The sequence below is a fragment of the Pustulibacterium marinum genome, assembly GCF_900116665.1.
Classification (GTDB): Bacteria; Bacteroidota; Bacteroidia; order Flavobacteriales; family Flavobacteriaceae; genus Pustulibacterium; species Pustulibacterium marinum.
Genome location: NZ_FPBK01000005.1, coordinates 1 through 230,686, shown reverse-complemented (window position 1 = coordinate 230,686; position 230,686 = coordinate 1). Strand labels below are relative to the sequence as shown.

The window sequence follows — 230,686 nt, the reverse complement described above, 5'->3', positions numbered from 1 at the left end:
AAATAATTGCTAAAATGTCACTTTCACGCATCATTAAGTAATCTGTACCGTCAAATTTCAATTCAGTTCCGGCATATTTACCATACAAAACTGTGTCACCAACTTGTACCGTTATTGGCTCATCTTTGGTTCCAGGACCTACGGCAACAACAGTTCCTTTTTGTGGTTTTTCTTTTGCTGTATCAGGAATAATGATACCTGAAGCAGTGGTAGTTTCAGCCGCAGCAGGTTCAACAAGAACTCTGTCTGCAAGTGGTTTAATGTTCACGTTAGCCATTTTTTATACTTTTTATTTAAATTTTTAATGATTTATTGCTCCAAATTAGGCAGAAATTATGCCATGCTAATGGAAGCTGTCAAACAACAAAAAAAAATGCCAGCTTGTCATAAGCTGGCATTTTCAATATATATAAGTTTTCTTTCTACTTATAAACTGTCAGATGCGTTACCTGCATCAGGTAAATCTGGAGCAGCTTGCTCTGTAGAAGGAGTGGTGTCTCTGTTTTGCAGAATTTTTGCATCATCACCAGAGGTGTGAATGGTAGCGTTAGTTAGTAAAATTAAAACTACTAATATAGATGCTAAAGTCCATGTACTTTTTTCTAGGAAATCTCCAGTCTTCTTTACTCCACCAATAGTGTTTGCACTACCGCCAAAAGTTGAAGATAATCCGCCTCCTTTTGGGTTTTGAACCATAACTACTAGTACTAATAGGAAACACACTACTAAAATTCCTATGATAAATAATGTATAAGTGCTCATTTTGAATTAATTATTTTGTTGTAATTTTTTTATTGCGCTAATTTGGTCTGCAAATAAACTACTTTTTTCCGGATATTTCAAAATTAAAATTTGATATGCTTGAATTGCTTTTTTATACTTCTTTTGTTCTAGATATACCCGAGCTAAAGTTTCTGTCATTAATTGATTTTTTTCGCTTGTAGCTTCTTTTGCCAAATTTTTATTGTTGATAATTTCTTTTGACGGTACAATCTTGGGTGACTTTTCTAGGAATCTATCTATTAAATCAAAGTTTGGGCTTCTGTTGATTTCAGAAGATTCCTCTTCGGTTAAATTGTTTTCAGTTTCTGGCTCCGAAACTTCACGGGAAATAGGTTGATGTTTTGAAAGTTGTAACCACTCCGAAAAGGAATGACGTTCATTATTAAAATCTAGTGGTTTTCCTATTTTTAAGACAGTTTCCGATGCTAGATTTTCATCTTTTTCCTTTCTGTGTTGTTCTTCATTCTTCTTTTTGGGCTGAAATATTTCAGGATCCATTACACTATTGGAGCTCTTGTAGTCATCTTCATTAAAAACATCTTTTATGGCTCTTACTTCTTCTGCAATAACAGAAATATCATTTAATTTAGATTGATGCTTAGCAATTTTTTGAGATGCTTTATTTTGATGAAATACTTTTGAATTGATAAAATCAAAAAGTAGACTTCTATCTGTGGTATACGCGGCCGTAATTTTTAAGCTTTTATTATAATGAAAGCTATCTTGATTAAATAATCCTTTAAGCTGCAGTGCTCTTGCTGCTTGAAAATATGGATATTCTTTTACAAAAGCATTTAAGGCAGCAGTATCTTCAGAAGTAATGGCTTCTGGATGCTGTAGCAAATAAGTAACTTTTGTAATATTCATAATAGTTACCAGTTAGATAGAGATGCGTTTGTAATATCTTGTGTGATACGCTCCAAAATTTCGTCGTATGCAGTTTCTTTTATAGAGTTTAGTTGAGTTGCAGCTGGGTAATCGTAATAAAAAGAAAATGTTCTTTCAAAGTCTTTTTCGCTGTCACGTGTGTCTGTGAAACGCACTTTAACTCCAATAGTAAGGCGGTTTTGGGCTGCCGTTTGACTAGCTGTTGCACTCATTGGAGAAATGCTATACTGTGTGATTTCACCTTCGTAGATAAGTTCTGCATTCTTGGTAAATAGCTCTAGGTTTGTAGTGTTTACAATATAATCTTGAAGAGCATTTCTAAAACGGTTATCAAGTCCGGGATCTACAATAGGTGCATTATTAGGAAAAAAGTTTACTTGAAAACTTTTGGCAGTTGTAGTAATTCCTGTGAATCCATAATATTTACAGCTCACGGTTGTAAGGATAATGCAGGTAATTACAATGGTCTTTTTTAAAATACTACTCATGAGTTATAGGTCGTATTGTTTTATTTTTCTATAAAGGGTACGTTCAGAAATACCTAGTTCTGCAGCAGCGGCTTTTCGTTTTCCGCTATTGCGTTCCAACGCTTTTTTAATTAGTTCCAGTTCTTTGTCTTGTAACGAAAGTGTTTCTTCTTCTTCTATTTCTTCAGCAAAATGATATTTGTCTTCGGCCGAAGTTGGTATCCTTGCCGGAGCATGCGCTTGTTCGGTATGTGAAGGTAATTGCACATACTCATAAGCATCGGAAATGTCTTCGTTATCGTATGCTGCATCTTCTTCTGGATCGCCATAAATTTTATCGATAAGCGACTGATTTTCTTCCTGAACTTTTTCGCTATTGCCGTTTTGCATCAACTCCATGGTTAACTTTTTCAGGTCATTGATATCACCACGCATGTCGAACAAAATTTTATAGAGAATTTCTCTTTCGTTGCTGAAATCGCTTTCAGATTTCTTTCCTCCTACAACAGCCGGTAAATTGCTGGATGCGTCCGGTAAATAAGAACGAAGCGTTTCTGCATTGATATGTCTTTCTTGTTCTAAAACAGAAATTTGCTCCGCAATGTTTCTCAACTGACGGATATTTCCACTCCAACGATATTTTAACAACAACTGTACCGCATTATCATCTAACCGAATGGTAGGCATTTTGTATTTCTGAGCAAAATCTGAAGCAAATTTTCTAAACAATAGATGAATATCATCTGCTCTATCTCGCAATGGAGGTAAATGAATTTCTACAGTGCTTAAACGATAATAAAGGTCTTCGCGGAAGTTTCCTTTATCAATAGCATCAAACATTTTTACATTGGTAGCCGCAACAATACGTACATCTGTTTTTTGAACTTTGGAAGAACCTACTTTGATGAATTCTCCATTTTCTAACACACGAAGCAAACGAACTTGAGTGGTTAATGGTAATTCACCAACTTCATCAAGAAAAATGGTTCCGCCGTTGGCCTCTTCAAAATATCCACTTCGGGTTTGAGTAGCGCCGGTAAATGCTCCTTTTTCGTGACCGAATAATTCTGAATCTATAGTTCCTTCGGGAATTGCACCACAGTTAACCGCAATGAATTTTCCATGCTTTCTATGAGATAGCGAATGTACTATTTTTGGAATAGCTTCTTTACCCACACCACTTTCTCCGGTAACCAAAACCGAAATATCCGTAGGAGCCACTTGAATGGCTTTTTCCAAAGCTCGGTTTAGTTTTACATCGTTCCCAATAATTCCGAATCGTTGCTTAATTGCCTGAACTGATTCCATAATCCCCTTAATCCCCAAAGGGGAAGTTTAGAATCCCAGATCGAAAAAATAGAAACTGGGAGTAATTATACAATTTATCTAATATCCATTCCATGTTTTACTATTTATTCCCTTCCACTGGAGGGGTTAGGGGAGGATTTAGTTGTTTTTAGAATATCCTACAGCTTCACCAATAAGAGTTGCTGCAGTACAATCGTTCACTTTTACGTTTACAAATTCACCTACTTTATAGTTTTCTTTAGGGAATACAATCACTGTATTTTGAGTATTTCTACCCATCCAGTGTTCGTCTGATTTTCTAGATGTACCTTCAATCAAAACTTCTTCTGTCTTACCTAAATGTTCTTGAGTTCTATAAAGAGCGTGTTTTTGTTGTAGGTTGATGATTTCTGTTAACCTTCTTTTCTTTACTGCTTCGGGAACGTCATCTTCCATTTTTCGTTCTGCTAAAGTTCCAGGTCTTTCAGAATAAGCAAACATGAAACCAAAATCATATTTTACATACTCCATTAATGAAAGTGTGTCTTGATGGTCTTCTTCTGTTTCTGTTGGGAAACCGGCAATCATATCTTGTGAAATGGCACATTCTGGAATAATTTTCTTGATGTTATCTATCAATTCAAAATATTCTTCACGTGTGTGCAAACGGTTCATTTCTTTCAAAATACGATTACTTCCACTTTGTACAGGAAGGTGAATGTATTTACAAATATTTTCGTATTTCGCCATGGTTTCAATAACATCCAACGTCATGTCTTGTGGGTTTGAAGTTGAAAAACGAATACGCAATTTTGGATGAGCTTCTGCCACTAGGGCCAACAATGCTGCAAAGTTTACAGCGGTAGCTTTTTGCATATCGGTGGCTTTTACAAAATCCTTTTTCAATCCGCCGCCGTACCATAAATAACTATCTACATTTTGACCAAGTAAAGTAATTTCTTTGAAACCACGGTTTACCAAATCGTTTACTTCTTCTAAAATAGATTGTGGATCACGGCTACGTTCTCTACCTCTTGTAAAAGGAACTACACAGAAAGTACACATATTATCGCAACCTCTGGTGATAGATACAAATGCAGAAACTCCGTTACTGTTTAAACGAACCGGAGCAACATCGCCATACGTTTCTTCTTTTGAAAGAATTACGTTTACGGCGTTTCTTCCTTCATCAATTTCCTGAATTAAATTGGGTAGATCTTTGTAAGCATCTGGACCTACAACCATATCCACAATTTTTTCTTCTTCAAGAAACTTGCTTTTTAAACGCTCGGCCATACAACCTAAAACACCCACTTTCATATTGGGGTTGATGCGTTTTACGGCGTTGAATTTTTCCAAACGTTTACGAACAGTTTGTTCTGCTTTATCTCTAATGGAACAAGTGTTTACCAGAACCAGATCAGCTTCTTCTAATTGTTGCGTGGTATTAAAACCTTCTTTGGCTAAAATAGAGGCAACAATTTCGCTATCAGAAAAATTCATCTGACATCCGTAGCTTTCAATATATAGTTTACGCTTGTTTTCGGCGTTTTGTTCTAGTACAATACTTTCTCCCTGTTTGTTTTCTTCAATAATCTTCTCCATACTGCTTTACGAAAATAAAGTGCAAATATAGGTTTAAATTTAGAGTGTGACAAGGTGTCAGTTTGTAGTGTCTTTATTATTTTTGATTATGGATTAAATTTTTTGGTTTTGAAACAGTTATGCTGTTTATTTTATTTGTTTGGTTTTCTGGTTTCGGCTCAGGAAAATCAACTAATTCATCAAGTTGGTTTGCAGATTGATAATGATTTGTTTGTGCCACAGGAGGAAGATAATTATTATACTTCCGGAATTATAATTAACTATACTTCTGAAATCAATTCTTTTCTTTTTTTGGAAAGACGAGAGAATGAAAGGATGCTGCTAGACGCTTCGCTTATGCAGCAATTGTATACACCTATATATCCTAATAGTACTTACCTTGATAATTATGATAGGCCTTTTGCAGGTTGGTTGGCTGCACGATTACAGTTACGTAAGCTAAAGGATGAAAAAACATTTATTTATGGACTGGAAGTTGGGGTAACAGGAAATGCATCTTTTGGAAGGCAATTGCATCAAGGTTTTCATGATTTAATGCATATTGAAGAAAAACCCGAATGGTTAGCGCAAATTCCTTCAGAAATCATGATGAATGTAAATTTTGGATATGCTTATGAGTTAAAAAAATGGTTTGTTCCCAGTATTAAAACCACAGCCGGAACTAAAGATATTTATATTGAACCTGATTTGTTATTCCTTATAAATATGGATTACGATTCATTTCTGTTACCCGATCAAAAAACAAAACTTTCAGGATATTTTAATACGAATTATAGGCTGGTTGGTTATAATGCTTTGATTGATGGAAGTATGTTTTATAAAAAACCAATAGTAGCAAAGAAGGTAGCGCACCATTTATGGTCTGCTTCAGCGGGTGTTCAATTACAAGTTCGCAACTTTGGTTTTCGCATTGCCTACATGTATACTACAAAAGAAACGAAGGAGATGCATTATCACTTATTTGGAAGTGTAAAAATGTTTTATCTTTTTTAAGAATATTCCTAAAATGTTATTAATTTGTGAAACTCAAAAAAACTAACCTTTATTTATAAATATATGGATTTCTTTACCTTATCATCTCGTATAGAAGAAAAACGACCTGTAGATTTTAGTGACGTATTTTCAAGATCTTTTGATCTTTTCAAAAAAGTTTGGCTTCAAGGCTTTATTATGCTTTTATGTCAATTTTTATTTATGATTCCTGTAATATTGATTTCATATGTGCCATTAATAGGAATGGCCGCTGCTCAAAATTCGGGTGGGTTTAATCCAAATGATAATCCCTTTGCTTCGCTTGGTGCTTTGGCTTGGTTTTATCTTACGTTTTTCGCTGGAATTATGCTTGTTTCATTTTTGTTATATGCAATGCAAGCAGGTTTTTATAAGATGTTACGAACTGCAGATGAAACCGGAGAGGCAAATACCTCTGATTTGTTTGCATTCTTTAAAGGAATGTACTTCACAAAAACATTTTTGTTAGGAATTTCTGTAATGGGAATTTCGTTACTTGGATTCGTGTTATGTTTTCTTCCGGGAATATACGTGGCTATTCCATTAAGTTTGGTATCGGTAGTATTTGCGTTCAATCCAAATTTATCAGTTTCAGAAAATATCAAAGTATGTTTCAAAATAGGTAACAATTACTGGTTTACCATATTTGGACTTGTTTTGTTGTCGGGGCTTTTAGCAGAGTTTGCGGGACTTATAGCTTGTGGTATTGGTGTTTTATTTACCATGTCATTCGCCAAGATTCCTCATTATTTTGTTTACAAAGACGCTGTAGGTTTTGATGATGATGCACCGCAATCAAATCCTGTAATAACAAAGTTTTAATAGTTCCCTTATTTGCAATTGCATAGGGCATTTAAAAAAAACTACTACTTTTGCAGATACTAAAAAATAACTATGGCTAAAAATTTAGTGATTGTCGAGTCACCGGCAAAGGCGAAAACAATTGAAAAGTTTCTTGGGAAAGATTATCAGGTAGAGTCCAGTTTTGGGCACATTGCAGATCTTCCTTCAAAGGAGCTTGGGGTAGATGTGGAAGGAAGTTTTACTCCTAAATATGTTGTTGATAAAGACAAGAAGCCACTAGTTAAAAAATTAAAAGATCTTGCTAAGAAAGCCGAAACGGTATGGTTAGCAAGTGATGAAGACCGCGAAGGAGAGGCTATTGCATGGCACTTGGCGGAAGAGTTGAAATTGGATAAAGAAAAAACAAGACGAATTGTTTTTAACTCAATTACCAAAAATGCCATTTTAAAGGCAATAGAAAATCCTCGTACAATAGATTACAATCTTGTAAATGCACAACAAGCAAGAAGGGTTTTAGATAGATTGGTAGGGTATGAGTTATCTCCTGTTCTTTGGAAAAAAGTAAAAGGAGGTTTGTCTGCAGGTAGAGTGCAATCGGTTTCTGTTCGATTAATTGTGGAGCGCGAAAGAGAAATTCAGGAGTTCACTCCGGAAGCATCTTTTAGAATAAGTGCGGTTTTCAAAACGGAAGAGGGTAAGATGGTCAAGGCAAAATTGCCAAAAACTTTCCAAACCTTAGAAGAAGCAAAAGCGTTTCTTCAAAAAAATATAGGAGCTAAATTTTCAGTAGCTGATTTAGATACCAAACCAGCAAAGAAATCTCCTGCAGCACCGTTTACAACATCTACATTGCAACAGGAAGCTTCCCGTAAGTTATATTTTTCGGTTTCTAAAACCATGAATATGGCGCAAAGATTATACGAAGCAGGATTGATTACCTATATGAGAACGGATAGTGTAAACCTTTCTGGAGAAGCTATCAATGCAGCTCAACAAGAAATAGAAAGTTACTACGGTAAAGAATATAGCCAACCACGTAATTTCAGTGGAAAAGCAAAAGGGGCTCAAGAAGCACACGAAGCTATTCGTCCAACTGATATGTCTCGCCATTCAGTAGAAATAGAGAGAGATCAAGCACGTTTGTATGATTTAATCTGGAAAAGAACATTGGCATCTCAAATGAGTGATGCTCAGTTAGAAAGAACTAATGTTAAGATTGAAGCAGATACGCACGATGAGCGTTTCACCGCTAATGGAGAAGTAGTTAAGTTTGAAGGTTTCTTAAAAGTATATCTTGAAGGAACTGATGACGAGGAAGAAGAGCAAGAAGGAATGTTACCTGCAATGAAAGTAGGTGATGTTTTGAAAAAGCAAGTGATTGAAGCTACTGAAAGATTTACAAGACCACCTTACCGCTATACAGAAGCTTCTTTGGTTAAGAAGTTAGAAGAGTTAGGTATCGGTCGTCCTTCAACATATGCACCAACAATTTCTACCATTCAAAATCGTGGATATGTGGAACGTGGAACTATTGAAGGAGTAGAGAGAAAGTATCATAAGTTGACTTTAAAGGCAGATAAGATTGCTGAAGCTGAACTAACGGAAACCGTAGGTTCAGACAAGGGAAAATTAGTACCAACAGATATAGGTAGTATTGTAAATGATTTCTTAGTGAATCATTTTGAAAATATTTTAGATTATAATTTTACGGCTAAAGTAGAGGAAGGTTTTGATAACATTGCAGGTGGTTCCGAAGATTGGACCACTATGATGAAAGACTTCTACAAAGATTTCCATCCTCATGTAAAAGATGTGGAAGAAAATGCAGGTAGAGAAACCGGTGAACGTATACTTGGAGAAGATCCTGAAACAGGAAAACCGGTAAGTGTACGTTTGGGAAGATTTGGTCCTATGGTTCAGATAGGAACATCAGAAGATGAAGAAAAACCACGTTTTGCCAGCCTTTTACCAGAACAATCTATAGAAACTCTTACCTATGAAGAGGCGATGGATCTTTTCAAACTTCCTAAAACTTTAGGAGAATATGAAGGTGAAGAAGTTCAGGTAAACGTAGGTAGATTTGGTCCGTACGTGCGTTTTGGGAAGCAATATGTTTCTTTAGCGAAAGGAGAAGATGTCATGGGAGTAACCATGGATAGAGCTATTGAAGTGATTGAAGAAAAGAAAAAAGCAGATGCTCCAATAGCTATTTATAAAGATAAAGAAGTAACTAAAGGAAAAGGACGTTTTGGTCCGTTTATCAAATGGGACGGAATTTTTATCAATGTAAATAAGAAGTTTGATTTTGATAATCTTTCTAAAGAAGATATTGAATTCCTTATAGAAGATAAACTGAAAAAAGAGGCGGATAAGTTAATTAATGAATGGCCGGAAGAAGGAATTCGTGTGGAGAAAGCAAGATGGGGACGTTCAGTAATTAAAAAAGGAACCAAAAAAGTGGATCTTACAAAAGATGTTGATGCTGCTGCGCTAAGTTTAGACGAAGTAAAAGCATTGATTGACCAGAAGTATCCGCCAAAAAAGAAGAAAACTACAAAGGCTAAAGCTAAAAAATAAATGAGCTTAGAGTTTTTATCACCTATAGCGGAGACCGTTATTGATCATGTAAATAACTTACATCCACAAACATTAGGTAAAACTATACGACTGCATTCTCAAGCTGCGGGAATGCCAGATTTAGATCAAGTAAAAATAGCCATCATTTCAGTTGAAGAAACCAGAAATGCTGGAGATTCTGTAGATGCAACTTTTCATCCAGATACTGTTCGTAAGGCTTTTTATGAGCTGTTTTCTGGTAATTGGAATCAAAGAATTGCAGATTTAGGTAATTTATCCCAAGGTGCTCAAGTCACGGATACTTATTATGCTTTGAAAGAAGTCGTGGCCACTTTGGTGAAACAGGGAATTGTTCCCATTGTCATTGGAGGAAGTCAGGATCTTACATATGCTATGTATAGAGCTTATGATCATTTAGAACAAATGGTGAATCTGGTTGCGATAGATCATTCATTTGATTTAGCTACTTCAGATATAGGAATTACTGCAGAATCTTATCTTAATAATATTATACTTGATGAGCCTAATAATCTACATAGCTTTACCAATATAGGATATCAATCTTATTATAATTCACAAGAAGGTTTAGACTTAATGCAAAAATTGTTTTTTGATGTTTGCCGACTTGGAGATGTTTTTAGAGATGTAACGATAGTAGAGCCATTGCTTAGAAATGCAGATGTAGTTTCCTTAGATGTACAATCTATACAAGGAAATGATTTAGGAAGTTACGATTTTGTGAAGCCAAACGGATTAAATTCTCGTGAGATTTGTGCTGTAGCACGTTATGCGGGAATAAGTGATAAAGTATCAAGTTTTGGAATTTTCAATGGAGTAGCCTCTGTATTGGGTTCAGAGCTTTTAGCACAAATTGTGTGGTACTTTATAGAAGGGGTTCATAGTCGTTTCTATGAATATCCGTTTACATCTAAAGAACAGTATACAAAGTATAATGTACCAATGCAAGATGAAGATATGGTCTTCTATAAAAGTAACAAATCTGGACGATGGTGGGTTGCGGTATCTTTTTTTCAAAATTTTAACAATAATGTAACAACAGAAGCGTTATTACCTTGTACAAATCAAGATTATTTAGATGCGTGTAATCAAATTATGCCAGAACGCTGGTGGAAGGCGTATCAAAAAAATATGAATTAATTAAAAACAATCAATTTAAGGGGAAAGTTATTTAGTATTCAACAATAAAACGTTTTTAAGATTGTTATTTTTAGAATTTATAACAAAAAATTGTTTTTTAGGAAATATTTAGATAGGTTTACGCCCTTGAAAATGACAACAAATTTAACCTCAAGTTTATGAAAAAACTATTGCTGTTTGCAGTTGCAATTACCTCTTTGGTTAGCTGTGGAAAAAATGACCGTGGGGAGCTCGTAGGGTCGAAGGGTAAACGATGGTACGCTGAGAAACCTTATGGTATGGCTTTGATTCCTGGTGGATCCTTTATTATGGGTAAATCAGACGATGATATTGCACATACAATGAATGCTCCAACCAGAACTGTAACTGTTCCTTCCTTTTATATGGATGAAACAGAAATTACAAATAGCGAATATCGTCAATTTGTAGAGTGGGTTCGTGATTCTGTTGTACGAACAAAACTAGCTGATTTTGCAGAGTTAAATTCTATGACTGAAGAAGAAGGTGGTATTGGTGATTATGCGTATGCAGATCAAGATACTACTGATTTGAATGAATATGAAAAGTACATGATGAACAAAGCCATGATGTCTGATGATTATTCTGGTCGTAGGTTGAATTGGGATGCTGAACTTATTTGGGATCGTGAAGATTACCCAGATGAATACTATACCGAAATTATGGTTGATAGTGTTTACATTCCTATCGAAGAAGCTTATAATGGTCAAACTACTATTAAAAGTGATATCCTTAAATTCAGATACTCTTGGATGGATATCGAGTCTGCAGCAAAAAATAAACTTAAAGATAAATCAAGAGCAGATTTTATTAAAACAGAAGAAGTAGGTATTTATCCTGATACTACTGTTTGGGTAAAAGATTATGAGTACGCTTATAATGAGCCTATGCATAATGAGTATTTCTGGCATTCAGCTTATGATGAATATCCTGTAGTAGGTGTAACTTGGAAACAAGCAAAAGCTTTTTGTGAATGGAGATTCTTATATAAGAATATATTCAATACTAAAAATGGAATTCAGCGTGTAAACAAATTCAGATTACCAACGGAAGCTGAATGGGAATATGCTGCAAGAGGAGGAATTGAGTCAGGTACATATCCTTGGGGTGGTCCTTACACTATGAATAGTACAGGTTGTTTTATGGCAAACTTCAAACCATTAAGAGGAGATTATGCAGCAGACCAATCTTTGTATACAGTAGAAGGAGATTCTTTTGAAGCAAATGATTTTGGTCTTTATAACATGGCAGGGAATGTTGCAGAATGGACAAACTCTACATACGATCCTCAATCATACGAGTACGAATCAACAATGAGTCCAAACGTTATAGATAGCACAAATCGTAAAAAAGTAATCCGTGGTGGTTCTTGGAAAGATGTTGCTTACATGTTACAAGTAAGTACACGTGACTGGGAATATCAGGATTCGGCTAGATCTTACATTGGATTTAGAACAGTACAAGATTACATGGGTACTGATGTCGTTTACAAATAGGAATTTTTTTAACCAACTAAACAATTACTTAAACTAAATTATTTTATTATGGCAAAGTCAAAAGCGGGAAAGAAAGTGATGAACATGGTCTACGGACTTGGAGCTTCGGTTGTAATCGTAGGAGCACTTTTTAAACTTACACACTGGGAATTTGGTCCGTTAAACGGAACTGTGTTATTAGCAATTGGTCTTATCACAGAGGCATTAATCTTTGCTATTGCAGCATTCGAACCAGTAGAAGAAGACTTAGATTGGACAAAAGTATATCCTGAGTTAGCAGGTGGTCCGGCAACTAGCAATAAAAAAGCAGTTAAAGAGGTAGAAGTAAAAGAAGAGTCTTTATCTAAGAAATTAGATAACTTATTGAAAGAAGCTAAGATTGACGCAGAATTAATGTCAAGTCTTGGGTCTAGCATCAAAAACTTTGAAGGTGCAGCAAAAAATATTGCTCCAACAGTTGATGCTGTAGCTACTACTAAAAAATATAGTGAAGAAATGACATTGGCAGCTACTCAATTAGAGTCGTTAAATGGTCTTTATAAAGTTCAGTTAGAAAGCGCTTCTAAGCAGGCTGCTGCTAACGAGGAAATTGCTGCAAATGCAACTGAGCTTAAAACACAAATGGCAAATCTTTCTTCAAACCTTTCTTCTTTAAATGGAGTTTATGGTGGAATGCTTTCAGCTATGAACAGAAACTAATTAGATTTAGTTATTAGAATCAATTTATTAATTAAAAACTAATTAGAGAAAAACATGGCAGGAGGTAAATTATCACCACGTCAGCGAATGATTAACTTGATGTATCTGGTTTTCATTGCAATGTTGGCGTTAAACATGAGTAAAGAGGTTTTATCAGCTTTTGGGTTGATGAACGAAAAATTTGAGAATTCTAATGAATCTCAAGTAGCAAAGAATTCAGCGGCTCTTACTGAAATTAAAACTAAGGCTAGCGAAGATGCAGGTCACTTTGCAGATTCTTACAAGAAATCTCAAGAGGTATCTGCTTTATCGGCTTCATTTTTTGCATATTTAGGCGAATTAAAAGCTGATATCAAAGGTCATTTTGAAGCAGAAGAAGAAACTGGTAAATTACCTTACGAGGAAATGGACAAAAGTACAATCGACGAAGAATGGTTTGGTGGTGCTGGTCTTACTGAGAAAGGTAAAGAGATCATGGCTGAGTTCCAAAAGTATAGAGATGGTATGGAAGCTATAATCGGTGGGGATGACAGATTAAAACCAGTTATGAGTGAAATCGAAGAAAAATTCTCTACAGAACCGGTTAAAGATAAAGATGGTAACAATGTACCTTATTTAGCATATAACTTTCAAGGATTTCCAGCGATTGCTTCTACTGCTAAGTTAAGTGCATTTCAAAATGATGTAAAAACTATTGAAGCAGAAATTTATAGTGCTTACTTAGGTGGAGCATTAAGTGATATGGCTGCTATCAATGAGAATAACTATCAAGCAATTGTACTTCCAAAAAAATCTGCTTTTTTCGCAGGGGAACAATTTGAAGGTAAAGTTGTTTTGGGTAGATATGATGACTCTACCGTTCCAACTGCTGTAGAAGTAAATGGATCAAAATTGAACATGGATGAAGCTGTTGAAAATGGACAGGTTAATCTTAAGTTCAATACTGGGAATATTGGTGAGCATAAGATCAACGGTAAGTTTACCTTTAAACAGGATGGTAAGGATGTTGAAATTCCAATAGAAGGAAATTATGTAGTTGTTCCTAAGCCAAACTCAGCAACTATCTCTGCTGATAAAATGAATGTTGTTTACCGTGGAGTTAAAAACCCAATGACAATTTCATTTGCAGGTGTAGATGCAAATAAAATTAATGCATCAGCACCAGGACTTTCTAAAACAGGAACAAGTTCATACATGATGACGCCAGGCTCTGGTAAAGAAGTTACGATTAAAGTTAATGGAACTTTGTCCGATGGTTCAGCTGTTTCTGATAAGAAAACATTTCGTATTAAAGATTTACCTAAACCAACAGGTAGTTTCTTAAGTATGACAAATGATATGATGAAATTGCCAAAGGCTAACATTCAAGTAGGTGATGTTGGTGCTAAATTTGAAGATTTTGATTTCGATTTACCATTGAAAGTTAGTTCATTTAAAGTTTCTGTTCCTGGTCAAGCTAGTATTACTGTTAACGGAACTAAAATGAATTCACAAGCAAAATCTGCTATTGCAAAGGCAAGAAGAGGCGATATTATTCAAATCTTTGATATTAAAGCGTCTGCTGTTGGTAGTTCAGTGAAAATTAAAAATGTTTCTTCGTTCGCAATCGAAGTGGCAAACTAATTAAAAATAGACCCTAAATGATGAATTGGAAAAAGTATTTATTTATTGCAGCAACTGTTTTTAGTGTAGGACAAGGTTTTGCACAAATAAACATTTTGAATGCCGAGCATCCTGAAGAAATTGGGACACCTTCTGCAGAAGATAGTTTATCTCCTGATAAGCCAATTGAGTATGGTTACGTAAGTGATCGTGATATCCTATGGAAGCGTGACGTTTGGGAATTCATAGATTTAGATGAACGTGTAAACTTTCCTTTATATTATCCAACGGATACATTGAGAATTGGTTCTAATAGAAGATCTTTGTATAATGTATTGCTTAAAGGTTTAAAAAGTGGAGAGTTAGAAGCTTATACAGATTCTTATTTTACGGATAAGATCCAAGATTTTGATTCTATTTCTTATGCGTTAACCAAAACGGATACATTAGATGTTGCTTTCGATTATATGAATGCCAATCCTGGTGAACCATTACCGGAAGGATTTGTGGTAAGAACGGATATTACATCATCAAATATTGAAGGTTTCAAAATTCGTGGAGTTTGGTATTTTGATAAGCGTCAAGGTGAGTTAAAATATCGTTTAGTAGGTATTGCTCCTGTATCTAAAGATGTTAACTTCTTGGATAGTGAAGATGCAGCCTTTATCGATCTTTTTTGGGTATGGTATCCAAGTGCGCGTAATTTATTGCATGAATACAAAGCATTTAATGAACGAAATTCTGCAACGCCAATTTCTTTTGATCACTTGTTGAATTCACGTCGTTTCAATGCTGTGATTTATAAAGTGGAGAATGTATACGGAGATCGTGAGATTGACCAATACATTCAAAACAATGCCTTATTCCAGTTGTTAGAATCTGATCGTATTAAAGATCAAATTCGTGATATGGAACAAGACATGTGGACATATTAAAATTCCAATTCATTTAAACATATAAAAAGCGACTCATTTGAGTCGCTTTTTTATTTTTGTAGCTATGATAGATTATGTTTTAGTAGGAAGTGGGCTTGCTACCATTTCTTTTGCAAAAGAACTCATAGAAAAAGATAAAAGCTTTGTGGTGATTGCTGATGAATCTCAGCAATCTTCCAAAGTTGCTGGTGCCCTGTTTAACCCTGTGATTTTAAAAAGATTTACACCCGTTTGGAAAGCATCCGAACAATTAAGTGCTATGCTCAGTACTTTCAGGTTTTATGAAGAATATTTTCAAGATACGTTTATTGAATCAATTCCTGTGCTTCGGAAATTTGCAAGTATCGAAGAACAAAATCTATGGTTTGAGGCAACCGATAATAAATTGCTTTCAGATTATCTTTCGACTAAGTTAATTTCTAATAGTAATCCATCTTTGAATGTTCCTCATAAGTATGGAGAAGTTTTAAAAACCGGAAAGGTAGATATTAATAAACTTATTACGAGATTTCAGGATTTTCTATCTGGTAAAGATTGTTTCATAAAAGAAACATTTGATCATTCAGAATTAAACAACATGGATGATGGATGGAAATATAAAGACTTAGCATTTAAAAATATTGTTTTTTGTGAAGGTTATGGGATTCATCAAAATCCGTTTTTTAATTATTTGCCATTAAGAGGCACAAAAGGTGAATTATTGGTAATTAAAGCTCCAAATTTGAAATTGACCGAAGTTGTGAAATCAGCTTGTTTTATAATACCTCTTGGGGACGATTTATACAAGATTGGTGCAACCTATCATCATGATACAAAAAACAATGAACCGTCTATTGAGGCAAAAGAAGAACTTTTAGAAAAGTTAAAAGGACTATTACTTTGTGACTTTGAAATAGTAGATCAATTAGCAGGAGTAAGACCTACAGTTGCAGATAGACGCCCACTAATAGGTAAACATCCAAAACATGACAACATGTATATCTTGAACGGTTTGGGTACACGAGGTGTAATGATTGGACCTTACATAGCCAAGCAGCTATATGATTTCATTGAAGACCAAATAGCATTAGATCCGGTTTCAGATATCAAACGTTTTGAAAAAAGATGGCGTAAGCTTAATGCTTAATTTTTTCTTTTTTGGCGTTCGGATTGTACTTAACAAAAAAGTTAATCCAAATATTTCGAGACAAGCGCATGATTACCGGCATGAAAACTATTAAGGTTCCCATGATTGCAAAAAAGGAGGTCTTTAGTGAGCTTGATAAAAATACAAAACTGATGATAAATGCGGCTACTGCAAAGGCAACACCCACACCATAGCTCACATACATTGCACCGTAGAAAAAAGAAGGTTCAATTTTGTACTTTTGTCCACAATGTGAACAATGTTCATGCATTTTTAATGTTTGCGAGAGGTCGTACGGATTTTTTTTAATATACATAGATTCTTCCTGACATCTCGGACAAGATCCGGTTAAAATACTATTCAATTTTGTTCCTTTGCCAAACATCGTTTTCTAATTTTAAACAAATTTAAAAATTCTCCTTGTCTGAGAATGTAACAATAGTAACAAATTTATGCTCAACATACATAATTTATCTATCTCCTTTGGTGGGGAATATCTGTTTGAAGAAATTGCTTTTAGATTAAATGCGGGAGACCGTGTTGGTTTGATAGGTAAAAATGGAGCCGGAAAATCCACCATGCTCAAACTATTATCTAAAGATATAGAGCCAGACACCGGTGTGATTGCTTCAGATAAAGATGTGAAGATTGGTTTTTTACGTCAGGATATAGATTTTGTTCAAGGTAGAACCGTTTTGGAGGAAGCCTATCAGGCATTTGAAGAAATCAAATCGTTGGAGCTAAAAATGGATGAAATCAATCATCAATTGGCGAGTAGAACAGATTATGAGAGTGAAGCCTATCATGATATCATGGTTTCTTTGAATGATGTTACTCATAGATATGATATTCTTGGTGGGTATAGATATCAAGGAGAAACTGAAAAAGTATTGATTGGTCTTGGTTTTAAAAGAGACGATTTTAATAAACTTACTGATAGTTTTTCTGGTGGATGGAGAATGCGTATTGAGCTTGCAAAATTGTTACTTCAAAATAACGATGTTTTATTGCTAGATGAGCCAACAAACCACTTAGATATTGAATCCATCATTTGGTTAGAACAATTTTTAAGTTCGTACTCGGGCGTAGTGGTGATTGTGTCTCACGATAAAATGTTTTTGGACAATGTAACCAACCGTACTATCGAAATTTCTCTAGGAAAAGCATACGATTATAATAAACCGTATTCAGAATATTTAGAGCTGAGATCTGAAATACGAGAACAACAATTGGCAGCTCAAAAAAATCAGGAAAAACAAATTCAGAATACTGAAAAACTGATTGAAAAATTTAGAGCGAAGGCTTCGAAGGCTTCCATGGCGCAATCACTTATCAAAAAACTGGATAAGATAGACCGTATTGAAGTGGATGAAGATGACAATGCGGTAATGAATATTCAGTTTCCTATTTCTTTACAACCGGGAAAAGTTGTGGTTGAAGCAGAACACGTATCCAAAAATTACGGAGATAAACATGTACTGGAAGATATCAATCTGCTCATAGAACGTGGAGTTAAAACAGCTTTTGTTGGGCAAAACGGGCAAGGAAAAACTACCTTGGCAAAAATGATCATTGGCGAAATTCCTTATAAAGGAAACATAAAATTGGGACATAATGTTCAGCTTGGATATTTTGCACAAAACCAAGCAGAATATCTAGATGGCGAAATAACCATTTTAGATACAATGATCAACGCTGCTAATGAAACCAACCGAACCAAAGTACGCGATATATTGGGTTCTTTTTTGTTTAGAGGTGATGATGTTGATAAAAAGGTAAAAGTGCTTTCCGGAGGAGAAAGAAACCGGTTAGCATTGGCTAAAATGCTTTTACAACCTTTTAATGTCTTGGTGATGGATGAACCGACAAACCATTTAGATATCAAGTCAAAAAATGTATTGAAAGAAGCTTTAAAGAATTTTGAGGGAACTTTACTATTGGTTTCTCACGACCGTGATTTTTTACAAGGTTTAACCGATACTGTTTATGAATTTAAAGACCGAAAAATAAAAGAATATCTTGGCGATATCAACTACTATTTGGATGCTCGTAATGCCGAAAACTTTAGAGCTATTGAAAAGAAAGATGAAGTAGCAAAATCTAATCAAAAAGACAATACTTCAAATGCATTGTCTTACGAGGCTCAGAAAAAAATAAAATCACTTCAAAACAGATTGAGTAAAACAGAACGTCAGATTACCGATCTTGAAAATGAAATTGCCACTATAGATGTAGATATGGCAGCAAACTATGATGAAGTCATTGCAAGGCCCAACTTCTTTGATTCGTACCAGAAAAAGAAAGATGATTTAGAGCAATTGATGTTGCAATGGGAAGAAATCCAAGAAGAAATAGAGAAAGCTTCTGTATAAATCTTAAAAAATAGTATTTTCGTTACCGTTCAATCAGCACTAATGAATCCCAAAAAAATCAGTCTTTTTTTAGTTGTTGCGTTAACCGTTCTGTTTGGGTTAACGTTCTTGAGTCAAACTTTAGATTCCGATGGAAAAGAGACCAATGGTTTTGCTTTGGGTGATGCAATTTTGAAGTACCCTACCACGGAAACTTTTTTTATGGAAACCAAGGTTTCTGAAACAAAGATTGAAAATATAGACAGTATTGTAAATAATATTGAACAGCTTGTAGTTACGGTTGATGAGGATGAAGAAGAGGAGGAAATAGATCCAGCTTTGAAAATAGATCATGATCCTGCCGATGCAAGTTCGGATACGTTGACAAAACCTAAAAAGAAGTTTCCCGATTTTTCAAAAATTGATACTTCCAAAATTCAACGGATCAGTTATCCTGAAAATAAAACAGAATTCATAGTGAAACTCAATGAACAACTGGCTACTCCGGGTTGTAGAATTATTCATTATGGAGATTCGCAATTAGAGGGAGATCGTATTTCCGGTTATTTGAGAAATCGCTTGCAAGGAATTTATGGAGGTGGTGGTCCAGGATTTATTCCTATTAAACAAGTGTATGAGCAGTTGAGTGCCGATGTAAAGAGTAGCGAAAACTGGCTACGTTACGCCGCTTTTGATCCTACTCAAAAAAGATTTGAACACAAGAAATACGGTGTATATACAACCCTTTCTAGATTTACAGAACCACTGAATATTCCGTTAGATAGTATAGATATAGATACGTTGCCGGTTATTACAGCGAATTTTACAGTAGCCTATTCAAAAGTTACCTATCGTAATTTTAGAAAGTTTAATCAAGTTACTGTACATTATGGTAATGCGGTGTCGCCCACAGCTGTTCGTGTTTTTTATGAGGAAAAATTGATTCGTTCCGATTCGTTGGTGAATGATGGAATGTATCATTCATTCACGATTAAAACACAAGTACAACCAGAAAACCTAAGGTTTGAATTTGACGCAAAAATAAGTCCAGATTTCTATGGAATTACTTTGGACACACCCGAAGGAATTCAGCTAGATAATGTTGCAATGCGTGGCGCTTCCGGAACAGTTTTTACTAAGTTAGACGGAACAAATTTTTCAGCAATGTTGAAACAATTGAAACCCGAAGTTTTCGTTTTTCAGTATGGTGGAAATACAGTTCCATATTTAAAAGATTCTACCAACGTAGACAATTATTCACGCTACGTTCTGGCAAACCTTAATTGGGTTCGTAAAAAAATACCGGAGGCTACCTTTTTGTTTATTGGTCCTTCAGACATGACAACTTCCCAAGATGGAGTTATGTATACGTATGAATTATTACCATATCTCAATGAGAAATTGAAAGAAACCTGCTTAGCAAATGGTGTAGCTTATTGGGATATGTACAAAGCCATGGGCGGTGAAAATTCCATGCAGCATTGGGTAGATCAAAAATTAGCAGGGAATGATTATACGCATTTTACTTCTAAAGGAACAAAAGTGATTTCAGAATTGTTTTTTACGGCATTATATTTAGATTTAATACCTAAGGAGAGTGATTTGAAATAAGGACTAGAGCAATGAAAATGTTTATGAAGAAGAGTTTAGTATTTTTATTATTGGTGTGTAGTGGATTTCTCCATGCGCAGCATTACGTTTTAGATAGTATTACACAGGCAAATAGTGGGTTGATAAACCAAGAAGCTAATACGTTGATGTATGCTGAAGATTCACCGTATTTTTCTAATTTCTTCAGTAAATTAGATAGCCTTTTTGCAGGAAAGAAGAAGAAGTTGCATATTTTTCATATCGGAGGTTCACACATTCAAGCAGATATATATTCAAATAAGATTAGAACTTATTTGCAAAATATGAATGACATCAGTACAAGTCAGCGAGGTTTTATTTTTCCCTATCATTTAGCGCATACCAATAATCCATTGAACTATCGAGTAGAAGCAGATAAAGAAAAATGGAAAGGATATCGTTGTTCTTTGAATGATAGTGTTACTTGGGGCTTAGCTGGCGTTTCTGCTACGTTCAATGAAAATATTGATACAATTTTTATCAAATCAAATTATAAAAACTACACCAAGGAAGATTACTGTTTCAATAAACTTCGTGTTTTTTATAACAATTGGAGTGATGATTACGAATTGAAAATTTTAGACAGCGGTTTGGTGTTATCAGATTCAGTGAACACTAAAGCAGCTTTTCGTCAATTTAATTTTTCCTCAAGTCTAGATTCCATTGCACTTGAAGTTCGATTAAAAAAAGATGCTCCAAAAACTCATGAGCCATTTTTATTGATGGGATTGGAGTTGATGAACGATGATCCTGGGATAGAATATACAAGTATTGGAGCCAACGGAGCTCGTTTTGATTCGTACACCCGTTGTGCGTATTTTGAAGAACAATTGGCTTTGTATAAACCAGATTTATTTATCATTTCCATAGGAACCAATGATGCTTATACCACACATTTTAAGGCTGAAAAATTTCGTGAGAATTATGAAAATTTCATGAAAATGATTCAGCGTGTAAACCCTGAATGTGCTATACTTTTGACAGTTCCGAATGATTCCTATTATCGTCGTAGATTTCCAAATAAGAATACTAGTATTCAAGAAGAGATTATACAAGAATTGGCTCATAAATACCAAATGGCTGTTTGGGATTTTTACCAAGTTATGGGAGGATTAGGTTCTTCTCAAAAATGGTACAAAAAAGATTTGATGCCTTCTGATAGAGTTCATTTTACCTATTTGGGGTATAGCATCAAAGCCGATTTACTCTTAAGCGCTATGGTGCGTCAATGGGAGCAAAGCACTAACCGACCAGAAGAAAGTTTACTAACCTATTTTAAAACCCTTGATGAATAGGCTAAAAGATATTTTTACGTTTTCCGAAGAGTTTCCATTAATTTTTACACAAGCTAATTTCTGGATTTTCTTTGCCGTTATCTATTTCGTTTTTGCGTTGATCTACAAAAAGATTCCGCTTAGAAATGCATACTTGTTTTTAGTATCCTTGTTTTTTTACTACAAAACGAGCGGCTTGTTTATTGGGATTTTAATTTTCAGTACGCTGGTTGATTTCTTCATAGGAAGAAATATTTACCGAAGCAATAATGCTCTAAAACGTAAAGTGCTGGTAACAACAAGCGTTTGCGTGAATTTGTTAGTATTGTGCTACTTTAAATATGCTTACTTCTTTACAGATTCTTTTAACTATCTGTTTCATACTAATATTGAAGTTTTCAATTGGTTGGCGCATTGGGGAAATGGCTTTGCCAATCAAACCTATTTTACGGTGGATAAGATTATTCTTCCGGTAGGAATTTCATTTTATACCTTTCAAACTATTAGTTATAGTGTAGATATTTATCGTGGAAATTTAAAGCCATTAAAATCTATTATGGACTTTGGTTTTTTTGTGAGTTTCTTTCCACAATTGGTAGCGGGTCCTATTGTAAGAGCCGAGAGTTTTGTGCCGCAAATCAATAAACCAACGTCAATTTCAGTTTCCGATTTTAATAACGGAACTTTCATGATTTTGAAAGGGCTTGTAAAGAAAATGTTGTTTGCAGATTTTATCGCCATGCATTTTTTAGACCGAGTTTTTGATGCGCCCGAAATGTTTTCTGGTTTTGCAAATGTGATGGCAATGATTGGATATTCGTTACAGATTTATGGAGATTTTTCTGGGTATACAGATATTGCTATTGGCTTGGCGTTATTAATGGGATTTGAACTTCCTAAGAATTTCAATTCTCCTTACAAAGCTGTGAGTACAGCAGATTTTTGGCGTCGCTGGCATATTTCCTTGTCTACCTGGTTAAGAGATTATTTATACATCCCATTGGGTGGAAACAGAAAAGGGTCTACAGCTTCCTATATTATCCTAGCCATCATTCTTTTGGGAGTAATGATTGGCTTTGGGAATAACTATATCTATTTGATTATTCCGGGAATTGTCATTCTGGGAGTTATAGGTTCTTATTTTTCTCCAACTATTGAAAAAAATATCAATACCAATATCAATTTAATGCTCACCATGCTTATTGGTGGTTTGTGGCACGGCGCTTCCTGGAAATTTGTGATTTGGGGTGGTTTGAACGGTCTTGGTTTGGTTGTTTACAAATTTTGGCGAAAGGCTAGTCCGTATGAAAATAGTACGCATTGGTTTGTGCATTTTTGGAAAGTTTTAGTCACGTTTATCTTCATCACGTTTACTAGAATTTATTTCCGTAGCGAGAGTATGGGACACATTCGTCGTTGGTATCATCAAGTAGCAAATAATATGGATTGGGCACACGCATGGGATATTTTGGTACATTATCAAATGGTGTTTTGGGTAATGTTGGCCGGTTATATTACCCATTGGTTACCGCAGTCTACCAAAGAAACACTGGAGCAGTGGTATGCCAAAAGTCCAATGCCGCTAAAAATTGGATATGCTACAGTGGTTGGTGTAATGTGTTACCAAGCATTTTCAACCGATTTTCAGCCGTTTATATATTTTCAGTTTTAGTATTTCTAGTAGCTTACCAATTCTATGGAACAGCTTAATGTTTTGTCAATTGAGCTAAAGTTGGGAGTCCTGTTTAATATTGAATTTAAGCTGTGATAAGTAATGTTTCCATTTTTCAATATGGATAAATAGGTTGTGCTTTGAAAATCATGGTTGTCATTGCCAGCAAGACCTGGCCTTACTAAACCTTTCATTTCATTTTTTTCATTAATAAATATTTTTTCTTGAAGATTATAATTGCCTAGCATTTCTAATTCTATAGCAAAACCTGCTTTAGGTAATTTAAAATGCTCATTGGTAAGGTTTAGTTTCAATTCATCTGTTTTAAAACTGTTTAAGTAAAATGGTTCACTTTGATAAAATTTTTCATTGGGTAGGCTATCTTTTAGTTGGTAGAGATTTACTCTAACGATGGTTTTAATATCTTTTAATTCTTTTTTATATTTTCTGCGTTCTCTTACTTTTTTAAAATAAATAGTGATGCTGTGAAGCACTGTTGTTTTTTCCAAAGTTTTTTTGGGTTGTAGAACAGCAGTTAGTTTAGCTCCTGTTTTATCCAAAGGAAAACTGGAAAAGTTCAAACGGTCTAGAACAGGAAATTCTATTAAACTTGTACTAGGTTTTTTAGAGGATATTTCTACGTCTTCTAGAGCTACTATTTCTTGTTTTAAGAAAATAGTATCAGTAAGATTGCTTGTGCTGACTTTTAATGGAGTATATCCCATAGCGGAAATGGATAAGCTGTCTGCGTTTTCACTAGGTAATTCAAAGGCTCCATTTTCGTTGGTATATAATCCATTATCGGAATTAAAAACTATTGAAACGAAAGGAATAGATTTTTTTGTTTGAGCATCAGCAATTATATAATTCTGACTGTAAACTGTCGTAAAGTTGATGAGAATAAGAAATAAAATTCGATTCATAATTTACTATTGATTGATGAAAAATTTGAAGTAAGGGATAAAGTAAAGTTTTTATGTCAAATAGTTTTACTTTTTCTTTAAATTATATCCAAAACAAAAACTATGTTTGAGCACTTTTTTCAATGTCCTTATTGTTGGGAAGAAATTTCCATGCTTTTAGATCCATCGTCTTCACAAACCTATGTAGAAGATTGTGAAGTCTGTTGCAATCCTATTGAAATTAGTACAAATTTTGAAGAAGGCAATCTTGTAGAATTCCGTGCATCTGAATTGGGACAATAATATTTTCACAACTTGTTGAGGCTTAATTAAGATTTTTTTAAATCTGAAATGCTTGATTCTGTGGTATTTTTAAACAAAAACCTAAAAAACAAACCACATGGCATTTTTTGGAAGCGTAATTAAAGGAGTTATAGATCTCAAAGGAAAAATTACATCAGAGCCCGATGCTATCAAAGCACAACACGAAGTTTTAAAACATTTGCTAGAAACCGCAAAAGATACCGCTTTTGGTAAATACTACTGTTTTGAAGCTATTTTGGATAGTGAGAACATTGAAAAAGCATTTGCTGAAAAAGTTCCCTATTTTGACTACAATCGAATTAATGCAGAATGGTGGTGTCGTTACCATGAAGGAGCTACCGATATTACTTGGCCGGGAAAACCATCGTACTATGCATTAAGTTCAGGAACTACCGGGAAAGAAAGTAAGCGTATTCCGGTAACAGATGAAATGGTAGAATCTATCCGAAACGCAGGGATTACTCAGGTAAGTGCCTTGGCGAATTATGATTTACCTTCAGATTTTTTTGAGAAAGAAATCATGATGCTAGGGAGTTCTACCGATCTTCAGGAAAATAATGGTCATTTAGAAGGAGAAATTAGCGGAATCAGTGCTAGTAATATTCCAGATTGGTTCAAAGGATATTACAAGCCAGGAGAAGATATTGCTAAAATTGATGATTGGGATGAGCGCGTTCAAAAAATAGCAGAAAATGCAAAAAACTGGGATATCGGTGCTTTAAGTGGAATTCCGAGTTGGATGGAATTGATGATGAAAAAAGTGATTGAATATCATAATGTGGACAATATCCATGACGTTTGGCCAAATTTACAAGTATACACTAGCGGAGGTGTAGCTTTTGAGCCGTATGAGAAAAGTTTCAATGCCTTATTGGCGCATCCGATTACGGTGATCGATACCTATTTGGCTTCGGAAGGATTTATTGCTTGTCAGCAACGCCCTGAAACCAATGCTATGAAATTGATTACCGATAACGGAATTTATTTTGAGTTTGTTCCTTTCCAACCTGAATATATTCAAGAAGATGGTTCAGTTTCCGATGATGCTCCTGTGATTCCACTTTCCGAAGTCGAAGCCGAAAAAGACTATATTTTATTAATCAGTACCGTTTCTGGAGTTTGGCGTTATTTAATTGGCGATACCATTAAGTTTACCGATGTGGAACGTGCAGAAATCAGAATTACAGGGAGAACAAAGTTTTTCCTGAATGTGGTAGGGTCTCAATTATCTGTCAATAAAATGAATGACGGAATGCAAGAACTAGAACAGAAATACGATATGGAAATTCCGGAGTTTACGGTTTCAGCAACTAAAATAGATGGAGAATTTCACCATCACTGGTATATAGGAACTTCAAAAGAAGGTTTGAATGAAGAAGAATTGGCGAATGCCTTGGATGAGTATTTGCAAAGTGCCAACAAAAACTATGGTGTTGCTAGAAGTAAATCCCTTAAAGGAGTTAAAGTAACATTAGTAAAACCAGAAGTATTTCATAATTGGAGTGAGTCTAACAAGAAAAAAGGCGGACAAGTAAAAATGGAACGCGTTATGAAAGAAGAAAAATTTAAAGATTGGGAAGCATTTGTAGAAAAGGAAACAGCAACCGTTTAGGTTGCTGTTTTTTTATGTTCGTTTACAATGACCATAATTTCTTCGGGTGATAAATACAAGCGTTTGATGCGAGCTTTGTATTTTTCAGATAAAGTAGCATGGTTTAATATAAAATTCTTCGTCGCTAGTATGTAGTCTACCATTCCGTGTTGCAACGCAAATGTATCTGCAGCTTTTTCCGCTTTTTTAATATGACTACCCAGTGTAATGTATTTCAGTCCAAACCAAATTAAATTCCAGGTATTTCGGTTTAAATAGTCCATTACATGTCCTAGTTCATGTCCAAGCCAACCAATTAAAACTTCTTGCGGAACATCGGTAACTGTAATTTCTTCATTTTCAATATGTAGTTTTCTATTCATAAAAATGATGTATTCTCGTTTTTTTCTAGACTTGAATACAGTAGAAAATCTGGGTTGCGCCTGCATGAAAGATTTTTTGATGTTGTCTTTAAATCTAAATTCAACAGAAATATCTTCTAATTCAGGGTAATGAGCCAATGCAATTTTTGCTTCCTTATAAATAATCGCTGGGATTATTTTATTTCCTGTATTTATTGTTGAGTTGACCATAATTATAAAATTATGAATACAACTGAATTTCATGTCTTTACGGAATCTTAAAAAGGGTTAAAAATTATCCAAAAACCAAGAGTGTAGCTATTTCGTATATTTGAAGAATTACAATAAAACTCAATACATGAAAAAGTACGTTACCTATTTATTTTTTTTGACCATCATTTTTGGATGTGATAAAATTGATGAATTAACTCAGTTTAATGTAGATTATACATCTACTGTCACCATTCCATCATCTTCAGTTATAAATCTTCCGATTGATATTTATACTCCGGAGATTGAATCAAATTCAGAATCTACTTTTTCTGTAAATGATACGCGAAAGGATTTAGTGGAAGAGGTGAAGCTAGAAGAGTTCAATTTAACCCTTATAAGTCCAGAAACCGGTGATCTAAGCTTTCTTCAAACAATTGAGATTTATATAAATGCAGATGATTTGTCTGAAATTAAAATAGCGTGGAAGGAAAATATTCCAGACGATGTTGGAACGTTACTTGAATTGGAGACAACAGATTCAGACTTGAAAGAATATATAAAAAAGGATAGCTTTCAACTTCGTGTGAAGACAATTACAGATGAGATGATCAATCAAGATCATGAAATAGAAGTGTATGCGAACTTTTTTGTAGATGCAAAAATCTTAGGAGTTTAGTGTTACCGAAATTTCCTTATTTAGAAATAATCTTTATTTAAATAGATGAATATTAGTTATTTAAAATAATTCTAAGACTTCTTTTTTCTAATTTAGATTGAAATTTAAAAAGGTTAGTTATGGAAGTTAAGTTAGCAGAATGTTGTGGAAATTGTGAAAATCACTTAACCGGAAGTGTTTGTTCGGTTCAGGAAATTGTAACAAGTGAAAACCAAGTGTGTGAAGCCTATGAGTTTCGTGCGGTTTTACACAGAGAATCAGATTGTTTAAAGTGTTCAAAATTTCAAACAGAAAATTGTGCACATCCTAAAAAAGCAAGTGAAGGTATGCTATGTACCGTATGGCAGCCTAGAGCTATAGCGTAAGAATATTTATAAATGATAATATGAAAGGTTTCAGTAGTACTGAAACCTTTTTTTGTGGCAAATTGTAATGTGGTAACCGCATTTATTTTTGAGTAATCTGTACGTTTCGTTGAGTAAAGTGGATAAAAAGCGCATACCAAGATTCAGTTTTACAGAAAGTGAATTTGAGAATGTCTAAAAAAGCGTGTATGTTTAAGTTCTTTTTTAAAATACTCATGAATAAACTTTGTCTTTTTCTGTTTCTTCTTTGTAGTACTCTCAGTATTGCACAAATAAAAACCAATAATTTCAATTCAAAATCATTTGAATTGAGAGGTTCGGTAAAAGAAGAAAATAGTAAAAAACCTATTGAGGGTATAGAGGTTTATATTATAGGATCTTCCGCTATGCATGTTTTTACAAATGAACAAGGAAGGTTTCGTTTGCAGGCAAAAATAGGTGATGAACTGGTAATTACAGGTAGAGAAATCATGCCTGTTTATTATACTGTGAATAGTGAAGAATCGGTTGACGTTCTTGTTACTGATTTTTATAAACCTGATGATCCGAAGGAAATAGCAAAACTGCATGAGCAATTTTTAGATTCGGCCCAATTCTACAAGAAAAAGTCCATTGACAAAAGTTTGGCAGCTATTGAAAAGTCACTTGAAGTTCTTAGTAATTATGATATTCCAGAAAAACGGGCAAAGTCGTTTACCATGTTGGGCGATGTTTATATGTTTTGGAAACAGTTTGATTTAGCGGCTTCCAATTATGAGAATGCATTGGATCAAGAAAAAGATATTGCAGTACAGTTGAAGTTGGTAAAAGCATACATTGCCAATGAAGAATACAAACAGGCTGAGCGTACACTAAAAAATATTTTGAAGAGTGAAAATATACCAAATCAACAATTAGCAAAAATAAAAGAACTTCAGGGAGATGTTGCTTTGGCTCTTCAACAAAACAAAGAGAGTTTAGCCTTTTATAAGCAGGCGTTGTCCTATACAAATTCTACTCAAGATGCAACTATTTCAAATTTAAATGCAAAAATGGCTACTGCTTCGGCTAGGTTGGGCCAATTTTCTATGGCGAATGGTTTTCTCAATAATTCGATACAATTAGCAGAGAAAAATGATGATAAAAAGCTCCTTTTGAAAGCAAAAGAAAACGCTGCGGATTTCTACAATTCAAACCGATTGTATGATAAAGAGATAGAAATGCGTAAATCCAATCTGAAGGATGCAGATGATATGAGTACTTCAGAAATTGCTTTTGACTCTATATCTCCTCAAAAAATTAACTACAAAATAGCTACAGCATATATTTCACAAAACAAATTGAATGAGGCCATTCCATTTCTGGAAAAAAGTATCAAAGAGGCAGATTCCAAAGAAGATATAGTGGTTCAAAAGGATGCAACAAGACGACTTTCTGAGGTGTATAGATCGGTTGGAGATTATAAAAAAGCTTTGGATAGTTATCAAAATTATGTTGCGTTGGTGGATACGCTTTATATTCGAAAGGAGCAGCAGATAGCGCAAGCAGCACGTTTCCGAAGAGATATCGCTTCAAAACAAGAGCGTATTACTAGTTTAGAAAAAGAGCATGAATTGCAACAAAGTAAAATGGATTTGGCGTTCAAAAACCAACAATTAATTACGCAAAGTAACCAACGCCAACAATGGACTATCTATGGATTGATTTTTGGTATTTTGATGTTGGCCGGATTGAGTTATTTATTTTTTAGAAGTAATAAACAGCAGCGATTGGCTAATAATTTATTGGCACTAAAATCGTTGAGAACGCAGATGAACCCTCATTTTATTTTTAATGCGTTGAATTCAGTGAATCATTATATAGCTACGAATGATGAGCGAAATGCGAATCGGTTTTTAAGTCAATTTTCTATACTGATGCGTTCGGTTTTAGAAAATTCAGAAGAAGATGTGATTCCTTTTTCAAAGGAAATTGAATTATTGCAATTGTATATTAAGCTAGAGCATTCTCGTTTTACCGATAAGTTTGATTATGTATTTGAAGTTTCTGAAGATGTGCCGACAGACGAATTTAAAATTCCGCCAATGTTGTTACAGCCATATGTAGAAAATGCTATTTGGCACGGATTAAGATATAAAGAGGAGAAAGGATTGCTTCAAATAAAAGTTGAAAAATTAGATGCAGAGCGTATTCAGATTAGTATCGAAGACAATGGTATTGGTAGAAAACAATCTGCTGCTTTGAAAACAGCGCATCAGAAGAAACAGAAATCCAAAGCAATGGGGAATATAAAGAAGCGTATTTCCATTTTAAATTCTATGTACAAAGACACGGTGACGGTAGAGGTTATGGATCTAGAAAATCCCCAAACCGGGACTAGAGTTGTTGTCATTCTTAAAAAAGACTAGCTATGAAATTAAACGCAATCATTATAGAGGACGAATCTGTTAGTAGAGATATTTTACGCAATTATACCCAAAAATATTGTCCAGATGTGACCATTGTCGCAGAAGCAGCTAACATAAAAGAAGGATTGGAGTTGATAAATAAACATCAACCAGATTTTATTTTCTTAGATGTTGAAATGCCTTATGGAAATGCTTTTGATTTGTTAGATCAAATTCCAGATAGAAATTTTGAAGTCATATTTGTAACAGCATACAATCATTATGCTATAGATGCTTTGAATCAGCATGCAGCGTACTATTTAATGAAACCGATTGATATAGATGAATTAATTAAGGCTGTGCAATACATTTCCGAAATCCACGAAAAGGAACAACAGTTGCATGATGAGGTTTTGCAACCTAGAGTGGCAAAAACGGATGGAAAAATCACAATTCCACAACAAGACGGTTTCGAAGTTATAGCCGTTGATAGCATTTATTTCTGTAAAGCAGATGATAATTATACCGAGTTGTTTTTTGAAAACAAGAAACTTTTAGTGAGTAAAACATTAAAATATTTTGATGATCTCCTAACCGATTTTTCTTTTGTAAGAGTGCATAAATCCTATTTGGTAAATGTCTCTAAGGTAATCAAATATAAGAAAGGAAAAGGCGGTAGTGTAGTGCTTTCAAATGGGAAAGAAATAATGGTTTCAGCGTCTAAAAAATCCGATCTTTTGTCGTATTTTCAATAAAAATTTGAGATATGATAATTCAACCTGTAAACGGAAAACATCCTGAAATAGGAGAAGATTGTTTTATAGCACCCAACGCCACCATTGTTGGCGAAGTTAGTATGGGAAAACAATGTAGTATTTGGTTCAACGCTGTGTTGCGTGGCGATGTTCATTTTATAAAAATGGGCGATAAGGTAAACGTACAAGATGGCGCTGTGATTCATGCTACGTATCAAAAATCACCAACTACCATTGGCAACAATGTTTCTATAGGTCATAATGCTTTGGTGCATGGCTGTACAATTCATGACAATGTATTGATTGGAATGGGAAGTATAGTAATGGATGATTGCGTTGTAGAAAGTAATTCTATCATTGCTGCTGGTGCGGTAGTTACCAAAAACACACATGTAGAAGCCGGAAGTATTTATGCCGGTGTTCCTGCTAAAAAAATAAAAGATATTAGCGAAGAATTGGTGAATGGTGAAATTAACCGAATTGCGAATAACTATGTGAAATATTCAGGATGGTTTAAGGAAGAAGAGTCTTCCGAAGATTAGAAATCCATTCGTTTTACATTTGCTGAAAAAGCATCCGGAACAAAATTTTGAAGCAACTTTTCGTCTTTATTTGTAAAGAATTGATGAGTTGCTTTTTCATTTTTAGTATTGATTAACTCTTGTTGTAATAGAATATTTCTGGTTTGTTTGGCAACCGCTTCACCTGAATCTATAATTTGTACTGAGGGTGGAAGTAGTTTTTTCAACTGTGGAATCAAGTAAGGGTAGTGTGTACAGCCTAAAACTAAGTAGTCAATATTAGCAGCTAGCATTGGTTGAGTATATTTCAAAAGAAGTTGATCCATTTCTTCAGAATAGAGTTTTCCACTTTCAATAAGATCAACTAAGCCTTCACCAACTTGCTCAATAACTCTAATTCCTGAAGTGTATAATGATGAGGTTTTAGAAAACAAACTACTTGAGAGCGTACCTTTAGTAGCTAAAATTCCAACGGTTTTAGTTTGTGTTTTTAAAGCAGCTGGTTTAATAGCGGGTTCAATGCCTATGAAAGGAATACTGTAATGGGATCTTAAGTAATCAATAGCGTTTGTTGTAGCGGTGTTACAAGCTACGACAATGAGTTTGCAGTTTTGTTGGAGTAAGTATTCAGTATTTTTAATAGAAAGCGCTAAAATAGCTTCTTTTGTCTTTTCTCCATAAGGGGCATTTTTGCTGTCAGCCAAAAAAATGCTAGATTCTTGCGGTAGTGTTTTGTGAACTTCTTTCCAAATAGAAGTTCCTCCAATACCTGAATCAAAAAAACCAATGGGTTGTGTACTCATGTTACAAAAATAAAAAACTGCCTCGGTTATGAGGCAGTTTCAATTTGTATATTATTTGTCTTAGGAATTGATTAGATTCCTAATTCTTTTTTTACATCTGATAAAAGATCTTTTCCTTTAGCATAGATTACAATTCCTGCACTTGAATCCAATACATAGTCAAAACCTAAATTCTCTGCAACTTTGTCAATAGCTGTTTGTGCTTTCTCTAAAAGTGGAGCTAGTTTTTGTTGTCTTTTTTGTTGAAGATCTTGGGCTAAGGTTTGTCTAGTTTCGTTGATGCTAGCTTCCATGTCTTGAATTTCTTTTGCCTTTTTTTGAAATTCTTCTTGTCTTGCTTCAATTTCAGCATCTGTCAACCCGTTAATCTCTTGTTGAACTGCTTGAGATTTTGCTTGAATTTCTTTTACTGAAGCTTGTAAATCTGCTTCGTAAGTTTGTTGTAATTTTTGTAACTCACTCTGTACATTCTGCATCTCTGGCATTTCTTGCATTAATTGCTGAATGTTTATATGAGCTACTTTGGATTGTGCATTTGTGTAACTGGTTAAACCAATAAACAGGGTCAATGCAATAGCTAATTTCTTGATGTTCTTCATTTTTCTAGTTTTAAAATTTTAATTCTAATTTTCAATCAATATCAAATATCTATTCGTCACTCTCTTTTTTTGAATCATCAGATTTGTCGTCTTCAGATTGTTTTTCTTCTTGAGCTTTGATGCGAGCTTCTCTTTGTTCTAATAATTTTTGTCTTCTTGCCTCGTAGGCCGCTTTTCTTTCTTCGCGAGCTTCCTCTAACTTCTTACGTTTTTCTTCTCGTGCTTTTTGAACCGGATCATTTTCCTTTTCAAAATTATCAAGCATTTGTTCGCGCTGTTGTACCTTTTCTGCTCTGTTGATGGATGCTAAAACAATATCACTAAGATCTAGTTTGTTGTCAGCATATAAAATCATTAGATCAGATGATTTATCAAACACCAAATCAAATTTTCTAGCTTTTCCAATTTCTTGAATAGAAGTAAAAACTTGATCTTGGATTGGCTGAATAAGATTTTTCTTTTGAGTAATTAAATCACCTTCTGGTCCAAATCGTTGTTGTTGATAATCAAAAAGCTCTGCTTCAGCAAGATCAATCTCTTCTTCACGCTCTTCTATAAGCTCCTCGGTAAGTAGTACTTTTTCGGCTTCAAGATCGGCACGCATTTTATCAATGTCGTTTTTAATCTTGTCCATTTCCTTTTGCCATTTTACAACTTTATCGTTTAGTTGCTTTTTAGCTTGTTGATATTCTTCTACATTTTGAAGAATATAGTCCATATCAATATAACCAACACGTAGTCCACTTTTTTGTGAATACCCAAAGGTTATCATTGCTAGAAAGAGGCAAATAGAAAAAACTTTAGTTCTCATTATCGCTGAGTTTTTGCGGGCGAAAGCTATTAAAATTTATCTTGTTATCCTAATTTAGAAAAAATCATGCCAAATTAATTTTAGAACTGTTGACCAATAACAAAATGTGTTTGCCATCCGCTTGGTTGATTAGTTCCATCAACTGAATCAAATCCATATCCAAAGTCAATTCCTAATAATCCAAATGCAGGCATAAAGATTCTAAGACCAACACCGGCAGATCTTTTTAATTGGAAAGGGTTGAAGTCTCTAAAGTTATTAAAAGCTGCACCGCCTTCTAGGAATGTAAGACCATAGATAGATGCTTGCTGTTTTAATGTAATAGGATATCTAAGTTCTAACGAGAATTTGTTGTAAATAACAGAACCTTCATCTGTAGAAGATGTAGATAAACTTTGGTTTTGATAACCTCTTAACTGAACGTTTTCACGACCATCTAAAGTATAGTTTGCCATACCGTCTCCACCAACGAAGAATCTTTCAAATGGAATAACACCACGGTCACTATTATAACTTCCTAAGAAACCAAATTCACCACCAGATTTTAAAACTAATTTGTCAATAAGGTTTGTGTACCAATAACCAGAGAATTTCACTTTATAGAATTCTAACCAGTCAAAACGCATTTGGTCAATTTCAGAAACTCTATCTACATCATTATCATCTGTGCTATCTGCCAATTCATCTCTTTCTTCTGCTAGGGCAGAGTAATCTCTTCCATCAAATAAAGAATATGGTAAACTAAGTTTAGCGGATACACTAAAGTCAGATCCTGTCATTGGGAAAATAGGGTTTGGTCCAGAAGATTTTCTTGACAATCCTATTGTGTAAGCTAAAGAGTTGGAATACCCATCTCCAAACGTAAATAAATAACTGTTATAGTTTTTCAAGTTGTAATGTTGAAAACTCAAAGCTTGTGAAAAGTAGAAGTAATCATCTGGAACTTTCAAACGTTTAGATAACCCTACGGAAACTCCAGAAATTAAAAATCTCTGACTTTTATCTACATCTTGAGTATAGTAGTTGTAGCGGTATTGTTGAGTGTGATTAAAGGAAACCGAGAATTGTCTTGGTTCTTTACCTCCAAACCAAGGCTCTGAAAAAGAGAAACTGTAGGTTTGATAGTATTTACTAGCCTGCAAGCGTAAAGATAAGCTTTGACCGTCACCCATGGGTAATGGTTTGTAAGCTTCTTTATTTAAAATATTTCTTAATGAGAAGTTAGCAAAGGACAATCCTAAGGTTCCAATGAAACCTCCACCACCATATCCACCTTGAAGCTGAACTTGGCTAGAACCTTTTTCTACTACTTTATATTCTACATCAACTGTACCTGCATTTGGATTTGCATTTTTGATCTCTGGACTAATTTGCTCTGGATCAAAAAATCCTAACTGACTAAGTTCTCTAACGGTTCTTACCACATTTGTTTTTTGATATAAGTCACCAGGTCGCGTTCTTAATTCTCTGTAAATTACATGATCGTTGGTACGGTCGTTTCCTGAAACCATAATTCTATCAAAATATGCAGGTTTACCTTCTATGATGCGTATTTCAAAATCAATAGTATCGTTTTTAGCAGAGATTTCTACCGGATTTACAGTAGAGAAGAGGTAACCACTATTTTGATAAAGATTGGTGATATCATCTGCATCTGGGTCTGTTACATCTGCAATTCTTTCTTTTAAAAGAACACCATTATAGGTGTCTCCTTTGTTAATGCCCAAAACTTTGTGTAAGGTTTCATCTGAATACACAGTATTACCAACAAAGTTGATATCTCCAAAATAATACTTGTCTCCTTCTTCAACGTTAAGGTTTAAAGTAAGGGTGTTATCATCGTTGTAAATTACCGTATCTGAAAGGATTCTGGCATCACGATATCCATTCTCTTTGTATTTATCTACAACAGAAACGAGGTCGGTGTCGTAGTCTTCCGGTATATATTTTGATTTTTTCCAGAATCGGAAAAATGATTTTTGCTTTGTGTTTTTCATGGCACTTCTCAGTTTCTTACTAGAAAGCTGTTCGTTGCCAATAAAATTAATGTCACTTACTTTTACTTTTTCTCCTTTGTCAACGTTAATCAACATTTTTACGGAGTTAACTTGAGCAGTGTCTGGTTTTGTGCTAATGTTGACTTTTACATTAGCAAAACCTTGTTTTTTGTATTTGTTAAGTAGGTAATTTTTAGTGTTTGCAATGTAACTTTGAGTTACTTTTTTACCTGCTTTTAATTCAATATCCTTTAAGATTTCATCTTGTTTACGCTCTTTAATACCTACAATTTTAAATTGAGATACAGCAGGGCGTTCTGTAAGTCTTATTTGAAGATAAATTTGTGAAGGGTTTTCTTCATCTTCAGCAGCATAAATGTCTATTTTATTAAATAGATCATAGCCCCAAAGCTTCTTTTCTACATCTGCAAGTTCTTCGCCTGGAATGGTGATTTCTTGTCCAATTCGTAATCCTGTGGTAGTAACTACAGTCTGTTCATTAAAACTTTTAAGTCCAACTACTTCAATACCAGCAATGGTATATGTATTACCCTTCTTTATTTCTTGAGCGGTAATTGAGTAGGTTGAAAAAATAGCACAAATTAGAAGTAAAATTCTTGTAAATCTAAACGGCATCATGTCTTGGGTTGCAAAGTTGTTCGCTTGTTTTTCCAAATCTTCGTTCTCTTTTTTGGTAATTTAAAATTGCTTCAAACAAATGATTTTTTCTAAAATCAGGCCAAAGAATGTGTGTGAAATATAATTCGGCATACGCTATTTGCCAGAGTAAAAAATTGCTGATACGACATTCTCCACTTGTACGTATGAGCAGGTCAACATCTGGTAAATCGTGCGTGTAAAGATGATTATTAATAACTGAATCATCAATCATTTCTTCAGAAATTATATTATTTTTAACTTTAAAAGCAATCTCTTTTACAGCAGATCTTATTTCTTCTCTTGCGCCATAACTTAAAGCTAACGTTAAAGTTAGTCTCTCATTGTGTTTGGTTTTGTCAATTACCTCTTGTAATTCATTTTTCGCTTTCGTTGGAAGATCATCCATTCTTCCTATAACGTTGAGCTTTATATTATTTCTGATGAAAGTTTCGGTCTCTTTTTTAAGAGAAGAGACCAAAATTTTCATCAAAGCTTTTACTTCTAGCTTAGGTCTATTCCAATTTTCTGTAGAAAATGCAAATAGCGTAAGGTTGGTGATTCCTAGTTCTGCACAGGTAGTTACTGTTTCTTTTACAGAAACGGTTCCTTTCTCATGCCCAAATACACGTATTCTTCCCTGTTCTTTAGCCCAGCGTCCATTGCCATCCATAATTATAGCAATATGTCTAGGCAGGTTATTCTTGTCTATTTGGTCTTCTAGGTTCATTTGTTTTTTAGTTATAGCAATAGCATTTTTTGCTCTTTCCTATTAATATTGTTGCAGTAATTCCTGTGAAAAAATACCAGTCATTACTATTTGTATTTCCAATTCCAGCATTGCTGTAGGAAGGGAAACTTCCATCAAGGTTGTCTGAAAAGGCATAGCGTGCTCCAATTTCAAATCCTAAGATTACATCGTGTAAAAAATTACTTTTCACACCAAGCATTAATGGGATTGAAACGTCACCTTTTCTTGGTCTATACTCTTCAGCTACAGAATTTGTAGATGAAGGGTATCTTAGTTGATCCATGAAAAAATAAGACAAACCGGTGGCAACATATGGTGTTGTTTGTGTTTGATCTAGGTATGGCTCAAATGGAATAAAGTTAAATTCAAATGCAGCATTAACTTCCATTATATTGTTTTCAAAAGAAAGACCTCTTCCTAACCTTGATCCAAGATCCGAATTATCATCATCACCTTTAAGGTTTGCGAACATCAAAGATCCACGCAGTGCAAATCTAGGATGTTTGTTCCATTTATATACAATCCCGTAAGCAAAATTATCTGGTTTAATGTAGGTCATTTCACCTATGTCTCCAACATAGTTGCTCATTCCTAGAAAAACTCCGAGCTCATGCTCTTGAGCTCTAGAGCCTAGTATAGCACCAAAACAAAGTAAGCTAAAAAAAAATCCTCTCATAATTTTCAAAAGTTTGCAAATATAAAATAAAGTATGTTGAAATTAAAACTTGGGTGCCAGGTTCTTACAAAAGATTTAAATAATAGTTAGTTTCTTTTATCTTCCCCCCATAAAAGTTTTTTTCGTATTGTTTTTAAAAAACTCTCGCTATAAAGTTCTACGAGGTTTATTTTAAAACTGCATTTTTTAATAGTTATTATAGTATCGCTGTTAATTGTGGTAATTCTTGAATCCAATGAGGCCAAGAATGATTCTTCTCTACCAGATATTTTAAGTTTTATTTCAGTGTTGTCTGGTATGACTAGGGGGCGTGCGTTCAAATTGTGGGGGGCAATGGGGGTTAAAACCAAATTACTAGCGTTAGGCATGATCACCGGGCCTCCACAACTCAACGAATATCCGGTGGATCCGGTTGGGGTTGATATGATTAAACCATCTGCCCAGTATGACGTTAAATATTCATCATTTAAAAAGGTAGAAACGGTAATCATTGAAGTGGTGTTTTTTCTACTTATTGTTATCTCATTTAAGGCAAAATTTAGTTCATCTATTTTAAAATCACTGTTAGCGTTTGTTGTAAGTTCTATAAGAGTTCGTTCTTCAACCTTGAACTCTTTATTCAAAATTTGATCAATAGTATCGTTTATCTCATATTTTTGAACAGTAGCAAGAAATCCTAATCTTCCTGTATTGATTCCTAAAATGGGAATTCCTAAATCCCTAATATAGGTAATGGCTCTTAGTATCGTTCCATCTCCACCTATGGTAATGAATAATTCAAAGGATGTATCTAGTTCTTCAAAAGAACTGAATGTTTTGTAATTTTTTTCAATAGAAATCTCTTGGGATAGTAGTTTTAAGTAATCATCTTTGATTGTAAAATCTACGTTTCTAGATTCTAATGTTTCTAGCAAGTTTTTAATGTGACTTGCAGAGTTGTCATGGTAATATTGGCCATAGATACCTATCTTCATTTTTTAAATGTTTAGGTATTTATTTAAATAGGCCGATCGTTCTTTGAGTTCTTTTACGTATGAATCTTGATCTATACCATTTATAATTTCATAATTGTATCTTCTAAATGTCTGAAGAATTTCATTAATGCCGGCATTTGCAATTTTAAGAGTGGTTTCAGTTCTGTCTCCTTTGATTTCCGAAATGAAAGCTCCCAGCATTTTTCCATTGTGACTTTCTACAATTTGAACTATTTCACTAAAACTTTGATCTTTGCTGTTTTTTTCAATAACTAAAATACTTCCAGGTTCATTTAAGAATGGCGTGTCATTGAAAATGTTAAGAATATCCGTTAGTTCATAATAGCCAATATAAGAGTTGTCTTTGTTTATAATGGGCATCATATTGCTTTCGTTCTTAGCAAAAGCTTCTAGAACATTAAGCCACCCTGTATTTTCTCTTACAAAAAAAGGATCAAGTAAATATTGATATTCGGCAAGAACATCTACTTTTTCAATAGTCTTACAATCGTCTTCCGAAAGGTTTCCTACCAAAACGTTATTCTCTATAACCGGAATATGCGATAACGTTGACTGTTCAAATATAGAACAGGCATTTGCTATCCTTTCACTTAGAGTAAGCGGTTGGAAATCAATGTTTATAAGGGCTTTTAAATCCATTGGGGTTCAAATTCGGTTGAAAATTAATAATTTTAAACTACAATAGTGCACTCTCTACTTTGTATTTTTGCTATAATTATGAAAGTTTAATTAAATATTATGACGAAGCTTAGTGTGAACATCAATAAAATAGCTACTCTCAGAAACTCTAGAGGGGGGAATGTGCCTAATGTTTTAAAAGTTGCAGAAGATGTGCAAAAGTTTGGTGCACATGGGGTTACTATACATCCAAGACCAGATGAGAGACATATTCGCTATCAAGATGCTCGTGATTTAAAAAATGTGGTGTACACCGAATATAATATTGAAGGAAATCCTATTCAAAGTTTTATGGATTTGGTGTTAGAGGTAAAACCAACTCAAGTTACCCTTGTTCCAGATGCTGAAGATGCGATTACCTCAAATGCAGGCTGGGATACTTTAAAGCATAAGGATTTTTTAAAGGAAGTAATTTCTGAATTTCAATCAAACGGTATCAGAACTTCAATTTTTGTAGATCCGGTGCTAGAAATGATAGATGGTGCAGTAGCTACAGGAACAGATAGAATAGAATTGTATACTGAAGGATTTGCCAAATCTTATGAAGAAGGAAATTTGAAAGGAATAGATCCTTATGTGAAAGCAGCTGAAAGAGCCGTGGAGCTAAACTTAGGAATTAATGCAGGGCACGATCTAAGCTTAGAAAACATCAAGTTTTTTAAAGAAAATATACCTGGTTTGCTAGAGGTTTCTATAGGTCATGCATTAATCGCAGAGTCACTGTATTTGGGTATAGAAAATGTGGTGAATATGTATTTAAACAAATTGAAATAATGTCAGAACTATATTCAAAAGTTATTGGTTTCGGAAAGCCATTATTGATTTTACATGGTTTTTTAGGTATGTCTGATAACTGGAAAACACTAGGAGGGAAGTATGCCGAAGAAGGTTTTGAAGTTCATTTGATAGATCAGCGAAATCATGGTAGGAGTTTTCATGCTGAAGAGTTTAATTATGATGTGCTAACGGAAGATTTGTCTAGATACATTCAGCAAAAAGAATTAGATAAGGTGACACTTCTAGGGCATTCTATGGGGGGTAAAACGGTGATGCAATTTGCCGTTACGTATCCAGAGAATGTTGAAAAATTGATAGTAGCAGATATTGCTCCAAAATACTATCCACCACACCATGGCACTATTGTAAATGGACTTTTAGCATTGGATTTCGACGAGATAAAAAATAGAAAAGAAGCAGATGAAGCACTTTCGAAATATATTTTTGATTGGGGTACGCGTCAATTTCTATTGAAGAATTTATTTTGGAAAACGAAAGAAAGACTCGATTTTCGCTTTAATCTTTCCGTTTTGAAAGATCGTCAGGAAGAAATAGGGGAAGGCTTGCCAAGCTTTACATCGTATGATGGACCTACTCTTTTTCTACGAGGTGATAAATCTGAATACGTAATGCCGGAAGATGAAACCCTTATCAAAACTCATTTTCCAAATAGTGAAATTGTTACAATTGCAAATTCCGGACATTGGTTGCATGCAGAAAATCCAACCGACTTTTTTCAGGAATCAATTCATTTTATGAAAAAATAAATAAGGTTTATTTGTTTTTAATTTAAAAAAACGAAACAAAAATTGAAAAATTCATATTTTATGTTATTTTTGAATAAAATTCAAATAACATTTAATCATGAAATACAAATTTACCTTTGCTTTTTTGCTAAGCCTTGGGTTAGCGGTTAGTTGTTCGGATGATGATGTGGTTACTACAACTGTAGAGCCAGAGGTAGAATATACTAGTGGGAGCGCAGATTTTTCAACATATGTGGCGCTTGGTAATTCACTTACGGCTGGGTATGCAGATGCTGCTCTTTCCATTCAAGGACAGGAGGATTCTTATCCAAACCTTGTAGCGCAGCGGTTTCAACTTGCTGGAGGAGGAGATTTTTCTCAACCATTAATGAGTGATAATCTTGGAGGAGCCACGTTTAGTGGTGTTCAAATTTTAGATAATAGATTGATATTGTCTTTTGCAACAGGGTCTCCATTGCCAGTAAATATTTCTGGTTCACCAAGTACAGAGATAACCAGTACGCTTTCTGGGGCTTTCAATAATATGGGAGTTCCTGGTTCCAAAGTGTTTCATCTGGGAGTAGAAGGTTACGGGAATGTAGCTGGAGTTCCTACGGGAATGGCAAATCCTTATTTTGCAAGATTTGCTTCTTCGGCTTCCGCTTCAGTAATTGGTGATGCAATGGCTCAAAGTCCTACTTTCTTTTCGCTTTGGATTGGTAATAATGATATTTTAAGCTATGCTATTTCTGGTGGGGTTGGTGTAGATCAAACAGGTAATTATGATCCTAGCACATATGGGAGTAATGATATTACAGATCCTGCTGTTTTTGCAAGCGTTTATAATGGTCTTTTGCAAACATTAACTTCTGGTGGAGCAAAAGGAGTGGTAGCAAATGTCCCTGATATTACAACTATTCCATATTTCACTACAGTGCCTTATAATCCAGTTCCGCTAGACGCAACAACTGCAGCGCAATTAAATTATGGGTTTACATCATATAATCAAGGTTTGCAATTGATGTTTAGTTATGGTTTGATTTCTGAGGAAGAAGTTGCTCAAAGAACAATTACTTTTTCAGAAGGAAGTAGTAACGCATTATTAATAGTAGACGAAGATTTAACCGATTTGTCTTCCTATGGAATTCCAAATTACAGACAAACAACATCTGAGGATTTAGTTGTATTTACAGCTCAAACAATCATCGGAACCACAGTGAATAATGATGCTACGATGGTCAATGGAGTTTCAGTTCCTTTAGCCGATCAATGGGTTTTAACACCTCAAGAACAAACAGCAGTAGCCACAGCTCAAGCTTCATTCAATGCAACAATTGAAGGTTTGGCAGCTCAGTATGGATTAGCTTTTGTAGATGCAGAAGAAGTTCTACAACAGTTAGCAAATGGAGGTATTTCTGTAAATGGATCGGTAATGACCAATACATACGCTACAGGAGGAGCTTTCTCTTTAGATGGGATTCATCCTTCAGCAAGAGGTTATGCTTACCTTTCAAATGTTTTTATTGAAGAAATTAATACTACATATGGATCAAATCTTCCAAGTATAAATCCATTAGATTATACAGCTTTATACTTAGAATAGTGTTTTGATATTTGTATTAAATAATTCCTAAAAAGGAGTCTTCGTCTTATAGACAAGACTCCTTTTTGTATTTTTAAAATAAAAAAATGAAATTAATTGTAAAAATACTACTGTCAGCATTGGCAGTGATGATATTATCCTATTTACTTCCGGGGGTTCATGTGAGTAACTACATTGCAGCTATTATAGTTGCTGTAATTTTAGGTTTGCTAAATATCGTTGTAAAACCAATTTTAGTAATCTTGACCTTGCCGGTAACCATTATAACTTTGGGGTTATTTCTCTTGGTGATCAATGCTTTTATCATACTATTTGCAGATGGTTTGATAGATGGTTTTGCAGTAGACGGATTTTGGTGGGCACTTATTTTTAGCTTGCTTTTATCGTTCTTGCAATCGCTCTTTACTTCTGGTTTAGATGATGAGAAATCTTAATAAAATAACTTTTTGAATTACAGATGCTTAAAAACTTGGTTGGGTTGTTAAATTATATTACTTTTGCAACCCAATTTTTATAGTATAGAAAATGAATATTACAAAAGAGCAAGTAGATGATTTAAATGCAATTGTAACAGTTGCAATCTCTAAAGACGATTATAGTGAAAAGGTTGAGAAAACCTTAAGTGATTACCGTAAAAGTGCAAATATTCCTGGTTTTAGAAAAGGGCATGTTCCAATGGGTCTTGTTAAAAAGCAATATGGTAAAGCTGTATTGGCAGACGAGGTAAATAAGTTATTACAAGATGCTCTTAATAATTATTTAACTGAGGAAAAACTAGATGTTTTAGGAAATCCACTTCCAAAACCTCAGGATGATTTAAATTGGGATGCAGATGACTTTACATTTGAGTTTGAATTAGGTTTAGCACCAGCTTTCGAAGTTGAATTTACAAAAGAACCTGTAACACATTATAACATCGTTGCAGATGACAAAATGCTAGACGAGCAAGTTGAAAGAATCCAAAAGCAATTTGGTAAACTTGTAGGTCATACTGAAGTTATAAAAGATAGCGAGATTACTGCTACTTTTGTAAATGAAGAAAAAGAAATCAACAATCAAGCTACTTTCACTTTCGACAAGTTATCTGAAATTGCGGCTGAAAAATTCTTAGGTGCAAAAACCGGAGAGACTATTGCTATAGGTTCAAAAGAATTGTTTGCAGATCTTCATGATTTAATGGAAGTATTAAAAGTTTCTCATGATGATGCTCATGATTTAGATGTAGAAGTTGCAGTTACTGTCGATGAAGTAAATAAGAGAGATTTAGCTGAATTGAACCAAGAATTGTTTGATAAAATCTTTGGTGAAGGTAAAGTTTCTTCAGAAGAAGAAATGAGAGCTAAAATTAAAGAAGATGCTGAAAAGCAATTTGAGCAACAAGCAGATCAGAAATTATTGAATGATGTTACTGAGTCTTTAATAGAAAATACATCTTTTGATCTTCCTGCAGAATTTCTTAAAAAATGGATTCAGCAAACAGGAGAAAACCCATTATCAGCTGAACAAGCAGAAGAAGAGTATAACAAGTCAGAAAAAGGACTTCGTTATCAATTGATTGAAGGAAAAATCATTACTACAAATGATCTTCAAGTTCAGTTCGAAGAGTTGAAAGACTTTGCAAAAGGATTTATTAAAACTCAAATGGCGCAGTTTGGTCAATTAGAGCCAGCTGACGAAGAAGTAGAAAACATAGCTATGAGAATTATGTCTAACCAAGATGAGGTAAAAAGACTTTCAGAGCAATTAATGAGTCAGAAGCTTGTTAAATTCTACAAAGAGAATGCAAATTTAGAAGCTAAAGAAGTTACTTACGAAGACTTCGTTAAAGAAGCTTATGCGTAAGCACTTTTAAGAAATATTACCTATATTTAGGCGTTAATCTCAAATGTGAAGGTTAACGCCTTTTTTAAATAAAAAATTTACGAATGGATTTCAAGAAAGAGTTTAGAAAATATGCCACGCAGCATCATGGCATAAATAATATGTATTACGATAAAATTGTTAGCAAAATGAATCCTGTAGGGATGACGCCATATATTATGGAAGAGCGTCAAATGAATGTTACCCAAATGGATGTTTTTTCTCGTTTAATGATGGATAGAATTATCTTTTTAGGAACAGGAATTGACGATCAAATTGCAAACATTGTACAGGCACAGTTGTTGTTTTTAACAAGTTTAGATGCTTCTAAAGATATTCAGATTTATATCAATTCTCCAGGCGGTGGAGTATATGCTGGTTTAGGGATTTATGATACTATGCAATTCATTCAGCCAGATGTAGCTACTATTTGTACCGGTATGGCTGCTTCTATGGGAGCTGTTTTATTGTGTGCAGGAGCTGCAGGTAAAAGATCTGGATTACCACATTCAAGAGTTATGATTCACCAACCTCTTGGGGGTGCGCAAGGGCAAGCTAGTGATATAGAAATCACTGCAAGAGAAATTCTGAAGCTGAAAGATGAATTGTATAACATTATTGCAAGTCATTCAGGTCAGCCTTTTGATAAAGTTCATCATGACAGTGATCGTGATTATTGGATGAAGGCAGACGAGGCACAAGCTTACGGAATGATTGACGAAGTTTTAACAAGGAAATAATTAAAAAACACTAGATGGCGAAGGAAGAGTTAGAATGTTCATTTTGTGGAAGAAAAAAGCCGGAAACAAATTTATTGATTGCTGGTCTTGATGCGCATATTTGTGATCGTTGCATTGAGCAAGCACATGGCATTGTTCTGGAAGAAACGAAGCAAACTCGTTCAAAAGACTTGTCTTCTGAATTGGAATTAAGAAAACCAATTGAGATTAAAAATTTCTTAGACGAATTTGTAATTGGTCAGGACGCAACCAAAAAAGTTATGTCAGTGGCTGTGTACAATCATTATAAAAGGTTGCTTCAAGAATCATCTGATGATGATATTGAAATTCAAAAGAGTAACATTGTAATGGTGGGGCAAACAGGTACCGGAAAAACCTTGATAGCAAAGACCATTGCGAAAATGTTGAATGTTCCGTTGGCTATAGTTGATGCAACCGTATTGACCGAGGCTGGGTACGTAGGAGAAGATGTTGAAAGTATTTTGACTCGTCTTTTACAAGCTGCGGATTATGATTTAGAAAAAGCAGAGCGAGGAATCGTTTTTATAGATGAGATAGATAAAATTGCTCGTAAGAGTGATAATCCGTCCATTACAAGAGACGTTTCTGGAGAAGGAGTTCAGCAAGCTTTATTGAAGCTTTTAGAAGGAACAACTGTAAACGTTCCACCTAAAGGAGGAAGAAAGCATCCAGATCAAAAGTTTATTGAAGTCAATACTGAAAATATTCTGTTTGTTGCAGGTGGAGCTTTTGACGGCATTGAGCGTATCATAACCAAAAGATTGAATATGCAAGCTGTTGGATACAGTTCATCTAATTCCATGAATACAATTGATCAAAGTAATCTACTTCAATATGTAATTCCAAAGGATCTTAAAGATTTTGGTTTAATTCCAGAGATAATTGGTCGTCTTCCAGTTTTAACTCATATGAATCCCTTGGATGCAGTAACACTTAGATCTATTCTTACAGAGCCTAAGAATGCTATTGTAAAGCAATATGTAAAACTGTTTGCAATGGATGATATAGCTTTAACTATTGATGATGAAGCTTTAGACTTCATTGTAACCAAAGCTATTGAATATAAATTGGGTGCAAGAGGTTTACGTTCACTATGTGAAGCTATTTTGACAGATGCGATGTTTGAGCTTCCTAGTAATGAAGGGATAGAGGTATTTCATTTAACCCAAAAGTATGCCGAGGATAAGCTTAACAAAGCAACTTTAAGTACGTTGAAAGCGGCCTCTTAGATTTAGAATTAGTATATAATCTATGTATAAAACGAAAAAGGGATCTCAATGAGATCCCTTTTTCGTTTTATATCTACACCAAATATTTATTAATAGATATACTTTTTTGCTGAGATATATGATATCAGTCTCTTAAAATACAAAACCCGATTCATAGAATCGGGTTTTGTTATAAAAATATTGAATAAATAATAATTGTCTTAAACTCTTGAATAAGTAACGAGGAATTTTAGTCTTGCTTAACTTCTTTCATCTCTTTTTTCTTGATGATGATTTCAACACGTCTGTTTTCTTTTAATTCTTCTTTGCTACAATCTTCATCACATGTAACTCTTGGTTTTGTTTCTCCGAAAGCTTTAACGCTTATAATGTCTGCTTTAACTCCATTTTCTATCAAGAAAGCTTTAACAAATTCTCCACGTTTTTGAGATAGAGTCATGTTGTATTCAGAAGTAAATCTTTGGTCAGCATGCGCATTAATAATTACTTCATAAGCATTGTCTTTAGCTGCAGCCAATGCTTCTTGAAGAGCTTCGATCTCTGTAGAAACTTTAAATTTGTCATTTGCAAAGAAAACTTCATCTGTTCCTACTACAAACTCAACTTCAACATACTCTGGAGATTTCTCTGTCATCGTTATTGTTTCAGTGTATGTGTAATCTTCTTTATCACCGTCTAAAGCTTCGAAACTAGCAATATTATCATTGTATCCCTTTTTGTTTACGTAGAAAGCATAAGAGTTGTATGGCATAACTTCAATATTCATCATTCCATTTTCATCTGTATAAGAATCAGCAATTACTCTGTTATAGCTATCTTTTACAAGAACTTTGGAGCTTATTAATGGAGCGCCATTCTCATCTAAAACTTGAATATCTACGTATTGTTTAATTTTTTCTCTTTTGAAGGCATAAATGTCGTAACCACCTTGTCCACCTGTTCTGTCAGATGTGAAATATCCTTCGTCATCTTTATTAATCAAAAAACCGAAATCATCAGAAATACTGTTAATTGATGAACCCATATTTGTAGGGAAATAAAATCTGTTGTTTACAAACTTACTTTCGAAGATGTCATATCCGCCTAAACCATAATGTCCTGAAGAGGCAAAATATAATGCGTCATCTCCCATCATGTATGGATACTTTTCATCTTTAGAAGTGTTTATTTCGTTTCCTAAATTTCTTGGAGTACCAACTTTCCCATTTTCGTCTATGTTTACAACATAAATATCATAACCACCTATTGTTCCAGGCATGTTAGATGCGAAGAAAAGTTTGTCTCCGTTTGGTGAAACATATGGAGTGTCATACTCAAAACCTTCCATGTTAAAAGAAAGCATTTCTATATTTTTCCAAGCTCCTCTTTCCAAAGTAGCTCTGAATATTTTTAATAATTCTTGATCACCTTCTTTGACGCTTCGTGTGAAATAAACAGTTTCTTCATCTTCTGTAAATGTTGAAAAAGTTTCGTTTGACTTATCAGTGTTTAAAGTGTTAGAAAAAAAAGTTGAATGTTTTATTTCTTGATCCTTTGCGATATCTCCACAAAACAATAATTTATAAGGTTCATTTGTTTTTGGATCTATATCAGATTTAAAAACTCCAATTTTTTTTGAAGAAGAATAAATGAATTTATTTTTGTAAAGGTGATTTGTTAACTCAGTATAAGGAGTATTAACTTTTAAGTTTTTTACACCATACTTAAATCCGCTTGGATCTAATTTGTTAATTCTTCTTTCTCTGATAGGAAATCTAACTTCTTCTTTATTAGTAGTGTATTCAACAGAAGCAATCTCATTTGTTTGAGCGAAGCTTGTAGCTACTGCTGCAAAACCGATTAGGACTGACAATTTTAAATTATTCATTTTCAATAGTTTTATAAGTAATACTTTAGCGATGAAACAAATGTAATACTGAAAAACCCCCTCAAACAAAAATGTTATTTGATATTTGATAAATGGTTAATTATTGTCGATTAAATGCAAATTTTAAGTTAAGTAATGATTAAAAAAGAACTCTTTTTAAGGTTCATTTAGAGTATTTTACAAAATAAAAGCTTTGTTTATTTCTTTTAAATCTTCGATGTAAGTACGAGAATTGGATAGTCTTGGAATCTTATGTTGGCCACCTAATTTGCCATTTTGTTTTAACCAGTCATAAAATAAGTTTTTCCGAGCCAATGTAAATTTTGGAGGATTAAGTGTAATATTTTTATAACGTTTTGCTTCGTAGTCTGAATTCAACTGCATCAATTTCTTGTCTAGTAAATCCATAAATTCAGGTAAAGAATTTGGCTGCGTTTTAAATTCTATGATCCATTCATGGGCTCCTTTTTCACTTCCTTCCATGAAAACTGGTCCAACGGTGTATTCTATAATTTCACTATTCGTTCTTTTGCAAACTTCCTTTAGAGCTTCTTCTGTATTTTCAATAATCAGTTCTTCTCCAAATACATTAATGTGGTGTTTGGTTCTTCCAGTTACCTTTACTCTATAAGGACTAAGTGATGTAAAACGAATAGTGTCGCCAATAATGTATCGCCACAAACCTGCGTTTGTTGTGATTACAACGGCATAGTTTTTTCCTAATTCAACTTGTTCTAACGGAATTACTTTTTGGTTTGGAGTTCCGTAAGTATCCATTGGAATGAATTCATAGAAAATTCCGTAGTCTAACATTAATAATAACTCTTTAGAGTCATTTGTATCTTGAATAGCGAAAAAACCTTCGGAGGCATTATAGATTTCATAATATCTAAAATTTCCGTTAGGAATTATTTTTTGATACTGATCTGCGTATGGGGTGAAACTCACACCTCCATGAAAATAAACTTCTAGATTTTCCCAAACTTCCAAAATGCTAGATTTTCCTGAACGTTCTATCACTCTATTTAATAAAACCAGCATCCAAGATGGTACGCCAGCTAAACTGGTGACGTTTTCTTGCATGGTTTCTTCTAGAATGGCTTCAATTTTGGTTTCCCATTCGCTCATTAAAGATACTTTGCTGCTTGGTGTAGAACTAAATTCAGCCCATAATGGCATGTTATCTATGAGAATTGCAGAGAGATCTCCAAACACCGTTCCGTTGTCTTCGTAGAGCTGTTTGCTGCCGCCTAGTCTTAGACTTTTACCAAGAAATAATTCAGAATTTTCATTATTATTAAGATACATGCAAAGCAAATCTTTACTGGCTTTGTAATGGCATTCATTTAAAGATTCTTCGCTTACAGGTATAAATTTACTTTTTGCATTGGTGGTTCCACTAGATTTTGCAAACCAATTGATTTCCGAAGACCAGAAAACATTTGCTTCTCCTTTTCTGCTTCGTTCTATATAAGGTTCAAAGTCCTCATACGTTGTAAGAGGAACATTGTTTTTAAACTGATCATAATTTTTGATACCACTGAAACCATATTGACTACCGTAAAGCGTGTCTTGAGCTGTATATAAAAGTTCGTCTAAGATTTCAGTTTGTACTTCCTGAGGATATTTGATAAATAATTCTATTTGATGAATGCGCTTTTTTAAAAACCAAGAAGCGATAGAATTAAAAATAGGAATCGGCATTTTTTTAATTAATTTTACATTTAAAGTATGAAGTGGCCAACAAAAATGTGGCAAACAGAAACTAATTTAGGCTAAAAAAATAGAAAGCAAATAGTCTGCTTTACAAAATATAAAAGATTTAACATGTTTGAAGGTGTTCTTATTAAAATGATAACAGAATTTGAAGATCCTATTCAATATTACTTAAATATTGGAAGTGATTTTCTGCATATGAATCAGTTGTTGAACAAGAAAATTGCGCTGAAATTTGTGAAATTTGAATGCCTCAATTGTCATTTAGATAAACCAATTTATAGACAAGGATTTTGTAAATCTTGTTTTTTTGAGGTTCCACAAGCTGCCGATTGGATCATGAAACCAGAACTTAGTAAAGCGCATTTGAATGAAGAAGATCGTGATCTGGAGTATGAGAAAAAGGTGCAATTGCAGCCACATATTGTCTATTTGGCGAATTCTAGTAATGTAAAAGTAGGGGTTACCAGAAAAACACAAGTACCAACACGATGGATCGATCAAGGAGCGCATGAGGCTATAGAAATTGTAGAAGTTCCTAACAGATATTTGGCAGGAATTACGGAGGTTGCTTTGAAAGATCATGTGGGAGACAAAACCAATTGGCGAACCATGTTGAAGAATGAAATACAAGACGAAGATCTTACACAATGGCGAGAAAACTTGAAGCAGTACATTCCAGAAGAAGCAAAAGAATACTTTATTGAGAATAATTCTGAAACAAATTTGAACTTCCCGGTCTTAGAATACCCAAAGAAATTAAAGAGTTTGAATCTACAAAAAACACCAGAGTATGAAGGTGTATTAAAAGGTATCAAAGGACAGTATCTTATTTTTGAAGATGACACGGTTTTCAATGTTAGAGCCAATGAAGGGTTAGTAGTGAATATTAACGTGTTGAGTTAATTTGCTCTGACTTTAATTATAAATCAAATATGTTTTTGACATAATAACAAAAGCCGCTTGTTGAAAGCGGCTTTTGTTATTTAAATCTAATTTTACGTGTGTTATTCTTCTTTTTTCTTGCCAAATAATCCATTTAAAGCATCTTTTACCGCACTTTTTACTTCTTCTTGCTGACTAGAATTAGTTTTCGTAGTATCAGACTTTGTGGTGTTTCCACTTATAATATTGCTTATAGCTTCCTGGGCTTTGTCTTTTCCTTTATCTATCAATTGCTGTTTTTGTTTTTCTACCAGTTGTTTGGTCAAATTTGTCACAGCTTGTTGAATGTCGGTATTTACTTTTGGATTTGTAAACGTACCGGAAAGATTTGCAGTAACAGGAACTTTAGTATTTTCTATACTGGTATCGTTCAACTGACTGATTAATTTAGAAATATCACTTCCCAAATATTTAGCAGGAACATCAAAGGTGAAATTATAACTCATAGATTTATCAAAACCATGACTACCGGAAATATCAATTTTCACATCCTTGTAACTTACCTGAAATGGTTTTACATTCACTTTTCCGTTTTCAAAAGTTAAAGCTGCTTTTAGATCTTTCAAATTCAAATTATCTAAATCTATAAACTTCAAATTATTGTTTAATAATGATAAAGCCTGAGAGTTTTCAGCATTGATATCCGTATTCAATAATTCTGCTAAGAGATTCCCGGAAAGGGTTGTAAGATCTGGAGCTAAACTTTTATCCAAGTTACCGGAAAGTGATACGGAAGAATTTAATTTACCTTCTATTGCCTGCGCTATTGGCGCTAAAGCCTTCAATAGGTCTAATTCTTCGAATGCTTTTGATATAGTGAAAGAATTAATCCCTAAGTCCATATCAAAATTAGGAGTTTGCCCTTTGGTAGATACATTTCCGTTAAGAGTTACATTTCCTCCTAAAAGATTGGTAGAAACATTTTTCAATGTTGCTGTTTCGTCCTTGATGACCAAAGTTCCTTTAGCATCGGTAAGGTCTAAATTATCATACTTTACTTTCTTTGCATTTACGGCAACTGTTGCATCCAGAAATGCTGGGATTTTTATTTGTTCTTCACCTGTTGTTACAATTTCTGTTTTGGTTTCAGAATCTTTTGATGCAACTACTTCTGTTTCTTCTACCATAAAATCATTTAGATTAAAGTTGTCTGAATTAATGGTGAAATTACCTTTGAGCAATTCATCATTAAACATATAACCAAGAAAATTGGTAATAGTTCCTTTTGCTTCAATATCGGTAGTTCCAGATTTTGCATCAAATTCATTCAAACTTACTGTTGTGGTGTTGAAAGTCAATGAAGTTTTATTAATGGTAAGTGGATTTTTCATGTCTTCAGAGTTGTATGTAAATCCGCTTAAAGTCATGTTTCCGCTATTTTTCGTGTTTTGATATTGTTCTTTTTCAATTGATTCCATATCAAAAGCAGTAGCAATATTTGCATCCAAAATTCCGGAAAGTGGAATGTCTAATTCTACCGGATACGCTTTGCTAAGATTTGCTAAGTTAATTCTTCCACCTACGTTGGCTTTAACTTTTGGGTTTTCAATAATGTTGTTAATCAATGCATTTCCTTTGAAAGAATCTTGATCTATAGTAAAAGCTAAATTTTCTACATTCACCTCGGTGTCATTGGTAATTCCTGTTGTGTTAGAAATGATTGTTTTGATATCAATGTTTTTAACCGCTTTTGGTAAATCGGGATATTTAAACATTGCATTGTTAGATGCTATTTCTATGTCAAAAGTTGGAATGTGGTCATCATCAATAACGCCACCTGCTTTACCTTTTATATAAGCTTCACCTTGGGTTTGTACATTTTCCAAATCTTTAGCATACGCTTCTGGAATAACGGCAAGGAAGTTTTTGAAATCAGAAGAAGGTGTTTCAAAAGTAATGTCTAGTTCTTGATTATTTTCATTCACTTGAACATAGCCATCAAAAACTAAAGGAAGTTGATTGATGAGTAATTTATTATCTAAAAATGTGTATTTGCTTTTTTCAAGATCTACACCCAAAACGGCATCTAGCTGCACAGGATTTTTGCTTAAATAGGCAGTACTATCCATTACAAAACTTACAAGCGCTGTGGTTTTGGTATCTAATTCAGATGTTACTGCAGAAAGATCTCCGCTTCCGCTATGGTTTAGACTATCAATAATAAATTCCATTCCAAGACTTTCATCGTTGTAATCTACATAGCTATTGGTGATTTCGTACCCTTGAACAGAAAGTTCTATAGTTGAACTTTCGCTACTTTCAGTGGTAGCTGTTGCAGTAGTTGTTTCTTTGGCAATGTCATAATTGGCTAAACCATCTTTGTTAACACGCACATTTACTTTTGCACCATCAATAGAAAAATAATCGATTTTAATTCCGTCACTAATACTCATTAATTCTGAAAGTGACATTTTTAGATTTACATCTTTTGCGCTTACCAAAGTGTCTCCCTGAAATGGAGCGTAATTGGTTAGTGTAAGATTTGTAATTTGAATCGAAGCATTCGGGAAATTCCGAATTAGACTGATATCAGTCTCTGCAAATTCTAGCTTCGCGTTTAGGTTTTTATTAATGTTGTCTTTGATCAGTTGCTCAATTTTTCCTTTGAAAACAAAAGGAATGGCAATTATGGCAATTATGAAAACCAGTAAAATAATACCGGCAACTTTTAAAAACTTCTTCATATGGTTATTTTCAAAATTTAACCTGAAAATACATCAAACTGAAAAGATGAAGTGTTTAATCTATGTTAATTTCTTCTCCAATCTCTAAATTGAATCTTTTTCTAAAGAAATAGGTGAATAAATAAAGGAAAGGGGTGTCTAGAATAGCAACAATCACTTTAAAAATAAAACCACTAATTAATAGGCCATAAAAGGAACTCCAAGGTAAAACTCCAAAAAGACACATGAGAAGAATTACGGTGAGTGTATCTACAAATTGCGAAGTGAATGTGGAGAAATTATTTCTAATCCAAAGGTATTTTCCTTTGGTAAGCTGTTTCCAAAAATGATATATTTTGATGTCTATGAATTGCGCCAACAAATAGGCCATCATTGAAGCTAAAACGGCAATTGGCGATAATGCAAATACGCTGGAAAATGTTTTAGAGTCAATTGGCGAGGTTGGTAGCGAATTGGTTTGGTTTGCCACTAAAACAATCAACATGGAAAAAAAAGAGGCAAAAATCCCGGCTTTTACTACTTGATTTGCTTTTTGCTGTCCGTAGATTTCTGATATCAAATCGGTTATTAAGAAAGTAATTGGATAGGGAAGAATCCCCACTGAAATTTCAAAAAGATTGGCTCCAAATATTTGAATATCTCCAAATGGATACCAATAAAAAAACTTTTGAAAGATTAGGTTTGAAACCACTAGGGAGGTTATAAACAACGCTCCCAAATACAAATAAATAGTAAAAGCTAGTTTTTTGTCTTTCTGAGTCATGAATCTTAATGAATACGAAGCTCAAATGGTAATCTGGCTTGAATTCCTTTCATTTCTTGAAACTGTTTTAATTGTTCAATAACTTGATAGGTTTCTTCACCAATCTGTGCTTTGATAGCTTCTTGGGTTAATTCGGTTTTTGGTGAAGTTAAGTTTTTTATAATAATTTCTCCCAAAGTCACTTCGTATTTTGGATAGGTTTCTATGGTAAAATCACCTATGTTTTTGTCTTCAGCCAACATGTTTACAGTGGTTTCTAACCCTCCAAGTTTATCAACAAGTCCATTTTTTATAGCATCGGTTCCGCTCCAAACGCGTCCTTGCGCAATAGCGTCTACTTCTTCAAAAGTCATATTTCTACCTTCAGCAACCTTGTTTACAAAGGTTTCATAAATGGTTTCAATACCCTCTAGAATTACTTCTTTGGTGTTTCCATCTAATTCTTGAAAAACACTATAACCTGCGGCATTTTTATTGGTTTGTACTTGCTCTGCATGAATTCCCCATTTGTCAGCCAGCCCTTTTACGTTTGGTAGCATTCCAAAAACTCCAATGGAACCTGTAATGGTATTGGGTTCTGCAATAATTTTTTCAGCTCCACAAGAAATATAGTATCCGCCCGAAGCAGCATAATTTCCCATAGAAACGTATACTGGTTTTTCTTTTTTAGTAATTTCTATTTCTCTCCAAATAATATCTGAAGCTAAAGCACTTCCTCCTGGTGAATTTACTCTTAAAACGATGCCCTTTACATCATCATCTTCTCTTGCATCGCGTAACGATTCAATCATGATCTCCTGACCAATAACTTGGTTACTTCCTTTACCATACATGATTTCTCCTTGTGCAAAAATTACAGCGATCTTGTTATTAGGTTTGTTCAAAATGGCTTTTCTACCTTTTTTGTCACTATATTCAAAAATATCTACAAACTCTAAGTCATCATTATCTGATAGGCCAGATTTGTTACGTAGCAAACTCTCGTATTCATCTTGGTAGGCAACTACATCTGCTAAGCCAGTTGATAAGGCCTTTTGCGGAGTTCTTGCAGCAAGATCATCTGCAATACTGTTCAATTGTTCTTTTGAAATATTTCTACTGTTGGAAACATCGTCTAAAATCGTGTTCCAAACGGAGGTTAGCAATGCTGTAATTTGTTCTCTATTTGCTTCACTCATGCTATTTTGAAGAAATGGTTCTACAGCACTTTTATATTTTCCGTGGCGAATTACTTCCATTTTTACTCCAGTATTGTCTTGAAGATCTTTGAAGAATAAAACTTCGGAAGCCAATCCTTTGAACTCAAAATCTCCAATTGGATTGATGTAAATTGAATCCGCAACAGAGCTTAGGTAATAATCTTTTTGGGTGTACATATCACCGTAGCTATACACAAATTTACCTGACTCTTTAAAGGATATTAGGGCGTCTCTCAGCGCTTTGATGGTAGCAATTCCTCCTTGCGTCCCTGAGGTATTATGAATACTGATTCCTTTTATTTTATCATCTGTTTTTGCAATATCAATGGCTTTTAGAATATGAAATAACCCAGAGTAGTCAGATTCTGAATACTCAAAATTTTCTGCAGTATAAGTACCGCCATAGTCTTCAATAGGTTGGTCTAAGTCAATTTCCAATATGCTATTGTCTTTGATAGCCAACGCTTCTTCGTCAGAAGATGACATGATGCTTATGAAAATCAAAAAACCAAAAAATAGAATTCCGGTTGCAATAAAAAATCCAAGAATGGTAGCTAATAAATTTCTTAAAAAAGCCATAGTGTGTTTATTAAAATGCGGGCAAAGGTAACTTTTTGTGATGTCTTTTTGTTTACTTTGCGCCTGATTATGGAAAAGCGTTCAAAGGTCTTTGCTGCTATTGGTAGCAATATTGGAAATAAGTTACAGAATTTAAACAAAGCATTGGAAGAAGTTGCTGTTCGCATAGGTGAAATTACTTCAGTTTCTCCTGTGTTCGAAACGCCTGCATGGGGTTTTGATGGTGCTGAATTTTTGAATGCTTGTTTTGCTGTACAAACCCAATTATCACCTGTTGAGGTGTTAGATGTTTTTCTTCAGATTGAATTGGATTTAGGACGTGTCCGAAAAGATGTAAACGGGTATCAATCTCGAATTATCGATTTGGATATTATTTTTTATGAAGATGAAATTCTCAATTCTGATAGGTTGCAAATTCCGCATCCACAATTGCAATTGCGCAAATTTGTGCTAGAACCTTTGGCTGCGATTGCTCCCGGAAAAGTACATCCGATACTTAAGAAAAGTATTTCCGAATTGTTAGATGAATGTCCTGATGATAGCGAAATTGAGCAAACTGCTGAGGTGTTGATCAATCCATCCAAAAAACAACTGTTTTCACGATTCAATTATATTGCAATTGAAGGAAATATTGGCGCGGGAAAAACAACCTTAGCAACAAAAATTTCGGAAGATTACAATGCGAAATTGGTTTTAGAGCGTTTTGCAGATAATCCGTTTTTACCTAAATTTTACGAAGATAACAGTCGGTATGCGTTTCCGTTGGAAATGTCTTTTTTGGCTGATCGATACCAGCAAATTTCAGATGATTTAGCGCAGTTTGATTTGTTTAAAGACTTTGTGGTTTCTGATTATGATGTTTTTAAATCCCTGATTTTTGCCAAAGTTACGTTGCAGCAAGAAGAGTTTAGCTTGTACAGAAAGCTGTTCAATATTATGCACAAAGAAATGGTGAAGCCAGATTTGTACATTTATTTACATCAAAATACGGAGCGTTTGTTGTCGAATATCAAAAAACGCGGTCGCCATTACGAACAAAAAATTCCAGCAGATTACCTTGAGAAAATCAATAATGGTTACGTAGAATTTATCCGAACTCAGAAGGATGTTAATACCTTGGTTATTGATGTTTCAGATAAAGATTTTGTAGCAAACCCGGAAGATTATGAGGAAATCTTAACGCGTATTGCAGCTTTCCAAAAGTAAATGATAATTATTTCAGTTTACTAAATAAATCCCACAAGACAACACCGGCACTTACCGAAATATTCAAAGAATGTTTGGTTCCAAATTGAGGAATTTCGATAACTCCATCGCAAGCGGAAACTACTTTTTGTGCCACTCCTTTTACTTCGTTTCCAAATACAACAGCATATTTTTGATTTTTTTGTGGAGTGAAATTGTCTAGCATAGTAGCGTTTTCTGCTTGTTCTATAGCAAGTGTTTGTATACCTTCAGATTTCAGTCTTTCAACCAATTCCAAAGTGTCCTCTACATATTCCCAGGCAACACTATCGGTAGCGCCCAAAGCAGTTTTGTGAATGTCTTTGTTTGGTGGTGTTGCAGTAATACCGCACAAATAAATTTTTTCAATTAAAAAAGCATCCGAAGTTCTAAATACAGAACCAATATTGTTTAAACTTCTGATATTATCTAAAACTACAATCAATGGAGTTTTGGTAGTTTCTTTAAACGTATCAACATCAATTCTGTTTAGCTCGCTGTTTTTTAATTTTCTCATGTTGCTTTTTTAAGGGTTGCAAATATCAAAAAAAAAACTTCCCCTAAAAAAGAGGAAGTTCTTATAATTTTTTCGAAAAGATTTCGAAGTTTATTTTTTAGCTTCTGCTGTTGGTCTTGGACCTACTTCACCTTTAATACGAATCACTTTTGTTGGAGCGTTTACTGCATTTGAAGTTAACGTAACAGATTTAGCAAATTTTCCAGGTCTTTTTGTATCGTAATGTACTTTAATTACGTCAGACTGTCCTGGAGCAATTGGCTTGTTTAATGGAGCAGTTGGTACTGTACATCCACAAGAGCCTTTAGCTTTTGTGATGATTAATGGCTCAGATCCAGTATTCGTGAATTTGAATTCTCTGTAACCATCAGCACCATTTTCAATAGAACCATAATCGATGATCTCATCTGCAAATTCAATTTTAGGTCCGTCTTGAGTTACGGTTACCTGAGTTGAATTTATCTTGGTTTCTTTAGTTTGAGCGAAAGTAGCAGTAACGCTTAATACTGCAATGCTACAAGCAATTATTAGTTTTTTCATGGTAAAAATATTGAGTTATAAAGCATCAAAGATATAAAAAGCAGATGTAAACATTCAAATATACGACCACCCATTTTTGTATTTTTAACGTTTCTATAGCAGTTTGAAATCACTAACTTCGCGTTTTGTTACAAATTCAACTAAAAAAAGCAATCAATTGGCAGCAAAAGCAAAGAAAGAAACTCCGTTAATGAAACAATACAATGCTATCAAGGTGAAATATCCTGATGCAATGTTACTTTTTAGAGTAGGAGATTTTTACGAAACATTTGGTGAAGATGCGGTTAAAGCTTCTCAGATTCTGGGAATTGTATTAACCAACAGAAATAACGGAAGCGAACGCTCTGAGTTGGCTGGGTTTCCGCATCATTCTTTGAATACCTATCTGCCAAAATTGGTAAAAGCCGGACAGCGTGTTGCTATTTGCGATCAGTTAGAAGATCCTAAACAAACCAAAACCATTGTAAAACGTGGTGTAACCGAATTGGTAACGCCCGGAGTTGCGCTCAACGATGATATTTTACATGCTAAAACCAATAACTTTTTGGCGTCTATCTCATTTGGAAAAACGCAAATCGGAATTGCCTTTTTAGATGTGTCAACGGGTGAGTTTTTAACGGCTCAGGGAAACACGGAATATATTGATAAGTTGTTGCAGAATTTTTCGCCTAGTGAGATTCTGATTTCAAAAAAACATAAAAAACAGTTTGCCGAAAGTTTCGGGACCGATTTCAATACGTTTTATCTTGAAGATTGGATCTTCCAAGAAGATTATGCCCATGAAACTTTAACGGGGCATTTTAAAACAAAATCGTTAAAGGGATTTGGAGTAGATCATTTGCATGAAGGAATCTTGGCTTCGGCGGCGGTTTTGTATTATTTGTCCGAAACCCAACACAAACAATTAGAACATATTTCAGCAATTAACCGAATTGCAGAAGATGAATATGTTTGGATGGATCGTTTTACCATTCGAAATCTGGAATTGTACAATGCCAATTCTGCCAATGCGGTGACGTTGTTAGATGTGATTGACAAAACTATTTCGGCCATGGGCGGACGTATGTTGAAGCGTTGGTTGGCTTTGCCATTGAAGAATGCAGATAAAATTATTAGTCGACATGAAGTGGTGGCGTATTTGCAGGAAAACAAAACGGTACTTCAAAAAATGCGCAATCAAATTAAACTGATTGCCGATTTAGAACGATTGATTTCAAAAGTGGCAACGGGTAGAATTTGTCCACGCGAGGTGATCCAACTTAAAAATTCTTTGGAAGCTGCTGTTCCGGTAAAGCAATTGGCTTTGGCAAGTGATCATGAAGCCTTACGAGTGATTGGCGATAAATTGCATGATTGTGAATTGTTGCGTTCGCGTATTAAGGAAATGATCAACGAAGAAGCGCCGGTAAATATTCTGAAAGGAAATTGCATTGCGGAAGGTTTTTCAGAAGAATTAGATGAATACAGAAATCTAGCATTTTCCGGAAAAGATTACTTAGATAAAATGCTGGAGCGCGAAACTGAGCGTACCGGAATTCCTTCCTTGAAAATCGCCAGCAACAATGTGTTTGGCTATTATATTGAAGTTAGAAATGCTCACAAAGATAAAGTTCCGTCAGAGTGGACGCGTAAGCAAACTTTGGTGAATGCCGAGCGTTACATTACTGAAGAATTAAAAGAATACGAAGCGAAGATTTTAGGTGCCGAAGAAAAGATTTCTGTTTTAGAGCAAGAGCTTTTTAACAAGTTGGTACTTTGGATGAAAGAATACATTTTGCAAGTACAGTCGAATGCGGTGTTAATTGCACAATTAGATTGTTTGTGCGGATTTGCGCAATTGGCTACCGAAAACAATTATGTACAGCCAAAGATTTCCGATTCTTTTGTGTTGGATATTAAAAATGGTCGCCATCCGGTGATTGAAAAGCAATTGCCAATAGGAGAAGCTTACATTGCCAATGATGTGTATCTCGATAGGGAAGAGCAGCAAATGATTATGATTACGGGGCCTAACATGAGTGGTAAATCGGCTATTTTGCGTCAAACTGCATTGATTGTGTTGTTGGGACAAATTGGTTCGTTTGTGCCGGCAGATCATGTAGAAATGGGCTTAACCGATAAAATATTTACCAGAGTAGGAGCGAGCGATAATATTTCGATGGGTGAATCTACGTTTATGGTAGAAATGAACGAAACGGCTTCTATTTTGAATAACATTTCAGAAAGAAGTTTGGTATTGCTCGATGAAATTGGTCGTGGAACCAGCACGTACGACGGTATTTCTATTGCTTGGGCCATTTCAGAATACATTCATGAACATCCTGCAAAAGCAAAAACATTGTTTGCAACGCATTATCACGAATTGAATGAAATGACCAATTCGTTCGATCGAATTAAAAACTACAATGTTGCGGTAAAAGAAACCAAAGACAATGTATTGTTTTTAAGAAAGTTGGTTGAAGGTGGTAGCGAGCATAGTTTTGGTATTCACGTAGCAAAAATGGCCGGAATGCCTCAACAAGTGATTAAAAAAGCGAATAAGATTTTGAAAAAGCTTGAACAGTCACACGCTGGTGAACATAACAAAGAAGCTATTTCTGAGCTTGAAGATGAGATGCAATTGAGTATTTTTAATATGGATGATCCTTTGTTGATGGAAATCAAGGAAGAGATTTTACATACTGATATTGATACGCTGACACCAGTAGAAGCCTTGATGAAGCTCAATGAAATCAAGAGAATGTTGGTAAAGAAAAAGAAATGATTTATTGATTTTTAATTGGTTGTAAAAAAATACGTTTTTTTTTGAACTAAAAACTTTGAGGTTGCTTTAAATGTGTTATATTTGCATCCGCAATCAAGGATTGTGAACGATCTTAAAATTATGCGAAAATAGCTCAGCTGGTAGAGCGCAACCTTGCCAAGGTTGAGGTCGCGGGTTCGAACCCCGTTTTTCGCTCTTGAAAAGTATGACGCTCGAGTGGTGGAATTGGTAGACACGCTGGACTTAAAATCCAGTGGACAGTAATGTCCGTGCGGGTTCAAGTCCCGCCTCGAGTACAAAAGCCTCGTCAATCGATGAGGCTTTTTTCTATTTTAAAGCAAAATTTAGAAGAGATCATACTTTAATTACAATATTCGCTCGAGTGGTGGAATTGGTAGACACGCTGGACTTAAAATCCAGTGGACAGTAATGTCCGTGCGGGTTCAAGTCCCGCCTCGAGTACAAAAAGCCTGAAACGTTTGTTTTCGGGCTTTTTTGTTTTATAGCGTTAGTAAAAGTTTGTTTCTCTGCTTAGAAATCAACTTTTTTCGTAAAGTAATGCTTCACAACTAGTGTTGATATCAAAAAAATGAAGAAAGTAAAAACCGCTGATGTGTAACTGTAATTCCATTGGCTTAAGTCAAAAAAATAGATACATTTAGTAATAATTTTTGTTGTTTTGTCATGCTTCAGTAAGTGATTTTGTAATTAGATATTTTCATCATAATTTTTCCTTCTTTGGTGTCAAGATTACGCATTTTTTTTCGGTCTATATCTGTATCACGTCCCATGAAATTCAGGGGTATTTTTAGTTTTTCCATGGCAAAAGTCACCGTTACATTATCAGGCAAAATGGCTTCTTTATTTTCATAGGTCATCGTAATAGTATACGACCCGAGTTTTTTGGTATTGATCTCTGCTATGTGAATTCTTTTGTGCTCAATATCTAGATATACAGTGGCTAATGCAAAATCAGCCTTGTCGTCTGTGGGTATAATGTTTAGTACTTTGGTAAGTGTTCCATTAATGTTTTTTTTGCTTCTATCTACAGTGATGAATGGATATTTAAAAAGTTCTGATAAGGAAAAATCCAAGCCCCGTTTGGGAAGCATTACAAAATCTTCGCTTGAAAAATCGAGTTCTTCGTCTTTTTTAAATAGTACGCTTGCGTGTTTAGTAGGCATGTTGATAAACGAAACGTCTAAATTTAATTCAAGATCAGCAGAAAATTCCTGAATAGAATCCATTCGATTTTTAATGTACAAAAGGTCGCTATCTATTTCTTGCGCAATACAGTTGATTGATAGTTGTAGTAAGATAAAAAGTAAGTATGTTTTTTTCATCCTATGTCTTGTTTGTTGAAAATAGTAATTCCAATAATAGCAAATAATATACTGTAGATAATTAATCCTATGTTTTGAAGAAGGATAAGTTTCCAGTCTAAATTAAATTCGAAAAAGAGTTGCCATGAATTCGTGAGTTTTGGGAAAAAGAGGTAATCAAAGTTGGAAAGTCCAATATCAAGTTTTAGAAGCAAGGAACAAAAAATAAGAAAGAAGGCCGAAGCAATCCAGGTTTTGGCTGGGTCTTTCAGTAAAATCCCCAGTGTAATGCTTGTGGTGGTATAGAAAATCATACTTAACATTCCAGAGAGAAAAGCGCAAGAAATTCTTCGAAAGGCGTCTGCTTCTTCAAAAAAGTTGAGGGTTCCTAGGTAGACAATTAAATCACCTTTTCCGAAAATGCCATAAGCTAAAGTGAAAGAGGTGAAACCTAAAATGACAATAACAGTTACAGTGAAAATTAGCGAAGCCATGTATTTAGCAATTAGCAATTTTCTTTTTTGAACTGATTGTAGTAATAATGATTGTAGTGTTCCGCTTTTATATTCTTCGGTAATGATTCCGGAAGTAATAATCATTAAAATTAGCGGAATATTAAACCAAAGCGAATTCAAAACCACATACAATAATAAATTTCCATTGAGCAGATTTCCTTCAAAATAAAAAGACTCTGTAAGGTTTTCTAACAACAATTCTAAAATAGCAGTTCCTTGATAGTATGCAGCACCCAAAATAATAAATTCAATTACCAAAACGGCCCCCAAAGCATACCAGGTTTTACTCTGTTTTATGAGTTTGTAAAGTTCAGTTTTGAGAATAAATTTCATGATCTAGGAGTTTCAAGAAATTGTTGTAAAGATGCGTTTGGTACACAAGCTGAAATGGAATATCCTTCATTTAGTAGTTTCTTTAAGATAGTACTAATTTCTTCTGAAGTACATTGAACTGTGATGCTGTTTTTATGATGTACTCTGGTAGTGATATCATGTAGCCAAAGTGCTTTTGATATATCTGAACCACTAATTGTATAGCTGCTGGTAAGTTTATTCATTAGCTCACCTGTAGCACCTTCTTCGATAATTTTTCCTTGATCAATAACGTACAGATAATCACAACATTTTTGTAGTTCTGTCATTAAATGAGATGAGATAAAAATTGCAATTCCTTTGTGGGCTAGTTTTTTGATAAGTTTAATCATAGCCGAAACACCAATTGGATCTAACCCTGAAAAGGGTTCGTCCAAAATAAGAACATCCGGATCATTAAGCAGAGCAATGGCAATACCTAATCGTTGCTTCATCCCCATTGAGAAATTTTTAACCGGGTCTTTTCGGTTTATTGGCAAACCAACTTCAAGTAATGCTTTTTCAAGTTGTTTATCGTTTAGTTGTAAATTTTGAATTTTACCGAATAAACGCAAGTTTTCAAAAGCATTGAGATACGTGTATAACCCAGGTTTTTCAATAATGGCTCCAATAGCCTTTTTTTTATTTGATTCAATATGAATTGTGCCGGAATCAGGTTTTACTAAGCGACAAATAATTTTGAAAAGAGTTGTTTTTCCCGCTCCATTTTTGCCAAGAAGGCCACTTACAGTTCCGCTTTTTAGATAGATAGAAGTGTTGTTCAGTGCCGTATTTCCGTTATAGATTTTACTTAGGTTAGATGCTTTGAGCATGGAGTCTTTGGTTAAGTTTTTTATAATCGAATTTAGATTGATAACTTTTTTCTAAAAAGGTTCTTGACCAAAAGTACTTTTTAAAAATAAACCAAGGGTCTACCACCATAAAACTTGGAATAAAATGATACCACTTAATTCCTAGTTTCTTGTAATACCGTTTTACTTCATTCTCAATTCCCAGTTCCTCTGCAGCCGTTAAAACTGCCATGCGTTGGCATTTACTTCCTCGATAGTGGGCAGCTAATTTGTATGAAAATCCATGTTCAAAAAAAAGATCTTTGATGCGTTTATAATTTTGAAATCTAGACCAACCATCCGCTAGAACCAAAAAAATATGTGTGAATGAAAAGAGAAGTGACCAAACCCAAATACCTATAATCAAGTAAGAATCTTTCTCTAAAGCATCTTTTACTTTTCCATAATAGAAAACAGATTCAATGATGAATAGAATTAAAGCGCTGTAGAGTAATTTACCCACATTCCAATAGGATTTGGCAAGACTAGGTTGTTTAGGCAAATTTTCTAAAAGCATTCAGATTGTGTTTAACACACAATTTCGGTAAAAAATAAGTGTAAATAATCTCAAGAATAGAGGATTAACTTTTTTTTATAAAAAAAGCATTGTAATGCCTAGGCATTACAATGCTTTTCTGTTTTCATAAAATCATCATGATTTTATGTTACTATCTTTAATCAACAGCGTCTTCCATTTCGTCAGCTGCATCTTCAACTTCGTCACCAACGTCGTCCGCTGCATCCTCAATTTTCTCTCCTGTTGTTTTGTTTTCTCTACAACTTACAAAGGTTGTAGCCGTGGATAATGTCATAAACATGACCATTACCGTTAAAAAAGTTTTTTTCATAGCTTGATTTTTTAATTGTTTGGATAAAAAATATTACTTTCTAACGCCTCTTGTTAAAAGTGAAATAACAAATAATACTAGGAATACGAAAAATAAAATTTTAGCAATTCCTGCTGCTGCTCCTGCAATTCCACCAAATCCTAAAACTGCTGCTACAAGAGCGATAACGATAAATGTGATTGACCATCTTAACATAATTTCTGGTTTTTTAGATTAATATGATATAAAGATACTTTTGAAAAATGGGGATGAGATTTATTTAATAGAATTTAACTGCTTACTCAAAACAAATGTTAAATGACTGACAATATGGTAATTGAAAAAGGATTATTTGGAATTGTCTAATATTCTTAGTATAATGTGCTCGAATCAATATTATATATAATGAAACTTATTAGAGTTCGAAGAAGAACTAAACAAGAAAAAAGATTTTCAAACGATATGGGGATGCTTAATGCAAAAGTTACCTATGTAACCAAAACATTTGCAAACATTCCTTATAAAACTTTGCATAAATACCGAGAAACGTATTATGGTAAAGTAAAAGATTGTCAAGACTGCGTTATCAGTAACTAAATATAAAAAGAAAGCCTTCCAAAATCTGGAAGGCTTTCTTTTTATATTGAAATTGAAATTTCTTAGGCTGGTAATTGAGCAGAAGCTACTTCTGAAGCTCTGTTGATTTTTTTAACCAATCCTTGTAAAACTTTACCCGGACCAACTTCTGTAAATAATGTAGCGCCGTCTGCTATCATGTTTTCTACACTTTGTGTCCATTTTACAGGCGCTGTTAACTGTGCAATTAAGTTTTTCTGAATTTTTTCAGCATCTGTCACAGCAGTAGTAGTTACGTTTTGATAGATAGGACATTTTGGAGTAGCAAAGCTAGTTTCTTCAATTGCTTTTGCCAATTCTTCTCTAGCTGGTTCCATTAAAGGCGAGTGAAAAGCACCGCCTACAGGCAATACCAATGCTCTTTTAGCTCCGGCTTCTTTCATTTTTTCACAAGCAGCGTTGATCGCTTCAATTTCACCTGAAATTACCAATTGCCCTGGGCAATTGTAGTTTGCAGCTACAACTATACCTTCTGTTTCTTCACAGATTTTTTCAACTACGTCATCAGCTAATGCTAAAACAGCAGCCATGGTACTTGGTTGTACTTCGCATGCTTTTTGCATAGCCAAGGCACGTTGCGAAACTAATTTTAAAGCATCTTCAAATTCTAAAACTCCAGCAGCTACCAAAGCAGAAAATTCTCCTAAAGAGTGACCTGCAACCATGTCTGGTTGAAAATTATCTCCTAACACTTTGCTTAAAATTACAGAATGTAAAAAGATAGCTGGTTGTGTTACTTTGGTTTCTTTTAAGTCTTCAGCAGTTCCGTCAAACATAATGTCTGTGATACGGAAACCTAAAATTTCATTCGCTTTTTCAAAAAGTTCTTTCGCTTCTGGGTAGTTATCATAGAGATCTTTTCCCATTCCTACGAATTGTGCACCCTGACCTGGAAATATGTATGCGTTCATAATTTTCAAATTTTGATGGGGCAAATTTATAAAAAAGATAGATTATCGGCTAAATATCTGTAATTTGGTTAACTGTATTTTTCTATGACGCGTTGAACTCCGCCTAAATAGCTGCTTCCGAACAAATTTAAATGAACTAATAGATAGTAAAGTTGCCAAAGTTCAATTCTATTTTTCCAACCGTTTGCTAACGGAAATTCCTCATCATAATAGTGAAATACTTCATCCTGAAATCCGCCAAACAGATGCATCAAGGAAATATCCATTTCTCTAGGTGCAAAAGCAACAGCAGGATCAATTAAAGCGGGCTTTCCGTTTGAAGTAACTAAATAATTTCCGCTCCAAAGATCACCGTGTAGTAAAGCTGGTGCTTCATCTGGAATTTCATGTTGAATGTTTTTATAAAATGATGTGGTTTCAAAAGAAAAACCTTGTTTAGCCGCTATTTGAAATTGAGGTTCTAATCGTTTTTCTGTATAGAAATCGGCTGCGTTTTGAATGTTTCCAGAATTGTTTTGCGGCAAACTTCCTATATAATTGTCATGATCTAAGCCAAAAGTAGCTTGAGTTGTTTGATGTTGCTTGGCTAAACCAATTCCAAAATCTTTCCAAAAGGTATGTGCTTGTTTTCCTTCCGGAATGTATTCTAATAATAAATAGGATGTGTTTTCAATTTCACCAAAAGAAACTACTTCAGGAATTTTCAAAGCATTTGCTGAATTTAAAAGTTGTAAACCTTTGGCTTCTTTGGCAAACATTTCTGGAAAGGCATCTTTATTATTGAGTTTGATGACTAAATTTTCATTGGTTGTGATTAACAAAAAAGTGTCATTTATGTCGCCTCCCGAAAGTGGTTTGTAAGCTTTTAAACTAAAACCTTCTTTTGCAGCAATGCTATGTAAAACGGAATCGTAAATAGGATTTATTTTTTGCGGTGATAGGTTTCATAAGTAAAAGCAAAATTGTGTTTTTCGTCTTTCTCATGAAATTCAGAATTCACTAATGTCCATTCTTTTTCATTAATTTCAGGGAAAAAGGTATCGGCATCAAAAGTTCCGTGAACACGAGTCAATTCAATAGCATCAGCAGTAGCCATGCTTAATTTATAAATTTCTCCACCGCCAATAATAAATGGAGTTTCATCATTTTCAATTTTTGAAATGGCTTCTTCTAAGGAATTTACAACAATGCAACCATCTGGATTGTAATCTTTTTTTCGGGTAATGACGATGTGTGTTCTATTAGGAAGTGGTTTTGGGAAACTTTCAAACGTCTTACGTCCCATGATGATATGGTGTCCGGATGTTAATTTTTTGAAACGTTTAAAATCGTCCGGCAAATGCCAAGCTAAGTCGTTATCTTTTCCTAAGGCGTTGTTTTCTGCCGCGGCAGCAATCATTGTTAGCATTAAAATGTCTCTTTATTTTTGTCGATTAGTGGATATTCTTTCTCTACTTCTTGTTGTAATTTAGCAATTCTTTTCTTTTGAATTTTCACCAATTTTTCTCTTTGTTCGCGTTCCCATTCTTTCCCAATAAACTTGTTGATGATAAACACATTTATGGCATGAATACACACTAAAAATGCCCAAGCTGTCATAACCCAAAGTGACCAGTTGTATTCAGGATAATAATTAAGAACTTTATTAAAAAGAAGCAAAAATACACTTCCTACAAGGAATAATATAAAGTGAATATAAAGTGATTTTTTTTGTTTAACACGAGATTGCGCCTTCTCAATTAATTCATGTTGAGAAACCTCAATAGTGTCATCGTAAGTATTCTTTTTCATAGTGATTTCTTTTCTTTTAAAGATACAATTTTATCAAAGATAGTGAATCTCTAGGCTTGTAAAAGTGCGTTAAATCTTAAGCTGAAATTTTACAAAGCTTTAAGTAAATCCGTTACTTTTGTAAAGTATGATAAGCATTCGTGCAGAAATTGAATATTTAAAAACCAGCAGAAAGCAGTAAACCGATCATGAAACAAGTACAAAAAGATTTTCCTGTAACCAATTCCTATACCTATTTGAATACTGCCGCGAGTGGACTTTTATCGGAGTCGATGCTCGATTGGCGTCAGGAACATGATCTTGATTTTTTAATTGGCGGAAGCATTTTCAGAGAAAAACAAGTTTCGTTTTTTAACGGAGTAAAGAAAACAGTAGCCGATTTTTTTAATGGAGATTGGCAACAGGTAGCTTTGGTTCAGAATTTTAGTTGGGGTTTCAATGCATTGATGGAAGCATTACCGAAGACTGAAAAAGTATTGTTGATTGATACAGATTACCCAAGTATCAATTGGCCGGTGGAATCTCGTGGTTTTGAAACTGTGAAAGTTAGTATTACTGCTGATTTAGAAGAACAAATCATACAAACCATAAAATCTGAAAAACCAACCGTTTTTGCTTTTAGTATCGTACAGTTTACAAATGGAATTAAGTTAGCGCCATCGTTTTTAAAACAACTAAAACAAGAGTTTCCTGATTTATTACTGATTGCAGATGGAACTCAGTATTTTGGGACAGAGCCTTTCGATTTTAAAGATTCTGGCATAGATGTAATTGGAGCTAGCGCGTATAAATGGATGCTTGGCGGTTATGGTTGTGGTTTCTTTTTATTTTCTGAAGCTGCCACAAGTAGATTTGAAATGAAAGTTACTGGAATGAATGCTGCTGCAGGAAATCCTAATCCTGGAACATTGCCTTTGGTGAATCTATTAGAACCAGGACATTTAGATTCTCTAGCATTTGGAAGCATGCAATTCGGATTAGAATACCTTTCAGAACTTGGGTTGCCGGCAATTCAAGAACATTTGAATTTATTAACAGATAAAGCTATCAAAGGTTTTGAAGAACTGGGTTTACTAGAGGATGTTGTATTGGTGCGAAAAGACAAGCATTCCACTATTTTTGGATTGAAGCTTGACGAGAAATATGTATCTATATTACGAGAAAAAGATTTTCTAGTTTCCTTTCGAGGAACGGTGCGCGTAAGTTTTCATGTGTACAATACCGAAAAGGATGTGAGCAAATTATTGCTGGCTTTGAGAAATTTAAAAAAATAAAAAAGGCATCCAAGAGGATGCCTTTTTAGTGTATATAAAGAATTAATTTAAATAGCTACAGCGCCTTTAATATGCGGATGTGGATCATAGTTTTCTAACGTGAAATCTTCAAATTTAAAATCGAAAATTTCCTTGATTTCAGGATTTAACTTCATAGTAGGTAATGCTCTAGGTTCTCTACTTAATTGAAGTTTTACCTGCTCAAAATGATTGTTGTAAATATGAACATCTCCAAACGTGTGAATAAAGTCTCCAGCTTCATATCCGCAAACTTGTGCCATCATCATTGTTAATAAGGCGTACGAAGCAATATTAAAGGGAACTCCAAGAAATACATCGGCACTTCTTTGATACAGTTGACAAGATAATTTTCCGCCTGCAACATAAAATTGAAAGAATGCGTGGCAAGGTGGTAAAGCGGCTTTTCCGTTTGCAACATTTTCCGAAAAAGAAACAGAAGTATCCGGCATTACACTTGGATTCCAAGCCGAAACTAACATACGTCTACTATCTGGATTTTTCTTAAGCGTTTCTATAACCTCTTTTATTTGGTCAATTTCTTCGCTATTCCAGTTACGCCATTGGTGTCCATAAACTGGTCCAAGATCGCCATCAGCATTAGCCCATTCATTCCAGATGCGTACACCATTATCTGTAAGGTATTTGATATTGGTGTCTCCATTTATAAACCAAAGCAACTCATGAATAATGGATTTCAAATGCAATTTTTTGGTAGTAACCATTGGAAAACCTTCGCTAAGATCAAAACGCATTTGATATCCAAAAACGCTTTTGGTACCCGTTCCGGTTCTATCTTCTTTTTGATGTCCGTGGTCTAAAATATGCTGTAAAAGATCATGATATTGCTTCATAATTTTATCTGTTTATAATGAATGGATTAAAAATACAGTTTTTAGTTATTATAAAAAATAATGCTATTAAAATTAAGTTTTTAATAAAATAATACACGAAAACGTGATAATTATGAATTATTTAATGAAATCATGTTGGGTAAAACATGACAAAAGTCATCATTTGCGCACAAACTCCATCGTAGTTTTGAACTGTAAAATTAAAACAAAGAACGATGAAAAGAGTGCTATTAATTATTGTTATGACGTTTATAGGAATGAACGTTAACTACGCTCAAGAATACAAAGCTAATGTTTCTAATTCAAAATTGTATGTTTCAGGTACATCAACTTTGCATGATTGGGAATGTAATGTAAAAGACTTTCAAGGGAAAGTAAATGCTGTGATTGAAAATGGAAAATTGGTAGCCATTAAATCATTTGATTTTAGCTTTAAAGTAAAGTCTCTTGACAGTGGAAAAAGTGCTATGGACAAAAAAACTTTCGAAGCGTTAAAAGAAGAAAAATATCCAACGATAAGTTATAAAGGTGATAAAGTGACTCTAAACAATGGGAAAGCTACTTTTTATGGTCAAATGTATATCGCCGGCGTAAGCAAAAGTTTTGAAACATCTGTAGATGTAAACTTATCTAATGGTGTGCTAACCTTAAAAGGAGCAGAAGCTTTCAAATTAGCAACTTTTGATATAGAACCACCAACAGCGATGTTTGGAACTATCAAAACAGGGGAAGAAGTGAGTATTCATTATGACCTACAATTAACTACAAAATAAATTAATTCTCAATACATATAACGATGACACATGGTGTGCAAAAATTAATAGGACTACTGGGAGTAGCACTATTAGCCGGGACAACTTACGCTCAAGAAACCGAAATAGGATATTTTAACGAGCCAGGAAAAGTAAGCCTAAACACATTTGAAACAGTAAAATCTGATACGTCAGCTTTTGATAAAGTAAAAGTAAGAGTAGGTGGCGATTTTAGTTTGCAATACCAAGCTCTAGAGCAAGAAACTGCTTCTGGAATAGCACTTTTAGATTTGAGTAGTGGTTTTAATTTGGCAACTGCAAATTTGAATATAGATGTACAGTTGGCAGATGGTGTTCGTATGAATTTAATAACCTATTTATCTTCTCGTCACCATAGAGAAACATGGGTGAAAGGTGGGTATATTCAATTTGATAAATTACCATTTTTACATAGTGACGCTATTGATAAAATTATGGAAAAAGTGACTGTGAAAATAGGTCACATGGAAATAAACTATGGTGATGCTCACTTTAGAAGAACAGATAACGGTAGAGCAATTTTAAATCCATTTGTAGGAAACTTAGTAATGGATGCTTTTGCAACAGAAGTAGGTGGTGAAATTTATTACCAAAATAACGGATTCCTTGGAATGGTAGGTATTACCAATGGTCAGTTAGACCCTACGGTAACTAGACATAGCACAGATCCTTCAATTTATTTCAAATTAGGATACGACAAACAAGTAAATACAGATCTTAGAACTCGTATTACTGGATCTTATTACTCTACAAACCGTACTGCTCGTAATACCCTTTATGCTGGTGATCGCGGTGGATCTAGATACTATTATGTATTATTACCTGAAGATGCAGATACAGGTGAAAGTAACCATACAACAGGTAGATTTAATCCAGGTTTTACAAGTGAAGTTCAGGCAATCATGATCAATCCGTTTGTGAAGTATAAAGGACTTGAGTTCTTTGGAACTGCTGAATTCTCAAAAGGTAAAAGCGCCACTGAGACAGAAGAAAGAGCAGCTACTCAATTATCTGGAGAATTGTTGTACAGATTTGGTGGAAACGAAAACTTTTACATCGGTGGTAGATATACAACAGTGAATGCAGAATTGGCAGGTTACGATGATGAAGTTAATGTAAATAGATTACAAGCTTCTGTTGGATGGTTCATGACAAAAAATGTTTTAGCAAAACTAGAATATGTGAATCAAGAGTACAAAGATTACCCAACCGGAGTTATTTTTAACGGTGGTAAATTCAACGGTGTAATGCTAGAAGCTACCATTTCTTTCTAAACTAACTAACTATAAATATTGAAAACAGTGCATAGAATTTACTACTTTATGTGCTGTTTTCTTTTTTAAATCCTGAATGTCATGAGAAAAATATCATTCTATATATTGATCATTTGTTGCTTGATGCAGTTTCAAACATGGGCTCAGGCAAACGTAAGTGTAACGGTTAAAACAAATGTAAATTCTTTTGAGTGTGAATGTTCCGGGAATGATTTTGTTTATAAAGATACTTTTCTAGCAGCACAAAAGAAATCAATGATTTTGTTTCCTATGAAAAAGTTTGACTGTCCCAAAAAACTTATGGAAAAGGATTTACAAGAATTGTTTGAAGCGGATGAATTTCCGTATGCAAAACTACAAATACTTGAACTATCAAAAAGTTCGCAGGTAGCTCATCAGTCTATCAAATTCAGTCTTACTTTAAAAAATAAAACACAGATTTACACCATTCCATTGCTGGAAGAAGTTGTAAATAATCAGCTTTATATAAAGGGCGATAAAATCATAAAACTTGATGATTTCGGTATTAAAGCGCCTTCAAAAATGCTTGGAATGGTAAAGGTAGATAACCAAGTTGCTATTTCATTTACAATTCCTGAAAAGCAATTGTTATCCAATTAATATTCCTGCTAAAGTAGCTGAAAGTAAAGAGGCAAGCATACCACCAATTACAGCTTTCATACCATATTTAGAAAGCAATGCCCTTTTCCCAGGAGCCAAAGATCCAATTCCTCCAATCTGAATTCCAATAGAGGCGATATTTGCAAATCCTGAAAGCATGAAAGTAGAAATCACTATAGATTTCATTTCAGAAAAAGCTCCTGCATTTTTTAAATCTGTTAAGCTGCTATAAGCAATAAATTCAGAAGCAATTAGCTTTTCACCAAGTAAACGACCAACCAGCTGCGCATCTTCCCAAGCAGTACCAATAGCATAGGCTAGAGGTGAAAATATAGTTCCTAAAATGTATTCAAGTGAAAGAGCGTCATATCTTCCATCTGTTGAAGAAGCAATCATTCCGTTGAGGTGTGTAAGGTCTCCAATTCCACCAAGAATACCATTTATCATTGCAATAAAAGCAACAAAAACAAGGAGCATAGCACCAACATTGGCTGCAAGTTTTAACCCTTCGGTGGTTCCTATAGCAATGGAATCCAAGAAGTTTGATCCTATTTTTTCTGAAGATACTTTTACACTGGTATCAATTTTTTCAGTTTGTGGAACTAGTATTTTAGCAATGACAATAGCTCCCGGAGCAGCCATAATAGAAGCCATTAAAAGTTGTTTGGCAAAAAGTAAACGCATCACTTCATCTCCACTTCCTAGCATATCAATATAAGCGGCTAAAACACCTCCTGCTAATGTGGCCATTCCGCCTGTCATTACAAGGAAAATTTCAGATTTATTCATCTTCTCCAAGTAGGCTTTGATCATTAACGGAGCTTCGGTTTGTCCAAGAAAAATATTTCCGGCAACAGCTAAACTTTCCGCTCCAGATATTTTCAAAGTTTTGGTCATTACCCAAGCTAAGCCTTTCACTACAATTTGTAAAACACCTAAGTAAAAAAGAACTGATGTTAAGGCTGAAAAGAATATTACGGTTGGAAGAATTTGAAAAATAAATACAAAACCAAAAGATTGCGTGTCCATTAAAGTATTTCCTAAAAGAAAAATACTACCGGCACGTGTGTAGTCTAAAACACTTACAAAACCTGAGCTCACAACTTCAAAAAACCACTGAATTGCAGGTACGTACGTGATGCCAAAAGCGATGCATATTTGTGCTGAAATTCCAAAACCAACCAATCTCCAAGAAATATTTTTCTTGTCAGAACTCAATAAAAAAGCGATGAAGATGATGATCGCAATACCAATAATTCCTCTCCAAAGATTGTAGAAAGTGAATCCTTTACTCTCTAATGTAGGGGTATTTTCTACTTTAGCTACAGTAGGCTGTTTGTAATTGTAGGAAAGTGATTCTAAGTTGTTTTTAAAAACCAGTGTAGAGTCCGTAAGTTCAGAAATTCTATAGGTAATTACAGTATCTTTTGGCTGCTGATAGTACATGATCAAAAGATTATTTTGATAAATGTAATCACCAGAAGATTCAATATCTTTTGATTTTTGTTGAAAAGAACCTTGGTTGAACTCTAAAAGGTTTTCTTCTGCATTGGACCATTTTCGTTCTAATTTTTCTTGAGCTGTTAACGTAATTGTAGTTACAAAAAGGGTAACAATGAAACAGAAAAACTTATTCATATGTATGCAGTATTGTTTAGGTTATTTATTCTCTCTTCGAGAAATCTCATCACGAATTCTTGCTGCTTTTTCATAATCTTCATTCAAAACAGCGCCATCAAGCATGGAGTTGAGTTCTTTTAGAGTGTAATCTTTATAGGAGTCAGATGAACTGTTTGTTTCAGGTTCATTGGTAATGATTTCATTTACTAGAACTTCATCTGGTTCATCTTCATTTTCTTTATCGTCAGCATTGAATTTTAAATAGATGCCGGCTTTATCAAGAATGTTTTTGTAGGTGAAAATAGGAGCATTGAAACGTAATGCTAAGGCAATAGCGTCACTGGTTCTTGCGTCAATAATTTCCTCGATTCTATCTCGTTCACAAATAATAGAAGAATAGAAAACACCATCAACTAGTTTATGAATAATTACTTGTTTTACAACAATTTCAAATCGGTCTGCGAAATTTTTGAAGAGGTCATGTGTAAGTGGTCTGGGTGGTTTTATTTCTTTTTCCAAAGCTATAGCAATGGATTGAGCTTCAAATGCACCAATTACAATGGGCAATTTTCGATCCCCATCAACTTCGTTTAAAATCAGTGCGTAAGCGCCATTTTGGGTTTGGCTGTAAGAAATACCCTTTATGTTTAATTTTACCAGACTCATAGATATAATAACATAAAAAGCCGTCTAAATTAGGTCTTACGAAATTTAGACAGCCTTTTAGGGGCACAATTTATAAAAAATTATGCGTTATTAGCCTTAAATTCTTTTAATTTTTCTGTGAGTTTAGGCACTACTTCAAATGCGTCTCCTACAATTCCGTAGTCTGCAGCTTTGAAGAACGGTGCATCTGCATCATTATTAATTACCACTTTTACTTTTGATGAATTTACACCGGCAAGATGCTGAATTGCTCCAGAGATACCAACGGCAATATATAAATTGGAAGCAACCGGTTTTCCTGTTTGACCAACGTGTTCACTATGTGGTCTCCATCCCATATCAGAAACGGGTTTTGAACACGCTGTAGCAGCTCCTAATACTTCTGCTAAATTTTCAATCAAATTCCAGTTTTCAGGACCTTTAAGTCCGCGACCACCAGAAACTACAATTTCAGCATCGGCAATAGCTACTTTCCCAGAAACTTTGTCGGTACTTGTAACCGAGCTAGCATCTTCTGGAATAGAAGGACTAAAACTTTCTGAAGTTACAGCTGTTGAATTTTCTTTAAGACCGAATGAATTTTTTGAAAGGGCAATAATTGCTTTTTCGGTATCCACTTCCGTCATAGCAAAAGCTTTATTTGTAAATGCTGTACGTTTTACTTTTAAAGGCGAAATGCTTTCAGGTAGTTCCACAACGTTTGGAACTAGTGCAGCATTTAATTTTGCTGAAAGAATTGGCGCTAAAAATTTATCATTAGAACCAGATCCAACAATAACTAAGGAAGCACTTTCTTTTTCAGCTGTCTGTTGAATAATGGAAGCATATTTTTTAGCACTGAAATTATTTAAGGAATCATCAGATACTGTCAAAACTTTATGAACTCCATAGTTGCCAAGTTCTTCTGCATCATTTGCATTGATGGCTACAGCTGTTACAGAACTACCTTGTTGAGTAGCAATAGCACTAGCGTAAGAAGCCAATTCGAAAGCAGTTTTCTTTAATTTACCACCTTCTGATTCTGTATATATTAAAATAGACATGTTCTTTTCGTTTTAAATTAAATAACTTTTGCTTCGTTGTGTAGTAGACTTATCAATTCGTCTAAATTATCTTTATCTACTAATTTTACAGCACCTTTTGCAGCTGGTTTTTCAAAAGAAGCAATTTTGGTATGGCTTTCTGATGTAGAAGGCTCAAGAACGGTAAGCTGTTTTTTTCTAGCCATCATAATTCCACGCATGTTTGGAATTCGAAGATCTTTTTCTTCTACAATACCTTTTTGGCAACCAACTACTAATGGAAGGTTTGTAGAAATAGTTTCTTTACCGCCATCTATTTCTCTAATTGCAGTTGCAGATGTACCTTCTATTTCTAGTCCAATACACATATTCACAAAGTTGGCATCTGTAAAAGTAGCCAGCATTCCAGGAACCATACCACCATTATAATCTATAGATTCTCTTCCGGCGATCACTAAATCATAATTACCTTCTGAAACTACTTTTGCAAGTTCCTTTGCTACGAAAAAACCATCTGTTGGAGTAGCGTTAATTCTTATTGCTTCGTCAGCTCCAATAGCAAGTGCTTTTCTTAGAGTAGGTTCAGTTTCTGGTCCGCCAACATTTACTATGGTTACGGAAGCTCCTTGTTTTTCTTTGAACCACATGGCTCGAGTAAGGCCAAATTCATCATTTGGATTGATAACAAACTGTACACCGTTTGTATCAAATTTGGTGTCACCATCGGTGAAATTTATTTTAGACGTAGTATCGGGTACGTGACTAATACAAACTAATATCTTCATTTTAAAATAGAATTTTTATGAAATCTGTAATTTGAATGCTAATGTAATGATAATTTATAAAATATACTATGCGTGCATAATATTTTTTATGTTAAAAAAATGCTGATGAATTTCATCTTTAAAATTTAATTAAATACATAGTCTATGGTTTTTGTAGATTATGTAGATTCAAAGGTAGTTATTTTAACCGAAATTTTTGTTGGGATTCTATTATTCCTGTTAGCTTTTTGATAGTAAAGATTTAATTCAAAACTTATTGAAATAGTTATATAAGAATTACTATTTTTGCTTAGCCGATTTTTAACCGGACTTAAGATTTTATACGAAGTACAATATATTCAAAAAAGTTTCGATGAGAACAATTCAATTTAGAGAAGCAGTTTGCGAAGCCATGAGCGAGGAAATGCGCAAAGATGAAGCAATTTATCTTATGGGTGAGGAAGTTGCAGAATACAATGGTGCTTACAAGGCATCTAAAGGAATGTTAGACGAGTTTGGTCCTAAGCGTGTAATTGATACTCCTATTGCAGAACTTGGTTTTGCTGGGATCGCTGTAGGTTCTGCTATGAATGGTAACCGTCCTATTGTAGAGTTTATGACATTCAACTTTGCACTAGTTGGTATCGATCAGATTATTAACAACGCAGCCAAAATACGTCAAATGTCCGGAGGACAATTTAACTGTCCTATCGTATTCCGTGGACCTACGGCTTCTGCAGGTCAGTTAGCAGCAACACACTCTCAGGCATTCGAAAGCTGGTATGCAAATTGTCCTGGATTAAAAGTGGTTGTTCCTTCGAACCCTTATGACGCAAAAGGATTGTTGAAAGCAGCTATACAAGATGATGATCCTGTGATTTTCATGGAGTCTGAGCAAATGTATGGTGATAAAGGAGAAGTGCCAGAAGGAGAATACACAATTCCATTAGGAGTTGCAGATATCAAAAGAGAAGGAACTGATGTTACTATCGTATCTTTTGGTAAAATTATCAAAGAAGCTTATACTGCTGCAGAAGAGTTAGCAAAAGAAGGTATTAGCTGTGAGATTATTGATATTCGCACTGTTCGTCCTTTAGATTATGATGCAATTATCAAATCTGTTAAGAAAACAAATCGTTTAGTGATTTTAGAGGAAGCTTGGCCTTTTGGTAATGTTTCTACAGAAATTACTTTTAGAGTACAGTCAGAGGCTTTTGATTATTTAGATGCTCCGGTACAAAAAATTAATACGGCAGATACTCCTGCTCCATATTCACCAGAATTGTTAAAAGAATGGTTACCAAATAGTGGAGATGTAGTTAAAGCTGTAAAAAAAGTACTTTACAAATAAAACTTTTATCATAAATAAACGTTATAAACTTCACCAATAGGTGAAGTTTTTTTATTTTGTACACCTGCTAAAAAGCGTTGATGAATAGAAATTTACTAGTTTACTGCTTTTTCTTCTTTACTTGTTACACACTTTTCCCCCAGACTAAAGTTAGTGGTAAGGTAATAGATGAAACTGGCGAGCCTATAGCGTTTGCCAATGTTATGTTTAAAGACTCTTCTGTGGGAGCTATTACCAATGATGATGGTAGCTTTTATTTAGAGTCTGATGATACATATACTTATTTAATTGTTTCATTACTCGGTTTTGCAACCCAGGAAATAGAACTTACCAAGAAAGTTACCTATGAACTTGCGGTTACCTTATCAGAGGGAGAACAATTAAAAGAAGTTGTTATTTATGCTGGTAAACAATCAAAAAAAAATAATCCGGCCATAGATATTCTTAGGAAAATATGGGCGAAGGAAAAGAATAATGGGTTACATAAATATCAGCAATATGCGTATGATAAATATGAGAAAATAGAATTCGACCTAAATACCATAGATAGTGCTATGATAAATAGCAAACTATTTAAAGGAATGGAGTTTATTTTTGAATATGCCGATACCTCAAATATTACAGGTAAAACCTATCTTCCTGTTTTTATCAATGAAACTGTTTATGAAGTTTATGGCGATAACAATCTAAATGAAGAAAAGGAAATTCTAAAAGGAAGTCAAAACTCTGGTTTCAGTTCCAATCAAAGTATCACAGCTTCAATTCAAGACCTGTACTCAGAGTATGATATTTATGATAATTACCTGACTTTTTTTGATAAAAACTTTACGAGTCCACTATCTAAAACTGGAATTAATACCTATAATTATGTACTTACAGATAGTGCATTTATAGATAATAAATGGTGTTATAATATTGTTTATTATCCAAGACGAAAGAATGAATTAACGTTTAAAGGAGATTTTTGGGTCACGGATTCTACGTTTGCTATCAAGGAAATAAATATGCAGGTGACGCGTAGTGCAAACATCAACTGGGTAAAAGATATTTATATAGAACAAGAGTTTGAAGTAGTTGATGATTCTACCATTTTATTAACCCGAGATTATATGATGAGCGATTTTGCGCTCAACAAGAAAGAAAAATCAAAGGGAATTTACGGTAAGAGGACAACTATTTATGATCATTATGTTTTTGACCAAGAAAAACCAAAAAGTTTTTATGATACGCAGGTAGATCCATATAATGAAGCTGTTTATAACAGAGACGATTCATTTTGGGAAAATAGACGATTAGAGCAGTTGAATAAAGATGAACAGCAAGTCTATAGCATGTTAGATACCCTAAAAACGGTTCCAAAGTTCAAAACCATGTATAATTTGGTGAGTATTTTGGGTTCTGGTTATATTGAGTTTGATAAGTACAATTTTGATTTTGGACCTATCTATTCCAGTTTTGGTTACAATGCTGTAGAAGGAGTTCGTTTAAGAGCTGGTGGTAGAACTTATTTTGGTCAAAATGATCAATGGAGAATAGAAGGCTATACGGCTTATGGTTTTAAAGATGATAAGTTTAAATATGGTATTTCGGGTAAATATCTTTTAGACCGAAAAATGCGATTAATCATTTCAGGCGGAAATAGGAGAGATGTGGAGCAGCTGGGGGTAAGTCTTACAGAAACAAATGATGTTTTGGGTAGAAGCTTTGCATCTTCATCAGTCTTTACCGCGGGAGCGAATAATACACTTTCCAACATCAATCTTAGCACTTTTGGAATTGAGATAGAGCCTTATAAAAATGTAAAATTCAAAATTAATGTTTCTTACAGAACAATAAGTTCTGCATTGCCAGACGACTTTAATTTAAGTTATTTAGATCCAAATAGCCCTACCGGAATTGAAGATGAAACCAAGCAATTTGGTGTTAGTACTTCAGTGGAATTTACTCCAGGTAGAAAAACACTTGGTTATGGTGTAGAGCGTAAGGAGGTAGATGATGATTATGGGCGGTATTTTCTTCAATATACTTCTGGAATAAAAGGAATGTTGGATAGTGATTTTGACTATCAAAAACTTCAATTTTATTATCAGCAACCTGTAAATATAGGTAGCATTGGTAGATTGACAACCACGGTTGAAGCTGGTAAAACATTTGGAGAAGTTCCATTGAGTTTGCTTAGTGTAATTCCTGGAAATCAAACCTATTTTTCAATATTCAATACATTTCCAAATTTAGATTTTTATGAATTTGTGACCGATACTTATTTGTCAGGACATTTGGAGCATAATTTCAATGGGAAGATATTTTCTAGAATTCCGTTGTTGCGAAAATTAAACCTAAGAGAAATTGTAGGTGTTAGAGGTGTTTGGGGTGAAATTTCAGATGCGAACATTGCTTTAAATGCACCGGCTGCAGATTTTTTAAATGCTCCAGATAGTAAACCATACTGGGAATATTCAGTAGGGGTTGGAAATATTTTTAAAGTATTCAGGTTAGATTTCAACTTTCGAGGAAACTATTTAGAAAATCCTGGAGCTCGAAAATTTAGTGTAACAGGAGCTTTTGGATTCTATTTCTAATATTCCAAAGAGTTATATATTATGATTCATTAAAAAACTCTTAATTAAAGGAAGTTACTAGAGTCTATGTTTGTTTTTTAGTAGGCGTTCACCTATTTTTGGTGAATACTATATTACAATAAAAATCAGATGAGTGAATCAACAACTTTCGACGTATTAATCGAAATCCCAAAAGGAAGTAGAAACAAGTACGAATACGACTTTGAAAAGAAAAGAATCCGTTTTGATAGAGTTTTATACTCGGCTATGTTTTATCCTGCAGATTACGGATTTATTCCAGAAACATTAGCAGAAGATGGTGACCCACTTGATGCAATGGTGTTTTTTACAGAAGCAACGGTACCAGGTTGTTTGGTAGAAGTGAAGCCAATTGCTGTATTTAAAATGGCTGATGATAAAGGACCAGACGAAAAAATTATTTGTGTGCCGGTATCAGATCCAATTATGAATAAATTAAATGATCTTAAAGATCTAAATATTCATACGTTAAAAGAATTTGAACATTTCTTTCAGGTTTATAAAGACTTAGAACAAAAGTTTGTTCAAGTTGATGGGTGGGGAGATCTTTCTGAAGCAATGAATTATATTCAAGGTGCAAAAGACAGATTTAACGCACTTTCAGAAGAAGAAAAAATGAAATATTCAATAGCGTTATAAGATAATTTTATTATTCTTAAAATAAAGGCTTCATTCTTACGGTAATAAAGAATGAAGCCTTTTTATTGTTAATTTGTGTGTAAACGCTTGTTTTTCAGTGTTAAAAGAGTTATTTTCGGTTTGCCTAAAACATAACCCCTATTTGGTATGACCCGAAAATTCACCCGAAAAACGTTGAGTCTACTGAATTCTTCCCCATTAGTAGCATTTGCAGTTGCTAAAGATGAATTTGGTTCAGCCCTAGGCTGGCACATTGTGTGGGACAAAGCTCTTGCAGCAAAGTATAGAGCCAAATCACATTTAAAAAACAAAGGCTTTAAAGATGTGTCTATCTTGTCTGGAGAAGATGAGTATGGACATACATTAAAAAGAGGCTTTTGGGTAGTAGTTAAGTCTAAGCGCCCTGAACAAACCGGTAAAGAGTTTGTAGCTTACGGTATGGGGGCTGATGCCGGTAACTATGAAAGAGCAGAAAGCAAAGCTATAAAGCATTTGCAAAAGCTAGATCCAAAATGGGATGCTGCGCATGGATATGATATTTCTAAAAGAGGAGTTTTCTAGAACAATCCATTCAACTCAGCATCAATCCTGTTAATGATTTCCCCAAGATCTTCAGGATTCGATACGAAGTCTATATCGTCAACATCAATAATAAGTAATTTACCTTTATTGTAACCGTGGATCCAGGCTTCGTATCGCTCATTCAAGCGACTTAGATAGTCTATTGAGATTGTATTTTCATAATCTCTTCCACGTTTGTGTATTTGATTCACAAGGTTAGGAATAGAACTGCGAAGATAGATTAGCAAATCTGGTGGTTGTACCGTCATTTCCATCAATTCAAAAAGAGAAATGTAGTTTTCAAAATCTCTATTAGTCATCAAACCCATAGCATGCAGGTTTGGTGCGAAAATATGTGAATCTTCGTAAATAGTTCTGTCTTGAATAATGGCTTTACCACTTTCTCTAATTTGCAATACTTGACGAAATCTACTATTCAAAAAGTAGATTTGAAGATTAAAACTCCAACGCTCCATTTGATTGTAGAAATCATCTAAATATGGATTGTCTACAACGTCTTCCAAATGGGGTTCCCAATTAAAATGTTTGGCTAAAAGTTTGGTTAATGTAGTTTTACCTGCACCAATATTTCCGGCAATAGCAATATGCATTTTATTGTTTTTTAGGGGTTTGAAGTTTGTAATGGGTTAAAAAATCACCGGCGTAAATATACAAGGAATCATTAGTAAGAAAAATATCTCCCCCAAAATTGTTAGATAAATTTAGAATAAATGTGTTTTCTGAATTTTTCTGAAAGTAAAAAATACCACTTTCACTGGAAACTAATACATTTTCATTATTTATAGACAAACCTTTACCGCCTGTAAATGGTATGCGTTGCAGTAGAGCGCCATAAATATTGAATTTATAAATGAATTTTGTAGAAAGTAACCAACAGAAATTATAATCACTTTTCATATCAATCACGTCTTCTTGAATAGGTTGGCCAATAACCTTAGATTTTTTTGTGTTATAATTGAAAAGCTCTAATTGTTGTGTATCAGAATTAAAAATCCATAGATGTTGTTCTATAGAAGTAGTTGCGAAGGCTATGTTTTTAAAGTTTGAAAGTTGCGTGAAATTTATGGAAATTATTTCGTTGAGATTATTGTCAAGTTTTACTACCGTATTAAAATTTTTATAAAATAAAGTGAGTTCTAAAGGATTGAGGAGGTCAACGTTATAAATAGCTCCAAGCCCAACGTTTTTATATTGAAACTTTTGCTGATTTCCGGTTTTATAAAGCGTATTGTTTTTGCTGCTATAAATATATTTAAAGGAATCTTTACCCCAGAAATGATCAACAGATAAAAATTCTTGATCTTGTTTTGTGACCGTTAGTGTATCAGTTTGTGAAAAGCACTGAAAGGAGACTAATATGAAAAAAATGAAAATCCGCACCAAGCCAAATTATGAAAAAAATCAATAATATTTGGCCTAATACGGATTAATCAATAAACTAAAAAATGAAAAACTATACTCTAATTGTATTTACTTTTTACAAACCATATATTCTCTAAGCTTAAATTAAGACTAAGGAAATGATAGTTCTCTTGAATAAGGGTTGAAGAAACAACTCCTCTTTGTCCATAAGAATAGGCTAGGTTGATAAAGGAATTATTTTTATTGCTCATAGGTAAACCAAGACCAATAGTGAATCCCATATTGTTGATAGATTCATCTCGAATGTCTAGGTATCCATTATCATAATTAAAACCAATTCGATAGCGCATTCTTTGCCAATATTTATAACCTTTATTGTTGTTTAAGTATTCTAAACCGGCCCCAATAAAATCTTGATCTTTGAACGTTCCAATATTGTCTGTTTGATCTGTATTTCCCCAAAGCGATTTTCGATAATCTATATTAAAGGTGAATTTTTTGGCAAAGGTTTGTCTAAAACCAACCGTAAATTCAAAAGGTAATTTAAAACTGTCAATATCTATGTCTTCTTCAGAATCTACAGCAACTTCTGTAAGATCCACTACTTTGGTTACTTCTAAATCCTGAGAAGCATTTAGCAGTGTAGGAAATTTAACAACAGCTCCAAAACCTGTTGATTCGGTTGGGTTGTATTGTAATCCGGCAGTTGCTCTAAAATTTTTGTAGTAAGTATCTCTTGTTGTCAACAAGTAGTTTGATTCTACCGCAACCGTTTCTTTCTCTTCGATATTTCCAAAAATATATTCTAGGCCTGCACCAACATTCAGTTTATCACTTAGGTTATAACCATAATTAACTTTAATACTGTTAAGGCCTCCACTTCCTGAAACATAGCTAGTAAAAGTTCCCTGATTTCCTTCAATATCAGATTCTATTCCAACTAATTCATAACCCACGTTTGAAAATGGAGTGAGCACAATACTCATAGCAGCTTTTCTAGACACTGGAAAAGCAATGGCAAAGTTTGAAAAGTTAAAGCGAACTTTACTATCATCAGAATATCTATTTTCATAAGAATCAAATTCTGTATTAAAGCCAATATCAAACATGAAAGATTTGTTGTGAATACTAGCCAGCGAAGCAGGGTTAAGGTTGTTAATCATATAATCACTACCAAGAGCAACACCACTTTTTCCCAGGGCATTTGTTTTTCCTAAATTGGCTTCGTTAAAAACTCCCAAGCCATATAGTGAATACGGAGATCCTGTTAAATTATTTGTTTGAGCCAATGCTGTAAAAGTCATCAGCAAAAACGGTACTATATATATAAGTTTAATCTTCTTCATTATAAATAACATAGGTAAGTTCTAGAACAGCTGTGTAATTATTTGTTTCGTCATCATTCAAGATAGTTCGGTTCACAGAGGATTCGTATTCACTTGGAATCAAGGTGATGTATAAATCTTCATCTGACTCACTTGATAAGATCACATCGGTATAGGTGGTTAAAGGCAGCGAATAGTATATTTCACTAAACTCAGAATTTTCTAGAAGTGTGCCAAATACGCTACTACCGGAGTAGTCGGTAATTTCTTCAGAAATATCCATGTGCCTGTCCAGAGTATTTGCATACAGTGAATCATTAAGGAAGAGTTGATCTGAAAAGTTTTCTGAGTTGACGTAGATTTTCATAACGGCATTTAAAACAGAACCGTCGCCATCTATCTCATATAACGATTTTAAATTAGGTATTCGAATGCGAGGAGCTATACCAACACCAGCCTGAATATAGGCTGCGTTATCCAAATCTTCTGAGGAAATTAGATTTTCTTGATCATTTGTAATAGATGCTAAAATTGTAGAAGATCTGTCTGCTTCTATATGATTAAAATATGTTGCGGGAGTAGAAGTAGCGCTTATAATTAAATCAAAATACTGTTCAATATCCGATACGTCTTCTGGTACTCTATAATACACTCTAATCATTGTTTCTTCGGTATCTACAGAGAATCCAAGTACAGAACCATTCGTGTTGTCTTGTGATTTCACGGTAATTCCTTTAAAGTTTTCTCTAAACTCATCAAGGTCTGTAATGTCATTTCCTTGAATTTGATCAAATAGATTATATCCAAATTCATCATCAAGTTTAATTCTTATCGAATCACCATCCATTGGACGAGGCATAAAACTATGACTACCCAAGGTTTCGTTCTCATTGTAGTTTAGCGTGCTTGTGTTGTAGAAATACGTTTCATCATTATAAGGTTCTATACGTTCTGTAACTTCATGAACATCAAAAGTCATTTGGTTAAGCGTGTCATTATAATAGTAATTGTCATAAGCCATGATAAGTACAATACTGTCATAAACACCTTCGTTGTCTATATCGTATGATTCTGGGATCATTTCTATAAAACTTTGTGAGCTTGTTTTTCCAAAAGTTTCATCGGTATAGTTTCCCACCAAAATTCGATCGCCCAAAGGCATTTGAACACTGTCAAATTTGAAAGTTGTAAATTCTAGATCAAAGGTGTCTAGTTTCAATACACGTACATTTGTGTCTGTAAATGTTTCCCCGGCTTCTAGTGTAATATCGTCTGCAGTATTACATGCAATTACTGCTAGAATAAGCAGCGCCAGCCACATCAATTTCTTCATAAGTTTTTCAATTTGCTTCAAATGTATTTGCTTGCGCGCTTATATAAAACCATAATATACATAACCAAGGATTTGACAGATGTATGACGGTATTTTATATATAAAAAAAAATAGCGAGTTAATCGATTGAAAACCTTTGTTTGTAGTGATAAACCCTTTTTTGGTCTAATTCATTTTACGTAGAAAATTCAGCTGAATAGATTTGCTCAAGAATCGAAAAAGAAATGCTTTAAATACTCGAAATACGTAGCGTTTTCTGATTCCAAATATACAGGGATAGAATTAAAATTAAATAACTCAAAAATTTATAGAATGACAATGAAAAAACTAAATACCCTAAAGGTGTATTCCTTAGCATTAATGGCAGGTTTAGCTTTTGTAAGCTGTAGTGATGATGATGATGATATATTAGGTAACTGGGTAGAACGCTCTGTTTTTGATGGAACACCTCGTAGTGGAGCCGTTTCATTTATGATTGATGGAACTGGATATGTAGGTACTGGTTATGATGGAGATGATTACCTAAGTGATTTCTGGGAATACAATGTGGAAGGAGATTATTGGCAACAACGTGCAGACTTTATAGGTTCAGCTCGTAGCGCGGCAGTTGGATTTTCAGTAGATAGTAAAGGATTTATTGGTTCAGGATATGATGGGATCGATGAATTAGGAGATTTTTTCTCTTACGATCCTTCTGCAAACTCTTGGACTCAAGTAGCAGATTTTCCTGAAAATCCAAGAAGAGGTGCTATCGCATTTTCTGGAGATTCCTATGCGTATTTTGGAACTGGTGATGATGGAGATAATGACAGAAAAGATTTCTGGAGGTATGATCCTTCTGCGGACTCATGGGAAGAGATTTATGGTTTTGGTGGTAACAAGCGAACAGAAGCTACTTCTTTTAGAATTGATGATGTAGTTTATATGGGAACAGGAGAGTCTAACGGATCTTACCTAGAAGATTTCTGGGCTTTTGATCTATCTGATGAAAGCTGGACAAAGCTAAATGATTTAGATGAAGAGGATGATTATGATGTAGTAAGAAGTAATGCAACAGCCTTTACACTAGGTCAATATGGTTATGTAGCTTGTGGTTATTATGGCGGAAACATGGATTCTGTATGGGAATATGACCCATCAACAGATACATGGGAAGAAAAAACAGATTATGAAGGAGTTACTAGATTAGATCCTGTATCACTTTCTAATGGTACCAATGGGTTTGTATTATTAGGACGTAACGGAACCTCTTATCTAGATGATATGATGGAATTCTATCCTTTTGATGAATATGATGATGAGGACTAATTTTTTGAGTTTTATTTAGTTCTTTAAAACCGGAGGTTCAGCGCACTTCCCCCGCCTGAACCTCCTTCTTTAAAAAAAACAATCAAAAATCCCTTAAATCTTAATGTTATGAAGAAGTTTGTGGTAATACCATTAGTAGTGATAGGTTTTCTAACTGGGGTTTATTTGTTACTAAACTTATACTTAAATGATAATTCTTCTCAGGATGATCATGTAAAGGTAGAAGTGTACAAAATAGAAGATGGTTACGCATACAAAATTTTGATAGACGATAAAATGTTTATTCAGCAAGAGTATGTGCCAAGTGTAAAAGGTTCTCATCACTTCTGTACAGAAGACGATGCAAAAAAAACAGCAAATCTTGTTAAAAACAGAATCCTTTTAAATAGAAGACCAAGCATTACAGGAGACGATCTGCAAAAGCTTGGAGTATCAGTTACATGTTTAGTAGATAAAAAATGAAAACGCTTTCGGGTAGAAAAATAATATTGATCCACGTTTTAGTTTGGTGCTGTTTTTTATTTTTCAGTGTTTTTCAGTTTTATAATGATTTTAATGGAGTACCATCTCAGTTTTATATCAAAAGTATATTCAACATTGGTATTTTTTACATTAATTATCTTTTGTTCGTCCCAAAACTTCTTTTAAAAAGAAAGTTATGGTGGTACGTGGTAGGAGTTTTTTCTTTGTTGTTGATCAATGGAATGGTAAGTAGTTTAACTGAGCCAGATTTCAAAGATTTTAGAGAAATGCCACAACAGGTGCAAAACTTCAATGGGAACGAACCAAAAATGCCCGAACCACCCAGTGATTTTCCAAAGTTTGGACCAGGTCATGATAGAGAAAGACCATTTATGTTCACCTATATTGTTCCAGCAATATTACCCTTGCTGTTAATAGTTCTTGGAGCAGTGATCAAAATGTATTCGGAATGGCGAACTACCGAAGAAACAAAAAAAGAAATCGCCGCCAAAAAAATATCTTCGGAGTTACAATTTCTAAAAGCACAATTGAATCCTCATTTTTTATTCAATTCGCTAAATACTATTTATTCGTTATCAGTAAAGCAGTCAAATGAAACTTCTGAAGCCGTAATCAATCTTTCAGAGATGATGCGTTACATGATCTATGAAGCAGATAAAGATGTAGTTTCTTTAGAAAAAGAGTTACACTACGTTCAGCATTACATTTACCTTCAACGTTTACGCCTTGTGAATAGCGAAGCAGTTACGCTGAATGTTCATGGAGATTATAGAAACAACAAAATTCAACCATTACTTTTTGTTTCTTTTATAGAGAATGCTTTTAAATATGGAACCGATTTTACGGGGAAAACTATTGTGAAAATAGTGATAGATATAAAAGATGACGGACTTTCATTTTTCTGTCAAAATATCATTGGGAAGAAAACTGTTGACAAGAAAAATTCCGGAATTGGATTGGAAAATATAAAAAGCAGGTTAAATTTATTATACCCTAACACACACAAATTAACCATTACTACAGAAGAAAACCTGTATACGGTAGATTTGTACTTAAAATTTAAAAGCTCATGAAATGTGTTATAATAGATGACGAACCGCTAGCAATAGATGTCATAAAAAGTTATTGCGAAAGAATGGATTTTTTAGAAGTTATTGGAGTATTTACCAATGCTATTGACGCCCATTCTTTGTTAAATACAGAACAGGTAGATCTTATCTTTTTAGACATAGAAATGCCACAAATAAACGGTATAGATTTTATAAATTCCATAACCAATAAACCACTGTTTATTTTTACTACAGCATATTCAGACTATGCTGTTGAAGGATTTGAACTCAATGCAGTAGACTATTTAATGAAGCCCATACCATACCACAGATTTGTAAAATCGGTATTGAGGGCAAAAGAGATAATGAATTTTAAGAACAATCAAATTACTTCGCTTATGAACACATTTCCAGCATTTGGTTCCACAACAGAAGAACCAAAACTGATTTTTTTGAAATCAGATTATGAAAACGTACGAGTAGATGTGAACGATATTAAATATGTTCAAGGTCTAAAAGATTATTTGAAAGTGAATTTAGAAAGCACTAGAAAATCTATCATTACACTTTCAAACTTTAAAGATATTTCTGAAAAGCTTCCAAAACATAATTTTGTAAGAATTCATAAATCATATCTTGTAAACATTCACCACATCAAATCGGTACAAAAAAGTAGAGTAGTTATCGGTGAAGAAAAAATACCTATTGGAGAAAGTTTTCGTAACGATTTCTTCAAAAGATTGGGTATTTAACCTAAATTAACGCTTATTAGCTGTAACACAGTTAAATATTTTATTATTTCCCCAATGGAGAATAAACCTTTTTAAAAAAGAAAGGTCTAACTGCAAAAACTCAACAGTTTTTTAAATCATCAATTTAACAAACGATACCAACGTATGAAAAAAATTGTCTTTTTAATTGCAGTAATATTTAATTATGTTACAGCCAATGCACAGGATTTTCAAGGAGTAGCTTATTATGAATCTAAGACTACTTTTGATTCTGATTTTGGAGGTCGAGGAAGAGAAATGACCGAAGAAATGAAAAAACGTATTGCCGAAAGAATGAAGAGTATGTTTGAAAAAACATATATTCTTACCTTTAATCGTTCAGAGGCAACCTATCAAGAAGAAGAAAAATTAGAAACACCAGGTCAAGGCGGTGGCGGACCAAGGTTTGGAGGCTTCAATTCTTCTGGAGATTATTACAAAAATGTTAAGGAGACTAGGTTTACAAACCAAAAAGAGGTTTTTGGGAAAGTATTTTTAATAAAAGATTCTTTGCCTAAACTCGAGTGGCAAATGGGAACCGAAACCAAAAAAATTGGAAATTACACTTGTTACAAAGCTACAGCCATCAGATCTGTGGATCCGTTAGATTTTAGAAGCATGCGTCCACGTCCGCCAAAAGAAGATGAAGAAGAAGCGGATAAACCAGAAGAGAAAGCTCAGGATACGGTAAAAAGAAGATCTCCTCTTGATATGGTAGAAACACCTTCAGAAATTACAGTAACAGCTTGGTATACACCAGAAATTCCTGTGAATATGGGGCCGGGAGAATACAATGGATTACCAGGATTAATTTTGGAAGTAAGTGCCGACAAGACGACAATTTTATGCTCAAAAATAACTTTGAATCCTGAAAATAAAGAGGAAATCAAAGAGCCTTCAAAAGGAAAAGAAGTAACTCAAGAAGAGTTCAATGAAATTCTTAAAGAGAAAATGGAAGAAATGCGCGAACGTTTCCAAGGAGGAAACGGTAGACGTGATGGTGGTGGAAGAAGACCATTTTAATCTTTAGAGAACTATGAAAAAAATACTTTTTATCCTTGTAGGTATGGTCTGTACCATGGCTATGAATGCGCAAAATATTACCGTAAAAGGAACTGTTAAAGATACTGAAGGTAGCTTGCTAGAGATGGCAAATGTGATTGCTATAAACAACGAAACCAAAGGAATAGACGCTTTTGGGATCACAAATACAGACGGTAAATACAAATTAACGCTCAAATCTGGAGCAGCGTATACTCTTAAAGTTAGCTTTTTAGGTTTAAAGAATATTGAAGAATTATTCACAGCTCCAGAAGATGATGTTACCAAAGATTTTGTAATGGAGGAAGCTCCAAATCAGTTAGACGAAGTTGAGGTGACCTATGAAATGCCGGTAACGGTGAAAGGTGATACCATTGTGTATGACGCTGATTCTTTTTCTAACGGAACAGAAAAAAAATTAGAAGATCAACTTAAGAAACTTCCTGGTTTTGAAATTAATGATGATGGTCAAATAGAAGTTGAGGGAAAAACCGTTACCAAAGTAATGGTGGAAGGAAAAGACTTTTTTGATGGAGATTCTAAGTTAGCTTCTCAAAATATTCCTGCAAATGCAGTTGATAAAATTGAAGTGTTGCGCAATCATAATGAAGTTTCGCAATTAAAAGGACTCACCAATGATGAAGATAATATTGCGCTTAATATCAAATTGAAGGAAGGGAAAAAGAATTTTTGGTTCGGAGATATTACTGCGGGAGTTGGTTTAGATGAACGCTATTTAATTCATCCAAAGCTCTTTTACTACAGTCCAAAATATAGTATCAATATTATTACCGATTTGAATAATATTGGTGAATTGCCTTTCACCATGAGGGATTATTTCAATTTTACCGGCGGGTTCAGAAATTTAAACAATAGAGGAGGAACAAGTTTTAGTGTTTCTTCAAATGATTTGGGATTAAGTACGCTACAAAACAATAGAGCCAAGGAAATAGATACCAAATTTGGAGCAGCCAATTTCAGTTATTCTCCAACGGATAAATGGGATTTAAGCGGATTTTTAATTTATTCCTATTCAAAAACAGATTTAGAACAGCAACGTTTCAGACGTTTTACAGATCCTGATAACGAAACCAATGCTGTAGGCGATGAAGAAGATGCTTATACCAATACACTTCAGAAAAGTCAATTAGGCTTGGCTAAATTAAGTTCTACCTACAAGCCGAATGAAAACCTACAATTTGATTATGATGCTTTGCTGAAGTCTTCTGATGGTGAGGAAAACTCTAGTGTTTTATCTATTGCGAGTACTACAGACCAGATTTACGAAAATAAATCACAGAAGCCTATTTCATTCAATCAAAATGCAAACTTGTATTATACATTGAATGATAAGAATATTTTTTCGGTAGAAGCTCAGCATTTATATCAAGATGAAGATCCATTTTACAATGCTATTCGAGAAGAACAACCGTTTGTGGGTATAGTGCCCACAGATGATTCACAAAGTAATTACAACATCAATCAGGCAAAGAAAGTGGAAACAAGTAAAGTGGATGCAAAGGTTGATTATTACTATGTAGCTACACCAAAATCTAATTTGAATTTTACTTTGGGAACCATACAAAGTCATCAAAGTTTCAATTCTTATATTTTTCAGATTTTAGATGATGATACTACCTTGGATTTTGATGATGAAGAGTTGAACAACAATAATGTGTCATATAATTTTTCAGATTTGTATGCTGGTTTTCATTACAAAGCCATAGCAGGAAAATTTACTTTTAATCCTGGTTTTACAGTGCATTCGTATAAAGCAACGAATGAACAATTAGGGACTGCAGTCTCAGATGAGCTAGTTAACATTGTGCCCGATGTTTATGTGAATTTTCAAATGAAGAAATCACAAAGTCTACGATTCAATTATGCAATTAGCAGGCAGTTTACAGATATCAACAGTTTTGCTCAAGGATATGTTTTTAGTAATTACAACAGTATGTATAGTGGAAACAGAGATTTAGAAAGTGCCTTGTATCATACTGTTTCTTTGAATTTTTTCAGTTTCAATATGTTTAATTTCACTAATATTTTTGCCAATGTTAGTTATAGTAAACAGTTAGATGCTTTTAAAAATAGCAGTGCAATTACCGGTATTAACCAAGTAAGCTCTACTATAAATTCCAATTTTGCAGATGACAATTTATCCTTCAATGGACGATATCAGCGTACGTTTTGGAAGTTGAAAGTAGCCACTGGAGCCAATGTCTCTTATGCTAGAAGAAATAACATTGTAAACTTAGAGAGAAGCGTTTCAGAATCGTTATCACAAAGCTATAATGGAAGTGTAGCTACCAATTTTAGAAAAGCACCTAATGTAGAAGTAGGTTATAGCTATAGCGTAAATGACTTTAATAATGGTGGTTCTAAAACTATTAATTATACCGATAAACCTTTTGTAAAGTTTGATGCTGCTTTCTTAAACGGATTTATTTTTGTAGCAGATTATGATTATTACCATTTCAGGTCTAAAGACGGTACATCTAATAATGAATATGATTTTCTAGATACTGAGTTGTCTTATCAAAAGCCAGATACAAAATGGGAATATAGCATTGCAGTAACTAATTTGCTTAATACAAAAAGTTTAAATCAAGCTAGTTTTAGTGATTTATACAGCACTACTTCACAATATTTTGTACAGCCACGTTATGTAATGCTAAAAATAAAGTTTAACCTTTAGTCTGTATTGGAAATATTTAAAAATGCATTCTGACACCTAGTTATAGTCAGAATGTATTTTTTTAAAAGAAAAATAAATTCGATAAAATGCAGGTATTTAGCGGTTTAGTGTTAAATCTGTTATATTAAAATTAACGTGTTTTCTTATTTTTCATAAAATTTTCTTAAAATTTTTATATTAAAAAGTTCGTCGCTTGTTTTTACTTTTAAAGTGTTATATTAGCATAACATTTAAACAACAATCCCCTTTAATGTTGTTAGAAATTAAAAGTTTTAACTCTACAAACCCTTATTTAAATGATTAGAAACTATTGGAATGAAGACTGGAAAGATCTTCAGTTTGATGACAAGGTAGCGGAGTCTGAAAAATTCAAAATTTCCAACTATGGAAGAATTAAAGACTGCCGTGGAGATGAAGAGAAATTGGTTACCCCAAAGTACGTTAACGGCTACGAGAAATTGACAGTACGTCTAGATCCTGAGTTCGTTAAAGAAAAACAAGCCAAGACCAAGAAGAAAGTAAATAAGTTTACTACCCGTTACATCCACAAACTAGTTGCGGAGCACTTTTTGGAGAAAGAAGAAGGAAAAGAATATGTGATTCACTTAGATTACCACAAGAAAGACAACAAAGTTGAAAACTTAAAGTGGGCTACTAAAAGAGAAAAAGAATTACATCAATTCTCTAATCCGGAGTTCAAGAATATAGATAGAGGAGACCGAATCAAATATTCTAAACTAACAGAAGGAAAAGTAAAAATTCTTAAGAAAAAATTACTAGATCCAAACAGAAGAACGCGTTTACGTATTCTAGCAAAGCAATTTGGAGTTTCTGAAATGCAGTTGTACAGAATCAAAACCGGTGAAAACTGGGGTCATGTAACAATAGACTAAAAGTAACAAAGAATAAATTTTAAGCCCCGAATGATACATCATCGGGGCTTTTTTTTTTAAGAAAGGGTTTGTAGGCTTTGAGCAGAAAAAGATTCTAATGCTTCAAATTGCGAATTTTTAACCTTTTTAACCCAGTTTGGATCTTGTAATATAGATCTTCCTATGGCTACGAGGTCAAATTCTCCTTTTTGATGTCTTTCAATTAGCTCTTCAATACCATTTGTTTGGCTTCCTTGGCCAGTCCAAACTCCCATGAAATCACTAGAAAGACCTACAGAACCTACCGTAATACTTGGTTGTCCAGATATCTTTTTCAGCCATCCTGCAAAATTTAGATGAGAACCTTCAAACTCAGGTTCCCAATATCTACGTTGAGATCCATGAAATATGTCTACTCCTGCATCTGTTAGTGGAATAATCCAATCTTCAAGTTCTTTGGGCGTATGAGCCAATTTTACAGTGTAATCTTGTTGTTTCCATTGCGATAAACGAAGAATGATTACAAAATCTGGTCCTACAGCTTCACGCATAGCTTTTACAACATCTACAGCAAACTTACTTCTCTCTTTTAATGTTTTTCCTCCGTAGCTGTCTTCTCTGTTATTAGTTCCTTCCCAGAAAAATTGATCTATTAAATAACCATGAGCTCCATGTATTTCTAAAGCATCAAAACCTAAATTCTTTGCATTTTTGGCTGCTTCTGCAAATGCCTGAATTGTGTTTTCTATATCTTTAATAGTCATGGTATCTGGGCTTTCTAATGGAGCTTCCGGTAACCAGTCACCCGCTTTTGTATTTCCTACATGCCATATTTGTGGCGCAATTTTTCCTTGTTCTTTATGTACCGTGTTTACTACGTTTTTCCATCCTTCAAGAGATTCAGTTCCATAGAAATTAGGAATATCTTTCAGGTTTTTAGAAGCTGGCCTATTAACTACAGTACCTTCAGTTAGAATAAGACCAACCTCACCAAGCGCTCTCCTTTTATAGTAATTGGCAATTTCTTGGTTAGGAATCCCATCAGTAGCAAAAGCTCTGGTCATTGGAGCCATAACAAACCTATTTTTAAGGGTTAATCCTTTGTATTGAAACGGGGAAAACAATGTATCTAAATTCATACTAAATATATTTATGATATTATAAGTATCAAAAAGTAACTAACAATAGTTTATATTTGTAACTATTGATGTTTTATTCTAGTAACCTTAAAGTAACTAATAATGAAAAATGAAGGCTTTAGATATAGTGATTGTCCAATGCATAGATCAATGGCTATTTTGGGTACAAAATGGAAACCTATTGTAATTTATGCCTTGAGGGAAAGAACAGCACGTTTTGGTCAGTTACATGCTTCTATTGGTAGTATTTCTAGAAAGGTTTTAACTACTACACTTAAAGAGTTAGAACAGGATGAAGTTATCTTTAGAGAGGAATTTAAAGAAATTCCTCCGAGAGTAGAGTATTCTTTAACAGAAAGAGGGAAAGCTTTATTGCCTATTATGTATGAATTAGTGAAATGGGACAAGGAATATTGTGAGATAAGCGAACACAAATAACAAAAAAGGCTTCAGAAATTCTGAAGCCTTTTTTATGTTATAAAATATTTTAAAAATAGAATTATGTTTTGTCTTTGGTAATCCACTTAGTGACCGTTGGTGCTTGATACGCTTGCATTTTAGCAAACAACGCTTCAAAACTACTGTCAACTAAAACCATTTGTCGGTACTCAGGTTTTAGAAGTTTTTTGTCAACCATGGTATCAAAAAAGGAAACTAATTCATCATAATAACCATTCAGATTCAATATCCCAATTGGTTTTTGATGCAATCCTAATTGCGCCCAAGTAAGCATTTCAAACAGTTCTTCCAAAGTTCCAAAACCGCCTGGTAAAGCAATCACTCCGTCTGAAAGTTCATTCATCATGGCTTTGCGCTCGTGCATACTTTCTACCAAATGTATTTCGGTAAGTTTTGGATGTGCTATTTCTTTTTCAGCTAAAAAAGTAGGCAACACACCAATTGCTTCTCCATTGTTGTCCAAAAAGCCGTTTGCTGTAGCTCCCATCAATCCTAATTTAGATCCGCCATAAACCAAACCAATATTTTGGTCAGCTAAAAAAGCACCCAAAGCATAAGCTTGACTTTCAAACTCAGGGTCGTTCCCAGAACTGGAACCGCAAAAAACAGCTATTCTTTTCATAACAATGGTTTTATAAACTAAACGCTTCTTTTACTTGGTCTACGTAGTCTAATTTTTCCCAAGTGAACAATTCAACTTCTGTAGTAACTGTTTCTCCGCTTGGAGAAGTAAACGTTTTGGTTACAGTTTGTGGTTTTCTTCCCATGTGGCCGTAAGCCGCAGTTTCACTATAAATAGGATTTCTTAGTTTTAAACGTTGCTCAATAAAATAAGGTCTTAAATCAAACAACTCACTTACTTTTCTAGCAATTTCAGCATCTGAAATAGTTAACTTGCTAGTTCCGTAGGTATTTACATAAACACCCATAGGTTCTGCAACACCAATAGCGTAACCAACTTGTACCAAAATTTCATCGGCAACACCAGCAGCAACTAGGTTTTTAGCAATATGTCTTGTGGCATATGCTGCACTACGGTCTACTTTACTTGGGTCTTTTCCAGAGAAAGCTCCACCACCGTGCGCTCCTTTTCCTCCGTAAGTATCTACAATAATTTTTCTACCTGTTAAACCTGTATCGCCATGAGGGCCACCAATAACAAATTTACCGGTTGGATTTACGTGATACGTAATTTCATCATTAAATAAATGTGCGTATTGTGGATGTTTTTTAATGATTCTTGGGATTAAGATTGATTTAATATCTTCCTTAATCTTAGCCAACATAGCTTGCTCTTCATCAAAGTCGTCATGTTGAGTAGACAACACAATGGTTGCAATACGAACAGGTTTGTTGTCATCGTTATATTCTAAGGTAACCTGACTTTTAGCATCTGGGCGTAAATACGTGATTTCACTATTTTCTCTACGGATTTCAGCCAATTCTTGTAATAATTTATGACTCAAATCTAACGCCAAAGGCATGTAATCTTCAGTTTCATTTGTAGCATAACCAAACATAATGCCTTGGTCTCCAGCTCCTTGTTCTTCTTTGGTAGCTTTGTCTACACCTTGGTTAATTTCGGTAGATTGCTCGTGAATGGCAGAAAGCACACCACAAGAATTTGCTTCAAACATATAAGCGCTCTTGGTATACCCAATCTTTTTAATTACGTCTCTTGCAATTTGCTGAACGTCTAAATAAGTGGTCGATTTTACTTCGCCCGCCAATATTACTTGCCCTGTAGTTACTAAGGTTTCACAAGCTACTTTCGATTCTGGATCAAAAGCTAAAAAATTATCAATAAGTGCATCGCTAATTTGATCTGCAATTTTATCAGGATGCCCTTCACTAACAGATTCCGATGTAAAAAAATACGACATAATCTTTTCTCTAATTTATTTTTAAAAAAGAAGAATGATTTGTGCTGAAAGGACGGGTCTAAAGGAGTAGTGTTACTGCTTTAGCATTTTTTTATTGAGGTCGCAATCAGTCAAATGTATCCTCGTTTGGGTGGCAAAGGTATAAAACAAATTCAAATTAAAAATTAAAAACAGCATAATATTTTCAGTTTAAAAAACTTGAGTAATTATTTGGTTTATTGCTTAAATATCTCGTTACTTTGCACCATTAAAGTTCTATTACGTTTTGTTATGTTATAAAGAAAGGCCGAGGGAATAGACCCAACGAAGCCTTAGCAACCCTTTACACGTTGTGAAGAAGGTGCTACATTCTACCGCATTTATTGTGGGCAGATAACATCAAGATTTTTTTCTTCGCTTTTCCCTATAACATACTTTACATTTATTAATGCAAAAAGTATAGTTGGTTTTGGAAAACAAATTAACAACCCTACATATTCAAAAATTTACAACCGAATGTAATCACACTTTCGATGTAATACCATTAAGCTATCAGCAGTTTGGGCAACCTTTGGGTACAGCTCCTGTAGTGCTTATAAACCACGCTTTAACAGGCAACTCTAATGTGTCTGGCAAAGAGGGTTGGTGGAATGCTCTTGTGGGTAAAGAAAAAAGTATAGATACAGATGTGTATACTATTATCTCTTTTAACATACCAGGCAACGGTTTTGATGGTTTTGTACTAGACCATTACAAGAGTTTTGTTGCTAGAGATATGGCAAAAGTATTTTTGTTAGGGTTAGCCCAATTAACCATTACAAAATTATATGCCCTTATTGGTGGGTCTTTAGGCGGTGGTTTAGCTTGGGAAATGTGTGCGCTAAACCCTAAAATTACACAACATTTAATTACCATTGCGACCGATTGGAAAGCTACAGATTGGTTAATTGCCAATTGCCAAATACAAGAGCAAATTTTAAACAATAGCAATAACCCAGTGCACGATGCTCGTATGCATGCCATGTTGTGTTATAGAACTCCAGCTTCTTTTAAAGCCAAATTTCAGCGTAGCACCAATGCCGACTTGCAAATTTTTAATGTAGAGAGTTGGTTGTTGCATCATGGTAAAAAACTGCAAGAACGTTTTCAGGTATCTGCATATAAATTAATGAATCAGCTGTTAAAAACTATAGATGTTACCAGAGGAAGGGAAGAAAATACATCTGTTTTTGAACAAATAGAAGCCGATATTCATATTGTTGGGGTAGATTCCGATTTATTTTTTTCTGCGGAAGAAAATCGTGAAACACACAGAAAATTAGCACAAAGCCGAAGCAATGTAACCTATGGCGAGATAAAGTCTGTACACGGGCATGATGCTTTTTTAATAGAATTTGAACAATTAGAAAAATTAATCACCAAGGTGTTTCCAACACCAAAATATAAAAGAATGAAAGTTGTAAAGTTTGGCGGTAAGTCATTAGCAAACGGAGAAGGATTACAAAACACCATAAATATTATTCAAGCCAAACTAGAAGCCAAAGAGCGTATTGCATTGGTGGTTTCGGCTAGGGGTAAAGCTACAGACCAATTAGAAAGTTTGCTAGAAAAAGCAGCTAGAGGTAAAGCATATCAAAAAGAACTAGAAGAGTTTAAAGCATATCAAACAGCAGTAGCCAATGTTAACCTTTCCGAAGAGTTTTCAACCATTAGCAAATTGTTAGAAGGGGTGGCCTTATTGCACGATTACAGCAAGAAGATTAAAGACAACGTGTTGTCGCAAGGCGAAATTATTTCAGGAAAAACCATTGTGCAACTATTACAAGATAAAGGGGTAAATGCTATTTTTTCTGATAGTAGACAGCTTATTGTTACAGACAATACGTTTGGTAATGCACAACCCAACCATGTACTCTCTAAAGAAAATGTAGTGAAGCACTTTGAAAAGCATAACGGTACTACAGTGCATGTGGTTACAGGTTTTATAGCAGCTACAGAAACGGGAGAAACTACCACTTTAGGTAGAAATGGTAGTAACTACACAGCTTCTTTATTGGCAAATTATTTAGATGCCGAAGAGTTACAAAACTATACACATGTAGACGGAATTTTCACTGCAAACCCAGATTTGGTGAGCGATGCAGAGATTATTAAAGAGCTGTCTTTTGAAGATGCGAACGAGCTTGCCAATTTTGGAGCAAACATTCTGCATGCAAAAACTATTATTCCGTTAATAGAGAAGAATATTCCACTACGAATTTTAAATACATTCAACGCCAAAAATCAAGGTACGTTAATTCATGCAGAGAGTAAAGCAACGGGAATCAAATCGGTTTCTACGTTTGAGAATGTGGCTTTAATCAACTTAGAAGGTCGTGGTTTGCTCGGTAAAGCAGGTGTAGATGCTCGTATTTTCAAAGCGTTAGGAGCAAAACAAATTAGCGTAAGTATTATTGCACAAGGTTCTTCCGAGCGTGGAATTGGTTTAGTGGTAGACGCCAAAGATGCTTTTGAAGCCAAAAAAGCGTTAGAAGCAGAGTTTGAACAAGACTTTTACACCAACGATGTAAGCGAAGTGTATGTAAATACACAAGTTTCGGTAATATCTATTGTTGGTCAAGAGTTGGCAACCTTTAATAAACCGTACGATGCGTTAATCAAAAACCAAATTGTACCGTTACTGTTAAACAATACGGTGACAGGTAAAAACGTGAGTTTGGTGGTAAAACGTTCGCAGGTGAAAAAGGCTATCAATATCATTCACGGAGAGATTTTCGGAATTTCTAAAAAAGTGAATTTGGTGATTTTTGGTCGCGGAACGGTTGGCGGTACATTGATTGAGCAAATCAACAATGCGCGTCAGAATATTTTAGACCGAAAAGATTTAGCGGTGAATGTTGTGGCCATTGTAAACTCGACAAAAGTGTTGTTCAACGCAGCTGGAATTACGGGTAATTGGGAACAAGATTTGGTCGAAAATGGTTTACCATATGAAAACATTGATAGCATTATTCAACTAGTAGACGAAGCGCACTTAGGAAACCTAATTGCTGTAGATGCCACGGCCAGTAAAACTTTTGTAGAAAATTACATTCCGTTAGTTAAAAACGGATTCGATCTGGTTTCAGCCAATAAAATTGCCAATACAATTTCTTTTGATTTCTATCAGGAACTGCGTGAAGTATTGAGTCAATATCAGAAAAAATATTTATACGAAACCAATGTAGGTGCAGGTTTACCGTTGATTGATACCATTAGTTTGTTGCACAATTCAGGTGAAAATATAACCAGAATTAAAGGTGTGTTTAGCGGTACGTTGAGTTATTTATTCAACACTTTTTCAGAATCAGATCAACCGTTTAGCGATGTGTTGAAAGTGGCTATCGAAAGCGGTTATACCGAACCTGATCCGCGTGATGATTTAAGCGGAGTAGATGTTGGTAGAAAGTTGTTGATTCTAGCGCGTGAATTGGAATTGCGTAATGAATTTGCAGATGTAAACATTCAAAATTTAATTCCTGAAAACTTGCAAGACACTACCGTTCCTGAGTTTTTAGAGCGTTTGGAAGAATTGAATCCGGTGTTCGATGCAATCAAAAAACAACAAAAACCTAATCATGTATTGCGTTATGTAGGCGATTTACATGGTGATTTGTTTAAAGATGACGGAGCAGAATTAGATGTAAAATTGGTTTCGGTACCAAAAGAAAGCGCATTAGGGCAGGTAAAAGGTTCCGATTCTATTTTTGAAATCTATACAGAATCTTACGGAGAACATCCAATTGTTATTCAAGGAGCAGGAGCAGGAGCTGCGGTAACCGCACGTGGAGTTTTTGGAGATATTCTTCGCCTTGCGGAAAAAAATATTCATTAATTTTAAGTTGTAAAGTAAAAGCTATGAGCGATTCAAAATATAAATTCGAAACCGAAGCGGTAAGAACCCAATCCGAAAGAACTCAATTTTCAGAACACAGTACACCATTATATGTAACGTCTAGTTTTGTGTTTGATGATGCCGAAGATATGCGTGCATCGTTTGCTGAAGAAAAACCAAAAAACCTGTACAGTCGTTTCTCAAACCCAAATACCACGGAATTTGTAGAGAAGATTTGCAAGATGGAAGGGGCAGAAGCGGGGTATGCTTTTGCAACCGGAATGGCTGCGGTTTACAACACGTTGGCGGCTTTGTTAGAAAGTGGCGATCATATTGTGTCGGCTAGTAGTGTGTTTGGTTCTACTCATTCGTTGTTTAAAAAATATTTGCCAAAGTGGAATATTGAAACGACGTATTTTAAGATAGACGAACCAGAATCTATCGAAGGTTGTATTCAACCAAATACCAAAATTATATATGCGGAAACACCAACCAATCCGGCAGTAGATATTATTGATTTGGATTTGTTGGGCGAAATTGCCAAAAAACACAATTTGTTATTGGTAATTGATAACTGCTTTGCAACACCTTATATTCAGAATCCAATTAAACACGGAGCGGATATCGTAGTGCATTCAGCAACAAAATTGATTGACGGTCAAGGTAGAGTTTTAGGCGGTGTAGCTGTTGGTAGAGCAGATTTGATTCGAGAAATCTACTTATTTGCTCGTAACACGGGTCCGGCAATGTCGCCATTCAATGCTTGGGTATTGTCTAAAAGTTTAGAAACCTTATCGGTTAGAGTAGAAAAGCATTGCGAAAATGCCTTAAAAGTAGCGCAGTTTTTAGAAGCGCATCCAAATGTAGCATCTGTAAAATATCCATTTTTACCTTCGCATCCGCAGTATAATATTGCTAAAAAACAAATGCGATTAGGCGGTAATATTGTAGCTTTTGAAATTAAAGGAGGTATAGATGCCGGTAGAAATTTCTTGAATAAAATACAAATGTGCTCCCTTTCTGCCAATTTAGGAGATACGCGTACCATTGTTACGCATCCTGCTTCTACAACACATAGTAAATTGTCTGTAGAGGAGCGTTTAGCGGTGAGTATTACCGATGGTTTGGTAAGAACTTCTATTGGATTAGAGCATGTAGACGATATTATTTCAGATCTCAATCAAGCCCTATCATAATATAATTTATAAAAGCTGTACAAAACTTAAAAGTGTGCAGCTTTTTTTTGCATTATGACAAATCTCATTATTTAACGCAATTTTTATTTTTATAATTGCGTGCGTATCAAATATTTTATGTACGTTTGCTTAATAATCTACTAATCCTATGGATTATTAGATTTTAAAATTACAAATGATATGAAAGTAGCAGAAGACATTTTAAAGTACAACGCGATTTTAAAAGACAAATCGCCAAGAGAAATTGTAGAGTGGGTGCTAAGTTTTGCAGAGCGACCAGTAATAACATCAAATTTTGGTCCTTACTCTTCATCTTTATTACACTTATGTTCTTCTGTCATGCCAAGTATGCCAGTGCTTTGGTGCGATACTGGTTTTAATACCGAAGACACGTATAAGCACATAGAAAAAACTAGAAAGCAATTGGGTTTAAATGTGAAAAAATATGAACCTAATTTATCTAAAGAATTTATCAGCTTTTTCTATGGTGTACCAGAGCCAGAAAATGAAAAGCATCAGTTGTTTACAGAAATTGTAAAGCTAGAACCTTTCCGTAGAGCAATGAATGAGCATAAACCAGATGTGTGGTTTTCTAACATTAGACAATCACAAACAGCGCATCGTGCTTCATTAGATATTTTAAGTTTTACTAAAGACGGAGTCTTAAAGGTTTCTCCTTTCTTCTATTACAACAATAAAGAAATATACGAGTACATTCAAGAACATAAATTAACAAACGAGTTTAATTATTTCGATCCAACAAAAGTGTACTCAAACCGAGAGTGTGGTATTCACTTATCGTAACCAGTATTCAAAAACAGATGTAAGTCTGTTTATTTTTTCATTTAAAAACCTATTAATCTATAGAATTAGTAGAATATGCAAAGTTTCAGAACAGAATTAGAAAACCCAATAGTTGAAAAAGATATTATCGAATTAGAGAAAAAGATTCGATTATTCAAAGAAGGAAAACTAGACGAAGAGCGTTTTCGCAGTTTGCGATTGGCTAGAGGTGTCTATGGGCAAAGGCAACAAGGCGTACAAATGGTGCGTATTAAATTGCCTTATGGTAGAGTAAATGGAGACCAATTGTTGCGTATTTCAGATGTTTCAGATGAATATTCAAGAGGAAGATTACATATTACCACACGACAAGATATTCAAATTCACTACGTAAGTCTAGATAGAACACCAGAGCTTTGGGCAGAGTTGGAGAAGAATGATGTTACATTACGAGAGGCTTGTGGTAACACCGTTAGGAATGTTACAGCTTCAGAAATAGCAGGTATAGACCCAGAAGAGCCTTTTGATGTCTCGCCATATGCCCATGCTGTTTTTCAGTTTTTCCTAAGAAATCCAGTGTGTCAAGAGATGGGGCGAAAATTCAAAATGTCTTTTTCGTCTTCCGATAAAGATTCAGCCTTGTCTTTTATTCACGATTTAGGGTTCATTCCGAAGTTACAAGACAACCAAAGAGGTTTTAAAGTTATGCTTGGTGGTGGTTTAGGTTCACAACCAAATCATGCAGAATTGGTACACGAATTTTTACCTGTAGATCAATTAATACCTTTTATAGAAAGTGTGTTACGAGTTTTTGATCGTCATGGAGAACGCGCAAAACGTTTAAAAGCACGTATGAAGTTTTTGGTGCAAGAATTAGGTCTCGAAGCGTTTCTAGCTTTAGTTGAAGAGCAAAAAATAGCACTTTCGTACCAAACGTACCCTATACAAACCGAAGGTTTTGAAGCAGATTACGAAGCATTAAAAAAGATTGAAGCTCCGCAAGTAAGTATTGCAGATGAAAAAGAATACAATGCTTGGTTACAAACTAATGTTTTTGCACAAAAGCAAGAAGGTTTTTTCGGTATAGGTATTAAAGTTAAACTAGGAGATTTTTACACTAAAGAGGCAAGAAAATTAGCAACATTAGTCAAAAATTACAGTGGTAACGAGTTGCGTTTATCATTACGTCAAAACATAGTGTTGCGCAACGTACGCGAAGATTTATTACCATTTTTCTATCAAGAATTATCAGCTTTAGGTTTTACTGCTATAGGCTATAATTCTACACTAGATATAACGGCTTGTCCAGGTACAGACACTTGTAACTTAGGTATAGCAAGTAGTACAGGTATTGCCGATGTGTTAGAAGATGTGATTAAAGCAGAATATCCAGAATATTTAAATAATAAAGACATAACCATTAAAATTAGTGGTTGTATGAATGCTTGTGGGCAACACAATATGGCACACATAGGCTTTCAAGGTATGTCTATTCGTCAAGGCAAATTGGTAGCTCCGGCATTGCAAGTGTTGTTGGGTGGTGGTGTGCTTGGTAACGGTTCTGGTCGTTTTGCAGATAAAGTAATCAAAGTTCCTTCTAAAAGAGGTCCGCAGGCATTACGTGCTATTTTAGATGATTTTAAAGCAAATCAACAAACAGCAGAATCGTTTTTAGAGTATTACGACAGAAAAGAGCAAAAGTATTTTTACGATTTCTTAAAGCCATTTGCAGATACCGATAACTTAACCGCTAATGATTTTGTAGACTGGGGGCATACCGAAGAGTATGTAAAAGCAGTTGGTGTTGGTGAGTGTGCTGGTGTGGTAGTAGATTTAGTAGCTACGCTATTATTTGAGTCTGAAGAAAAATTACAAAACGCAACAGATACATTAAACCAACAAAAATGGGCAGACAGTATTTATCATTCCTATACGGCAATAGTAAACTCTGCCAAAGCTTTGTTGTTGGGTGAAAGTGTAAAAACCAATACACAAGCGGGAATTATCAAGCAGTTTGAAGAGATTTTTGGTGCTGAATTTGAATTAGGGACATCTTTTTCAGAGTTCACCTATCAAATCAATAACAACGAGCCTTCAGAAGCATTTGCAAAACAGTACTTGTTAGATGCGCAAACTTTCTATAAGCAAGTAGATGCTTTTAGAACAAAACAATTGCAACATGATACTACAAAATAAACCAAAATTAACTGTAGTTGGGGCAGGACCAGGAGATGCCGATTTAATTACACTAAAAGCGATTAAAGCATTGCAAAATGCCGATGTGGTATTGTACGATGCTTTAGTAAATTCAGAATTGTTGATGTATGCCTCACAAGCAGAACAAATTTTTGTGGGCAAACGTAAAGGTTGCTATTCGTATCAGCAAGAACAAATTAATGAGTTGATTGTGCAAAGAGCGCAAACTAAAGGACATGTAGTGCGTTTAAAAGGTGGCGATCCGTTTATTTTTGGCCGCGGAGCGGAAGAAATGGAATACGCAGCACAATACGGAATAGAAACAGCTATGGTTCCAGGAATTTCTTCGTCATTAGCGGTACCGGCTTATCAAAACGTACCGTTGACCAAACGTGGCAGCTCAGAAAGTTTTTGGGTAATTACAGGAACTACCAAGTCGCATAAAATTTCGAACGATGTGGCTTTGGCAGCAAAATCTACAGCAACAGTGGTAATTTTGATGGGAATGAGCAAACTACCGCAAATTGTAAGTTTGTTTAAAGCTGAAGGAAAACACGAATTGCCGGTGGCTATCATTCAAAACGGAACTACTCCCGAAGAAAAAATAGGCGTAGGAACTGTAGATACCATCGAAACTGTAGTTGCAGAAAATGGTTTGAGCAATCCTGCAATTATAGTGTTGGGCGAAGTAGTACGTCATCGCGAAACCTTACAAAAGGTTTATGCCGAAGCTAAACAAACTACAACATCTATATAAAAATGTATAAAACAAAAATTAGTAGCATATAGAGTGTCAAAAGTAAAATTGCTATGAAAAAGAAATCACTTAAGACACTTTATGCTGCCCTATAAATTATGGAACAAAACGAGTTATATCCTATATTTTTAAAGGTACATGCGCTACATGTTACCATTATTGGTGGTGGCTGGGTTGGTCAAGAAAAATTAGGTTTTCTGCTAAAATCGAGTCCGAATGCGAATGTAAAAATGGTAGCGTTGGAGTTTAATGACGAAGTGAAAAAAATGGCCTTAAAACATAAGGTTCAACTTATTCAAAAAGCTTATGAAAGCACTGATTTAGACGGAAGCCAAATGATCATCGCAGCAACCAATGATGAAGCTGTAAACATTCAAGCGTATCATGATGCAAAAGCGAAAAATATTTTGGTAAACGTAGCCGATAACCCTCCGTATTGCGACTTTTATATGGGCGGAATTGTCACCAAAGGAAACGTGAAAATTGCTATTTCTACCAACGGAAAATCGCCTACAACAGCAAAACGTTTGCGTCAGTTTTTCGAAGAAGTATTGCCAGAAGATATCAATAAACTAGTTGAAAATTTGAATGCATACCGAAAAACCTTGAAAGACGATTTCGAATCAAAAGTAGAACAACTCAATACCTTAACAGAATCTCTAATTAAAAAATAAATAAACACCACGGAGGTGTTACTCAAAACAAAAAACAATGATAAAGACAGACATTTTAATTATCGGGGCAGGACCAACAGGATTATTTACCGTTTTTGAAGCAGGATTATTAAAATTAAAATGCCACATTATAGATGCATTACCGCAACCAGGCGGACAATTAGCAGAGTTATATCCTAAAAAACCAATCTACGATATTCCTGGTTTTCCAGAAGTTTTGGCAGGTGATTTGGTAGATAATTTGCTAGAACAAGGCAAACAGTTTGAACCAGGATTTACCCTTGGCGAACGTGCAGAAACGATTGAAAAGTTAGAAGACGGTTCGTTTATAGTAACTACCAATAAAGGTACACAACATCACGCTTCTGTAGTAGCCATCGCTGGTGGTTTAGGAAGTTTTGAACCTAGAAAACCCATCTTGGAAAATCTAGGTCATTTTGAAGAAAACGGAGTGGATTACTTTGTGAAGAATCCAGAGCAATACCGCGATAAAAAAGTAGTAATTGCCGGTGGTGGAGATTCCGCTTTAGATTGGAGTATTTTCTTGGCCGATGTAGCTTCCGAAGTTACCTTAGTTCACCGTAGAAACGAATTCCGTGGTGCTTTAGATTCTGTAGAAAAAGTGCAGGAATTAAAACAAGCAGGAAAAATCAATTTAATTACTCCCGCTGAGGTAGTTGGTTTGCAAGGCGAAGATAAACTTGAGGCATTGCTTATCGAAAAAGATGGCGAAACCATTTCAAAAGCAACAGATTATTTTATTCCGTTATTCGGCTTATCTCCAAAATTAGGTCCAATAGGCGATTGGGGATTAGAAATTGAGAAAAACGCCATCAAAGTAGATAACTCATTAGATTATCAAACTAATATACCTGGTATTTTCGCCATTGGCGATGTCAATACCTATCCAGGAAAATTGAAACTGATTTTGTGTGGTTTCCACGAAGCAACCATGATGTGTCAAGCAGCCTACAACATTATCAATCCGGGTAAAAAATACGTTTTAAAATATACAACTGTGAGCGGCGTAGATGGTTTCGACGGAACCAAAAAACAAGCTCCAAAACCTGTAGTTCAGGCAATTGTTTAGTACAATAATAGTTAAGTTAAGTAATTAAAGCGTTCATGATTTGTTTTTATGAGCGCTTTGGTGTTTATTTGCACCGTTCTTTAACATCATGTTGTTATCACGAAAGGCAGAGGGATTAGACCCGCAGAAGCCTTAGCAACCCTACGCCTGTAGAAGGTGCTAAATTCTACCGTTATACGGACAGATAACGCAAATCCGATTCACTCGTTTTTCCATAGATAACAACATATTTTTAAGAAGCATAAACAACAGCGTAGGTTTGCCAACGGTGTTCCCGCTTTTCGCTATATCTTTTTTTGCCATTTGTTCAAGCAAAAAAAGGATGTCGCTGCAATCGGGGCTAGGTGCGTAAGCAGTTGTTTATTAATTTTGTAGCATTAAAAATAAGAAGCCTTAGGCTATAACAAAGGTAATGACGAAGATAGAAGAAGAATTACAAAAGCGAATTTTAGTACTCGATGGTGCCATGGGTACTATGTTACAACGCTTTAAATTTGAAGAAGAAGATTTTAGAGGTGAGCGCTTCAAAGATTTTCCACACCCGCTAAAAGGGAATAACGATTTGTTATCCATCACCCAACCCGAAGCGGTAAAATCGGTACATGCCGAGTATTACGCTGCCGGAGCAGATATTGTAGAAACCAATACCTTTTCTGGGACAACGATTGGTATGGCCGATTATCATATGGAAGATTTGGTGTACGAGCTCAATTACCAATCTGCTAAATTAGCCAAAGAAGTAGCCGAGGAATTTACTGCCAAAGAACCAAACAAACCACGTTTTGTAGCCGGTTCTATTGGCCCTACAAACCGTACAGCAAGTATGAGTCCAGATGTAAACGACCCTGGGTATCGTGCTGTAACGTTTGACGATCTTCGTATTGCCTATAAACAACAAGTAGAAGCTTTGATGGATGGTGGAGCTGATTTGTTATTGGTAGAAACTATTTTCGACACCCTAAATGCCAAAGCAGCACTTTTTGCTATTGAAGAAGTAAAAGAAGATCGAAATATAGAAATACCTGTCATGGTTTCTGGTACTATTACAGATGCTTCAGGTAGAACACTTTCTGGGCAAACGGTAGAAGCATTTTTAATTTCAATGTCACATATTCCGTTGTTAAGTATTGGTTTCAACTGTGCTTTAGGAGCAGATCAGTTGCAGCCGTATTTAAAACGATTGGCACAAAACACGAATAGCATGATTTCTGCGCATCCAAATGCAGGATTACCAAATGCTTTTGGAGAATACGATCAAACGCCAGAAGAAATGCAACAGTTAATCCGTTCATATCTTCAGGAAAATTTAATTAACATCATTGGTGGTTGTTGTGGTACAACTCCAGATCATATCAAATTAATAGCCGAAGTGGCTAGTGAGTTTAAACCGAGATTGGTTGCTAACAGTTAATAAGAGTGTTATGAGTGTAGAGATAAATCAATCCAGCAACCAACAACCAACAACAATCAACCAAGATAGAATACCTTTAAAACTATCTGGGTTAGAACCATTGGTGGTAACTCCGGAAAGTAATTTTATCAATGTTGGAGAGCGTACCAATGTTACTGGGTCGCGAAAATTTCTAAGATTGATCAAAGAAGAAAAATACGATGAAGCGTTAGATATTGCCCGAAACCAAGTGGAAGGTGGTGCGCAAATCATCGATATTAATATGGATGAAGGAATGCTCGATGGGGTATATGCCATGACAAAATTCCTGAATCTAATAGCTGCCGAACCCGATATTGCCCGAGTTCCTGTAATGGTCGATAGCTCTAAATGGGAGATTATCGAAGCAGGTTTGAAGGTGATTCAAGGTAAGGGAGTGGTAAACTCAATCTCTTTAAAAGAAGGAGAAGAATTGTTCATTCACCATGCCAAAACCATCAAACGTTATGGTGCGGCGGTGATTGTGATGGCTTTTGATGAGGTTGGGCAAGCAGATACGTACGAAAGACGTATAGAAATTTGTAAACGTTCGTATGATATTTTAGTGAACAAAGTAAAATTTGCTCCACAAGATATCATTTTCGATCCAAATATTTTCCCGGTGGCAACGGGTATGGAAGAACACCGCCGCAATGCCATCGATTTCTTTTTAGCCACCAAATGGATTCGTGAAAATTTACCACACGCTCATATTTCGGGTGGAGTGAGTAACGTTTCATTTTCGTTCCGTGGCAATAACACGGTTCGTGAGGCTATGCACGCTGCATTTTTGTATCACGCCATTCAACATGGGATGACCATGGGAATCGTGAATCCTGAAATGATTGAAGTCTATGATCAGGTAGACAAAGAGTTGATGGAATATGTAGAAGATGTGTTGCTAGACCGTAGAGATGATGCTACCGAGCGTTTGCTAGATTATGCTGAAAGTGTAAAAGGCAACGTAAAAGTAAATGAAAAACAAGCTCAGGAATGGCGAAACGGAACTGTTCAGGAACGTTTAACGCATTCGTTAGTGAAAGGCTTAGATGAGTTTATAGAAGTAGATGTTGAAGAAGCACGACTAGCTTCCGTAAAGCCAATTCACGTTATTGAACAGCATTTGATGAACGGTATGAATGTGGTTGGTGATTTGTTCGGAAGTGGTAAAATGTTCTTACCACAGGTAGTAAAATCGGCTCGTGTGATGAAAAAAGCCGTTGCTTATTTGCTTCCGTATATCGAGGAAGAAAAAGATGAAACTTCATCTTCGGCAGGAAAAGTTTTAATGGCAACTGTAAAAGGCGATGTACACGATATTGGGAAAAACATTGTTTCGGTAGTATTGGCGTGTAACAACTTTGAGATTATTGATCTTGGAGTAATGGTTCCGCCAGAAAAAATTATAGAAACAGCTCAAAAAGAAAACGTAGATATCATTGGTTTAAGCGGATTGATTACGCCGTCTCTAGACGAAATGGTGTATTTGGCCAAAGAATTAGACCGTTTGAATATCAATATTCCGGTGATGATTGGTGGTGCTACCACTTCGCGTGCGCATACCGCTGTGAAAATTGCTCCGGAATATAAAGATACCGTGGTACACGTAAACGATGCGTCGCGTGCGGTAACGGTGGCGAGTAACTTGTTGCAGCCAGAAACGAAGACTTCGTATACTTCGAATATTCGTGAAGAATATGATAAACTTCGTGAAGGTTATTTGAATCGAAGCAGAAGCAAATCGTTTTTAAAGATTGAAGACGCCAGAGCAAATAAATTCCCGATGAATTGGGAAACGTATGAAGCTCCAAAGCCAAACTTTATCGGAACTAAAAAGATAGAAGTAGCGTTATCAGAATTGGTGAATTATATCGATTGGACTCCGTTTTTTCAATCGTGGGAATTGCACGGAAAATATCCTGCAATTTTAGAAGATGAAGTGGTGGGTGAGCAAGCGACTTCGTTGTTTGCAGATGCTCAAAAAATGTTGCAACAAATCATTGATGAAAAATGGTTTACTGCTTCGGGAATTGTTGGGATTTTCAAAGCAAATCAGGTAAACGATGATGATATTTTGATTTCTGATGAAGAAGGAAACGAGCTGGAAACGTTCTTAACTCTACGTCAGCAATCACAGAAAACCAAAGGAGCTCCAAACATTGCGTTAGCCGATTTTATTCTTCCGAGGGAGACTCAAAAACAAGATTATATGGGTTGTTTTTGTGTGACTACAGGGTTTGGAGTAGACGAAAAAGCAAAGTCGTTCGAGGAGCAATTAGACGATTATAACAGTATTTTGGTAAAGGCATTGGCCGATAGATTTGCAGAAGCTTTTGCAGAATATTTGCATGAGCGTGTACGTAAAGAAATTTGGGGTTATGCCGCTCAAGAAGAATTATCGAATACTGAATTGATCAAAGAAGCATATTCAGGAATTCGTCCTGCTCCAGGATATCCAGCGTGTCCAGATCACCTAGAGAAACCAACCATTTGGAAACTATTGAATGTGGAAGAAGAAATAGGAGTTACCTTAACAGAAAGTATGGCTATGTGGCCTGCTGCTTCGGTTTCGGGCTATTATTTTGCAAATCCGGAAAGTAGGTATTTCGGTTTAGGGAAAATCAAGAAAGATCAGGTGGAAGATTATGCCAAGCGTCGTGGTATTTCCGTAGAAAAAGCTGAAAAATGGTTAGCACCAAACATTTCAGAATAAAATTTAAAAAAGTCAACCAGTCCTTATAAAAAGTAGGTAATGAAAGTTACAGAACACATAAAAAATGCCAACGGAAAAACATTGTTCTCCTTTGAAATTATTCCACCTCAAAAAGGGAGTAGCATTGAAGATTTATACAGTAACATAGATCCGTTAATGGAGTTCAATCCGCCGTTTATAGATGTAACCACATCTCGTGAAGAGTACATTTACATTGAACGTGACAATGGTTTGATCGATAGAAAAATTACCAGAATGCGTCCGGGAACGGTAGGTATTTGCGCTTCGTTACAACACAAATACAATGTAGATACGGTGCCACACGTGTTGTGTGGAGGGTTTACCAAAGAGGAAACCGAATATATGTTGATTGATTGCCAGTATTTGGGAATTGAAAACGTGGTGGCTTTGCGTGGTGATGCGATGAAAGAAGAAAAGTATTTTCGCCCAACCAAAGGTGGTCATACCTACGCTTCAGAATTGGTAGCGCAAATTTTTTCATTGAATAAAGGAGAATATTTGCATGATGCTGTTGAGAATTTAACTGGAAAAGAGTTTTGTATTGGAGTAGCAGGCTACCCAGAAAAACACATGGAAGCACCATCTTTGAATTATGATTTGAAGTGGTTGAAAGCAAAAGTTGATGCAGGAGCAGATTATGTGGTAACCCAAATGTTTTTTGACAATCAGAAGTTTTTTGAATTTGTTGAAAAAGCACGAGAAATGGGAATTACAGTTCCGATTATTCCGGGCATCAAACCGATAGCAACCAAACGTCATTTGCAATTATTACCGCATGTATTCAAAATAGATCTTCCGGAAGATTTAATTGATGCCGTGACAGCTTGTAAAGACAACAAAGCGGTTCGCCAAGTAGGTGTGGAATGGGCTATTCAACAGTCGAAAGAATTGTTAGACTACGGAGTGCCGGTTTTGCATTATTATTCCATGGGAAAATCAGACAATATCAAAGCAGTAGCTTCGGCTATTTTTTAAATTGTAAGTAGTTTGAGAAAATTTAATGCCGCCTTTTCAGCGGCATTTTTTATGATTTTATAGTAGTTTACAGGAAATATTGGTTTAAATTTTACTTTAGAAATAGCTAATTTTTCAATTCTATAAAAATGCATTTACCATATTAAAAACCAACTATCTATTTCTATTTTTGTGTTGAATTTTTCCAATGAAACAATTTTTTCTTCTCTTATGTTTATTTAGTTTTAAATTGACTCTAGGTCAAGAAAAAACGCATGTCTATTCGGTAGATCTTTCTTATAGCTATGGTAATATTGCGCGTCATAATAATTCCATGGCTCATTTGATTACAGGACATCCGGAAGGAGTTTTTGCTTCAATCAGCAAAGAAACATTTGGCTATGAAGAATGGGCGCAACGCTATAACTTCCCGGATTACGGTTTAACGATAAATTATCAAGAGCTCAAAAACGAAGCGCTAGGAGATAATTTTGGTTTGTATGCGCATTACAGTTTTTACTTTTTCAAAAGAAATCTTATGATGCGTATCGGGAGTGGAATTGCATACGCTACCAATCCATATGACAAGGTGACTAACAATCGCAACAATGCTTTTGGCTCCACTTTATTGCCTTCAACTTTCCTAATGTTGAATTATAAAAAGAATCATATTTTTAAAAATTTTGGGTTGCAAGGTGGTTTAACTATGATTCATTATTCCAACGGAAACACCAAGGCTCCTAATACAAGTATCAATATCATTGCTTTGAATCTTGGAGTGAATTATGATCTTTCTGAAGAAAAACCAGCCTATCAACATACACTTACAAACGATAAATTCACAGAACCTATAAAGTTAAATTTGGCATTTAGGTCTGGCGTAAATTCAAGTGATAATATAGGTAGTGGCCAGTTTCCGTTTTATATATTTTCTGCCTATGCAGACAAGCGTATCAATCACGTAAGTGCGTTGCAGTTGGGAGGTGATGCTTTTTTGTCTACATTTCTGCAGGAATATGTAAAGTATAGAAGTATTGCGTATCCTGAAGAGTCTATAAAGGGAGATGAAGATTACAAGCGATTTGGAGTTTTTGTGGGGCATGAACTTTTTATTAATAAACTTTCCTTTGTCACACAAGCAGGTTATTACTATTACAATCCTGTTCATTTTGAAAGCGATTTTTATCAGCGATTAGGATTAAAATATTACATTTCACCTAAAGTTTTTGGAGCTGTGACATTGAAAACACATATGGCAAAAGCCGAGGCTATAGAATTTGGAATTGGAGTACGATTATGAAAAGATGGCTCACATACATAGGTTTGTTTTTGTTGTTTTCAGGATGTAATTCTGAAAATGCCGGCGATTGTTTTCAAATAGCAGGAACCATCATTCAAGAAGAAATTTCAGTAGCGGATTTTTCAACCATCGAGGTGGGAGAGGGCGTTACGCTTTATCTTTCAGAAGGTACCGAGAATCAAGTGATTCTAGAAACTGGGAGTAATTTGATAAATGATGTTAACGTCTCTGTTGAAAATGGTAAACTCCTCTTAAAGGATGATAATAGTTGCAATTTTGTTCGTAAATATGGTGTAACAAAAGTCTATGTGACCGCCGTGAATATTACAAAAATCATAAATAATTCTCAGTTTGATGTGTACTCGGAGGAAGTTTTGCATTTCAATGCGCTAGAGCTTATTTCCGAAGATTATAATACTGCCGGTTTGGCTGTGGGAAGTTTTCATTTAGAGATAGAAAACCAAAATTTAACGGTGAATTTTAATAAAATCTCTAATGCATATATTTCGGGCAGTACCAATCGATTAACAGTCAATTTTTACAGTGGCGACAGTAGATTTGAAGGTGAGGATTTAATAGCTCAACAGGTTTATATATATCACAGAAGCAGCAATGATATGATTGTAAATCCTGTGCAAAGCATTTCTGCTGAAATTGTGAGTACGGGCGATGTGATAGCAGTGAACACTCCAGAGGAAATTGAGGTAGAATCACCTTATGTAGGACAATTAATTTTCACTGATTGATGAAATATACAGGCGTATTGCTATTTCTTTTTATGAACTTTCTGTTGCAAGTGCGTTGTGCGCAACAAGCATCAGTAGGTAAAAGTGAATTGATACCAGAAATTGAAGCTGTTCAGAAATCAGAAAGAATTATTGAAAAATTAGTTCGAAATAAAACCGTTCCGGGATTGGCTATTGTTGTAACTAGAAAAGATAGCGTAGTTTGGAAAGCTGGTTATGGCTATGCCGATGTAAAAAATAGAACATCAATTAATCCTGATGAAACGCTCTTCAGAGTAGCGAGTGTTTCAAAAACATTTTCCGCGGCTGGGCTAATGAAAATGTACGAAAACAAAAAAATAGATATTGATGCTTCACTCTATAAATATGTTCCGGATTTCCCTAAGAAAAAATATGATTTTACCATTAGGCAACTAGCTTCGCACACAGCTGGTATTCGAACATATAAAGGGAGAGAATTTTTGAGTAGGCAATCTCAAAGTATTGTAGATGGCCTTCACACTTTTGCAGAAGACTCATTGTTATATCAACCTGGGAAAGGCTATTTGTACAATAGCAACGACTGGAATCTACTTTCTGTAGCTATGCAAAATGCATCCAAAAGAGATTTTGAGAAGCTTATGAAAACAACAGTTTTTCAGCCTTTAGGATTGAAAAATATTGTTGCAGATAAAAATCAGAATTTAAAGAATAAAGTAACCTTTTACACACAAACACATAGCAAGAATCGGTTTAAAAAGGCAACAAAAGTTAGAAATTATTACAAATTAGCTTCAGGGGGGTATTTGGCAAGCGCATCGGATATTGCCAAATTTGGTAATGCTATTTTGTACAATAAATTTTTAAAACCTGAAACAAAGCAGGAAATGTTGCAAATGACCATGGTTGAAGGAGAACCTATGTATTACGGATTAGGTTGGGAGGTAAGCCGTGATAGAAAAGGGCGTACCTTTTACGGGCATTTTGGAAATGGGGTAGGTGGCTACACGTATTTTTACGTATATCCAAAACAAGAAATGGTTTTTGTAATTACTACCAATGTTACCAATCCTGATATTCACACAGAAGTGAGTGAAATAATGGATAATTTACTTCAAAGCGAAAACGAGTCTTAAGCAGTAAGTTCTCTAAATAAACTTTCCAACGTTTTGTTTTGTTGGTTTAAGGCCAAAATCTTTAATCCATTATCATGGGCAAAGTCAAAAACTGCAGGACGCATATCTTTTTCCGTTTCGAAAGTGATTTCGTAAACAAAACCAATTTTGTTTTCCACTTTTTCCACTTTAGGTAAAGCTTTTAAAAAGGCTTCTTCAACTCTATAATCAAACTCTACTTCCACAATTTGCTGTTGACCTTTGCGTAACTCAGCAAGTTTTTGATCAGCCACTACTTCTCCTTTGTTTATGATAATTACGCGGTCGCAAATAGCTTCCACTTCTTGCATAATGTGAGTAGAAAGCAATACGGTTTTTTCTTTTCCTACCTCTCTAATCAGTTTTCTGATTTCAACCAATTGATTCGGATCTAATCCTGTAGTGGGTTCATCTAATATTAAAACTTCTGGGTTGTGTTGTAAAGCTGCGGCCAAACCTACACGCTGGCGATATCCTTTAGAAAGTTGACCTATTTTTTTGTGAGCTTCTGGCGTTAATCCTGTGAGTTCAATAACTTTTTCAACCGAATTTTTAGGAGCTTTATATACCGAAGCATTGAATTTAAGATACTCGCGCACATACATGTCTAAATATTGCGGGTTATGCTCAGGCAAATAGCCAATGCACTGTTGAATTTCTCTTTTCTGGGAAGTTACATCAAACCCATTTACAACTGCAGATCCTTCTGTAGCTTCCAAAAAAGTAGTTAGGATTTTCATAGTGGTTGATTTTCCAGCACCGTTAGGACCTAGAAAACCAACAATTTCACCTTTTTGAATTGAGAAATTAATATGGTTCAAGGCTTTTTGATTGCCGTAAATTTTGGTAAGGTTTGTAACTTCAATAGACATGTGAACAAGAATAAGTTGAACTTCTATAGGTTCAGAATTATAATTCAAAAATATAACTTTCCTAAACTTTAATTAGAAAATGAAAGCAAATTCTTGTCGATTCGGTGATTTTTTCAAAAAATTGATTAGAGTGTTTTTTTATTTAGAAATTAAAGCTACATTAGCGATATCAATTACAAAAGAGAATGATAGCAACAACTTATTTCTGGAACCGTTTTTATTTTTACTTCTATTATGGAAGTGAAACGGGACTGTTATGAGTTTAAGCTTGTAAGATATTTTTAAAATAATAAAAGTCCCGAAAATTTTTTTCGGGACTTTTTTTTTGATAGTATATGAACGAAAAAGTAGCCATACAGGGAATCAAAGGATGTTTTCACCACAAAGTAGCTCTTGAGTATTTTGGAGAAAATGTAGACATAGTAGAGTGTTTGTCTTTTGATGCATTGGTAGATGAGGTAGTCAAAGGAAATGCAACCATTGCAGTTATGGCTATTGAAAATTCTATAGCAGGTTCTATTATACCAAATTACGCTTTGATAGATAGCAATAATCTTCATGTAATTGGAGAATATTTTTTAAATATCAGCCATAATTTAATGGTGCTTCCAGGACAAACTATTGAAGATATTACCGAAGTACATTCACATCCCATGGCACTTTTACAGTGTAAAGAGTTTTTTAAAAAATATCCTCACATTCGTTTGATAGAAGCTGCAGATACGGCGGAAGCAGCAAAAATTATTTCAGAAAAGCAACTAAAAGGAGCAGGAGCTATAGCTTCTTCTACCGCTGCAGAATTGTATGAGTTGGAGGTTTTAAATTCTGATATACAAACGATTAAAGATAATTCTACGCGTTTTGTTATCGTAAAAACTCAAAATTCAGTTTTGCCAAAAGATCAAATAAATAAAGCTTCGCTAAAATTTGAATTAGACCATAAAAGAGGAAGTTTGGCTACGGTGTTAAATGTGATGAGTGATTGCAGGTTGAATTTAACCAAAATTCAATCATTACCAGTCATTGAAACTCCTTGGAAATATGCCTTTTTTGTAAACGTAACTTTTGATGCGTATGCAGATTTTGATAAAGCAGTGAAGCTGTTGACGATCATGGCAGATAAATTCAAGATTTTAGGAGAATATAAAAATGCAAGAAAGTAATGGAAGTTGCACAACGTTTACAAACGGTACAAGAATACTACTTTTCTAAAAAATTAAGAGAAGTAAGAGGGATGATTGCCGAAGGAAAACCGGTAATTAATATGGGAATCGGAAGTCCAGATTTAGCTCCGGCTCCAGAAGTGATTCAGGCAATGCAGGAATCTGTGGCAGATGCTGGCGCACACCAATATCAAAGTTATCAGGGAATTCCTGAACTTCGAAAGGCAATCACCGATTTTTATCAGGAGTACTTCAACGTTGTGGTGAATGCAGATTCTGAAGTATTGCCGTTAATGGGCTCCAAAGAAGGGATTATGCACGTTAGCATGGCTTTTTTAAATCAAGGAGATGAGGTGTTAATTCCAAATCCTGGATATCCTACCTATACTTCAGTAACAAAATTGGTAGAGGCAACTCCAAAATATTATAATTTATCAGCGGATTCTGATTGGTTTCCAGATATCGATGCTTTAGAACAAACCGATTTGTCTAAAGTAAAAATTATGTGGTTGTCATATCCGCACATGCCAACGGGTGCAAAGCCTACGAAAGAGATGTTTCAAAAATTGGTCGCTTTTGCCAGGAAACATGATATTTTGTTGGTGAACGATAATCCGTACAGTTTTGTGTTGAACGAGGATCAGCTGAGTATTTTAGAGATTGAAGGAGCAAAAGAAGTTGCACTAGAATTGAACTCCTTGAGTAAAAGTTTCAACATGGCTGGTTGGCGTGTTGGAATGGTTTTAGGAAGTACTGAAAATATAAATGCGATTCTAAAAGTGAAAAGCAATTTTGATAGCGGCATGTTCTATTCCGTTCAAAAAGGAGCGGTAGCAGCTTTGCAATTGAAGAAAGAATGGTTTCAGCAACTCAATGAAGTTTATGCTAAAAGAAAAGCATTGACGCTACAGTTGGCAGCAAAACTCAATTGTACCGTTGATGAAAATGCGGTAGGCATGTTTGTGTGGTGCAAACTTCCGGAGGGCATTACTTCTTCCGAAGCGTTTATAGATACCATTTTACAAGAAAAAAATATATTTATTACCCCGGGAACCATTTTTGGTAGTCAGGGCGAAGGCTACATTCGTTTTTCGCTTTGCGTTCCCGAAGAAAAAATAGCAGAAGCTATCAACAGATTTTAGTATGAAAGTTTTTATCATAGGAGTTGGATTAATAGGAGGATCGTTTGCGTTAGATGTAAAAACTGCATACGACTCCGTAACGGTTTTCGGAATTGATCAAAGTGAAAAACATTTAGAGGAAGCCTTGTCTTTGGGTGTGATCGATGCAAAAGCAACGTATGAAGATCTTGCTCAGGCCGATGTAGTTTTTGTAGCCATTCCTGTAAATGCGTTGACAAAACAACTTTCTAAAATTTTAGATTTGGTTAATGATGATGCTATTGTGATTGATGCCGGTTCTACTAAAGAAGCCATTTGCGAGTTAATCTCAGAGCATCCCAAAAGAAGAAATTTTTTAGCAGCTCATCCTATTGCAGGTACCGAATTTTCAGGACCTTCAGCAGCATTGCACGGATTGTATCAATACAAAACGAATATTATTTGTGAGGTAGAAAAAACAGCCTTCAAACTGCAAGAAAAAGCATTGAAGATTTTTTCAGATATTGGAATGCGAATTCGTTATATGGATCCAAAATCACATGATATTCATATTGCCTACACATCGCATTTGTCGCACATAAGTTCATTTATGCTGGGCAAAACAGTCATAGAAAAAGAAGCCAACGAACGTGATATTTTTGATATGGCAGGTTCTGGTTTTGAAAGTACTGTACGTTTGGCAAAAAGTTCACCAGCTATGTGGGCGCCTATTTTTCAGCAAAACAAAACCAATGTATTAGAAACATTGGAAGCATATATTAAGAATTTGCAAGAATTCAAACAATTCATGGAACAAGAAGATTTTGAATCTATTTATGAAGCCATGGAAAACACAAACAAAATAAAAGAAATATTAAAAGGAATTACGGTAAAACACTAAAAGGAAAGAAATGGAAAATTCAGCAGCAATGAGAACATGGTTAGATGATTTAGGCTTAGATCATCCTTTAGTAATTGCAGGACCGTGTAGCGCGGAAACGGAAGAGCAAGTTTTAAAAATCGCCAACGAGCTTAAGGATACCGATGTAAATTATTTTAGAGCAGGAATTTGGAAACCAAGAACCAGACCAGGAAATTTTGAAGGAGTAGGAGCTCTTGGACTAAAATGGTTGCAAAAAGTAAAAGCTGAAACTGGGATGAAAACAGCTACTGAAGTAGCCAACAAAGACCATGTGAAATTAGCTTTGGAGCACGATATTGATTTATTATGGATTGGAGCACGTTCTACTGTGAGTCCATTCATCATTCAAGAAATTGCTGATGAATTAAAAGGAACCGATAAAATTGTATTGGTGAAAAACCCTGTAAACCCAGATCTTTCTTTGTGGTTAGGAGCTATTGAACGTTTGTATACAGCAGATATTAAAAATTTAGGAGTGATTCACCGTGGATTTTCAACTTACGAAAAAACAAAATACCGTAACATTCCAGAATGGCAATTGGCTATTGAATTACAACAAAGATTTCCAGATTTACCGTTGATTTGTGATCCATCGCATATCACAGGAAAAAGAGATATGATTTTTGATGTATCGCAAACAGCGTTGGATTTGAATTACGACGGATTAATGATTGAAACACATTTTGATCCGGATAATGCTTGGAGTGATGCTGCACAACAAGTAACGCCAACAACGTTGGTTCAAATTATGCAAGATCTTCGTATTCGTAAAGAAACTGATGAAGCGAAAGAGTTTAACAGCAAAATTGCAAACCTAAGAGCACAGATTGATGTGATTGATAATACATTGATAGATACTTTAGGAAAACGAATGAAAGTAGCTAAAGAAATCGGGTCTTTGAAAAAAGATAAAAATGTGGCGGTTTTACAAAACAACCGTTGGAACGAGATTTTAGGAAAAATGATTCTAGAAGGAGAGCAAAGAGGATTGAGTGAAGAGTTTGTATTAAAAATGTTCAAAGCCATTCACCAGGAATCTATAAATCACCAGGAGAAGATTTTAAAAGGATAAATTTCCTGTATGATAAAAAGTAAAAAAAGCCGGTCGTTTTTGATCGGCTTTTTTATTTGTAACAGTTTTTAAATAAAAAAGTATTATTATTGCTTGAACAAATTTATAAACAACCTAATAAAATGAAAAAACTACTGTTTATGGTGGCAATGGTATTATTGTCATCTACAGGGTTCATGAATGCCCAACATCAAATTGAAGACCTTCAACTTACTTATGGAGAAGAACTAGACAACGATGGCTACAAGATTCTTAAAATCTTTGGCGAAAAGAACGATAAGATTTTTGCTTTAGCATTAAAAGGTAAGAAGGATTTTGCTTTAAAAACTTTTGACTCAGAAACAATGCAGATTATAGGAACTTATTCTATTGAGTTTCCAGAATTAAAAGATAAAGATCTTGATTTTGAAGAAATTTACATGCTGAATAATAAGATCTATGCCTTAGGAAGTGTGTATTCTAAAAAAGAGAAAACGTATAGATTAGTAGGAACTGAGCTTTCTGAAGAAGGTGTTCTTGGAAATGGAGTTATTCTTTTCGAATCTACAGTGGATAAAAATTCACAGCGAGGAAGTTTTTATTACAAGAAAGGCGTAAATGAAAATGAACTTTTAATCATGCACACTTCTTACTTCAAGAAAGAAGATGCATTCAAGTATGAGCTAAAACTTTTTAATGACAATATGGAAGAAGTCTTTTCTGATATTGACAAAGTTCAATTTGATGATAATAAAAAAGATTTCGACTTCAATATAGCTGATTTTGAAGTAAACTTCAATGGAGATGTTTTTCTTGTAACTAACGAAAGCTATAGAGATAAGAAGAAAAAGGAAAAAGTAGAAAAATTCCAGGTTTTTGCTTACAAAAGAGAAAAAAGTTATGCGAAAGAAGTTATTGATATTCAAGTAAAAGATAAAGAGATTATCAATTGCGAATTAATGTCTACCAATCAAAATACATTGAAATTGGTAGGTTTCTTTTCATCAGTTAGAGAAAGTGGAAGAGCCAATCGTAACCTGAGAGGTGTTTATGAAGGAACTATTGATCTCACTGGTGCAACTGAACCTGACATGCATTTCAATGATTTTGATTATGAAACTAAAGAAAAACTTTTAGGAGAAAGAAAGGCTAAGAAAGACAAAGATTTAAAACCTTTATATAGAATTCACTCTTTGATAGAGAAAGAAGATGGTGGGTTATTAATTCTTTCTGAATATGCTATGGTTATAATAGGTGACAAGTCAGGTATTGGACCTCTTGGTGTAAGACCTATTACCTATGTGACTAATGAAATTATTGTTACATCTTTAAATCCTGATGGTTCAATTGCTTGGACCAATGTTGTAGCAAAAGACCAAGATGCTACCGTAACAGAACTATCTTTCAATATTTTCTTTATTGGAAGTTCGGGTAATGTTGCTGTAGGAGCAGGTTTTGCAATTCCTCTTACTACTATGGGTAAAGGTCCTGAGTATTTAAGTGCTATTCCTATGTATGAAGATGGTAAACTGTATGTTTTGTTTAATGATAACAAAAAGAACATGGGTGTTACCGATATGGATGAAATTAAAAACATGGGGAACTACAACAAAGCAATCCCAACACTGTTTATTTTTGACGAAAACGGAAATTTAGAAAGAAAAGATCCGGAAGAGATTCTTAAAAATGAATTGGTAATTAGACCTGGAGTATTCTATAGAAAATCTCCTAAAGATTATATCATTTATGCTTCTAGAAAAAGAGAAGATAAATTAGGAAGATTAAAACTAGAAGCGGAAGCTTCAAAGTAATATTAGTTTAGTTAGTAATCAATGTAAAAGGCTCGCTTGTGTAAGCGAGCCTTTTTTATTTTAGAAAATGAACTTCAGTTTGAATAAAAATTACATTTCTTCTAAAAGTTGACCAATAATGGAAATTTTAAGAAACAAGATTGTAACAATACCACCGATTTTTTGTCAGTTTAAATAACAAAATTATCAGCAACCATGAAAAAAGTACTAACTACGCTCTTTGCCATTGGAGTTTCCATGAGCATTTGGGCGCAAAAAGAAGCTAAGTGGCTTCAGTACCCTACTATTTCTCCCGATGGCAAAACTATTGCGTTTAGCTATATGGGTAACATCTATAAAGTCCCGGCATCGGGTGGAAAAGCCATTCCATTAACGGTAAGTTCGCATTATGACATGCGTCCGGTATGGAGTCATGATGGGCAAACCATTGCTTTTGCCAGTGACCGCTATGGGAATTTTGACGTATATACCATTGCTGCCGAGGGTGGTATTCCTCGCAGAATCTCTTTTCACAGTGCCAACGATTATCCCTATGATTTTACGGTAGATAATGCACAAGTATTGTTTGGTAGTGGAAGAAATGCACCTGCGGCAAGTGTTCGTTTTCCGGGAACGCGCTATTTCAATAACTTATATACCGTTCCTGTGGAAGGAGGTAGAACCTTGTTGTTAACAGCTGCAGGCGCTGAAGAAGCACATTACAATGCAGACGGTTCGCAATTGGTTTTTCAAGATAGAAAAGGATATGAAGACCCATATAGAAAGCATCATACGTCGGCAGTAACCAGAGATATTTGGATATATAATGTAGCCGATGATACCTACGAACAAATCAGCAAGTTTGAAGGTGAAAACAGAATGCCTGTGTTTAGTAAAGACGGCAATTCAGTTTATTATTTGAATGAAAAAGACGGAACGCAGAATGTATACAAACAATCTTTAAGTGCTCATACCGAAACGCAGCTTACTACTTTCAAAGACTTTCCGGTACGTCATTTAAGCATTGCCGATGATGGTATGTTGTCCTTCACTTGGAAAGGAGCGTTGTACACTATGAAAGATGGTGGCGCGCCAACCAAAGTAAACGTGCAAGTAACTACAGATGCCGGCTACCAAGTACTAGAACGCAAAGGAATTTCTAGCGTTACGGAGTTTGCAGTGAATCCAAACGGTAAAGAAATTGCGTTTGTGAACAGAGGAGAAGTTTTTGTTACCGGAGTAGATGATTCCAGAACCAAAAGAATCACCAATACGCCGCAGCAAGAACGTATGATTACTTGGTCTCCAGATGGAAAATCGTTGTTATATTCTGGGGAGATTGAAGGAAGTTGGGATGTATACGAAGTAAAACTCAACAGACCCGAAGAAACGTATTTCTATGCGGCTACTACATTAGACATCAAACCGATTATAGCTACAGATGCCGAAGAATTTCAAGCTGAGTATTCGCCAGATGGTAAAAAGATCGCATTTATAGAAGAACGCAACATCTTAAAAGTATTAGATGTCAAATCAGGTAAAAAGACGACCATCCTTCCGGAAGGAAGAAACTATTCCTATAGCGATGGCGACTGGGGATATCACTGGAGTCCCGATAGTCAATGGTTGTTGGTAGACGATGAAAAAGGATATGTGTTCAGTCAAAATACAGCCTTGATCAAAGCAGATGGTTCCGGCAAAATTCAACATCCTATCAACAGTGGATTTGGAGAAGGCGGCGCTAAGTGGGCTTTAGACGGAAAAATGATGACCTATGTGAGCAGCCGAGAAGGTAGAAAATCGTTGGCCAATCAAGGTAGTACCGAGGTAGATATTTTTGCAGCGTTCTTTGACCAAGAAGCCTATGATCGTTTTATGTTGTCCAAAGAAGAATTCAGTTTGTTGACCGAGAAAGAGAAAAAAGAAGAAGAGGAAAAGCAAAAGAAAGAAGAGGAAGAAAGTTCTAAAAAGAAAAAGAACAAAAAGGATAAAAAGAAAGACGAAGAAACCACGCCTTTACAACTCAATTTAGAGAATTTAGAATATAGAAAAGTAAAGCTAACCATCAATAGTTCTAGTATTTCAGATTATGTGATCAGTGAAGATGCTAGCAAAGTGTACTATTTAGCTTCTTTTGAAAAAGGATTTGATTTATGGGTGACCGAACCTCGTACACACGAAACTAAAATATTAGCGAAGATGGGCGGATCTCCATCCGGCATTGAAGTGAGTGACGATGGCAAAAGCTTGTTTATTAGCAACCGCGGTAGTTTGGTAAAAGTAGATGCTGAAAGTGGTAAAACCGAAAGCATTAAAATAGATGGCGATATGGAAGTAGATGCTGCTGCCGAGCGCCAATATATGTTTGACCACGTATACCGTCAAGTGAAGAAGAAATTCTATGACCCTACCATTCATGGTATTGATTGGGATATGTACTATACCGAGTATGGCAAGATGCTTTCACACATCAACAACAATTATGATTTTCAGGTGTTGTTAAGTGAATTCTTGGGCGAGCTAAATGCATCGCACACCGGGGGAAGATTTTACCCAAGCAGTAATGGCGATAAAACGGCCTCTTTAGGTTTGTTGTATGATGAAACCTATACCGGCGAAGGTATCAAAATTACCGAAGTACTTTCAGGAGGAGTTTTAGACAAGGCTTCCAACAGTATTGCCAAGGGAGATGTGATTACCAAAATCAACGGAAAAACCATTCCGGCAGGGGAAAATTGGAATCAGTATTTAAACAATATAGAAGACAAGAATACCCTATTAACCATCAAGAGCGGTGCTAAAACTTTTGAAGTTACCGTAAAACCAGAGCCGCTATATGTAGAAAATAACTTGATGTACCGTAGATGGACCAACGAAATGGCTGCTATGGTAGATTCTTTGAGCAACGGTACATTGGGCTACGTGCATGTAAAAGGGATGAACGATAGTAGTTTCCGTGATGTGTATGAAAATGCCCTAGGGAAAAACCTTGAGAAAAAAGCATTGGTTGTAGATACCCGCTTCAACGGTGGTGGTTGGCTGCACGATGATTTAAATACGTTCTTAAGCGGTGATTTGTATTTGCAATTTGCTCCACAAGGCCACAAGGTAAAAGGAGGAGAACCTATGAGCAGATGGACAAAACCTAGCATTGTGGTAATGAGCGAAGGTAACTATTCCGATGCCTTTATCTTCCCATATGTGTACAAGCAAAACGGTATAGGTAAACTGGTAGGAATGCCTGTTGCCGGTACCGGAACGGCTGTTTGGTGGGAGCGTTTAATAGATCCGTCTATTGTGTTTGGTATTCCTATGATTGCTACTATTGGTGCCGAAGGTGTACCTACCGAAAACATGGAACTAGAACCAGATGTGAAGGTGGCTTTGCCATTTAACGACTTCTTAAATGGTGATGATCCACAGTTACAAACAGCTGTGAACGAATTGCTAAAAGAAGTAGAATAAATAGTGATAACATGCCTTGGTAACTCATTATAAAATTGGTTGCATTCGTCCGTTTGAGTGATTTTGTATAGCAAAGCAGAACAAAATTGTATCGAGAACCGAATCAACCTAAAAAGCAAATAGTAGTACCATAAGCATATAGTTCACAAATACACTCAAAACCCTGACAAGCATACCAAGCGCGTCAGGGTTTTTTGTTGGTTAGGGTGGGTAATTGGTTAGCAAGTGATTTCCTCAATAAGTATCCTGAAAAAAGAGGGTTTTGGTTGCTACTTTCTCTATGTCAATTAGTTGTAAATAAGGAGGTGTAAAAGTAATTGTATTTTTTCCTATCTTTAAGTCAACACCTTAAAAAAAATATATTATGAAAGAAAAAGTACTTACCGATGCTTCTGTGTGGTATGAGGTTACCAATAACCTAACCTCTATGATGGCTTTTGATTATGAGATTCAAGTATCTGAACATACCTTAGTAATGCTAGGTTATAGCTATACGCAGGTAAAAAATGACCAAGAATTAGCTAATTTGCATTATGCTATTGAAATGGTATTTCATATGCAAGAAGAAGCTATTTATTTACAAGGCAGACCTTTTGAGTATTTTTTAAAACCTATTATGGATATTAAAATAAGTGATAAAGATTTAGACTATTATGTAGAACTGCTAGCAGATTATATAGAACATACGTACGAAGAATTACAAGAAGTACCTAGTACCCCTTCTAATATAGAAGAAATATTACAAGCACATACCCTTCAGGCAGGTATCTACAAAAAACTATTGTTTCCTGAAGGAGCCTCTACCACTACAACGTCCCACTTTAGTACACTGGCCATGACCAAAAACTTTGCGATAAGAGAAATGAACAAAGTACTAAGTTATGGGTTTAATTTTTTTCCGCAAATGCATGATCTACCATCTTATTCTGATTTGTATGTAAGCTGCCTCGATGCTTTGTTTAGGTATACTGCAATAGAAAACACGCCTATTACAGAAAACGACATTCATTTGCTATACAATATGCTCTATTTTAAAGGAATGGATTACTATTGGACAAAAGACCCCAAAATGAAAAAGCTTATGAAAATGGCACAGCTAGACCATTTATTGTATTCTGAAAAAGAAAATTACCACCAAAAGTTTATGAAGGGTAAATAAAAAACATGCTAGAACCTATAGTTAGTTTTCAGCGGTACATTGTATTTTAGTAGTTTAGAACTTCAACCTTTATGAAAACATGGTGTAGTTTCTTATGCCTTGGTGTTTTTTGTTTAAGTACCGTTTACGCACAATCAACTGTTATCATGAGTACTTTAGATCCTTTATTACCTTCAACAGCATCAAAAACTAGGATCAAAATCAATGAATCTCCTTATATGCATTTGGACGATACTGTGATACTCAACAAACAGGCAACAGCAGTAGATACGTTGTACTATTATCCTAAAGGAAAAGTAGGTCAATGCTATAAAGCACTTTGTCATGTGCCTACTAAAGCCATTATAACATTGAATCTTAATGATTGTTGCGCTGGATTTTTAGTGTTTAATAGAACCGAAAGAGTGCGAGATGAGTGTAGTGTAGCGTTTGTAAACACAACTACCCATAACAAAATAGTTACAGTAGGTTTTACCAGTAATGTGGTGCCTGCAGGAGCTACAGTGGTATTGCAAGATCACAATAATAGTTCATTACATTCTGATGTAGTAACCATACAAGTGGATGATTTTGAATTGACAGATGCCAATGATGCCATGACTCCTGCCAAACTTTATCATGCATTTGAGAACAAAGAGTGGGAACATCAAAAAGTATCCATAACCCATACGTTACCTATAAACCATGTGTTTTTACAAAAGGAATCGCTTAAAATTATCATTTCAGATACAAAATTGAGTATAGGCAACCCACGTTAGTTAAGGGTGTTGAGGTACCATATACAGCTTACAAATGTGCATGAATAAAAGCACTAAAAATCCCTTTTTTAGCAGTAAACTACTGTTGGTGAGTTGGTTTGAACTGCTTGTTGATACGGTAAAAGACGCTCCAAACCCTTGTAACTACAAGGTTTGAAGGAATTTTCACTTTTTTTTCGTCTTTTGTAAAACATATTTAAAAATTTTATATATTGAAAACAGTAAATCATTGATGCATAATGGTTTACTCCCACTTCCAAATCAAACCACCAAAGTAACGCACTGCCCCGTGTTACAATAGGATGCTTAGAAGAACCTACCATAGCATCCGCTTGGTACCCTTTATTCAATTTCTAGCGCAAGAAATTGATCTATATATATGTAAAAGTCGTGTGCACAAACATGCGCATCAATTCCCCTATTTTTTTGTGGTGTAAAGCCCCATAGATGGTGATGCAGACCCTTTTTTTGAAGCAAAAGGAAGTCTACTTGACCGTCAAACCAGTTTACGAAGCCGATAAATACGTTTACTTGGTCAATAAGTAGATAGGTTTGACGGCTAAGGAAACATACTTGACGGATAAGTAGATAGGTTTAACGCTCTCGTTAACTGGTTTGACGGTCTCGTTAACTGGTTTGACGGTCTCGTTAACTGGTTTGACGGTCTCGTTAATTGGTTTGACGGTCTCGTAAACAGGTTTAACGGCCAAATATGTTTGCAATTCCATCTGATAAGCCACAAAAAACCATACGTATAGAAGCTTTTTTTAGAAGCTTGCAGTGCTTCTTATGCCTTTTTTAAAGGTGTAGGACATAGTGTATTTTGCACTAATTGAAGAAGATATTTTTATCTTATATTTTTAAAAATCAATATGTTATAATTTAATGCTAAAGAAATTATGATTTACAAAGTTATTATTAATTATTCAAAATTGGGCGACAAAGCGCTAGGACAACTAGCACCAGATGTTTTAGGAAAATTAACCGGAAATTCTCATTTTACTTTTGCAGAGGGTGAACTTACTGCTTTTGAAGAAGAGATTAATACCTACCTTTCGCTGCTAAACACTACAGGGCCAAAAGGAGTCCGCATCAATACCGATGAAAAGAACGGCGCAAAGAAAAAAGTAGAAATACGTATGAACGAGCTGGCAAGAGAAGTAAATGCTCAAGGATACAACGATCTTGATGTTTTACTTACAAGTGGTTTTACCATGGCAAAAATACCGGGAGATGTAGATCTAGGTTTTCCAAAATCTATTTATGCCACGCAAGGCAACAATGCAGGCACCATAGATGTATCAGTCCCTGCCAATAACAGAAAGTCGTTTACCAATTTTTATTATACTGCAAATCTGGAAGAAAGCGATGTCAACAAAATGGAAAGTAGAACCAGTACTACTACCAAAATAGCGCTCACAGGATTGGTGAGTGGTTCCAAATACAAGATCATGGCTGCCTACAAAGGAACCGATAGGTATAACAAACTATACCCAACGCAGTATAGCCAAAGTATTGTTGTAGTAGCACCCTAGTAGAAACAAGCAATAACCCAACGTATTGATAGCAATACTGTTGGGTTTGCTTTAGGTGTAGGGTGTTTTTTTTAAACGATAAAGGCAACCTACGGTAAAAGTGTTAGGATCTTGTTGCTATAACTAGGTTTTATGATGTTTTTCACAAGTCGTGTAGCGGTTTGTGGAGGTGTACGGTTATAAAACAGATACCTTAGAAGTGTAAGGCCCACTTTTTTGGTATTCTTTTTCATAGGTTTAAACAATAGGCCTTGCAACCCAGTGAGATTATGATACTCATTGGGTTTGCTTTTTTGGGTTGTTTGTGGAGGATAGCGTTTAGTCAATAGCTTTCTATGGAAAAACGAGTACATTGCTTAGTATGTATAAAATTGAATAAAGTTTGTACAATAAATCAGAAAAATACTCAAGAGATATCCTTGATTTTGTAAGTAAAATAGTCTATTTTGTGAGTCTACAATAAAGAAAATTGATCATGGAAATTGGAGCAACTACATTAAAACATAACTGGAAAGTAAGACTGATATCAATTTTCCTATATGGAGTTCCGTATGCAACCTTGTTATCGTTATTTGAACTCATAGGCGGAGAACCATTTGGTGCGTTTTGGAAGTTTGCTGTACAAGGCCTTCTCTTTGGAGTGTTAATGACGTTTACGATGTCATTAGCAGCGAAAAAATCTGTTAATTCAGCTTCTAAAAAACTAACAGAAGAGGTAGCCGCTACTTTATCAACCACCGATGTTATTGCACTAGAAGGTCCGGCAAGTTTATTCAAGGGTGCTGTAGCCATTGGTGGTCGTTTGTTTGTAACGCAAACCCATATTATATTCAAAGGTCATAAAGGGAACTTTCAAAAAGGGTTTACCTATATTCCTTTAGACACTGTGGCAAGTGTATCGCCCAGAAAAACATTTAAGTTAATTGCAAACGGAATCGATATCACCACTCATATGGGAGAAGTGTTTGAGTTTGTAGTTAATGACCGTGATGTTTGGTTGAAAGAATTACAAGACCGCTTATAGTACGCTTGTTTTTGTAAGTAACATACGCAACCCTTGCTGGTTTTTAGCATCTTGTGAAAAACTCAAGCATATGAAAAAACTAGTATTTCTTTTATTGGCAGTGTTTGCTATGCAAAGCTGCCTGGATGATGATGGGTGCGAAATGGCATGTTTTACAGATCCGCAACCTTTCTTTTTTGAGATCGTAGATGCCACTACCGGCGAAAATTTGTTTACCAATGGTACTTATACCGAAGCTGATATTGATGTGTACAATACACTCAACAACAACAATTCGGTAACGTATTCATTTATATCAGAAGATGATTTAAATTTGCTTACCATACATTCTATAGGTTGGGTGACCGAAACCGTAGATTTGGATATTCAACTAGCAGATGTGTCTATGTTTAGCTTATATGTCGATGCCGAACGTATAAGTGAAGACTGTTGTAGCTTTACACGGTATAATGAAGTGGAAATTACCAATACTACCTTTGAATATGATGCAGAAACGGGTATTTACACCATTTTTGTAGAACAGTAACAACAATAAAAAAATAGAAAGTTCTGATAGGTAGCCAATACCTATCAGGACTTTTTTTATGAGCTATTTTAAAAATCGGAATCACTGTGATGCAAAGTCAAAAAACGAATAGTATACGTGCTATAAAACATGTAAAACGTCATAAAACCACCGGAAACTGATAACTTTTTGCTTTTAACTGATTATATATACTAAAGTTAGCCAATAATCTTTTTACTTTGTAGTTCTAAATGTAAATATGCTTAATGACAGGACTTGTTTATAAATCTACCGGAAGCTGGTACACGGTAAAAGCAGATGATGGTGCTTTGTATGAATGCCGTATCAAAGGGAAATTCAGAATAAAAGGAATTAAAAGTACCAATCCGGTGGCTGTAGGTGATAAAGTAGCTTTTGAACTGGAAACCATAGGAGATGAAACCATTGGGGTCATCCATGAAATTCTAGATAGGAAGAACTATATTATTCGAAAATCGGTCAACTTGTCTAAGCGTACGCATATCATTGCAGCCAATGTAGATATAGCTTTCTTGTTGGTGACCTATAACAATCCGCCTACCTTCACAACCTTTATAGACAGGTTTCTGGTGACTGCAGAAGCTTATGATATCAAAGCAGTGTTGCTATTTAATAAAATAGATGATTACAATGAAGATGATTTGATGGAGGTGAAGTACTTGGCACACGTATACAAGCAAATTGGGTACGATTGCGTAGAACTTTCTGCCAAAACAGGTCATCATATTGACAAGGTAAAAAGTATGATGGAGGGTAAAGTGAGTATGTTCAGTGGACACTCGGGAGTAGGGAAGTCTACTTTGGTAAACGCCATTGAGCCTAATTTAGATTTGCGCACCGCTTCTATATCCGATCAGCATAAACAAGGGCAGCATACCACCACTTTTGCAGAAATGTTTGATATGAGTTTTGATGCCCGTATTATAGATACTCCGGGTATCAAAGGTTTTGGTATTGTAGACATAGAAAAAGAAGAATTGGGCGATTACTTTCCGGAGTTTTTCGCATTGAAAAGCGAATGTAAGTTCCATAATTGTTTGCACGTGGACGAACCCAAATGTGCGGTGAAAGATGCTTTGGAAGAAGGGAATATAGCTTGGAGTAGGTACAAGAGCTATTTACAAATTCTAGAAGGAGAAGACGAAAACTACCGAACAGATATTTACGGAGAAGAATAACATGAGAGCAGTTATACAACGTACAAAGAATGCCAGTGTAACCGTTGAAGGAAAATTGATTTCTGAAATAGAAAGCGGTTTACTTATATTGATAGGCATAGAAAACGAAGACACTCAGGAAGATATTGAGTGGTTGTCTCGCAAAATTACAGGATTGCGAATTTTTAATGATGAAAATGAGGTGATGAACAAAAGCATTACCGATGTAGAAGGAGATATTATTGTGGTGAGTCAGTTTACCTTGCATGCATCTACCAAAAAAGGAAACCGACCTTCTTATCTTAAAGCTGCAAAACCAGATGTTTCCATACCATTGTACGAAGCTTTTGTAGCACAAGTAGAAAAAGACCTGGGAAAGAAAGTGGGAACTGGTATTTTTGGCGCAGATATGAAAGTACAGTTGCTAAATGATGGTCCGGTAACCATTATTATAGATACCAAAAACAAAGAATAGCCTTTGCGGTATATAGATTTCCATACACATACAGTTGCCAAAACTGAAAAAGTATTGCGTATCTGTAATTGTTACCCATCTGATGCGGTGAAAGATCTGGAAGCTTTTTCTGTGGGTATACATCCTTGGTATATTCATGAGGATTGGGAAACACAATTAGCCCTGTTGAAAGAAAAGGCACAAGGGGAAAATTGTTATGCCATTGGTGAATGCGGATTAGATAAACTTACCGATACAGATTTTGAATTGCAAGAAGTACTGTTTAGAAAGCAAGTAGCCATTTCAGAAGCTATTCAAAAACCATTGATTATTCATTGCGTAAAGGCTTTTCAGGAAATATATAACCTGAAAAAAGAATTACAGCCTACGCAAACCTGGGTGCTACATGGTTTTGTAAAAAGTGAACAGTTAGCCAATCAAATGCTATCTATAGGATGTAAGCTGTCATTTGGGAATACCCTGCTTGAAAATTTAAAATTGCAGCGTACTTTTGCAAAACTCAACGTTACCGATTTTGTATTGGAAACCGATACAACAGAAGTGGCCATTGAGGAAATTTATAAAAAAGCTGCAATATTGCAAAAGTTAGGCGTAAGCAGTATGCAGCAGCAAATAGAACATAATTGTAAAGAAATATTTAAAAGATGAGTTGGTTAGAACGTACCGAATTATTGATCAAAGAAGAAGGAATTGAAAAGCTACAAAAAGCCAATGTGCTTATCGTAGGTTTAGGCGGTGTAGGATCTTTTGCGGCAGAGTTTATTGCCAGAGCCGGAGTGGGAAAAATGACCATTGTAGACGGGGATGTATATGACCAAACCAATATCAACAGACAATTACAAGCGCTTACCAGTACCGTAGGGAAATTAAAAACCGAAGTCATGGCCGAACGCATAAAAGATATCAACCCAAACATAGAGCTGACGGTACTTAACGAGTTTTTATCCCCCGAGCGTGCCTTTGAAATTGTGACCCCGGAATATGATTACGTGATGGATTGTATAGACAGTATTACACCAAAGCTAAACCTTATCATAGCTGCACGTAGAAAGAAAGTAAAACTCATTAGTTCTATGGGAGCAGGAGGGAAGTTAGACGCATCTAAAGTGAAAGTGGTAGACATAAGCAAAACCAAAGAGTGTCAGATGGCAAAACACTTGCGTAAACGCTTGAAAAAGGAAAAGATAAACAAAGGCGTGCGTGCGGTATACTCTTCAGAAATACAAATTCCTGAAAGTGTAAAGACTACAGATGGTAAGAATTATAAGAAATCTTTTTACGGAACTATAAGCTATATGCCAGCAGTTTTTGGATTACAGGCAGCGGCAGAAGTAATCAACTATTTAACACGAAAGTAATGTTATAGTTTTGTTAATTTGCTTATATTGCAAAGAATCAAAACGAAACCAATGAATAAGACAATAACAGCCCTAGCTATAGGGCTTTTATGCTATGTTGTGAATGCACAGGAATATCCTGTTGCTGCTATTGCTGAAGACTTAAAAGAAAATGCCGATGCCGTTGTCCGTTTAGAAAATACCAAAATAACTATTCAGGATCAACGAAACATGACTGTAGATTACAAGCGAGTAATTACGGTGCTTAATGAGCAAGGCGATTATGATATAGATGCTTATCTCTATTACAATCCAAGTATAGATATACAAGATGTAGAGGTGTTAATCTTAGATGCCTCGGGAGAGGAAATAGAGAAATTCAAAAAGAAAGATCTAGGCGATAGAAGTGTAGTAAGTGGCTTTTACGGTGACAATAGAGTGAAGTATTTAGGCTATACAGCTACTAGTTATCCATATACCGTAGTGTTTACGTATAACTATGAAACCTCCAGAACGGCTTTTTTAGATTCGTGGAATCCAATAAGTAGTTATTATTTAAGTACAGAAAAAAGTGAATTTGAAATTCATGCTCCTGCCAATTTGGGACTTCACTCAAAGGAAAGCAATCTGGAAAACTTTGCGTATGATAAACAGGAATTGGCAGATGGTTATACGTATACCGCTAACCATATCACAGCCATAAAACCAGAAGATTATTGTCCACCATCTGATAAACTGTTTCCAAGCGTAGCATTTGCATTGACAAAGTTTCATTTGGAAGGTGTGGACGGAGAAGCTTCAGACTGGGCAACCTTTGGAAAATGGATGTATGATAATCTTTTAAAAGACACCTATGACCTTTCTGATGCTACCAAAGCAAAAATGAAAGCATTGGTAGCAGATAAATCCACTACCTATGAAAAAGCAAAAGCTGTTTTTGAATATGTTCAAAAGAATACACGTTACATAAGCATACAAGTAGGTATTGGAGGTTGGAAACCCATGCTGGCTAGCGAAGTAGATAACTTAGGATATGGTGACTGCAAGGCTTTGACCAACTATACTAAAAACCTTATGGATGCTGCCGGAATCACTTCATACTACACAGTAGTAGCTGCCGGTTCAGAAAAAAAGGATATCGATGCTAATTTTACAGCAATTCAGGGGAATCATATTATTTTAGAAATACCTACTGAAGAAGAAGATGTTTGGGTAGACTGTACCAGTCAGGTACATCCATTTAATTTTATTGGTGATTTTACAGATGATAGAGATGTGCTAGTAATCAAACCAGAGGGAGGAGAAATTGTAAGAACGGTTGCTTTTCTTAACGAAGATAACTGGCAAGAAACCATAGCGCATTGTAAAATTGACACAGATGGGAATTTGATTGGTGATGTAGAGATTAAAACTTCCGGTACGCAATACGATAATCGTTTTGGTATAGAAAGAATAGATACAGATGATAAAGAGAAGTATTATAAAAAGTATTGGGATAATCTGAATCATCTTTCGTTAAACACTATCAATTTTGAAAACAACAAAGACAAAGTTGAATTTTCAGAAAAAATTTCACTGTCAGCAGCAAATTACCTAAGCTTTAGTGGTGATATGGGCTTATTTGTGCCAAATGCTTTTAATGTGATTTCCAGTACTCCAGATAGGTATAGGAATAGAACTACACCTTTATACATAAGAAGAGGTTTCTTGGATAAAGATACCTATGAAATTGAGATTCCTACAGGCATGAAGATAGATGTTCTACCAGAACCTATCACCATGGATAAAGAGTTTGGGGTATACAAAATGAGTGTTTCGCAAGAAGGTCAAAAACTCATATATCACAGAGAATATGGGCTCAAAGCAGGAACGTATCCAAAAGAAAAATATAGTGAATTCAGAAAGTTCATGAGAGCTGTGTCTAAAGCAGACGGAGCAAAAATCGTTATTAATAAAACAACCTAATTAAATACTAAAATGAAAAAACTAAGTTTATTCATATTCTTATTAACTGCCACCACACTGTTTGCGCAAGAATATGACTTTGGAAAAGTAACCAAAGAAGAATTAGAGGAAAAGGAATATGAGTCAGACCCAGATGCGCATGCTGCTATACTTCAAAATCATAGAGAAACCTATCTTGTAAGTGGTGTAGATGATTGGAAAATAGTTACCGAGATTTATAAGAAAATCAAAATTTACGACAAAGATGGTTTTGATTTTGCTACCGAAGCTGTTGATCTATACAAAAATGCAGGTACCAGAGAAACCATTAGAAAAATAAAAGCAGTAACCTATAACCTAGAAAATGGTAAAGTAGTAGAAAGTAAATTAGATAAAGATCAAATATTTGAAACCAACCTAGCTTACAGTTATTTTGAAACTAAATTTACCTTACCAAATGTAAAGGCAGGGTCTGTTATAGAGATTTCATATGAAATCAATTCACCATTCTATACAAATTTCGAAGATGTGATTTATCAGTATGATGTTCCTGTTAAGAAATTTTATACAGAGGTTCGTGTACTTAAGGGAATGCACTATAAACAAAGTGGTAAAGGAGAAGGTTTTAGCTTGCTACAAACCAGTCATGAAACAAAAGTAGATCATAGACTTGGACAAGATGTAGATGTATACCGTTTTACAGGAGAAAACATTCCTGCTTTAAAACAAGAGAGCTACGTAGATAATATAGATAATTATAGAGGAGGAATTGTTTTTGAATTAGATTATATTCAAATAGGAACATATTTTAGAAGTTATTCTCAAACTTGGACAGACGTTGCACAAAGAATAGGGAGCCAAACTGATTACAAGGATGATTTAGATAAAGCACGTTTTGTAGATGATCTGGTAGACCCAATAATAGCAGGAACAACTGATCCTGTAGAAAAAATGAATAAAATTTTCAATTATGTAAAGAAAGAGTTCACATGGAATGAGTTAGACGGAAAATATTTTTACAATGGATTGAAAAAGACAGTAAAAGAAAAGAAAGGAAATTCAGGAGATATCAATTTATTATTAATTGTAATGTTACGTTACGCTGGTATAGATGCTAACCCGGTTGTAATTAGTACCAAAGATAATATGGTTCCTTTATTTCCAACTTTAGATCGTTTAAACTACGTGATAGCACATGCACAAATAGGAGAAGAAGAATTCTTAATGGATGCAACCAGAGAGTTTAGCGAAGTGAATGTGCTTCCTGTAAATGATTATAACTGGCAGGGAATTTATATAAATAATACAAAATTGAGATGGAAAAAGATTCCATTAAGACAACCAGAACAATCTTTTGTAAGTGCAGATTTAATGTTTACCCTTTCTGAAGATGGATCAGCAGAAGGAAAAATGAGAAAGATATATGACAAACACCATGCGATGAATTTTAGAAAAGCATTTAAAGATGTGAAACTAGATGATTATTTAATGGAAATGGAAAGTGATTATGGAGGTATCGAAATATCTGACTACAAACCAGTAAATACTGATGCTTCTAATAAAAAAGCAATGGAAAGCTTTTCTTTCTTTTATGACGAAGCAGCAGAAGAAATTGGAGGTAAATTATACATGGAGCCACTTGTGTTTTTGTCAAGAACAGAAAGCCCTTTTTTAGCAGAAACAAGAGAATATCCAATAGATTTTGGATTTCCTTATGAGAGTAAAAAGAATGTAATTGTTACAATTCCTGAAGGATATGTTGTGGAGCACTTACCACAATCAAGTAAAATGGAATTACCAGATGGAATAGGTGAAGTTGTTTATCTTGCTAGTAAAACGCCAACCGGATTTAGAATTTCATACGACTTGAAGATTAATTATGCTATGGTCTCTCAGCCATATTACATACACTTGAAAGACTTTTTCAGTAAAATGGTAGAAATTGAATCAGAAAAAATAATTTTGTCTAAAGCTTAATTTAGACTTATGGATATTAAAAACGCACAACTAGACGTTGATAAATGGATTAAAGAACACGGAGTACGCTATTTTAATGAGTTAACCAATATGGCACAACTTACCGAAGAAGTTGGGGAAGTTGCCAGGATCATAGCACGCCGATATGGAGAGCAATCAGAAAAAGAAAGTGACAAGAACAAAGACCTAGGAGAAGAACTAGCCGATGTTGTCTTTGTAGTACTTTGTTTGGCCAACCAAACGGGGATAGATCTTCAGGCTGCTTTTGATAAAAAAATGGGCATTAAAACAGAAAGAGATCACGATCGTCACCATAACAACGAAAAGTTGAAATAATACCAAAGGCTTCTGCAAACCGCAGAAGCCTTTTCTTTTTCTCATAGAATTTCTTTTTTTGTTACAAATCATAACCAAAACCTAAAACTTTACTTTTCAATTGGTTTTTGAAAGTGCGATAGCTATTTTTGAAACATCTCATTTTTTAAAGTAAAACCAAAGTGAAAGTAAGCGTACAGGCAACCAAGCAGTTTTTTCAGAACGAAGTAAATATTACAGGTAGCAAATCAGAAACCAACCGTTTATTGTTGTTACAAGCGTTGTATCCGCATATTCAAATTGAAAATATTTCCAATTCAGATGATGCAGCAGTAATGCAAAAAGGATTGGCTTCTACCGAAGAATTGGTGGATATTCACCATGCCGGTACTGCCATGCGCTTTCTTACCGCTTATTTTGCTGTTCAGGAGGGTAAAGAAACTTTGCTCACAGGTTCTGCTCGTATGCAGGAGCGTCCTGTAAAAGTTTTGGTAGAAGCTTTAAAAAATTTGGGAGCGGATATTTCTTATGATAAAAATGAAGGCTATCCTCCTTTACGAATTTCAGGTAAAAAACTTACGAATGATAAGGTTACACTTCCTGCAGATGTGAGTAGTCAGTATATTTCAGCTTTGTTGTTGATTGCTTCAAAATTAGAAAACGGACTAGAGCTTACTTTAGAAGGGAAGATTACTTCTATTCCATACATTCAAATGACGTTAGCTTTACTCAATGAAATTGGGATTGGAACAAAGTTTGAAAACAATACAATTAAAGTTTTTTCAACTAAAATATCAGAAGAACCAAAAACACTGGTTGTAGAGTCAGATTGGTCTTCAGCATCGTATTATTATTCTATTATAGCATTGTCAGAAGTTGGATCACAAATAAAAATATCCAGTTACAAAGAAAATAGTTTGCAAGGTGATAGCCATTTGGCAATCCTATATCAAAAAATGGGAGTGGATACTATTTTTGAAAATAATACTGCAATTCTTACTAAAAATAGTCACGAACCAACTAACATTAGTTTTGATCTTACCAAAACACCAGATATTGCGCAGACCATAGCAGTTACGTGTTTTGGACTGGGAATTGGATGTTCACTTTCAGGATTACATACGCTTAAAATTAAAGAAACTGATAGACTAGAGGCTTTGAAAGTAGAGTTAACAAAGTTTGGGGCTGATATTCGGGTTACCGATAAAGAATTATTTTTAGAACCTTCCTCAATCATTCGTGAGAATATTGCTATTGATACTTATAATGACCATAGGATGGCAATGGCTTTTGCGCCCTTAGCATTGAAAGTTCCTATTTTGGTAAATGACGCTATGGTAGTTTCGAAATCGTACCCGGATTTTTGGGAAGATTTAAAGAAATTAGCCTTTGAAGTAAAGGAGCTTTAAAATAATTAATTACGATTTTCCTTGACAACCCCTATTTTCAGATAGTATATTTGCATCCTCAATAGTGAAATCCCTAGTGCTTTCGCATTCAAAACTTTAAAAAAACAAACATGAAGTTATCACATTTCAATTTTGAATTACCAAAGGAATTGTTGGCAGAATATCCTTCTGAAAACAGAGACGAAGCAAGATTAATGGTAATTAACAGGAAAGAAGGAACCATAGAGCACAAGCTTTTCAAAGACCTTATCAATTATTTTGATGAAGATGATGTAATGGTTTTGAATAACACCAAAGTTTTTCCTGCTAGATTATTTGGTAATAAAGAGAAAACCGGTGCTCGTATCGAAGTTTTCTTATTACGTGAATTGAATGAGGAGCAACGTTTGTGGGATGTATTGGTAGATCCGGCAAGAAAAATAAGAATAGGTAACAAACTTTATTTTGGAGAAGATGAAAGTTTAGTTGCAGAAGTTATAGATAATACAACTTCTAGAGGTAGAACTTTACGTTTTCTTTATGACGGTTCTTATGAAGAGTTTCGTTACAAATTGAATGAATTGGGAGAAACACCACTTCCTAAATACATCAAAAGAGAAGTAGAACCAGAAGACGAGGAGCGTTACCAAACCATATATGCTAAGCATGAAGGAGCTGTGGCAGCACCAACTGCTGGACTTCACTTTTCTAAACACTTATTGAAAAGATTAGAAATTAAAGGAGTAAATTTTGCTGAAGTAACGTTGCACGTTGGTTTAGGAACTTTTAATCCGGTTGAAGTAGAAGATCTTTCTAAGCATAAAATGGATAGTGAGGAAATCATTATAACGGATCAAGCTTGCGAAACAGTGAACAATGCAAAACAGAAAAAACGTAGAGTTTGTGCTGTTGGTACTACGGTAATGAGAGCCATGGAAAGTTCAGTTTCTTCAGATAGAACATTAAACCCATTTCAAGGTTGGACCAATAAATTTATATTTCCACCGTATGAGTTTAGTATTGCAGACTGTATGATTACCAATTTCCATACTCCAAAATCTACCTTATTAATGATGATTTCTGCGTTTGTAGGGCATGATTTAATGATGGAAGCTTATAAGCAAGCCATTGAAGAGAAGTATAAGTTTTATTCTTACGGAGATGCAATGCTTATAATTTGATAGTTAAATAAAAGCATAATCAATAAAATGAAAAGCTCTGCATCGTTGTAGAGCTTTTTTTTATTGATAACTATAAGTAATTTTAAATTATGTGTAGTATTTTATGTTAAAACTTGGTATATTCGGTAAGTATGTTTGAGAAATCATACATTATTTCTTGGAGTGAATGTTTACTATTTAATTTAAGTGACGTTCTCGTTTTTTTAGCTATGCAATAGAAAAGGAAAAGTCTAAAAGACTTTTCCTTTTTTTATGTGTGAAAACTGTTATTTTTCTAGCCTTCACAGAGGCTTCAATTACCAGTACCTTTTTGGTGACAGCAGGTACTTTTGGCGCAATGAGCTTATATGGTTATACGACTAAAAGCGATTTGTTATCTATGAAAAATATAGGTTTTATGGGAATCATTGGGATTATCATTGCTTCTATTGTTAATTTTTTCATGGAAAGTGAAATGTTGTATTGGATTATAACGTATGTTGGAGTTTTTATTTTTATAGGATTAACAGCATATGATACTCAGAAACTTAAACGTTTACAAGTGGAGAATTTGGAAGCAGACATGAAGCAAAAAGTAGCCGTGTTAGGAGCCTTAACGTTGTATCTTGATTTTATCAATTTGTTCCTTTTCTTATTGAGAATTTTTGGAAGAAGAAAATAACCTGCTTTTTAGTATAAATTAAAAGGGGAAACTTTAAAGGTTTCCCCTTTTTTATGAATTCCATTTTATTAGCTAATTTTGCGGTCTATGCAAAAAGCAAAAAAGGATATTAGGGCATTAACAAAAGATCAATTAAGAGATTTCTTTGTTAATAATGGAGATAAAGCATTTCGTGGAAATCAGGTGTACGAATGGTTGTGGCAAAAAGGAGCGCATTCATTTGACAGTATGACCAATATTTCAAAGGAAACCAGAGAGATGCTTGAGACAAATTTTGTGATCAATCATATCAAAGTAGACCAAATGCAACGTAGTTCTGATGGAACTATTAAAAATGCGGTTCGTTTACATGATGATTTGATTGTTGAGTCTGTATTGATTCCAACAGATACCAGAACTACTGCTTGTGTTTCTAGTCAAGTTGGGTGTAGTTTAGATTGCAGATTTTGTGCAACTGCGCGTTTAAAGCGCATGCGTAACTTAAATCCTGATGAGATTTATGATCAGGTTGTTGCAATAGATAATGAGAGCCGTTTGTATTTTAATCGTCCGCTAAGCAATATTGTTTTCATGGGAATGGGAGAACCATTAATGAACTATAACAATGTTTTAAAAGCAATAGATAAAATTACTTCGGACGAAGGTTTAGGAATGTCGCCAAGAAGAATTACGGTTTCTACTTCGGGAGTTCCAAAAATGATTCGAAAAATGGCAGATGATGAGGTGAAATTTAAACTGGCAGTTTCTTTGCATTCGGCTATTGATGAAACTCGTACATCTATTATGCCATTCAACAGTACTTTCCCGTTAGCAGATTTGCGTGAAGCGCTTGAATATTGGTACCAAAAAACAAAAAGCAGAATTACCTATGAGTATGTAGTTTGGAGAGGAATCAATGATCAACGCAGGGATGTAGAAGCTTTGGTGAAGTTCTGTAAATTCGCTCCGTCTAAAGTTAATATTATTGAATACAATCCAATTGATGATGGTGAATTTCAACAAGCGAATTCAGAAGCTATTGATATGTATCAGAATATTTTACAGAAAAATGGGATTACAGTTACTGTAAGAAGATCAAGAGGAAAAGATATTGATGCAGCCTGCGGACAGTTGGCAAATAAATCAAATTAAAAAAAGCTGCTTGAAAGCAGCTTTTTTTAGTTGGGGAACTAGAATAACTAAAATCAGTTATTAACTTTTTACTATTTTATAAGAACTCACATTTCCTTCAGAAGAAACAGTTACATAGTAGATACCTCTTTCAAGATCTGCAATGTTAATACTGTTTTCAAATTCATTCAGATGGTCTGTTGTGAGCGTCATTACTTGTTTTCCTACTTGATTTACAATTTGAACTTGATCAAGGGATTCTTTAGATTTTATATGAAGAAAATCAGAAGCAGGATTAGGATATATTTCAAACATACTATCTTTAAAAACGTCATTCGCCAACGAGGTGTCATTTCCTGTAGAAAAAGACCAAGTAATAACATCTATAGCGTCTCCGGCAACATTTGTAGGAACTACTTTCCAGTAATAGTTGGTGTCGTCTTCACAATTATTCATTGTGTAAGATGTTTCACTAATGGTTCCTATATAATTTAATTCTGTAGCACTTTCTCCAAAATATATTTTATAATAAGAAGCAGGATCGCCCGTTGTAGCGGCACTCCAGCTCATGTCAATGGAACCTACCGTCATTGGATTATTTACAACAACATTTGTTTCAGTATCATAAGGTGTTGGGTTTTCAGCTGCTTTAGGAATGCTCATGTTACCAGTTACATTAATATCATCTAAATACCAATAATCTCCATTTTGCTGTTCCATTACAAAAGCTATGTAAATATTTTGGCCAGCATATTCAGAAAGATCTATATAATATGGATTGAACACCGCCGCTTGCATATCACTTTCATAGTATGTAGCAATAGTAGTAAAGTCATTGGTGTTAGTTTGGCTTCCGTTAGAAATTCTTATAGTATAAACACTTCCGTTATCAGCAGTGTCAAAATCCATTTGGCGAAAAGATAAGTTGTAACTGTCTCCATCAACCATAAACTGTGGAGAAACTAACCAATCTTCAGAAGTTTCAGGGCTTACATCCTCAGGCTCTAGAAAAGCGTATTCGCCGGTATCGCTAAAAGACCAGTTTTTTGCTGTTCCAGCACCGTTATCACCTATAAAACTTACCCAACCTTCTGGAGTGTCTGAAGTTCCACTATTAAATTTTTCAGGAAATTGAGCAAACAAGTAACTTGTAGCACACATCAACAGTATTAATAAAGTACTCTTTTTCATAGCTTTTTTATTTAAAAGTAGCTGATTCATATATGTAGTAATGACACTTTAAAATTCTTTAACGCACTATTCATAAAGAATTCCTAAAAAGAAGTATCAAAAAAATTTGTACGTTTGTAGTTCATTCACAACAGTTCTAAGAATAGCGTTGAAGGTAGTAGAACAAATTAAATTTCCGATAAGGAAGGAGATGGAACTTTTTGAAAAAAAGTTCCACGAATCAATGTCTTCGCAAGTTGCCTTGCTCAATAGAATCACTTATTACATTGTCAATAGAAAAGGAAAGCAGATGCGACCTATGTTTGTTTTTCTGGTAGCTAAAATGGTTTCAGACGGAACAGCTAATGATAGAACTTTTCGAGGCGCTTCTGTAATTGAATTAATTCATACCGCAACACTTGTTCATGATGATGTTGTGGATGATAGTAATCGCCGAAGAGGATTTTTCTCTTTAAATGCGCTTTGGAAAAATAAAATAGCCGTATTAGTTGGTGACTATTTATTATCTAAAGGACTTTTATTATCAATAGATAATGATGATTTTGATCTCCTAAAAATTATTTCTGTTGCGGTAAGAGAAATGAGTGAAGGTGAGTTACTTCAAATTGAAAAGGCGCGTAGACTTGATATTACCGAGGACGTTTATTACGAGATCATTCGTCAAAAAACAGCAACGCTTATAGCGGCATGTTGTAGTTTGGGAGCTTGTTCGGTAGCACCAAATTCCGAAGATGTAGAACGCATGCGAAAGTTTGGTGAATTGATAGGAATGGCTTTTCAGATCAAAGATGACCTCTTTGACTATACCGATGGTCCAATAGGTAAACCAACCGGGATTGATATTAAGGAGCAAAAAATGACACTTCCTCTAATCTACACATTGAATACGTGTGATCAGAAAGAAAGATCTTGGTTAATTAATTCCGTTAAGCGTCATAATAAGGATAAAAAGCGTGTGAATGAAGTCATTGCTTTTGTCAAAGAAAAAGGCGGACTAGAATATGCTTCACAAAAAATGATCTCTTTTCAGCAAGAAGCACTTGAACTTCTACAACATTATCCAAAATCTGCGTATAGAGACTCTTTAGAGTTGATGGTTAACTACGTAATCGAAAGAAAAAAATAATATTTTTAATTGTTTAATCGCTTATTTTTCAGTTGATTATTTCTTTTTGTAAAAATTAATCTAAAATTTTTTATACCTTCAGGCAACCATTTTCATTTTTCTGACGTCTTTATAAACAGAAACCAACATGAAGCGTGTCTTGAAAGTAATTCAGCTACATAATAATGAGGAGAAACTCATTAAAAAAGCTCAAAAGAGTGATAGTGCTGCTCAGCAAGCATTGTTCTCCAAGTATGCGCCAAAAATGTTGAGCGTTTGCAGGTATTACATTTCCGATCTTCATTTTGCAGAAGACGTGATGATTACTGCCTTCGCAAAAGTGTTTCAAAATTTGAATAATTTTCGATTTGAAGGAAGTTTTGAAGGTTGGATAAGAAGAATTATGGTAAGAGAAGCCATTTCATTTCTTAGAAGTAAAAAGGAACTTTTTTTTACTGAAGATGAGCAAGTAGTTAAAGAAACTGTAAGTTACGAAGGAGAGCTGTCTACAGAACAATTACAATTACTGATTGATAGATTGCCCGATGGTTACAAAACAGTTTTTGTCATGTATGCTATTGAAGGGTATAGCCATAAAGAAATAGCACAAATGCTTTCAATTTCTGAAGGAACTTCAAAATCACAATTATCCAAAGCACGAAAATTATTGCAACAACAATTAGAACTTTTAAGATTACGAGAAAATGGGACTATCTGAATTTGAAAGAGAAGTGAAGCAGCGGTTGGAAGAGCGTACCATCAATCCATCTGAAAATGCTTGGGAGAAGTTGTCTTCACAATTGAAAGATGAACAGGAAAAAAAGAAAAGTGCTTTTCCATGGTATTGGGTGGCGGCTATTCTGGTTATTGCCTGCATGGCTTTGGGAGGAATGTTTCTACAGTATGAGGCTACTTCTGTAAATACTACTACAGTAGTTGATGTTGAAAAAGAGCAATCTATTCAAAATTCCGAGGTAAGTCCTTCAATAGTGAATGAAGAATCCTTGAAATGGGAGAAGCAAGAACCCGTTATTGTAGATAATTCATCAACTCAAAAACAGCCAGAGATTCAGAAGAATCCTATTGTTATAGAAAGTGAGAATAAGGGTTTGAAACTTAAAAATAAGTTTGGAAAAGAAACGGAAAATTCATCTGAAATGTATTTAGCGGTAAATGATACCGAAGATGAAATTCTAGAAAATAAGAAAGTGGACGAAGTAGTTCAAAAGTTAACAGAAATGCAAACTTCTGGAACAGAAATTACCGATGCAACTATAGATTCACTATTACTAAAAGCACAAAAAGAATTGCGTAAAGAGCGTGTGGAAGTTTTACTTAAAAGCGAATCTACTACGGAAACATTGGCAAATATGTTACTAGAAGAAGTTGAATATGATCTTGACCGGTCTTTTAAAGATAAAATATTCGATGCTCTTCAAAACAGTATTGTAAAAGTAAAAACCGCAGTGGCTACAAACGATTAAAAAGAGTTCATTCATCAATCACATCAATTAAAAATCAAGAACATTATGGTTAAAATTACTACCTGCATGAGTATGTTGGTACTCATGCTTAGTGCTCAATTTTTAACAGCACAAACAGAAAAAGATTCCCTAAAATTAGAGGTGGAAACAAGAAAGGAAACTGCAAATAATTACAAGCAAGTAACCATTGACAACTTAACAAAGAAAAAAGAAGCTATTATTCTCGAAGAGAAAGAAAAGCTGAAAACAGCTGTAAAGGAAATTCAGGAAAAAGAAGATAAAGGAGAAATTACTCCAGTAGAAGCTCAAAACCAAAAAGCGGAGGCGGCCAAACTTGCTGCGCAGAACATTGAAAACAAAACTGCAATTATTGATAACTCCATAGCATTAGCAGAGCGAGGTGAATATTATGAAGTTAATACGGGGCCAGAATATCTTGGTGTTACTATAGGAGCTGACAGTGGTGAGGAAAACAAGTTTTTAGGAGTTTCCATCTTCACAGATAAAACTGAAAATAAAGAGCTTAAGTACGATAAAAAAACACGTACAGATCTTGTAATTGCTTTCGGTCTAAATAATGCGATAATAGAAGGGGAAGGTATTGATGGAAGCCCATACGAAATTGGAGGGAGTCGCTTTTTTGAAATTGGTTATATGTGGAGCACTAGGGTGTTAGAGAACAGCAACTATATAAGATTTAGATATGGTTTAAGTTTTCAGTATAACGGATTAAATCCTACGGATAATAAGTATTTTGTAGATGAGGGTGATGAGACTGTTTTAAAGGAGCATTCATCAAATTTGAAGAAAGCCAAATTGAGAATGGATAATTTAATTGCTCCTATATTTTTTGAATTTGGACCATCTAAAAAAAAGGTTAGGGATACGTATTTTAGATATTCTACTGTAAATCAATTCAAGTTTGGAATTGGAGGTTATGCAGGTTTGAATTATAGTACAAGGCAAAAGCTGAAATATAAAGAAGATGGCAATCGTCAAAAAGATAAATTTAAAAACAACTATAACACAAATAACTTTGTTTATGGGTTGGCAGGTTATATAGGTATAGACGATATGTCTATTTATGTAAAGTATGATTTAAATCCTATTTTTCACAATGCAGACGTAAAGCAAAATAATATATCGCTTGGTGTTCGTTGGGATTTGTAGTCAATAAAAATTTTCAGAACAAAAGAAGAGTAACTTGTTTTTCAGGTTACTCTTTTTCTTTTTACAGAAGGTTTGTAAATTACTTACTTTTGCAATAAACAGCAGGCAAATTTTGATAGCGAAAGAAACCGTAGATAAAGTTTTTGATGCTTCCCGAGTGGAAGAAGTGATTGGCGATTTTGTTCAGTTGAAAAAATCGGGTTCCAATTACAAAGGGTTGAGTCCGTTCACCGAGGAAAGAACTCCTAGTTTTATGGTGTCGCCTGTGAAACAAATCTGGAAAGATTTTAGTAGTGGAAAAGGAGGTAATGTGGTTGCTTTTTTGATGGAGCACGAACATTTTACATATCCGGAAGCTATAAAATATTTAGCTAAAAAATATGGAATTGAAGTAGAGGAAACCCAACAATCAGATGAGGCTAAGGAACAAGCCAATGAGCGGGAAAGTATGTATTTGGTTTCAGAATTTGCACAGAAAAATTTTCAGCATAACCTTCTAGAAACCGGAAAAGGAAAAGCAATTGGACTTTCTTATTTTAAAGAGCGCGGTTTTACAACAGATACAATTGAAAAATTTAAATTAGGATATTCGTTAGATGAATGGTCGGCCTTTACAGATGATGCTTTGAAAGAAGGATATCAATTAGAGTTTCTTCAAAAAACAGGATTAACCATTGTAAAAGAAGAGCGCAGGTTTGATAGATTCAAAGGGCGCGTAATGTTTCCTATCCATTCCATGAGTGGCCGAGTTTTAGGTTTTGGAGGAAGAATACTTACCAATGATAAAAAGGCTGCAAAATACCTGAATTCACCTGAGAGCGATATTTATCATAAGAGTAAAGTTTTGTACGGTATTTACCATGCAAAACAGGCTATTGCAAAAGAAGATAATTGCTATTTGGTGGAAGGATATACCGATGTAATTCAGTTTCACCAAAGTGGCATTGAAAACGTGGTGGCTTCTAGTGGAACAGCGCTTACGCCAGATCAGATTCGCCTGGTAAATAGGTTGACTAAAAATATTACAGTGCTTTTTGATGGCGATGCGGCAGGATTGCGAGCTTCTGTTCGAGGAATCGATTTGATTTTGGAGCAAGGAATGAATGTAAAGGTTTGTACGTTTCCGGAAGGTGACGACCCTGATAGTTTTGCAAGGAAAAATTCTTTGGAAGATATTAAAGCTTACCTACAGGAAAATGCCAAAGATTTTATTCAGTTCAAGGCTTCCATGTTAATGCAAGAAGCGAAGAACGATCCTATCAAAAAAGCGGAAACCATTAGAGATATTGTTACAAGTATTTCAAAAATTCCAGATCGTATTCAAAAAGAAGTGTATTTGCAAGAATGTTCCAGAATTATGGATATTTCAGAAGATGTACTTTTTAATAGTTTGGCTCAGTTAGACAAGAAGGAAATTAAGGAAGCTGATAAACACTATAAGCAAGAGCGTAAACAGCAATCACAGTCTTTTGATGTAGTTAAAAATGCAGAGCAGCCAAGAGAACAGATCAATATTATTCAAAATTTTGAAAGAGAAATTATTCGTTTTCTAGTTATTTATGGAGCGCAGGAAATTTCTTTTAAAGATTTAGTTTTGGATGAAGAAAATGCCGGAGAAGAAGCCGATGCTGAAAAAACAATGAAGGTTTATGAAAAACTTTTTTTGGATATTCAGCAGGATGAAATAGAGTTTTCAAATCCGATATTTCAAGAAATATTCACTCTTTCTATTGAAGAATTTTTAGAGAAATCAGAGCTAAAGCTTAGTACGTTAGTCAATAATGAAAATTTGCAGCTTTCCAATGTAATTGCAGAAATTGTTTCCTATCATGACAAATATTCTTTGAGTGATTGGGCAAGAAAAGATGTTTTTCCAGAAGGTAACGATAAGATTAAATCAGAAGATGTTTTGAAAGTGATAGGTAACTACAGGATATTTTTAATTACAAAACTTATAGGAGAGTTAATGAGTTCTGAGCAAATGTCTCCAGAACTTTTAGTAGATATTCAGTTGTATTCTCAATTGAAAAATAAAATATCCAACCGGTATGGGTTACTAACCTTGAATTTAGGGTTCTCAAATTATATCCATAAAAAAAGGTAATGCCCTGAGCATTACCTTTTCTAATGAGTTTTTTATAAGATTTTACTAGAATAACTCTAAAGCTCTAGCTTGTTGCAGCATATCTACCATGTTGTCCACGTTTAATTTGCGCATAAGTCTAGCTTTATAGGTACTTACTGTTTTTTCGTTTAGACCTAACTCTTCAGCAACTTGCTTGTTTCTTTTACCTGCAGAAAGTAGTTTTAAAACCTCTACTTCTCGTGTAGATAATCTTCTAAAATATTTTCTAGGTTTGTTGGTGCTTTCGTCAAAAGCAAGGCGTTGTGCCAATTCATTAGTGATAAACATGTTTCCACCAGCAACTTTTACAATAGCTTCTTGTAAAAGGCTTAGCTCTGCTGTTTTTGAAATGTAACCATGAGCACCGGCTCTTAGTGTACTTACAGCGTAAACATCCTCTGCCTGAGCACTGAACATTAATACACGAACATCAGGAAAATCCTTCTTCAATTTTCTCAATGCAGTAATACCATTTACTTCAGGGATATCCATTTCTAGCAAAATTAAATCAGGGGTATTGCTAGAAAGAAAATCGAAAAGTTCTGTTGTAGTGCTTGCACTTCCTACAATATCAATTTCAGTAGAGGCTTTGAAAAAGGACTCGAGCCCTTTTTGCACGATTGGGTGGCTATCTGCCACAAGTACTTTAATCATTTTTTAAGGGTTTAAGGGTTTTTGTTTAAAGTATTTTTATGTTAGAATTAGAAAAAATCCTCTCAAAATTTTTTATAATTCTGTCGTCATTTTGTGGGGTTATGGCTCTAAAAATATGAAAAAAAATAATATAACAAAAATATTTTTGTTATTTGTCAAAAAACATACGGTTATTTTAAGGTTTCGGGAATTATGCAAACAGGAATAGGATCCATTTTATGCTTGTTTGCGTTATTAAATCGTTTGTAAATTGCAAAAACTTGTTGTTCTCTACCAGAAAAGTCATCAATAGTTTTTCCTTCATCATCCATTTGCATAGCCCATTCAAGTTCAGGATAAGATGCACCAATTTGATCTTCGTCTGTTCGGTCATCACCCCAAAGTCCATCGGTTGGAGCAGCATCAATAATTTCTTGGTTTACACCTAGCTCTTTGGCAAGTTCATAAACTTCGGTTTTTAAAAGATCCGCAATAGGGCTAAGGTCTACACCGCCATCTCCATATTTGGTATAGAAGCCAACTCCAAAATCTTCAACTTTATTACCTGTTCCGGCAACTAAACGTTTTTCTAGAGCAGCAAAATAATAAAGCGTTGACATTCTCAATCTGGCTCTTGTGTTTGCAAGAGACATGAAGCGTTCTTCTTCATTGTCTACTGGAGGCAAGCTTTCAATTAGACTATCAAAAACCGGAGTAAGGTTTACTTTAGTCATATGAACATTGTTAAAGTTACTTTGTAACCAATTGATGTGGTTTACCGCTCTGCTAATTTGACTTTCAGCTTGGTGAATTGGCATTTCCAGTACAAGAACATCCAAGCCTGTTTTAGCGCAAAGTGTTGAGGTAACGGCTGAGTCTATACCACCCGAAACTCCAATGACAAATCCATTCATTCCAGTGTTGGTAGCATAGTCTTTTAACCAAGAAACAATATGGTCTATAACTTCTTTTGTTTTCATAATTTGAAAAGTTTACTTTGGTTAATGATATATAACATTAATTTTACGACAAATTTAGTTTTTTTGAGATGAAAATCGAGTATGTTTTTCAATTCATCCTCACAACTTTAAGTAAACTTTATGAAAAAAATAGCTGCAATACTATGTCTTCTTCTCTTATTTTCTTGTAATAAAACTTCAAAAATCGAAAAAGAAATAAGTACAATTCCTGTGGATTTTTCTGTTTTAAGATTTGATTTAGACTATAAGAAAGCTAAACCAAGTGATTTGCCGGTGCTAAAAGAAAAGTATCCCTATATGTTTTCTAAACAGTTTCCTGATAGTGTTTGGGTGGCTAGAATGACCGATACGTTGCAACAAGAGCTATTTACAGAAGTGGAAAACAAATTCCCAAACTTTGATAATCAAAAGGAAACTTTGAAAAAGTTTTTTCAGCACGTGAAGTATTATTTCCCTGAAGAAACTATTCCAACGGTTGTAACAGTTACTTCAGATGTTGATTATAGAAATCAGGTATTTTATACAAACGATTTTTTAATTATTGCCTTGGATACATATCTTGGTGGAAATCATAGGTTTTATGATGGAATTCAGCAATATATATCAAAAACACTTGATCCAAAATACATGATTGTAGATGTGGCTAGAGCATTTTCTGAAAGACATGTTTCCGCACCAAATAGTAGAACTTTTTTGGCTTCTATGATTTATCAAGGTAAGAAAATGTTTTTGGAAGATAAATTACTTCCGTTTAAAACTTCTGCAGAGAAAATGGAATATTCTAATAAAGAGTATGAGTTTGCAATAGAGAACGAAGCTATGATATGGCAATATTTTGTAGAAAATGAGTTGTTATATGATACTTCGCCTAAGACGTTAGAACGTTTTATTTATAATGCTCCTTTTTCAAAATTTTATTTGCCTGTAGATAATGAATCTCCTGGCAGACTAGGAGTTTTTATAGGAGCCCAAATTGTTAGTTCTTATATGCAAAACAATGATGTATCTTTGCAGCAAATGTTAAACACTTCTTCGGAAGAAATTTTTAAAAATGCACAATACAAACCCAAAAAATAATGGCAAAAACACATACAAGTAACATCAACTTAAAGGTTGAATTAGATGAGAATAGAATACCAGAGATACTTCGTTGGACAGCAGAAGATGGTGGTGTAGATAATGAAGAAGCAAAAGCAATGCTATTGTCTTTGTGGGATCATAAACAGCAAGAAACTCTTCGCATAGATCTTTGGACGAAGGATATGCCGGTAGATGAAATGAAAGTATTTTTTCATCAAACCTTGGTTGCTATGTCCGATACGTTTTACAGAGCAACTCAAGATGAGAAAATGACAGCAACCATGAAAGACTTTTGTGATTACTTTGCTGAAAAGTTAGAGATCAAAAAGTAATTTAAATCTGAGTTAAAAGTTTTTGAAGATTCTTCGAGGTAACAGGCTTAACAATATAGTTGGAAATTTGACTATATGTTTTAGCTTTCTTAGTGTCTTCAGGATCAATAGATGAGGTTACTATAAAAATTGTAACGCGTTGAGTGATTTCGGTTTTTGTAATCTCATCTAAAAACTGCCAACCATCCATTATAGGCATATTAAGATCTAGTAAAATGACTTCGGGTAGATCCTGCTGAGTTTTGATAAGTTCTTGTAATTCATTAAGGGCTTGCCTGCCATTATTGAAAACAAGATAATCATTGCAAAAGTTTGAAAGCTTCATGATTCTTTTTGTCCCAAATATAAAAATGGGATCATCGTCGATGATACAAGCTAGATTTATTTTCTTCATTTTTTGAAAAATACTTTAAAGGTACTTCCTTCACCAACCTCGCTTTCAACAGTAATTTTACCATCCATTGCCTCAACTTGATTTTTGGTTAAAAATAAACCAACTCCACGTGCGTCTTCATGTGAATGGAATGTTTTGTACATTCCAAAAATTTTGTGACTGTGCGCCTTAAGGTCTATACCCAGACCATTATCTTTTATGCTGAGGATATGGAAATTTTCAGAATCTTTTGAAGAAATTTCTATGATTGGGGGAACGTTAGGCTTTTTATATTTAATGGCATTACTTAGTAAATTGAGCAATACGCTATCAAGGTACGCGGGTATGTATGATATTTCTATATGAGTATCAGTGCTATTTATAATCGTTGTCTTTGTGTCCAAGATATTTCCATTAATAGAACTGATAGCTTTCTCTATATAAGATCTTAAGTTTAAGTATTGAATGTCTTTTCTGTTTTGAGTATGTACCAGTACAACTTCATTTAAGTGTTGAATAGTTTCTGATAGGTTGTCTACAGCTTGATGTAATAAAGGGATGAATTCGTTTTCCTGAAACTCTGGATGTTCTACTTTCATGAGATCCATAAGCATCGCTAAATTACCAGAATGAGATCTTAGATTATGAGAAACAATATGAGCAAAATTAAGTAATCTTTTATTTTGATCTGTTGTTACATTTAACAACGATTCTACTTTTTCTGCTGCTAGTTTTTTCTGAGTGATATCTGTAATCTGCGAGATAAAATGAAGTGGAGTTCCCTCAGTATTTCTAATCAAAGAAACAGAAATGGACGCCCAAACGCTATTTCCGTTTTTGTGGTAGTAGCGTTTTTCTGTTTCATAAGAGTCATTAATTCCGTCAAGTAGTTCATATGCTAATTTTAGATCTTTTTTGACATCTTCATGATGGGTTAGTTTTTGAAAATTAGTGGCGTATAATTCTTCTTCTGTGTATCCTAGCATACCACAAAGACTACTGTTCACTTTTAACCATTCGCCATTCAAGCCCACAAGTGCCATGCCTATAGAAGCATTTTCGAAGGTTGTTCTGAAAAGTTCTTCTTGATGCTGTAATTTTATATGACTTCTTGTTGTTTGATCTATATCTTGTAATAAACCATGAATTTTATAACATCTTCCGGCTTCAAAAAATGGAGTGCCTATTACACGTACCCATTTTTCTTTTCCTTGTTCAGTTTTTAGTATAACGTCTTCATCTATAGAAGATCCTTCTTCACGTGCTTTGTTAAATGCAATAGTAAGTTTCTTTTTATCTTCTTCCTTTGAAAAAAATGAAAATGCTTTTTCAAAAGTGGGAGAAAAAGAGCTGGGAGTTTCGTGTATCTCTTTGGTAACTGTATTCCAATAAACAGTTTCTTCGATTAAATTTAATTCCCATGATCCAATTTTTGCAGCTTTGTTGGTTTCTTCCAAAAGGGTTTTATAGTCTTCAAGATCCTGAAGTCTTGTTTTGTTTTGAACTATACCTATCATTCGAGATGGATTTCCCTTTTCATTATAAACAATCTTCCCAATACATTTAATCCAACAGTTATTGCCGTTTTTTTGGGCATACCTTATTATTTGATCAAAATCTCCTTTTGGGTTGCTTAAATAATTGGTTAATCTAAAATAGCAGTATTCTAAATCATCTTTGTGAATAATAGTTTTCCAAAAATCGGTGGGTAGATTGGCTGCGTCTTTGTAACCTAAATAGTGGAAGAAACTATCGGAATAATATTTGTCTGAAAATGTATCTAAATCCCAAAGCCAATAGGCATGAGTATCTGGAGAATTAATGAACTCCAGGAAACTGGAGTTCATTTGTAATATTTCTTCCAACTCTTTTTGGAGATAGTTCATTTTCTTAAAATTCGGGGTTAAATGCTGTTATTTTCCTAATCAATATGTTACGAAAATATAAAATTTTAATTTTCATGCTTCCCGGAAAAGTTTAATTTAATTCAACTATCGATTAAGTGAGTTGTTTTAGCGATTAGTGGTTTATTGTTTCACAAATTGAACGTTAATCAACATAGTTACAGTATCTGAAACTACAACATTTCCTGCTTCGGTAACAGCACTCCATGTTAAACCAAAGTCTTTACGGTTGATTTTTCCAACGGCTTCAAAGCCAGATTTTGTTTGTCCGTAAGGGTCCACTGCAGTTCCGTTATAGTCTAAGTCTAAAGTAACAGTTTTAGTAACTCCTTTGATAGTTAAATCACCTTCTAATTTCCCGTCTGTATAATTTTTAGAAACAAAAGAAATTTTTGGATGGTTTTCTGCATCAAAGAATTCAGCAGATTTTAAGTGGTTGTCTCTGTCGCCATTATTGGTATCAATAGAAGCACTTTCTATGTCTAATTCAAAAACGGCATCGTCAAAAGTTTCAGAGGTAGTTTCTACTTTACCACTAAATTCTTTAAAGTTCCCTGTTACTGTAGAAATCATCATATGTTTTACTTTAAAAACGATTTCTGAATGTGTAGGGTCTAAATTCCAAATTGATTTTTCCATGATTTTAATTTTTATTTTCTGATTTATTATTTTGTTATACTTAAGAATTACATGTTCATGGGTACTTCCATAAGTAGAACTCTAGTGTTATTTTCTATTGCTTTTAGGTTGAAAGAATCGGTGTCATAAATTCCATAACCATCTCTTTTGTTCAAGGTTTTGCCATCTATTTCGGCAGCGCCTTCAATAACAAATACGTATACACCATTTGTTTTGTCTTTCAATTCATAGGTAGCAGATTTTTCATTTTCGAAATCTCCCATATGAAACCACGCGTTTTGATGAATCCAAACACCTTCATCATCTGGATTTGGCGATAAAATTTGAGAAAAATGATTTTTTAGATCTTGATTTTTCAAAGTGATTTGATCATATCTTGGCGTAACGTTCTTTTTGTTTGGGAAAACCCATATTTGTAAGAAAGAACCAGACTTATCTTTGTTTGCGTTATACTCACTATGAAAAACTCCGGTTCCGGCACTCATTACTTGAATATCACCTTCTTTTATGATAGCCGTATTTCCCATGCTGTCTTTGTGTTCAAGATTTCCTTCTAGCGGAATGGAGATGATTTCCATGTTGTCATGAGGATGGGTTCCAAAACCTGTTCCACCACTAATGGTGTCGTCATTTAAAACGCGTAGAACTCCAAAGTTCATGCGGTCTGGATTAAAGTAATTAGCAAAACTAAATGTATGATGACTATTTAACCAGTCATGGTTGGCGTGGCCTCTGCTTTCTGCTTCGTGATAAATTGTTTTCATTTCCTCGTTTTTTAAGTTTTTCCAAATTGTATTTTTCATCATGGCGTCATAATCCGAATGTTTAATACGCATATTTTTTATTTGCGGTACATTGGGTGTTAGAGTTTTTTCAGGTGCCATGTGTGTTACTTTATTTGTATATACAAATGTCTGTCTAAAATGCGATTTAGTACTTATGGTAATACGGTAAAGAATTATAAAAATCCGATATTAATGAGCTTTTTTGTATTTGGAAGGAGAAGTGCCAGTGCATTTTTTAAAGAATGCACTAAAGTGTGAGGGTTCTGTAAAGCCTAACTCATAGCCAATTTCTTTGGTAGAAAGATCTGAAAAGAAAAGCATGCGTTGTGCGGCAATATTAATTCGTGATTGAATGTACTCCTTGGCTGTTTTTCCAATAAGAGATTTGATGGTTCTGTTTAGATGATCGGGTGTAATATTTAAAGCTTCGGCATATTGCGTGGTAGAATGCCAGTTGGTAAAATGCTGTTCTACTAAAGCTCTAAATTCTTTTAAAATGTGATTTCCTGCTTCAATTTTCTGCAAATTATCTTCAGTCACAGAACATAAATTTTTACAGTGAATGAGAAATAATTTTAGGTAAGCGCCAATAGATTGTTCTTTTAAAGGTGTTTCTGAATAGTTTAGCTGAAACATTTCTTCTGCAAAAAAGCTTAATTTTTCTAAATCGATGTTTTTCAGTAAAATTGGAGGGCTTTCTCCATAGTCATAGAACAAATTTAAATCATCAATAAAAGAAAGCGGAATGTTGTTTTCTAGTAAAAATTCAACCGAAAACACCATACTAAATCCTTCAGACTTTTCTTGTTCAATAACTTGGTGAACTTGTCCCGGACCAACAAAATAGACCTGTTGATTGGTGAGTTCAAATTCTTGAAAATCTATAATGTGTTTACCTTTTGCTTTTTTTACGAGTAAAACCGTGTAAAATTCATGTCTATGTGGATCATCAACATTGCCTTTATTTTTCTCATAAATGGTTTCCATACGAGAAATCCCAAAGTGTTTTTGATGATTGCTACGGTTTACGTTACTATAGGTTTTAATAGGATTCATTACCTATAAAAGTACAAGATTATTTATAAATAGAAGTGTCTTCAGTTTCATCTAATTCTACTTCTACACTTTTTACGTACACCGCATATTCAGAAGGTCGAATTCTTTTTCCAGAAAGGTTGGCAAAGAATTTAGTAAACTCGGCTCCAAAATATAAAATAGCGGAAGTGTAATAAAGCCAAACCAATAAAACAATGATAGATCCTGCAGCTCCGTAAGCCGATCCAGTTCCGGTGGTTTGTATGTACAGTAAAATAAGATATCTACCCAACATGAAAAGTCCGGCGGTGAAGAAAGAACCTGCTCTCACATCTTTCCATTCTATAGAGGCATCTGGTAAAACCTTAAAAACCACTCCAAAGAGTAATGATAAAATACCGAATGTCATAATCAAATTAATTCCATTGAAAAGAATGACTGTAATTTCTGGGAATATTGATTTTAAATATTCATTCAAAGCAACCAAAAGACCATTGATCAGTAATGATATCATCATCAAAAAACCAATACCTATTATAAGAGAGGATGATAGCAGACGATCTTTTACAATTTTAAGCCATCCTTTTTTGGGTTTAGCTTTTACTTTCCAAATGGAATTGATAGAATCTTGAATTTCACTAAAAACAGTGGTAGAAGTTACCAAAAGAGTAAGGATACTTACCAAAATTGCCGTGGTTGTTTGGCCAGATAATTCCAAGTTTTTTAAAATATCTTGAATTTGTAAGGCTGCATCAGAGCCTATTAGATTATTTATTTCGTAGAAAATATGTCCGCGAACTGCGTCTTTTCCGAAGAAGAATCCAACTATGGAAATTACTAAAATAAGCAAAGGAGCTAAGGCTAAGGTAGTGTAGTATGAAAGAGAAGCACTTAATTTTAGCCCTTTATCATCTAAAAAAGCAACTCCACTTTTTTTTAGCAGTTTAAAAATAGTTTTTGCAGATATTGTAATTCTTCTCTTCATAGAAAATATATAATAGGTCAAGTTAAAAAAAACCGATTCTAATGAAGTTTTCTTAAGAAATTTTTAAGGGAAGAAACAGCGAGTTTAATAATCTCTTGGAGTTTTTTAATGTTAAAATTGAATTTTAGCCGTCACAAAAATTATTCACGTTCGTCTCGTTTATATAGCAATCAAAAAAATCGAATAGTTATGAAAAAACTGTTTTTATTCTTCGGAATCGCCATTATTCTTTCAAGTTGTGCAAGTCATACGCCTTATGATACCTTTAGAGAAGAAAATGAGGAAGAAATTACATTCTCCATCAATGCTAGTAATTTTTTAGTGAACATGTTTGTAGATAAATCAGATTTACAAGAATTTAAAAGTGTTGTAAGTGGTATAAAGAAATATCGAGTGCTTGTTGGGTCTGATTATGCGGAAGAACTAAACCACAGATTTGACGATCTTGTAAATACGAAAGGTTACGAAAGACTTTTCTACGTGAAAAAAAATGGTGAAAATGTGCAGTTGTATCTTTATAAAAGACATAACAAAATCAAAGAAGTGATCTGCAAAATAAAGGGAGATGAAAACTTTGTAGTGCTAAGCGCTCAAGGAAATATCAAAGTAAAAGACGTAGATAAATTGATGAACGAATTTTTGGCTGAAAATTAATTTTTCAGCCTTTTTTTATTTGTTCGTTTACGTCTTCGATGTAATTGAGTAATTCATCTTTCCCTAATCCACTTGATGAAGAAGTAATGAAGTAATTGGGAGCTTCTTCCCAAACTTCAGAAGTAAGCGTGTCCAAGTAATTCTGAACATTACGTTCCAGAGCTCCCGGCTTTAACTTGTCTCCTTTGGTAAATATGATGGAAAACGGAATTTGATTTTCACCTAACCACTGCATAAACTCTGTGTCTATAGGTTGTGGTTCGTGTCTGCAATCTACTAGGACAAATGCCGAAACCAATTGTAGTCTCTTTTCAAAGTAAGCGGTGATAAATTTTTGAAAGACCTTCTTTGTAGATTTAGAGACTTTAGCATAACCATAGCCAGGTAAATCTACTAGAAACCATTCATCATTAATTTTAAAATGATTGATCAACTGCGTTTTTCCGGGTTTTCCCGAAGTTTTAGCCAAGCTTTTGCGATTGGTAAGCATGTTGATCAAAGAAGATTTTCCAACATTTGATCTTCCTATAAAAGCATATTCCGGCAATTGCTCCTTTGGGCATCGAGAAACATCAGTATTACTGATGATAAATTCGGCTTTCTTAATATCCATAAATTTAGAATCCTCGTTTAGTCAAAAAGTCATCCAGCATTTTGTTGAATGTAAGCGGGTGTTCCATCATAGGTGCGTGCCCACATTTATCTATCCAATACAATTCAGAATCTGGTAACAATTCATGAAATTCTTCTGCAACATTTGGAGGGGTTACAGAGTCGTTTTTCCCCCAAATAATACAAGTTGGAGTGTGCATGTTAGGTAAATCCTTTGCCATGTTGTGGCGTATAGCACTTTTTGCAATAGCAAGTGTTTTTACAAGTTTTGTTCTGTCATTTACAGTAGCAAAAACTTCGTCTACTATTTCTTTTGTAGCTACTTTTGGATCGTAAAAAACGTCCTCACTTTTCTTCTTTATAAACTCGTAATCTCCTCTTTTTGGATAACCGTCACCCATAGCGCTTTCATAAAGCCCTGAGCTACCTGTAATTACTAGTGATTTTACTTTATGTGGAAAAAGTTTTGTGTGTAACAATCCTATATGTCCTCCTAAGGAATTTCCTAAAAGAATTACTTTATCTAAACCTTTAAATTCTATGAAGTTTTCTAAATACTTCGCAAGATTTTTAACGGTAGTCTTTATGAGGGGCATGGTATAAATAGGTAATTCTGGAATCAGAATTTTATAACCTTTTTTTGAAAAATGATCAGTTACGCCTTCAAAATTACTCAAACCGCCCATTAAACCGTGTAAAATGATAATAGGTTGTCCCTCTCCAATTTCAAGGTAACTGTATTTACCTTCTTTCTTTACGTTCTTTAACATTAACGTTCCTGTTTTTCGAAGAAACAAATATAAGTAATTCAATAAAACTGCTGTGTAAATTTGAAAAAAAGCTTTTGTGAAATCAATGTTTGTAAATCTTCTCTGTATTTGTGAGGTTACATCAGGTAACCATTTGAGATACTGATTCTTGATTGGAGAAAGTTAAGAAAAGGCAAAACTTATCAACAAAGTGGTAGTAAGTGGTAAAATGTGGTAAATTATTCCATATATTTGAAAAAACTATCAATTTAGGTGAGTTGTCGTGACTAATTTCATCGGAACATATGAGTGTAAGGCAGATACGAAAGGAAGGGTAATGCTTCCTGTCGCATTAAAAGGTCAACTTGCGCCTATGCTTCAGCATGGATTTGTCGTTAAACGTGCCGTTTTTCAAAATTGTTTGGAATTGTATCCTATGGAAGAATGGAATGCAATGATGCTAAAAATTGGAAAACTTAATCGCTTTAATAAAAAGAATAACGACTTCATTAGAAGGTTTACTGCCGGTGTTAAAATAGTGGAAGTAGACGCTACAGGTAGATTTTTAATTCCGAAAGATTTGGTGACGTTCGCAGGAATTTCAAAAGAGATTGTTCTTTCTTCTGCGGTGAATATCATTGAAATCTGGGATAAAGAGAAATATGAACAGGCTATTGATGATGCAACAGGTGACTTTGCAGAATTGGCCGAAGAAGTAATGGGAGATATAGGTGGAGACGAATTATCATAATCCGGTATTGTTAAAAGAAACTGTTGACGGGCTCGCTATCAAAGAAGATGGTGTGTACGTTGATGTGACTTTTGGTGGCGGTGGTCATTCCAGAGAAATATTGAAAAGATTGGGGTCAAATGGTAGATTGATTGGTTTTGATCAAGATGAAGATGCGTTAGCAAATGTTCCGGAAGATGATAGGTTTATGTTGGTGAGTCAAAACTTTAGATATATCAAGCGTTTTTTGAAATTTCATGGAATCAAAAAAGTAGATGGAATACTTGGAGATTTCGGTGTGTCATCGCATCAGTTTGATGTAGCGGAGCGTGGATTTTCCACACGTTTTGATGCAGATTTAGATATGCGAATGAATCAGCAAAGTGAGATCTCGGCTTTTACAGTGATAAACGAATATGACGAGGCAGATTTGCGAAAAATGTTTTCGGTATATGGTGAATTGAAAAATGCCTACGCAATTTCAAAAACCATTGTAGCGGCAAGATTGCAAAATTCAATAAAAACAGGAGCAGAACTGAAACAGGTGATCGCAAGGTTTTTACCAAAACATAAAGAGAATAAAATTTTAGCACAGGTTTACCAGGCAATTCGTATTGAGGTAAATCAAGAAATGGAAGTCTTAGAAGAATTCTTATTGCAAACTCCAGATCTTTTAAATGAAGGCGGGAGATTGAGTTTGATAAGTTATCATTCTTTAGAAGATCGTTTGGTAAAACGCTTCATTAGAGATGGTAAGTTTGAAGGGCATGCTGAAAAAGATTTCTACGGTAATGTGGATGTTCCTTTTAAAAAGGTAGGAGGTTTAATTGTTCCTTCAGCAGAAGAAATAAGTCAAAATAACAGAGCTAGAAGTGCAAAACTTAGAATAGCAGAACGTGTATGAAAAACGGGTTGTTAGACATATTAAAAGGTAAGTTTCTTATTAGTAGAGAAGCTGGTAAAACCTGGCGTTTTATGTTGTTTATATCGCTGCTCGCCGTAGTTATGATTAGCAGTTCGCACAGTGCAGATCAAAAAGTGCATCTCATAGCAAAAATGAATGAGCAAGTGCAAGAGTTGCGAAGTGAGTTTGTAGATACCAGATCTCGCTTGCAACAACTAAAATTAGAATCAAAAGTAGGAGAAAAAGTAGCGGATATGGGATTAGCTCCTTCAGAAAATCCGCCAAAGAAAATAAGAGTGAAGTAACAAGTACATGGCAGTAACCGATAAAAGCATAGTGAACAGATTGTACGTGGTAGCAGGATGTATGTTTTTGCTAGCTATGGCTGTGTTTGTAAAGTTGATAGTTATCCAAACTGTTGACGGCGCTAAATACCGCGAGCTTGCAGAACAACGTACCGTTAAAAACTTCACAATTCAACCAAATAAAGGTAATCTGTATTCCGATGATGGAAGTTTACTGGCAACTTCGGTTACTAGGTATGATGTCCATTTTGATGCGGTTACTTCTTCCAACGCAAATTTCGAAAAACATGTCAAAGCATTGTCCGATTCTTTAGGAAAGATGCTTGGAAAAAATAGTGCTGGTTTACAACAAAGATTACGTAAGGCGAGGAGGAATAAAAACCGCTATTATTTGATTGCTAGAAATTTAAGTTATTCAGAATACATGAGATTGAAAAATTTTCCACTTTTCAATCTTGGTGCATATAAAGGAGGTGTAATTACGGAGCAACGTACCGTGAGAGAATATCCGTTAGGTTCTATTGCAAAACGTAGTATTGGGTATTACAGAATGACCAGTGACGGAGTTGTGAAACCTGTTGGTTTAGAGCAATCTTGCGCAGCATACTTAGATGGAGAAGTTGGTCACCGCTGGAAACAAAAAATAGCAAAAGGTCTTTGGAAACCTATCAATGATAATAATGAAGTAGAACCAAGAGATGGTTACGATGTTATTTCAACGATTGATATAGGTATTCAAGATATCGCCCACCATGCATTGCTGGAACAACTTGAAAAATACAAAGCAGATCATGGAAGTGTAGTGGTGATGGAAGTGGCTACCGGAGAAATCAAAGCCATTTCAAATCTTGGTCGTTCTAGTGACGGATCATATTATGAAAAGAAAAACTATGCTGTTGGAGAAGCACATGAACCTGGTTCAACGTTTAAATTAATGGCAGTAACTGCTGCTCTTGAAGAGAAAGTTGTGGATACCAGTTATATGGTAGATACCGAAAAAGGTGTAATTAAATATTATGGTAAATCGGTTCGCGATTCACATCATGGTGGTTACGGAAAAATTTCTTTGGCCGAAGCTTTTCAAGTTTCTTCTAATACCGGAATTGTAAAAACAATTCACGAAAAGTTTTCGGATGATCCAAAACGTTTTGTGAATCGGTTAGATGCTATGAATGTGGCGCAGCCTTTGGGTTTATCTATTAAAGGAGAAGGAACTCCTAGAATTCCACATCCGGGAGATAAATACTGGAGTGGTATTGCTTTGGAATGGATGGCTTTTGGGTATGGAGTTAAAATTACGCCGTTGCAAACCTTAACGTTTTACAACGCTATTGCCAATAATGGCGAAATGGTAAAACCGCGTTTGATTAAAGAGGTGAAGGAGTGGAATAAGTCAGTTTCAAAATTTGATAAGGAAGTAATTAATCCCAAAATCTGTTCGCAAGAAACTGTAGATAAAGTAAAACAGTTGCTGAAAGATGTTGTTGAAAAAGATCACGGAACGGGTCACAGGTTGTATTCTCCAAACTTTTCAATGGCTGGTAAAACAGGAACTTGTCAAAAAGATTATAGAGATAAAAGCAAGCTAAATTATATATCGTCTTTTGCTGGGTTTTTTCCGGCAGACAATCCAAAGTATTCTTGTATTGTGGTGATTCATGAACCGGATAAGAGTATAGGATATTACGGAGCAGATGTATCGGGGCCTGTGTTTAAAAAAGTAGCTCAAAAAATTTATACCAGTTCTCCTTTGATTGATACTATTGATGATCTCAACAAGGTGAACGAAGAGACTCTCGCGAATTACGAAGATTACTATAAAAAAGCTCAAACCGAATATAAAACTATTCCAAATGTAAAAGGAATGGTAGGTATGGATGCAATTTCTATTCTTGAGAATTTAGGTTTACAAGTTGAAGTTAAAGGAAACGGAAAAGTTGCCAATCAGTCGGTTCAAGCAGGAGAAATGATTCAGTCTAACAAAAAAATAGTACTCACATTATCATGATGATGTTGAAAGACATATTGTATAAAGTAAGTATCGAAGCGGTTTCGGGTGCTACTGCTGTGCCAGTAAATCAATTGCATTTTGATTCCCGTCAAGTTTCGTTAGACGATGTTTTTGTAGCTATCAAAGGAACTGTTTCAGATGGTCATGCTTTTATAGAAAGAGCAGTGAACCAAGGGGCTGTTGCTGTAGTTTGCGAAAAATTACCAGAAGTCATGGTGAATGGCGTAACCTATGTTCAGGTGGCAGATTCTCACAAAGCACTAGCTATAATGGCTTCTAATGCTTTTGGAAATCCATCTGAAAATTTACAATTAGTTGGCGTTACGGGGACAAATGGTAAAACTACTGTTGCTACTTTGCTACATCAATTATTTACCAAAGCTGGTTTTAAAGTTGGTTTACTTTCAACGGTAAAAGTTTTGGTAGGAGATGAAGAATTTCCTGCAACGCATACAACGCCAGATCCTATTAGCATCAATAAATATTTACAAATGATGAATGATGCCGGGGTTGAATATTGCTTTATGGAAGTAAGTTCACACGGAATTCATCAACGTAGAACCGCCGGATTAGTTTTCGCTGGTGGAATTTTCACCAATTTGTCTCATGATCATTTAGATTATCATAAAACTTTTGCGGAATACAGAGATGTGAAAAAATCGTTTTTTGATCAACTTCCAAAAAATGCTTTTGCATTGGTAAATGTTGATGATAAAAACGGATTGGTAATGTTGCAAAACACCAAAGCCAATAAAAAAACATACGCTTTAAAATCATATGCCGATTACAATGCTAAAATTTTAGAGAATCAATTTTCAGGATTATTAATGAAAATTGAAGACAATGAAGTTTGGTCTAAGTTAATCGGTTCTTTCAATGCATACAATCTGTTGGCAATTTTTGCAACAGCAGATTTATTAGGGTTGGAAGAAATGGAAGCTTTACGCTTGGTAAGTGAGTTAGAAAGTGTGAGCGGGCGTTTTCAGTATATAGTTTCAGAAACCAACATTACGGCTATTGTAGATTATGCGCATACGCCAGATGCTTTAGACAATGTGTTAGGAACTATTAACGATATCAGAACTAAGAATGAGAATCTGATCACCGTTGTGGGTTGTGGAGGGAATAGAGATAAAACAAAGCGACCAAAAATGGCAAATATTGCAGCAAGCAAAAGTTCAAAAGCCATTTTTACTTCGGATAATCCTAGGAATGAAGACCCGCAAACCATTATAGACGAAATGGAAACGGGAGTGCAACCAACCGATTTCAAGAAAACGATATCCATTTTAGATAGAAAACAAGCAATAAAAACGGCTTGTCAAATGGCGGAACCAAACGATATTATTTTGATTGCCGGAAAGGGGCACGAAACCTATCAGGAAATCAAAGGAGTGAAAACAGATTTTGACGATTTAAAAGTCGTGAAAGAATTATTAAAACAGCTGGATAAATAAAGACCAATGCTTTACTATTTATTTGATTATTTAGACAAACAATACAATCTCTCAGGCGCGGGAGTGTTTCAGTATATCTCTTTTAGAGCGGCAATGGCTATTATTTTTTCCTTGTTGTTATCTACCATTTACGGTAAACGAGTGATCGATTATCTTAGAAAACTTCAAATTGGTGAAACAGTACGCGATCTTGGTTTAAAAGGTCAAAGTGAAAAAGCTGGTACGCCAACCATGGGAGGTTTAATTATTATTGGAGCTACGTTGATTCCGGTATTGTTATTCGCAAAGTTGGATAATGTGTACACCATTTTATTGATTGCAACCACCGTTTGGATGGGGGTTATTGGTTTTGTAGATGATTACATAAAAGTTTTCAAAAAAGATAAAGAAGGTTTACAAGGGAAATTTAAGATTGCAGGACAAATAGGAATCGGAGTTATTGTTGGTGTTACGCTTTATTTTCATCCGGGTGTTTTGATGCGTCAAAAATTACCTGCGGATGAAATTGTTCAGATTGAAGAAAATACTACAACTTCAGATGATAATGCAGCTCGCTTTTATCAAGCTGAAAAATCTACCAAAACTACAGTTCCATTTTTAAAGAATAATGAGTTTGATTACGCAAGTATCTTAACTTGGATGAGCGATGATTTAGCAGATTATGCTTGGTTGATATTCATTCCAATAGTCATTTTTATTGTGACAGCCGTTTCAAACGGAGCAAATTTAACGGATGGAATTGATGGACTTGCTGCAGGTTCTTCGGCTATTATGGTTGTTACACTAGGTGTGTTTGCTTGGGTTTCTGGTAACATCATTTTCTCAGATTATTTAAACATCATGTACATTCCTCGAGCGGGTGAAATCACCGTATTTATAGCGGCATTTGCTGGGGCGCTCGTTGGATTTTTGTGGTACAATACATTTCCTGCTCAAGTATTTATGGGCGATACAGGAAGTTTAACTATAGGCGGAATCATTGCAGTAATTGCAATTGCTATTCGTAAAGAATTATTGATTCCATTACTATGCGCCATCTTTTTTGCAGAGAATTTATCGGTAATGATTCAGGTGAGTTATTTTAAATACACCAAGAAGAAATATGGCGAAGGCCGACGAATTTTTCTCATGGCTCCATTGCATCATCATTATCAAAAGAAGGGCTATCATGAAAGTAAAATAGTAACTCGTTTTTGGATCATCGGAATTTTAATGGCAGTGTTAACCATTGTAACCTTAAAACTTCGATAAATGCAAAAACTGGTAGTGCTTGGTGGTGGCGAAAGTGGTGTAGGAACTGCCATTTTAGGAAAGAAAAAAGGTTTTGATGTTTTTGTTTCAGACAAAGGCATTATTAAAGAAAAATATAAAAACGCTCTTACAAATTTTAATATTGAATGGGAGGAATCTCAGCATTCTGAAGAGGGAATCCTAGCGGCAGATTTGGTAATGAAAAGTCCGGGGATTCCAGACAAAGTACCTATGGTGAAAGCCATTCGTACCGCGGGAATTCCAATTGTTTCAGAAATAGAGTTTGCTTCGAAGTATACCAATGCGACCCTAGTGGGAATTACCGGAAGTAACGGAAAAACCACTACAACCATGCTTACCAATCACGTCCTGAAAAATGGCGGATTGAATGTAGGAATGGCAGGGAATATTGGTGACAGTTTTGCGCAAATGATTGCTGAAGCAGATTTTGATACCTATGTGCTAGAGATTAGTAGTTTTCAGTTAGATGATATTCATGATTTCAAACCGCACATTGCAGTAATCACAAATATTACGCCAGATCATTTGGATAGATATAACTATCAATTTGAAAATTATATCGAAGCGAAATTCAAGATCACAATGAATCAAACTTCAGAGGATTTCTTGATTTACGATGCAGATGATGAAGTGATTTCTGATTGGTTGAGTAAGCATAAAGTGAAAGCAACGCTGCTTCCATTTTCAATAGAAAAAGAATTAGAACAAGGAACGTTTTTACAACAAGAAAATATTATAACAAAAATAGATAATTCAGTTTTTACCATGTCAAAAGACACATTAGCGTTAGAAGGAAAGCACAACACCAAGAATGCCATGGCGGCTTCTACTGTTGCGCAGTTGTTGAAGATTAGAAAGCAGACGATTAGAGAGAGTATGGAGACGTTTCAGGGTGTAGAACATAGGTTGGAGAAAGTATTGAAAATTCAAAATGTACAATACATTAACGATTCAAAAGCTACCAATGTTAACTCTACTTTTTTTGCTTTAGACAGTGTTACATCGCCAACAGTTTGGATTGTTGGTGGGCAAGATAAAGGAAATGATTATGCTTCCTTAATGCCATTGGTAAGAGAAAAAGTAAAAGCAATTATCTGTTTAGGACTTGACAATGCTAAAATTATTGATGCTTTTGGAGCAGTGGTAGATGTGGTTGTAGAAACTACTTCTATGAGTGATGCTGTGAAAATAGCATACAAAATTGCTGAGAAAGGAGATAACGTTTTGTTATCGCCAGCGTGTGCAAGTTTTGATCTTTTTGAAAACTACGAAGATCGCGGAAGACAATTTAAAGAAGCAGTTAGAAATTTATAAGAGAATATTATAAATGCAGCAATTATTTAAAAACGTAAAAGGAGATAAAGCTATTTGGGCAGTGGTTGCCTTGCTGGGCTTGTTTTCATTTTTACCGGTCTATAGTGCTAGTACCAACTTGGTGTATGTTGTTGGTACAGGAACCACTATAGGATATTTGCTGAAACATGCCTTTTTATTGCTTTTAGGTGTGATTATCATGTACGCAATACACAAAATTCCTTATAGATATTTTAAAGGTATTTCAATCTTATTGGTGCCTTTGGTGATTGTATTGCTTGTGGTTACCCTTGCGCAAGGAACTACTATTGGAGGAGCTAATGCGGCTCGTTGGATTCGTATTCCAATTGTTGGGATGTCGTTCCAAACGTCTACGCTCGCCTTTGTAGTGATTATGATGTATGTAGCAAGATATTTGGCAAAAAATAAAGATAAAGAAGTGACTTTTAAAGAAAGTCTGCTTCCATTGTGGTTGCCGGTAGGAATGATTTTAGCTTGTATTTTACCAGCTAACTTTTCTACAACAGCCATTATATTTTTCATGGTTTGTGTGTTGTGTTTTTTAGGTGGATATCCTATCAAATATTTAGCGGGAATTGTGGGTGCTGGAGTTTTGTGTTTAACAATATTCATTTTGGCAGCGAAAGCATTTCCAGGAGTTTTTCCAAACCGTGTAGATACTTGGATTAGTAGAATTGAAAATTTTTCTGATGGTAGCGATACCATGGAAGATTATCAGATAGAAAAAGCAAAAATAGCCATTGCAACAGGTGGAATTGCAGGTGTTGGGGCTGGTAAAAGTGTTATGAAAAACTTTTTGCCACAATCTAGTTCCGATTTTATTTATGCAATTATCGTGGAGGAATATGGCATGATTGGCGCTTCAATATTATTGTTGAGTTATTTATTTCTATTGTTTAGAATAGTCATTGTAGCGCAAAAATCAGATACTGTTTTCGGTAAATTGATAGTGATAGGAGTTGGAATGCCAATAGTTTTTCAGGCATTTATCAATATGGCGGTAGCGGTAGAATTATTTCCGGTTACAGGACAAACATTACCATTGATTAGTAGTGGAGGTACCTCTATTTGGATGACGTGTTTGGCACTTGGAATCGTGTTAAGTGTAAGTGCAAAAAGAGAAGAAGTAAAAGAGCAAGAAGAGTTATCGTCTTTGTTAAATGAAGGCGAAGATGAATTAAATCCGTTAGAAGTTTTAAGTGAGCAATTATAAGTTTATTATATCAGGAGGAGGAACCGGCGGACATATTTATCCGGCGATTGCCATTGCAGACGAGTTGAAGCGTCAGTTTCCTGATGCTGAATTTTTGTTTGTAGGAGCTCAGGATAAAATGGAGATGGAAAAAGTGCCGCAAGCTGGTTACAAAATCGAAGGTTTGTGGATTGCCGGTTTACAACGAAAGCTAACGTTAAAGAATTTATTATTTCCAGTTAAACTCATGTGTAGTTTATGGAAAGCACGAAAAATAGTAAAGCGTTTTCAGCCTAGTTTGGCGGTGGGAACCGGAGGTTTTGCAAGCGGACCGTTATTGCAAATGGCGGCATCGGCAGGAGTGCCTTGTGTAGTGCAAGAGCAAAATTCGTTTCCGGGGATTACCAACAAGATGTTGGCAGCAAAAGCAAAGAAAATTTGTGTTGCTTATGATAAATTAGATCGATTTTTTCCAGCTGAAAAGATCGTGAAAACAGGAAATCCTGTACGTCAAGATTTGTTAGAAGTGGATAGCAAAAGAACTGAAGCATTACAATTCTTCAATTTGGATGCAACAAAGAAAACAGTCTTGATTCTTGGTGGTAGCTTAGGTGCAAGAAGAGTCAATCAATTGATAGAAAAAGAATTGAATTTCTTTCAGCAACAAGGTGTTCAAATTCTTTGGCAATGTGGAAAATTGTATGCTGCAGAATATGAAAAGTATAATGCTAATGAAAATGTACAAGTTTTACCATTTGTAAAAGAAATGAATTTAGCTTATGCAGCGGCAGATGTAATTATTTCCAGAGCAGGAGCAAGTTCGGTAAGTGAACTTTGTATTGTGGGAAAACCTACGATTTTCATTCCGTCACCAAATGTGGCAGAAGATCATCAAACCAAAAATGCCTTAGCTATTGCAGAAAAAAATGCGGCTATTTTAATTAAAGAAACTGAACTTGATACTGAATTTGAAACCAAATTCGATACGTTGATCACTGATGAAACCTATCAAAAATCACTTTCAGAAAACATAAAAACATTAGCGTTACCAAACGCAACAAAAGATATTGTAGAAGAAATTAAGCAATTGTTGAATTGAATTTAGATACAGTACATAACGTTTATTTTATCGGCATCGGAGGAATCGGAATGTCAAATCTTGCTCGTTATTTTCATATGAATGGAAAGAATGTAGCTGGGTACGATAAAACGCCATCTGATGTAACAGAAATGTTATCGGAATTAAACATTCCTGTGCATTTTGAAGATTCAATTGCTAAAATTTCTGAAGAATTTAAAAATCCTGAAAATACTTTAGTGGTGTTTACGCCGGCAGTTCCTAAAACGCATGCTGAACTCAATTTCTTCAAAAATGAAGGTTTTCAAGTGTGTAAGCGAGCAGAAGTATTAGGCTTTATAACCAAGAATTCTTTTTGTTTGGCTGTTGCCGGAACTCATGGAAAAACTACAACTACGGCTATTTTAGGCCATTTGTTATATGAAAGTGGAGCTAGTGTAACAGCATTTTTAGGAGGTATTTCAGAAAACTATAATACCAATTTCATTTCTTCAGGAACCGAGTATTCTGTAGTAGAAGCAGATGAATACGATAGATCGTTTTTACAGCTGTCGCCAGATGTGGCGTGTATCACTTCTGTAGAAGCAGATCATTTAGATATCTATGGAGATGAACAGGGAATAGTAGATTCGTTTAAAGAGTTTACAACAAAAATAAAACCGGGGGGTAAGTTGTTTGTAAAAAGTGGTTTGGCTTTAAGTGGCTATACATACGGGTTGGAAGATGATTCCGATTACTGTATCAAAAATATCACAATACAAAACGGAGCCTACTGCTTTGATTTGGTTACACCAATAGAAACATTCTCTGGTGTAGAGTTTAACAAACCTGGGAAACACAATTTGTTAAACGCATTAGTGGCATTTGCGATGGCGACTCAGATAAAGTCCCCTAAAACCGGTCGCCTCGTAAATGCTCTTAAAACGTTTAAAGGTGTAAAGCGCAGGTTTACATATCAAATTCAGAAGGAGAATTTGGTGTATGTAGATGATTATGCACACCATCCAACAGAGATAGCGGCACTACATCAGGCAGTAAGAGAAATGTATCCAGGAAAAAAAGTGACGTTAGTTTTTCAACCACATTTGTTTAGTAGAACCAAAGATTTTGCTGATGAGTTTGCAAGAGAATTATCAAAGTTTGACGAAGTATTGCTGTTAGATATTTATCCTGCACGAGAGGAACCAATTGCTGGGATCACTTCTCAATGGTTACTTTCTAAGATTGAAAACGACTGTAAAAAAGTAGTGTTTAAAGAAGAATTGATTTCAATTTTAAAAGAAAAAGAATTAGAAGTTTTGGTTACGGCCGGAGCTGGAGATATAGGAAATGAGGTTTCAAGAATCAAAAAAGCATTTGCATGAAAAAGTTAAAACCATACATACAAATTGTAGTTGCGTTGGTGCTTTTCTTTTCGCTCTTTGCTTTTTCTGATGGAAGAAATCAACGTAGAAATCTTAAGGATGTTGAAGTGACATTTGCAGGAGATCAAAACCTTTTTATAACGGAAGAGGCTGTTAATAAATTGTTGGTACAAAGTCACGAAAATGTTACGAATGTAACAAAAGAAGGTTTAGATTTGAATAAATTAGAGCGTATTCTGTCTAATAACCAAATGGTGAAAAAGGCAGATGTGTATGTTTCTGTAAGTGGGGAACTTAAAGCAATTGTTCAGCAAAGAAAGCCTTTGGCAAGAGTAGTTGGTAAGTCATCATTTTACATAGATGATGAAGGTGAATTGATGCCTTTGTCGCAGTATCACTCGGCAAGAGTTCCGTTGGTAGAAGGTAAAATCACTGCAGACAATCAAAAATCAGTTTTTAAAATCGTTCGCGAAATAGCGCAGGATGATTTTTTAAAGGAAAATATTGTAGGAGTAAAAATTGCTCCAAAAGGATATTTTTTAAGAATGCGTTCAGATGATTTTGAAGTTATGTTGGGTGACGAGACCAACTTGAAATATAAAATAAAGAAACTAAAAGCCTTTTATCAAAAGGCGCTTAAAGATAAAAGTTTAGATCAGTATAGCTGGGTGAACTTAAAATACGGCAATCAAGTAGTGTGCACCAAAAAATAAAGTATGGAACACAAAAATTACGCAGTAGGATTAGATATAGGAACCACGAAGATCGTGGCAATGGTTGGTAGCGAAAATGAATATGGAAAGATTGAGATTTTAGGTATCGGCAAGTCTAAAAGTTTAGGCGTTCACAGAGGTGTTGTCAATAACATTACTCAAACTATTCAATCTATTCAGCAAGCAGTACAAGAAGCAGAAAGTGCGGCAGGGATAGAAGTTGAAGATGTGGTAGTAGGTATTGCAGGGCAACACATTCGTAGTTTACAGCATAGTGATTATATAACCAGGCCTGGTTTTGATGACGTGATCGATGATTCAGATATCGAAGCACTTTGTAATCAGGTTCACAAACTAGTGATGCTACCTGGAGAAGAAATAATACACGTTTTACCGCAAGAATATAAAGTAGACGGACAAACAGAGATTAAAGAACCAATTGGAATGTATGGTGGAAGATTGGAAGCCAATTTTCATGTGGTAGTAGGTCAGGTTTCGTCTATTAGAAATATAGGTAGATGTGTGAAGAGTGCTGGGTTAGAGCTTGGCGGTATCAACTTAGAACCATTAGCTTCTGCAAACGCAGTTTTGAGTCAGGAAGAAAAAGAAGCAGGAGTTGCTTTGATAGATATAGGAGGTGGAACCACAGATTTAGCCATTTTTAAAGATGGAATCATTCGCCATACCGCAGTAATACCTTTTGGAGGAAATGTAATTACTGAAGATATTAAAGAAGGCTGTTCTATTATAGAGAAGCAAGCAGAGTTGTTAAAAACAAAGTTTGGTTCGGCTTGGCCGGGAGAAAATAAGGATAATGAGATTGTATCTATTCCTGGTTTAAGAGGTAGAGAGCCAAAAGAGATTACGCTTAAAAATTTATCAAAAATTATTCATGCGCGAGTTGTTGAGATCATAGAACAAGTTTTTGTAGAGATTAAAAACTATGGGCATGAAGAACAAAAGAAAAAACTTATTGCGGGAATTGTTTTAACCGGTGGCGGAAGCCAGCTAAGGCACTTAAAACAATTGGTAGAATATATTACAGGAATGGATACCAGAATAGGATATCCAAACGAACATTTGGCGGGTAATTCAGATTCAGATGTGGCAAGTCCTGTATATGCTACGGCAGTAGGTTTGGTAATGAAAGCATTGGAAAATAACAAACTGAAACCAGTGGTAGAAGAGCTGGAAGAAGTGGAAGAGGAAATTCCAACGCAAGAAGTACCAGAAATAGAAGAAACACCACAACAACCAACAAATATTCAACCGGAACCAGAAGAGAGAACCTCAAACACGTCGGATGACAAAACAAGAAAAAAATCGTTCTTGGATAAGTTTACCGATCGGTTAAAAGATTTTTTAGATAACGCAGAATAAACCAGAAAAAGAAAAGTATGACGAACAACACAGATTTCGGAAACATTTCGTTCGATTTACCAAAAAACCAAAGTAACGTAATCAAGGTTATAGGTGTAGGTGGTGGCGGTAGCAACGCTATCAACCACATGTTTCAACAAGGGATTAAAGGAGTGGATTTTGTAATTTGTAATACCGACGCTCAGGCATTGCAAAACAGTTCTATTCCAAACAAAATTCAATTAGGAGTTTCACTTACCGAAGGTCTCGGAGCAGGTGCAAATCCTGATGTTGGAGAACAAGCGGCTATTGAAAGTCTGGAAGAGATTAAAACAATGTTAGATACCAATACCAAGATGGTTTTTATCACTGCCGGAATGGGTGGAGGTACTGGTACTGGTGCAGCTCCGGTGATAGCAAAACTTGCAAAAGATCTTGATATTCTTACCGTTGGGATTGTAACCATGCCTTTCATGTTCGAAGGGAAAATGCGTAATGAGCAGTCTCAAAAAGGTATCGAGAATTTACGTAAACATGTAGACTCTCTTATTGTTATCAATAATAATAAATTAAGAGAAGTGTATGGTAACCTTGGTTTTAAAGCTGGTTTCTCCAAGGCAGATGAAGTGTTGGCTACGGCTTCGCGTGGTATTGCCGAAGTTATTACACATCACTATACACAAAACATTGACCTTCGCGACGCAAAAACCGTGTTATCTAATAGTGGTACGGCCATTATGGGATCTGCACAAGCGACAGGGACTAATAGAGCACAGGAAGCAATTGTTCAAGCATTGGATTCTCCATTGTTAAACGACAACAAAATTGCAGGTGCTAAAAATGTTTTATTGCTTATTGTTTCCGGAGCAGAAGAAATTACTATTGATGAGATTGGTGAAATCAATGATCATATCCAAGATCAAGCAGGGCATAGTGCCAACATCATTATGGGGGTTGGTGAAGATGACAGTTTGGGAGATGCCATTGCTGTAACCGTCATTGCTACGGGTTTTAACCTAGAGCAGCAGCATGATATTGTAAATGTTGAAGCAAAAAAGATAATTCATACGTTGGAAGATGAGCAGAGAGCTACTCAAAGCTTGTCTCCAAAAGCAACGGCTTCTACGTATCAAATTGAAAAAGTAGATGCTCCAATAGCTGAAGAAACTCCAAATGCTCAGGATGCAGTTGTTCAAGAAGCTCCTGTAGAGGAGGAAGTAAAAGTAATCAAGCATACTTTGGAAGAAGAAGTAGAGGAAGAGGTTGTGAAGCCTGTGCCTACTTTTGACGGTTATGTATCAACTACAGATGAAGTAAAAGAAATTGATGTAGTAGCGCACGAATCTTTTGAGCAAAAATCTGAATATTCTTTTCTAGAAGAAGATGATTTTGTGATTGTAGATACGGCGCAAATCAATTCAATCGAAGAAAATGTAGAGCCAGAAGTTGAGGGAGAAAAAGATCAATTTGTATTGAGTTTCGATATGCCTTTCGAGGAAGATGAAATAGATGATGCGGTGGCTCAAATGGAAGACGAAAAGGAGAATGTAATCATGTTTGATCTTTCGGAAGAAACAGAAGAAATTGAAGTAAAAGAAGCTTTAGAAGTAGTTCCTCCAACAGCTAACGAAGACGGAGAAATTCGTTATAGCTTGGAAGATTATATGGATTTTGAAGCTGAGTTGGAAAATGCAAAGCCACAATCTCAGGTTCAGCCAGAAGTTAAGAAAGAGCCTGCAAAACCAATTCAGAAAAAAGAGGAGTCTATAGTTTTTGAAAAGAAAACAGTAGCGCAAGAAGTTGTTCAGGAACAAGAACAGGATGATGTAGATCCTTTCAATATTCCAATTTCAGATACACTTAGAAGCAGAGCAGATGAGCGTAGAAGAAAACTGAAAGATTTCAACTATAAGTTTAATAATAATATTAACAAAATAGAAGAAATAGAGAAGGAGCCAGCGTATAAAAGAATGGGGATTGACTTAAATCCGCAACCAACTATTAGCAATGCCTCTAGATTATCTTTGAGTAAAGATAGTAATGATGAGTTGCAGTTACGTAGCAACAATTCCTTTCTTCATGACAATGTAGATTAATTTTATCTAGTTATATAAAGAAAGCCCGGGGTGTAATGCTTTGGGCTTTTTTTGTTCCCTTTGAAGGATAAAAATAGCTTTTTAAAAAGACGAGTTATCAGTAAAAAATTAGTAATTTCGCAATTCAAAAAATTAAAAAGATGAGTTTACAAGCAGATGTGATGACTGCCATGAAAGCAGCCATGAAAGCAAAAGATTCAGTAGCGTTAGAAGCATTAAGAGCTATAAAATCGGCTATTTTGTTAGCGCAAACCGAAGCAGGTTCTAAAGAACTTTCAGAGGATGAAGAAATCAAAATGTTACAAAAACTTGTAAAGCAACGTAAAGATAGCGCTGCTATTTATACGGAGCAGGGAAGAGCAGATTTAGCAGAGCCAGAAGTTGCACAAGCTGCTGTAATAGAACAGTTTTTACCAGAACAACTTTCTGAAGAAGAAGTGGAAAAAGTTATAAATGAAATTATAGCAAAAACCGGAGCAGAGAGCATGAAAGATATGGGGAAAGTAATGGGGATGGCTTCTAGCGAATTGGCAGGGAAAGCAGATGGTAAAACCATTTCTACCATAGTTAAAAAACAATTATCCTAAATAAAGGTAATTAAGGCTCCGTAGTTCAACTGGATAGAATATCAGATTTCGGCTCTGAGGGTTGGGGGTTCGAATCCCTCCGGGGTCACTAGTCAAAGTTTCATTAAGCACTACCAAATACATAAAACACTAATAAGCAACTTGTTAAGTTTAACTTATAAGCGTTTTTCTAATGAAATTTTTGACACAAGATCAAATTTTTGACACACTGATTGACACAAAGAAATTTTATGTGTCAATGAATACTAGATTTTATGTACGACAGACCGTTAATAAAGATGGACTGTCTCACGTATACCTTTCAATTACTCATGGTGATCAGAGAGAAAGGATCCCTTTGAAAATTTTCGTGAATAAGAAAAAATGGGATAAGAAAAAACAGCGACTCAAGGGAACAACTCCCGCTACAATGGACATAAATTTAATTCTGGATAATATTTCTGGAAAACTCACTAGTATAAAGACTACTTACCGACTTAGTGAACGACAATTAACTCCGGCGACTCTTAGAAAAGAACTTCAAGAAGGTATGCCCAGAGTCAATTTTTGTGCTTTTATGAAACATGCTATAGAAGAGGAAAGACCTATTCTTGCTCCAGGAACTTACAAAAGACACTTGGCTGTCTATAACAAAGTAAAACAGATAAAAGAGGAGCTGCTTTTCTCAGATATAGATTTTGATTTTTTCTCAGATTATAGAAAGTTTTACAAGAAGAAGAAGCAAAACGACACCACTATAAATAGTAACATTAAAGTGATTAAAAAATACCTCTTTTTAGCTTCTAAAAATGGAATAAAACTAAAAATAGATCCACGTGATGTCAAAGGAGGTAATACTAATGGAAACAAAACATATCTTTCTCCAAAAGAAGTTATAAAACTACACGAATACTTCTTATCTAAATTTATAAATCCTTCGCAAAAGCTAGTGCTTGGATACTTTCTTTTTAGTTGCTATACAGGGTTGAGATTTTCGGATGTAATGAATATAGAGCGTAGAGATATTCAAGAAGGCTTTATTTCATTTACGGCTAAAAAAACTAAAAAGTTGCAAAGAATTCAATTAATAGAACAAGCAATTGAAATTTGTAAATACCCTCTAATTTTTGAAAATAAACTGACTAATCAATTTTCAAACAAGGAAATCAAAAAAATCATGATTAATAGCAACATAAAAAAGAAAGTTTCTTTTCATGTTGCTAGACACACCTTTGCAACAAACTTTTTAATTGCCGGAGGCAAAGTAGAACACCTCCAGCAATTACTAGGACATAGCGATATTAAAGAGACCATGATTTATACTCATATAACCCGAGTGGAAGCAAACACAGATCTGAAGTTTCTAGAAAAACTCATAAAAATCAAATAGACTCAAGCTCCAATTCTATTTCATAGGTCATTAAGGTTTCGTTTGTTTTTTCAATTGTATTTACCAAATGGAATCTATTATATGCGAAAATTACAGATTTGTTAGAAAGATTAATTACATCCATCATTGAAGCCTTAAAGCTCCATTGATAGGAAACAGAATTAATTCTATTTTTTAACCAATTTTTCCAATAATTATTAAACACTGCAGGAACCAACAATGATGAAGAATCCAAACTTTGATTTTTATCTGAAACCAAGCCATCATACAAAACCAAGCATAGACGATCTGTTCCATCAATAACAGTATATGCACTAGTTGTATTGGTTTTAAAAGATAATGGAAGAGGAAGTGCGTCTATAGTAACCTCAGTTGTTTTATCGGTTAAACTGTAACCAGAAGTTTCTATACCATTTTCACTATAAAATATACTTGTAAAGGAATACTCATAGCTATCTACATCCTTAAATTTTAATTCCCATGATAAGCCCTTATTAAATTTTCTTACTGGAGCTTTGACCTCAAAATTAGACAGATCTATTGCTGACGACTTATTTACCTGTTTAGTTATAAAGTTCATCAAGATATCTGATCCTTCAATCTCTAATGATAAATTGAACCAATTTCTAACAGCAGTAACAGCAGCTCCAAAAGTCATATCTGGAACACACTTCGTCAAATCTATTTTATTGGCTCCTAACAAGGCCGGAACTATTTCACCACTATTGTCATAAACTTCAAGAGGTGTCACAGTTAGATCCACTATATAACCATCTTCATAATAATCAACTGCAGAAGTTAGAAATCTAGATTCTACAGAAATAAGTACAACTTGATTTTCAAAATCTGTAATATCTACATTAAAATCTATCGCATCTAAATCGTACTCTACAATAGCACTATGGTCATATTCAATTTCCTGAAGAAGATCTTCTCCAAATTTAAAACTCGTATAGCAATAGCTGTGAAATCTCCGTGAATGAACATTCCCTGCAATTTTATATTTGCCATTCATAGGAAATTCTATGGTTCGAAAATATTTACACATCGTGGTATAAAAGGATGCGCCATTATAATTGCCTTCACCAGTAGCGTAGATAAAAGTAGTTTCATAATCTTCCACCATTACAGCCACTTCATCACTATCCTCTCGCGTGTTTGAATAATAATCGGACTTACTATATATCCAAGCTTTCTGAAGCTCCTGGATATTCAGGATATCTCCTGATAGGTTGTAACCTGCATTTTGGAATCCCACCTGCAAAACGTACAGCAAATGAGGTAATGGTTGCAGAATGTTTTTATTCTTTATTGATCCATCATCTAAATCCACTACATTTTGGACAAACTGATTATTCACATAATTATTTATTTTACCCAAAAAATCTCCCCATTCTTCTGAAGATGTATCAAAATCATCTGTATGCAATAGCGGGAAATTATAATTTACCGATGGCCAAGATTGATTTACTATAGTCCCTGCATGATCTGCTAAATTGGTTTCCAGATCTATTATATCTAAAGGTAATTCAGAAAGCTTCTTATCCCAATTGGGAAGCTCATCAAAACCAAATATTATTTGCACCGTGGCATTTCTGCCCTCTAAATCTTCTAGGTCCATGACAGCTTTTTCATATTTTCCATCATGAAAGAACAAACCATTGAAGTATGTTTTTTTCTCCGTTGAATTATGGTCCAAAATAAACCCCATAGCCTCATCTAATTCATCATCAATAGTAATCGTAATCGGATAAGTGGATTTTGTAAAAAAATTAGAGTAAAACCAGTAATTTTTTTCAATTTGAGTAATTGAAAAATGTTTTAGATCTAGATTATAATTAGAATTTGAAAACCTGAAAAACATAGTCTGCATTTATTTTAAATTCAACATCATAATAGAAAAGCTCTTGATCTGAACTTTTATTTTCAAGTTCAGTAGTAGTGCTATTCAATAGTAGAACCTTGGAACTTCCCTGGTACAATTTCCAAACTTTCTTTGCATACATTAAAGAACTGATAATCTCATAACCGGTGCTTAAAACATATCCTGTATTGATAGTTAAAATATTGTTCTTTAAAATCTCCAAGTTTTCACTAAACTGAACATTATTTTTAAATGAAGTATTTGAGATAAAGTCTAATTCATCTTTCAGTGTATAGTCACCAGTAAATTCAAAAATCTTCAAGCAACCATATTCATTACTCCAGGCTATAAGGTTACTGTTTTTTGAATCTGGAAAGACTATAAATTTCTTTGTATAGTTACCTAATTCGGTCATGATTATAATTTCTATGACATCTCCTTGAGCATAGGAATTAAAATTCTTTAATAAAGTAAACACATACTCATCCGACGCATTGTAATACTCTATTGATTCCTCCTCATCATTTACCAATGTTTTTATCTGGTAGACACCAGGAAGTTTCGCAAAACTCACTGTAGCTATGGAATTGATAGTAACACGCTCAGAAACATCTGTCACTTCTAGAATTCCTTCAGAACTAAAGCCTTCCGGAGTAACCCCTTTAAGCCACAAAACATTATTAACAGTACCGGAATTGATCACTTCTTCAGTGTCAATATTCATTTCTTCAAGTGATATAGACACTTTGGCGGGTTTATACACAGGAAATACTCCTTCAAGATCTGATATAGATCCTTCGAGATAATCTGCCGGAGCATTTAATTTCTTGATTGCAGTTTCTATTATGGTACCAGGATAAAACTTCGCCTCTCCTCCAAAAACAGGAACAGATCCTTTATATATTTTATCTACATATGAAGATGACGCATAATTGTAAATTTTCATAGACATAACCACATTGACTATTGAATTTGGTTCAACAGAATTGACGGTTACATAATGATCATCTAAAGTGAAATTTAAACTTTCCGAAAAAGTTGTATTAAAAAACGGCAACACATTCACCACTATAGGAACCTGTAGACTATCACCACCGGAAGAAACAGTTATATACCCCTCATAACTTCCCACAGAGAAATTAGATGCACTTACTATACCTACTTGAATTTCTTGTGGTCCATTTCCTTGAATAACTGAACTATATGCCCAGCCTATAAAAACATCTACTGTAAAATCTTCTTGCGTTAAAATAAATAGATCCTTTGGATCTATAACTGAAGAACCTTCAAAAACATCGAATTCTAGAGCTTCCGGAAAAACAACCATTGGTTGATCTGATTCTTCTTGATTTCTAATAAAATAGAAATTCGAAATATTACCATTGCTACTTATAGAGCAGCTATTAAAGGTGATGCTATTTTGAAATAACAGTAAATTAAGTACGCTCACACTTATTTCCATAGAACCAGAACCAACATAAGTTTTTGTAGTCAGGTAAACATTATCTAATGTCAACCCTTCAGCAGTCAAAGTAAATTGAGAAGGTACTTTTATTTCAAAATCTCCTTCAGCTGAAACTACAATAGTTTCAATACCATAACCACCTTCAGAATATTGAAAATAAGTATTTACAGGTGTTACATAAGCAGTGTCTTCAGACACTACCGTTAAATTAACCGATACGGTTTTCTCTTCTAGATAAACCTCTGTTTCTCCAGATAAACCATAAGCTTTATAAATAACCGTAAGTGAATAGTCACCAACATCCAACAATCCTAATCCGTTGAAATTTATATTTAAAATTGTATTTAGATTAGCTTCAGATAAAAGCAATCCATTTTCACCAGTATCAGCAACAGTTCCAGATACGATTGCAAAAATATCGTTGGAGAAATTAGTTTCGCATTTTATGCGATATGAATCATAATTGAAAGACTCATCTGCGATGAAGTTTTTAATTCCTATTACGGCATTGATATCTGCAGGACTATCATTGCCTTGAGAATACGTTAAATTATAAACTGAAGGGAGCACTACCCAATCAGCAAAATACAGATCATTGTTATCTGAAGGATTAAAACCAGGAGTTGGAGAAATAGGTATAGGCATTAGTTTATGTTTTCAGGGATTTCAGAAATTGTTTGATATTGAATATTGTTTAATACTTGAAATGAAACAGCAGAAGACGAAAACCACACCTCTAGATAGGTCTCTTTTAACTTGTATTGAATTCGATCTTTATAGACCAATTTTGACGATCCGGATAGTACATCATCTATCGACTTTACAAGATCTTTGTACATCATCTCACTTGCGGTAATAAAGGATATACATTTAACTTCTACATTTAACCCGGTTAAAGCTCTTGCTGAATTACCCGTTAAACCAATGCTGTTCCTCTTGATTTCATCTGCAAATTTTAATTCTAAATAATCTATTAATTTATTACAAGCCACATTCACAGAAGCCAATGAAAATGTCTTGTTATTAGTAAAATGATCATACCCCATTACACTATATTTTTATTAATTATCCTTTTGTAATTTTTCACACCTTCATCAATATTTTTCATTGATTTATAGTCTTTATTTGAAACTCTAGCTTCAATTCCTCTTTCTTTTATTTCACTCATTACAGCGGTATTTTCTTCCATTACCTGCATCACCTTTAATAGTATTGCATCTGTGGTAGGTGAGCTGCTACTAGATGTTTTTGGAGAAGAACCTACAGGAACTTCATAACGTTTTAGATGATCATTATAAAGACCATTTTCAAAACCTTTAACCCCGCGTAGCTCCCTAATCAGAGCATCCTTAACTTCAGGATTCATTTTTCTAAAGGCATTATTATCAATTACAATTTCAGGTTTACTACCCTCTCCAGCCAAGAAGTAAGTAGGCTTACTTACTATACCCGATTTGGTTTTACCACCATAAGAAGCCTTGAACATTTTACCATCCTGCTCACGCTTCACGTAATCAGGATATAATCCCTCTTCGTAACCTTTAGCTATCGTTTGTTTTTGAATTGTGGCCACTTGAGCAAGTCCCATAGCACTTACTAACGATGCTACCACCATAGACAATGGCCATGCAAGCGTTAATGCTTTACTGACACCTTGAGCCGTATTTGTAATTGCCGACACAATAGCTAAATCACGCTCGCGCTTAGCTTGTTTGTATTGTAATTCAGCTTTCTTTTTATCAAGATCATTTTCTAACTGTTCCAGTTGATCATTGTATTGTCGCTGGTTTATAAAACCATTGGCCAATCGTTTATCTAAAGCTTCCTTTTGAGCTGTTTGACTTGCTTCATATTGCGCCATTTTAGCATTCTCTGAAGCGGTGATATAATCATTATATGTTTTCCATGCCTTTTGAAGAACGCCTATAACAGCATAAAGCTCTTCGAATTGAATTTTTCCTTTATTCAAATTATTGAATAAATTACTCCAATCCTGCGCTGTCATTCCCAGTAAATCAACTCTATTATCTAACCCTTTTGAAGCAAAAGGATCTGCACCTCCTTTATTTCTTAATTCAGCTAAAGCCTTTTTTATTTCAGCAATTTTATCAAGGATTTCTTGTTTCTGTTTTTCAGTTAACAATTCAAGATTCAAGCCCCCGGTTCCATTATCATCAAGTAAGACCTGATAATCTTTTAGAAGCTTCTTTAAGAACTCTTCTTGAGCCCTGAGTTCCTCTTGATTGTATTTTTCTGTTAGTGCTTTTTGAGCTTTTTTATTATTCTCTAGCGCGGCATAGGCTTCCTCATAATTTGTATCTCTGATTACCTTTTCTCGATCATATTTTTCCTTCGCTAATTTTACTGCGTCCGACACTCCATTAGCGTAAATAGTTCCCAAACGATTTTGGTGCAGTGCCTCTTCAGATTCAATTTGATCGTTTATTTGAGCTAATTCCTCTTTAATAGCTGCTTTGGTAGCGGCTATTGTAGAGCGCTCTTCTGAAGTTAGTTTCTTGCTAGGATCTGCTAAGTCTGAATTTAATTGATTTTCTAGGTCCTGTAGTTCTTTAGCCCTAGCTTCCAGATCATGTAATTTGTTCTTATGATTTTCCTGCTCAAGTAATACTTCTTTTTGAAAACCATCAGAAATTAATTGTAAGCGATCATTTTGAGCCTTTTTCTCAGCCTCATACGCATCGTCCAATTGCTTTTGCAAGCCCTTCAGATATCGATTGTCTTTTGGCGCATCTGGAGACGTAACTACAATTGGCACCCACTTTCCATTTCTATAAACATACGTAACCCCGTCGATCACCTGAGTCTCTCCTTCTTTCGGTCCATCTGAAGAAACATTAGAACCGGTTTTGATATCAGCTTCTAATGCTTTCATTTGCGCATCAATGTCACGTAGCTGCTTCTCTTTTTCATCCAGTCCGCTCTCAGCCATAGTCTGCGCTACTAATTTTTCTACTTTTTTATTGGCATAACCTACAACCTGCCCGGTTTCTTTATCAATTACACGTTCAATTGTTTTTGCATCTATACCTAACATTTTTGCAACCAATTCTTCTACATCACTACGATCTTTCATATGAGTAGATTCTACACCAAACTTCCTCCAGATAGATTCGAAAAAGTTATCTACACTACTATTGTAATCTTTAGAGGTAGTATTTTCAATATCTATTCTTTGCGATGCTAAATCATCAAATTTTGCCTGAGCTGCACGCGCACGCGCATTCTTATATAAACTTTCCGTATATGCATCGAGAATCTTTTTACCTTCAGCAGTGGCAATATTTTCTTTAGTTATAAATCCTATGTGATCTGGTATAATTGCATTCAGCCTTTTCAGGTAAGTTTCTTTATCCTCCATAGAGGTATTTTCATCTTTGATAACACCTACAAGTTTCTCAAGCTCTCTTTTCTCATTATCAATCCTCTTTAATGCATCTACATGAACATCATTAATATTTTTTTGAATCTTAGAGGCAGTTGTCACTTCTTCCGAAAACATTTGATACGCTACTACTACAGCACTTAATGCAGCTAAAGCTAAACCCCAAGGCGTGGTTTTAAGAGTAGTAGCCATAATTCTAAGAGCTTGGACAGCCCCTTTTAAATTACCACTTAGTAACATAGTCACAGCAGCATAAGATTGAGTTGCAACAGTAGCTATTCCCTCAGCAACTGCGCGAGCTCTTACAGCTGCATTGTATAATACCGTTCCGGCAGTGTTACGGTTGGTCCATAACAAAACTAATTTTTGCCATGCTACATTAGTTACCAGGGCAGCAGTTATCACCGCAATAATCTTAGCTGTAAAAACAAGTGTTTTTCTCCATTTACCTACAGAACCATCTGCATCCTCTGCAGCACCAATGAATTTAGCAAACCACGTAACGGAGTCTTCTAGCCACTTAACAAACCCCTCTGGAGTAACCATACCAATAACTTTTCTTTTAACTTTTTCTAACATTGCGGCTAAATTGTTATTCTTAAGGTTGTACTCATTAGTAAGTGAAGTAGCTTCTTCCAAAGCTTTATTACTTTGTTGTTGTCGTTCACGAAGTAAATTCGTAGAACTAGATAGAGCAGCTAAAGCAGCTACCCCACGAGAACCACCAACTTCCAAATCTTTCATTTTTTCTAAAAGTATCTGGAGTCCGGAAGAGTCTTTATTTAACCCTTCAAGAAATAGGAGCATAGCTTCGTTAGCGTCAGTCTGTAAAAGAGTAGAGAAGTCTTTAACAGACATTTGTGCTATTTTAGCATACGTAGAAGGATCTTGAAACATATCGGCCCAAACCTTGTTCATTGCAGTAGCAGAAACTTCTACACTTTGACCTATTTCATCGAAAGTGGCAGCATAAGCAACGTTATCTGCAGCTGAAATTCTAGCTTGAGAAGCAATACCTGCTTGTCTTTTTAGGTAGTCTACTAAAAAACCTGCCTGGTTAGATCCAGAAGCAGACACTTCATTAATAGCAGAACCTAAAGCATTCATAGAACCCGCGAAATCTCTTCCCGTTTGTTCACCCACTCTGTAGATATCTACCATTTTACCCACATCTCGAATAGCAGTTTCCCCAAGATCATCTCCCAAGGCAACTTTCATTTTATTGGCTTCGGTTACAAACGCCTGTATATTTTCGGTGCCTTTAATACCGAGACGCCCAGCCTCTTCTGCCAGTTTCAGCAATTCTATACGAGCTGTACGCGTTTTTAATAGCCCAAAAGACTTTGTTAGCTCATTAACTTCATCCTTTGTTAAGCCAGTCGTCTTTTGTACATCTGCCTGCGCATCTGAAAGCTTTCCGGATATATCTATTAGATTTTGAATGGAGAGTACCACTCCAGTAAGAAAAGCAATAAAAGAAGCGCCTAACGCGGCATAACGGTTAAAACCATCCGCCAAAGATTTTATAGAGAACTTTGCTAAAGCTGCTTTTCCTTTTAATTCATCTAAACGTGTAGAAACTACTTTTAATTCTGCTTCATATTTTTTGTAAGCTGCTGTTCCTGGTACTGCATTATCTAATTGAACACGAAGTTTACGAGCTTCACTTCTAAGTTGCTTCATAGTCATACCGGATATACCGATTTGATCTTGTAGCCCTTTCATTTTTGCTCTGTTGTTATCTATTTCAGTTTGATTAGCGTTTATTTCTGAAGTTAAATGCTTCCATTCGGCAGTATGCTTTTTTCCTTCACGTTCTAAAGCTCTACGCTCATCTCTTAGTTTTTTGTTGTCACTTATTAAGGTTCGAGTAGACTTGTCTAAATCGTGTAATTGTTTTTGAGCAGGATCTCCATTGATTATAATGGAGAGTTTAATTTCTTCATCTGTGATTGTCTTTGCCATGGTAGCGATTCTTTAGCTTTGGCTAAAGTGGCAAAAGATGAAGTCTTTAGGTGTAACATGAAAAAAGCCACCTTATTAGGTGGCTTAAAGTTATTTTAACTTGATAAATAATTATTTTTTTGTTTTTTCTCCATTGTTACTTTTAACCTTACTCATAAATAATGAAGCTATAGCTATTAAAGTAACACCAGTAAAAATCGTCCCTACTACCTGATGATCATGCTCAATTAAAAAATATGAAAGGTACATTCCTCCAGCTAGTAACAGAAAAGAAAAAAATAAACCTAAGTAATTGATCCATCTAAGACCTTTTTCAGTTTTAGCTACTAAATTTACCCTTTTGATGTAAACATCATGCCTGAAATTTTGTTCTTTTTCTGCTCTAGATTTGAGCCATTCAATAATATTGGGATCTAATTCGTGTAATTGACGTATTTCAGCTGCATCAGGCAATAAATTATCATCAAAAACTTCTTCAACATAATGTCCTTGCTGATTTTTATCGCGGGTTATTTGCGCTCTACGCCTTTGTTTAGCCATTTTATTTTTCCTCTAAAATTTCTTCCCTTAATTTTCTCTGGGCTTTTTTAGTGTCTAACAAAACTCTATTAAAATCTCCCTTTAAGCGCTTTTTATCATCGCCTGGATTAGGAATAATAGAAATGTCAAAAACCTCTTTTCTCATTTTTGTTACCTCTTCTGTAGAATTATTTAACTCTCCAGTAAATGAATCTACAATATTCAGAATAGCATTATTAAATTTTAAAATGTAGTCCATGATTAAGTAATATTAGTTTTATAGGTCTGTTAAAATTAAATATTTTATCTACATACACAAGTTAAAGTTCTTATATAGTCGATTAAATACATGTTTTATTACACTTTTTAAGTGTTTTTTAACCTATCGGTGTATCAAAATACAAAAACGGGTGCAAAAGTATAAATTTAATTTACAACTTCAAAAAGGTTAGAATATTCGGTGATAATGTAATCATCATCATCAACCAAGACTAGATGATCTTCTTTTTTGCACCAGAGATTACCAGGATAATAAGAAGTACGGTTTTCTGCAATTACGGTTTCAGTATTTCTATATACATTATCGCATTGATATCTTTCTTCTAGTTCTTCGTATAGAAGCTCTCCATTTAAAAAAGCATTTACAGCACTTTTGCTATAGGCCCAAACATTTCCGGTATCTAAAAAAACAATTTTAATACATTCCCGATCGGATTCACTGTTAAGTATAACTTCCAGAGCCTTTTTGAAGTTATAATTTCTAAGAGTTCTATTCGCACCTGTTTGAAATACGAATTTAAAATTTGTAGGTTTTTGATTTTCTGACTTTGACATAAGATTGAAAATTTATTATTAATAAATGGGGAGGTGTTGTCAAAGTCAGTCACCTGGGTGAAGAAATTCCCGGACCTTACGATTTGAACACAGACACCGAAATGCCCATAACCGGACACCTCCCTTAAATATATTTTTCTTCCTGATGTTTTAATAGCTCAGGTTACTAACTTTGACAAGACAAAGCTAGTGAAAAATATTTGTACATTACAATTCACCACTTAAATAACCATAAAGAATAATAATACCTGCCACGACAATAATAACTATCAGGAACCAAGGATCATTATATTTTTTAAAATGGTGGTAGCTCACATTAATTAAAGGAATTGAGAACTTTATAGGTTATACTTGTATTGGAAGCATCGATTACCTCAATTCTCAAACCTTTAAATCCTATAGTATTACCTTCCGTTAAGTCATATTGTAATTCTTGTGTAAATGCAGGTCTAGCCATATCGTTCACATATTCTCTGTACATGAATTTCAGAACATTATTAGCCTTACCATTAAAAACGAATTCTTGTTTAAAGCAGTCATTACATTTAGGATCTACATACGTACTTTCTTTTACTTCTATACCAGGAACACCTTTGGGATAAAAGCCAGCAGCGGAAGAAATAAAAGGCTTTATTTCACCAGTCTTCTTATTCTCTGCAAAACCTATTTCATCGTAATTTGTCGCCGTATTGTATGGATCATAGTACAACAAATAATTATTGTTCTCTCCCATTAATGGTAATATATCACCTTCTTTATATGGAAATTCTACAAGGTTGATTTTAAATTCTGGAATTTTACTTATTTCATATGCTTTTTGATAATCTTCCTGTCCTTTTGTAATTAAAGTTTCTCCAATTTCATTGATCAGAATCTTATCCAGTGGTACATTATCATAATTTCTTCTTTCAAAGTTGATAGGAGTAATGATAGTACCACAAGACTGAAGTGCTACTAGCAGCACCATTAGAAGTGTAGTTTTTTTCATGTTTATACTTTTGGTAGTTATATATAGTAAAAGTAAACAAAAAACAGCAAAGCATAAAAAAGCCACCATTACGGTGGCTATATCAAGAAGCTTTCACTTCATCTTTCAGGGAATTAAGGGTTTCTAATGCTTGAAGATATTCTTTTCTGAACTCCGGATCGTTCATATCATCTAATTCTAAAAGAACCGTAAACCAAAAATAGAATACATCATAAGCACGTTTGAGGGATTTTTGTTTCTGAGTTTTCATATAATAATTAATGAGGTTAGAAATTACCCTTCTAGCCCTCGTAACTCTTCTTTTACGGCTTCTGTAAAGCCAAACGAGAGCTCCCTGATCAAATTATTATAGTGTCCAAATATGATTTTATTATGAATAGGGTGATTTTTCTTTCTGCGCTTACCTTCTTGGGTATTTCGTGTACGCATATCTACAAACCTATGACGACCTAAGTGAGTGTAGACTATTCCTTTGTCTGATGAAGCAAACGAACGTTCTTGCCAGTTTTCATCTGAAAAACCACGAGAAGTCATTAAACTATCTTGCGCCTTTTCTATTTCCGTAGCGATCTCTCCAGATACTTTACGTATAAATTTACCTTCGAGAATATCGTTCTTATGCTTTTCTCTCTGCTGCAGTAGATTCATTTACTTCTATTATTTGAAGGTTAAACAACACTTCGAGCTTTTCCCCAAAGGAAATTGACGAACGACCTTTTCGCCAATCATAGGCTTTTGCTTTTGATACTCCTGCTTTGGTTAAAGCTCCTCTTTTATTAAGTACTTCATTAAACTTTTCTTCTATGTTTTCTTTTGTCATGGCTATTATTTTAAGTCGTAAAAATACGACATTAAAAACTGTTTACAAAACAAATTCCATCACAAAACCATTACAGCCAGACTTTTTCCATACCGGATTAACACTTAGAGATCTCTCTTCTAAAAACGAAAGAACTTCACAGTATTTCCCATCAGACTTTTGCTCTATCATTAAATCAATGAAAGCATTCACTTTCACCTGAACATCTTTGAAAATCTGAATATAGGAGGCATGATCATGTTCTGAAAAATCTGTTTTATCTACAAAAAATATCATTAACCTGGTCTGGAACAGAAAAGCATCTTCAGAACCGGATCCATCGTAACGAGGAATAACTAAAAAAAGCCCTGTGTTTTTTTCTCCGCTAAATTCATCTTTCATGAATTTAGTCAGCTCAGAATCGTCTAAAACGGTCTGAAAGTAATTAAACATTTTAGCTCCTTCATCATCCAGTAGCCTATCAATTGAATTCTGAATGTAATTCTCGATATCACTTATTAGAATCATTTATTCTTATTTTTTTGTTCTTCTCTTAACTCTTTTACTCTTAAATCATACAATCGGGCCATGATAACCCAAAAGTTGGTTTTACGCACACCTTCAAAATCTCCGAAGGTGTTACTTTCGGCCAATGCAAAGGCTACGCTATCCATACCAATGCCAGGATACATACTTTCTTCTTTCACTTCATCAAAGAGAATACTGAAATCGATATCAACGCTTCCCCATGGAATTACAGCTGTAGTTAGGAAGCTATTAAATGAAGCGAAATAGAGGTAAACTCCATAACTAAAGCCTATGGTTGTTTTTTTAAAGATCTTAGCTCTTTTTGCAACAGAAGTAGAATTGTAAGGTAATTGCTCCCCATTTTTGCTAGGGCGATATAAAATAGCTGCCAACTCATGCAATACATCAATTTCACCAGATACATGGAACTCATGGAACAATCTTAAAGCGTCTAAGAACTCACCATAAGTCATGTTGCTAAATCCTCCAGGACCTACATACGTTTTATTTATTGGTGTAAATTGTTGAATAGGATCTTCTTCTAAATTTAACCTAAGTACTTTTTTAGTTTCTGCAGCTACACCTTCACCTGTGGTTTCGTCATCAAAGAAAGAATCTAGGTAAGTAGAAATTAAATAAATATTGGCATCCTTATCTTCTTGATCATCCTGATTCTTCTCTTCCTTAGGTTTAAACCCAAGAAGACGGCATACCATTTGCACCCGTAATTCTTCGTAATACAGATTTCCCTGAAGATAATCAAAGAGTAAAGCACAAACCTCTATGTATTGCATTCCTGAGCATTCAGATAACTCAGAAGGCATGTAATAGGTTTTATTCAATTCTGGTATGTGAAGCTCGTGATTCATTACACAAATTGTAGTTTATCATTAATCTTAACACCATACTTTTTCATTCGATCTGCATATTCAGCTTCAACCATACCTTTAACCTCCAATTGGTTTTTTACTGTAAATGGAATATACTTAGATCTCCTGGTTAGATTTAGTTTACTTCGAATAAAGCCAATAATTTCAATTTTCAGGAGCTCTTGATTTATCTCTTGTTTTACGGCAGCACCCTGCAATTTCTTGTTGATACTGTCTAGCTCACGCTCTCTTTTAGTGGTGGAACTGCGGTATTTAATTCGCGCTATTAAATACTTTAATCTTAATTTCAATTGTGAAAAGAAACTTAATCTTAGTTTCTTTTTTTGCTTCTGATCTTTTGCTCTTAGTACTTTCATCTTTTTGTATTGGGTTTTTATGCTGAAAAATGTTTATCGTCGTAATCTATATCTGGAAACAGATCTTCATCTGCAATGTCATCTGGAGCTTCTGTAACCTCAGGAAGAAGAAATGAATCTAAACGACCTAATGCCAGTTCATAATCATGCTCAAATGCTTGAGCAGCTTCTTGTGTTTCCATATTAAGAGTAGGTTTTCGTCCTTTGGTGGTAGCTCTATCCGATGTATAATGCTGTAATACTCCTTCAGGGTAAAGGTTTACGGATAATCGAGGCATAGCCCATGCCATAGCATAAGGCACACACGCAGCTTGAATTAGCTGAACTAATTCAACATCTGATTCTTCAAGCTCCGAGGAACTATATAGTTTTTCTTTGAGTTCTTTATATCTGACTGCTAATCTAGGCTTGATTTCAAACTTTTCACACTTCTCAAGCCCTGGTGAAAGCTTGATAAGCAAAAGTCGAGACGAAATAGGGAAGTAGGTATCAAAATCATCTATTGTGCGTACAAATAACCGCTGAGTTTTTTTAAAGGCTTCAGAAGCTCTCCAGAGATCACCAAGGGTATTTCCTTCAGCTCCTTCTTCAGATACTTCATAATCATCTAAGAAATCAATTAACTCATCTAAGCACCGGTAATACTTACGCTCTAAAGCCGCGTCGTTACGGTCTAACATCCATTCAAATGGAGTTTTCTCAGAATCGTCCGCCATCATCTTACGTCCATTGTTGGTGTGGCTGATATCGTTGTTAGGAGCATACATTATATAAGCGCCAACAGCGATAGGGTAGCGCACAACACGGATAAACTCTTCATCTTTAGCCTGATCTGCTTCTGCTAATTTATATTGCCTTACAGCTTCTGTATAAACGTCTTTACCTATAATTTTAATAAGCTCTTTAGTGGCTGATATCACATCGGCCTTGATGTTGCTAAACTTAAGATCTACATCAATGAAACCTAGCAGTTCCTTAAGCTCTGAGGATGCTTCACTGGTATTTTTAAATAGTATTTCCATTATGCTGCGTTTTCTGAATCTATTCTTTCGTTAGGTGATAAATCTGAAGTTCTCTCAGGTATGCTGTGGTAAAATCCAATTCTATAGTCAGTCTCCGGGAAATTGAATTGAATGGCGTAATTGATCGCTTTTGTCACAATGATCTCTGGAATATTTACATCTGTATTCAAATAATTGATCATAGCATAGTATTGCTCATTACCACTATTAGCTTTGGCTTGGTCTGACGTATTGGCCAAACTTGCACCTAATGATACTCCGGTAGCAATAGCAGAAGCTGAGTGCTTGGAAATTTCTATCTGAGCAGCTACGAAATCTTTAATGTTTTGGTCAATCACTTTAACCTCCCAACCATGCTCAAGAATATTTGTTCCATCAACTTCTAGAGTTTTAGTAGTGTGCAGATACTTGCCTACATTATCACTACCAGAAAGGACGTCACCTATTTTTGCTACGAACTCTTTTTTATATTGAGCCAGCATAGCAGGCTTATATTCTTTACCTACTTTGGTACATTTTTCCTGTATTTTTTCTTCTGCTTTATCCCAAAAAGCCTGAGGCGAAATGATATGATATTTAAGATTGATACTATTCTTAGTCAGCGCTTTGAAAATTAAAGGCACAGCTGTAGATCTTCTTAACCACTCCAGAGAACCATATAGATCTGGTACCGTATAATACTCTGAGCAAAAACTATACATGTTTGAGTAGAACATGCTAGTAGGCGCTAAGACTGGATTTCTTAGATCGAATACCGGATAAGCTTTGTAATCAAAAGAGTTGACATATTCAAAGCTCCAGTCTGTTGTAACTATGTGTGTAGGCTTCCCGCCATTTGGTGTATTCTTATGAATAGCTAGGTTTGCTCTATTAGCAGGAATATGCTCTAAGAATGCAATAGAAGGCTTATTTACACGTCTACCTTTTGTAGCATGAAACTTAGTAAAACCAGCTTCTAAGTGCTGATAATCTACACACTCCTTCATTAGATACTCTATGTAATCCCATGAGTTTAGCCACGCCTGTACATTCGTAGGAGCATCATCCCATACACGCTTTAATTTATCTCCTTCTACAACCTCTTTGTAAAGTCTAGGACCTTTGCCCCAAAGTAAATTTGTTTTACGTTTAAGGATACCAGGAGCGACGAAATTGTTTTGCACCGCTTCTTTGATAGAGTGCGGCAATGAGTCATTAGTTCCATATGGTATAATAGCGTAATCTCCTAAGAAGTTACGTTGTGATTCAAAGTCAACTGAATTGGCCTGACCTCTATGTTCTTCAAAATCCTTTGGTGTTTGCCCTACTTGATAAGTAAAGGCTACACTTTCATTGTAATAGATATCACCTTCTGGCAGCTGTTCTATATTCATGGTTCTATTTTGTAATTATTGAACTTCTTGAGTAATGCTATGTGAAAGAATCTAGGTTCTCCAGTTTGGAAATGAGAGTAACCTATGAGATACTTAGCTCTATCTGACTGGTTGTTACGTAAGCCTTGTCTAAGGAAAGCTTTCGCTACTACCTTATGTCCTTCAGATGTATCCTTAGTCTTATTGTAACTCTCGAATTCAAATGAGAAAGGAACATTGATACTGGTAAGCTTACGCATCATCTCTATAGCTTCATGTGGTTTAATTGTTTCCATAACACAAGTGTAGTAAGCTCTTACAGCATATGGTGTTACATGGAATAAAACAATGTAACTACAAGGTATCCTACGGATGCATTATTGGTGGGCGGGCTCATCGCCCTTGGTGAGATCCTGTCATATTTCTGCAAAAATTCAGGCACTTGTAACGACATGTTACCGACTTAGCGGGACGGGCAGAACTGCTACGCAAAGCAACACAAACCCTTTTTTATTAGGGTTTGTTTGCTGGTAATCAAATTTTTATGTTTTATGATTTTAAAAAACGACTGTTTTTTCCTCTCTTTTTTATTTGTAATTCTTCCTATTTAGAATCATTTTAAAATAGTAAAAAAGTTACATAAATTACTCATTTAAAGCTCTTTAAAGTCGTATTATTACGACTTTTTTTTGTATATTTACATAAGTTAATCATTAAAAAAGTACACATTATGACAACGACAAGAACAGGAAGCGCAACAGTTAAAAACAACTCTGCAACGGCTAAAACTGCCACCAATGAAAAAAAAGCTACCAATTCAGCTAAAAAGGCTACTAACGCACAAAAAAAGCAGGAGGAAGCTAAAGAAGAGCAAGCGAAAAAAAGTGTTTTAAAGCAAATTGAAAAATTTGAAATCAAACCACTATCAGCGGAGGAAAGAATTGAGCGAATGCAACATTTTGAAGCACTTTCTAAGCGTTACACAGCTTTAAAAACTAAAGCCAACGACCTTAAAACCTTTGGAGCAGGAAATGACAGTATAAGCTCTAAAATTACCTTTATCAATCAACAAGGTTTTGAGTTTACTGTACAAAATTCAAATGTTATTGCAACCCTTGTAAAAGCGGCTACGATAGAACTTGAAACGCTTTTAGCAGACACAAAAAACGAGGTAGAAACCTTTGAAATTTAGAACTTATTTAAAAACAAAAACTCCCGAAAGGTCGAAGCTTCGGGAGTTTTAAATCATTAAAGATTAAACGCCATGACAACAGCATTTAACACAGCCAAAAGTAACCCTTTCCAACTCTCTACACAAGTAAAAAATATACTGCAGGAAAAAGGATTTTCTTCTCTTTTTAATTGGAACGACTACAACTACTTCAAAACCAAAGTAAAAGCATTTCACAAGGCGCAAGCGATAGCCGAAAAATTTATAGAAGAAAACCAAGCACAAAACGAAAGCGATTTAGCAGAATATATTTTTTAAACATGAATAGTTATATATCAGAAGTAGAGATATTTTACAATAACCCTGTAAAAATAGAAGACCGTAAAAAAGTTATTTCTTCAAGAAGTGCACAAGAGGCTTTTTTTGATTTTTCCGACCCTCGCAAAATAGGACACAAGGAATTTTTTTGGCTCATGCTATTAAACAATTCTAATCACATTCTAGGAATTAGTACACTTTCATCCGGAGGAATAACCGGAACAATTGTAGATGTAAGATTGCTTTTTCAAATTGCTTTAAAAGCTAATGCAACCGCAATAATTGTAGGACATAACCACCCAAGCGGAAAGACAGAACCAAGCAATGCAGATAAGCAAATAACAAATAAAATAAAATCCGCAGGTGATTTTTTAGACATCAAATTGCTAGACCACATCATTATTACACCTGAAAACACCTTTTACAGCTTTGCAGACGAAGGACAAATTTAAACGCCATGACAACAGAGAACACTATACAAAAATTGACAATTCAAGAGAAAAGGCAAAAACTTCAAGCTTTAAGTAAAACAGCCGAGAAAATACAAGAAATAACGCCTGAACGCACTATAAACGAAATTGTAATAGAACAATTTTACAAGGACGAACAAAACACAGAGTTTCACACCTTTCAGGAATGGCGCAAAATGGGCTATTCTGTTAAAAAAGGCTCTAGCGCTTTTGTAGTTTGGGGAAAACCAAGAGAAATAAAAAGCAAGGAAGAGCAGGAGCAAGCCAACAATGACGAAAAGAGAAAAGATAAATTTTTCCCTATTTCGCACATTTTCTCAAACGCACAAGTAGAACCAATTGAAAAAAAAGAAAATGAGTAATAAAGCGTTACCAGTTCCACAGGAGTTAAAAGAATTTAACTCCTGTTTTTTCGAGTTCGAATACAAGCACGATTTAAATAGAGTTTTTGAAGATTTTTTAACCATTGTTATTTGCTGTTATGGTTTTGGAACAAACGAAGATTTATATTTTGAAACTATAAAACCATACAGTAAAGAAGAGCTAAACAAGTTTGCCAAACTTTTAGCGCTTCTTATGGGTGCTTACGGAGAAGCACACGCAAAAAACGAATGGATTGACCCGCTAGGAAATTATTATGAATTTCTAACAGGAAACTACAAAAAAAGTCGTTTAGGGCAGTATTTCACACCTCCTGAGCTTTGCGATATGATGGCACAAATGATAATAGAACCAAATGATTTTGGAAAAAAAGTAGGCGAACCCTGTAGCGGTTCTGGGCGTATGGTTCTAGCTGCAGACCATATTGCAAAAGGTAATTATTATGTATGCCAGGATAAGGATTTGATTTGTGCAAAAATGACTGCTATAAATTTAGCCATGCACGGAATCAAAGCAGAAGTGCATTGCATGGACACTATACGAATGAATGATTTAAGAGCATCATATTATATCAATTACGAGTATTGGAAGCTTAAAACGCCTCATATTGTGCAAAAAAAATCGCCCTCTTATTGAGGGCGATTTTTTAAGGGAAAAAAGTGTTTTCCCTAGCGGATTTATTATTGGTTTATCCACATGGTTTCGTCTCTTCTCCTCGCTTGGATAAAAATTTTTAAGAACTGCCTACCTTTTTCTTTGAAAAAATCATTCTTTTGATATATATTTCTATATAATTCTGTAAGATTGTCGGGTATACAAATAATGTATATACAAATAAACTCCATATCGCTAATTCCTGTAAACAGTATTTCTTTATATCTAAATTGTTCAACTTCATTTTCAATACTATTGACTATGTCAGTAGTTAGAAAAATGCTCCGAATGAAATCAGTATTCATACCTTTTACATACCTTAAGTCATTTATCAATGACTTTTTAAAGCGTTCAAAATTATCTTGATCAAAATCAGGATCATCTAAATCATATTTTAGTAGATTTATGAGTGTTGCAATGTCGAATCTCCATAGGAAATCTTCTAATATATTTTTATTATCTCTAATATATTTTTCAGAAATTATTTTCCTATGATTTTCCATCATTCTAAAAAAATGATTTTCAAATTCTTGTTTTTTAAGTGTTGAATTTTGAAGTTTCATTTCCGCAACTTGGTTTTTAACTTCAAGTCTAGTAGCAGCTAAACTTTCTTCATTTTGAATGAGTTCTATACGCTGATACATAATTTGTTGCTTTTGCCCTAGAAAAGCAACATATATAAAAAACAACCCACTTAAAGAGAATAGTGAAGCAGCAACACCTCCAGTAAAATGCCCTAAATCATTTGCAAAATAGGAGTATTCCCCGCTATGCGTTTTATACAACCATAATGTAGCAAATATGGATATAAACCCTATTCCAATAAAAATGAAGCCAAAAAGTCTAAACCAAAAAATCCATTTTCCGGTTTTTCCTATATCTAATCTCAACTGTTCTTTTTCTCGGTCTCTGGATTTCATTTTTTATTCTTATGATCACTGTGAATTTTTTTAATTTCGTTTTGTACTTGACTCATACGCTCTTTCTGTTCAATATTAGACAGTTCTTCGTTTAAAATGAATAAAATAGCAGATTCTAAAGGTTTATAATACTTTTTGCATTCCTCTTCACTTAATTCATGGATACCCAAACTAAGCACACTATACATCTCTGGAGTTTCAACCAATAACTTAGGTAATTGATCTTTTATAGCCTGTAGTTTTTCTTTAAAGAATTGTAGCTTCTTTTGTTCTTCATTTAATTTTGGATAAATAATATATTTTTCCAAAATTCTTCTCAAATACACATATGCTCCAGCGCCTACTCCATGAGAATGTAATCCCGTTGCTAGATTAAATTCAGACGGAAGAGACTTATCTATCTTCTTATACTTTTTAAAATCTAAAGAAGTATCTGCAATCGATGGATATCTTCCTATAATAACTATTGAATCTTCAATGATTTTAAGACAATATATCAAAGTATGACGGTCCTCTTTACCATTGGTTCTTGCACAACTAAATGTTCTAATGAAAACTTCTTCTTCATTACTTAGTTTCTTCATAAATTCAAATGGATTAGGTTTCTTTTCATTAAATCCACTATTTGTAGTTTTTACATCATGTAAATATTCATAATATTCTTCTATTACAGATTTAACGGTGTTTTTGATGGGAATATCATTTGGAATAAATGTACTATCAGTCTTGCAGTATGGGCAATAAAATTCTAAAGAATTGTAATTCTTTACATAACCATTTTTATTATAAAAAAGGGTATGAAGAATTTCATCAATCTCGTGCATAATGATGTAATTCTTTCTATAGAGACTACTATTAAAAACTTTCTGAAATAATTTTTCTTCCATAATCAACCTTATTTTTATTCAAATATAGTTAATTATAAAACTTCAGGAGCAGACATATTTAAGCTGCCTTTAGATGTTGTTTTAGAAACCCATCTTTTTCTAAATATCAAATACTTAAAAGCATCCGAGAAGTTTGTACTATACATAGCTCTCATTTTTAAGGAGATCTTCTCAGAGGCTTTATCCTTGTGTATGGAACGGCTCCCTTTCTTGTCTGATTTCACTAAAATTTTAGTAAGCCCCAAAGAGCTTCGCAAGCACTTACATCCAAATTTGTCAATTTTTACTTTTGGAACTCCCTTAACGGTTTCGCCAAAAAGATGCTTACAAAAATTGTATTCTTCTTCCTGGTATATGGTAGCCTGGTTACGGCTCATTAAATTTACTTTCCATCCGGTTTTCACTCCATTTTGCTCTTCAATAAATTTCTTCAGCTCATTGGCCCAATCTCGTTTCACCTTCTGATACTGGTTACCGGACCTATCATAATACAAATTGAGCACCTTGTTTTTATGATGCTTGTAAAAGGAAACAAATTTAGCTGCCAACTCTTTACTGCTTTCAGGAGCCAAGGTGAAGAACTCTTTTAGGCAATACAAGTAGCTGCCACGCTCTTGAGCTGTGACCATACTACATATATCACCAAAGTCTACACCCGCATCCAGTTCCGCATTATGATCTATGTACTTTAATGCCAAACTGCTTTCCTCGATCTCATCTGTAAGCTTAAATTTGTCGTAATAGCTGCTATTAATTCCATCATCATAATAATGGTGCTCACCCAAATAAGGATAGAACTTTTCACCTTTTTTTACATCGACCTTCAGAGATAGAATGGCACTTTTGAATTCTTCTATGCCTAAGGCTTTTAACGAATCTTCAAAAAAGCCCTCTGAAAGTATGTCCACATTTACCAAAGAGGACACGACGTAAAAAAAGGTAAGTCCTTTACGGCACCGTATCCAGTAAGCAGTCCACTTATGTAAATTTTTCTTTAGCTGCTGCACCTTTATTTTATCGCGATCTTTCATCGCATTGATCAGCTCCTTTTTAATATCATTCAGAACCAACGCTACTTGCAAGGCAAGTTTAGCCTGGTCCACATTCATATCTTTTTCATGGCTAAAGATCCACTCATCATCCCCGTCTAGGAGGTTGGGCATATCTGTAGTAAATGTTCTTCCTCTATAGTATACAGAATGCCCAAAATGTGCATACTCCCCTCTAATGGCAGGAGTAAGCTTTTTTAATTTTTGCTGTTTTAAGATCCTCGCTTCATCACCATACATGTGCTGATAGGAGTTACCTGCTAATCCTCCTGGTTGATCTAAAGATCCTATATTGATAAGTGTACCATTAAAAACGCTAATGGTATGTTTGTACGAACCTTTAAATGGCCTATATGGTAATTCAAATGATGCCGGAGGGCGTGTATCGGTAACGTAATGTACACCTTCTTTCCATCCTTCACGGTTCCAACCTTCCAACAAGGCAGGAACCACGTTTTTCATGGCATTCACATACGTATCAGAAACTGAGACTTGCATGCTACGAGGCATATCATAAATAACATTCATAGAACGCTTTGCAATAATTTCAGATGTTTTAGCCGTTGCTCTACCGGCTATCAAATACAAATCTTTAGGAGAGATAAGATCTACAGTGATTGTTAACCAGTTGGCATAGATAGGCTGTACAAAATCATCATTCAGATTTACGGATGTCTTCCTGCTCATCTGGGAATATTTTAAGAGTGTCTATTAGTGATTCTTCTTTCAAGCGAGCTATCTCTTTAGCAGATAGTTCAGGTAACTCTTCAATGAATTTTTTCAACTTGTTACGATCTGCTTTTGCGGTAAATTCAGAAATATCAGCATCCAAAGAATAGACCTTGAAAGGTTTATTGAACAGCTCTTGTGGTAGTTCCGGCAGATCTTCAATATCTAACTGGCGAATAGAAGCAATCCGCTCGATCATCTTAGATATCTTATCAGCATCGCTAACATCCTTCATAATAAGCATGGAAAAGTTGACCAATTTTTCCATTTTTTCAGCGTAGATATTTCTCCAGGCATTTTTAGAAACAATACGATCTCTGTAGAAATATTCAATGGTTTCTTCATAAATCTGGCCAGCTTTGTAGCGTGATAGATCTTTTACAACCATGAGGTGTTTTACCACAGCTTCTTTTGTAGCAAACCTATCTATGCGGTTAAGTAGACCGCGTGTCATATCTAAGGTATCAAGATACTCCACGATTTTTGGAGATGCATTCTTAGCAGAACCATGCTCCATGAAGTCATATACATCCTGAAGACTGATATCATCTATTTTTATTCTTGAAACAGACATTGTTTTCTGATATTATCAATTCGTATTCTTTCTTTCTCCTTCAGGAATATCTGAGCAGCTGTAATGTTTCCACTTTCGGCCAACTCTCTCTGTTGATTGAGTGTGTTAAATTCTGTCTGGAGAGCTCCTTTGTCATAGGCATATCTGATAGGAGAATCTTTTATGTGCCAGCGCTTCATAAACAACTCTTTATCTACATCTAAGTATTGAGCTATTTTTTCAGGAGTATAACCTACTCCGGCTAATTGCTCAATACTATCAAACTCTTCCTGTGCTAGTCTTAATTGATTCTCCATTCTACCTAGTATTTTTTCAATTTGGAATTCGTAAACAACTCTTTTCTGAAGTTGTACAAGCCTTTATCATTCGCAAAAAGATATTGCTCGTAATGGGCGTTTTCTGCCCAATTACCACTCCCTTCAATTACAAAATGTGATTCTTCAGTTCTCATGATACAAACCTTTGCATGGCTCCAGGCGTAGTATGCATTGACATTAGCCCGAGTTTCACACATGGCCATAAGATTATCTATGGTTTTCGGGTTTCGCTTTATCATTGAATCGGAAATCAAAAGTGTAACCTTATCAATGAATCCTTTGTCGTGTAACTCAATCAGCGCATCTATAACCTTTCTACTAATAGAATAAGTAGAAGCATATAACTCTTTAATTTTATACGCTTTAGCAATCATAGGAATGAAAGTGAAGGCATTGAACGCTGTATCACTCTGAAGAAAGAAACACTCTCCAGGCATAGGAAATCTATTTACATCAAAGCTAGGATCTGCAATTTTTGCAAAATGCTTGTTTATATACTTTGATGTAAATAGCTCAGATAGTTTATCTTCTTCCTTCTTTGGCCCGCTATCGTTTATGTCGAAAAAGCGTTTCTTCATACTAAAGTTTCGCAAGTCTTTCGTTAACCAATCCTAAAGCATACTGGCGTAATGCAAGATCTTCTTTCAGTTGCGATATCGTTTCGGTATCTTTTGCTTTTTCAGCTTTGGCGATCGCCTTATTTTTTCTCGAAATATATGTTTTAGAGCTTCCTACATATTTTCTCAGCTCGTCACCGGTCATGGCATCGACCTCTTTTTTAAGGCTCTCTTTCTCTCTGTCTAACTGGTATTGTTTAAAAATAGGATGAACTCCTAAAATTTCTTTTTTCTCAGCGTAATAGTTCAGCTCATCATATAGGGCTTGGTTTTCCTCAAAGCTTTCTGTGGCTTCCTTAGCCACTTCTTTACGTTCTTCAGGAGTCAGCTCCTTTTTACCTTCATCTACTAACTGAAGGGTTTCATGAGCTGCTACATAAGTTTTCCAAGCCGCTATTTTTTTACCTACTACGATGTACATAACATCAGGACAATCGTTCTCATTTAGAAAAGGAAATTCTTCTCTTAATTTTTTATCTTCTGTATTTTCCTCAGAAGATTCAGTTGTATCAGTTGTAGTTCCTGTAGATCCTGTATATCCTTCAGTAGCCTCAATTGCTAATTTACTTCCTACTTCCTCAAAATAAGTAATTAGTTTGTTAGCGCCTTCAACAGTAGGCTTCTCAGTAAAGGCATTTATTTTTTCTTCGAATCCTTCTTCCCACAGCTCCCTTTCTTTTAAGGCATCGATAATGGGTAAAATCTTATCTTCATAAATGCATTTTGCTATATCTTCAGAGGAAACTTCTTCATCTGCCTTTTTTTTCTGAGCATGTGCATGGACATCTACTTCAGAAACTTGTACTAACTTTTTAAGCTCATACATAAGATCAGACAAACGGTTCTTTGTAAACCCTAAATTATACCCGCGTTCTAATTGCGGATTCTTATCCGGGCATCTACGATACAATGCAAATGCTTTGTTGTATTGATCCTCTTGAGCTTCCGGAAGCTCTACTAAAAAATCTAAAACCTCATTTTTCATAATTCGAATGTTTTCTATTTAAATATCTTGAGTAACAAATGTTGTAATTACATGTAACAACCGTTGTTACATGAAAAAAGCGCACTGTATATACAGTGCGCTTTCAACTAAACAAACCCCATTAAAAAAATGAAAAACTATGATCTACTAACTTCAATAAGATATTTTGTAGCTCCAGCATCAAAATACTGAAACTCGATAGCGGCTTCCTCCAATCCGGTCCATTGGGTACCAGATTTTAAAACAACCGTAGCTGCTCCGGCATCTCCTGAGGAGATTGTTGCAGGATCTGCACCCCCGGCACCATAAATAGTAATAAACTGTCCTTGATCTAAGTTACTCAGAGAATCAAAAGAAACTGCTGCAGTAACATCTAAACTAGGAAGCTTATATTGTAAGCTTGTTTCTCCATCTACAGCTACAGCTGCAGCATCTGCAATAGCAGTAGGATCTGCCTCTATTATTGCACCTGAATAATTTGCAGGAAGTAACTCAGATTTTGCAAACTGTTGGAAGTTTACTGTAAAGAATCTTCCGTCGTTATTATCCTGTTTTGTAGGCATTATTTGAACCGGAGCACAAGGAGTTCCTATTACTTCCCAGAAATCATCTTTACATGATTTATGAAACACATAACAGTTAACACCTAACCATCCCTGAAGGAATTCTTTTTGCTCTAATTTATTACCAGGTATACGCACCTCTATAGATTGCGTAATAGTAATTCCATCCTCTTCACCGTCTGACTCAAAAGGAGCACTTAGGAAACTTTTAGTGTGGTATATTTTGTGCATGCTCGCACCAGACTTTATACCAAAGTTTCCCATTAAATTTATTCCGTTTCCATCTCTAGGTGGATATAATAATGTATCCTCTGCGGCTAATATTACTATATCTGATTCTTTTGGAGCAGCAGCCGCTGGAGAACTTCCAGCGGGCTTTCTTACTCTTTGTCGCATATATGTCATTGTATTGCGCTTTTAAAAATTAAACTTAGGCTGCAGGAGCTATTGTTCTACCTGTTTCCATCCAAATACCATCTACCAAAGTCAGTTTAATTAAGTCTTCTGAGCTTGCTAAAGTTGCTGCCTCAGTTAAACTAATATTTCCTGTAGTAGAAAGTGTCACATCTACATCTGCAGTATCGGTACCGTAAATAGTGATTGTCTTAGACTCCACACCATTAGTAATACTTGTAATAGCTGTGGTAGCATCACCAGTGAACTTGTAAACAGTTCCTAAATCTGCATCAAGTACAGCTGTAGTGTATTCAATAGATCCTGTAGTCTTTGTAGCAGGTTCTGTGGTTCTTGTAAGCTCTGTTAACGTTTTGTCTTCATTTACATAAAGAGTCAACGTTCCTCCAGACTTTAAGTCAAAGCTTCCATCACTCAAGGTAATATTACCTGTAGCAACTACGTTTTTGCTAACAGACAATGATGTGTTTCCTGAGATTCTCACAACCTGACCAGGAACAGCATCAGTTACATCTGTAATATCAGTTTTCCAAGCATCATCTACTTTCATGCTATTATAAGTGAATTCTAACTCACCAGTTTCGTCATCAAACAATGGTAATGTTATGTCTTTAGCGAAAATTGGAACACTATTAGACCATACCATTTGCTTCTCGAACTCTTTAGGATCTCCAGCTTTCGTTTTAACCCCTACATAGATTAATCTAATACCAAGTCTGTAGTCTGCAAAAATGTTAACATTTCTCTTACCATCATGGGTAATAGTAAATTTCCCTTTTTCGTTTGTATTATAATCCATAATCTGGATATTCTTAGACTGCGTGATGTACATAAAGTCTGTACGAGTCATATCCTTTAATGGTTGGAATTTGATGTTAGGATAGTTTACAACATGGTTCTTCTTATATTCTGTTCTTCCTTCCTCTGTATCCATTTGAAGGTTGTACAATTGCCCCGCTTTTTTACGGTATTTTTTTAACCAGTATTCAGAAATACCTAACTCTAGTTCTTTGTTTCTGTCATCCTCTGGAACGGACAACACTAATTCTTCTACATAGTCTACAATATTAGAATCTGAAGGAACCCCAATATCAGAAGCTCTGTATTGTTTTTTCACATCTCTGTAATACCAGAATAGGTAACGTAAACCATTTTGTGAGTTTACAGCTTTACCCGGCATATCATCTCCGTCTGGAGTCTTCGCGTACAAACCGTTGATTTGAGCTTTACGATCATCCAACATTTGTTGTTTCACAAGTTCGGCCAATAAGTGTCCTATGAAAGTCATTTTTAAAGGAGAAGATCCTTCTTTGTTATAAGAACGGATCCAAGTAGTTTCCATTTCTTGAAGCTCATATCCATCAAATGTAATGTCTATTTTCTTTCTGAAAACTCTTCCTTCTTCAGCTCCAATTTTAAAGTTGTTCTTTGGAGACCATCCTTTTTTTCTACCCTGTACAATTTCACCAGGAATAATATATCCATTGGCAACTCTATCTAAAACACCAGTTTTACGAGACCATTCACTTGGAAGCTCTTCGTAATCGCTAAATAAAGATTCTAAATACTCAGGATTCTCACGTACAAAGTGGGCAACATCATCCTGCAGTAATGGAATATTTGAGTCTGCATTGAAATCGGTAGCTTTTACAGCTCCGTTTACCAATCGTTGGTTCCAAGATCTACCTTCAATTTTGTTCCATTCTTCATTACCTCCAAAAACGTGGGTTGCTGAATGCTGAATTTTTTGTCCCATACCTTTGATAATAGCTTCAGGAGTATCTCCTTCAGGATCATTAATTAATTTTTGTAGAAGATCATTCTGCGCTTTATACTTTTCATTTAAAGCTTTGATTTGAGCCGAATAATCTGTCTGATCGCCCTTTTTACCTTCACCACCTGAACCTTTAATTTCTTCCGCATTCAAGTTGTTTTCTTTGATCATTGCATCAATCTCGTCTTGGATAGCTTTGAATTCAAGATTCTCTGTCATAGCAGCTTTAATTTCCTGATTGATGGCATTAATCATTTTCGTAGAATCTTCTTCTCCGTATTCGCCATGTAATACCGCCATTTGATCTTCATCTAAGGCAAGCTCTTTTTTCTGAGCATCGATAGGTACATCGTCTTTTTTTGCATCCAAATTAAGGAGCGAAGCCAATGCGACCATAGTCGTCTGCAATCGTTTTAATGCACTAAACTTCATTTTCTATTGATTATTAAATTAAACTTACTTAATTGATTTCTGAGAGAATTTCTACTCTCTCTATAGCCTCTTCAACCGTTCCTACACCGTCAGCAAAACCATACTCTAAAGCCTGATCTGTGAAGAACACTTTACCCGTAATTACTCCAGGCACCTCCTTTTTTAAAGATGGTCTAAGAGTTAGCATTTCTGATTGAAACTTACGAGCTAATGGATTTAATGATTCGGCTTTAATCAAATCATATTCTCCATTTAAAGCTTGAATGAAAGGCTGATTTTTATCAGAGCTTTCATCGGCATATATATCGTGAATGCTAATACCATTTTCTGTTAGGTACTTTCTATTATCAAGCAGACTGATCATAATCCCCATGGATCCAACCTGCGCGCTGATATCGTTAGCTGCCCAAACAAAGTCAGGTTTCATGGCATACATTCCCCATAAGTGAGCACTACACATGGTATCGTACACAATACCTAATGGTTTGTTTTTGTAACGAGCAAGATCTTTGTAATACGGTATCCCGCCAACAGCTCCTCCAGGACCGTCACAAACAATTACAATTCCTTTTATATTAGGATCGGCATATAATCCTTTTATTTTTTTTGAAATTTCATCGGCTCCCCAAACACACCAATCTCCATACTTAATCATAGGACCAATGATATTGACAACTGCTACAGCTCCTCTGCTAACATCTACAGCTCCTTCTTCATCTGGCATTAATTCATTTCCTTGATCTCCGTAAAAAGTGATAAGCTTTGCAGCTTCTAATTCTGGTAACTCACTTTTACCTGTCAAAATTTTGTATGCAACCGGAGCCCAAGCCATATAACCTTCAAGAGACATAGCCCATTGACCTTTTGCAATATCATGTAGTAATCCGTTAACTTTCATAGGTTCAAATTTTAAAAATTGCTTTGTATACGGATGTTACACCGTTTTTTAACTTTAAAATCCAAGAGAATTGCTTGTTTAGGTAAATAGCAGCAGCTACCAAGGCTATAAGAACTAACAACAGAAGCCACCACGGGAAACCTCCCGAACGTTCTACATTAGCTGTTATGGTTTTACCTTTTTCTGTAGAAGATGCGGTAGCTGTACTGTCTACAACTTTTTCAGTTTGTTTAGCTTCGTGGGTATGATTTTCTTCAGTATTGATTTCTTCTTTTTCAGAAGAACCAAACTTAATCTTACCAGATCCGGAGAAGGTTGTATTTGTCTCTTTTCCATTTTCGTCCCTTTGAGTAATACTCAAAGATTCTCCTGGAGAAACTTCAACCTCTAAAAACTGAGCATTCTCAACAGCATGAGAATGCATAGAATTCTTAGCTAAAATTTCAGAAGTTTCTTTTGACACCTCTGAAAGATCTACAGCTGATTCCTTCTGATTTTCAAACTCTGATTTCTCTTTACTTTTAGAAACAGATCCACAGCTGCAGCTGATGAATATTAGGAGTAATACCAATAATTTTTTCATACTAGAATTCTTTTAAAAGTGCATAGTCAATTGGTAGATCTCTTTTCCAAGTCAAATCGATCATGTTGTGATAGTCCGGCATGTTGTTCCAAACCTGACAAGCAAAGCTCCAGCCTCCGATATTGGTTTTTATGATGTTGCTTTCAGCATCATAAGAAACGCCGTGCATATTGGCCCAAATAATTCCCTTGTGTAATTTTCCTGTTTGATCGGCGCGATTGTCTTTATTTGAATCACGGTAGTATTCAATAGGGGAGTGCTGTCTAAGAGCTTTCATTTTACTTTTGTGCAGCCCTGGCGCAAAACAGTCTTCTACGAACTGATCGGTTCTCCAGACAGCAGCTCCTTCTAAATTATATTTGTCAAATGTTTTTAATGCAGTGGAACCGGCATTGGTAGTTCCGGAACTAACCATTACAAAATCACACCCATCATAGAGGTAAAATTTATCATCAAATACATTGTATTGATCTTCTTTGCTCTGAACACCTATACACAAGTATTTACCTCTATTTGGAATTTTACCCCCAATAGCTTCTACTCGGTCCAGCAGTTCTTTGTCTGTAAAACTTCTAACGTTTGTTTTCATCATCTCTCATATTTGAATTTTCAGGAGTAGAATCCTCCTGGTAGTTTGTACCTGAAGAACCACCATAAAACTTTTTGATCCTAGGTTCAAAAATGCTTTCTACAATGGTGAAAATTGGCGCTTTTTTCTTGTAGATATATGCTGTATTATCGCCAATTGATTTAAAGTCTTTATACCAAAAAATAGCAATAGGCGCCTTGGTTAACACTTGTAGCGTAAAATCTAAAATTCCATTTCCTTCACTCAATAAAACTTTAGCGAAAGCTAAATACGCTAGGAGTGTAAAACATTTGAAAAAAGTAAACTGAAGCTTTTTAGGATCGTATTTTTTCAATTTATAAACGCGCATCTCTTTACGATGCTCCGGAGAATCTTTAGGAAACTTCATAGCATTGCTATACGCTTCCAAAGCTTGCTTTTTAGATTTTTTAATCCCGTACCAGGCATCGAAACCAACAGTGATTAAAACCCATGCGATTAAAGGCATAGAAACCCCAAATAGATCTATACCTAAAACATATTGGCCCGCCTCTAGTAACGTAGAAGCTACTAATGAAGTTTTAGTAGTTTTAAAATTATTGTCAGCTGCAAAAAGCAGCGTATTACGTACATAAATGTAAACCGGATTGAAGTAAATCTCAAAGCAAGTTGCGCTCATGGTTAAGTTCTTTTAAGCAAACCTAACCTGCTAATACATAATTTGCTGTTACATGAAAACTATTGATAGTTTAAAATTCTATTGCCTATTTTATATTGCAGTCTACCGCAGTTAGCATTCTTTTTTTTTTCGCGATAGTAAAGCATTCTTAGCGTTTCATAGCTAAAACCATGTTCCAACAACTCATACTTATCAATCCAACAATTAATAGCTTCAGCAATCATGTTTTTACCAGATTTGAAACCGTCTACATAGTAGACAAATGAGATACGAAACCAGTCTTCTAAAAAATTATTTACTTCTCTGGAGCTTTCTTCAGAAAGTCTTAAATATGATTTTACCCCATTCTTTTCTACATAAACAACCCCTTTAAATTGATTGATAGCTAGTTTCTCATCATGCGTAATGTAAATTAGAAAAGGAAAGTATTCTTTCTCTTCATATTCTGTTCTGTAATATAAATTAAGAATTCTACCAATAGAAGATGCTGGTAAAATCTTTATAGACTTTGCCGTTTTTCCATGGTAATGCGCTTCTTTACCTAGCATTTCTTTAAAAAAGAAAGCTACTAAATGAGATCTAATTTTGGTTGGTTGTTTTTCTGTTGTCATAGCAAAAAGCTTATTACACAATTTCCCAGTTGTTTGCTAAACCGAAGTATTGATCTCTTTGAGCTAAATACATCAATACTTGATTTTGGAAAGCATCAAAGCTATCCATGTCTCCAATTGCTGGCTGCATGGCTTGCATTAATTTATGCATTTCTGACCTATTGAATTTTATAGGTTTAGTTTCTCCAGGCAATTCTTTTAGATTGATAATCTCTGTTGTCTCTAAACCTTCCTCATCCAATTTATAATTGAAAGTAAAGCATTTTACAATTGATGTAATAGTTTGCTTTTCATTAGAAATATTAAGGTCTCTTATACTAACCATCACATACTTTTCTTCAGTGACCAATTGACCTGTAAATGTTATTTTCTGAGTGTTTTTTATTGATACCATGATATATAATTAAAGTGCTGTAGCGGTTAATGTTCCTGAGCTGTTTACATGAATTTTATAATAGTTTCCATCGTCTCCTAAAACCTTTATTCCATTAGTTAAACTGTTAGATAAAAAATCAACTTTTACTGTTGAGTCGCTAACAAAGGATTCGTAATCTGTATTAAGACCTCCGATATAAATATCTGGTGTTGTACTTGCAACCACGGTGATTAGAGATGTTCCGTTACCATTACCTATAATAGTCGAATTATCTATTTTTATAGTGGCATAATCATTCGATTGCTGTATTAAATCAGTGCCTGAACCAATATTCACATATGAGTTAATTACTTCAAATGTGTTATATGAATTATCACCTGAACTTGTCATAGATAAGTTCAATGTATCTACACTTTTTATAGTTAAACTGACCCATCTGAAATAAGAAATCCTATCACTTCTACCTTGAAAATTTCCAGATAGTTGTATTAAAGATTCAATGACACCAGAAAAAGTAATATCACCAATTTGATTAGATGAAAATTGTATACCGCCAGTATTTGTTATCTTGGAGTTTAAGAAATGAATCTTTGTATTTTGGTTATGTGTATATGAAAATTTAAGAGCTGTACTCCCCGAAATATCACCAATTTTCCATAATTGATTACTTTGAAATATATATGTAGTTGCTGTTTTATTGTGAATTAAATTAGCAACCTCTACTAAATCAGCTCTATCAAATAAATTATTAGATGTTGAATTATATCCAGATAATAAAGTTAATTCACCGACATACACCGAACCGACTATTTTTTCAAATTTACACGTAGTCTGTATAATATCTATTTTATTTATGTAAGTAGCAGCACCACTTAAAAATGTTGTTGATGTACTATCAACATATAATGAATTTAGATTTAATACGTAATAATTATCCTCACATATAAAATTACCACCACCTGTACCATTTCTATCGTTTCTTAATTGACCTTGTGGTAAATTAAAAATCAACCAGTGCTTATTAGAAGTATTAGAAGAATATACAACATTTGAATTTGAGTTATTTGATAAATCAACCACAGCAGGTAAGTCCGATTTTATCTCGAAACCAATATTAGGTATTTGTGTATTGATTACATACGTGTCACCAGTTTGTAACTTGATAGGTACAATTACATCAGTGTCATAATCAGTTTCTAAATCATATAAAGCAAAAATAGCATCAATACTTTGGAATGGTTTATTAGGGTTTCCAAATTCTCCTGTTGAATCATCTCCTGAACTTGAGTTTACATAGTAGTAATCCGTATAAGGTGAGTTTATAATCATTCCTGTTGCTACATCAACTCCGAAATTTTTTAATCTAACTGTGTCGGTTTGAAATAAATCAATTCCATTTTCATCTTGATATTTAGTTCCTTTTACTGAGATTGTGGCGGTTCCGTCTTCGTTATCTGTAACAGAAAACCCAGCGGATTCAAATATTAACCCTGTAGCAGTGTCTACAGTTACACTACCATCTGACACACTTAATCCTCCTCCTATATTTTGAGATACTTCATTCCACCATTTCCATAAACCATAACGGCTTACGACTTCATAAAATTCGTCCAGCGGAACACCTCCAAAAGCTAAAGTTTCTGGAGCCACAATATCATATTGATACAAGTAAGGTGGTTCCGGTTCCTGGGGTACTTCAGTCTGATCATCGTTGCTTATCAATTCAATCACATCCAGTGAGCAATGGTAATTGATAGGGAATTGAAAATGTATGGTATGAAAAGAATCTATTGTTGATTGCGTAAAAGCAAACAAAGAAAAAGGAATAGCTATTAGTTGGTAATCATTGGTATTTGTAAAATCAATACCAAAATCTCCATTTTGTACCCAAAGGTTAAAAGAACTAATATCGGTGCCGGTGGCTAGTAGTTTTATAAAAAAACCAGATGTTAAACTAGACGGCTGCTGCAAAAATTTTATTTGAAATTGCAACGTATTAAAGTTTAATGGTTGTGCCTCGGCTGCTGACAAAGAAAATGATTTTACAGCTCCATCAAATGAATTCACTAATATACATTTAGGACCATTAAAAGGTTCTTCTGTATAATCACTTACAACTCCATTGGTTGAGCTAAAGTTAAATTCTAAAGGAGATCCGGCATCATCATCATAAGCCAATGTATTAGAAATGTTTTCTCCTGCAGCAGAAACAATAACAAAAGTTACCTCCAAAGCTCCTTGAGGTATTGCGGGTTTAATAGGATCTGCGGAAGCTTCTCCTTCAATTATTTTTAGTTCTGTGGAATCCTCAAGATAAAAAACATCTATACGGCTTTCACCTTCAGCCATAGCAGAACCATCAGAGATCTGATTGCTTCCTGCAGGTATTTGAAAATTCTCCGAATCTATGAACCACGAATAAGCTGTATTGGCATACGTGTAAGGAGCAGTTCTATAAACATTACCAGACTCAATATAACTTATTGTTTGCCCAGACATGGAAATAGGAACCAAATCAGTATTTTCAGTTCCTCCATAATACCAATATTGTACAGGCAAGTTCTGCGCATTGTAGATGATGCATTTTAGCCCTTTTTTTCGTACCCCATAAGGTATATTTTCATTGGCTTGCGCTACCGATGTATAAGGACCGGCATACGGATTGCTAGAAACGTGTGCATCTTGTCTTCTGTGTCCGCCAATTCCTTCTGTAAAAACATTATCAAGCATTTCCTAAAGTAATTTTGTGGGTTGCATATTCATCATAAGGTACTGCTTGTGTGCGCTCATAGAGCTTTGCAGTGTATTCATTTCCTCCATTATCTTCCATGGTAAAAGCAGCATCTACCAACACATACGTACTCGTTATATCAGCACCTAAATTGCTCAAATCTTCTACAAGTGTAATCACTCTACCAGCAGGAATTACCACATAAAATTGTGTAGCTTCCTGATCTGTTACAAAACTTATAGAATCATTATCTGCCCAAGAAGAATATGGTAAAGCTCTAGCTGCTGCAGGTGTGCTAGGTATAGCATCTGCCATACCCATAAAGGCTTTGTATTTTGGCGTTATAGTTCTAAAGACGGAGTAAACCGTTCCCGCTTGAATAAGACCTGTAGAATCTGGCAATCCTAGAATATTATTCTGAACTTCACCAACATTATGCGCAACGGCACCTTGAAACTGAATTACTTCAGTAATATTATCTTCTGAAATCGTATTATTTTGAACCGTTGAAATTTCAACACCATTTCTAAGTAACTTATATCCAGTTGCTGGCCCTCCATCGTATTGATAATACGTGATATTAAATGTTAGGTTTGCCAAACTTGTTCCCATTTCTACAGTTTGCGTTACCGAAGTAAGATTGGCCATTGGCGCATCGTAATCTGGAGCAGGCGTCAGCAATAACAAGGCTTCTGTTATGGCTGCATTTTGTAAAGGATTTGTAGACTCTGTAGAGAGTTCGGCGTCTACGGTTCCAAATCCTCCAGCTCCTTCAAAAATGAACCATTGCTCGTCATTTTCATCCCACAATGCTAAATCATCATTTGCTTCTAAGTTTACGATGTTAGCTCTTGATCCTGGTTCCGGATCTGGGTAAGCTGCTATTAAAGCATCGGTAGTTGTAAAATCTCCTAAATATTTGCTATTTCCCGTAGAAATCATGGTATGCAACGCATTGATTGCATTGCGCAAAAGATTCCATTCGGCAGCTGAATAATAATACTTAGGATCTACCCCTTGAAATTGTTCTACTAATTCTGGGTGATCTTCTTTGTCTACGATGGATAATGGAAATACAACAGTTGGCATTATGTTACGGGTATTAAAACAGTGGGTATTGAATACGGAAATCCTAATCCTGTAGCGTTAGGTCCCAAACCTACAGGCGTAATAGAATTTGATGTAAATGTCACTTCAGCTAAATTTTGATTCGTTTGGACTCTACATTTAGGCTTAGAATTTTGATAATAATCATTACGGCCCACATAAATATTATGTCCACTGGTAAGCACTACCTTAATGTATTTTACTTTTTGCATTAAAGCTATGCGCTCAGCTCTATATTTATCAATCGAAGGAAAACGAAAAGTTACTGTTTGTGTATAATAAACACCTGCTTTAGTTTCTGATGATTCCTCTGAAAAGCTTAAAGAGCTCTTGGAACCATAAGTCTTATAGAAAATAGAGTTATTATCTGAAGAGTTGAAAAAAGGCTGCCATTCTGCAATGGAAGATGGGAGAAGATCTCCAGAAAAGCAAAGTTCTACTTTGCAGAATTGTGGTGTATTCTTTACTCTTTGTAAAATTTCCATTGGCATTATTATAAAAGCAAAATAGCAATTAATTGCTAAATAAAACAATTAATTGCTATTGAAATGTTACATGAAGATATTTTACTATTTACGTATAATTCCGTCTAAATAAACGACATAGCCATATTCTGAATATGTTACTTCCTGTACAAAAAACTTTATGCCTTCAGGATCTGTTTCTACAAATGTATAACACTGAGGAATATTGATCATTTTTAATTTTTTAATCACCTTACCATTTACACGTAAATACACATGATTTGTAAGATCATCTACAATTTCTTCCATTACATGTTTACGTATCCAGGCTACGATCTTCTTTGAAATTCTTTTTCTCATATTAGCTTAGGACTCTTATGTTATACTCCTGTTTTTTAGGTATTGTATCAAAATTAATGCATCGTTGCTCATCATGAATACGGAAAAACTTACTACGTAATGCCTCGTAACGCTCTCTGTCTACTTGAGTATAGTTTCTAAATGATTCATCTAATTTTGCCTTCAGAAAATCTTTTCTGTTTTTCGCATGATGCCCCATGCAATCATCTTTACCAAAGCTGATTTTTAAACTAGCACATTCAAAGGATTTAAGATCTGTGGCCGCATGAAAATTGATCTCTTCTAACCTTTTATAACTTTTACCTGATCCGGTACTGTTATAAACAACCTCCACTTCAATCCAACTTTCCATTTTTATGTTATGGAACCGATCGTCGGATTCGTCTTGTATAAAATAGAATATGTTCATTTTAATTAAGTTGTTTCGTTAATACATTCTTCTTCTACCTTATTTGAAATCAACCCAAAGCAAGCATCTTCCTCTGGGAGTTCTAGCGTTTCAGGTCCACATCTATAAAATATTTTCCCATTTTGATTCCAAATCTCTAAACCAAGTTCATAGGCAGTTATTTTTTCTCCTTGACTATGGAAGCAATCATATTGAAAGTCCATCCCATAATCTATAAGTACAGCTGCTATTTTTTTCATGATATCATATTATTTAAGGAGTTACTTAATTTTCTACGAAGTACCATGCATAGGAAATGATCTTCGTTTTTGATACATTCTATTATAGGATGTTTGTCTAATTCTTTTTTTAGAATTGTAACAATAGCATCGTATGTTGAGGCTTTAGTTAGCCCTTTACCGGTAATGAGTAATGAGAAGACAAACCCACTAGATTTGCATATTTCTACCTTACCGTATTTACTAAGTTCTTTTTTAATTTCTTCCATCATCAAATAGTTTCGGTTCTCTGTAGAACCTTGGACAGTGAATTAATTCATAAATTTCTCTAAGCTCTTCATCCGTGCATTGCTCCAGGAACTGCTTAGGTTTAATTTCTACACTGAGTACTTTAGTAACTTTCGGCATAATCGTTCTTTACTTCATAAATGTTAAGAATGATTACATCTTCTACATGACAGTGTAGATCCTTGTATTGCTTAGTGATTTTCAATTCTGGTCGTTTAGCTCTACCCTGGTAGGAGTTTAAAGCTTTCTGGAACGCTAGTTTTAAAGCTGTTTTTGCAACTGATACCGATGTATGTAAATCACAATCTAGCTTGTTAAGTTCTTTGGATATAGCCTCCTGTAACTTATTGTTACAGGAGTATACTTGAGCTACTTTTATAAATCCTTTTGCCATTAGTCAAGGTTTTTAACTTTAAATGAATAATCATCATAGTAATCGAGTTCCATTTCGGAAATTCTAGTGATTTCAATTCCTGCGGAACCATCCATAGGAGCATAGCCTTCTTGTGATTTAAATAAATCAACAATCCCTTTTACATTGTAATTGAATTGCTTCTGTAGCACCAGCGATAAATGAGTGAGGTTTTTTAGAAAAGCCTTAACTACATCACCTTCAAAATCATCAATATTGTCTTCAGCTCCGGTCCAAAAATTAACCATTTCAGAAATAAGATCTAATACCTTGTCTCCTGAAGACAATTTAAAATCAAAGTCAATTATAACGGTTAATTGTCCTCCAGTTGGATCATGATCAATAATGTATTCTTTTCTGCCCGAGAACTCTTCCTCTTGTGAAACTTTATAGAATTCAGGGTTTTTACATAGTGGGCAAACAAATTCTTTAGTAATACTATCTTTTTGAACGGATGCTTTTTCGTCATTGGTACCAATCCATTTGCAATTGTCGTTGGTACATTGCCATTTTTGTGTTTCTGTTGTTGTGCACATATTACTTTACTTTTTTAGGTTTTCTTTGAGCGATTTTCTTTTGTACAAAGTCATTCCAATCGTCTGGAGCTTCGCATTCTTCAAATTCATATGCAAATACATATTGATTCTTAAACCAGGCTAGAGACTTATATATTGAGATCCAAAGACTTTTAAAACTGTCTTTTGCATCTAGATCTGTATAACTATCATTAGGATAGTTATAGTCTAAATATCCATTTTCTCCGTAGTCAGCAATTTTCTTAACTCCTTCAGCTTTGGCTTGATCTGAGGTGATATCTTTCACACGCTGAACCGTCACACTTTTTACGTGTAAAAACTTTCTAGCAGCTTCAACTGGCATGTGCATGCTAGGCTTCCAAGTCATAAATTTTTCTGAAGGTTTATTGTCTGCTCTATAGATATATTCATCTAAAAACTCAGCAAACGTTTCTCTTACATAGATGGTTTGCCCTGGTTGGTATTGTGGCTTTATAAGAAAGGTTTTATCGATGCCTTTCAACACTATTTCAAAATGGAGTACTCCATTAATCACTGTAGGACCCACACTTAACAATTCATTGTCTAAGTAATTGTTCAGTTCTTTAATAGGTCTTCTGGTTTGAGTTTTGTTTCTCGCAATAATAGCCTCCATCATTGGAGTACTAAATGAAATTGACTTGTAATTTGTCATGTTATCTAATTTTAATGATTATTGTTATTTCCGCCACAGATAGCCAATACAATGCACAGTATGGCACATGCGTAAGCGATGATGTTTAAAAAAGTGATCATTTCTAATCGTTGTAAATGTTTATAATTCTATGTGGTGTAGGTACATAGATTAAGCCTTCTTTTAATTGTTGTCTCATTTCAGCCTTGCAACTCATGTAAGGTTCCAGTTGTGTTGGCCCTCGTACTACTTCAGGTTCTTTTAAATAAATAAGACGCCCTTTAAGTACATTTTCTAAATTTTCGTTATTGTAAACATCAGACCAATCTGCAGGTTTCAAAGGAAGATCAACATTGAACTCTGGTTTTTCTCCTTGTCCACAAATGGCGTAACCAAGTCCGAAATAATAAATATCAAGTAATTCTCTAATGTTCCGGAGATCTGTGTCTTCTGATATTTTGTAACTGAACAGTCCAAACTGTCCTTGAATCACAATAACTTTGTTTTTTATAGGAGTTTCATTTTCGTTAAATAAATCTCCTAAGGTCACTTTTCTTACTCCAGCGACTATTCTAATTCTGTTGTTTTTTTTCATAATCAATCCGGTGAAAATGAATTTTTGCAATAACTCCAAGAGATAAAACCAAAAATGGATTATCTAAAAACACACCCTTATCGTGCAGGAAACGCAAACATTTCATCACTTTATCTAATTCTTGAAAAGTATGACAGTTTGCCATGATCGTATTAACTTCTAAATATGTATACATTTAACAACTTCTTTCATGTGGTAACAACACCACGTTTAAAACACTTATTTTTTTCTCAACTTCTCGACCTTTGATTTTCAGTCTTTTACAACTCTTTTATGTTGAGAATGTCACAGAAACAAAAACCTATTTCTCAACTCTCTGTTACTTTCTCAACACTTTCTCAACCTTATTTATCTTATATTCAATATTTTAAAATGTTGAGAATGTTGAGAACTAAAAAACACCGCCTAACTATCTTCTATGATTTTATTTTCTCTAGGGGTTGCAGGGGAAGAAGTAAAAGGAATACTTCCTTGTCCCGAATCTTCACCTGAATTTAAGAGAGTATCTTCGTTAAGCTGAAACATGAAAGAGCCTGTAATATCTTCTTTCATAACCTCGCTCATTCTACTCATGTCTAAGACTATTGCAGAAGATCTGGTAGCTTTTCTACCGGAATCAAAACTGTACGATGACAGTTTATCTACAAAATATCCTGAAGTTTCCAACTGTTCAAGAACGTGCGCTTTGTTTGGCGCAGATTCATGATACAAAGCATACCATTGGCGCTGAATTTTAGCGTATGTGTGTGTCCATTGTATAAAGAGTTTATTTCCTTCAATATTGATAATCTTACGCGCTTGTAGCCTGTCTTCAGGATTCCCACGCATGGAAGTAATGAAACATTCCCAAAACCTTACCAGGACAGAAGATGAATTAATTTTACGAAGCTGCTGATCTATGCCTTTTGCAAAATGATCTAGCATCTCGTTCTGGCTGAAAGGGAATGTTACAACATCCTTGAAAATATCATAAGCAGTCGCTAAAATAGAAAGGTTGAACCCCATTCTTACAGTAGCCTCCGGAAAACGTTCTTTTAAGATACCTTTCCAATTACGCTGAGTTTTTTCAAACTTTTCTTCATAGGTTTTACGATGCTTTAAAAGCTCATTAGCAAAGCCTGAAACGCCTAAACCTACAAAATCCTTCAGCTCATCAAAGTTTTTTATTTCTTCTGAGTTAAATACATTCTTCGTCATTTCATTCCAAATGAGACGTTGAATAAGTGCCTCCGGTTCTGGAAAGTCGTTACCGGTTAAGATTACTGCAGATTCCACTGGAATTGAATCTACTCCAATATGAGAATCGATATTACCACGTTTATAACCACGGCAATCCCAGATCTGTTTTAGCATTCCATCAATATCAGAGTTTCCGCGTTTATATTCTGACATCTGTGAAATACCGTTACAAAATTGCGCTAGTTCTCGAATAGAAGCTTTCCCTGTAGAAAGTCCCGCCTCCAAGTTAATAGCGGTTTGCGGTTGGCCAACGAAGCTCTGAACTATTTCGGCCAGCTCGTCCTTTCCAGTTCCTCCAGGACCGTATAAGAAAAGAATTGGAAATTTATTCAGTTTCTGTACGCATACATCTCTAAAAAGGGAAGCAATAGCAAATAAAATTCCAGATATCGCGTGATCTCTATGAACTTTAAGAGCTTTGGCCATGAGTGTATTAAACTGCATGGTACTGCTTATAATTCTAAAGCGCTTTTGAGATTCAAATTTGTAGCTGTTATTGGCGTAAATACTGTTAGCAGATGGTATGTAGTAATGTACATTATCCACGACAAGCATACCGTTTCCGTCTATGTCTTGTTCTTTTCCATCCTCAAGAACAGCTCTATTATTCCAGCACCAAAATTTTCCGTCTGGCTGCCATCCTAAAACTTCTACCTTACGGCCTATCCCCATATTGTCCATAAGGTATGCTCGAAGTTTTAGTAATTGTGATCTATTTCCGTCGAAACGAAAATTTCCATGGCCAGTCATCAAATCATCAAATTTCTGTGGCGTATTCAAGTTGTCTGAAGGTGTATCAAAAACCTTCTCTTCTCCGTGCATATTCTTTACACGCACCAACTTCATTGGAATTTTTTCGTCATTCATATGTTGAAGGATCTCTACCATAAAGTTGGAAACACATTCAAAGTAAATTTTACCTATAGTCATATCTTTCTGCATATAAATACGATCATTGGAAATGAACATTTGGTACCGCTTAATAGCAGGTTCTAGTTCCTCCACGGGAGTAGTTACCTCCGGAGGAAGAATGTACTCGTATTCATCGTCTTTTTCTGGGGTTGCAGGGGCTCTAACAGCATCAAATTCCTTTATCCAAACCTTCACAATAGAGCTATCTACTTTTGCTTCAGTCTCAATCCAACCTTTGTAAATGCTATACAACATTTTGTCTTCGAGATCATGAATCATGTCTAAAAGAATGCGAGCGCCTTCCATTCTCGAAATATTCGCATATTCAAACGCCTCATTGTATTTGCGCTCTAAACGAACTACGCTGAACTCTTGATCTACTAATTCATCTGTTTTTTTGAATTCCTTAACCGCTAAGGCTTTTAAAGATTGCTGAGACTCTATATCAGCAATCAATATTTTTTGATCCTTGTATTCCTCAGATGTTTTTCCTTCTCTTGTTTCAAGTTCCTTGAGAATTTTCTTAGCGTTAATCAGCGATTCATCAACCTCCTTTTTTTCTTCCTTCAGCTTGGTTCCATACGCAGCACTTTCAGACTGCAGTTTGCGTAGTTCCGCTTTAGCTTCGTGCAGCTGTACTTCCGCATCAAGGAATGAACTTTTTATAAATTCATCAATCAGAATTTTGAAACCATCAGTTTTCATGCCTGGTTCCGAGAGCATTTCTTTTAACCCCCCGTAACTTTCGATCTCCTCTTTGTAATCTCTACAATAGTCGTCTGGATCTGCAGGCAACTCAAGAATACTAACTCTGAAGTTTTGCTTTATAAATTCGGGTAATATACGCAGCGCTGCTTTTCGCCCTGCTGCATCAGGATCCATAGCCAACGTAACTTTACTACAATACTTGCGTAACTCTTTTATTTGATTAATAGTGATTGAAGTACCGCAAGCAGCAATAGTGTTTATAACATTGTTTTTATGAAAAGCTATCACATCATTGTAGCCTTCTACAATGTATGCTTCATCAGATTTTCTAATTGCATAGATAGCTTTATCTATAGCGTACCATACCCTGTCCTTTTTATAAAGCTCAGATTCTATTGAATTTAACCATTTAGGAGCTTCTTTTTTACCTGTTAGATCTCTACCACCAAAGCCTACAATCATTCCCGATTTTTCATATATAGGATAGACAACTCTATCCCAAAAGCGGTCCTTATTAGTCTTCTCATTAATAAGACCTATAGTTTTAGCTTCAGATACGTTTGCGGTATTTTTAAACAGGTCGTACAAAACTCCTCCAGGAGCGAAACCAATTTGCCAGTCTAGAATATCTTCAGTTGTATAACCTCTCTTTTCGAATACTTCTTTTTTTGCCGGATGATCTTCAGGAAGAGCTTTGAATGCTTTTTTGTATTCTTCATGTGCCTTCTGCAATACTGGACGGAGAAGATCTTTCTTCTTTGCTTTTGCTGCAGCTTCTTTAGCAAATTCAGAATCTTCATATTCAACCGTTTTATTCATTTCCCTGGCGATATATTCAATAGCCTCCGGATAAGTCATAGACTTATGCTCCATGAGAAATGAAACCACGCCACCACCTTTACCGCTGCTAAAATCTTTCCAGATTTGTTTTACAGGCGACACCATAAAACTTGGCGTGTGTTCTTTTGAAAAAGGAGAAAGACCTTTGAAATTAGCACCGGATCTTTTTAAATCAACAAATTTTCCGATTATATCATCAATCCTTACATCGTATAATAGACTCTCTATAAAGTCATTTTTAATAAAACCCATATTAGTCAATTTTGGTTATTTCTACTTCAGTATCAATATTTAATTCCTGAAGTCTAGCAATAAGAGCTTCTTCTTGGTTAGCTAGAGAGGCATCCTTCTTATGCCTCTCTGCTTCAACTAACCAACAACTCTCAGCTATTTGCAATCGCTGAGCCCTAACTAAATTAAGTTTACTCTTTATGCTTTTTAGTTCACAATTCATTTTAAAAGAAGAAAACAGTAATTCCCACTCCAGATCTCTTGAAGCCATATCTTACATCTAATTGATTCGCTATAAGATGAAGCTCTAAATCTTTTATTTGATCAGATGTTATTAAAGCTTGAGTAGTTACCTGAACAAACTTTATTTTTCTTGGTTGAAAACAGTTTACGACCTTAATGTTTTCTAATTTGAATACGCTTTTAAGAATATCACTTAACAAAGTCACTTCTTCTTTTTTAATTTTTCCAGCAGCTGCTCTCATCTGATCTGGATTAAAATCCATAATTACTTTTGCGTTGTTCATATATTTAATTTTTAATGATTTCAATTTAAAGCCCGCCCTAAGACGGGCCTCCATTAAGCACTACCAAATGCTACATAAAAAAAACAACTATAAGATGTTTATTTCTTTGGCAAACAGAGCAAGCTCCTGCTTTGTTTGAATTTTTAATTTTTTGTACAATTTTTTCTTTAGAAGATGGAAGCTACCCAACTTTACATCCATTTCATTTGCAATAACTTCATTCGTCTTATCAGTTGATAAGAGTTTCATAAGCTGTATTTCTTCAGCTTTCAATCTTTCTCCATTTCTAGAAGTGGGTAGCTTACATAACACACCTTCATGGTTACATTGACCATGTAGGGGACATGGCCAATATTCACCATCTTGCAACCTTCCTTCAATAACATCTGGTTTATAATCTAAACCTCCATATCTGCATACGATAAGTTGCTTTAATCGCTTTTCTTCTGATGCAGGGTTCGGATGCATCTGAAGAAGAGCTTTTGCGGTTGGGGGATCGTTATCAATTTCATTTCTAACCAAATCGATAACATAATAGGGGGAGCCTGAAAAGTCAGTTATAGATCCATTATGTATACACATAACTTCTGTGTCATAAATATTCGTTTCATCTAGAACAAAAAATTCTAAACCTGAATCCGACAACATACCTGGTAACAAATTCTTAGTCATAACGTTTTTAATGATTTAAGTGAGTTCTTTTATAAACTCTATTGATTCTTTGTTTTCCTTCGCTACTTCGACTAGCGCTTTAATAATAAGGGTATGGTTTGAGGGATATTTTGTATTTCTATTTCGAACATTTCTAATAACGTTGGATGTGGCTGACACCTTCTCGGAAACCAGATTAACGTACTTCTCAGGCAAATACAAGTCGATAAAAGCAAATGCCTTATCAATATCACAATTGGATAAGTGGTTATGCGAATGCATAATTTTTTGCTTTGTTTTTCTTTGTATCTTCGTCATTGTTATTTGTTTTTCTTTGTCAAATTTAGCAATTAATTGCTAATAACAACAAAAGTTGCGACAAGAATTTGTTTTAAATAACAATTTAAAATAGTTCTAAATAATGAGTAAGGAAAATTTTAAACGTATAGCAAAAGAATTCTTTGATGATAAAGGATTGAAAAATAAAGATGTAGCCAATAAGTTCGGAGTTACACAGGGAGTTTTCTCTAGATACATGTCTTCTGATAAATTGCCACAAGCTTTTATTGATAAAATCAAATTACACTACCCGGACCTTTACTCAATGTATCTGAACTACGAAGCTTCAAAAACTATAGCTGAAGAATATTCTAATAATGATTCACCCATAAACCCTGCCGCTTTAGCAATGAAAGTAGATTCTATTATTATGGAATTGTACGAGTTAAAAAGGCAATTGTCACAAATGTGACACAATTATAAGTTAAACAACTGTCATTCAGGTGTGTTTCCAATTCCTCCGGGGTCACAATAAAAAAACAATAGCCTGAAATTTTTCAGGCTTTTTTATGGGAGAAGAACAAATAAGCAATACAACATTTATATCAGTAGGTCTTTTTGCGCTACTCATTTTTAGCATCTTCTTTTATAAGTTTTTAGATTTTATAGCCTATTATTTTTTCAGGCGCCCGCTGTTCGTGAATATTCCATTCGGATTGAAAAAATTGAACCGACAGCAACGAGGATATATTACTTCACATTTCCCACTCTATAATCACCTGTCAAAAACCAAACAAGCCGTTTTTGATCATCGCGTTAGAAAATTTATAGAATATCATGAATTTGCCGGAAGAGAAGGTTTTCATATTACCGATGAAGTTAAAGTACTCACTTCTTCTTGTGCAGTTTTGCTAACCTTTGGAATGCGTTATTTCGACTTACCTTCTATAAATACGATTCTTATTTTTCCTGACGTTTATTATTCTACACTCAATCAAAATTATCATAAAGGAGAGTTTAATCCTATGCATAAAACCCTAGTGCTTTCATGGAAGCATTTCTTAGAAGGTTTTGATGATGATAAAGATGGAGTAAATCTAGGAATTCATGAGTTTGCTCACGCTTTGTTTGCTTCTAACTTTGGAGGAAGTGATACTAGCGCTGACATTTTTAATGAGGGACTGGAAGATCTAAGATTGATTTTGGAAGATGGTCAACACATGCAATTAATATATGACTCCGGGTTTCTTAGATCTTACGCTTTTACAAATGCCATGGAGTTCTTCGCCGTGTGTATGGAAACATTAATAGAGCAGCCAACAGAATTTAAGTATACATTACCGCAATTGTATGAGGTAATTACAGAGATGCTTAATTTCTCGGTTTTTAGAGAGTTTAAGTTAAAATAGGTTTTAAAATGTATAATTAGTGATAATTATAACAAACAGTGGTATTTATTAATGAAGAATGCCTTAAAAATACTTTAATTTTTTACCTTTGTTGCGTTTTATTCCTATTAAGGATTCAAGCAAATAATAAAAATTGACACCAACCAATATCGCCTATGAAAAACGAATACACCATTCTTGAACCATATACTGTATGCTTTTTTCATCAGTATTTCAATATGTTATATAAAGTTTAATACAAAGTAATCATGAGTATTCTTGGTTGCTTTTGTTTTATTTATAACCATTCTATTCCAACATTCAATAATTAATTTTACATGAAAAAGTTATTACTTTTATTCAGTCTTCTTGCGGTGAGTTTACTGCATTCGCAGGAGTACGAAGTATTGTCGGTTTCTTCTGGGTATAACGAAGATGTTATAGCCAACGGTTCGGCAAGTGCTTCAACAGTTACAACAACCGGGGTAGACGATGCCAACTGGGCATATATGTCTACAGACTATGTTTCCCCATCAGATGGTGCTGCGGCTGCTACCGCAATTCCTGCAGATGGACTGGTTTCCAATGGAGATGTAGATTTTGAGTTCGGTGATTTTAGTGAGAATAACTCATTGAGAATTCAAACCAGTAATTCATCTGGGACATTGTCGTTTTCAAATCAGGTGAATGCAACCAATCTTTACTTTTTGGTTACTTCAGGTAGTGGAGCTTCTACAGTTTCAGCAGAAGTTCTATTTACAGATGGAACTTCTCAAACCTTTACAGGCTTATCTGTTGCCGATTGGTATAATGGAGGTTCTCCTGTTTTACAAGGGTTAGGAAGAGTTAGAAGAAATGATGATAATATAGAGCTTAATTCTACAAATCCAAGAATTTATCAATTAAGCGTAGCGCTAGCTACAGAAAATCAAACGAAGCTTGTAAGTGGTGTAGAGTTTACAAAAACTTCTGCAGGTACAAGCGTTTTTAATGTATTTGCAGCTTCAGCTCAAATTTTACCAGAATGTCCTGCTCCTACAAATATAGCTTCGTCAAATGTGGGTACAGAAAGCGCAACTTTATCTTGGGACGCTCCTTCAGTTACTCCATCATCGTATGAATATTACTATTCAACATCAAATGTAGATCCAGACGATACAACAACAGTTAGTGGAACAACTACTGATACTTCGGTAGTTATCGATGGTCTTTCAGCAACGACGTCGTATTACTTTTGGGTAAGAAGTGCTTGTGGTACAGATACTACAAGTTCATGGACTGGTCCTTATTCTTTTGATACAGAAATGTGTCCTGTTGATGAGCAGTGTACATATACATTTTATTTGTCAGATTCCTATGGAGATGGCTGGAACGGCAATACTTTAAATGTGATTCAAAATGGTGTTACTGTAGCTGATGTTACACTTCCAGTAGGTGAAGAGGCAGGGATCCAAGAAGTTACTTTGTGTGATGGGGTTCCGTTTTCAATTTATTGGACTGGAGGTTCTTGGAGTTATGAAGTTAGTTTTAATATAGTAAGTAATTATACTGGAGAGCAGATTTTATCTGTTCCTACCTATAGTACTAGTTTGGTTGGAACTACAATATATACAGGATATTCAGTTTGTTCTGTGCTTTCTTGTCCACAACCAACAGATCTTTCAGCTGATGAAATTACTGCTTATACTGCAGAACTTAGCTGGACAGAAGCTGGCTCAGCTACGCAATGGGAAGTAATTGTTCTTCCTGCAGGTTCCGATTTTCCTGCTGAAGATGCGGAAGGTGTTGTTACAGAAGATAATGATCCGTATTTGATAGAAGAATTAGATTCTTATACAGAATATGAATATTATGTGAAAGCTCTTTGTGGAGCAGGAGATGAAAGTTTTTGGTCTGGGCCTTATGAGTTTATGACGGAAGTTTCTTGTCCGCAGCCGGTAAACATTGTAGTTTCAGATGTGGTTTATGATGCTGCAACTGCAACTTGGGAAGCTGGTGCCGAAGAAACTACTTGGGAAGTAGCAATTATGGAATCGGGAGCTGGAGAACCAACTTCATGGATTACGGTTTCAGACAATCCAACATATACTTTTGATGATCTTGATGGTTTGACAGATTATGTGGTTTATGTGAGAGCATATTGTGAAGAAGACGATCAAAGTTTTTGGTCTTTATCTGCAACTTTTGAAACTCCAATTTCAAATGATGAGTGTAATAACCCAATTGAAGTTCCTGTAAATGCTACAGAAGATTGTACTCAGGTGACTACAGTTTCATTTGAGGGAGCTACAGTTTCAGGAGAAACTAGTGAGTGTGCAGATAACAATAGTGGAGATATTTGGTATTCGTTTGTTGCGCTTGGAACAACTCATGAAATTGAAATGATTAATCCAACGCCATTAGCTACTACAACTGTTTATGATGATGTAGTACTTACCTTATATGATGGTACTTGTGGAGATCTTACAATGATTTATTGTACTTCAGTAAACAATATTTTGGCAACTGATTTAGAGCCTGGAAGTACCTATCTTTTAAGAATTATAGATAATACAACAGCAGTAAATAATACAGGGTTTGATCTATGTATTAATACTCCAGAATTACCTGCCAACCAAGATAGTTTTGCTTGTTCTATTAGAACAATTAATAGTGATTTTGAAGTTCCGGATATTTCTGGGGTTTATCCACCTGTATTAGATGAAAACATGATTCAAGGTTGGAGAACAACAGCAGCAGATGGTCAAATTGAAGTATGGCCAACTCCAAACTTTGAAGACGTACCTGGTTATTCAGGTGATCAGTTTATAGAGTTGAATGCTAACCTTGAAGGTGGAGTTTACCAAGATTATGAAACGCCGGCAGCAACTACATTTACCTATAGCTTTGCACACAGAGCAAGAAGATCTGGAGGTTTAGATGTATGTAGAATATTATCTGGATCACCAGATGATGATTTAGCTGATTATACCGTTGTGGGTACTTTTTCAGCAGACAATACTTCCTGGGTAGTGAATACTGGTACGTTTACAACACCAGATGATCAACCTGTAACACGATTTATTTTTGAGGCAGTTTCAACTGTAACAAACGATAATAGTGTTGGTAACTTCTTGGATGCTGTTAGCTTTATAGCAGACAACAGTATTACTGTAGATAATCCAATGACTATTGATTGTGATGATATAGATGTAGCTATTACTGCAGCTGGTGGAGGTTCTTGGTCAGTTGTTGATGGAAACCCAAGTGAAACTGTAATTGCAGACCCTGATTCAAATTCAACTACAATTTCAGGATTCACGTTGCCAGGTACGTACTACTATGAGTGGAATGGTACTTATTGTTCTTCTACTCTAGAAATTGTTTATGATATTTATGTAGTTGAATTTAATTACGATGCTACTGAAGTTTGTTACGATGGTGAAGATTTTGTTCCAACATTAGCAGATGGATTTACAATGGGAGGTACATTTACCTCTACGGAAGGTTTAGTGTTAGATGCAACTACTGGTGAAATCAACACAGGTGAAAGTACTCCGGGAACTTATACAGTAACATATACTGTAGATACTGGAGGAGTAGCTACTACTTGTGATACTGAGTATAGCGTTGATGTTACTATTTTCCCTCCGGTTGAAATGGCAATTGTTGGTGGATGTAGCGGTGTAGCTTATATGTTAACTGCAACTCCTTTAAATGAAAATGAAGACTTAACTGGAGTAACATACGATTGGAGTGGTCCAAATGGATTTACTGGAGATACCCAAGAAGTTCAGGCTATTTATGAAGGAGATTATACAGTTGTTGTAACTTCTGCGAATGGATGTTCTTATGAGTCATCTTTAAGTGTTGAGAGTACATATTGTGCAATTCCTCAAGGTATTTCTCCACAAGGAGATCAATACAACCAAGACTTTGATTTAACTGGTTTAAATGTTAGTAAGCTTGAAATTTTCAACAGACTTGGTAAAAAAGTGTATACTCAAACTAATTATACAGATCAGTGGCACGGGCAAACAGATGAAGGAGAGATTTTGCCTGTAGGTACTTATTTCTATGTATTGTATTTCAGTGATGGAAAAGATACTAAGACTGGTTGGGTATATATCAATTATTAATAACGCATAAGATTATCTATACATGAAAAAGACATCATATTTATTGTTATTGTTGGTACTATTGGTAGGAGCCGATGCTTTCGCCCAACAAGACCCACAATACACGCAGTACATGTACAACATGAGCGTAGTAAACCCTGCGTATGCGGGAACACGCGAGAACATCTCCGGAGGATTGTTGTTTCGTCAACAATGGAGAGGTTTAGACGGAGCGCCAGAGACCTTTACCTTTTTTGCGAACACCGCAGTTGGCGAAAAAGTAGGTTTAGGATTATCTGCAATTTCAGATAAGATAGGGCCTGTAAAAGAACAAAACTTGTATGCAGATTTTGCATACAAGTTAAACCTTGGCAAAGGCCATACCCTATCTTTAGGTTTAAAAGCCGGGGCTACTTTCCATGATATCGGCTTGGTGAATTTAGATTTGATAGATCCAAACGATCCATTCTTTGCACAAAACATCAATTCGGTTACTCCCAATGTAGGAG

The 230,686-nt window shown here is 34.9% G+C and carries 219 protein-coding genes, 4 tRNA genes and 2 riboswitches (1 of these 225 cut by a window edge); of the genes, 118 read left to right on the top strand and 105 right to left on the bottom strand.

The features are described 5' to 3' along the window. The 6 genes from BM383_RS09465 to miaB all read right to left on the bottom strand — a co-directional run. Nucleotides 1–277, bottom strand: partial view of a co-chaperone GroES gene (locus BM383_RS09465; protein ID WP_093024886.1) — the 5' portion only. It extends 2 nt beyond the left edge of the window; 277 of the gene's 279 nt are visible here — the first part of the coding sequence; it begins with the start codon at nucleotides 275–277; its stop codon straddles the left edge of the window (only 1 of its three bases is visible, at nucleotide 1). Nucleotides 278–426: 149 nt separating this feature from the next. Beyond that, a complete protein-coding gene (gene secG / locus BM383_RS09460) occupies nucleotides 427–762 on the bottom strand; it encodes a preprotein translocase subunit SecG (protein WP_093024885.1) in 336 nt (111 codons plus the stop codon). Nucleotides 763–768: 6 nt separating this feature from the next. Beyond that, nucleotides 769–1,650 (bottom strand): tetratricopeptide repeat protein, encoded by an 882-nt coding sequence (locus BM383_RS09455; RefSeq protein ID WP_093024884.1) that lies wholly within the window; start codon nucleotides 1,648–1,650, stop codon nucleotides 769–771. A 5-nt stretch (nucleotides 1,651–1,655) separates the two neighbouring features. Then, nucleotides 1,656–2,159: an LptE family protein gene (locus tag BM383_RS09450; protein WP_093024883.1), complete on the bottom strand. Its 504-nt coding sequence runs from the start codon at nucleotides 2,157–2,159 to the stop codon at nucleotides 1,656–1,658. A 3-nt stretch (nucleotides 2,160–2,162) separates the two neighbouring features. Then, entirely contained in the window at nucleotides 2,163–3,446 is a 1,284-nt protein-coding gene (locus tag BM383_RS09445; RefSeq protein WP_093024882.1) for a sigma-54 interaction domain-containing protein, read from the bottom strand. Between the two features lie 138 nt (nucleotides 3,447–3,584). Next, nucleotides 3,585–5,030 (bottom strand): tRNA (N6-isopentenyl adenosine(37)-C2)-methylthiotransferase MiaB, encoded by a 1,446-nt coding sequence (gene miaB / locus BM383_RS09440; RefSeq protein ID WP_093024881.1) that lies wholly within the window; start codon nucleotides 5,028–5,030, stop codon nucleotides 3,585–3,587. A 108-nt stretch (nucleotides 5,031–5,138) separates the two neighbouring features. Between miaB and BM383_RS09435 the strand changes: the two genes are divergently transcribed. The 9 genes from BM383_RS09435 (at nucleotide 5,139) to BM383_RS09395 (ending at nucleotide 16,456) form a co-directional block, all read left to right on the top strand. Beyond that, nucleotides 5,139–6,023: a lipid A-modifier LpxR family protein gene (locus BM383_RS09435; protein WP_177229098.1), complete on the top strand. Its 885-nt coding sequence runs from the start codon at nucleotides 5,139–5,141 to the stop codon at nucleotides 6,021–6,023. Between the two features lie 63 nt (nucleotides 6,024–6,086). Beyond that, nucleotides 6,087–6,863: a hypothetical protein gene (locus BM383_RS09430; protein WP_093024879.1), complete on the top strand. Its 777-nt coding sequence runs from the start codon at nucleotides 6,087–6,089 to the stop codon at nucleotides 6,861–6,863. A gap of 72 nt (nucleotides 6,864–6,935) precedes the next feature. After that, on the top strand, nucleotides 6,936–9,422 hold the full coding sequence (gene topA, locus BM383_RS09425; RefSeq protein WP_093024878.1) for a type I DNA topoisomerase: 2,487 nt from the start codon (nucleotides 6,936–6,938) through the stop codon (nucleotides 9,420–9,422). After that, the gene (locus BM383_RS09420; protein WP_093024877.1) at nucleotides 9,423–10,580 is read left to right on the top strand and encodes a formimidoylglutamase; all 1,158 of its coding nucleotides are present in this window, start codon (nucleotides 9,423–9,425) and stop codon (nucleotides 10,578–10,580) included. A gap of 158 nt (nucleotides 10,581–10,738) precedes the next feature. Then, nucleotides 10,739–12,094: a T9SS ring complex lipoprotein PorK/GldK gene (gene porK / locus BM383_RS09415; RefSeq protein ID WP_093024876.1), complete on the top strand. Its 1,356-nt coding sequence runs from the start codon at nucleotides 10,739–10,741 to the stop codon at nucleotides 12,092–12,094. A 48-nt stretch (nucleotides 12,095–12,142) separates the two neighbouring features. Continuing rightward, nucleotides 12,143–12,793 (top strand): type IX secretion system motor protein PorL/GldL, encoded by a 651-nt coding sequence (gene porL, locus BM383_RS09410; RefSeq protein ID WP_093024875.1) that lies wholly within the window; start codon nucleotides 12,143–12,145, stop codon nucleotides 12,791–12,793. A 54-nt stretch (nucleotides 12,794–12,847) separates the two neighbouring features. Next, the gene (porM, locus tag BM383_RS09405) at nucleotides 12,848–14,416 is read left to right on the top strand and encodes a type IX secretion system motor protein PorM/GldM (RefSeq protein WP_093024874.1); all 1,569 of its coding nucleotides are present in this window, start codon (nucleotides 12,848–12,850) and stop codon (nucleotides 14,414–14,416) included. A gap of 17 nt (nucleotides 14,417–14,433) precedes the next feature. After that, nucleotides 14,434–15,330 (top strand): type IX secretion system ring subunit PorN/GldN, encoded by an 897-nt coding sequence (gene porN, locus BM383_RS09400; RefSeq protein WP_317040073.1) that lies wholly within the window; start codon nucleotides 14,434–14,436, stop codon nucleotides 15,328–15,330. Between the two features lie 37 nt (nucleotides 15,331–15,367). Continuing rightward, nucleotides 15,368–16,456, top strand: a complete 1,089-nt coding sequence (locus BM383_RS09395; RefSeq protein ID WP_317040072.1) for an NAD(P)/FAD-dependent oxidoreductase — start codon at nucleotides 15,368–15,370, stop codon at nucleotides 16,454–16,456. On the opposite strand, the gene BM383_RS09390 is transcribed toward BM383_RS09395, so the two are convergent. Beyond that, the gene (locus tag BM383_RS09390) at nucleotides 16,446–16,841 is read right to left on the bottom strand and encodes a DUF983 domain-containing protein (protein WP_093024872.1); all 396 of its coding nucleotides are present in this window, start codon (nucleotides 16,839–16,841) and stop codon (nucleotides 16,446–16,448) included. The two genes, BM383_RS09395 and BM383_RS09390, sit on opposite strands and share 11 nt — an antisense overlap. A gap of 67 nt (nucleotides 16,842–16,908) precedes the next feature. Here BM383_RS09390 and BM383_RS09385 point away from each other — a divergent pair, with 67 nt between their 5' ends. From BM383_RS09385 to BM383_RS09370, 4 genes are read left to right on the top strand one after another with little or no spacing between them, the layout of a single operon-like run. Further along, nucleotides 16,909–18,828, top strand: a complete 1,920-nt coding sequence (locus BM383_RS09385; RefSeq protein WP_093024871.1) for an ABC-F family ATP-binding cassette domain-containing protein — start codon at nucleotides 16,909–16,911, stop codon at nucleotides 18,826–18,828. Nucleotides 18,829–18,870: 42 nt separating this feature from the next. Next, the gene (locus BM383_RS09380) at nucleotides 18,871–20,418 is read left to right on the top strand and encodes an SGNH/GDSL hydrolase family protein (protein ID WP_093024870.1); all 1,548 of its coding nucleotides are present in this window, start codon (nucleotides 18,871–18,873) and stop codon (nucleotides 20,416–20,418) included. Between the two features lie 23 nt (nucleotides 20,419–20,441). Then, a complete protein-coding gene (locus tag BM383_RS09375) occupies nucleotides 20,442–21,731 on the top strand; it encodes a GDSL-type esterase/lipase family protein (RefSeq protein WP_177229097.1) in 1,290 nt (429 codons plus the stop codon). Continuing rightward, nucleotides 21,724–23,382 (top strand): MBOAT family O-acyltransferase, encoded by a 1,659-nt coding sequence (locus BM383_RS09370; protein WP_093024868.1) that lies wholly within the window; start codon nucleotides 21,724–21,726, stop codon nucleotides 23,380–23,382. Before BM383_RS09375 ends, BM383_RS09370 begins: the two co-directional genes overlap by 8 nt. A 5-nt stretch (nucleotides 23,383–23,387) precedes the next feature. On the opposite strand, the gene BM383_RS09365 is transcribed toward BM383_RS09370, so the two are convergent. Then, nucleotides 23,388–24,305, bottom strand: coding sequence for a carboxypeptidase-like regulatory domain-containing protein (locus tag BM383_RS09365; RefSeq protein WP_093024867.1), 918 nt, complete (start codon nucleotides 24,303–24,305; stop codon nucleotides 23,388–23,390). A gap of 102 nt (nucleotides 24,306–24,407) precedes the next feature. Here BM383_RS09365 and BM383_RS09360 point away from each other — a divergent pair, with 102 nt between their 5' ends. Together BM383_RS09360 and BM383_RS09355 are read left to right on the top strand one after the other, a co-directional pair. Next, the gene (locus BM383_RS09360; RefSeq protein ID WP_093024866.1) at nucleotides 24,408–24,587 is read left to right on the top strand and encodes a CPXCG motif-containing cysteine-rich protein; all 180 of its coding nucleotides are present in this window, start codon (nucleotides 24,408–24,410) and stop codon (nucleotides 24,585–24,587) included. 97 nt (nucleotides 24,588–24,684) lie between these two features. Further along, nucleotides 24,685–26,220: a GH3 family acyl-acid amido synthetase gene (locus BM383_RS09355; RefSeq protein ID WP_093024865.1), complete on the top strand. Its 1,536-nt coding sequence runs from the start codon at nucleotides 24,685–24,687 to the stop codon at nucleotides 26,218–26,220. On the opposite strand, the gene BM383_RS09350 is transcribed toward BM383_RS09355, so the two are convergent. Further along, a complete protein-coding gene (locus BM383_RS09350) occupies nucleotides 26,217–26,792 on the bottom strand; it encodes a hypothetical protein (protein ID WP_093024864.1) in 576 nt (191 codons plus the stop codon). The genes BM383_RS09355 and BM383_RS09350 overlap by 4 nt on opposite strands. Before the next feature lie 127 nt (nucleotides 26,793–26,919). Between BM383_RS09350 and BM383_RS09345 the strand changes: the two genes are divergently transcribed. The 5 genes from BM383_RS09345 (at nucleotide 26,920) to BM383_RS09325 (ending at nucleotide 31,478) form a co-directional block, all read left to right on the top strand. Beyond that, nucleotides 26,920–27,450 carry a hypothetical protein gene (locus BM383_RS09345; protein ID WP_093024863.1) on the top strand — a complete coding sequence of 177 codons (531 nt, stop codon included), beginning with the start codon at nucleotides 26,920–26,922 and terminating at the stop codon, nucleotides 27,448–27,450. Nucleotides 27,451–27,569: 119 nt separating this feature from the next. Continuing rightward, entirely contained in the window at nucleotides 27,570–27,815 is a 246-nt protein-coding gene (locus BM383_RS09340) for a hypothetical protein (protein WP_093024862.1), read from the top strand. A gap of 215 nt (nucleotides 27,816–28,030) precedes the next feature. Next, nucleotides 28,031–30,202 carry a histidine kinase gene (locus tag BM383_RS09335; protein ID WP_245766560.1) on the top strand — a complete coding sequence of 724 codons (2,172 nt, stop codon included), beginning with the start codon at nucleotides 28,031–28,033 and terminating at the stop codon, nucleotides 30,200–30,202. A gap of 2 nt (nucleotides 30,203–30,204) precedes the next feature. Continuing rightward, complete coding sequence (locus BM383_RS09330; protein WP_093024860.1) at nucleotides 30,205–30,936, top strand: LytR/AlgR family response regulator transcription factor; 732 nt, start codon at nucleotides 30,205–30,207, stop codon at nucleotides 30,934–30,936. An 11-nt stretch (nucleotides 30,937–30,947) separates the two neighbouring features. Then, nucleotides 30,948–31,478 (top strand): gamma carbonic anhydrase family protein, encoded by a 531-nt coding sequence (locus BM383_RS09325; protein ID WP_093024859.1) that lies wholly within the window; start codon nucleotides 30,948–30,950, stop codon nucleotides 31,476–31,478. On the opposite strand, the gene murI is transcribed toward BM383_RS09325, so the two are convergent. The 8 genes from murI to BM383_RS09285 all read right to left on the bottom strand — a co-directional run bounded on the left by murI (nucleotide 31,475) and on the right by BM383_RS09285 (nucleotide 39,385). After that, nucleotides 31,475–32,260, bottom strand: coding sequence for a glutamate racemase (gene murI, locus BM383_RS09320; RefSeq protein WP_093024858.1), 786 nt, complete (start codon nucleotides 32,258–32,260; stop codon nucleotides 31,475–31,477). The two genes, BM383_RS09325 and murI, sit on opposite strands and share 4 nt — an antisense overlap. 71 nt (nucleotides 32,261–32,331) lie before the next feature. Continuing rightward, nucleotides 32,332–32,859 (bottom strand): OmpH/Skp family outer membrane protein, encoded by a 528-nt coding sequence (locus tag BM383_RS09315; protein WP_093024857.1) that lies wholly within the window; start codon nucleotides 32,857–32,859, stop codon nucleotides 32,332–32,334. Between the two features lie 49 nt (nucleotides 32,860–32,908). Next, nucleotides 32,909–33,670 carry an OmpH/Skp family outer membrane protein gene (locus tag BM383_RS09310; RefSeq protein WP_093024856.1) on the bottom strand — a complete coding sequence of 254 codons (762 nt, stop codon included), beginning with the start codon at nucleotides 33,668–33,670 and terminating at the stop codon, nucleotides 32,909–32,911. Between the two features lie 80 nt (nucleotides 33,671–33,750). Next, complete coding sequence (gene bamA, locus BM383_RS09305) at nucleotides 33,751–36,306, bottom strand: outer membrane protein assembly factor BamA (RefSeq protein ID WP_093024855.1); 2,556 nt, start codon at nucleotides 36,304–36,306, stop codon at nucleotides 33,751–33,753. Next, nucleotides 36,293–37,054, bottom strand: a complete 762-nt coding sequence (locus BM383_RS09300; protein ID WP_093024854.1) for an isoprenyl transferase — start codon at nucleotides 37,052–37,054, stop codon at nucleotides 36,293–36,295. The genes bamA and BM383_RS09300 overlap by 14 nt, the downstream gene beginning before the upstream one ends. A 7-nt stretch (nucleotides 37,055–37,061) precedes the next feature. Beyond that, nucleotides 37,062–37,751 (bottom strand): type IX secretion system protein PorG, encoded by a 690-nt coding sequence (porG, locus tag BM383_RS09295; protein ID WP_093024853.1) that lies wholly within the window; start codon nucleotides 37,749–37,751, stop codon nucleotides 37,062–37,064. A gap of 86 nt (nucleotides 37,752–37,837) precedes the next feature. Beyond that, on the bottom strand, nucleotides 37,838–38,725 hold the full coding sequence (locus tag BM383_RS09290) for an NAD kinase (protein WP_093024852.1): 888 nt from the start codon (nucleotides 38,723–38,725) through the stop codon (nucleotides 37,838–37,840). A gap of 3 nt (nucleotides 38,726–38,728) precedes the next feature. Next, nucleotides 38,729–39,385 carry a CBS domain-containing protein gene (locus tag BM383_RS09285; RefSeq protein ID WP_093024851.1) on the bottom strand — a complete coding sequence of 219 codons (657 nt, stop codon included), beginning with the start codon at nucleotides 39,383–39,385 and terminating at the stop codon, nucleotides 38,729–38,731. Between the two features lie 99 nt (nucleotides 39,386–39,484). Here BM383_RS09285 and BM383_RS09280 point away from each other — a divergent pair, with 99 nt between their 5' ends. The 7 genes from BM383_RS09280 to clpX all read left to right on the top strand — a co-directional run bounded on the left by BM383_RS09280 (nucleotide 39,485) and on the right by clpX (nucleotide 46,400). Continuing rightward, nucleotides 39,485–40,198 (top strand): pyridoxine 5'-phosphate synthase, encoded by a 714-nt coding sequence (locus BM383_RS09280; RefSeq protein WP_093024850.1) that lies wholly within the window; start codon nucleotides 39,485–39,487, stop codon nucleotides 40,196–40,198. Further along, nucleotides 40,198–40,968 (top strand): alpha/beta fold hydrolase, encoded by a 771-nt coding sequence (locus tag BM383_RS09275; protein WP_093024849.1) that lies wholly within the window; start codon nucleotides 40,198–40,200, stop codon nucleotides 40,966–40,968. Before BM383_RS09280 ends, BM383_RS09275 begins: the two co-directional genes overlap by 1 nt. Before the next feature lie 97 nt (nucleotides 40,969–41,065). Beyond that, on the top strand, nucleotides 41,066–42,550 hold the full coding sequence (locus tag BM383_RS09270; protein ID WP_093024848.1) for an SGNH/GDSL hydrolase family protein: 1,485 nt from the start codon (nucleotides 41,066–41,068) through the stop codon (nucleotides 42,548–42,550). A gap of 86 nt (nucleotides 42,551–42,636) precedes the next feature. Continuing rightward, entirely contained in the window at nucleotides 42,637–42,984 is a 348-nt protein-coding gene (locus BM383_RS09265) for a phage holin family protein (protein ID WP_093024847.1), read from the top strand. Between the two features lie 91 nt (nucleotides 42,985–43,075). Continuing rightward, on the top strand, nucleotides 43,076–44,392 hold the full coding sequence (gene tig / locus BM383_RS09260; protein WP_093024846.1) for a trigger factor: 1,317 nt from the start codon (nucleotides 43,076–43,078) through the stop codon (nucleotides 44,390–44,392). Nucleotides 44,393–44,475: 83 nt separating this feature from the next. Beyond that, the gene (clpP, locus tag BM383_RS09255) at nucleotides 44,476–45,150 is read left to right on the top strand and encodes an ATP-dependent Clp endopeptidase proteolytic subunit ClpP (protein ID WP_093024845.1); all 675 of its coding nucleotides are present in this window, start codon (nucleotides 44,476–44,478) and stop codon (nucleotides 45,148–45,150) included. A gap of 14 nt (nucleotides 45,151–45,164) precedes the next feature. Then, complete coding sequence (gene clpX / locus BM383_RS09250) at nucleotides 45,165–46,400, top strand: ATP-dependent Clp protease ATP-binding subunit ClpX (RefSeq protein ID WP_093024844.1); 1,236 nt, start codon at nucleotides 45,165–45,167, stop codon at nucleotides 46,398–46,400. 229 nt (nucleotides 46,401–46,629) lie between these two features. On the opposite strand, the gene BM383_RS09245 is transcribed toward clpX, so the two are convergent. Together BM383_RS09245 and BM383_RS09240 are read right to left on the bottom strand one after the other, a co-directional pair. Further along, nucleotides 46,630–48,267 carry an OmpA family protein gene (locus tag BM383_RS09245; protein ID WP_093024843.1) on the bottom strand — a complete coding sequence of 546 codons (1,638 nt, stop codon included), beginning with the start codon at nucleotides 48,265–48,267 and terminating at the stop codon, nucleotides 46,630–46,632. Between the two features lie 177 nt (nucleotides 48,268–48,444). Continuing rightward, nucleotides 48,445–49,971 (bottom strand): GH3 auxin-responsive promoter family protein, encoded by a 1,527-nt coding sequence (locus tag BM383_RS09240; RefSeq protein WP_093024897.1) that lies wholly within the window; start codon nucleotides 49,969–49,971, stop codon nucleotides 48,445–48,447. Between the two features lie 123 nt (nucleotides 49,972–50,094). On the opposite strand from BM383_RS09240, the gene BM383_RS09235 reads away from it, so the two are divergent. Beyond that, nucleotides 50,095–50,889 (top strand): DUF2797 domain-containing protein, encoded by a 795-nt coding sequence (locus BM383_RS09235; protein ID WP_093024842.1) that lies wholly within the window; start codon nucleotides 50,095–50,097, stop codon nucleotides 50,887–50,889. A 101-nt stretch (nucleotides 50,890–50,990) separates the two neighbouring features. Here the strand turns inward: BM383_RS09235 and BM383_RS09230 are convergent, their stop codons facing one another. The 3 genes from BM383_RS09230 to sppA are packed head-to-tail and all read right to left on the bottom strand — an operon-like array spanning nucleotide 50,991 to nucleotide 56,153. Then, nucleotides 50,991–53,612, bottom strand: coding sequence for an AsmA family protein (locus tag BM383_RS09230; RefSeq protein ID WP_093024841.1), 2,622 nt, complete (start codon nucleotides 53,610–53,612; stop codon nucleotides 50,991–50,993). Between the two features lie 55 nt (nucleotides 53,613–53,667). Then, nucleotides 53,668–54,375, bottom strand: coding sequence for a queuosine precursor transporter (locus BM383_RS09225; RefSeq protein ID WP_093024840.1), 708 nt, complete (start codon nucleotides 54,373–54,375; stop codon nucleotides 53,668–53,670). 5 nt (nucleotides 54,376–54,380) lie between these two features. Further along, the gene (sppA, locus tag BM383_RS09220; protein ID WP_093024839.1) at nucleotides 54,381–56,153 is read right to left on the bottom strand and encodes a signal peptide peptidase SppA; all 1,773 of its coding nucleotides are present in this window, start codon (nucleotides 56,151–56,153) and stop codon (nucleotides 54,381–54,383) included. Nucleotides 56,154–56,222: 69 nt separating this feature from the next. On the opposite strand from sppA, the gene folK reads away from it, so the two are divergent. Further along, entirely contained in the window at nucleotides 56,223–57,359 is a 1,137-nt protein-coding gene (gene folK / locus BM383_RS09215) for a 2-amino-4-hydroxy-6-hydroxymethyldihydropteridine diphosphokinase (RefSeq protein WP_093024838.1), read from the top strand. 7 nt (nucleotides 57,360–57,366) lie between these two features. Here folK and BM383_RS09210 read toward each other — a convergent pair whose 3' ends face one another. Both BM383_RS09210 and BM383_RS09205 read right to left on the bottom strand, forming a co-directional pair. Next, nucleotides 57,367–57,894, bottom strand: a complete 528-nt coding sequence (locus tag BM383_RS09210) for an RNA methyltransferase (RefSeq protein WP_093024837.1) — start codon at nucleotides 57,892–57,894, stop codon at nucleotides 57,367–57,369. Nucleotides 57,895–57,984: 90 nt separating this feature from the next. Beyond that, a complete protein-coding gene (locus BM383_RS09205; protein ID WP_093024836.1) occupies nucleotides 57,985–58,434 on the bottom strand; it encodes a DUF1573 domain-containing protein in 450 nt (149 codons plus the stop codon). Nucleotides 58,435–58,591: 157 nt separating this feature from the next. Here BM383_RS09205 and mutS point away from each other — a divergent pair, with 157 nt between their 5' ends. The 4 genes from mutS (at nucleotide 58,592) to BM383_RS09185 (ending at nucleotide 61,660) form a co-directional block, all read left to right on the top strand. Beyond that, a complete protein-coding gene (gene mutS, locus BM383_RS09200; RefSeq protein ID WP_093024896.1) occupies nucleotides 58,592–61,198 on the top strand; it encodes a DNA mismatch repair protein MutS in 2,607 nt (868 codons plus the stop codon). A gap of 122 nt (nucleotides 61,199–61,320) precedes the next feature. Next, a tRNA-Gly gene (locus BM383_RS09195) sits at nucleotides 61,321–61,393 on the top strand. Between the two features lie 15 nt (nucleotides 61,394–61,408). Next, a tRNA-Leu gene (locus BM383_RS09190) sits at nucleotides 61,409–61,494 on the top strand. An 80-nt stretch (nucleotides 61,495–61,574) separates the two neighbouring features. Then, a tRNA-Leu gene (locus tag BM383_RS09185) sits at nucleotides 61,575–61,660 on the top strand. A 227-nt stretch (nucleotides 61,661–61,887) separates the two neighbouring features. Here BM383_RS09185 and BM383_RS09180 read toward each other — a convergent pair. The 6 genes from BM383_RS09180 to BM383_RS09160 form a co-directional block, all read right to left on the bottom strand. Further along, on the bottom strand, nucleotides 61,888–62,541 hold the full coding sequence (locus BM383_RS09180) for a hypothetical protein (protein WP_093024835.1): 654 nt from the start codon (nucleotides 62,539–62,541) through the stop codon (nucleotides 61,888–61,890). Then, nucleotides 62,538–63,368, bottom strand: coding sequence for an ABC transporter permease (locus BM383_RS09175; protein WP_093024834.1), 831 nt, complete (start codon nucleotides 63,366–63,368; stop codon nucleotides 62,538–62,540). The genes BM383_RS09180 and BM383_RS09175 overlap by 4 nt, the downstream gene beginning before the upstream one ends. Further along, the gene (locus BM383_RS09170) at nucleotides 63,365–64,219 is read right to left on the bottom strand and encodes an ABC transporter ATP-binding protein (protein ID WP_093024833.1); all 855 of its coding nucleotides are present in this window, start codon (nucleotides 64,217–64,219) and stop codon (nucleotides 63,365–63,367) included. Before BM383_RS09170 ends, BM383_RS09175 begins: the two co-directional genes overlap by 4 nt. Beyond that, the gene (locus tag BM383_RS09165) at nucleotides 64,203–64,754 is read right to left on the bottom strand and encodes a hypothetical protein (RefSeq protein ID WP_093024832.1); all 552 of its coding nucleotides are present in this window, start codon (nucleotides 64,752–64,754) and stop codon (nucleotides 64,203–64,205) included. The genes BM383_RS09170 and BM383_RS09165 overlap by 17 nt, the downstream gene beginning before the upstream one ends. Before the next feature lie 157 nt (nucleotides 64,755–64,911). Next, nucleotides 64,912–65,085, bottom strand: coding sequence for a hypothetical protein (locus BM383_RS18825; RefSeq protein WP_177229096.1), 174 nt, complete (start codon nucleotides 65,083–65,085; stop codon nucleotides 64,912–64,914). A gap of 33 nt (nucleotides 65,086–65,118) precedes the next feature. Then, nucleotides 65,119–65,280 carry a DUF1328 family protein gene (locus BM383_RS09160; protein ID WP_093024831.1) on the bottom strand — a complete coding sequence of 54 codons (162 nt, stop codon included), beginning with the start codon at nucleotides 65,278–65,280 and terminating at the stop codon, nucleotides 65,119–65,121. A 189-nt stretch (nucleotides 65,281–65,469) separates the two neighbouring features. On the opposite strand from BM383_RS09160, the gene BM383_RS09155 reads away from it, so the two are divergent. Beyond that, nucleotides 65,470–65,661, top strand: a complete 192-nt coding sequence (locus BM383_RS09155) for a hypothetical protein (protein ID WP_093024830.1) — start codon at nucleotides 65,470–65,472, stop codon at nucleotides 65,659–65,661. A 62-nt stretch (nucleotides 65,662–65,723) separates the two neighbouring features. On the opposite strand, the gene fabD is transcribed toward BM383_RS09155, so the two are convergent. The 4 genes from fabD to BM383_RS09135 form a co-directional block, all read right to left on the bottom strand. After that, nucleotides 65,724–66,611, bottom strand: a complete 888-nt coding sequence (gene fabD / locus BM383_RS09150) for an ACP S-malonyltransferase (protein ID WP_093024829.1) — start codon at nucleotides 66,609–66,611, stop codon at nucleotides 65,724–65,726. A gap of 68 nt (nucleotides 66,612–66,679) precedes the next feature. After that, nucleotides 66,680–67,504: a fructosamine kinase family protein gene (locus BM383_RS09145; RefSeq protein WP_093024828.1), complete on the bottom strand. Its 825-nt coding sequence runs from the start codon at nucleotides 67,502–67,504 to the stop codon at nucleotides 66,680–66,682. Nucleotides 67,505–67,533: 29 nt separating this feature from the next. Beyond that, nucleotides 67,534–68,019 (bottom strand): dihydrofolate reductase, encoded by a 486-nt coding sequence (locus tag BM383_RS09140; RefSeq protein WP_093024827.1) that lies wholly within the window; start codon nucleotides 68,017–68,019, stop codon nucleotides 67,534–67,536. After that, nucleotides 68,019–68,402, bottom strand: coding sequence for a 2TM domain-containing protein (locus tag BM383_RS09135; RefSeq protein ID WP_093024826.1), 384 nt, complete (start codon nucleotides 68,400–68,402; stop codon nucleotides 68,019–68,021). Before BM383_RS09135 ends, BM383_RS09140 begins: the two co-directional genes overlap by 1 nt. 188 nt (nucleotides 68,403–68,590) lie before the next feature. On the opposite strand from BM383_RS09135, the gene BM383_RS09130 reads away from it, so the two are divergent. Continuing rightward, nucleotides 68,591–69,676, top strand: coding sequence for an aminotransferase class V-fold PLP-dependent enzyme (locus tag BM383_RS09130; RefSeq protein WP_093024825.1), 1,086 nt, complete (start codon nucleotides 68,591–68,593; stop codon nucleotides 69,674–69,676). Between the two features lie 47 nt (nucleotides 69,677–69,723). Here BM383_RS09130 and BM383_RS09125 read toward each other — a convergent pair whose 3' ends face one another. Further along, nucleotides 69,724–70,548 (bottom strand): thymidylate synthase, encoded by an 825-nt coding sequence (locus BM383_RS09125; RefSeq protein ID WP_093024824.1) that lies wholly within the window; start codon nucleotides 70,546–70,548, stop codon nucleotides 69,724–69,726. Nucleotides 70,549–70,763: 215 nt separating this feature from the next. Between BM383_RS09125 and BM383_RS09120 the strand changes: the two genes are divergently transcribed. The 3 genes from BM383_RS09120 (at nucleotide 70,764) to BM383_RS09110 (ending at nucleotide 73,234) form a co-directional block, all read left to right on the top strand. Further along, nucleotides 70,764–71,321, top strand: coding sequence for a YceI family protein (locus tag BM383_RS09120; protein ID WP_093024823.1), 558 nt, complete (start codon nucleotides 70,764–70,766; stop codon nucleotides 71,319–71,321). A gap of 23 nt (nucleotides 71,322–71,344) precedes the next feature. Then, nucleotides 71,345–72,613: a hypothetical protein gene (locus tag BM383_RS09115; RefSeq protein ID WP_093024822.1), complete on the top strand. Its 1,269-nt coding sequence runs from the start codon at nucleotides 71,345–71,347 to the stop codon at nucleotides 72,611–72,613. Nucleotides 72,614–72,694: 81 nt separating this feature from the next. After that, the gene (locus BM383_RS09110) at nucleotides 72,695–73,234 is read left to right on the top strand and encodes a YceI family protein (protein WP_093024821.1); all 540 of its coding nucleotides are present in this window, start codon (nucleotides 72,695–72,697) and stop codon (nucleotides 73,232–73,234) included. Here BM383_RS09110 and BM383_RS09105 read toward each other — a convergent pair. From BM383_RS09105 to BM383_RS09090, 4 genes are all read right to left on the bottom strand, one after another. Further along, nucleotides 73,223–74,872, bottom strand: a complete 1,650-nt coding sequence (locus tag BM383_RS09105) for a NupC/NupG family nucleoside CNT transporter (protein WP_093024820.1) — start codon at nucleotides 74,870–74,872, stop codon at nucleotides 73,223–73,225. The genes BM383_RS09110 and BM383_RS09105 overlap by 12 nt on opposite strands. A 21-nt stretch (nucleotides 74,873–74,893) precedes the next feature. After that, a complete protein-coding gene (locus BM383_RS09100; RefSeq protein WP_093024819.1) occupies nucleotides 74,894–75,520 on the bottom strand; it encodes a bifunctional nuclease family protein in 627 nt (208 codons plus the stop codon). An 80-nt stretch (nucleotides 75,521–75,600) separates the two neighbouring features. Continuing rightward, a complete protein-coding gene (locus BM383_RS09095) occupies nucleotides 75,601–76,563 on the bottom strand; it encodes an electron transfer flavoprotein subunit alpha/FixB family protein (protein WP_093024818.1) in 963 nt (320 codons plus the stop codon). 17 nt (nucleotides 76,564–76,580) lie between these two features. After that, entirely contained in the window at nucleotides 76,581–77,327 is a 747-nt protein-coding gene (locus tag BM383_RS09090) for an electron transfer flavoprotein subunit beta/FixA family protein (protein ID WP_093024817.1), read from the bottom strand. 334 nt (nucleotides 77,328–77,661) lie between these two features. Here BM383_RS09090 and BM383_RS09085 point away from each other — a divergent pair, with 334 nt between their 5' ends. The 4 genes from BM383_RS09085 to BM383_RS09070 all read left to right on the top strand — a co-directional run bounded on the left by BM383_RS09085 (nucleotide 77,662) and on the right by BM383_RS09070 (nucleotide 82,454). Next, complete coding sequence (locus tag BM383_RS09085; RefSeq protein ID WP_262501713.1) at nucleotides 77,662–78,657, top strand: pyruvate dehydrogenase complex E1 component subunit beta; 996 nt, start codon at nucleotides 77,662–77,664, stop codon at nucleotides 78,655–78,657. A gap of 80 nt (nucleotides 78,658–78,737) precedes the next feature. Beyond that, nucleotides 78,738–81,236: a DUF5686 and carboxypeptidase-like regulatory domain-containing protein gene (locus BM383_RS09080; RefSeq protein WP_093024815.1), complete on the top strand. Its 2,499-nt coding sequence runs from the start codon at nucleotides 78,738–78,740 to the stop codon at nucleotides 81,234–81,236. A 129-nt stretch (nucleotides 81,237–81,365) separates the two neighbouring features. Next, the gene (locus tag BM383_RS09075; RefSeq protein ID WP_093024814.1) at nucleotides 81,366–81,893 is read left to right on the top strand and encodes an inorganic diphosphatase; all 528 of its coding nucleotides are present in this window, start codon (nucleotides 81,366–81,368) and stop codon (nucleotides 81,891–81,893) included. Nucleotides 81,894–82,040: 147 nt separating this feature from the next. Continuing rightward, nucleotides 82,041–82,454 carry a hypothetical protein gene (locus BM383_RS09070; protein ID WP_093024813.1) on the top strand — a complete coding sequence of 138 codons (414 nt, stop codon included), beginning with the start codon at nucleotides 82,041–82,043 and terminating at the stop codon, nucleotides 82,452–82,454. On the opposite strand, the gene BM383_RS09065 is transcribed toward BM383_RS09070, so the two are convergent. The 4 genes from BM383_RS09065 to BM383_RS09050 form a co-directional block, all read right to left on the bottom strand. Continuing rightward, nucleotides 82,451–83,065, bottom strand: a complete 615-nt coding sequence (locus BM383_RS09065; protein ID WP_093024812.1) for a deoxynucleoside kinase — start codon at nucleotides 83,063–83,065, stop codon at nucleotides 82,451–82,453. The genes BM383_RS09070 and BM383_RS09065 overlap by 4 nt on opposite strands. Before the next feature lies 1 nt (nucleotide 83,066). Next, a complete protein-coding gene (locus BM383_RS09060; protein WP_093024811.1) occupies nucleotides 83,067–83,855 on the bottom strand; it encodes a hypothetical protein in 789 nt (262 codons plus the stop codon). An 80-nt stretch (nucleotides 83,856–83,935) separates the two neighbouring features. Further along, nucleotides 83,936–85,183, bottom strand: coding sequence for a BamG family beta-barrel-assembly machinery protein (locus BM383_RS09055; protein WP_143106385.1), 1,248 nt, complete (start codon nucleotides 85,181–85,183; stop codon nucleotides 83,936–83,938). Then, nucleotides 85,170–86,495 carry a DUF4270 family protein gene (locus BM383_RS09050; RefSeq protein ID WP_093024809.1) on the bottom strand — a complete coding sequence of 442 codons (1,326 nt, stop codon included), beginning with the start codon at nucleotides 86,493–86,495 and terminating at the stop codon, nucleotides 85,170–85,172. Before BM383_RS09050 ends, BM383_RS09055 begins: the two co-directional genes overlap by 14 nt. Before the next feature lie 318 nt (nucleotides 86,496–86,813). On the opposite strand from BM383_RS09050, the gene BM383_RS09045 reads away from it, so the two are divergent. The 7 genes from BM383_RS09045 (at nucleotide 86,814) to BM383_RS09015 (ending at nucleotide 94,737) form a co-directional block, all read left to right on the top strand. Next, nucleotides 86,814–87,803 (top strand): Kelch repeat-containing protein, encoded by a 990-nt coding sequence (locus BM383_RS09045; RefSeq protein ID WP_093024895.1) that lies wholly within the window; start codon nucleotides 86,814–86,816, stop codon nucleotides 87,801–87,803. 108 nt (nucleotides 87,804–87,911) lie between these two features. After that, the gene (locus tag BM383_RS09040) at nucleotides 87,912–88,265 is read left to right on the top strand and encodes a DUF4907 domain-containing protein (protein ID WP_093024808.1); all 354 of its coding nucleotides are present in this window, start codon (nucleotides 87,912–87,914) and stop codon (nucleotides 88,263–88,265) included. 206 nt (nucleotides 88,266–88,471) lie between these two features. Continuing rightward, on the top strand, nucleotides 88,472–89,359 hold the full coding sequence (locus tag BM383_RS09035) for a sensor histidine kinase (protein WP_218157927.1): 888 nt from the start codon (nucleotides 88,472–88,474) through the stop codon (nucleotides 89,357–89,359). Next, nucleotides 89,356–90,087: a LytR/AlgR family response regulator transcription factor gene (locus tag BM383_RS09030; RefSeq protein ID WP_093024806.1), complete on the top strand. Its 732-nt coding sequence runs from the start codon at nucleotides 89,356–89,358 to the stop codon at nucleotides 90,085–90,087. The genes BM383_RS09035 and BM383_RS09030 overlap by 4 nt, the downstream gene beginning before the upstream one ends. A gap of 144 nt (nucleotides 90,088–90,231) precedes the next feature. Then, entirely contained in the window at nucleotides 90,232–91,128 is an 897-nt protein-coding gene (locus BM383_RS09025) for a GLPGLI family protein (protein WP_093024805.1), read from the top strand. Between the two features lie 13 nt (nucleotides 91,129–91,141). Continuing rightward, nucleotides 91,142–93,844: a carboxypeptidase-like regulatory domain-containing protein gene (locus BM383_RS09020; RefSeq protein ID WP_093024804.1), complete on the top strand. Its 2,703-nt coding sequence runs from the start codon at nucleotides 91,142–91,144 to the stop codon at nucleotides 93,842–93,844. Nucleotides 93,845–94,140: 296 nt separating this feature from the next. Beyond that, on the top strand, nucleotides 94,141–94,737 hold the full coding sequence (locus BM383_RS09015; protein WP_093024803.1) for an HNH endonuclease family protein: 597 nt from the start codon (nucleotides 94,141–94,143) through the stop codon (nucleotides 94,735–94,737). A gap of 56 nt (nucleotides 94,738–94,793) precedes the next feature. Here BM383_RS09015 and BM383_RS09010 read toward each other — a convergent pair whose 3' ends face one another. After that, a complete protein-coding gene (locus BM383_RS09010) occupies nucleotides 94,794–95,855 on the bottom strand; it encodes an NADH:flavin oxidoreductase (RefSeq protein WP_093024802.1) in 1,062 nt (353 codons plus the stop codon). Between the two features lie 102 nt (nucleotides 95,856–95,957). Here BM383_RS09010 and BM383_RS09005 point away from each other — a divergent pair, with 102 nt between their 5' ends. Continuing rightward, nucleotides 95,958–96,293: a winged helix-turn-helix transcriptional regulator gene (locus BM383_RS09005; protein ID WP_245766559.1), complete on the top strand. Its 336-nt coding sequence runs from the start codon at nucleotides 95,958–95,960 to the stop codon at nucleotides 96,291–96,293. A gap of 61 nt (nucleotides 96,294–96,354) precedes the next feature. On the opposite strand, the gene BM383_RS09000 is transcribed toward BM383_RS09005, so the two are convergent. After that, nucleotides 96,355–96,936 (bottom strand): LOG family protein, encoded by a 582-nt coding sequence (locus BM383_RS09000; RefSeq protein WP_093024801.1) that lies wholly within the window; start codon nucleotides 96,934–96,936, stop codon nucleotides 96,355–96,357. A gap of 10 nt (nucleotides 96,937–96,946) precedes the next feature. Further along, complete coding sequence (metK, locus tag BM383_RS08995) at nucleotides 96,947–98,197, bottom strand: methionine adenosyltransferase (RefSeq protein ID WP_093024800.1); 1,251 nt, start codon at nucleotides 98,195–98,197, stop codon at nucleotides 96,947–96,949. Nucleotides 98,198–98,467: 270 nt separating this feature from the next. Continuing rightward, nucleotides 98,468–98,576, top strand: a riboswitch (SAM riboswitch). Between the two features lie 69 nt (nucleotides 98,577–98,645). On the opposite strand from metK, the gene thrA reads away from it, so the two are divergent. The 13 genes from thrA (at nucleotide 98,646) to BM383_RS08930 (ending at nucleotide 117,024) form a co-directional block, all read left to right on the top strand. Further along, nucleotides 98,646–102,050 (top strand): bifunctional aspartate kinase/homoserine dehydrogenase I, encoded by a 3,405-nt coding sequence (gene thrA, locus BM383_RS08990; RefSeq protein WP_093024893.1) that lies wholly within the window; start codon nucleotides 98,646–98,648, stop codon nucleotides 102,048–102,050. 23 nt (nucleotides 102,051–102,073) lie between these two features. Continuing rightward, complete coding sequence (locus BM383_RS08985; protein ID WP_093024799.1) at nucleotides 102,074–103,246, top strand: trans-sulfuration enzyme family protein; 1,173 nt, start codon at nucleotides 102,074–102,076, stop codon at nucleotides 103,244–103,246. Nucleotides 103,247–103,426: 180 nt separating this feature from the next. Then, nucleotides 103,427–104,050, top strand: a complete 624-nt coding sequence (locus BM383_RS08980; protein ID WP_093024798.1) for a phosphoadenosine phosphosulfate reductase domain-containing protein — start codon at nucleotides 103,427–103,429, stop codon at nucleotides 104,048–104,050. A gap of 75 nt (nucleotides 104,051–104,125) precedes the next feature. Then, entirely contained in the window at nucleotides 104,126–106,225 is a 2,100-nt protein-coding gene (locus BM383_RS08975) for a HEPN domain-containing protein (protein ID WP_093024797.1), read from the top strand. Next, a complete protein-coding gene (gene cobA / locus BM383_RS08970; RefSeq protein WP_093024796.1) occupies nucleotides 106,209–106,982 on the top strand; it encodes a uroporphyrinogen-III C-methyltransferase in 774 nt (257 codons plus the stop codon). Before BM383_RS08975 ends, cobA begins: the two co-directional genes overlap by 17 nt. Before the next feature lie 98 nt (nucleotides 106,983–107,080). After that, nucleotides 107,081–107,656 carry a precorrin-2 dehydrogenase/sirohydrochlorin ferrochelatase family protein gene (locus tag BM383_RS08965; protein WP_093024795.1) on the top strand — a complete coding sequence of 192 codons (576 nt, stop codon included), beginning with the start codon at nucleotides 107,081–107,083 and terminating at the stop codon, nucleotides 107,654–107,656. A 37-nt stretch (nucleotides 107,657–107,693) separates the two neighbouring features. Then, on the top strand, nucleotides 107,694–108,746 hold the full coding sequence (locus tag BM383_RS08960) for an NAD(P)/FAD-dependent oxidoreductase (protein WP_093024794.1): 1,053 nt from the start codon (nucleotides 107,694–107,696) through the stop codon (nucleotides 108,744–108,746). 91 nt (nucleotides 108,747–108,837) lie between these two features. Continuing rightward, nucleotides 108,838–108,937, top strand: a riboswitch (SAM riboswitch). Nucleotides 108,938–109,158: 221 nt separating this feature from the next. Next, on the top strand, nucleotides 109,159–110,157 hold the full coding sequence (locus BM383_RS08955; protein ID WP_093024793.1) for a homocysteine S-methyltransferase family protein: 999 nt from the start codon (nucleotides 109,159–109,161) through the stop codon (nucleotides 110,155–110,157). A gap of 10 nt (nucleotides 110,158–110,167) precedes the next feature. Further along, nucleotides 110,168–112,888: a methionine synthase gene (gene metH / locus BM383_RS08950; RefSeq protein WP_093024792.1), complete on the top strand. Its 2,721-nt coding sequence runs from the start codon at nucleotides 110,168–110,170 to the stop codon at nucleotides 112,886–112,888. Nucleotides 112,889–112,927: 39 nt separating this feature from the next. Then, nucleotides 112,928–113,884 carry a methylenetetrahydrofolate reductase [NAD(P)H] gene (gene metF / locus BM383_RS08945; RefSeq protein ID WP_093024791.1) on the top strand — a complete coding sequence of 319 codons (957 nt, stop codon included), beginning with the start codon at nucleotides 112,928–112,930 and terminating at the stop codon, nucleotides 113,882–113,884. Nucleotides 113,885–114,071: 187 nt separating this feature from the next. Beyond that, nucleotides 114,072–115,163 (top strand): acyloxyacyl hydrolase, encoded by a 1,092-nt coding sequence (locus tag BM383_RS08940; protein ID WP_093024790.1) that lies wholly within the window; start codon nucleotides 114,072–114,074, stop codon nucleotides 115,161–115,163. Further along, the gene (locus tag BM383_RS08935; RefSeq protein WP_093024789.1) at nucleotides 115,160–115,909 is read left to right on the top strand and encodes a head GIN domain-containing protein; all 750 of its coding nucleotides are present in this window, start codon (nucleotides 115,160–115,162) and stop codon (nucleotides 115,907–115,909) included. The genes BM383_RS08940 and BM383_RS08935 overlap by 4 nt, the downstream gene beginning before the upstream one ends. Further along, nucleotides 115,909–117,024: a serine hydrolase domain-containing protein gene (locus BM383_RS08930; RefSeq protein ID WP_093024788.1), complete on the top strand. Its 1,116-nt coding sequence runs from the start codon at nucleotides 115,909–115,911 to the stop codon at nucleotides 117,022–117,024. The genes BM383_RS08935 and BM383_RS08930 overlap by 1 nt, the downstream gene beginning before the upstream one ends. Here the strand turns inward: BM383_RS08930 and gldA are convergent. Next, nucleotides 117,021–117,914: a gliding motility-associated ABC transporter ATP-binding subunit GldA gene (gene gldA / locus BM383_RS08925; protein WP_093024892.1), complete on the bottom strand. Its 894-nt coding sequence runs from the start codon at nucleotides 117,912–117,914 to the stop codon at nucleotides 117,021–117,023. The genes BM383_RS08930 and gldA overlap by 4 nt on opposite strands. A gap of 335 nt (nucleotides 117,915–118,249) precedes the next feature. Between gldA and BM383_RS08920 the strand changes: the two genes are divergently transcribed. The 22 genes from BM383_RS08920 (at nucleotide 118,250) to rlmN (ending at nucleotide 143,991) form a co-directional block, all read left to right on the top strand. Beyond that, the gene (locus BM383_RS08920) at nucleotides 118,250–119,077 is read left to right on the top strand and encodes a prephenate dehydratase (RefSeq protein ID WP_093024787.1); all 828 of its coding nucleotides are present in this window, start codon (nucleotides 118,250–118,252) and stop codon (nucleotides 119,075–119,077) included. After that, entirely contained in the window at nucleotides 119,077–120,219 is a 1,143-nt protein-coding gene (locus tag BM383_RS08915) for a pyridoxal phosphate-dependent aminotransferase (protein ID WP_093024786.1), read from the top strand. The genes BM383_RS08920 and BM383_RS08915 overlap by 1 nt, the downstream gene beginning before the upstream one ends. A gap of 1 nt (nucleotide 120,220) precedes the next feature. Then, a complete protein-coding gene (locus BM383_RS08910) occupies nucleotides 120,221–121,078 on the top strand; it encodes a prephenate dehydrogenase (RefSeq protein WP_093024785.1) in 858 nt (285 codons plus the stop codon). Nucleotides 121,079–121,088: 10 nt separating this feature from the next. Next, the gene (locus tag BM383_RS08905; RefSeq protein ID WP_093024784.1) at nucleotides 121,089–122,171 is read left to right on the top strand and encodes a bifunctional 3-deoxy-7-phosphoheptulonate synthase/chorismate mutase type II; all 1,083 of its coding nucleotides are present in this window, start codon (nucleotides 121,089–121,091) and stop codon (nucleotides 122,169–122,171) included. A gap of 122 nt (nucleotides 122,172–122,293) precedes the next feature. Further along, nucleotides 122,294–123,961, top strand: a complete 1,668-nt coding sequence (locus BM383_RS08900) for a hypothetical protein (protein ID WP_143106384.1) — start codon at nucleotides 122,294–122,296, stop codon at nucleotides 123,959–123,961. Between the two features lie 195 nt (nucleotides 123,962–124,156). Then, entirely contained in the window at nucleotides 124,157–127,405 is a 3,249-nt protein-coding gene (locus tag BM383_RS08895; RefSeq protein ID WP_093024782.1) for a S41 family peptidase, read from the top strand. 364 nt (nucleotides 127,406–127,769) lie between these two features. Further along, nucleotides 127,770–128,564, top strand: coding sequence for a hypothetical protein (locus BM383_RS08890; RefSeq protein WP_093024781.1), 795 nt, complete (start codon nucleotides 127,770–127,772; stop codon nucleotides 128,562–128,564). 146 nt (nucleotides 128,565–128,710) lie between these two features. After that, nucleotides 128,711–129,322 carry a hypothetical protein gene (locus BM383_RS08885; RefSeq protein WP_093024780.1) on the top strand — a complete coding sequence of 204 codons (612 nt, stop codon included), beginning with the start codon at nucleotides 128,711–128,713 and terminating at the stop codon, nucleotides 129,320–129,322. A gap of 899 nt (nucleotides 129,323–130,221) precedes the next feature. Further along, on the top strand, nucleotides 130,222–130,857 hold the full coding sequence (locus BM383_RS08875) for a hypothetical protein (RefSeq protein WP_093024778.1): 636 nt from the start codon (nucleotides 130,222–130,224) through the stop codon (nucleotides 130,855–130,857). Nucleotides 130,858–131,332: 475 nt separating this feature from the next. Then, complete coding sequence (locus tag BM383_RS08870; protein WP_093024777.1) at nucleotides 131,333–131,881, top strand: GRAM domain-containing protein; 549 nt, start codon at nucleotides 131,333–131,335, stop codon at nucleotides 131,879–131,881. Between the two features lie 70 nt (nucleotides 131,882–131,951). Next, a complete protein-coding gene (locus tag BM383_RS08865; protein WP_093024776.1) occupies nucleotides 131,952–132,407 on the top strand; it encodes a hypothetical protein in 456 nt (151 codons plus the stop codon). Nucleotides 132,408–132,652: 245 nt separating this feature from the next. Beyond that, nucleotides 132,653–133,603 carry a ribosome small subunit-dependent GTPase A gene (gene rsgA / locus BM383_RS08860; protein ID WP_093024775.1) on the top strand — a complete coding sequence of 317 codons (951 nt, stop codon included), beginning with the start codon at nucleotides 132,653–132,655 and terminating at the stop codon, nucleotides 133,601–133,603. A 1-nt stretch (nucleotide 133,604) separates the two neighbouring features. Continuing rightward, complete coding sequence (dtd, locus tag BM383_RS08855; protein ID WP_093024774.1) at nucleotides 133,605–134,057, top strand: D-aminoacyl-tRNA deacylase; 453 nt, start codon at nucleotides 133,605–133,607, stop codon at nucleotides 134,055–134,057. A 3-nt stretch (nucleotides 134,058–134,060) separates the two neighbouring features. Further along, nucleotides 134,061–134,705: a TatD family hydrolase gene (locus tag BM383_RS08850; RefSeq protein WP_093024773.1), complete on the top strand. Its 645-nt coding sequence runs from the start codon at nucleotides 134,061–134,063 to the stop codon at nucleotides 134,703–134,705. Next, nucleotides 134,702–135,415: a tRNA threonylcarbamoyladenosine dehydratase gene (locus BM383_RS08845; RefSeq protein ID WP_093024772.1), complete on the top strand. Its 714-nt coding sequence runs from the start codon at nucleotides 134,702–134,704 to the stop codon at nucleotides 135,413–135,415. The genes BM383_RS08850 and BM383_RS08845 overlap by 4 nt, the downstream gene beginning before the upstream one ends. A 51-nt stretch (nucleotides 135,416–135,466) precedes the next feature. After that, a complete protein-coding gene (locus BM383_RS08840) occupies nucleotides 135,467–137,359 on the top strand; it encodes a DUF3857 domain-containing protein (protein WP_093024771.1) in 1,893 nt (630 codons plus the stop codon). A 12-nt stretch (nucleotides 137,360–137,371) separates the two neighbouring features. Then, nucleotides 137,372–139,315, top strand: coding sequence for a transglutaminase family protein (locus BM383_RS08835; RefSeq protein WP_093024770.1), 1,944 nt, complete (start codon nucleotides 137,372–137,374; stop codon nucleotides 139,313–139,315). Nucleotides 139,316–139,324: 9 nt separating this feature from the next. After that, nucleotides 139,325–139,651: a nucleotide pyrophosphohydrolase gene (locus BM383_RS08830; protein ID WP_093024769.1), complete on the top strand. Its 327-nt coding sequence runs from the start codon at nucleotides 139,325–139,327 to the stop codon at nucleotides 139,649–139,651. 161 nt (nucleotides 139,652–139,812) lie between these two features. Beyond that, the gene (locus tag BM383_RS08825) at nucleotides 139,813–141,039 is read left to right on the top strand and encodes a 3-phosphoshikimate 1-carboxyvinyltransferase (RefSeq protein WP_093024768.1); all 1,227 of its coding nucleotides are present in this window, start codon (nucleotides 139,813–139,815) and stop codon (nucleotides 141,037–141,039) included. A 110-nt stretch (nucleotides 141,040–141,149) separates the two neighbouring features. Beyond that, nucleotides 141,150–142,199 (top strand): tRNA preQ1(34) S-adenosylmethionine ribosyltransferase-isomerase QueA, encoded by a 1,050-nt coding sequence (gene queA, locus BM383_RS08820; protein WP_093024767.1) that lies wholly within the window; start codon nucleotides 141,150–141,152, stop codon nucleotides 142,197–142,199. 256 nt (nucleotides 142,200–142,455) lie between these two features. After that, nucleotides 142,456–142,860: a Bax inhibitor-1/YccA family protein gene (locus tag BM383_RS08815; RefSeq protein WP_394331589.1), complete on the top strand. Its 405-nt coding sequence runs from the start codon at nucleotides 142,456–142,458 to the stop codon at nucleotides 142,858–142,860. 87 nt (nucleotides 142,861–142,947) lie between these two features. Beyond that, nucleotides 142,948–143,991: a dual-specificity RNA methyltransferase RlmN gene (gene rlmN / locus BM383_RS08810; protein ID WP_093024765.1), complete on the top strand. Its 1,044-nt coding sequence runs from the start codon at nucleotides 142,948–142,950 to the stop codon at nucleotides 143,989–143,991. Between the two features lie 60 nt (nucleotides 143,992–144,051). On the opposite strand, the gene BM383_RS08805 is transcribed toward rlmN, so the two are convergent. Next, a complete protein-coding gene (locus BM383_RS08805; RefSeq protein WP_177229095.1) occupies nucleotides 144,052–145,161 on the bottom strand; it encodes a T9SS-dependent choice-of-anchor J family protein in 1,110 nt (369 codons plus the stop codon). A 148-nt stretch (nucleotides 145,162–145,309) separates the two neighbouring features. Between BM383_RS08805 and BM383_RS08800 the strand changes: the two genes are divergently transcribed. From BM383_RS08800 to dnaG (BM383_RS08780), 5 genes are all read left to right on the top strand, one after another. After that, the gene (locus BM383_RS08800; RefSeq protein WP_093024763.1) at nucleotides 145,310–146,287 is read left to right on the top strand and encodes a polyprenyl synthetase family protein; all 978 of its coding nucleotides are present in this window, start codon (nucleotides 145,310–145,312) and stop codon (nucleotides 146,285–146,287) included. Between the two features lie 139 nt (nucleotides 146,288–146,426). After that, nucleotides 146,427–146,984: an RNA polymerase sigma factor gene (locus BM383_RS08795; RefSeq protein WP_093024891.1), complete on the top strand. Its 558-nt coding sequence runs from the start codon at nucleotides 146,427–146,429 to the stop codon at nucleotides 146,982–146,984. Further along, nucleotides 146,971–147,750, top strand: a complete 780-nt coding sequence (locus BM383_RS08790) for a hypothetical protein (RefSeq protein ID WP_093024762.1) — start codon at nucleotides 146,971–146,973, stop codon at nucleotides 147,748–147,750. The genes BM383_RS08795 and BM383_RS08790 overlap by 14 nt, the downstream gene beginning before the upstream one ends. Before the next feature lie 45 nt (nucleotides 147,751–147,795). Next, nucleotides 147,796–148,920, top strand: coding sequence for a porin family protein (locus BM383_RS08785; RefSeq protein ID WP_093024761.1), 1,125 nt, complete (start codon nucleotides 147,796–147,798; stop codon nucleotides 148,918–148,920). Between the two features lie 112 nt (nucleotides 148,921–149,032). Continuing rightward, nucleotides 149,033–151,024, top strand: a complete 1,992-nt coding sequence (gene dnaG, locus BM383_RS08780; RefSeq protein ID WP_093024760.1) for a DNA primase — start codon at nucleotides 149,033–149,035, stop codon at nucleotides 151,022–151,024. Nucleotides 151,025–151,069: 45 nt separating this feature from the next. Here the strand turns inward: dnaG (BM383_RS08780) and BM383_RS08775 are convergent, their stop codons facing one another. Together BM383_RS08775 and nadE are read right to left on the bottom strand one after the other, a co-directional pair. After that, a complete protein-coding gene (locus BM383_RS08775) occupies nucleotides 151,070–151,699 on the bottom strand; it encodes a response regulator (protein WP_093024759.1) in 630 nt (209 codons plus the stop codon). A gap of 170 nt (nucleotides 151,700–151,869) precedes the next feature. Continuing rightward, nucleotides 151,870–152,658 (bottom strand): NAD(+) synthase, encoded by a 789-nt coding sequence (gene nadE / locus BM383_RS08770; protein ID WP_093024758.1) that lies wholly within the window; start codon nucleotides 152,656–152,658, stop codon nucleotides 151,870–151,872. Between the two features lie 120 nt (nucleotides 152,659–152,778). Between nadE and gldB the strand changes: the two genes are divergently transcribed. Next, nucleotides 152,779–153,735, top strand: a complete 957-nt coding sequence (gldB, locus tag BM383_RS08765; protein ID WP_093024757.1) for a gliding motility lipoprotein GldB — start codon at nucleotides 152,779–152,781, stop codon at nucleotides 153,733–153,735. Beyond that, on the top strand, nucleotides 153,735–154,070 hold the full coding sequence (gldC, locus tag BM383_RS08760; protein ID WP_093024756.1) for a gliding motility protein GldC: 336 nt from the start codon (nucleotides 153,735–153,737) through the stop codon (nucleotides 154,068–154,070). Before gldB ends, gldC begins: the two co-directional genes overlap by 1 nt. Before the next feature lies 1 nt (nucleotide 154,071). Here gldC and BM383_RS08755 read toward each other — a convergent pair whose 3' ends face one another. The 6 genes from BM383_RS08755 to BM383_RS08730 all read right to left on the bottom strand — a co-directional run bounded on the left by BM383_RS08755 (nucleotide 154,072) and on the right by BM383_RS08730 (nucleotide 159,791). Next, nucleotides 154,072–154,464, bottom strand: a complete 393-nt coding sequence (locus BM383_RS08755; RefSeq protein ID WP_093024755.1) for a response regulator — start codon at nucleotides 154,462–154,464, stop codon at nucleotides 154,072–154,074. Continuing rightward, nucleotides 154,461–156,329: a PAS domain S-box protein gene (locus tag BM383_RS08750; protein ID WP_093024754.1), complete on the bottom strand. Its 1,869-nt coding sequence runs from the start codon at nucleotides 156,327–156,329 to the stop codon at nucleotides 154,461–154,463. The genes BM383_RS08755 and BM383_RS08750 overlap by 4 nt, the downstream gene beginning before the upstream one ends. 141 nt (nucleotides 156,330–156,470) lie before the next feature. Continuing rightward, nucleotides 156,471–156,986, bottom strand: a complete 516-nt coding sequence (locus tag BM383_RS08745; RefSeq protein WP_093024753.1) for a YceI family protein — start codon at nucleotides 156,984–156,986, stop codon at nucleotides 156,471–156,473. 47 nt (nucleotides 156,987–157,033) lie between these two features. After that, entirely contained in the window at nucleotides 157,034–157,750 is a 717-nt protein-coding gene (locus tag BM383_RS08740) for a pirin family protein (protein WP_093024890.1), read from the bottom strand. 210 nt (nucleotides 157,751–157,960) lie between these two features. After that, nucleotides 157,961–158,827: an AraC family transcriptional regulator gene (locus BM383_RS08735; protein WP_093024752.1), complete on the bottom strand. Its 867-nt coding sequence runs from the start codon at nucleotides 158,825–158,827 to the stop codon at nucleotides 157,961–157,963. Between the two features lie 19 nt (nucleotides 158,828–158,846). Then, on the bottom strand, nucleotides 158,847–159,791 hold the full coding sequence (locus tag BM383_RS08730; protein ID WP_093024751.1) for a YihY/virulence factor BrkB family protein: 945 nt from the start codon (nucleotides 159,789–159,791) through the stop codon (nucleotides 158,847–158,849). A 189-nt stretch (nucleotides 159,792–159,980) separates the two neighbouring features. Here BM383_RS08730 and BM383_RS08725 point away from each other — a divergent pair, with 189 nt between their 5' ends. Continuing rightward, a complete protein-coding gene (locus BM383_RS08725) occupies nucleotides 159,981–160,445 on the top strand; it encodes a DUF4252 domain-containing protein (protein ID WP_177229094.1) in 465 nt (154 codons plus the stop codon). A 4-nt stretch (nucleotides 160,446–160,449) separates the two neighbouring features. Here the strand turns inward: BM383_RS08725 and yihA are convergent, their stop codons facing one another. Continuing rightward, a complete protein-coding gene (gene yihA, locus BM383_RS08720) occupies nucleotides 160,450–161,058 on the bottom strand; it encodes a ribosome biogenesis GTP-binding protein YihA/YsxC (protein WP_093024749.1) in 609 nt (202 codons plus the stop codon). 4 nt (nucleotides 161,059–161,062) lie between these two features. Beyond that, a complete protein-coding gene (locus BM383_RS08715; protein WP_093024748.1) occupies nucleotides 161,063–161,827 on the bottom strand; it encodes an alpha/beta fold hydrolase in 765 nt (254 codons plus the stop codon). Nucleotides 161,828–162,089: 262 nt separating this feature from the next. Here BM383_RS08715 and mraZ point away from each other — a divergent pair, with 262 nt between their 5' ends. The 16 genes from mraZ to BM383_RS08635 all read left to right on the top strand — a co-directional run bounded on the left by mraZ (nucleotide 162,090) and on the right by BM383_RS08635 (nucleotide 179,578). Next, nucleotides 162,090–162,557 (top strand): division/cell wall cluster transcriptional repressor MraZ, encoded by a 468-nt coding sequence (gene mraZ / locus BM383_RS08710; RefSeq protein WP_093024747.1) that lies wholly within the window; start codon nucleotides 162,090–162,092, stop codon nucleotides 162,555–162,557. Further along, a complete protein-coding gene (rsmH, locus tag BM383_RS08705; RefSeq protein WP_093024746.1) occupies nucleotides 162,538–163,440 on the top strand; it encodes a 16S rRNA (cytosine(1402)-N(4))-methyltransferase RsmH in 903 nt (300 codons plus the stop codon). Before mraZ ends, rsmH begins: the two co-directional genes overlap by 20 nt. Further along, entirely contained in the window at nucleotides 163,437–163,745 is a 309-nt protein-coding gene (locus BM383_RS08700; RefSeq protein ID WP_093024745.1) for an FtsL-like putative cell division protein, read from the top strand. Before rsmH ends, BM383_RS08700 begins: the two co-directional genes overlap by 4 nt. Before the next feature lie 7 nt (nucleotides 163,746–163,752). Further along, nucleotides 163,753–165,753, top strand: coding sequence for a penicillin-binding protein (locus tag BM383_RS08695; protein WP_093024744.1), 2,001 nt, complete (start codon nucleotides 163,753–163,755; stop codon nucleotides 165,751–165,753). After that, nucleotides 165,750–167,213 (top strand): UDP-N-acetylmuramoyl-L-alanyl-D-glutamate--2,6-diaminopimelate ligase, encoded by a 1,464-nt coding sequence (locus BM383_RS08690; protein ID WP_093024743.1) that lies wholly within the window; start codon nucleotides 165,750–165,752, stop codon nucleotides 167,211–167,213. Before BM383_RS08695 ends, BM383_RS08690 begins: the two co-directional genes overlap by 4 nt. Before the next feature lie 6 nt (nucleotides 167,214–167,219). Next, entirely contained in the window at nucleotides 167,220–168,464 is a 1,245-nt protein-coding gene (mraY, locus tag BM383_RS08685; RefSeq protein ID WP_093024742.1) for a phospho-N-acetylmuramoyl-pentapeptide-transferase, read from the top strand. Then, nucleotides 168,465–169,799, top strand: a complete 1,335-nt coding sequence (gene murD, locus BM383_RS08680) for a UDP-N-acetylmuramoyl-L-alanine--D-glutamate ligase (protein WP_093024741.1) — start codon at nucleotides 168,465–168,467, stop codon at nucleotides 169,797–169,799. It begins immediately after the preceding gene. A gap of 13 nt (nucleotides 169,800–169,812) precedes the next feature. After that, complete coding sequence (locus tag BM383_RS08675) at nucleotides 169,813–171,033, top strand: FtsW/RodA/SpoVE family cell cycle protein (protein ID WP_093024740.1); 1,221 nt, start codon at nucleotides 169,813–169,815, stop codon at nucleotides 171,031–171,033. Further along, nucleotides 171,020–172,111, top strand: a complete 1,092-nt coding sequence (murG, locus tag BM383_RS08670; protein WP_093024739.1) for an undecaprenyldiphospho-muramoylpentapeptide beta-N-acetylglucosaminyltransferase — start codon at nucleotides 171,020–171,022, stop codon at nucleotides 172,109–172,111. Before BM383_RS08675 ends, murG begins: the two co-directional genes overlap by 14 nt. Then, entirely contained in the window at nucleotides 172,108–173,454 is a 1,347-nt protein-coding gene (gene murC, locus BM383_RS08665) for a UDP-N-acetylmuramate--L-alanine ligase (protein ID WP_093024738.1), read from the top strand. Before murG ends, murC begins: the two co-directional genes overlap by 4 nt. Further along, complete coding sequence (locus BM383_RS08660) at nucleotides 173,451–174,167, top strand: cell division protein FtsQ/DivIB (RefSeq protein WP_093024737.1); 717 nt, start codon at nucleotides 173,451–173,453, stop codon at nucleotides 174,165–174,167. The genes murC and BM383_RS08660 overlap by 4 nt, the downstream gene beginning before the upstream one ends. Nucleotides 174,168–174,170: 3 nt before the next feature. Beyond that, nucleotides 174,171–175,547, top strand: a complete 1,377-nt coding sequence (gene ftsA, locus BM383_RS08655) for a cell division protein FtsA (protein ID WP_093024736.1) — start codon at nucleotides 174,171–174,173, stop codon at nucleotides 175,545–175,547. A 17-nt stretch (nucleotides 175,548–175,564) separates the two neighbouring features. Further along, nucleotides 175,565–177,622 (top strand): cell division protein FtsZ, encoded by a 2,058-nt coding sequence (gene ftsZ, locus BM383_RS08650; RefSeq protein WP_093024735.1) that lies wholly within the window; start codon nucleotides 175,565–175,567, stop codon nucleotides 177,620–177,622. A 140-nt stretch (nucleotides 177,623–177,762) separates the two neighbouring features. Further along, the gene (locus tag BM383_RS08645; RefSeq protein ID WP_093024734.1) at nucleotides 177,763–178,209 is read left to right on the top strand and encodes a GatB/YqeY domain-containing protein; all 447 of its coding nucleotides are present in this window, start codon (nucleotides 177,763–177,765) and stop codon (nucleotides 178,207–178,209) included. Between the two features lie 14 nt (nucleotides 178,210–178,223). Next, nucleotides 178,224–178,297: transfer RNA gene (locus BM383_RS08640), tRNA-Arg, on the top strand. An 84-nt stretch (nucleotides 178,298–178,381) separates the two neighbouring features. After that, a complete protein-coding gene (locus BM383_RS08635; RefSeq protein ID WP_093024733.1) occupies nucleotides 178,382–179,578 on the top strand; it encodes a site-specific integrase in 1,197 nt (398 codons plus the stop codon). Here BM383_RS08635 and BM383_RS08630 read toward each other — a convergent pair. From BM383_RS08630 to BM383_RS08560, 16 genes are all read right to left on the bottom strand, one after another. Continuing rightward, entirely contained in the window at nucleotides 179,571–181,442 is a 1,872-nt protein-coding gene (locus tag BM383_RS08630; protein WP_093024732.1) for a hypothetical protein, read from the bottom strand. The two genes, BM383_RS08635 and BM383_RS08630, sit on opposite strands and share 8 nt — an antisense overlap. Next, nucleotides 181,417–183,552 carry a hypothetical protein gene (locus tag BM383_RS08625; protein ID WP_093024731.1) on the bottom strand — a complete coding sequence of 712 codons (2,136 nt, stop codon included), beginning with the start codon at nucleotides 183,550–183,552 and terminating at the stop codon, nucleotides 181,417–181,419. The genes BM383_RS08630 and BM383_RS08625 overlap by 26 nt, the downstream gene beginning before the upstream one ends. After that, a complete protein-coding gene (locus BM383_RS08620; RefSeq protein ID WP_093024730.1) occupies nucleotides 183,552–183,953 on the bottom strand; it encodes a hypothetical protein in 402 nt (133 codons plus the stop codon). The genes BM383_RS08625 and BM383_RS08620 overlap by 1 nt, the downstream gene beginning before the upstream one ends. Next, nucleotides 183,953–188,275 carry a phage tail tape measure protein gene (locus BM383_RS08615; protein WP_093024729.1) on the bottom strand — a complete coding sequence of 1,441 codons (4,323 nt, stop codon included), beginning with the start codon at nucleotides 188,273–188,275 and terminating at the stop codon, nucleotides 183,953–183,955. Before BM383_RS08615 ends, BM383_RS08620 begins: the two co-directional genes overlap by 1 nt. A gap of 111 nt (nucleotides 188,276–188,386) precedes the next feature. Continuing rightward, a complete protein-coding gene (locus BM383_RS08610; RefSeq protein ID WP_093024728.1) occupies nucleotides 188,387–188,815 on the bottom strand; it encodes a hypothetical protein in 429 nt (142 codons plus the stop codon). A gap of 1 nt (nucleotide 188,816) precedes the next feature. Further along, nucleotides 188,817–189,053 (bottom strand): hypothetical protein, encoded by a 237-nt coding sequence (locus BM383_RS08605; protein ID WP_093024727.1) that lies wholly within the window; start codon nucleotides 189,051–189,053, stop codon nucleotides 188,817–188,819. A 167-nt stretch (nucleotides 189,054–189,220) separates the two neighbouring features. Next, nucleotides 189,221–189,628 (bottom strand): hypothetical protein, encoded by a 408-nt coding sequence (locus BM383_RS08600; RefSeq protein ID WP_093024726.1) that lies wholly within the window; start codon nucleotides 189,626–189,628, stop codon nucleotides 189,221–189,223. A 316-nt stretch (nucleotides 189,629–189,944) separates the two neighbouring features. Beyond that, nucleotides 189,945–190,616 carry a hypothetical protein gene (locus tag BM383_RS08595; protein ID WP_093024725.1) on the bottom strand — a complete coding sequence of 224 codons (672 nt, stop codon included), beginning with the start codon at nucleotides 190,614–190,616 and terminating at the stop codon, nucleotides 189,945–189,947. Nucleotides 190,617–190,698: 82 nt separating this feature from the next. After that, entirely contained in the window at nucleotides 190,699–190,866 is a 168-nt protein-coding gene (locus BM383_RS18820) for a hypothetical protein (protein ID WP_177229093.1), read from the bottom strand. Nucleotides 190,867–190,889: 23 nt separating this feature from the next. Continuing rightward, a complete protein-coding gene (locus BM383_RS08590) occupies nucleotides 190,890–191,264 on the bottom strand; it encodes a hypothetical protein (protein WP_093024724.1) in 375 nt (124 codons plus the stop codon). Continuing rightward, the gene (locus BM383_RS08585; RefSeq protein WP_093024723.1) at nucleotides 191,233–191,436 is read right to left on the bottom strand and encodes a hypothetical protein; all 204 of its coding nucleotides are present in this window, start codon (nucleotides 191,434–191,436) and stop codon (nucleotides 191,233–191,235) included. The genes BM383_RS08590 and BM383_RS08585 overlap by 32 nt, the downstream gene beginning before the upstream one ends. A gap of 42 nt (nucleotides 191,437–191,478) precedes the next feature. Next, entirely contained in the window at nucleotides 191,479–191,943 is a 465-nt protein-coding gene (locus tag BM383_RS08580) for a hypothetical protein (RefSeq protein ID WP_093024722.1), read from the bottom strand. Continuing rightward, nucleotides 191,940–192,812, bottom strand: coding sequence for a hypothetical protein (locus BM383_RS08575; RefSeq protein WP_093024721.1), 873 nt, complete (start codon nucleotides 192,810–192,812; stop codon nucleotides 191,940–191,942). The genes BM383_RS08580 and BM383_RS08575 overlap by 4 nt, the downstream gene beginning before the upstream one ends. Beyond that, nucleotides 192,812–193,189, bottom strand: a complete 378-nt coding sequence (locus BM383_RS08570) for a hypothetical protein (protein WP_093024720.1) — start codon at nucleotides 193,187–193,189, stop codon at nucleotides 192,812–192,814. Before BM383_RS08570 ends, BM383_RS08575 begins: the two co-directional genes overlap by 1 nt. Before the next feature lie 17 nt (nucleotides 193,190–193,206). Continuing rightward, the gene (locus tag BM383_RS08565; protein ID WP_093024719.1) at nucleotides 193,207–194,211 is read right to left on the bottom strand and encodes a DUF6712 family protein; all 1,005 of its coding nucleotides are present in this window, start codon (nucleotides 194,209–194,211) and stop codon (nucleotides 193,207–193,209) included. Next, nucleotides 194,211–195,584, bottom strand: coding sequence for a hypothetical protein (locus tag BM383_RS08560; protein WP_093024718.1), 1,374 nt, complete (start codon nucleotides 195,582–195,584; stop codon nucleotides 194,211–194,213). Before BM383_RS08560 ends, BM383_RS08565 begins: the two co-directional genes overlap by 1 nt. A gap of 709 nt (nucleotides 195,585–196,293) precedes the next feature. Between BM383_RS08560 and BM383_RS08550 the strand changes: the two genes are divergently transcribed. The 5 genes from BM383_RS08550 to BM383_RS08530 all read left to right on the top strand — a co-directional run bounded on the left by BM383_RS08550 (nucleotide 196,294) and on the right by BM383_RS08530 (nucleotide 198,539). After that, the gene (locus BM383_RS08550) at nucleotides 196,294–196,755 is read left to right on the top strand and encodes a hypothetical protein (RefSeq protein WP_093024717.1); all 462 of its coding nucleotides are present in this window, start codon (nucleotides 196,294–196,296) and stop codon (nucleotides 196,753–196,755) included. 72 nt (nucleotides 196,756–196,827) lie between these two features. After that, nucleotides 196,828–197,052 carry a hypothetical protein gene (locus BM383_RS08545; RefSeq protein WP_093024716.1) on the top strand — a complete coding sequence of 75 codons (225 nt, stop codon included), beginning with the start codon at nucleotides 196,828–196,830 and terminating at the stop codon, nucleotides 197,050–197,052. A gap of 2 nt (nucleotides 197,053–197,054) precedes the next feature. Then, entirely contained in the window at nucleotides 197,055–197,504 is a 450-nt protein-coding gene (locus BM383_RS08540) for a JAB domain-containing protein (protein WP_093024715.1), read from the top strand. A gap of 5 nt (nucleotides 197,505–197,509) precedes the next feature. Next, nucleotides 197,510–197,884 (top strand): ArdC-like ssDNA-binding domain-containing protein, encoded by a 375-nt coding sequence (locus tag BM383_RS08535; RefSeq protein WP_093024714.1) that lies wholly within the window; start codon nucleotides 197,510–197,512, stop codon nucleotides 197,882–197,884. Beyond that, entirely contained in the window at nucleotides 197,877–198,539 is a 663-nt protein-coding gene (locus tag BM383_RS08530; protein WP_143106383.1) for an N-6 DNA methylase, read from the top strand. The genes BM383_RS08535 and BM383_RS08530 overlap by 8 nt, the downstream gene beginning before the upstream one ends. A gap of 44 nt (nucleotides 198,540–198,583) precedes the next feature. On the opposite strand, the gene BM383_RS08525 is transcribed toward BM383_RS08530, so the two are convergent. The 31 genes from BM383_RS08525 to BM383_RS08370 all read right to left on the bottom strand — a co-directional run bounded on the left by BM383_RS08525 (nucleotide 198,584) and on the right by BM383_RS08370 (nucleotide 224,731). Further along, on the bottom strand, nucleotides 198,584–199,477 hold the full coding sequence (locus BM383_RS08525; RefSeq protein ID WP_093024712.1) for a hypothetical protein: 894 nt from the start codon (nucleotides 199,475–199,477) through the stop codon (nucleotides 198,584–198,586). Continuing rightward, nucleotides 199,474–200,364 carry a hypothetical protein gene (locus BM383_RS08520; RefSeq protein WP_093024711.1) on the bottom strand — a complete coding sequence of 297 codons (891 nt, stop codon included), beginning with the start codon at nucleotides 200,362–200,364 and terminating at the stop codon, nucleotides 199,474–199,476. The genes BM383_RS08525 and BM383_RS08520 overlap by 4 nt, the downstream gene beginning before the upstream one ends. Nucleotides 200,365–200,396: 32 nt before the next feature. Beyond that, nucleotides 200,397–202,100 (bottom strand): hypothetical protein, encoded by a 1,704-nt coding sequence (locus tag BM383_RS08515; RefSeq protein WP_093024710.1) that lies wholly within the window; start codon nucleotides 202,098–202,100, stop codon nucleotides 200,397–200,399. After that, the gene (locus tag BM383_RS08510) at nucleotides 202,069–202,716 is read right to left on the bottom strand and encodes a hypothetical protein (RefSeq protein ID WP_093024709.1); all 648 of its coding nucleotides are present in this window, start codon (nucleotides 202,714–202,716) and stop codon (nucleotides 202,069–202,071) included. Before BM383_RS08510 ends, BM383_RS08515 begins: the two co-directional genes overlap by 32 nt. Next, a complete protein-coding gene (locus BM383_RS08505; protein ID WP_093024708.1) occupies nucleotides 202,698–203,012 on the bottom strand; it encodes a hypothetical protein in 315 nt (104 codons plus the stop codon). Before BM383_RS08505 ends, BM383_RS08510 begins: the two co-directional genes overlap by 19 nt. A 5-nt stretch (nucleotides 203,013–203,017) precedes the next feature. After that, nucleotides 203,018–203,611, bottom strand: coding sequence for a phospholipase D-like domain-containing protein (locus BM383_RS08500; protein WP_093024707.1), 594 nt, complete (start codon nucleotides 203,609–203,611; stop codon nucleotides 203,018–203,020). Nucleotide 203,612: 1 nt separating this feature from the next. Further along, the gene (locus BM383_RS08495; RefSeq protein WP_093024706.1) at nucleotides 203,613–204,635 is read right to left on the bottom strand and encodes a hypothetical protein; all 1,023 of its coding nucleotides are present in this window, start codon (nucleotides 204,633–204,635) and stop codon (nucleotides 203,613–203,615) included. Between the two features lie 137 nt (nucleotides 204,636–204,772). Next, a complete protein-coding gene (locus BM383_RS08490) occupies nucleotides 204,773–205,594 on the bottom strand; it encodes a hypothetical protein (protein WP_093024705.1) in 822 nt (273 codons plus the stop codon). 34 nt (nucleotides 205,595–205,628) lie between these two features. Then, the gene (locus BM383_RS08485; protein ID WP_143106382.1) at nucleotides 205,629–207,818 is read right to left on the bottom strand and encodes a hypothetical protein; all 2,190 of its coding nucleotides are present in this window, start codon (nucleotides 207,816–207,818) and stop codon (nucleotides 205,629–205,631) included. A 28-nt stretch (nucleotides 207,819–207,846) separates the two neighbouring features. After that, complete coding sequence (locus BM383_RS08480; protein WP_093024703.1) at nucleotides 207,847–208,716, bottom strand: S49 family peptidase; 870 nt, start codon at nucleotides 208,714–208,716, stop codon at nucleotides 207,847–207,849. Between the two features lie 4 nt (nucleotides 208,717–208,720). Next, nucleotides 208,721–209,299 carry a hypothetical protein gene (locus BM383_RS08475; protein ID WP_093024702.1) on the bottom strand — a complete coding sequence of 193 codons (579 nt, stop codon included), beginning with the start codon at nucleotides 209,297–209,299 and terminating at the stop codon, nucleotides 208,721–208,723. A 1-nt stretch (nucleotide 209,300) separates the two neighbouring features. Then, nucleotides 209,301–209,888, bottom strand: coding sequence for a hypothetical protein (locus BM383_RS08470; protein ID WP_093024701.1), 588 nt, complete (start codon nucleotides 209,886–209,888; stop codon nucleotides 209,301–209,303). Then, nucleotides 209,872–210,546 (bottom strand): hypothetical protein, encoded by a 675-nt coding sequence (locus tag BM383_RS08465; RefSeq protein ID WP_093024700.1) that lies wholly within the window; start codon nucleotides 210,544–210,546, stop codon nucleotides 209,872–209,874. Before BM383_RS08465 ends, BM383_RS08470 begins: the two co-directional genes overlap by 17 nt. Nucleotides 210,547–210,605: 59 nt before the next feature. After that, complete coding sequence (locus BM383_RS08460; protein WP_093024699.1) at nucleotides 210,606–211,157, bottom strand: hypothetical protein; 552 nt, start codon at nucleotides 211,155–211,157, stop codon at nucleotides 210,606–210,608. Nucleotides 211,158–211,170: 13 nt separating this feature from the next. Beyond that, a complete protein-coding gene (locus BM383_RS08455; protein WP_093024698.1) occupies nucleotides 211,171–211,551 on the bottom strand; it encodes a hypothetical protein in 381 nt (126 codons plus the stop codon). 9 nt (nucleotides 211,552–211,560) lie between these two features. Next, on the bottom strand, nucleotides 211,561–214,263 hold the full coding sequence (locus BM383_RS08450; RefSeq protein WP_093024697.1) for a hypothetical protein: 2,703 nt from the start codon (nucleotides 214,261–214,263) through the stop codon (nucleotides 211,561–211,563). Next, complete coding sequence (locus BM383_RS08445; RefSeq protein ID WP_093024696.1) at nucleotides 214,256–215,353, bottom strand: hypothetical protein; 1,098 nt, start codon at nucleotides 215,351–215,353, stop codon at nucleotides 214,256–214,258. The genes BM383_RS08450 and BM383_RS08445 overlap by 8 nt, the downstream gene beginning before the upstream one ends. Then, nucleotides 215,353–215,856 carry a hypothetical protein gene (locus tag BM383_RS08440; RefSeq protein ID WP_143106381.1) on the bottom strand — a complete coding sequence of 168 codons (504 nt, stop codon included), beginning with the start codon at nucleotides 215,854–215,856 and terminating at the stop codon, nucleotides 215,353–215,355. The genes BM383_RS08445 and BM383_RS08440 overlap by 1 nt, the downstream gene beginning before the upstream one ends. 84 nt (nucleotides 215,857–215,940) lie before the next feature. After that, nucleotides 215,941–216,195, bottom strand: a complete 255-nt coding sequence (locus tag BM383_RS08435) for a hypothetical protein (protein WP_143106380.1) — start codon at nucleotides 216,193–216,195, stop codon at nucleotides 215,941–215,943. A gap of 1 nt (nucleotide 216,196) precedes the next feature. Then, nucleotides 216,197–216,604: a hypothetical protein gene (locus BM383_RS08430; protein ID WP_093024693.1), complete on the bottom strand. Its 408-nt coding sequence runs from the start codon at nucleotides 216,602–216,604 to the stop codon at nucleotides 216,197–216,199. 5 nt (nucleotides 216,605–216,609) lie between these two features. Then, nucleotides 216,610–216,843: a hypothetical protein gene (locus tag BM383_RS08425; RefSeq protein WP_093024692.1), complete on the bottom strand. Its 234-nt coding sequence runs from the start codon at nucleotides 216,841–216,843 to the stop codon at nucleotides 216,610–216,612. After that, nucleotides 216,840–217,091: a hypothetical protein gene (locus tag BM383_RS08420; protein WP_093024691.1), complete on the bottom strand. Its 252-nt coding sequence runs from the start codon at nucleotides 217,089–217,091 to the stop codon at nucleotides 216,840–216,842. The genes BM383_RS08425 and BM383_RS08420 overlap by 4 nt, the downstream gene beginning before the upstream one ends. A gap of 122 nt (nucleotides 217,092–217,213) precedes the next feature. Beyond that, a complete protein-coding gene (locus BM383_RS08415; protein ID WP_093024690.1) occupies nucleotides 217,214–217,504 on the bottom strand; it encodes a hypothetical protein in 291 nt (96 codons plus the stop codon). After that, nucleotides 217,504–218,058 (bottom strand): DUF2528 family protein, encoded by a 555-nt coding sequence (locus tag BM383_RS08410; RefSeq protein WP_093024689.1) that lies wholly within the window; start codon nucleotides 218,056–218,058, stop codon nucleotides 217,504–217,506. Before BM383_RS08410 ends, BM383_RS08415 begins: the two co-directional genes overlap by 1 nt. A gap of 1 nt (nucleotide 218,059) precedes the next feature. Further along, nucleotides 218,060–218,731: a hypothetical protein gene (locus BM383_RS08405; RefSeq protein ID WP_143106379.1), complete on the bottom strand. Its 672-nt coding sequence runs from the start codon at nucleotides 218,729–218,731 to the stop codon at nucleotides 218,060–218,062. Nucleotides 218,732–218,834: 103 nt separating this feature from the next. Continuing rightward, nucleotides 218,835–219,305 (bottom strand): hypothetical protein, encoded by a 471-nt coding sequence (locus BM383_RS08400; RefSeq protein ID WP_093024687.1) that lies wholly within the window; start codon nucleotides 219,303–219,305, stop codon nucleotides 218,835–218,837. Nucleotides 219,306–219,710: 405 nt separating this feature from the next. Continuing rightward, complete coding sequence (dnaG, locus tag BM383_RS08390; RefSeq protein ID WP_093024685.1) at nucleotides 219,711–223,256, bottom strand: DNA primase; 3,546 nt, start codon at nucleotides 223,254–223,256, stop codon at nucleotides 219,711–219,713. Nucleotide 223,257: 1 nt separating this feature from the next. Next, nucleotides 223,258–223,458, bottom strand: coding sequence for a hypothetical protein (locus tag BM383_RS18940; protein ID WP_093024684.1), 201 nt, complete (start codon nucleotides 223,456–223,458; stop codon nucleotides 223,258–223,260). A 1-nt stretch (nucleotide 223,459) separates the two neighbouring features. Then, the gene (locus BM383_RS08380) at nucleotides 223,460–223,762 is read right to left on the bottom strand and encodes a hypothetical protein (protein ID WP_143106378.1); all 303 of its coding nucleotides are present in this window, start codon (nucleotides 223,760–223,762) and stop codon (nucleotides 223,460–223,462) included. 87 nt (nucleotides 223,763–223,849) lie between these two features. After that, entirely contained in the window at nucleotides 223,850–224,434 is a 585-nt protein-coding gene (locus tag BM383_RS08375) for a LuxR C-terminal-related transcriptional regulator (RefSeq protein ID WP_093024682.1), read from the bottom strand. Nucleotides 224,435–224,449: 15 nt separating this feature from the next. Continuing rightward, nucleotides 224,450–224,731: a hypothetical protein gene (locus BM383_RS08370; protein WP_093024681.1), complete on the bottom strand. Its 282-nt coding sequence runs from the start codon at nucleotides 224,729–224,731 to the stop codon at nucleotides 224,450–224,452. A 103-nt stretch (nucleotides 224,732–224,834) separates the two neighbouring features. On the opposite strand from BM383_RS08370, the gene BM383_RS08365 reads away from it, so the two are divergent. The 4 genes from BM383_RS08365 to BM383_RS08350 all read left to right on the top strand — a co-directional run. Next, a complete protein-coding gene (locus tag BM383_RS08365; RefSeq protein ID WP_093024680.1) occupies nucleotides 224,835–225,164 on the top strand; it encodes a hypothetical protein in 330 nt (109 codons plus the stop codon). A gap of 97 nt (nucleotides 225,165–225,261) precedes the next feature. After that, complete coding sequence (locus tag BM383_RS08360) at nucleotides 225,262–226,101, top strand: zinc-dependent peptidase (RefSeq protein WP_093024679.1); 840 nt, start codon at nucleotides 225,262–225,264, stop codon at nucleotides 226,099–226,101. 317 nt (nucleotides 226,102–226,418) lie between these two features. Then, complete coding sequence (locus tag BM383_RS08355; RefSeq protein ID WP_093024678.1) at nucleotides 226,419–230,198, top strand: fibronectin type III domain-containing protein; 3,780 nt, start codon at nucleotides 226,419–226,421, stop codon at nucleotides 230,196–230,198. Nucleotides 230,199–230,220: 22 nt separating this feature from the next. Further along, nucleotides 230,221–230,686, top strand: a 466-nt coding sequence (locus BM383_RS08350; protein ID WP_143106377.1) for a PorP/SprF family type IX secretion system membrane protein, incomplete at its 3' end; no start/stop codon positions are given.

What these genes read in the sequence shown, in the direction of transcription:
- secG (WP_093024885.1), bottom strand. Translation starts at nt 762, where the DNA reads ATGAGCACTTATACATTATTTATCATAGGAATTTTAGTAGTGTGTTTC.
- BM383_RS09455 (WP_093024884.1), bottom strand. Translation starts at nt 1,650, where the DNA reads ATGAATATTACAAAAGTTACTTATTTGCTACAGCATCCAGAAGCCATT.
- BM383_RS09450 (WP_093024883.1), bottom strand. Translation starts at nt 2,159, where the DNA reads ATGAGTAGTATTTTAAAAAAGACCATTGTAATTACCTGCATTATCCTT.
- BM383_RS09445 (WP_093024882.1), bottom strand. Translation starts at nt 3,446, where the DNA reads ATGGAATCAGTTCAGGCAATTAAGCAACGATTCGGAATTATTGGGAAC.
- miaB (WP_093024881.1), bottom strand. Translation starts at nt 5,030, where the DNA reads ATGGAGAAGATTATTGAAGAAAACAAACAGGGAGAAAGTATTGTACTA.
- BM383_RS09430 (WP_093024879.1), top strand. Translation starts at nt 6,087, where the DNA reads ATGGATTTCTTTACCTTATCATCTCGTATAGAAGAAAAACGACCTGTA.
- topA (WP_093024878.1), top strand. Translation starts at nt 6,936, where the DNA reads ATGGCTAAAAATTTAGTGATTGTCGAGTCACCGGCAAAGGCGAAAACA.
- BM383_RS09420 (WP_093024877.1), top strand. Translation starts at nt 9,423, where the DNA reads ATGAGCTTAGAGTTTTTATCACCTATAGCGGAGACCGTTATTGATCAT.
- porK (WP_093024876.1), top strand. Translation starts at nt 10,739, where the DNA reads ATGAAAAAACTATTGCTGTTTGCAGTTGCAATTACCTCTTTGGTTAGC.
- porL (WP_093024875.1), top strand. Translation starts at nt 12,143, where the DNA reads ATGGCAAAGTCAAAAGCGGGAAAGAAAGTGATGAACATGGTCTACGGA.
- porM (WP_093024874.1), top strand. Translation starts at nt 12,848, where the DNA reads ATGGCAGGAGGTAAATTATCACCACGTCAGCGAATGATTAACTTGATG.
- porN (WP_317040073.1), top strand. Translation starts at nt 14,434, where the DNA reads ATGATGAATTGGAAAAAGTATTTATTTATTGCAGCAACTGTTTTTAGT.
- BM383_RS09390 (WP_093024872.1), bottom strand. Translation starts at nt 16,841, where the DNA reads ATGTTTGGCAAAGGAACAAAATTGAATAGTATTTTAACCGGATCTTGT.
- BM383_RS09385 (WP_093024871.1), top strand. Translation starts at nt 16,909, where the DNA reads ATGCTCAACATACATAATTTATCTATCTCCTTTGGTGGGGAATATCTG.
- BM383_RS09380 (WP_093024870.1), top strand. Translation starts at nt 18,871, where the DNA reads ATGAATCCCAAAAAAATCAGTCTTTTTTTAGTTGTTGCGTTAACCGTT.
- BM383_RS09375 (WP_177229097.1), top strand. Translation starts at nt 20,442, where the DNA reads ATGAAGAAGAGTTTAGTATTTTTATTATTGGTGTGTAGTGGATTTCTC.
- BM383_RS09370 (WP_093024868.1), top strand. Translation starts at nt 21,724, where the DNA reads ATGAATAGGCTAAAAGATATTTTTACGTTTTCCGAAGAGTTTCCATTA.
- BM383_RS09365 (WP_093024867.1), bottom strand. Translation starts at nt 24,305, where the DNA reads ATGAATCGAATTTTATTTCTTATTCTCATCAACTTTACGACAGTTTAC.
- BM383_RS09360 (WP_093024866.1), top strand. Translation starts at nt 24,408, where the DNA reads ATGTTTGAGCACTTTTTTCAATGTCCTTATTGTTGGGAAGAAATTTCC.
- BM383_RS09355 (WP_093024865.1), top strand. Translation starts at nt 24,685, where the DNA reads ATGGCATTTTTTGGAAGCGTAATTAAAGGAGTTATAGATCTCAAAGGA.
- BM383_RS09350 (WP_093024864.1), bottom strand. Translation starts at nt 26,792, where the DNA reads ATGGTCAACTCAACAATAAATACAGGAAATAAAATAATCCCAGCGATT.
- BM383_RS09345 (WP_093024863.1), top strand. Translation starts at nt 26,920, where the DNA reads ATGAAAAAGTACGTTACCTATTTATTTTTTTTGACCATCATTTTTGGA.
- BM383_RS09340 (WP_093024862.1), top strand. Translation starts at nt 27,570, where the DNA reads ATGGAAGTTAAGTTAGCAGAATGTTGTGGAAATTGTGAAAATCACTTA.
- BM383_RS09335 (WP_245766560.1), top strand. Translation starts at nt 28,031, where the DNA reads ATGAATAAACTTTGTCTTTTTCTGTTTCTTCTTTGTAGTACTCTCAGT.
- BM383_RS09330 (WP_093024860.1), top strand. Translation starts at nt 30,205, where the DNA reads ATGAAATTAAACGCAATCATTATAGAGGACGAATCTGTTAGTAGAGAT.
- BM383_RS09325 (WP_093024859.1), top strand. Translation starts at nt 30,948, where the DNA reads ATGATAATTCAACCTGTAAACGGAAAACATCCTGAAATAGGAGAAGAT.
- murI (WP_093024858.1), bottom strand. Translation starts at nt 32,260, where the DNA reads ATGAGTACACAACCCATTGGTTTTTTTGATTCAGGTATTGGAGGAACT.
- BM383_RS09315 (WP_093024857.1), bottom strand. Translation starts at nt 32,859, where the DNA reads ATGAAGAACATCAAGAAATTAGCTATTGCATTGACCCTGTTTATTGGT.
- BM383_RS09310 (WP_093024856.1), bottom strand. Translation starts at nt 33,670, where the DNA reads ATGAGAACTAAAGTTTTTTCTATTTGCCTCTTTCTAGCAATGATAACC.
- bamA (WP_093024855.1), bottom strand. Translation starts at nt 36,306, where the DNA reads ATGATGCCGTTTAGATTTACAAGAATTTTACTTCTAATTTGTGCTATT.
- BM383_RS09300 (WP_093024854.1), bottom strand. Translation starts at nt 37,054, where the DNA reads ATGAACCTAGAAGACCAAATAGACAAGAATAACCTGCCTAGACATATT.
- porG (WP_093024853.1), bottom strand. Translation starts at nt 37,751, where the DNA reads ATGAGAGGATTTTTTTTTAGCTTACTTTGTTTTGGTGCTATACTAGGC.
- BM383_RS09290 (WP_093024852.1), bottom strand. Translation starts at nt 38,725, where the DNA reads ATGAAGATAGGTATCTATGGCCAATATTACCATGACAACTCTGCAAGT.
- BM383_RS09285 (WP_093024851.1), bottom strand. Translation starts at nt 39,385, where the DNA reads ATGGATTTAAAAGCCCTTATAAACATTGATTTCCAACCGCTTACTCTA.
- BM383_RS09280 (WP_093024850.1), top strand. Translation starts at nt 39,485, where the DNA reads ATGACGAAGCTTAGTGTGAACATCAATAAAATAGCTACTCTCAGAAAC.
- BM383_RS09275 (WP_093024849.1), top strand. Translation starts at nt 40,198, where the DNA reads ATGTCAGAACTATATTCAAAAGTTATTGGTTTCGGAAAGCCATTATTG.
- BM383_RS09270 (WP_093024848.1), top strand. Translation starts at nt 41,066, where the DNA reads ATGAAATACAAATTTACCTTTGCTTTTTTGCTAAGCCTTGGGTTAGCG.
- BM383_RS09265 (WP_093024847.1), top strand. Translation starts at nt 42,637, where the DNA reads ATGAAATTAATTGTAAAAATACTACTGTCAGCATTGGCAGTGATGATA.
- tig (WP_093024846.1), top strand. Translation starts at nt 43,076, where the DNA reads ATGAATATTACAAAAGAGCAAGTAGATGATTTAAATGCAATTGTAACA.
- clpP (WP_093024845.1), top strand. Translation starts at nt 44,476, where the DNA reads ATGGATTTCAAGAAAGAGTTTAGAAAATATGCCACGCAGCATCATGGC.
- clpX (WP_093024844.1), top strand. Translation starts at nt 45,165, where the DNA reads ATGGCGAAGGAAGAGTTAGAATGTTCATTTTGTGGAAGAAAAAAGCCG.
- BM383_RS09245 (WP_093024843.1), bottom strand. Translation starts at nt 48,267, where the DNA reads ATGAATAATTTAAAATTGTCAGTCCTAATCGGTTTTGCAGCAGTAGCT.
- BM383_RS09240 (WP_093024897.1), bottom strand. Translation starts at nt 49,971, where the DNA reads ATGCCGATTCCTATTTTTAATTCTATCGCTTCTTGGTTTTTAAAAAAG.
- BM383_RS09235 (WP_093024842.1), top strand. Translation starts at nt 50,095, where the DNA reads ATGTTTGAAGGTGTTCTTATTAAAATGATAACAGAATTTGAAGATCCT.
- BM383_RS09230 (WP_093024841.1), bottom strand. Translation starts at nt 53,612, where the DNA reads ATGAAGAAGTTTTTAAAAGTTGCCGGTATTATTTTACTGGTTTTCATA.
- BM383_RS09225 (WP_093024840.1), bottom strand. Translation starts at nt 54,375, where the DNA reads ATGACTCAGAAAGACAAAAAACTAGCTTTTACTATTTATTTGTATTTG.
- sppA (WP_093024839.1), bottom strand. Translation starts at nt 56,153, where the DNA reads ATGGCTTTTTTAAGAAATTTATTAGCTACCATTCTTGGATTTTTTATT.
- folK (WP_093024838.1), top strand. Translation starts at nt 56,223, where the DNA reads ATGGAAAAGCGTTCAAAGGTCTTTGCTGCTATTGGTAGCAATATTGGA.
- BM383_RS09210 (WP_093024837.1), bottom strand. Translation starts at nt 57,894, where the DNA reads ATGAGAAAATTAAAAAACAGCGAGCTAAACAGAATTGATGTTGATACG.
- BM383_RS09205 (WP_093024836.1), bottom strand. Translation starts at nt 58,434, where the DNA reads ATGAAAAAACTAATAATTGCTTGTAGCATTGCAGTATTAAGCGTTACT.
- BM383_RS09180 (WP_093024835.1), bottom strand. Translation starts at nt 62,541, where the DNA reads ATGAAAAAAACATACTTACTTTTTATCTTACTACAACTATCAATCAAC.
- BM383_RS09175 (WP_093024834.1), bottom strand. Translation starts at nt 63,368, where the DNA reads ATGAAATTTATTCTCAAAACTGAACTTTACAAACTCATAAAACAGAGT.
- BM383_RS09170 (WP_093024833.1), bottom strand. Translation starts at nt 64,219, where the DNA reads ATGCTCAAAGCATCTAACCTAAGTAAAATCTATAACGGAAATACGGCA.
- BM383_RS09165 (WP_093024832.1), bottom strand. Translation starts at nt 64,754, where the DNA reads ATGCTTTTAGAAAATTTGCCTAAACAACCTAGTCTTGCCAAATCCTAT.
- BM383_RS18825 (WP_177229096.1), bottom strand. Translation starts at nt 65,085, where the DNA reads ATGAAAAAAACTTTTTTAACGGTAATGGTCATGTTTATGACATTATCC.
- BM383_RS09160 (WP_093024831.1), bottom strand. Translation starts at nt 65,280, where the DNA reads ATGTTAAGATGGTCAATCACATTTATCGTTATCGCTCTTGTAGCAGCA.
- BM383_RS09155 (WP_093024830.1), top strand. Translation starts at nt 65,470, where the DNA reads ATGAAACTTATTAGAGTTCGAAGAAGAACTAAACAAGAAAAAAGATTT.
- fabD (WP_093024829.1), bottom strand. Translation starts at nt 66,611, where the DNA reads ATGAACGCATACATATTTCCAGGTCAGGGTGCACAATTCGTAGGAATG.
- BM383_RS09140 (WP_093024827.1), bottom strand. Translation starts at nt 68,019, where the DNA reads ATGCTAACAATGATTGCTGCCGCGGCAGAAAACAACGCCTTAGGAAAA.
- BM383_RS09135 (WP_093024826.1), bottom strand. Translation starts at nt 68,402, where the DNA reads ATGAAAAAGAATACTTACGATGACACTATTGAGGTTTCTCAACATGAA.
- BM383_RS09130 (WP_093024825.1), top strand. Translation starts at nt 68,591, where the DNA reads ATGAAACAAGTACAAAAAGATTTTCCTGTAACCAATTCCTATACCTAT.
- BM383_RS09125 (WP_093024824.1), bottom strand. Translation starts at nt 70,548, where the DNA reads ATGAAGCAATATCATGATCTTTTACAGCATATTTTAGACCACGGACAT.
- BM383_RS09120 (WP_093024823.1), top strand. Translation starts at nt 70,764, where the DNA reads ATGAAAAGAGTGCTATTAATTATTGTTATGACGTTTATAGGAATGAAC.
- BM383_RS09115 (WP_093024822.1), top strand. Translation starts at nt 71,345, where the DNA reads ATGACACATGGTGTGCAAAAATTAATAGGACTACTGGGAGTAGCACTA.
- BM383_RS09110 (WP_093024821.1), top strand. Translation starts at nt 72,695, where the DNA reads ATGAGAAAAATATCATTCTATATATTGATCATTTGTTGCTTGATGCAG.
- BM383_RS09105 (WP_093024820.1), bottom strand. Translation starts at nt 74,872, where the DNA reads ATGAATAAGTTTTTCTGTTTCATTGTTACCCTTTTTGTAACTACAATT.
- BM383_RS09100 (WP_093024819.1), bottom strand. Translation starts at nt 75,520, where the DNA reads ATGAGTCTGGTAAAATTAAACATAAAGGGTATTTCTTACAGCCAAACC.
- BM383_RS09095 (WP_093024818.1), bottom strand. Translation starts at nt 76,563, where the DNA reads ATGTCTATTTTAATATATACAGAATCAGAAGGTGGTAAATTAAAGAAA.
- BM383_RS09090 (WP_093024817.1), bottom strand. Translation starts at nt 77,327, where the DNA reads ATGAAGATATTAGTTTGTATTAGTCACGTACCCGATACTACGTCTAAA.
- BM383_RS09080 (WP_093024815.1), top strand. Translation starts at nt 78,738, where the DNA reads ATGAATAGAAATTTACTAGTTTACTGCTTTTTCTTCTTTACTTGTTAC.
- BM383_RS09075 (WP_093024814.1), top strand. Translation starts at nt 81,366, where the DNA reads ATGAGTGAATCAACAACTTTCGACGTATTAATCGAAATCCCAAAAGGA.
- BM383_RS09070 (WP_093024813.1), top strand. Translation starts at nt 82,041, where the DNA reads ATGACCCGAAAATTCACCCGAAAAACGTTGAGTCTACTGAATTCTTCC.
- BM383_RS09065 (WP_093024812.1), bottom strand. Translation starts at nt 83,065, where the DNA reads ATGCATATTGCTATTGCCGGAAATATTGGTGCAGGTAAAACTACATTA.
- BM383_RS09055 (WP_143106385.1), bottom strand. Translation starts at nt 85,183, where the DNA reads ATGAAGAAGATTAAACTTATATATATAGTACCGTTTTTGCTGATGACT.
- BM383_RS09050 (WP_093024809.1), bottom strand. Translation starts at nt 86,495, where the DNA reads ATGAAGAAATTGATGTGGCTGGCGCTGCTTATTCTAGCAGTAATTGCA.
- BM383_RS09045 (WP_093024895.1), top strand. Translation starts at nt 86,814, where the DNA reads ATGAAAAAACTAAATACCCTAAAGGTGTATTCCTTAGCATTAATGGCA.
- BM383_RS09040 (WP_093024808.1), top strand. Translation starts at nt 87,912, where the DNA reads ATGAAGAAGTTTGTGGTAATACCATTAGTAGTGATAGGTTTTCTAACT.
- BM383_RS09030 (WP_093024806.1), top strand. Translation starts at nt 89,356, where the DNA reads ATGAAATGTGTTATAATAGATGACGAACCGCTAGCAATAGATGTCATA.
- BM383_RS09025 (WP_093024805.1), top strand. Translation starts at nt 90,232, where the DNA reads ATGAAAAAAATTGTCTTTTTAATTGCAGTAATATTTAATTATGTTACA.
- BM383_RS09020 (WP_093024804.1), top strand. Translation starts at nt 91,142, where the DNA reads ATGAAAAAAATACTTTTTATCCTTGTAGGTATGGTCTGTACCATGGCT.
- BM383_RS09015 (WP_093024803.1), top strand. Translation starts at nt 94,141, where the DNA reads ATGATTAGAAACTATTGGAATGAAGACTGGAAAGATCTTCAGTTTGAT.
- BM383_RS09010 (WP_093024802.1), bottom strand. Translation starts at nt 95,855, where the DNA reads ATGAATTTAGATACATTGTTTTCCCCGTTTCAATACAAAGGATTAACC.
- BM383_RS09005 (WP_245766559.1), top strand. Translation starts at nt 95,958, where the DNA reads ATGAAAAATGAAGGCTTTAGATATAGTGATTGTCCAATGCATAGATCA.
- BM383_RS09000 (WP_093024801.1), bottom strand. Translation starts at nt 96,936, where the DNA reads ATGAAAAGAATAGCTGTTTTTTGCGGTTCCAGTTCTGGGAACGACCCT.
- metK (WP_093024800.1), bottom strand. Translation starts at nt 98,197, where the DNA reads ATGTCGTATTTTTTTACATCGGAATCTGTTAGTGAAGGGCATCCTGAT.
- BM383_RS08985 (WP_093024799.1), top strand. Translation starts at nt 102,074, where the DNA reads ATGAGCGATTCAAAATATAAATTCGAAACCGAAGCGGTAAGAACCCAA.
- BM383_RS08980 (WP_093024798.1), top strand. Translation starts at nt 103,427, where the DNA reads ATGAAAGTAGCAGAAGACATTTTAAAGTACAACGCGATTTTAAAAGAC.
- BM383_RS08975 (WP_093024797.1), top strand. Translation starts at nt 104,126, where the DNA reads ATGCAAAGTTTCAGAACAGAATTAGAAAACCCAATAGTTGAAAAAGAT.
- cobA (WP_093024796.1), top strand. Translation starts at nt 106,209, where the DNA reads ATGATACTACAAAATAAACCAAAATTAACTGTAGTTGGGGCAGGACCA.
- BM383_RS08965 (WP_093024795.1), top strand. Translation starts at nt 107,081, where the DNA reads ATGGAACAAAACGAGTTATATCCTATATTTTTAAAGGTACATGCGCTA.
- BM383_RS08960 (WP_093024794.1), top strand. Translation starts at nt 107,694, where the DNA reads ATGATAAAGACAGACATTTTAATTATCGGGGCAGGACCAACAGGATTA.
- BM383_RS08955 (WP_093024793.1), top strand. Translation starts at nt 109,159, where the DNA reads ATGACGAAGATAGAAGAAGAATTACAAAAGCGAATTTTAGTACTCGAT.
- metH (WP_093024792.1), top strand. Translation starts at nt 110,168, where the DNA reads ATGAGTGTAGAGATAAATCAATCCAGCAACCAACAACCAACAACAATC.
- metF (WP_093024791.1), top strand. Translation starts at nt 112,928, where the DNA reads ATGAAAGTTACAGAACACATAAAAAATGCCAACGGAAAAACATTGTTC.
- BM383_RS08940 (WP_093024790.1), top strand. Translation starts at nt 114,072, where the DNA reads ATGAAACAATTTTTTCTTCTCTTATGTTTATTTAGTTTTAAATTGACT.
- BM383_RS08935 (WP_093024789.1), top strand. Translation starts at nt 115,160, where the DNA reads ATGAAAAGATGGCTCACATACATAGGTTTGTTTTTGTTGTTTTCAGGA.
- BM383_RS08930 (WP_093024788.1), top strand. Translation starts at nt 115,909, where the DNA reads ATGAAATATACAGGCGTATTGCTATTTCTTTTTATGAACTTTCTGTTG.
- gldA (WP_093024892.1), bottom strand. Translation starts at nt 117,914, where the DNA reads ATGTCTATTGAAGTTACAAACCTTACCAAAATTTACGGCAATCAAAAA.
- BM383_RS08920 (WP_093024787.1), top strand. Translation starts at nt 118,250, where the DNA reads ATGAACGAAAAAGTAGCCATACAGGGAATCAAAGGATGTTTTCACCAC.
- BM383_RS08915 (WP_093024786.1), top strand. Translation starts at nt 119,077, where the DNA reads ATGGAAGTTGCACAACGTTTACAAACGGTACAAGAATACTACTTTTCT.
- BM383_RS08910 (WP_093024785.1), top strand. Translation starts at nt 120,221, where the DNA reads ATGAAAGTTTTTATCATAGGAGTTGGATTAATAGGAGGATCGTTTGCG.
- BM383_RS08905 (WP_093024784.1), top strand. Translation starts at nt 121,089, where the DNA reads ATGGAAAATTCAGCAGCAATGAGAACATGGTTAGATGATTTAGGCTTA.
- BM383_RS08900 (WP_143106384.1), top strand. Translation starts at nt 122,294, where the DNA reads ATGAAAAAACTACTGTTTATGGTGGCAATGGTATTATTGTCATCTACA.
- BM383_RS08895 (WP_093024782.1), top strand. Translation starts at nt 124,157, where the DNA reads ATGAAAAAAGTACTAACTACGCTCTTTGCCATTGGAGTTTCCATGAGC.
- BM383_RS08890 (WP_093024781.1), top strand. Translation starts at nt 127,770, where the DNA reads ATGAAAGAAAAAGTACTTACCGATGCTTCTGTGTGGTATGAGGTTACC.
- BM383_RS08885 (WP_093024780.1), top strand. Translation starts at nt 128,711, where the DNA reads ATGAGTACTTTAGATCCTTTATTACCTTCAACAGCATCAAAAACTAGG.
- BM383_RS08875 (WP_093024778.1), top strand. Translation starts at nt 130,222, where the DNA reads ATGATTTACAAAGTTATTATTAATTATTCAAAATTGGGCGACAAAGCG.
- BM383_RS08870 (WP_093024777.1), top strand. Translation starts at nt 131,333, where the DNA reads ATGGAAATTGGAGCAACTACATTAAAACATAACTGGAAAGTAAGACTG.
- BM383_RS08865 (WP_093024776.1), top strand. Translation starts at nt 131,952, where the DNA reads ATGAAAAAACTAGTATTTCTTTTATTGGCAGTGTTTGCTATGCAAAGC.
- rsgA (WP_093024775.1), top strand. Translation starts at nt 132,653, where the DNA reads ATGACAGGACTTGTTTATAAATCTACCGGAAGCTGGTACACGGTAAAA.
- dtd (WP_093024774.1), top strand. Translation starts at nt 133,605, where the DNA reads ATGAGAGCAGTTATACAACGTACAAAGAATGCCAGTGTAACCGTTGAA.
- BM383_RS08845 (WP_093024772.1), top strand. Translation starts at nt 134,702, where the DNA reads ATGAGTTGGTTAGAACGTACCGAATTATTGATCAAAGAAGAAGGAATT.
- BM383_RS08840 (WP_093024771.1), top strand. Translation starts at nt 135,467, where the DNA reads ATGAATAAGACAATAACAGCCCTAGCTATAGGGCTTTTATGCTATGTT.
- BM383_RS08835 (WP_093024770.1), top strand. Translation starts at nt 137,372, where the DNA reads ATGAAAAAACTAAGTTTATTCATATTCTTATTAACTGCCACCACACTG.
- BM383_RS08830 (WP_093024769.1), top strand. Translation starts at nt 139,325, where the DNA reads ATGGATATTAAAAACGCACAACTAGACGTTGATAAATGGATTAAAGAA.
- queA (WP_093024767.1), top strand. Translation starts at nt 141,150, where the DNA reads ATGAAGTTATCACATTTCAATTTTGAATTACCAAAGGAATTGTTGGCA.
- rlmN (WP_093024765.1), top strand. Translation starts at nt 142,948, where the DNA reads ATGCAAAAAGCAAAAAAGGATATTAGGGCATTAACAAAAGATCAATTA.
- BM383_RS08805 (WP_177229095.1), bottom strand. Translation starts at nt 145,161, where the DNA reads ATGAAAAAGAGTACTTTATTAATACTGTTGATGTGTGCTACAAGTTAC.
- BM383_RS08790 (WP_093024762.1), top strand. Translation starts at nt 146,971, where the DNA reads ATGGGACTATCTGAATTTGAAAGAGAAGTGAAGCAGCGGTTGGAAGAG.
- BM383_RS08785 (WP_093024761.1), top strand. Translation starts at nt 147,796, where the DNA reads ATGGTTAAAATTACTACCTGCATGAGTATGTTGGTACTCATGCTTAGT.
- BM383_RS08775 (WP_093024759.1), bottom strand. Translation starts at nt 151,699, where the DNA reads ATGATTAAAGTACTTGTGGCAGATAGCCACCCAATCGTGCAAAAAGGG.
- nadE (WP_093024758.1), bottom strand. Translation starts at nt 152,658, where the DNA reads ATGAAAACAAAAGAAGTTATAGACCATATTGTTTCTTGGTTAAAAGAC.
- gldB (WP_093024757.1), top strand. Translation starts at nt 152,779, where the DNA reads ATGAAAAAAATAGCTGCAATACTATGTCTTCTTCTCTTATTTTCTTGT.
- gldC (WP_093024756.1), top strand. Translation starts at nt 153,735, where the DNA reads ATGGCAAAAACACATACAAGTAACATCAACTTAAAGGTTGAATTAGAT.
- BM383_RS08755 (WP_093024755.1), bottom strand. Translation starts at nt 154,464, where the DNA reads ATGAAGAAAATAAATCTAGCTTGTATCATCGACGATGATCCCATTTTT.
- BM383_RS08750 (WP_093024754.1), bottom strand. Translation starts at nt 156,329, where the DNA reads ATGAACTATCTCCAAAAAGAGTTGGAAGAAATATTACAAATGAACTCC.
- BM383_RS08745 (WP_093024753.1), bottom strand. Translation starts at nt 156,986, where the DNA reads ATGGAAAAATCAATTTGGAATTTAGACCCTACACATTCAGAAATCGTT.
- BM383_RS08740 (WP_093024890.1), bottom strand. Translation starts at nt 157,750, where the DNA reads ATGAAAACAATTTATCACGAAGCAGAAAGCAGAGGCCACGCCAACCAT.
- BM383_RS08735 (WP_093024752.1), bottom strand. Translation starts at nt 158,827, where the DNA reads ATGAATCCTATTAAAACCTATAGTAACGTAAACCGTAGCAATCATCAA.
- BM383_RS08730 (WP_093024751.1), bottom strand. Translation starts at nt 159,791, where the DNA reads ATGAAGAGAAGAATTACAATATCTGCAAAAACTATTTTTAAACTGCTA.
- BM383_RS08725 (WP_177229094.1), top strand. Translation starts at nt 159,981, where the DNA reads ATGAAAAAACTGTTTTTATTCTTCGGAATCGCCATTATTCTTTCAAGT.
- yihA (WP_093024749.1), bottom strand. Translation starts at nt 161,058, where the DNA reads ATGGATATTAAGAAAGCCGAATTTATCATCAGTAATACTGATGTTTCT.
- BM383_RS08715 (WP_093024748.1), bottom strand. Translation starts at nt 161,827, where the DNA reads ATGTTAAAGAACGTAAAGAAAGAAGGTAAATACAGTTACCTTGAAATT.
- BM383_RS08700 (WP_093024745.1), top strand. Translation starts at nt 163,437, where the DNA reads ATGAAAAACGGGTTGTTAGACATATTAAAAGGTAAGTTTCTTATTAGT.
- BM383_RS08695 (WP_093024744.1), top strand. Translation starts at nt 163,753, where the DNA reads ATGGCAGTAACCGATAAAAGCATAGTGAACAGATTGTACGTGGTAGCA.
- BM383_RS08690 (WP_093024743.1), top strand. Translation starts at nt 165,750, where the DNA reads ATGATGATGTTGAAAGACATATTGTATAAAGTAAGTATCGAAGCGGTT.
- mraY (WP_093024742.1), top strand. Translation starts at nt 167,220, where the DNA reads ATGCTTTACTATTTATTTGATTATTTAGACAAACAATACAATCTCTCA.
- murD (WP_093024741.1), top strand. Translation starts at nt 168,465, where the DNA reads ATGCAAAAACTGGTAGTGCTTGGTGGTGGCGAAAGTGGTGTAGGAACT.
- BM383_RS08675 (WP_093024740.1), top strand. Translation starts at nt 169,813, where the DNA reads ATGCAGCAATTATTTAAAAACGTAAAAGGAGATAAAGCTATTTGGGCA.
- BM383_RS08660 (WP_093024737.1), top strand. Translation starts at nt 173,451, where the DNA reads ATGAAAAAGTTAAAACCATACATACAAATTGTAGTTGCGTTGGTGCTT.
- ftsA (WP_093024736.1), top strand. Translation starts at nt 174,171, where the DNA reads ATGGAACACAAAAATTACGCAGTAGGATTAGATATAGGAACCACGAAG.
- ftsZ (WP_093024735.1), top strand. Translation starts at nt 175,565, where the DNA reads ATGACGAACAACACAGATTTCGGAAACATTTCGTTCGATTTACCAAAA.
- BM383_RS08645 (WP_093024734.1), top strand. Translation starts at nt 177,763, where the DNA reads ATGAGTTTACAAGCAGATGTGATGACTGCCATGAAAGCAGCCATGAAA.
- BM383_RS08635 (WP_093024733.1), top strand. Translation starts at nt 178,382, where the DNA reads ATGAAATTTTTGACACAAGATCAAATTTTTGACACACTGATTGACACA.
- BM383_RS08630 (WP_093024732.1), bottom strand. Translation starts at nt 181,442, where the DNA reads ATGTTTTTCAGGTTTTCAAATTCTAATTATAATCTAGATCTAAAACAT.
- BM383_RS08625 (WP_093024731.1), bottom strand. Translation starts at nt 183,552, where the DNA reads ATGCCTATACCTATTTCTCCAACTCCTGGTTTTAATCCTTCAGATAAC.
- BM383_RS08620 (WP_093024730.1), bottom strand. Translation starts at nt 183,953, where the DNA reads ATGGGGTATGATCATTTTACTAATAACAAGACATTTTCATTGGCTTCT.
- BM383_RS08615 (WP_093024729.1), bottom strand. Translation starts at nt 188,275, where the DNA reads ATGGCAAAGACAATCACAGATGAAGAAATTAAACTCTCCATTATAATC.
- BM383_RS08610 (WP_093024728.1), bottom strand. Translation starts at nt 188,815, where the DNA reads ATGGCTAAACAAAGGCGTAGAGCGCAAATAACCCGCGATAAAAATCAG.
- BM383_RS08605 (WP_093024727.1), bottom strand. Translation starts at nt 189,053, where the DNA reads ATGGACTACATTTTAAAATTTAATAATGCTATTCTGAATATTGTAGAT.
- BM383_RS08600 (WP_093024726.1), bottom strand. Translation starts at nt 189,628, where the DNA reads ATGTCAAAGTCAGAAAATCAAAAACCTACAAATTTTAAATTCGTATTT.
- BM383_RS08595 (WP_093024725.1), bottom strand. Translation starts at nt 190,616, where the DNA reads ATGAAAAAAACTACACTTCTAATGGTGCTGCTAGTAGCACTTCAGTCT.
- BM383_RS18820 (WP_177229093.1), bottom strand. Translation starts at nt 190,866, where the DNA reads ATGAAAACTCAGAAACAAAAATCCCTCAAACGTGCTTATGATGTATTC.
- BM383_RS08590 (WP_093024724.1), bottom strand. Translation starts at nt 191,264, where the DNA reads ATGAATCTACTGCAGCAGAGAGAAAAGCATAAGAACGATATTCTCGAA.
- BM383_RS08585 (WP_093024723.1), bottom strand. Translation starts at nt 191,436, where the DNA reads ATGACAAAAGAAAACATAGAAGAAAAGTTTAATGAAGTACTTAATAAA.
- BM383_RS08580 (WP_093024722.1), bottom strand. Translation starts at nt 191,943, where the DNA reads ATGATTCTAATAAGTGATATCGAGAATTACATTCAGAATTCAATTGAT.
- BM383_RS08575 (WP_093024721.1), bottom strand. Translation starts at nt 192,812, where the DNA reads ATGAATCACGAGCTTCACATACCAGAATTGAATAAAACCTATTACATG.
- BM383_RS08570 (WP_093024720.1), bottom strand. Translation starts at nt 193,189, where the DNA reads ATGAAAGTACTAAGAGCAAAAGATCAGAAGCAAAAAAAGAAACTAAGA.
- BM383_RS08565 (WP_093024719.1), bottom strand. Translation starts at nt 194,211, where the DNA reads ATGGAAATACTATTTAAAAATACCAGTGAAGCATCCTCAGAGCTTAAG.
- BM383_RS08560 (WP_093024718.1), bottom strand. Translation starts at nt 195,584, where the DNA reads ATGAATATAGAACAGCTGCCAGAAGGTGATATCTATTACAATGAAAGT.
- BM383_RS08550 (WP_093024717.1), top strand. Translation starts at nt 196,294, where the DNA reads ATGACAACGACAAGAACAGGAAGCGCAACAGTTAAAAACAACTCTGCA.
- BM383_RS08545 (WP_093024716.1), top strand. Translation starts at nt 196,828, where the DNA reads ATGACAACAGCATTTAACACAGCCAAAAGTAACCCTTTCCAACTCTCT.
- BM383_RS08540 (WP_093024715.1), top strand. Translation starts at nt 197,055, where the DNA reads ATGAATAGTTATATATCAGAAGTAGAGATATTTTACAATAACCCTGTA.
- BM383_RS08535 (WP_093024714.1), top strand. Translation starts at nt 197,510, where the DNA reads ATGACAACAGAGAACACTATACAAAAATTGACAATTCAAGAGAAAAGG.
- BM383_RS08530 (WP_143106383.1), top strand. Translation starts at nt 197,877, where the DNA reads ATGAGTAATAAAGCGTTACCAGTTCCACAGGAGTTAAAAGAATTTAAC.
- BM383_RS08525 (WP_093024712.1), bottom strand. Translation starts at nt 199,477, where the DNA reads ATGAAATCCAGAGACCGAGAAAAAGAACAGTTGAGATTAGATATAGGA.
- BM383_RS08520 (WP_093024711.1), bottom strand. Translation starts at nt 200,364, where the DNA reads ATGGAAGAAAAATTATTTCAGAAAGTTTTTAATAGTAGTCTCTATAGA.
- BM383_RS08515 (WP_093024710.1), bottom strand. Translation starts at nt 202,100, where the DNA reads ATGAGCAGGAAGACATCCGTAAATCTGAATGATGATTTTGTACAGCCT.
- BM383_RS08510 (WP_093024709.1), bottom strand. Translation starts at nt 202,716, where the DNA reads ATGTCTGTTTCAAGAATAAAAATAGATGATATCAGTCTTCAGGATGTA.
- BM383_RS08505 (WP_093024708.1), bottom strand. Translation starts at nt 203,012, where the DNA reads ATGGAGAATCAATTAAGACTAGCACAGGAAGAGTTTGATAGTATTGAG.
- BM383_RS08500 (WP_093024707.1), bottom strand. Translation starts at nt 203,611, where the DNA reads ATGAAGAAACGCTTTTTCGACATAAACGATAGCGGGCCAAAGAAGGAA.
- BM383_RS08495 (WP_093024706.1), bottom strand. Translation starts at nt 204,635, where the DNA reads ATGAAAAATGAGGTTTTAGATTTTTTAGTAGAGCTTCCGGAAGCTCAA.
- BM383_RS08490 (WP_093024705.1), bottom strand. Translation starts at nt 205,594, where the DNA reads ATGCGACAAAGAGTAAGAAAGCCCGCTGGAAGTTCTCCAGCGGCTGCT.
- BM383_RS08485 (WP_143106382.1), bottom strand. Translation starts at nt 207,818, where the DNA reads ATGAAGTTTAGTGCATTAAAACGATTGCAGACGACTATGGTCGCATTG.
- BM383_RS08480 (WP_093024703.1), bottom strand. Translation starts at nt 208,716, where the DNA reads ATGAAAGTTAACGGATTACTACATGATATTGCAAAAGGTCAATGGGCT.
- BM383_RS08475 (WP_093024702.1), bottom strand. Translation starts at nt 209,299, where the DNA reads ATGAAAAAATTATTGGTATTACTCCTAATATTCATCAGCTGCAGCTGT.
- BM383_RS08470 (WP_093024701.1), bottom strand. Translation starts at nt 209,888, where the DNA reads ATGAAAACAAACGTTAGAAGTTTTACAGACAAAGAACTGCTGGACCGA.
- BM383_RS08465 (WP_093024700.1), bottom strand. Translation starts at nt 210,546, where the DNA reads ATGAGCGCAACTTGCTTTGAGATTTACTTCAATCCGGTTTACATTTAT.
- BM383_RS08460 (WP_093024699.1), bottom strand. Translation starts at nt 211,157, where the DNA reads ATGACAACAGAAAAACAACCAACCAAAATTAGATCTCATTTAGTAGCT.
- BM383_RS08455 (WP_093024698.1), bottom strand. Translation starts at nt 211,551, where the DNA reads ATGGTATCAATAAAAAACACTCAGAAAATAACATTTACAGGTCAATTG.
- BM383_RS08450 (WP_093024697.1), bottom strand. Translation starts at nt 214,263, where the DNA reads ATGCTTGATAATGTTTTTACAGAAGGAATTGGCGGACACAGAAGACAA.
- BM383_RS08445 (WP_093024696.1), bottom strand. Translation starts at nt 215,353, where the DNA reads ATGCCAACTGTTGTATTTCCATTATCCATCGTAGACAAAGAAGATCAC.
- BM383_RS08440 (WP_143106381.1), bottom strand. Translation starts at nt 215,856, where the DNA reads ATGGAAATTTTACAAAGAGTAAAGAATACACCACAATTCTGCAAAGTA.
- BM383_RS08435 (WP_143106380.1), bottom strand. Translation starts at nt 216,195, where the DNA reads ATGAGAAAAAGAATTTCAAAGAAGATCGTAGCCTGGATACGTAAACAT.
- BM383_RS08430 (WP_093024693.1), bottom strand. Translation starts at nt 216,604, where the DNA reads ATGAACATATTCTATTTTATACAAGACGAATCCGACGATCGGTTCCAT.
- BM383_RS08425 (WP_093024692.1), bottom strand. Translation starts at nt 216,843, where the DNA reads ATGAAAAAAATAGCAGCTGTACTTATAGATTATGGGATGGACTTTCAA.
- BM383_RS08420 (WP_093024691.1), bottom strand. Translation starts at nt 217,091, where the DNA reads ATGGAAGAAATTAAAAAAGAACTTAGTAAATACGGTAAGGTAGAAATA.
- BM383_RS08415 (WP_093024690.1), bottom strand. Translation starts at nt 217,504, where the DNA reads ATGGCAAAAGGATTTATAAAAGTAGCTCAAGTATACTCCTGTAACAAT.
- BM383_RS08410 (WP_093024689.1), bottom strand. Translation starts at nt 218,058, where the DNA reads ATGTGCACAACAACAGAAACACAAAAATGGCAATGTACCAACGACAAT.
- BM383_RS08405 (WP_143106379.1), bottom strand. Translation starts at nt 218,731, where the DNA reads ATGACAAATTACAAGTCAATTTCATTTAGTACTCCAATGATGGAGGCT.
- BM383_RS08400 (WP_093024687.1), bottom strand. Translation starts at nt 219,305, where the DNA reads ATGAAAAAAAACAACAGAATTAGAATAGTCGCTGGAGTAAGAAAAGTG.
- dnaG (WP_093024685.1), bottom strand. Translation starts at nt 223,256, where the DNA reads ATGGGTTTTATTAAAAATGACTTTATAGAGAGTCTATTATACGATGTA.
- BM383_RS18940 (WP_093024684.1), bottom strand. Translation starts at nt 223,458, where the DNA reads ATGAATTGTGAACTAAAAAGCATAAAGAGTAAACTTAATTTAGTTAGG.
- BM383_RS08380 (WP_143106378.1), bottom strand. Translation starts at nt 223,762, where the DNA reads ATGAACAACGCAAAAGTAATTATGGATTTTAATCCAGATCAGATGAGA.
- BM383_RS08375 (WP_093024682.1), bottom strand. Translation starts at nt 224,434, where the DNA reads ATGACTAAGAATTTGTTACCAGGTATGTTGTCGGATTCAGGTTTAGAA.
- BM383_RS08370 (WP_093024681.1), bottom strand. Translation starts at nt 224,731, where the DNA reads ATGACGAAGATACAAAGAAAAACAAAGCAAAAAATTATGCATTCGCAT.
- BM383_RS08365 (WP_093024680.1), top strand. Translation starts at nt 224,835, where the DNA reads ATGAGTAAGGAAAATTTTAAACGTATAGCAAAAGAATTCTTTGATGAT.
- BM383_RS08360 (WP_093024679.1), top strand. Translation starts at nt 225,262, where the DNA reads ATGGGAGAAGAACAAATAAGCAATACAACATTTATATCAGTAGGTCTT.
- BM383_RS08355 (WP_093024678.1), top strand. Translation starts at nt 226,419, where the DNA reads ATGAAAAAGTTATTACTTTTATTCAGTCTTCTTGCGGTGAGTTTACTG.